Raw genomic sequence first — 167,955 nt, forward strand, 5'->3', positions numbered from 1 at the left:
GGGATCTGGTCGACGGCCTGCGGGAGGCGGCATCCGGGGGCGAGTATCTGGTGGTAGTGGGGCCCGATGCGGTCTTCAATCAGGCCACGCTGACAGATGCCCTGGATCGGCAACCAGCGAATGATCTTGCTGGCGCAACCCTAGTGTACCTGGGACCGGCTGCGCATCGCGGGGACGTCGCCGACCGGCTGGCCGGTCGCGAGCTGGCGCTTCGGTACGTGGTCTACCCCTGACAGACGCGGAATTGCACCCGGGGGCTGAGCCGGCAGAACAGTTCGTAGGCGATGGTACCGGCGGCACGGGCAACCGCATCCGCAGGCACATCGGCACCCCATAGCTCCACCCGGTCGCCCACCCGCGCATCCGGTGCCCGGCGCAGGTCGACGGTAATCATGTCCATGGACACCCGCCCGACCAGCGGCGTGGGCGCACCAGCCAGGCTGACCGGCGTACCACTGGGGGCGTGGCGGGGGTAGCCGTCCCCGTAGCCGATCGCCACTACCCCAACGGGCATGGTTTCCGGCGCCCGCCAGGTGGCGCCATAGCCCACCGGTTCGCCGGCCGGGATCTCGGTACGGCTGATCAGTGGCGCGCTCAGTGTCATCACCGGCTTGAGCCCGAGATCGGCGGCCGAACGATCGAGCAGCGGCGAGCCACCGTAGAGCATGATCCCCGGCCGCACCAGATCGGCATGGGTCCGGGGCCAGGCACAGATGCCGGCGGAATTGGCGATCGACCGGCTTCCGGGCAGCGACGCAAGGGCGGCGTCGAAACGCGCGACCTGCCGGGTGGTCATGGGGTCGTCCGGATCGTCCGCGCAGCCGAGATGGGTCATCCAGCCGGCAAGTGTCAGACCGGGTGTCGCCCGCACCCGTTCGTGGAGGCTAGCGGCCTGATCCGGGACAAAACCCAGGCGGTGCATGCCGGTATCCAGCTTGATCCACACCCGCCGGGGATGCTCGGCAGCGATGGCAGCGAGCCGGTCGAACTGGACGGTGCTGAAGAGCAACGGCTCGGCATCGGGATCAGCCGCCAGCGCCGACAGATCGCCATCCAGCACGTCGGACAACAGCACCACCGGCTGGGTCAGCCCGGCCGCGCGCAGAGCCTGCAGTTCGGCAAAGCTGGCCACGGCCAGGCCGTCGGCATCACGCAGGGCATCGGCCAGGCGAGCCACGCCGTGACCATAGGCATCGGCCTTGACCGCGGCATAGACGCGGCGGCCCGGCGCCAGGCGCCGCACCACCGTCAGGTTGTGCCGCAGCGCGGCCGGATGGATTTCGGCGCGGGCGCGCTCGCTCAAGCCGGGCACCCCATCAGCCGAAATCGTCTTCGTAGTGATCCTGCAGGTTCTCGAACCGGGTGAAGTGACCCAGGAAGGCCGCGCGGCAGGTCCCCAGCGGGCCATTGCGCTGCTTGGCCAGGAGAATCTCGGCCACGCCCTTGTCGTCACTGTCCTCGTTGTAGACCTCATCGCGGTAGATGAACACGATCAGGTCCGCGTCCTGTTCGATGCCGCCGGACTCGCGCAGGTCGGACATGCGGGGGCGCTTGTTGTCGCGCTGTTCAACGCTGCGGTTGAGCTGGGACAGGGCAATCACCGGGATATCGAGTTCCTTTGCCAGGGCCTTGAGATTACGGGAAATTTCCGAAATCTCGTTGGTGCGATTCTCCTTCGTGCCCGGCACCTGCATGAGCTGCATGTAGTCGACCATGATCAGCCCGATGTCATGCTCGCGCTTGAGCCGGCGCGCCCGGGCCCGCAGTTCGGAGGGCGACAGGGCCGGGGTGTCGTCGATGAACAGATTGGCATTCTCGTTCATGATACCGATGGCCGAAGTGATGCGCGGCCAGTCCTCGTCCTCGAGGTGACCACTGCGCAGGCGGCTCTGGTCCACGCGACCCCAAGACGAGATCATGCGCATGACCAGTTGTTCGGCCGACATTTCCATGGAGAACACGGCCGCTGGCTGGCGCAGCTTGAGCGTGACGTGCTCCACCATGTTCATCGCCAGCGAGGTCTTGCCCATGGAAGGCCGCGCCGCGAGGATGATCAGGTCGGAGTTCTGCAGCCCGTTGGTAAGCTGATCGAACTGGTTGAGCCCGGTGGCCAGACCGGTAAATGCGCCCTGGTTCTCGTGCAGGTACTCGATGCGCTCCACCACCTGCGGCAGCACCTGCTTGAGCGACAACGCCCCCTTCCCGTTCTGCCGGCTCTGATCGGCGATGGCGAAGATGCGCTTCTCCGCCTCGTCCAGCAGATCGGGCACGCTGCGCCCCTCGGCAGCGAAGCCCAGTTCGGCAATTTCACTGCCGGCGGCAATCAGCTGCCGCGTGACCGAGCGCTCGCGCACAATGTCCGCGTAGGCAGTAATGTTGGCCGCACTCGGGGTCTCGGCGGCCAGATTGCCGACATAGCCGGTGCCCCCGGCCCGGTCGACCAGATCGTGCGAGCGCAGCCATTCGGCAATGGTGACCACATCGCGCGGCTTGCCGGCGTCGGCCAGCGACTCGATGCCGCGGAACAACAGCCGGTGGTCCTCGCGGTAGAAGTCGGATTCCGAGATCCGCCCCGCAATTCGGTCCCAGGCGTCGTTATCGAGCAGCAGCCCGCCGATGACGGCCTGTTCGGCTTCCAGCGAATGCGGCGGCAGCTTGAGCTCGGCGGACATGGCGGCGATACGGCGAGTAGTCGGCGGGACCCGAGGCGGGCAGTTTAACGCAGTGGCGGAAACGACAACGCCGCCGAAGACGGCGGCGTTGTCAGTTGCCGGATTGCGGCACGGGATCAGGTGGTATCGGTACCCGCCTTGTCCTCGTCTTCATTGGCTGCCACGTCGTCCGCGGCTTCCTCGGTGTACTCGTCGTCTTCCTCGTCCTCATCGGACGGCAGTTGCGCCGCGGCCGATGTGGTCTCGTCCTCGGCCACCGGCATGTTGGGCATGTTCACGCCCATGTCGGTGAGCTGCGCCACCACCAGCTCGATCTGCACCTCGACCTCCGCATGCAACTGCAGCGTGGCCTCGTAGTAGCCGGTCTGGCGGATCGCACCCTCGGCCAGAATCACTTCGCTGGCATCGAGTTCCTCGCCGGTCTCGGCGGTGACGACATCGACGATTTCCTGCGGGCCGACGGAGCCGTACAGCTTGCCCTCGTCACTGGCCCGCATGGGCACGGTGAAGGACTTGCCGCGGAACGACTCGGCGCGGCCCTGCGCGCGGGCCATGCGATCCTCGGAGGCCTTGAGCAGCTCGTCCTTGCGCGATTCGAAGGTCTTGCGGTTGGCCACCGTGGCCATCAGGGCCACGCCCCGGGGAATCAGGAAGTTGCGGCCGTAGCCGGCCCGCACCTTCACCTCGTCGCCGATATCACCCAGGTTGCGAACCTTCTGCATCAAAATGACTTGCATCGCGTTCTCCTGGGTTAACCGGAATGCCGGTCGGTGTAAGGCAACAGGGCCAGGTAGCGGGCCTGCTTGATGGACGTGGACAGCTGACGCTGGTAGCGCGCAGCAGTGCCGGTGATGCGGCTGGGCACGACCTTGCCGGTTTCGGTGATGTACTGCTTGAGCGTATCGAGATCCTTGTAATCGATCTCTTCGACACCTTCGGCGGTGAAGCGGCAGAAACGCTTGCGACGGAAGAATCGGGACATGATTGATATTCCTCAGGTAGCGATCAGGCGGCCGACTTGCTGTCGTCGTCGCTCTTCTTGGCCAGGGGGGACGGTGCGGTATCGGCCTTGGGCCGGCGCATGCACAGGTAGCGCAGCACGGCGTCGTTGAAACGGAAGATGCCTTCCAGTTCCTCGCGCACTTCACCGCCGCACTCCACGTTCATGAGCACATAGTGGGCCTTGTGGATCTTGGCGATGGGGTAGGCGAGCTGACGGCGGCCCCAGTCCTCCAGGCGGTGCACGGTACCGCCGGAGTCCTCAATCATGCCGCGATACTTGTCGATCATCGCGGGCACCTGCTCGCTCTGGTCCGGATGGACCAGAAACACGATTTCATAATGTCTCATTGTCACTCCTCGTGGGACATGCCCCCGGATGACCCGAATCGGCCACCGTGGAGCAAGGAGAGCAGACAGCCGAGCCGGCGTCTGCGCGGCGCGGAGTCTACCAGCTTCCGGCTTGCGGTTGCCAGTACCGGCAACGCGGTTCAGGACATGTCGGAGGTACCGCGCTGGCGCAGGGCCTCGAACAGGCAGATGCCCGCGGCCACCGAGACGTTCAGGCTGGCCACGCCCCCGGCCATGGGGATGGCTGCGAGGTGATCGCACGTGCGGGCCGTCAGCCGGCGCAGACCGCCGCCCTCGCCGCCCAGCACCAGTGCCAGCGGCCCGGTGAGCGGGGTCTCGTGAATGCTGCGCGGGGCCTCGGCGGCGGTACCCACCACCCAGACGCCGGTCGCCTGCAGATTGCGCAGCGTCCGCGCCAGATTGGTCACCTGGATCAGCGGCACGCAATCGGCGCCACCGGCCGCGGTCTTGCGGACCACCGTACTCAGCCCGGCCGCCCGGTCACGGGGCGTGATCACCGCGTCGGCGCCGGCCGCCGCGGCGCTGCGCAGGCAGGCGCCGAGGTTGTGAGGATCCTGCACGCCATCGAGCACCAGCAGCAACGGCGATGCCACGGCGGACAGGATGTCATCCAGACCGGCCTCGCCCAGCGCGGCCAGCGGCGCGCACAGCGCCACGCAGCCCTGATGATTGATGCCCGGCAGCCGCGCGTCCAGCTCGGCGCGCGGCACCTGCCGACAGACCACGCCCAGGTCGGTCGCCAGACCGGTAACCTCCCGGGCGCGGGCGTCATCCCGATCCTGCAGCAGCCACAGCTCGAACACCCGCCGGCCGCTGCGCATGGCGGCAATGACCGCATGCCAGCCACCCACCGGCACTATCTGGTCACGGTCCGTCATCGGCGCCGATTCGCCTCATGTCGAAAGACCAAAAAAACGGGAGGATGCCGAACACCCTCCCGCGGACTGCCGTCGACCTAGTCAGGATCAGGAACCCAGATAGGGCGGCGCGGTGAACGCGGCCTTTTCCTGGCCCTCGACGATGGGCTTGATCACGATGTCCACGCGGCGGTTGCGCGACCGGCCTGCCTCGGTGTCGTTGGTGGCAATGGGTTCGCTCTCGCCCCGGCCCCAGGTGACCATGCGCGAGGAGTCCACACCCTTGCTGGACAGGTACGACGCCACGGCGCTGGCGCGGCGCTCGGAAAGCTTCTGGTTGTAGCTGTCCGACCCCGAGCTGTCGGTATGGCCGACCAGGTGCACGGCGGTCTTCTCGTAGTCCTTGAACACGTTGGCAATCTTGTCGAAGGTGCTCTGGGCATCGAAGTTGAGATCGGCGCTGTCGACCTCGAAGGAGGCGTCGGCGGCCACGCCGACCCGCAGCGTATCGCCGCCCATGCGGGTGATGTAGAGCTCTTCGCGGGCCTGCTCGGCGGCCAGCCGCTCCTGCAATTCCGCGTGCTGGTTATCCATGTAGCGGCCCGCGGCGCCGCCGGCCAATGCGCCCAGCACGGCGCCAGCCGCGATGTTGGAGTTGCTTTCGTCACCCACTTCGCTGCCGATCAGACCGCCTACTACGGCACCCACACCGGCGCCGATCTTGGTGCGGCGATTCGGGTCGCCAGCGCAACCTGCCGCGAACACGGATGCGGCCAGCAGTGCCATCAAACTGAATCGGATCATGAATAGTTACCTCTTTTTTGTGCGGCGGCGTTTGCCTGCCTTGGGTTCGGCAGTGGCCGACGTCGGTTCGAAATCGATCTTGCGTTCATCCAGGTCCACCCGGACAACCTTGACGCGCACCCTATCAGCGAGTCGATGAACGATACCTGAACGTTCGCCGCGCAGGCATTGCGCGGTGGCATCGTAGTGATAGTAGTCGTTGCTCAGACTGGAGACATGGATCAGTCCGCTGGCATAGATATGGTCGAGTTCCACGAACAGCCCGAAGGCGGTAACGCCGGTGATCATGCCGTTCCATTCATCGCCCACGTGATCGCGCAGGTACTCGCACTTGAGCCAGTCGTCCACGTCGCGGGTGGCATCATCGGCACGCTGCTCTGCCGCCGAGCAGCCGGCCCCCAGGGTGACCATGTCTCCGTGGGTGTAGTCGAAGGTAGCGGGTTTGCCGCCAGCCTCCACATGCTTGATGGCGCGGTGCACCAGCAGATCCGGATACCGCCGGATGGGCGAGGTGAAGTGGGCATACTCCGCCAGGGACAGACCGAAATGTCCGTGGTTATCCGGACTGTAGACTGCCCGGGTGAGCGAGCGCAGCAGCACCGTCTGGATCAGCCGCGCGTCGTCGCGCTCGGCCGCCTGCTTCAGCAGGCGCGCGAAGTGTTCGGCCTCGGGCTTGTCGCCACCGCCCAGACCCAGCCCGCGTTCGGCCAGGAATTCCCGCAGATTGGTGAGCCGATCGGCATCCGGGCCGGCATGCACGCGGTAGAGCAGCGGCATGCGGTGCTTGCCCAGGAAACGGGCCGCCGCCACATTGGCGGCAATCATGCATTCCTCGATCAGACGGTGGGCATCGGTCCGATTCACCGGTTCGATGCGGTCGATCTTGCGGTCGCGGTTGAACACGATCTGGGTTTCGGTGGTCTCGAAATCGATCGCCCCCCGTTCCTGGCGCGCATGCAACAGGGCCTCGTAGACGTCGTAAAGGGCCTGAAGCTCGGGCAGCAGATCGCCATCGGGATCGTCATCAGCCGACGCCGGGTCGGCTAGCAGGTCGGCCACGCGCTCATAGGTGAACCGGGCATGCGAGCGCATCACCGCGGAATAGAATTTCGGCCGGCTCACCTCGCCCTTGCGGGACACCCGCATCTCGCAGACCAGGCCGAGCCGGTCGACATCGGGGTTGAGCGAGCACAGCCCGTTGGACAGGGCCTCGGGCAGCATCGGCACCACGTGGCCGGGGAAGTACACCGAGGTGGCGCGGTTGACCGCCTCCGCATCGAGGCCGGAGCCCGGTTTCACGTAGGCCGACACATCCGCGATCGCCACCGTCAGTTGCCAGCCGCTGCGGGTGGCCCGGCAGTGGACGGCGTCGTCGAAATCCTTGGCGTCGGCGCCGTCGATGGTCACCAGCGGCAGATCGCGCAGGTCCTCGCGGCCCTTGTAGTGCTGCTTGGGCACCACATCCCCGATCGACTCCGCCTCTTCGACCACGCCCGCCGGCCACTCGAACGGAATCCCGTGCGACCGTACGGCGATGTCGATCTCCATGCCCGGCGCCAGATGCTCGCCCAGCACCTCGACCACCCGGCCGATCGCCTGACCGCGCTTGCCCGGGGGCTCCACCAGCTCGGCGCTGACGATCTGACCGGCCCTGGCGCCGCCGCGGGCATCCTCCGGAATCAGGATGTCGTGCTGGATGCGGGCATTGTCGGGCACCACATGACCCATGCCGTGATCCAGATTGAAGCGCCCGACCACACGGGTGTTGGCCCGCTCGAGCACATCGACCACCCGCCCTTCCGGCTTGCCGCGGCGATCCCGCCCGACGATGCGCGCGGTGGCACGATCCCCGTGCATCAGCAACCGCATCTGTCGGGGATTCAGGAACACGTCCTCCCCGCCCTCATCCGGGATCAGGAAGCCGAAGCCGTCCCGATGACCCTGGACGCGGCCGCGCACGAGGTCCATGCGCCGGATCGAGCCCAGCGCCCCCTTGCGGTTCTCCACCAGCTGACCGTCGCGCAACATCGCACGCAGGCGATGGTCGAAGGCCTCGCGCTGCGCCTCGTCGCGCAGATCATAGTGTTTCTCCAGTTCGCTACGGGTCATCGGCTGCCCGAGCGCATCGAGATCGTCCAGGACGAGTTCGCGGCTGGGCACCGGCTGACGGTAACTGGACTGTTCGCGCGAGAACGCGGGATCGCGGTCGCGCCAGTCCGAACCTGATTTTTGCTTTTGACTCAATCGTCGCTCCGACGTTGTAAAGTTGGCGTCACGGCGTTGACAAAGCCGTAACGCGTCTATAGATTGCACGCGCCTTGCCGAGGTGGCGGAATTGGTAGACGCGCTAGCTTCAGGTGCTAGTGAGCGAAAGCTCGTGGAGGTTCAAGTCCTCTCCTCGGCACCATCTCAAATACCCGAGATGGTCTCGGCCTCCTGCTTCCGAGCGAACCCCCACGTAATGGAGGTTGCTCGCCCCGTCCCTGGGGCTCGGCCTTCGGCCCCGCCTACGGCGGTCCGGTTTCGTTCCTGACGAAATCGTCAAGTCCTCTCGTCGGTACAATAAGAACTCACATTCGTGCTGAGCGTGAATATTGGCGGTCCTCCCTCCCCTTATGGAAGAGACCGAGAGGAGATCAGGCCCGGTCCGAATCTCGCTTGCCGTGATCCGCGAACGATACACCCTCACCCGAACGGATGTCGCAGCATGATCGTGTGCTCGCGATCCGCGCCGGTAGAGATGATATCGACCGGGGTCTCGGTAATCTCTTCCAGCCGCTGCAAATAATTGCGGGCTGCATCCGGTAACTCGTCGAGCTTGCGCACCCCGGCGGTGGAGTCCGACCAGCCCGGCATTTCCTCGTAGATCGGCTCGCATTCGGCCAGCGCCTCGGCGCCGACCGGCGGCATGGCCAGATCCCGGCCCTGGGTTCGATAGCCCACGCAGATGCGCACTGAATCCAGGCCGTCCAGGACATCGAGCTTGGTGATGCACAATCCGGACAGGCTGTTGTTGAACACAGCCCGGCGCAGGCTGACCGCATCGAACCAGCCGCAGCGCCGCGCCCGCCCGGTGGTGGCGCCGAATTCGGCCCCCCGGGAAGCCAGATGCTGGCCGTGCTCGTCATCCAGTTCGGTGGGGAACGGGCCGGACCCCACGCGGGTCGTGTAGGCCTTGACCACACCCAGAACATAGTCGAAGTAACCGGGGCCAACGCCGGTACCGGTGGCCGCGCCGCCGGCGGTGGTGTTCGACGAGGTCACGTAGGGATAGGTGCCGTGATCAATGTCCAGCAGCGCCCCCTGAGCCCCCTCGAACAGCACCGACTGGCCGTTCCGGCGGGCCTGTCGCAGGTGTTCGGTGACGTCCGTGACCATCGGGGCGATGGTTTCGGCCTGGGCCAGACAGGTGTCGAGGGTTTCCTGGAAGTCCACGGTTTCGGTATTGAAATACCTTTTGAGCACGAAGTTGTGGTAGTCGAGCACCTCGCCGAGCTTCGCGGCGAACAGCTCGCGGGCGAACAGATCGCCCACCCGTACCGCGCGGCGCGCGGCCTTGTCCTCGTAGGCCGGTCCGATGCCCCGGCCGGTGGTGCCAATGCGGGCATTGCCGCGGGCCAGTTCCCGCGCCTGATCCAGGGCTACATGGCAGGGCAGGATCAGCGGGCAGGCCGGGCTGATGTGCAGCCGCTGCTCGACCGGCACGCCACGCGCCTGCAGCGCCGCCATTTCCTCGAGCAGCGCGCTCATCGACAGCACTACGCCATTGCCGATCAGGCAGGCCACGCCATCGTGCAGAATGCCCGAGGGGATCAGATGCAACACCGTCTTCTCGCCGCCGATGACCAGCGTGTGACCGGCGTTATGCCCGCCCTGGAAACGCACCACGGAATGGCAGTGATCGGTGAGCAGGTCGACGATCTTGCCCTTGCCCTCGTCGCCCCACTGGCTGCCGATCACGACAACGCTACGCCCCATCAGCTGTGCTCCCCGTTTGCATTATTGGCTCCGGACCGCGCCCGGCAGACCCAGTCGCCGTCGCATTCCACCAGATCATGAGTGGCGCGCTCGTCCGCATGGCCGGCCGGTTCACCCGGCAGTGCCACGATTACCCGCCAACCCTCGCCCCGCAGGCGGCGAATAGCCGCCAGCAGCCCCGGGTCATCCCCGGCCGGCGCCGCCACCGCCTGCGGCGCCACCGCCGGTGGCGTGCCCAGCGCGGCCAGCACGTTCAGGTCCGCCGAGAATCCGGTGGCAGGCCGTGCGCGCCCGAAGGCGGCGCCGACATCGTCATAGCGACCACCGCGGGCCAGTTCGCGCCCGAGCCCCGGAGCGAACGCGGCGAATACCACCCCGGTCTTGTAGCGATAGCCGCGCAGTTCTGCCAGATCCAGGTGCAGCGGTACCGATGGGTAGTGGTGCTCGAGCCGGCTCACAAGCGCACCCAGGGTTTCCAGCGCAGCGGCAATTCGCGTGTCCAGTTGCCCCAGCGATCGGGCCTGCCCCAGCACTTCGGTACCGCCGTTGAGGCCGATCAATTGCCGGAAATTTTCCGCGGCCTCGGCCGCCAGTTCGCCGGCATCGACCAGACGCTGCAGATCAGGCACCGACTTGCGCTGCATGATATCGAACAGGCGCGCCTCGATGTCGTTGCTTACGCCTGCCCGTTCCACCAGGCAGCGGTAGATGGCGACGTGGCCGAGGTCCAGAAACGCCTCCTCGATGCCCATTTCTTGCAGGGTTTCCAGCATCAGTGACAACACTTCCAGGTCGCTTTCGATGCCGGCATGGCCGAACAGCTCGACCCCGATCTGCAGCGGCGAGCGGGACCCGCCGGGCTCCTCCGGCCGGGTACGCAGCACGCTACCGATGTAGCAGTAGCGGGCCGGGCCGTCGGCGGCCATGCGGTGAGAATCGATGCGCGCCGCCTGAGTGGTCATGTCCGAGCGCACACCCAGCATGCGACCGGACAGCTGATCCGTGAGCTTGAAGGTCTGCAGTTCCAGATTGCGCCCCGCCCCGGTCAGCAGCGACGCGAGATACTCGATCATCGGCGGCCGGATCAGCTCGAAACCCCACCGCCAGTAAAGCGCCAGCAGCCGCGCGCGAGCCGCCTCCAGGCGCCAGGATTCCGGCGGCAGGATTTCCTGCACCCCGTCGGGCAACAACCAGCGGTTGGCGTGCATCAATTGACCCAATTCAGCAGAAACAGACCGATCGCAATCATCACACCGCCGAACACTCGCAGGGTGCGGCCATCTATGGTCACGATCTGCAGCAGCCACTCACGCCAGCGCTCCGGCGCCAGAAACGGCATCAGACCCTCGATGACCATTACCAGCGCCAGCGCGCCAACCAGATCCGACCACATGGGCGGACCCCGGCGCTATTGCGAAACGTCCGGATTGAAGTAGCGGAACAATTCGCCCTGCGGCTCGAGCACCAGCACGTCCTTGCCACCGACCGAGTTGCGGTACATTTCCAGACTCCGCATGAAGGCGTAGAAATCGCCGTCGCGACCATAGGCCTCGGCATAGATTTCCGCCGCCCGGGCATCACCCTCACCACGGATCTCCTGCGACTCCCGGTAGGCCTCCGCGAGGATGATGGTGCGCTCGCGTTCGGCATCCGCCCGGATTTCCTGCGCGGCGGCGTCACCCTGGGCACGCAGGGTCTTGATCACTTCCTGGCGTTCGGAACGCATCCGGTCGTACACCGATTCGCTGACCTCGTCCGGCAGGTCCAGGCGCATGATGCGCACATCCAGGATTTCGATACCCAGATCCACGGCGTCCTGATCCGACTGCACCTGCACGGCCGCGACGATCTCGTTGCGGTCGTCGTCGATCGCCTGCCGGATGGTGCGCTTGGAGAATTCCGCCAGCAGATCGTTCTCGACGATTTCCGTGAGCAGACTGCGAGCCCGGGCTTCGCTGCCCTGGTTGGACAGGTAGAAGTCCACGGTGTCGGCGATCCGCCACTTGACGAAGAAATCCACCGAGAGGTTCTTGTTCTCGGAGGTCAGAACCCGCTCGATCTCTTCCGTGAGATTCAGGATGCGGTCGTCGAAACGCACCACGCTCTGAATGAACGGCATCTTGAAATGCAGACCCGCGGGATAGTTCTGCCCCACGATCTCGCCCAGCTGGACCACCACCACGCGCTCGCGCTCGTCCACGGTAAACACGCTGTCCAGCGCCACGTAGGCGCCCAGGATCAGCACGAACAGCGCAATCATCAACTTGCCATTCATGGCCTATCGCTCCCGGCTGCGCAGCGGATCACGGCTTGTGCTGCCACTGCTGCTGTTGTTGCTGCTGCTGCTGGTGTCGATCATCGGCGGCGGATTATCACTGCTGATTTCACTGCTCTTGCCCTTGTTCGGGGTGCCCTTGAGCATTTCCTGCAACGGCATGTAGAGCAGCGGCGACGACTGGTCGCCCCCGGTGATGATCAGGTTGGAACCGGACAGCACGTCACCCATGCTTTCCAGATACAGACGCTGGCGGGTGATTGCCGGGGCCCGCGTGTACTCGTCGAGCAACGCGGTGAACCGCACCGTCTCACCCTGCGCCCGGGCCACCTTCTGTTCGCGGTAACCCTGGGCCTCGAGCAGGACGCTGGCGGCCTCACCCTCGGCCCGGGCGACGATGTCGCGGGCATAGGCGCGGGCCAGGTTCTTCTTGCGTTCTTCCTCCTCACGGGCCTTGATCGCCTCCTCGAAGGCGCCCTGCACCGGTTCCGGCGGCTGAGAATACTGCACGTTGACCGCCAGCACCCGCATGCCCGCCTCATATTCGTCGAGCATTGACTGCAGGATGCTCTCGATGTTCTGCGGCAGCATCGCCCGCGAGCGGTTGGTGATCTCCGGATAGCTGTCCTGCTGATCCTGGATGCGATCCACCAGCTCCTGCTCGATGTCGCTGAGGGCGTCTTCGCTCTCGGGCTCGACCTTTCGTTCCTTGAGGTCGACGTTGTCCAGCGCCTGCTGTTCCAGTTCGGAAACCTTCACGCCTTCCTGGATTACCTGATTCATGCGGCTGGTACCCACGATCTCGCGGACCGCGCTCTTGAGCGCCTGTTCCACGGTCTCATCAGGTGCCCGCACGTTGAACAGGAAGTTGCCCGGATCGAACACGCGATACTGCACCGCCACCCGGACATCAACGATGTTCTCGTCCTTGGTGAGCATAACAGCGCTGTTCTGCACCGAGCGCACCTGTTCCACGTCCACCCGGATCACGGTGGCAATCGGATACGGCATGTGCCAGTGCCAGCCCGGGCCGGTCGTGGTCTGCAGATCACCAAATCGCAGCACCACGCCCTGCTCGCCCGGCTGCACGATGTACAGGCCCGTGGCCAGCCAGATCACCAGCACAACCGGAATCAGGGCAAGCAGCAGTTTCGGGTTCGGGGCACCGACACCAGGACCACCACCGCCGCTGCCGCCACTGCGACCGCCACCGCCACCGCCGAAGCGCTGCTTGAGCCGGCGCCAGATCTCGTCGAGATCGGGCGGTCCACCGCCGCCGCCGCTGCCGCGGTTGCCATTGTTGCCGCCCCAGGGGTCTTGCCCCTTGCCAGGCTCGTTCCAGGCCATTTTTGCCTTCATGAATAGAATAGACCCGCGGATTCTAGTGGATGAGACCGCCGGGTTCCATGCGGAATCCCGACGCAGAGATTATTCAGGCTACGCCAGCGCCCGTGGCGGCGCCTGCCAGAGACGCGTCGCGTCCATGCCTTCCTGCCGGCAGAGCCGGTCCAGGTCACTACGCGTCACCGTCACGGTCAGGACGCACCGGCCGGCCTCGTCGTATTGTTCACCCTGCACCGCGCCCAGGTCGAACAGGCGCGCCCGCAGCCGCCCCGCCGCCGCGGGGACACTGAGCACACCCGCCAGCACGTCCGGCCGGCAGACCTCGGTGAGCACCTCGCGCAGCAGATCCAGGCCGCGCCCGTCCATGGCCGACAACCACACCCGGATGACGCGGCCTTCGCCGTCGCGCTCCACCCGTGGCGATTCACCGGGCACCGCGTCGATCTTGTTGAACACCTCGATCTGACGCACGCGATCAGCCCCGATATCGGCCAGAACGGCGTTGACCTCGGCCGCGTGATCGCGCCGTTCGGGGTCGGCCGCATCGATCACGTGCAGCAGCAGCTCGGCCTCCAGCGTCTCTTCCAGCGTAGCGTTGAACGCCGCCACCAGCTCCGGCGGCAGGTCGCGAATGAAGCCCACCGTATCAGCCAGGATCAGCGGGTCGCCCACCGGCATCGGCAGTTGCCGTAGCGTCGGGTCCAGCGTGGCGAACAGCTGGTCGGCGGCGTATATGTCGCTGCCGGTCAGCCGATTGAACAGTGTTGATTTGCCGGCGTTGGTATAACCCACCAGGGAAATAGTCGGCGTCTCCGCGCGGCGCCGGGCGGCGCGGCCCTGCTCGCGGCGGGCGCGAACCTTTTCCAGCCGAGCACGCAGCCGGGTGATGCGATCGCCGATCAGCCGCCGGTCGGTCTCCAGCTGGGTTTCGCCGGGCCCGCGCAGACCGATGCCACCCTTCTGGCGTTCCAGATGCGACCAGCCGCGGACCAGCCGGGTGGACAGATGGCGCAGCTGCGCCAGTTCCACCTGGAGCTTGCCCTCATGGGAGCGGGCGCGAGCGGCGAAGATATCCAGAATCAGACCCGCCCGGCCCAGCACCCGGCATTTCAGCCGGGCCTCGAGGTTGCGCTCTTGGCTCGGCGACAGGTCGTGATTGAACACCACGACCTCGGCGCCCAGCTCGGCCGCCAGCTCGGCAAGCTCGTCGGCCTTGCCGCCCCCGACGAAGAATCGCGGGTCGGGTGACCGCCGGCTGCCGCCGACCACGTCGAGAACCTCGGCACCGGCCGAGCGCACCAGCTCCACGAATTCCACCCGGGCGTGCTCGTATTCCTCGAGAGGAAACTGCAGATGGACGAGCAGCGCTCGCTGCCCGCTGCGGGGACGCTCAAACAAGCGGGTGGCTCAACGGCAGATCCCGGATGATCGGCCGTAACCGATTATTCGTTGCCAGGGGTTTCCTCATCCTGCTCCGAATCCGGCTCCGAGCCGACCGACGACTTGATGTTGCGCGACGGCACGATGGTGGAGATGGCGTGTTTGTACACCATCTGTGACACCGCGTTGCGCAGCAGCACCACGAACTGGTCAAAGGATTCGATCTGGCCCTGCAGCTTGATGCCGTTCACCAGATAGATGGAAACGGGCACACGCTCTTTTCGCAATGCATTGAGAAATGGTTCTTGTAGTGTCTGGCCCTTCGCCATTTTTTGATCTCCGTCGTTTTCGGGCATGGGAGGCGTGTCGTCATCCATAGATCGAAACTTTAGCACGAGTCATGCCAGTTCGAGCGCCCTGGCAAGCGTGTCGTGAATGTCGTCGTTAACCGTCGCGGCGTCCGCGTCGAACCAGCGTGGCCGGTGGTCCCGACGCAGCCAGGTCAACTGCCGTTTGGCCAGCTGCCGGCTGGCGAATATGCCGCGCCGAACGGCTTCGTCATAGGACCATTCGCCGGCCAGGTAGTGCCACAGCTGGCGGTATCCGACCGCGCGCATCGCCGGCATTTCCCGCCCTAGATCGGGGCGACGCCGCAGGTTTTCAACCTCCTCGATGAAGCCCTGATCCAGCATCGCGTGAAAGCGCGTTTCGATGCGCTGATGCAGCCTTGCCCGATCACCCGGCACCAGCGCCAGCCGTACCGCCCCAGCGGCCACCGCGTCGCCCTGCCGGGCGCCCTGGATATCGCTGGCCGGGCGGCCGGTCAGGGAAACGATCTCCAGCGCCCGCTGGATGCGCTGACCGTCGTTGGGATGCAATCGCCGGGCGGTAACCGGATCCTGCTCCGCCAGCCGTGCATGCAGTTGCGGCCAGCCATGGCGCTCGGCGTCGGCGGTCAGCTCGGCGCGGATGGCGGCATCCGCCGGCGGCAGGGGCGACAGGCCCTCGGACAGCGCCCGGAAATAGAGCATCGTGCCCCCCACCAGTAGCGGCACCCGGCCGGCGGCGTGGCTGCGGCCGATCTCGCGGCGGGCATCAGTGGCGAAATCGGCGGCCGAATAGCCCTCGGCCGGGTCGCGGATATCCACCAGCCGGTGCGGCACCCGCTGCCGGACCTCGGGCGGCGGCTTGGCGGTGCCGATGTCCATGCCGCGGTAGACCATCGCCGAATCAACGCTGATCAGGTCCACCGGCAACCGCTCCGCCAGCGCCAGGGCCGCGTCGGTCTTGCCCGACGCGGTGGGGCCCATGAGGAAAACCACGGGTTTTCCGGTTTCGGGTTGCGAGTTTCGGGTTTCGGGTTTTGTCATCACCTCTGGCGTTTCGGTCCTGAAACTCGAAACGCGCAGCCTGCTTACTGGCCGCGCATGAAGATGCGGTCGAGATCGGCGATATCCACCTGCACCCAGGTCGGCCGCCCGTGATTGCAGTGACCGGCCCGCTCGGTGCCCTCCATGTCCCGCAACAGCGCGTTCATCTCCGCCAGGCTGAGCCGACGCCCCGCCTTGATCGCCGCCCGGCAGCCCATGTCCGCGAGCAGCTCATCCTGCATCCGGGCGATACGGCCCGGCCCGTCCTCGGCGGCCAGGTCCGACAGCAGATCGCGCACCAGGGCCGCGGCATCCACCTCACCCAGCAGGGTCGGCAGCGCGCGAACAGTGACCCGGTTGGGGTCCTGGCGATCCAGTTCCACCCCCAGCGCGGCCAGCTGCGTGGCCGCCTGCTCGGCGACATCGGCCGCGGCCTCGCCCACATCCACCACTTCCGGCACCAGCAGCGGCTGACTGATCAGCCGGCCCTCGCCCAGCGCCGTCTTCAGGCGCTCGTAAAGCACCCGTTCGTGGCCCGCGTGCATGTCCACCAGCACCAGCCCCTGGGCATTCTCGGCCAGGATGTAGATGCCGCGCAGCTGGGCCAGCGCATAGCCCAGCCGGGGCGTGGCCGGCGCCTCGTCGGGCGGCGCGGCAGCCACCGCGGTAGCCGGTGTCGAGGCCGGCTGCTGGAACGCATACGTGGCGGCCGCCTCACCCAGGCCCAGGCCCCGCTGACGGATCGGCGACGAGCCGGCGGTCCCGGCTTCATGGCGAGGCGCCGGCGCCGGGTCGAACGAGGTCGGTAGCGGCACGTGGTGGGCCTGATCGTGCCCACCCTGCGCCCGGAGCGCCTGCTTGAGGCTCTGGTGAACGAAATCATGCACTTGCCGCGACGCCCGGAAGCGCACCTCGGCCTTGGCTGGATGCGCGTTGACGTCGACCCCGGCCGGGTCCATCGACAGATACAACAGATACGCCGGAAACCGCTGGTTGTGCAGCACATCCTGATAGGAGGCACGTACGGCGTGGTTGAACAGCCGGTCCTGGATCAGCCGCTGGTTGACGTAGCTGTACTGCAGATCGGCCCGGGAGCGGGAGAACCCGGGGGTGGCGATCCAGCCGGTCAACTGCATGCCGGCGGCGGTTTCCGAGAGCGCCACCGCATGGGCGAGAAAGTCCTGGCCAAACAGCCGGGCCACCCGATCCTCGCGCTCGGCCGCGGCGGTCGCCGGCGCCAGCTCCAGCACGGTTTTGCCGTTGTGACGAAGCGTGAACGCCACATCGAACCGGCTGGCCGCGATACGGCGAACCACTTGATGGGCATGCCGAAATTCGGTGGCCTCGGTGCGCAGGAACTTGCGCCGCGCCGGTACCCGGGCGAACAGATCCCGTACCTCGACCGTGGTGCCCGGCGGATGCGAAGCAGGGCGCACCGGCGGCGGGTCATCGTCGCCCACCCCCACCGCGCTGAAAGCTTCGTCCGCGTCATGCGGCCGGCTGGTCAGGATCAGATCCGACACGGACGCGATGCTGGGCAGGGCCTCGCCGCGAAAACCGAGACTGGCCACCCGTTCTAGTTCGTCCAGGCTGGCGATCTTGCTGGTGGCGTGGCGGGCCAGCGCCAGCGGTAGCTCCTCGCGGCCCATGCCGCGGCCATCATCCCGGATCCGGATCAGCCGCAGGCCGCCGCATTCCAGATCGACGCGGATATGGCCGGCCCCGGCATCCAGGCTGTTCTCCAGCAGCTCCTTGACCACGGACGCCGGCCGCTCGACCACCTCGCCGGCGGCGATCTGGCTGATCAGTTGCGGGGGCAGGACGCGAATGCTCATGAACGGGCTTCCGGGGCTCGGCGGTCGGTATGACACGGCAGTGCGCGGGCCGCCGCGTGAACATCGCCGAGTATGCCATCCCGACCGCCCGCGCTTACCCGGCCGGGGGCACCGGCAATCCGTCAGTCCGTGTCGTTTTCCAGTTCCCGCAACAGCCGTGTCAGCGACAGCCAGAAGGCCTCGTCATCGCGATAGCCGGTGATGCGCCCGAGTTCGCGGCGATCCCGGATCAGCACGAAGGTGGGCGCGACTTCGACATCGGCTTCCAGTGCCAGGTCCTCGGGCGGCGGTTCATCCAGCGGCAACCGCTGGATCGGCGCGCGGCGACCCTCCTCCGTGTTGCCGTAGATACGGCCGACGTCCCGCTCGAACTGGATGCAGGGCTGGCAGTCGGGCAGCTCGAACATCAGCAGTCGCGGCTCCGCCGCGGGGGCCGCCGACCGCCAGGCCAGACCGGTCGCCAGCACCGCCAGGCCGCCGGCGGCGGCCAGCCACGACAGGATCGGTCGCAGCCTCATGGACGGATGTAGGCGAATCCGCGCTCGTTCTGCAGGCGGGCGATTTCCGCCACCCCGGAGGCTACCACCTCGACGCCGAAGTGCAGATCGGCGGGATCGATATCAAGCGCTTCCAGGGTATTACCGCAGGCCAGGAAGCGGATGTCCTTGAAGCTCAGCGCCTCGACCAGGGCGCTGTAGTCATTGCCGTTATCGTCCTTCGCTCCGCTGCGCAGGAAATCGACACCGCCGGCCAGCGCCACCACCGCGATCTCGATACCGTCATCGGCTGCGCGATGGTTCTCCAGATTACGGATCGCCCCGGTCGCCCGGGCGCTGTCGCTGAGGTGATAGACCACGCCCGCCCGGGAGTCGGCCGCCGCGGCGACGCCACCGGCGCCGAGCAACAGTCCCGCAGGCAACAGACCACCGAGCAGGCGACGGCGGGTGGGATGGACCGGAATCGCTTTCATGACGGGGCTCCGCACGGCTGAACGTATGTTCGACCACGGCGCTGGAAAATTGACGCCGCGAAATCGACTGTGATAACAGTACGGATACTCGCACGGGTATTACAAGCAACCCGGCGCGACGATCCCGGGTGATCGAAACCCGGGCATCGTCCCGGCACCCGCCGGATGCATCGCAGGAGGAGAGATTGCATGCAGACTGCACCCAAGCCGTACTGGAATCCCTATATCGCCGGCGGCCTGCTCGGCCTCGGCCTGTTGCTGACGTTCGTGCTCACCGGGCACGGGCTGGGGGCCAGCGGCGCCACCACCGCCATCGCGGCCAAGACCAGTCAGACCGTGGCCGGCAACGCGGCCGAATCCAACGCCTACTTCGGACGCATGCTGTCCGACGGCTACAACCCGCTCAATTTCTGGATTACCTGGCAGTTGATCGGCCTCGCCGTGGGCGCATTGATCGGCGCTCTGACCGCCGGCCGCTTCCGTCTGCAGTTCGGCGGCCCGGATAAACTCGGCCGCGCCAAGCGCGGCGGTCTTGCGCTGCTCGGGGGTGTGCTCGCCGGTTTCGGGGCCCGCCTGTCGCTGGGCTGCACCAGCGGGCTGGGGCTGTCCGGCAGCGCCACCCTGGGTGTGGCCGGCTTTCTTTTCCTGATCAGTTTCTTTGCCACCGGCGCGGGCGTCGGTCTGTTCATGAAGAGGTACTGGGCATGAGCTTCACCATCGGTATGTACAGCGTGGCCACCGCACTGGTATGCGGCGCCATCTTCGGGTTCGCGCTGGAGCGGGCCGGCTTCGCCAGCGCCTGCAAGCTGACCGCCCAGTTGCGCTTCCGCGACTGGACGGTGTTCAACGTCATGTTCACCGCCATCCTGGTATGCGCCTTCGGGCTGTTCATCCTGGAGATGACCGGGTTCATCTCGAAGAACGATATCTACATCCCCTCCGCCTTCATCTACGCCACCCTGCTCGGCGGCGCGGGCGTAGGGGCCGGCATGGCCGTGGGCGGCTTCTGCCCGGGAACATCCGTGGTCGGCATTTTTTCCGGCCACATGGACGGCGTGGTGTTCTTTCTCGGCCTGATTCTGGGCACCGTGGTGTTCGCGGGCGTCTACAACGCGGTGGAGCCCATGCTGACCGCCCTGCCCGCGCCGGAAGCCCAGACGGTGCCGGAACTGCTGGGACTGCCCACGATCGTGGTCCTGCTGATGCTGACCGCCGTGGCGGCCGGCGTGGGCTACTTCACCACGCGTACACCCAAGCCGAAACAGCGCGACACCGACACCCGCGACCAGTCGGCCCAGCCCGGCAACGCGTGATCCCTTTCGTACCGATTCGAGGACATTGACAATGAAACAGTCTGGCAAGAATGCTGGCCGCCTGACGGCACAGCTCTCCGCCCTGGCCCTGGCTCTGGGCAGCATGGCGCCCATGGCCGGCTGCTCCTCGGAGCAGGGCGACGCATCCAGCACGGATTCGCAGAAGACCGCGTCGGAGAAACCCGCCAATCCCTGCGCCGGCGCGACCGGTCAGCGGCCGAGCAACCCCTGCGCGGGCGGCTGATCCGGCATTGACGGTCGCGGAAGCGGACAAGCAGCGTCGGCTGGACGCGGCGCAAACCGCAATCGACCGCATGATCATGCTGGCCCAGGATGGCGTCAGCGTGGTCTCCGCCGTGATGGGGGACACCGCCGAGCCCGGTGAGTGGACCCACTACCCGCCCAGGGACGCTCGCGATACCGCCACCGGGTACCGGTTCTTCTACCATTGCCACCGGGACATGCCGGCGGCCTGGGGCGAACACGGCCACTTCCATCTTTTTGTGCGCGCCGGCGCCGCCGACGCGGACAAACGCGAACCGTTGACGCATCTGGTCGCCCTGTCAGTGGACGCGCGCGGCCTGCCGTTGCGGGTGTTCACCACCAATCGCTGGGTGACCGACGAAATCTGGCGGCCGGCCCCCGACGTACTGGACGCGCTCGACGGCTTCCGTGTTGCCCCGACCACCTCCGAACTGCTCGCGGTGGCCGACTGGCTGGCGGCAATGACAGTATTGTTCCGGCCACAGATCGAGCGGGTCATCAAGGCCCGCGACCAGCGACTGACGGACCTGGCCAGCCGGGGGCCGCGACCCAATCTGCTCGACGACCGCCGCCTGCATGTCTTGACGTCGGAGCCTGTCTCGCTGGAAGACAGCGTGGCGGCACTGGATATCTGACAACACCCGACCACTCATGGTGAACCCGATGAAACAGCCGTTGATCACGCTTGCCGCCACCCTGCTGCTGAGTGCCTGCGCGCCCACGCAGGCGGCCACGCTGCCCGGTCCGCTGGTCGACGCCCGGTGGCTGCACGAGCACCGCGACGGTGTGACCGTCGTGGATGTCCGCAACTGGCTGGACGGTTTCACCCAGCCACCGGAGTACGGCACCACCGATGACGGCCAGCGCTACGTGACTCAGGTGGGCGGCCACATCCCCGGTGCACGATTGCTCGACTACGCCCGCGTGCGGGTCGAGCGGGACGTCCGGGGTCACAAGATCGGCGGCCGGGTCCCGGAGGCAAGCGCATTTCAGGCGCTGATGCGCAAGGCGGGCGTCGATGGCGACCGCCCCATCGTGATCACCAATCCCGGGCAGAGCACGGCCGAGATGGACGGGGCCGCGCGGGTTTACTGGACGCTGAAGTATTTCGGCGAGGACGAGGTCGCCATCCTCAACGGCGGCAACGCGGCCTGGCTGAGCGCCGGTTTCGAGGCCAGCACCGACGCCGCGGCCACCGGCGGCGGGGACTGGACGGCGGGCGAGCCCCGCCGCGAGCTGATCGCCGAATATGATGACGTGGCCGGGGCGCTCGACGACGGCACGCCACTGGTGGATGCCCGCACCGCTCAGCAGTTCCTCGGGGTTTCGAAGAAGTCCTCGGTCAGGGCCGCCGGCCATCTGCGCGGCGCCCACAACCTGCCGCTGGATCTGCGCACCCGGAGCCAGGGTCCGGCCGCGATGTTCCTGAGCACCGACGAATACCGCCAGATATTCCGCAAGACCGGCATCAGCGCCGAGCCCGGCACCATCGCCTACTGCAACACCGGTCACCTGGCATCCGGCGCCTGGTTCATCGTCAGCGAGATCCTGGACGTGGACAACGCGCGGCTTTACGACGGGTCGATGCTGGAGTGGACCACGCTGGGCGGCAAGGACGTGGTCGGTCTCAGCGACTGAAGCCGTCCGCCGTTATTCCAGAACCGCCTGCTCCATTTCCAGGTAGACGCTGTAGGCGTTGCCGCGATTGGCGGCCTCGAACGCCGGCTGGTCGGCAAAGCGCGACCAGTCGGTGCTGTCATAGGCCTGCTCGAACGGCACGAAATTCTCTACCGCCGCGCGCATTCGCTGGCGCAGAAAGCGGATGTAGTCACGGGTCAGGCGGATATCCTCGTCCAGGTCACGCGACACCCGGCCGTGGCCGGGCACCACGATCGTCGGCGCGGCGTCCTCCATCTGCTGCATCGCGGTCAGCCAGCCCCGGGTATCCCCATCCTCGACGAACGGGATGCGCCCGGCCGCGTAGATATCGCCGGCAAACATCAGCTGCTCGTCCGGCACCAGCAGCATCAGGTCGTCGCGGGCATGAGCGAAACCGGCGCTGATCAGCACGAACTCGACCCCGCCCATGCGGAATGACTTGCGCTCACCCCGCGGCAGCGCCAGCCAGCGGTCGGCCGGCACCAGCGGCGACTGATCGCCCATCCAGGGGCCCAGCATATCCCGGCGCTGGACCAGCCGGCGCTGGGCGCCATCGGAGGCCAGATAGCGACGCCCCTCGCCACGCGCCCATATCTGCGCACCGATGTCACGGAAGGCAGTCAACCCATACATGTGATCGGCATGGTAGTGGCTGACGATCACGCGGCGGATGGGCTGGTCCGTCACCTCGCGAACAGCCTTGATCATCGCCCGCCCCAGGGCCGGGGTACCCAGGGCATCGAATACCACCACGCCGTCGTCCGTGACCACGAAACCGGCATTGCTCATGAAGCCACGGTTGCCCCGGGAAACGGCGTCCAGTGCTCCGCGAAAGAACCAGGTCCGTTCGGTCAGGCGAACCGGCGTTAGGTCGATCACCGCGGACGACGAACCGCTCGCCCCCGTTTGCCAGGACGCCGCCCACACAAGGGCTCCGATGGTGGTGAACAGCAGGCGTCGCGGGGTTTGCATCGATGGCTTCGTTGTGAGATACACTAGGGGGTATGTGTACATCGAGTGGCTGTCGTTCCGCAAGCGTTGCGGCAGTCGCTGAGTAAAGCAAGACAAGGCGCATGCGACAGGCGCCGCGAGCCATGGCGAGAGGAGGCTGGAACATGGATCGAAGCAAGGTCCGAACGGGGCGCATCCGGCCGGCACCGGAGAATTTTCTCGATGCCGACAGCCTCGACGCCATCCGGCGGGGCCAGATCGACGAGGATCGCCGGTCATTCATCCGCAAGAGCTTTCTGGCCGCCACCGCGGCCATGGCGGCGCCGGCGGCGATGGCAGCCGGTGACGGCGACGAGCACATCCTGAATCTGCCGCCCTGGAGCAAGAAACTCGGCTATCCCGTGGCCCACAATCCTTACGGGCAGCCCTCCAAATACGAATCCAATCTGGTGCGCCGTACCAGTCCCGGCCTGGCGGCCACCGATCAGGCCAACGTGGCCTTCAGCCCTTTGCAAGGCATGTTCGGCATCATCACCGCCAGCGGCCTGCATTTCGAACGCCACCACCAGGGCTGGGTGGATATCGATCCCGCAAAGCACCGGCTGATGATCAACGGGCTGGTGAACAAGCCACGTGTCTACACCATGGACGATCTGATGCGCCTGCCCTCGGTGTCGCGCATCCACTTCGTCGAATGCGGCGCCAATTCCGCCATGGAATGGGGCAACGCCGCGGTGCCCACCGTGCAGTACACCCACGGCATGCTCTCGGGCAACGAATACACCGGTGTGCTGCTGTCCACCCTGCTCGAGGACGCCGGCTTCGACGAAAAGAAGGCGAAGTATCTGCTGGCCGAGGGCGCCGACGGATCCAGCATGACCCGCACCATCGACATCGAGCGGGCGCTGGACGATGCCATGGTGGCCTACGGCTCCAACGGCGAGATGCTGCGACCGGAAAACGGCTATCCCTTGCGCCTGGTGGTGCCGGGGGTCCAGGGCGTGTCCTGGGTCAAGTGGCTGCGGCGGCTTGAAGTTGGCGACCAGCCCTATGCCACCAAGGATGAAACTTCGCACTACGTCGATCTGATGCCGGACGGCATGCAGCGCCAGTACACCTCCATCCACGAGGCCAAGTCGGTGATCACCACCCCGTCCGGCGGCCAGAAGCTGCTGACCAATGGCTACTACAACGTATCCGGCCTGGCCTGGACCGGCCGCGGCCATATCAAGCGGGTGGACGTGTCCGTCGACGGCGGCCGGAACTGGCATACCGCGCGCCTGGAAGAGCCGGTGCTGCCCAAGGCGCTGACGCGCTTCAACATCGACTGGGTCTGGGAAGGCGGGCCCGCCATCCTGCAGAGCCGTGCCATCGACAGCACCGGTTTCGTGCAGCCGACCTACAGCCAGCTGCGGGACGCGCGCGGCTCACGGTCGATCTATCACAACAACGCCATCCAGTCCTGGCAGGTCGCGGAGAACGGGGAGGTGGCCAATGTGCACGTGGGTTAATCGTCTCGCGCTGCTCGGCCTGTTGGCGGCCCTGGCCGGCTGTGGCGCCGACACAGCACCAGTAGCCGAGGCGGAGGCCGCTCAAACAGGCAACGACGACCAGCCGGACATGGCGGCCACCCAACCCTCGCCCAGCCCCTGGCAGGGCAAGTACGGCGATGTGGGCCGCGCCGCCACGGCGGCCGAGATCGACGCCTGGGACATCGACGTGCGCCCCGACTTCAAGGGCCTGCCACCCGGATCGGGCTCGGTCGAGGAAGGCGAGGAAGTCTGGCTTGCCCAGTGCAGCAGCTGCCACGGCGATTTCGGCGATTCCAACGAGGTCTTCACCCCGCTGGTGCTGGGCAACGTCACCGAGGAAGACATCGAAAACGGCCGGGTGGAAGCACTCAACGATCCGGCACGGGTCCGCACCACCTTCATGAAGGTCAGTACCGTCTCGACCCTGTGGGACTACATTCATCGGGCCATGCCCTGGAACAATCCCAAGTCGCTGTCGGATGACGAGGTGTATGCGGTGCTCGCCTATCTTCTCAATCTGGCCTACATCGTCGATTACGAGTTTACGCTGTCGCACGAGAACATCGACGACATCCAGGCGAAGATGCCCAACCGCAACGGCATGACCCGCGATCACGGCCTCTGGAAAATCGACGGCGAGCCGGATACCGCCAACGTGGCCTGCATGACGGACTGTGACGACGAGGTCGAAATCCTGTCCTCTATCCCGGACTACGCCAAGGGGGCCAACGGCAATCTGGCGCAGCAGATGCGTCCCTACACCGCCACGCCCGGCATCGATACCGCCGAGGAAGCCGAAGAGGCCGGCGTGGAACCGGCATCCGCCGGCAACGAGCAGACCGCGACCGGCGACACCGCGCCCGCCCCGGCGGATGACGGCATGACCGCCGATACCGCTATGGCGCTGGCCGGCGAGTACGGCTGTACCGGCTGTCATCAGATGGACGGCAAGCTGGTGGGACCTGGTTTTGCCGCCATCAGCGACAAGTACGCCGACCGCGACGACGCCGCGGCCTATCTGGCGGACAAGATCCGCAACGGTGGCAAGGGGGTATGGGGCCAGATACCCATGCCGCCGCAATCCGAGATTCCGGATGAGGATATCGCCGCCCTGGCCGAATGGCTGGCGAGCGGCGATTCGAATTAATCTGGACTCATGAATACCGACAACGGAGTGATCAACATGGATTTCAAGCGACGAGTCATATTGAAGGCTGGCGGCGCGCTGGGCGTGCTGGCGACAGCCGGCACCTGGCCATTGCAGGCCCTCGCGAAGTTCGCCCGCCCCGAGGACGCGTTCAAGACCGAAGCCCTGGACGCCACCTTCGCGGCCCTGGGCGGCAAGCCCGAGAAAAGTGATCAGATCGATCTGGAAACCCCGGATATCGCCGAGAACGGCGCGGTGGTGCCGGTATCGGTCACGAGCAAGCTGCCCGGCACCGAACAGATCTGGCTGCTGGTGGAAAAGAACCCGAATCCCCTGGCCGGCGGCTTCATGATTCCGGACAACACGGAAGCTTTCGTGCAGACCCGCGTCAAGGTCGCGCAGACCTGCGACATCTACGCTGTGGTCAAGGCGGACGGCAAGCTCTACATGACCGCCAACGAAACCAAGGTCACGCTGGGCGGTTGCGGCGGCTGATCCCGCCACCGGCAATATACGCTCAGGCACGTCAACGATTTCAGGAGGCCACCCATGGCTGGACGCATGCGCATTCGAGCCCAGAAAAAGGGCGATAACACCGAAGTGAAGGTCCTGATGCAGCACCCGATGGAAACCGGGCTGCGCAAGGACGACGCCGGGGAAACCATTCCCGCCCACTTCATCACCCATGTCACCGCCACGGTCGGCGATCGCACCGTGATGGAAAGTCAGTGGGGCGCGGCCGTATCGCAGAACCCCTTCCTGTCATTCCGTTTCCAGGGTGCCGACAAGGGTGACAAGCTCAAGGTTGCCTGGAAGGACAACAAGGGCGAGACGGCCGAAACCACGACATCGATTCGCTGATCGATACGCCACTCGAGCCGGGAGACCGCCATGGCACGCAAGCCGAGACTACTAACCGCCCTGGCAATGCCCCTGTGCGGGCTGACCCTGTCTGCGGCATTCGCCCAGGACGACAGTACCTTCAGTGAGTACCGCGAGATGTTCGGGGACGACAACCCCGCCGTGTTCGTGATCGATGAAGGCGCCGCCATCTGGTCCGAAGCCCGCGGCCCCAACGAGGTATCGCTGGAGCAGTGCGACCTGGGCCTGGGCCCGGGCAAGATGGAAGGTGCCTACGCACAGCTGCCCCGCTACTTCGAGGATGCCGACCGGGTCATGGACCTGGAAACCCGGCTGATTCACTGCATGGTGGAACTCCAGGGCTTCGACCGGGACGAGATCACCGCCGACCCCTACTCGGGACGCGGCGAGACCGACAGCACGCTCGAAGCCCTGGCCGCCTACGTCGCCAGTGAATCGGAAGGCAAGACCATCGACATACCGCAGTCGCACCCGGCCGAGAAGCAGGCCTACACGGCCGGCGAAGCACTGTTCTGGCATCGCGCCGGGCCGTACGACTTTGCCTGCGCCACCTGCCACCGGCAGGACGACAAGCGCGTGCGGTTGCAGGACCTGCCCAACCTGACCACGGCCGAGGGCGCGCGGTCTTCCTATCCCGACTGGCCGGCCTACCGGATTTCGCAGGGCGTGGTACGGACGATGGAATGGCGCATGCGCAACTGCATGCGTCAGCAGCGGTTGCCAATGCTCAAGGTGGGCTCGGAAGCCGCCGTCAGCATCATCACCTACATGGGCGTCAACGCCAACGGCGGCACCATGGCAGCCCCCGGCCTGAAGCGTTAGGAGCGGTCGAATGCGTACTCGTCAAACAGTTCTATCCGCGCTCGCCGGCCTGACCCTGGCGCTGACCGGCTGCAGCGAGAGCGGGCCCGACACCGCATCGACCGCGGCAGATTCCGACAGCAATGGCGGCAATGCCGCGGCCGAGGATTCCACCAAAGTCGGAACCCCCGCGGTCGACGTCACCGCCATGCTCGAATCCTCGCTTGAACCGCGAAACGGCGTCGGCATGGACCGGCTGAAACAGTCCGAGATGCAGGTCACCTGCAGCGAAGTCGGCGGCGCCAGTCCCGGCGGCGAGCAGGCCGAAGCCATTCGCGCCGCCGCCAAGGCAGGTGTGACCTACCCCGAGGACGGCAACTACCTCGGCGACTGGAAAGCCGGCGAGACCATCGCCCAGACCGGCACCGGGATGCAGTACAGCGACGATCCGGACGAACCCAATGGCGGCAACTGCTACGCCTGCCACCAGCTCGACCCGGAAGAAGTCGCCTACGGCACGCTCGGCCCCTCCCTGACCAACTACGGCCAGCGCGGCACCAGCGAGCAGATGCTCACGTACACCTGGGACAAGTTGTGGAATCCGCACGCGTTCAACGCCTGCTCCCACATGCCGCGGTTCGGCGATGCCGGCATCCTCACCGAGCAGCAGCTCAAGGACGTAATGGCCTATCTGCTGGACCCCGACTCCCCGGTCAACCGCAAGCCATAGGACATTTCCATGCAGCGTCGTGAATTTCTCGGCATGCTGGCGGCGGCTGCCGCAGCCGGCCTGCCCGTCCACAACCTGCGTGCCGCGGCACGTCCCGAAAGCGGCGAGTTCTACCATGTGCCGGCAAAGGGCAATGTGCACTTCCTGCACATGACCGACACCCATGCGCAGTTGCGCCCGGTCTACTTCCGCGAACCCGCGGTCAACATCGGGCTGGGCGCCGCGCGCAACCGCCCACCGCATCTCGTGGGCCAGCATTTCCTGAACGAATTCGGCGTCGAGCCGGGCTCGATCGACGCCCACGCCATGACCTGCCTCGACTTCGCCGAGGCGGCTAACCGTTACGGCCGGGTCGGCGGCTTTTCGCATCTGGCCACGCTGGTCAGGCAGATGCGCAGCGAGCGGCCGGACGCCATGCTGCTGGACGGCGGCGACCTGTGGCAGGGCTCGGCGACCGCCCTGTGGACGAAAGGCCAGGATATGGTCGACGCCAGCCTCGAACTCGGTGTCGAGGCCATGACCGGCCACTGGGAGTTCACCCTGGGCGACGAGCGGGTGCTGGAACTGGTCGAGAATGACCTGGACGGGAAGATCGACTTCCTGGCCCAGAATGTGCGCGATTCCGGCTTCGGCGACCCGATCTTCAAGGCCTACACCATGCGCGAGATGAACGGCGTGCCGGTGGCCGTGCTCGGGCAGGCCTTTCCCTACACGCCGATCGCCAATCCCAGCTACATGATGCCGAACTGGAACTTCGGCATCCGCGAATCCGACCTGCAGGACAACATCAACGCCGCGCGCAAGGAAGGGGCGCAGGTGGTGATACTGCTGTCGCACAACGGCATGGACGTGGACCTCAAGCTGGCATCAAACGTGACCGGTCTGGACGCGATCCTGGGCGGCCACACCCACGACGCCGTGCCCCGCCCGCAGGTGGTCAAGAACGATGGCGGCGAGACGATCGTCGCCAACGGCGGCAGCAACGGCAAATTCCTGGGCGTGCTCGACTTCGACGTCGCCGACGGCAAGATCCGGGACTGGCAGTATCGCCTGCTGCCGGTGTTCGCCGACATGCTGCCGGCCGACCCCGACATGGACGCGCTGATCACGAAGATCCGCGAGCCCTACGCCGACAAACTGGCCGAAGAACTGGCGGTCACCGAGGACGTGCTCTACCGGCGCGGCAACTTCAACGGTACCTTCGACCAGTTGATTGTCGATGCCCTGATGGAGATGAAGGACGCCGACGTGGCGCTGTCCCCCGGTTTCCGCTGGGGTACCTCGCTGCTACCGGGCGATGCCATCACCATGGAACGGCTGATGGATCAGACCGCCATCACCTACCCCACCACCACGCGCAACGACATGACCGGCGAGCGCCTCAAGCTGGTGCTGGAAGACGTGGCCGACAACCTGTTCAACGTCGACCCCTACTTCCAGCAGGGCGGCGACATGGTGCGCGTGGGCGGCCTGACCTATGCCATTGCGCCGACCGCCGAAATGGGCAAGCGCATCCGCGACATGCGCATCGACGGCGAGCCGGTGCAGGCCGACCGGACCTACCGGGTAGCCGGCTGGGCCTCGGTCAACGACATTCCCGAAGGCGAGCCGATCTGGGACGTGGTGGGGGACTGGCTGCGGGACAAGAAGACCATCACCGAGCGCGAACCCAATCGGCCGCGGATTATCGGCCTGGAGGGCAACAAGGGCATCGTTTGACCGCCTCTCCCCGTGCGGCGGCCGACAGGCCGCCACCCGGCTTTCCGGGTGGCGGCTTTTTTACGCGTGGTCGACGCGCCTATTCCTCGCCGCCGTTGGCCACGCTGGTGAGCAGATCGTCAATCGCACCCGGGCTGCTGATGATCTTGCCGAAGGTCAGCATGGTCAGGTCCGGATGCCAGATCGCCATGCGAAAGCGCATGTGCAAAGCCTCCGCCTTGTTGCCGGTCACGAGGATCTGATACGGCAGATAGGCGGTGGTCTTGGTGTTGAACTTCTCGTCCACCACATCCCGCAGAATCTTCGCGTCATTGGCATTGTCGTCCGACGCGTTGGCCCGCGACACCCCGAACAACGTCTGCTGGGCATCGGGAATATCGACGCGATAAACCAGATCAACCCCGCCGATGTTGGCCTTGATGTTCTTCTCCACCGTGGCCACGGCAGTTTCGTGGCTGTCGAACTCAGCCAGTTCGTACGGGTCGTCGAAGTATTCCATGCCGAACATGTAGTGGTACTCGCGCAGGTCTTCCGCCGTTCTCTCCTCGTCGGTACCGAACAGCTTGCCCGCGCCCACCGATTTCTTGAGCTGGGCCGCCACATCGGCCAGATCCGCATCCATGCGGTAGGCAGCCGCCATGTATTCGGGGTTCAGGTACACCACCTGCGAATAATCGCCCACCCGGGTCACGCTGGCATGCAGCACTGCCCCGTAACCGCCCTTGGCCCCGCTGGCGGCGGCCGCCGACTGCAGCGCCGGCGAGGTGAATCCGATCACGTGCGCGTTCTCATAGGGGCTGTACTCCCCCACGATCTCGAAGTCGCCGTTCTCGAGCTTGTTCCTGACCCGCTTGACCTCGTCTTCCACCGAGGTCTTGTCGCCATAGGCCAGCACATAGGGCTGCAGCCCCTGGGCCAGCACCTGGCCACTGCCCAGCAGGCCCAGGCCCGTCATCAGAATGATCATCAAGCGTTTCATGTCTCTCCTCCCTTTGCACCATTGCCATGCTGCCGGCATTCGCGGCAAACCTCACGCGACACCGCAGCCATTATTACCCCCGCCTGTATATATCGAGGGAATGCATCGGCCAGCGTTTACGCTGCCGGAAGCCCAAGCCGACGCTATACCGGTAGGGGTACAATGCCACGAATTTATGATACTGTTAATCGACCGATAAATATCCCCGATCGAAGTCGATTCTCCGGACGTCGATACGCGGTAAATCAAGACAGGGTAACCCCGTCACGACGGGACTCGAGTGTACTTTCAGACCCGGATCGAAGCGGGCGACACGCGAACAATCAATGCAGGAGAGGTGCGATGAGGGAGACATACCAACGGGGATTCCAGGGCGCCATTCTGGCGATGGGCCTGATGACCACCGGCAGCGCGCTGGCCACCAACGGCTACTTCGCCCACGGCTACAGTGCCCAGCAACGCGGCATGGCCGGCGCCGGTACCGCGCTGGGTTCCGATGCTTTTGTTGGGTCAATCAATCCGGCCCTGCTTACCCGCGTGGGCGACCGGATGGATTTCAATTTCAGCCTGTTCAGCCCGATGCGGGACTTCACGGTCAAGAACGAACCGGACATCACGCCGGTCTCGGGTTCCGGCCTGTTCCAGATCAACCGACTGGACGAGGACGGCCGCCCCATGGACGAGGTGCGCAGCAAGCACGAGCTGTTCCCGATTCCGGGCATGGCGTTTTCCTGGCGCATCGACGACAAGTCCGTCTGGGGCATTACGGTCTACGGTAATGGCGGGCTGAATACGGAGTACGACCGCGGCCGGGCCACGTTCGCGGCCGGCGACGCCGCCCAGATCCTGCCGCTGCAGGAAACCTGTGAAGGCTCGTTCGGCGGCGGCGCCAATGTGGGGTCGCCCGGTGTGTTCGGACTCTGCGGCGGCGAGCAGTCCGACCCGGGCGTGGACCTGATCCAGCTGTTCGTGGTGCCCACCTACGCCCGCGAATTCGGCGACCGGCTCAGCCTGGGCATTTCGCCCATCTTCGTCGCTCAGCGTTTCCAGTCCTGGGGGCTGCAGGCGTTCGCGCGTTTTTCGGAGAACCCGGATCGGGTTACCAACAATGGCACCGAATTTTCCTTCGGCGGCGGTGCCCGGGTCGGCATGACCTACGAGCTGGCCTCCTGGCTGCGATTCGGCGCGTCGTATCAGAGCCACATCGAGATGACGAACTTCGACGAGTACCGCGGGCTGTTCCAGAAGGATGGCGCGTTCGACATCCCGTCCACGTGGAATGTCGGCATCGCGCTGATTCCCTCGCACAACCACCGCATCGCCATCGACTACCAGCGGATCAACTTCAACGAGGTGTCCTCGGTAGGTGACGATCTAAACCCCAACCAGTTCGTCAACGGCTGCGCCCGCCCGATCCTGCTGGGCGGACCGGTTGATTTCGACACCTGCCTCGGCGGTGAGAACGGCCCCGGCTTCGGCTGGCATGACGTGACCACCTACAAGTTCGGCTATGAATACCAGCGCGGTGACTTCACCTACCGGGTCGGCTATAGCAATAACACTCAGCCGATCCAGAGTTCCGAAGTGCTGTTCAACATCCTTGCCCCGGCGGTGCCGGAGCATCACTACACCGCCGGCCTGACCTGGCAGTACAGCAATCGCATCGGGTTCGACTTCGCCGTGATGTACGCGGCCGACAACACCGTGACCGGCAAGAATCCGTTGAGCAACGTTGAGGGCGGCGCCCTGTCACTGCTCAATGGCGGCCCGAACTTCGGTACTGACCCGAACGACCAGGATATTGAATTGTCCATGTACCAGGTGGAGCTCACCTTCGGCGTGAACTTCCGGTACGACTGACCTCAGACCAACCGGCCCGGCCACCACGGCCCGGCCGAAACGATTCCTCCGTGCTCGCTGTCGGGCGGTTCGCCGCTCGACAGCTCTTTTTGCGTATCACAGCGTATGCCGCTCATCTAACCCTTAGGCTATTGACAAGTACCGAGATTGTACTCAAAGACATTGCCACGGCAGCCATAACCGGGGCAATGAATCCAATGATAGCCGCCGGCAGCAGCACCGCGTTATAGACCATCGCCCAAGCCAACCCATGGCGAAGAATAGCCGATGAGTGGCGAATCAGCGCCAACGCGTCGCGGATCGAAGTCGCCTCCATGCGTACCAAGCCAATCGCGGCAGCGCTCAGCGCGAGGTCACTGGCGCGAGTCACGGCGATGCCGACATCGGCGGAGGCAAGCGCGGGGCCATCATTGATACCGTCGCCGACAAACGCAACTCTGCGACCGCGCTCGCGCGACTCTTCAATCAGTCGCTGCTTCCCGGCCGGTGATAGCTCAGCCACATGATCGATGTCCAACTCGCGGGCCACAACACGGGTCGCGCTCTCGCTATCACCACTAGCAATCGAGACCCGATAACCGACCGCTTTCAAGCACTCGATCATCGCGCGAGCATCCGGGCGCAGTTGATCTGAGAAATGGAGCATGCCGGCTATGCTCCCGCCGACTACCACCGCCACGCAGGTCTGCCCACCCTCCGTGCCGATAGCAATATCGGGTGCTGCCCAGTCCGGGCGACCGACCCGCACTTCACGACCCCAATCATCCGTTATGCGCACACCATAACCAGCAACCTGCTCGGCCGGTCTCGACGGCGCCGGAACTATACCGGCCGCTTCGCCAATCGCTCGGGCCAGTGGGTGAGTGGCACCATACTCGGCTTGCGCGGCAATACTGAGTATTGCCTCCCGTGTCCAAGCTTCGTACACCTCCACATGGGTAAGCACCGGCTGACCGAGAGTCAGGGTCCCTGTCTTGTCGAAGACGATTTCGTCGATATCCCGGCCGGTCTCTATGATTGCCGGGTCGCGGATAATCATTCCACGACGGCTCGCAAGCGCCGTGGTACGTGCAATCACCAACGGCACCGCCAGGGAAAGCGCGCAAGGACATGTCACGATCAGGACCGCCAATCCGTGACTAAATGCCTCGCCCAGACCGGTCTCCAGATCGCCAATCCCCAGACCCACGGCCAACAGTGCGGCTATCAAAAGGGTCGGCAATAACCAGCCCGCGATACGGTCGGCCAAAGCCGCCAGGCTGCCTTTCCGGGCAAGCATGGCGCGTACTTCCCGCGCCATGCCATCGATCTCGCGTTGGCCGTCTATGCCGGTGACCCGTACTTCCAGGCCCGCATCAAGCACCAGCACACCCGCCCCGACCACATCTCCTGGCGACATCAATTCCGGCAACGATTCGCCAGTAACGAGGCTTCTATCCACCCGGGCGCGGCCCGTGACGACGCAACCATCCACCGGCGAACGCTCGCCCGCTCGTACCACGATGCGGTCACCGCGCACCAGCGAACGGGGCGAAACATCGATCCATCCGTTTTCGCTCAGCTTGTGCGCCGCCGCCGGCAACAATCGCATGAGTGACCGGACCGCGTCCCCTGCACGTCGGCGCACCACGAAATCCGTGAGTCGTGCAATCAGCTGGAATGTCACGAGCATTACCGCGGCATCCAGATAAACGCGTGGTTCCCCACGGACTAGATTGAATAAAGATACGGCCACCGCGGCCAGTACCGCGGTGCTGATCAGGGTTTCCATGCCGGGCGCCCGGGAGCGAAGGCTCCGCCATCCGAGCTGGTAAAACGGCCAGCCTGCATAAACGATCACTGGCAGGGACAGGATGAGTGCAGCCCAGGACAGCGCCGATGCTAACCAGGCGGGTGAAAGCGCCGGTTCCAGGTACGCCGGAAGGCTGGCCATCATCGTCCAGAGCGCGAAGAATGCGGACACCGCGAGACGAATGCGTGCCTTCTTGAAAAATGCGTCACGCTCCCGTGCGCTGCCTTCACTGTCCAGGGGTCGTAGTTCGTAGCCGAGGCGTCTTACCTTCCGGCTCAACCCCGCCTCGTCGAGGCCACCGGGGTGGAACCAGACCACTGCCAGGTCACCGACAAACGACACCGCTGCCCGCTGTACACCGGGAAACGCGGCGATGCTGCGCTCAACTGTTGCCGCGCAGCCACTGCAGAACATGCCTCCCACCACGAACTGGGCAAATGCAGTATCCCGGCTGTCGATTGCGGAGCCTTCGGTATCGCGGGTCAAGGCTGAGCGACGTTGGCCCGCAAGCCGTCCCCTCCATTCCAGGCACCGCGGCCCGCGGGAAAGCGATCACGTTGCTCACGCACGAACGAGCCATCTACCGGGGGCGAGTCATTACCCCAGTCATTCCGGATATAGCTGACAACCGCCGCGATCTCGGCATCTGAGAGTTGCTTGCCAAACGCCGGCATCACGCCGTTATACGTCTCACCAGCAACTTCGATCTCACCATCGACGCCATGTAGCAGAATCTGCACCGGAAGTGCCGCATCCCCCGTTACCCATCGCGAAGCCGCCAAAGGCGGAAACGCACCCGATACACCCCGACCGTTGCCTTGATGGCAGGACGCGCAATTTCCTGCGTAGACAGTGGCCCCACTGACCTCATCCGAGGCAGATGCCGGCACTCTGGCCGATCGCTGATCACCAGCATCGACCGGAAAGCCGGTATTGAGGAAGAAATATCCGAAACCCCATATCACGAACAGCACGGACACAACCGCCATGAACCTGGGTAGCGGATTGCTTTGCTCACCCGGGTCCTGCCGCTCGCGTTCCTGGGCTTCCCGGTCATGCTGCTGACTCATGGCGCTTTCTCCGCGTCAGCACCTTCCGCAGAAGCTTGCGGGATGGCTTCGGTCTCGTAGGTGCGATCAAGCTCTAGTAGGTACTGCACCAGGTCCATCGCATCTTGGGTCGCAATCACGTGGCCAGCTTCCGGCCTGAAATCCGGTGGAAGATTCACTTCCCGATCCTGATTCAGCACGACATCAGTGGTTTCGAACAGGAACCGGAAGGCCGGCATCGTACTGTCCGGTATCAAGGCTCGCGGGTTGTACAAGTGGGTCAGGTGCCAATCGACGCTGGGTTGGCGTGCGCCGATATTGAGCAGATCAGGGCCGGTGCGCATGGTGCCCAGCAAGTGAGGCTGGTCATATGCGTAATCCGGCGGCACTGAAGGTCGGCCCCAACCTCGTTGCCCATCAGGCGCAAGGCCCGGATCTCGCGGCTGTTGGCTGTGGCAGTACTGACAACCCATGGAAATGTAGACTTCGCGGCCGCGCTCGGCTGCCGGCGAATACGGCTCCAGGGCCTCCGGCACATTCCGCGACGACTGCAACTGTACTGCAGGCATGACAACTATCAGCAGCGTGGCAAATAACAAGATTAGTGCCGATCCAGCCGCAATTCCCAATACCCGTGTCATGTCGCTTCTCCCGACTGCAATCGCCGCCACAATAGGCTCGGCCCCTGGCGCTCGGGGCCCTGACGCAGCAAGGCAATGAAGAAGTGAGTGGCAAATATCAGGTGGCCGAGCGTCATCAACGTCCCGCCAACAGAGCGCGCCTCAAGGTAAGGTAATGTCAACGTGACCGACTCCATGAAAGAACGAGCCGGGTCCAGCATCGCCAGTCCCTGTAACCACCCACCGACGCTGAGCGGCCAGAAATAGATGCCAAAACCGATAAACACCAGCCAGAAATGGGCCGAAATTGCCCAAGCGTAGGGCCACTCCCAGCCCATCAGGCGCGGCATCACGAAGTAGATGGAACCGAACAGAATGAATGAAAGGAAACCGTATACGCCCATGTGAGCATGGGCTACGGTGTAGTGGGTGAAGTGCGTAACCACATTGACGCTGCGCAAGGCTTCAAGCGAGCCCTGCACCGACGCGAAGGTATACATCATGGCGCCGAGCGTGACGAAGCGCAGCGTCGGGGAATACAGCAGTAGACGGAAATGACCAGCCACGGTCATGTGGTGATTGATGGCAACCGCTAACACGGGGATAAACATCATCACGCTCTGCACTATCGACAGCGTCACCAGCCAGGTCGGCACGGGACCACCGATCAGATGATGCATACCGACCTGGCTATAGAACAACGCCAACGCCCAGAATCCGAGCAACGACAAGGAGTAGGAGTAAACAGGCGCGCCCACGATCTTGGGTATGAAGTAATAGGCAGCTGCCAGCCCTAGCGGTGTCATCCATAGGCCGAGTACGTTGTGTGCAAACCACCAGTTCATAGCGGCCTGCTCCACACCGGAGAACAATCCCGGAATGTTCCCGGTAATGAACAGCATCGGAAACCAGACGAGCGCCGCCACCAGATACCAACTACTGACATAGAGATGGTGCACTCGACGTTTGAGCAAGGTGAGCAGCAATGGAACCGCCGCCAGCGCACCACCCAGCACCAGTAGAATGTCGATCTGCCAGGGGAATTCCAGCCATTCCAGGCCGTCGCTATGTCCGGCCAGAATCGCAACCGTTCCGGCCACCATACCTAGGTTCCAGAACACGGCTCCGGCTGTGGCATAGACCCCGCCTACCAGTGCCTCCTTGAATAGCCTCGGGATCAGCCAGAGACCGACACCCACTCCAGCCATCGAGGCCCAGCCATAAGCCACCACGTTGAGATGGGCCGGGCGCACACGGCCGAAGGTCAACACCGCTTCATTAGCCAGCAGTTCGGGCAAATGCAGCTTCAGCGAGGCCAGCAGACCGAACAGCGAACCCAGCAGCAACCAGAGCACCGACGATGCCGTCCAGGCCAACACCGGAACACGGGAACTCCGGTCCGCCTCGATGCGGAATTCGAGTTCGTCGGTATCGGGCTGATGCTGGCCGGCATCACGCTGGGCCTGCATCGCCTGCCGCGCATCTGATGAAAGCGCCGGGTCCTCGACCACGCCCTCCTCGCCTTCCGCGAAAATCGTGCGCGCCGCACTCTGGGCGGTAGCGAACTGATCATTGGCCAGCGCCCAGATCAACAGGAATAACCCCCCGATGGAGATCAGGAAAGTCATGGCCAGAAGAAAAGCAAGTGCCGGATTCATGATTGTGGTCCCTCGATTCAACCATCGCTGACTGCAGCCAGATCAGCCGCCGCCCATTTGCGCGGTCAATTTGATTCGCTATCCCCGGTAATCGCGCAGAAGGCTAGATCGGTGGTGAGGTAGGTCCGGTTAGCCACCCGCTCGCCCAGCCGCGAAACTGCCAGCCGGTCCGCCACCGGTCCCTTGACCTCGGCCAGATGCAGAGTCACGTCGGCATGCGAGAGGTCCTCTTCCAGATGCTCCAGCATCTCCAGGCCGCTGGCGTCGATATAGCTCACGGCGGTCATCACCAGCAGCACATGACGGGCCTCGGGCATCGCGGTGAGATGCTGGGCGACGTACTCCTCCACCTGGGCCGCATTGGCGAAGTAAATGTTCTCGTCGATGCGGATCACCACCAGGCTGGGATCAGTCTCGACTACATGACGGTTGACGTTGCGGAAGTGCTCGGTGCCCGGCACCCGGCCCATGACCGCCATGTGCGGCCGGCTGGTTCGCCACAGGTACAGCGCAAGCGACAGGCCTATGCCTACCAGCAGCCCTAGCTCGATACCCAGCACGAACACCGCCACGAAGGTCACGGCCAGCGCGGCGCCGTCCGCGCGGTCATAGGCCCAGGTGCGCCGGGCGGTATCCAGATCGATGAGCTGGGCAACGGCCACCACGATGATCGCGGCCAGCACCGCATTTGGCAGGTAATGAAACCAGGCGGTGAAGAACAGCGCCACCAAGGCCACCAGCACCGCGGTGATGATGGCCGCGAGCTGGGTCTGCGCCCCGGCATCGAAGTTGACCACCGAGCGGGAAAACCCACCCGCCACCGGCATGGTCCCGGCCACCGCCGCGGCCATGTTGGTAATACCCAGGGCGGTCAGTTCCTTGTTGGCATCGATCTTCTGACGCCGCCGGGCCGCCAGCACCTTGGCCACGGACACGCTTTCCACATACCCCACCAGCGCGATCAGCACGGCGGACGGGAACAGTTCGAGCCAGCCCTCGGCGGCGAAGAAGGACAGCGACGGCCACGGCAGCCCGGCCGGGATCGCCCCCACCACCGCCAGATCATGGGCGTTGTCGGCACCGAGCAGCGCCGCAACAACGGTGCTGCCGATCACAACCGCCAGGGGCGCGGTGCGGGACGCCAGGGTCGCCGCGCGGGCCGACAGCCCCAATCGCTGGAGCAGGCGCACCAGCGGCTGACGGCCGAGCACCAGCGCCACGATCGCAACCACGCCGAATACCAGCGTCACCACGTGGAGCTGGTCCAGTTGCTGAACGAAGGCATGCAGCGTTTCCAGCGCATGGCCGCGCTCGAGATCGATGCCGGTCAGGTGCTTGATCTGGCTGGCCATGATCAGCACCGCCGCACCGCTGGTGAAGCCAGAGAGCACCGGGTGGCTGATGAAACTCACCAGCGCGCCCAGCCGGAACAGCCCCAGCACCAGCAGAATCAGGCCGGTCTCGGCGGCCAGGATCATGGCGCCGGTCAGCCAAAGCGCCTGATCGCCGCCGGCGTAATGGCCCAGGGCACTGGCCACCATCAGGGCGGCGACCGCCACCGGCCCCACCGCCAGCGCCCGGCTGGTACCGAAGAAGGCATAGACGAAGGGCGGCACGATCGAGGCGTACAGCCCCATCTCCGGCGGCAGGCCGGCAAGCAGGGCATAGGCCATGCCCTGCGGCACCAGCAGGATGGCGGTGATCGCCCCGGCGATCAGATCATCCGTGCGGCTGCCCCGATCGGGCGCGGCGAGATGCTCGAACAGTGGCAGGAAGCGGGCCAGACGCATTACACCCGACCCGTCATCTCGATAGTGTGAAGTCGGCGACCACTCACCGCCCGCAGGCGAGATTAGCCGGCACCGCCACATCCATCAGCTTTGGGTCGGGCAGATCGAGGTTATTCATGATGGCCGCGTATTCCTCGGCGCTCTTGCCGGCCAGCCGCGGATTGTGACGGCGCTCCTCGGCGATCGACGACGCGGTGAAGCCCTTGTAGTCGTGGGCCGGGTAAACCAGGGTCTCGTCACCCAGGGTGAACAGCTTGTTCACGATGGAATCGTAGGACTTGTACGGGTCGCCGCCCTGGAAGTCGGTGCGGCCGGACCCCCGGATTAGCAGCACGTCGCCGGTGAACACGGCATCCTCCCGCTGACCGGCGCCATCCAGCACGAAACTGAAGGATTCATCCGTATGGCCCGGCGTATACAGCGCCTTGAGCCGCACCCCGTCGACATCGACGGTGTCGCCCTCGCGGACATGGTCGCTGACGCACTCGGCTTTGGTGAACTCACCCATCAGCGTCATGCAGTCGGTATGTTCGCGCAGATCGCCGAGCGCGGTAATGTGATCAGCATGGGTGTGGGTGTCGATGGCGCGCACCAGCTTCAGATCGAGCTGCTCGATCAGGCCCAGGTAGGCATCGGTCTGCTCCTTCACCGGATCGATGATCAGCGCTTCGCGGCCGCGGCCAGACGCGATCAGATAGGTGTAGGTGCTGGATTCCTTGTCAAAGAGCTGACGGAAGAGCATGTTCAACCTCCGGTTGATATATGCTTTAAAAGTATATCGATATTCTGTTAGCGTTAAGCTTAAGGATTCAGCCAGCGCAATTCAAGCGGCGAGGAGCGACCATGAGTCAGACAAGCGAACAGAAATCCCATGTCGTGGTGGTGGTCGGCGGCGGCGCCGGCGGCCTCTCGGTGGCCAGCGCCCTGCTGCGGCGGCAGCCCGACCTGGACGTCGCGGTGGTGGAACCGGCCAAGTGGCACTTCTATCAGCCCGGCTGGACGCTGGTAGGCGACGGTTCCATGACCGCCGAGCAGACCAAGCACCCCGAATCCGATCACATGCCGGACAAGGCCACCTGGCTTCGCAGCGCGGTGACCGGCTTTGATCCAGACAACAACCGGGTCACGCTGGAGAACGGCGATACGATCGGCTACAAGTACCTGGTGGTGGCCACCGGTCTGAAGCTGGACTGGAAGGCGGTCGACGGTCTGTGCGACACGCTGGGCGACAACGGCGTCACCTCCAACTACCGCTTCGACCTGGCCCCTTATACCTGCAAGCTGGCCAACGAACTCACCGGCGGCAATGCACTGTTCACCCAGCCGGCCATGCCGATCAAGTGCGCCGGGGCGCCGCAGAAAGCGCTCTACCTGACCGCCGACACCTTCCGTCGGCGCGGAGTATCCGTGAACCTGGCCTTCTACAATCAGGGCGGCGCCATGTTCGGCGTACCCGCCTACGCCCAGGCCCTGGACAAGGTGATTGCCAGCTACGGCGCTACCCCGCACTTTCACCATGATCTGATCGCGGTAGATGGCAAGAAGCAGAAAGCGACCTTCACCACGCCCGACGGGGACGTCACCCGCGATTTCGACATGCTGCACGTGGTCCCGCCCCAGTGCGCCCCGGACGTGATCCGCAATAGCCCACTGGCCGGCGACGCGGGCTGGATGACGGTGGACAAGAACAGCCTGCGCCACACGCGTTTCGAAAACGTCTGGGGTCTGGGCGACTGTACCGACACCCCCAATGCCAAGACCGCCGCCGCCGTGCGCCAGCAGTTTCCGGTGGTTACCGGCGGCATCCTGCATGCGCTGGGCCACGGCAACGGCGGCCGTGATTACGACGGCTACGGCGCCTGCCCGTTGACCACGTCCCGCGGTAAGGTGCTGATGGCGGAGTTCCGCTATGGCGGCGAGGTGGTATCCAGCTTCCCGATGGACCCGCGGGTACCCCGCTCCCTGCAATGGGGCGTCAAGCGCTACTTCTTTCCCTGGCTGTACTGGAACGTCATGCTCAAGGGCATCGACCTGAGCTGGCCAGGCCATAAGCCGCAGCCGGCACTGACCGCGATCGGCAAGTGAGGCGACAACCGCTCAGCAACGGCAGACACCAATCATGACCACGGCTAACGCCGACCTGATTCGAACCATGCGGGTGTTCGCGTGGATCGACCTGCCCATCGTGATGGTGATGGCCATTCCCGGCCTGTCGCACGGCTTGGTCAACCTGATCGGCATCATCGATGCCCTACTGGGATTCGGTAACGGCGTGGGCGCGTGGTCGCCTATGGCCTACCTGTTTCTCAACGTGGCGGGGGTTCTGGGCGTGCTGTGGGCGCTGATCCGACTGAGCCAGCCCGACAATCTGTCGCTGGTGCGGCTGGATGCCTGGGGCCGGCTGGCAGTAACCGGGCTGGTGGTCGGATACGTTGCAACCGGCGCGGTGACGCCGGTATTGCTGGTGTTTCTGATCAGCGAGCTCGTCGGGGCCGCGTTCGAATCCCGCGCGCTGGCGCGGAGCCGGTAGGCCTCAGCCGTAGCGGGACAGCAGGTCGGTGGCGAACTGCAGCCGCTGCTTGGGATCGTCGTCCGGTGACAGATTGGCGCAGTCGAGTTCTCGCTCCATCACGCAGGACAGCATGTTGTAGAAGGAACGGTCCAGCGCGCGGCGGGCTGCCGACATCTGCTGGGCCACCTGCTCGCAATCGGCCTCGCGATCGATCATCGCCTGGATGCCACGCAACTGGCCTTCCACCCGCTTGAGCCGCGAGATCAGGGCCGCTTTCTTGGACGACCACTCCGCCTCGAGTTCCGGCGGGATCGTGGTCGTTGCAACTGAAGACTGCATTTGCACTCCGGTGTATAGGCGCAATACTCCAATGAGTATAACAGCGGCCCGGCCGGCAAGTCATGACATGCCGGTCACGGCCACCAGCACCCCTACCGTCAGAATTCCCAGCCCGGTCAGGCGGTTGAACCATGGCGCAACGCAATAGCCGGACAATCGACGGGCAAATCCGAACCCGGCAACCGCCCCCAGCACCACCTGGCCGATCAGCATGCCGTCACCGATGCGCCCGAAGGCCCAGAACCAGCCCGCCCCGGCCAGGCCGGTGACAATCATCAGGAACAGTGTCGCCGCCAGCGTCTGACGGGCCGGCAGTCCGGCTACCCGCGTCACCAGTGGTCGGCTCAGCGCGCCACTGCCGGCCCCGAACAGCGCACCCGCCAGCGCCGCCGCCGCGCCGGTGATCAGCAGCTTGATCCGGGCCGCCATCGACAACGCCACGCTGGCCAGCTGCCCGGCCGGCAGCCGCGGTACGTTCAGGAAAAGACCGGCCCGCAGCCAGGGTTTTTCCGCAACCCGGGGCCAGAGCGCCAGGCCGGCCAGACTGGCGGCCAGCGCGAACAGCCCCGACCACAGGGCCGGCGGCAGCTGCGTGAGCAACAGGGCACCCAGCGGCGCGCCAATCAGCGCCCCGCCGCCCAGCCACAGCGACACGCCGGTATCCAGCGCCCGCGAGCGGGCGCCGTCGCCGGCACCCACCGCCCCCGCCAGCGCCCCGGCGCAAAGGGCAGCGATCACCGCCATCGGCGGCGACAGCCCGGCCCCCAGCATCAGCAGGCCGACACCGGCCAGGCCGCCGCCGGCGGGCGTCAGCCCCACGGCCAGTCCGAATACAATTCCCCACAACACCGTTATCATGCGCGCTGAATCCTGCTGTCTGCGTCCAACACCGGGTAGCTCATGCCAACCGACATCGTGAATTTCACGCCCTGGTCCGCGCTGGCCGGCGGCGCCCTCATCGGTCTCGCCGCCACGCTGTTCCTGCTGGCCAACGGCCGTATCGCCGGGATATCCGGCGTCCTGCATGGTGCCGTCCGCCAGGCCGAGGGCCGCGGCTGGCGGCTGCTGTTCATGGCGGGGCTGCTGGCCGGCACCGGCCTGTACGTCGCGCTGTTTCCGGGTGACCTCGAGCCCCGCGAAGGCTACCCCATGTGGCTGCTGATCGTCGCGGGGCTGCTGGTGGGCGCCGGTACCCGCTGGGGTGCCGGCTGCACCAGCGGCCATGGCGTGTGCGGCATCGCGCGCTGGTCGCGGCGATCGATTGCCGCCACCGTCGCCTTCATGGTGATCGGGGTGGTCAGCGCCAGCTGGCTGCGTCACCTGCTGGGGGTCTGATCATGGCACGCCATCTGATTGCATTGATTGCCGGCGGCATTTTCGGTTTCGGGCTGTCGCTGTCGCACATGGTGGATCCGAACAAGGTACTGGATTTTCTCGACCTGCCCGGCACCTGGGATCCCAGCCTGGCGCTGGTGATGGGCGGGGCGCTGGCGGTGACCGCCGTGACCTTTCCGCTGATTCTGCGCCGCCCCATGCCACTGTTCGACCAGCGCTTCCACATGCCGACCACAACGGCCGTCGACACCCGGCTGCTGGGCGGCGCCGCGCTGTTCGGGCTCGGCTGGGGGTTGTCCGGCTACTGCCCCGGTCCGGCGCTGGGGGCGATCGTGGTCAACTGGCAGGAAGGCGTGCCGTTCGTGGCCGCAGTGGTGATCGGCGGGATGGCGGTCGACTTCTACGAATTGTCGCGCACCGCGCGGGCCACCGCGGACGGCTGACCGGCGCGCGCTACGACGCGGAGGCGGTAACCTGTGCGTCTGAAGGCGGCGGAATGCGCAGCTCGGCGCCGATCCGGATGACATCCCGGCTGAGCTGATTGGCCTGACGTATGTCGGCCACGCTCACGCCGTAGCGCGCTGCAATACCCGACAATGTTTCCCCGGGGCGCACCTCGTGCATGCGCGCCCTGGCCAGATCGCGTCCGTCGCCGGGCCGGTAGCTGGCCACATAGTCGCGAATGCCGGACAGCATCGCCTGCGCGAGCTGGCGGCGATGGGCGCCGTCGCGCAGCTCGCGTTCCTCGCCCGGGTTGGAGATGAAGGCCGTTTCCACCAGCAGCGAAGGGATGTCCGGGGACTTGAGCACCAGGAAGCCGGCCTGCTGCACCTCGTGCTTGTGCAGATCGTTGATCTGGCGGATCTCGCGAAGTACGCGCCCGCCCACGTCGAGACTGGCCTCGATGCTGGCGCCCTGGGACAGATCGAGCATGAACGAGGCCAGATCGGCATCCTTGTTGCGCAGCGTGACGCCGCCAACCAGGTCGGCCGCGTTTTCCTGCTCGGCCAGCCAGCGGGCGTGTTCGCTGGTGGCCCCGCTACGCGACAGCACGTACACGGAAGAGCCCTTCGCGCGGCGATCCCGGAAGGCGTCGGCGTGCACCGAAATGAACAGATCGGCCCGCGCTTCCCGCGCCTTGTCCATGCGTTCACGCAGACCCACGTAATAGTCGCCGTTGCGGATCATCACCGGCCGCATGCCCGGTTCCGCGGCAATCAGCCGTTCCAGCTCGCGGGAAATCTTCAGCACGATGTCCTTCTCGCGCGTGCCGCTGGGGCCGACCGCACCCGGGTCCTCGCCCCCGTGACCGGCGTCGATGGCCACGACGAACTCCCGGCCGCCGTAGTGCGGCTCGGTCGCCTCGGGCTGCCGCTGGGGGTTGCTCGCGCCGTTTTCCAAATCCAGCACCAGGCGATGACCGTACTGCTGGTTGGGCTCGAGGGTGAACATGTTGGGGGCAACCGGTTCCGCCAGATCGAGCACCAGCCGCAGATCATCGCCGTTGCGCACGCCACTGCGCACCTGCCGGACGAATCCCTTGCCTTCGAAGTCCTTGGCCAGCGCCTCGGCACGGCGGGCATCGGGCACGTCCACCACCAGCCGGTCGGGGTTTTCCAGCCGGAACATGTCGTGCTTGAACGGCCCGGTCAGGTCGAAAACCACGCGGGTACGGTCGGGCGCCGCCCAGACGCGAACGTCCTGAAGCGTGTTGTTCTGGGCCCAGCCGGCGGCGCTGATCAGCGCTGCCAGCAGGGCCAGCGTTCGCCCGACATGCCGCATTGGCGTGTTCTCCCGCGAGCGTTTGACTGCCCAGGCTCCGGAAGCTACGCCGTTTTTTTTATCAATGCAAGATTTTTCTCATATTAAACAGCGGCTCCGGCTGCATACTTGAATTCCGACCTGAGGATAAGCCGCTATCCGCAGGCCATCTGTGCCTGCCAGGCATCCAGCCAGACCCCGCCAGCCTCGCCGGCGGCGGCGGCCTGCAGATGACGCCCCTGGCCGGCATAGGCCAGTCGCAGCGTCACATCGGGCGGCGGCAACCAGCCCTCGCCGTTGGCAAACCACTCCACCAACAGCCAGTCCCGCTCGCGATCGATATCGCGCAGCCCGAGAAAGGCCAGCTCTTCCGGATCGCTGATGCGGTAGAGGTCCAGGTGCAGTACCCGGAACTGTTCGAATTCGTAGGGCTCGACCAGTGTGTAGGTGGGGCTGACCACCGGCCCCGGATGCCCCAGTGCCTGCAGAAAGGCCCTGGCGAAGCTGGTCTTGCCGGCCCCGAGCGTACCCGCCAGCGACAGGCACAAGGGACGGGGCGCCCGCGGCAACGCAGCGGCGGCGGCCGACGCCAGCGATCGGGTGGCGGCGTCGTCGGGTAGTTCCCGGTTCACGATGAAGCCGGATTGGCCAGCGCCCGCAACGGCGCCAGGCAATCGCTTGGCAACAGGCCCCGTTCGCCGTCAGCCGCGGCCCGGTCCGCCGCCCGCCCGTGCAGACATACCCCCGCGACCGCCGCGGTGGCGGGATCGATGCCCTGGGCCAGCAGCCCGGCGATGGTGCCGGTCAGCAGATCCCCCATGCCGCCCACCGCCATGCCGGGATTGCCGGCGGTGCTCACCCAGAGCTCGCCGCGGCGATCGGCAATCAGCGTACCGGCGCCCTTGAGGACCGCCATCGCGCTATAGCGTTCGGCCAGCGCGGCAGCCGCCGCGGGCCGGTCGGCCTGAACATCCGCAGTCGCGCAGCCCAGCAGGCGGCCGGCCTCCCCCGGATGGGGCGTGATGATCCAGTTGTCGCGTGCCGGCGGTCGGTTCTCGGCGATCACGTTGAGGGCATCGGCATCGACCACCAGCGGCCGATCAGACATCAGCACCCGCTCGAGCAGGTCCCGGGCCCAGTTGTCGGTGCCCAGGCCAGGCCCGATCGCCACCACCGTGGCGCGGTCCAGCAATGCATCCAGGTCTGCCGCCGCGGTCATATCGCGGCACATCAGCTCCGGTCGTGCCTGGGTCATCGCCGCCGCCTGACCGCCGCGGGTGGCCACACTGACCAGCCCGGCACCGACCCGGAGCGCGGCCTCGGCCGCCAGGCGCGCGGCGCCGCCCATGCCGGTGTTGCCGCCGACGCACAGCACATGGCCGTGATCCCCCTTGTGCGCATCCCGCCGCCGGCGCGGCAGCGCGGCCGCCAGCCAGGTGTCATCCGGCTGGCTGGCCAGCCAGGGCATATCCGCATAGGCGCGGTCCGGCGCCTCCAGTTCATGCAGCGTCACCTCGCCGGCATGCGCCGGGCCGGCGCCGGTGACCAGGCCGAGCTTGGCGCCGATGAAAGTGGCCGTCACATCGGCGCGAACGGCCTCACCCCAGATCGCGCCGGTGTCGGCATCCAGGCCCGAGGGAATGTCGACCGCCAGCACCCCCGCCCCCTGCTCGCCGGCCCGGTTGATGGCCTGCACTGCCGCCAGAAAATCACCGGCCAGCGGCCGCCCCAGTCCGGTACCCAGCAGGGCATCCACCGCCACGTCGGCATCGGCCAGCGCCTCGGCCGAGCTGTCGGTGAGAACCCCGCCCGCCCGCATGAAGGCCTGGTAAGCCCGATGCGCATCGCCGGTCAGACGCTCGGGATTGCCCGGGAACCAGACGCGCACGGTCATCGCCGATGCCAGGCCGCGAGCGGCGATCAGAAAGCCATCGCCACCGTTGTTGCCCGGGCCGCAGACCACCGCCAGGCGGTCAGCTTCGGGCCAGCGTCCGCACAACGCCTGGAAGCCGGCATCGGCAGCCCGGTGCATCAGGTCGAAGCCGGGGATGCCGAATTCATCGATCACGCGACGATCCAGCGCCGCCACCTGGGCGGCGCCGTAGAACCGGGTGATGGTCGACAACGCCGGCATCAGCGTCGCCGCAGCCGATCCAGCAGGGATCGCGTGGCGGCGTCCAGGTGCCGGGTATCGTCATTCGACCAGGCCGCGAGAATGTCGTCGGCCAGCGTCTTGCCCAGTTCCACCCCCCACTGGTCGAAGCTGTTGATGCCCCAGATCACCCCCTGCACGAACACCTTGTGCTCGTAGGCCGCGATCAGGGCACCCAGGCGGCGGGCGTCGAGCCGGTCCAGCAGCAGCGTGCTGCTGGGTCGATTGCCCGGGAACGAACGCTGCGCGGCCAGTACCGGATCGCCGCTGCTGCCGGACAGGGTCTCGGCCTCGGGCCGGCCATGCATCAGCGCGGCGGCCTGGGCCAGGCAGTTGGCGGCCAGTTGCCGGCTACGGTCATCGTCGGCGGTCGGGGTCACCAGGATGAAATCCACCGACAGCACGTCGGTGCCCTGGTGCAGCATCTGGAAGAAAGCGTGCTGGGCATTGGTGCCCTCGCCGCCCCATACCTGGGGCACCGTAGCCACGGCCGTAGCATCGCCGTCGGACGTCACGGACTTGCCGTTGCTTTCCATTTCCACCTGCTGCAGCCAGGTGGGGAACAAAGCCAGACGATGCGCGTACGGCACCACCACCTGCCCGGTCAGACCCAGAAAATTGCGATTCCACACCCCCAGCAGCGCCATCACCACCGGAAGATTCTCGGCCAGCGGTGCCTGCCGGAAGTGGTTATCCATATCATGCGCCCCGGCCAGCAGCTCGCGGAACACCGTCATGCCCCGGGCCAGTGCCACCGCCAGCCCGGCGGCCGACCACAGCGAGAACCGCCCCCCGACCCAGTCCCAGAAGCCGAATACCCGCTCGATGCCGAAGGCCTGCGCGGCAGGAATATTGGTGGACACCGCCACGAAATGACGCGCCACCGCGGTCTCGTCCGGCGCAGCGGCCAGCAGCCAGTCGCGGGCCGCCCGGGCATTGGCCAGGGTTTCGGCGGTACCGAAGGATTTGGAGGTGACCACGAACAGGGTGGTGGCCCGGTCCAGCGTGGCCAGAATGCCGTCCAGGTCGGCGGGGTCGACATTCGCCGCGAAGTGGACGCGAAGATCATCGGGCTCTCGGGCCAGCGCCTGCGCGACCATTCGCGGTCCGAGATCCGAGCCGCCGATGCCGATATTCACCACATCGGTGATCGCATGCCCGGCAAAGCCGGGCCAGCTACCGTCACGCACCTGTCCCACGAACCTGTCGATGTCGTCGAGCACGGCATGAACGTCGGCCGGATAGCCCTGGCCTGCCGGCGCCCGCAGGGCCACATGCCAGGCCGCGCGCCGCTCGCTGCGATTGATCGGCTCGCCGGCGAACATCGCCCGGATGGCGTCGGGTACCCAGCATTCGCCGGCCAGGGCGGTCAGCGCGGCCATCACATCGGCATCGAGGCGTTGCCGGCTGAAGTCATAGACTAGGCCGTCGACTGCCAGGCACAGCGAATCCGCGCGCCGGGCGTCGCGCTCGAACAGAGTCGACAGGTGAGTGCCCGCGAGCCGATCACGGGCGGCTTCCAGGCTCGCCCAGGCCGGGCGGTCGATGGGATACGCCACCGGGGCGCGCCGTGGGCTCGCGGCTTCCGGCCCTAGGCCGCCTGCACCGGGATGGTGTTGCTGGTGCGGGTGACCTGGTTGTGTTCGTCCAGGTAGATCAACCGCGGCTTGTGTGCGTGGGCTTCGGCCTCGCTCATGCGGGCGTAGGCGCAGATGATCAGCCGGTCGCCGGGCTGGGCCTTGTGCGCGGCCGCGCCGTTCACCGAAATCACCCGCGAGCCGCTTTCGGCGCGGATCGCGTAGGTGGAGAACCGCTCGCCGTTACCCACGTTGTAGATCTCGATCTGTTCATAGGGAAGAATCCCGGCGGCCTCGAGCAGATCCCCGTCGATGGCGCAGGAGCCCTCGTAATCCAGTTCGGCGTGCGTGGTGCACGCGCGATGCAGCTTTGCCTTGAGCAGCGTCACAAACATGACGATCACCCTGCTTGAAAACGGATGGGTTGGGATGGCATTCGACCGGAGGCGCAATGTAGCCCATGGGTCCGGACAGGTCCAGTGACCGGGGCCACCGCCCGACCGCGCCCGCGCCGCCCGGTTTCTCGTCGAATCGATGGCCGGCCGTGGGCGAGTTTGCCGCGCTGCGGCATGATAGCCGACTTCAGCCGCGCGGCGCTACTGCCACGTTATCGATCAGGCGCGCGCGACCCAGATGCACCGCCGCCAGCACGCGTTGGCCGGCTGCCGGGTCCGCGCTGGCACGGTCCGGGCGCGAGAGATCGCCGTTGCGGATTTCCACGTAATCCGGCGCCAGTCCCCGGGCCTGCAGCCGGCCGGCGATGTCGGCCTCGATTGCCGACGCGTCGGTATCCCCCGCCGCGATGCGCTCGGCCCCCTCGCGCAAAGCCGCGTGCAGGGCCGGTGCCAGCTCGCGCTCCTCGGTGGTCAGATACTGATTGCGCGAGCTCATGGCCAGGCCGTCGGGTTCGCGCAGGGTCGGCACACCGACGATTTCCACCGGCCAGTGAAGGGCGGCGACCAGACGCCGGATCACCACCAGCTGCTGATAGTCCTTTTCGCCGAATACCGCGATATCCGGCTGCACCTGATTGAACAGCATGCTCACCACCGTGGTCACGCCGGCGAAATGACCGGGGCGGCGGGCCCCGCACAACCCTTCCGTCACCCCCTCGACACGCACCGTCGCCACACCCGGCCCCAGCGGGTACATGACCCGGCTGCCCGGCGCATACAGGACATCCACGCCGGCGGCCGCCAAGCGTTCGGCATCCTGGTCCAGGGTACGGGGATAGCTGTCGTAATCCTCGCCGTCGCCGAACTGCAGCGGGTTGACGAACACACTGGCAACGACGATCCCGCCCAGCTTGCGCGCCGCCTCCACCAGGGCGATGTGGCCCGCGTGCAGGTTGCCCATGGTGGGCACCAGACACACCGGCCCACGGTCCGCGGCCCGTGCCGCGGCCAGCGCACGGCGCAGTTCGGCGATGTCGTGAAGGGTCTGCATGCCAGGTACGGTTGCGGCGCTCGACCGGGCCGCGCTCAGCTGAAGCAGTGCTCCGGCGCCGGATAGCTACAGTCGCGCACCGAGTCGACATAGGTGCGCACCGCGGATTCGATGTCGGCCGCCCCCTGCATGTAGTCACGCACGAACCGCGGCTTGCGGCCGGGCCAGATGCCGAGGATGTCGTAGATCACCAGAATCTGGCCGTCCACGTCCGGGCCCGCGCCGATGCCGATCACCGGAATCTTCGCATTGGCGGTGATTTCCGCGGCCAGCGACGAGGGCACGCATTCCAGCAGCAGCAGGTCGGCGCCGGCGTCTTCCAGCAGGCGGGCGTCGCGAAGCATCGCCTGGGCGGCAGCATCGCCCCGCCCCTGCACCGAGAAGCTGCCCAGCTTGTGCACCAGCTGCGGCTGCAGGCCGATGTGACCGCAAACCGGCACCCCGCGAGTGCTCAGATGCTCGACCGTTTCGGCCTGGATTTCGCCGCCCTCGAACTTGACCATCTGCCCGCGGCCTTCCTGCATCAGCCGCTTGGCGGTATCCAGCGCCTGGTGCTTGGTGGCGTAGGACAGAAACGGCATGTCGGTGATCAGGAACGGGCGATACAGACCGGCGGCCACCGCCCGGCTGTGATAGACCATGTCGTCCACGCTCACCGGCACGGTGGAATCCGCCCCCTGGAAGACCATGCCCAGGGTATCGCCGACCAGCACCACGTCCACGCCGGCGCGATCCTCCAGCGCCGCGAAGCTGGCGTCGTAGGCGGTCAGGCAGGCGATCTTCTCGCCCGCTTGCTTCATCCGGGTCAGGTCGGACAGCGTGACCGGCCGCTCCGGACGCTCCTGCAGATGGGGGTAAAGCGTTCCTTTCATGGCGGGCGCGACTATAGCACCTCGGGGCGATTCGTCATTGCCAACGCCGGGCCGGGCAGGTCCACCCGCCGGGCGGGCGAATCCAGCGCCGCCAGCAACCGCTGATAGTCCTCGTCGTTGCCGACCAGGTCCATCTGCTCGGCATTGACGGTGACCAGCGGCGCGTCCTGATAGTGGCTGAAATAGGCGGCATAGCTCTCGATCACCCGGGCCAGGTAGTCGGGGTCGAGGTTGTGCTCCTCCGGCCGGGCCCGCTGGCGCACCCGGGACATCAGGGTATCGCGCGGCGCGTACAGATAGATCAGCTTGTCCGGCGCCGGGGCCTGCCAGGCCAGCCGGGTGTAGATGTCCTCGTAGAGCGTCCACTCCGGCCCCGACAGCGTCAGCCGGGCGAACAGCGGGTCCTTCTCGAACATGAAATCGGTGATGCGGCGCTGGTGGAACAGGTCGCGTTGGCGCAGCGTCTCGGTCTGGCGGGCCCGCTGCAGCAGAAAGAACAGCTGCGCCGGTAGCGCGTTGGCCGCGGGCTGGTCGTAGAAGGCACCGAGAAACGGATTCTCCTCGGGCGCTTCCAGCAACAGATCGGCGGACCAGGTCTCGGCCAGCCGCCGCGCCAGCGTGGTCTTGCCCACGCCGATCGGGCCCTCCACCGCCACATAGCGCCAGTCGATCACGAGGCCGCCGCCGCCCAGGGCCGCACGCCCTGATCGCCGAGCCCGGCCGCCAGCGTCGCCGCCGCGCCCTGCCCCGGGATTTGCAGGTCCGGCGCCACGCTGACCAGGGGCACCAGTACGAAGGCCCGCTCGGCCAGCCGCGGATGGGGCACGGTGAGGGTCGGCAGATCGATCCGCCGGTCGCCATAGACAAGCATGTCAAGATCCAGCGTGCGCGGGCCCCAGCGGCGCGTGCGGCGGCGCCCGGCCGCCTGTTCGATCGCCTGCAGGGCCTCGAGCAGCGCCAGTGGTTCGAGATCCGTATCCAGCCCCGCCACGGCGTTGCAGAAATCCGGCTGGTCGGTCACCCCGACCGGGGCGCTGCGAAAAAGGTCGGATACCGGGCCGGGGCGGCTGTCCGGCAGACCCGCGAGGGCGGTGAGGCCCGCCCGGACCTGCCCGGCCGGGTCATCGAGATTGCTGCCGAGCCCGATCCAGACCCGGTTCATTCGCCCTGTTTCTGGCGGTTGCGTCCGCCGCGCCGACGCCGGCCCCCGCGCCGGCCGCGCCCACGGCCGCCGTTCGACGCCTCGCCCTCGGGCTCGGCGGGCGGCGGTGCCTGATCACTTTCCTGAATATCCGTCCACCACTGCGCCAGTTCCGCGGGCTCCTCGCCCACTTCGGCCCGCAACAGCAGGAAATCATAGGCCGCCCGGAAACGCGGATGCCCCATCAGGCGAGCCGGCGCCTTGCCCCGGCGGCGCTGGAAGCGCGGCTGCAGGGTCCAGATTTCGCGCATGGGCACGGAGAAGCGCTTGGGAATGCTGACGCGCTGGACCTGATCGGCCAGTACCTCCCGCTGAGCCATGGCCATCGCCGGGACCGGCGGCATACCGTCCGCGGTCAGGCTGTCGGCGCGCCTCTTTACCGCCGGCCACAGGAACGCGGCATACAGGAACGCCGGCGTCACCGGCCGGCCCTCGCGGATTCGCTGGCCGGTGTTCTCGATCGCCCGGCGGATCAACCGGCTATGTGCCTCGCCATCGGGCCCTTTCAGCGCCTCAGCCGCCTCCGGGAACAGCGGCCCGAACAGATTGTAGTGCAGCAGCTGGTCGAAACAGACCGCCCCGTCCGGCGTCATCAGCAGCTTGAGTACCTCGTCGAACAGCCGCGCTGCCGGCACGTCGGCCAGCAACCCGCCCAGTCGGTACAGGGGCGCCTCGGTGGCCGGTTCGATGGTCAAATCCAGTTTCGCCGCGATACGCACCGCCCGCAGCATGCGAACGGGGTCTTCGCGGTAGCGGGTGTCCGGGTCGCCGATCAGCCGCAGCTGACGATCGGCCACATCCGCCATGCCACCGACATAGTCGTGGATGCCGAAGTCGCTGATGTCGTAATACAGGCCGTTGATGGTGAAATCGCGGCGCCGCGCATCTTCCTCAATACTGCCGAACACGTTGTCGCGCAGGATACGGCCGGCGTCATCGGTCACGTGGTCATCCGAGTCGGAATCGGCCTCGGCGCCGGCCACATCGGCACGGAAGGTCGACACCTCGATGATCTCTCGCCCGAAACGGACATGCGCCAGCCGGAAGCGTCGGCCGATCAACCGCGAATTGCGGAACAGGTCCCGCACCTGATCCGGCGAGGCGTCCGTGGCCACGTCGAAATCCTTGGGCTGGGCACCAAGCAGCAGATCGCGGACACCGCCGCCGACGATGCAGGCACGAAAACCCGCATCCTTGAGCCGATAGAGAACCTTTAGCGCGCTGTCCGAGATGTCGGCCCGGGAGATCGGATGCTCCGGACGCGGAATGACAACCGGCGAACTAATACGATGCCTCTTTCTGAATCGCTTGAATAGAATCATTGGTGACCAAGTCGGGGGGCTGTATAATACCGATTCGGCGATATCCTCGCTGAAAACCTGCCCCCACGCTCCCTTCGTCTAGCGGTTAGGACGCGGCCCTCTCAAGGCTGAAACACGGGTTCGATTCCCGTAGGGAGCGCCAGGCAAACCCATTTCAGAACATTTCAGCTCTTTTCAGTTCGCTCCATAATTCCATTTTTAAGAGAAATAACAAGAGCATACAATTTTCATATCGTTCCGAAGCGTTCTGTTACGTTGCAAAGCGGTAAGATTGAAAACTGAGTAACCATTCAGTACTGTAGGCGCGTGTGAGTAACGACTCGTTTGGTCATATAGCCAAATCCGCACCATGGCAGTAAAAGTAAATCGCTTGATCGCGACCAATCTACGCGACCTCATAACTACGAAGATCCCGGACAAGCAGTACCTGATTAACGACGGTGGGGGACTCTGGGGAATCGTAAGCCCAAGAGGCAAGATCTACTGGCGTTTTCGCTACCGGTGGCAAGGCCGGCCCCAAATGATTTCTCTTGGCATCTACCCTAGCGTCTCCCTGAAGTCGGCGCGAGAGAAACGCGATGAAGCCAGAGAAAACCTCCGGCATGGCCGTCGACCAATCTCTAACTCCATACGCCGTGCCGGATTCAGCAGGGATGGTACGTCTTTTAACGAAGTGCTGAAGTTGTGGTCCCAGTCAATGACTAAAACTACATGGGGCCCGCAGACTGCCAGAGATACTGAGCGGCGCCTTCAAAACCATGCCTACCGCTACTTCGAGGGCGTCATGGCGGACGACGTTGACACCCCTATGCTTGCCCGCGCTATTCAATTATCCATGCAACGTCAGCATACGAAGGGCCCTGGCTCCGAAATCGCGCATAAACTGCGGCGCGATTTTAGACGAGCCCTAGAGTTTGCTCATGAGATGGGCTATCGCAAACCGCAACCACCGATGATGCCGAAGCGAATAATCCCTCCCCGGCGTCACAACCCTCAACCGGCTATCCTCGACCCCACCGAACTCGGCGCCTTTCTTCGCGCTGTTGACGCGTATCAAGGATCAATCGAAGTTGTAATCGCACTTCAAATATCGCCGCATGTATTTATGCGGCCAGGTGAGATCAGAAACGGCTTATGGACGGAGGTGACGCTAGAAGGTGATGATCCTAGATGGGTCGTACCAACCAGCCGAATGAAGCGAAAGAATCGTGCTAATCACATAGTCCCTTTATCCCCCTACGTAGTAGACAGGCTTCGATTGTTGAGAGACTGCAACCCCGGCAGCCCCCTCATGTTCCCCGGCCGAAACCATTCTGATGGTCGCACCATTTCCGAAAATTCACTCCTAGCCGCCATGACCCGCATGGGTTACGAACGAGGCTCCACGGTTACCTCTCACGGCTTTAGACACACGGCGACCACCCTGCTCAACCAGTTTCGCGATCATCACCCAGGACACGCAGACGCCATTGAGCTCCAGATGGCCCACACGCCCGACAATCTTGTGCGTGCCGTATACCATCACGCGCAGTACCTGGAAGAACGCCGCGGCATGATGCATTGGTGGTCAGCGTATCTCGAACGTTTAAAAGCAGGGATCCCAGACGCACACTTCAACTGACCTTTCCCCCGAATCAGGTCCATTGGGTTCTACCGCGTTAATGCGGACACATCCAACAAGGCTCGCCATTGAGCTCCCAAAGGAGTGTCTATGTCGCGACGCAAACGCTACGGCGCCGCGATCTATGCCGGTCTGAGCGCCTGAGGAGCGACCCACGAGCGCTTCGTTGTGCCCGGCCCGTCCGTCGCCTGCGGATGGAGCCGCTAGTCGGCCCGGCGACGAATACGACGCTCAGTGCGGTCCGAAGAACACCGGTTATCGGACACCAGAGGCGGCTGCCCACAACGAAGATCATATTCGCTATGCTGCCAGCGGGGCACAAGAACTGATACCGGTGCGGGGGCGCCACAGTCGTGGCGGCAATTTCATGGAATATTTAATCCTGTTTTCGCTAATTGTCGGGGGCGTGGTGTGGCTGTCCCGGTTTGCCGGCACATCCGCCAAGCGCGTGCGCAAGTCTTCGCGACGCAAACCGAAGTCTTCGGATTACGATGGCGACATCCGCCTCAAGGTGACGATTTCGGGCGGCTCGGATTGGGACCGTGAATTCTCACGTGACCTCAGCACGGACTTCGACCGGTACTGGGTGCCCCAAGGGCAATCGGTCACCGTGCAGGGCTATTCGATCGACGGCGGTCTCGTCTACGTCGGTAAAGACCTGGCGTCAGCACATGGGTATGCGGTCGAGCCCGCCCTGATCGATCCCGACCTCAAGGTGAATCGCGAGCGCCCCGATCATCACGGGGGTGGCATGGGCTACTGGCCCAGCTACGACGATATTCCGCCGCGTTGCCGGGCTGGCTACCTGGACTGGCTGGCGGACGGACGGCGCCGGCCGGACGCTTACATCGGGTATGTATTCCTGTATCTGTACGGGCTGGAGCGGCGGATTCTGCACGACCATGCGCACGGCGCTGCGGACCACACCGAGCGCAAGGCGATTTTCGATGAGGTAAAACGGCTGTTAAAGCTGTATGGCGACAACCACTCATTCAGCCGCTACGCGCAGGACTTTCTCTTTGCGATCTACCTCGGTTCCGGCGAGATTGACCTGACGAGCCGGCCGCCGGTCGTGATGCACAATGCCAACGATCTCCCCGCCCCGCTCAAGCTGGGTCTGGGCCAGTTCGCCGAGGCCGGACGATCCATTCCGGCGGACTGGGCGCTTGCCTGGGTACTGCAAGACCCGCAGTTTCGACTACGAACCCCGGCCCGGCGATGCCACGCTGAGTTCAAAACGCTGTTCAAACAGCTCTACGCCGACCGCCACGGCGACGGACTGGTGGTGAAACCGAACAAGACACCGGTTTCGGTCAGCTACCGGCCAGCCAGCGGCGGCATGCGCGGCAGATGGGACGTCTACAAGGGCCCGCCCGTGGCCGACATCACCATCCTCAAGCGGCCCCATACCCAGCTCGCGGCGATCGTGGACGAAGCCACGGACAAGCTGGATGCCTACAGCCGCTTTATTGGCAAGGACGAGGCCGGGCGCGACAGCCTACAAGGCCTAGCGCTACTGCCGCCGGAACTGGACGGCAAGACCCGAAACCCGGGTCTGGAAGCACTACGCACGGACGTCGAGCAGCACCTGAACGACGGCGACGCCGCGGTGCTGCCCGCTTCGACCTTGCTGACCCATCTACCCACCGACAAGCCCGATCGCCTGTCTAAAAAGGAGGCCGTGCTACTGGTGCAGTTACTGGAAAAGCTCGGCCTGGGGCTGGAGCCGGACGTGCGTTTTACCGGCATGAAACCCAAGCCCGCGGATCAGGTCGTTGTATTCAGGCAGGCCGACGATGCCCCATCCGCACCGACCCAGGCCTATGAGGCGGCCGCCCTGGTGCTGCGGCTCGCGGCCATGGTCTCGGCAGCCGACGGCGAGGTCTCGCCGGAAGAAAAGCAACACCTGGAACAACACATCGAGACCAGCCTTTCCCTGGAGCCGGCCGAGCGCCGCCGCCTCCGCGCGCACTTGCATTGGCTGTTGCAACAGGAGCAAGGCATGGCCGGGCTAGCCGCCAAGCTCGGCGAACTGACTTCGGCGCAGAAGGCCACCATGGCCGAACTGCTGATCACGGTTGCGGCGGCGGACGGGCGTATCGACCCCGACGAAGTCAAGCTGCTGGAGAAGCTTTACAAGCGGCTGGATATAGATGCCGAGCGCGTCGTCACCGATATCCACGCCATGACCGCCGAACCGTCCACCGGGCCGGTGACCGTCCGCCCCGCTGGCCCAACGGACGAAGGTTATCGCATTCCCGAGCCGGAGCTGGAAGTCTCATCCTCGACATCGAGCACCGGTCGGGCCGCGCTCGATCCCGGCGCCCTGCAACGCAAGTTGGCCGAGACGGCACAGGTGTCGAACATTCTGGGCGGTATCTTCGCCGAGGATGACGAGGAAGCCGCCGACCCCGATACCGAAGCTGCACCCGACGCGCCCGAGGAAGCAAGCCTAGCCGGGCTGGATGCCGCCCATAGCCGTTTCCTGCGCCAATTGGCCACGAAGGATGACTGGGAGCGCGCGGAGCTAGAGACTCTGGCCGACCGCTATGGCCTTTTACTTAACGGCGCACTGGACACCATCAACGAAGCCGCCTTTGATACCTGCGACGCGCCGTGCATTGACGAAGAAGACGACGCTCTCACAGTGGATCGAGCGATATACGAGGAGATGACCGCATGAGCCGCATCCGCGAAAAAGAACGCCGCGCGATACTCGATTCCCTGCGAGCCGGCGTGGTTCCCCGCGTGGGTCAGCAGCACATTCAGGTCGGCCGGGCCGCCGAGGTGCAGGCCTTGCTCAAGGACATTGACACGATCGCCGACGAGGGCTCGGCGATCCGCTTCATCATAGGCGAGTACGGCTCCGGCAAGACGTTCTTCCTGAACCTAATCCATTCGATCGCACTGGAGCGCAAGCTGGTTTCGACCTGCGCCGATCTGACGCCGGACCGCCGCCTGCACGCGACCGGCGGCCAGGCTCGCGCGCTATACGCGGAGCTGATGCGCAACATCTCCACCCGGGCCAAGCCCGATGGCGGCGCCCTGGCCAGCATCGCCGAGCGCTTCATCTCCCAGAGCCTTCAACAAGCGCGCGAGACCGGTAGCTCGCCCGGCTCGACCATCCACGAACGTCTAGCCCAACTGACCGAGATGACCGGCGGCTACGATTTCGCCTTGGTTCTGGAGGCCTACTGGCAGGGCCATGACAGCGGCAACGAACAACTCAAGGGCGACGCCGTGCGCTGGATGCGCGCGGAGTTCAGCACCAAGACCGATGCCCGCAAGGCCTTGGGCGTGCGCACCATCATCGACGACGCCAACTGCTACGACCACCTCAAGCTGATGGCCCGCTTCGTGCGACTGGCCGGCTACAACGGTTTACTGGTCGCCCTGGATGAGCTGGTCAACCTGTTCAAGTTATCCAGCTCGCAAGCGCGGAAGAGCAACTACGAGCAGATTCTGCGTATCCTCAACGACACCCTCCAGGGTAGTGCCGAGGGGCTGGGCTTTCTCATGGGCGGGACGCCGGAATTCCTTATGGATCCCCGCCGGGGCCTGTACAGCTACGAAGCCCTGCAAACCCGCCTGGCGGAAAACCGATTTGCCCGCGACGGGCTGGTGGACTACAGCGGACCCGTGATCCGTCTCGCCAATCTCTCGCAAGAAGACCTCTACATCCTATTGCAGAAGATCCGCCACGTCATGGCCGCCGGGGACGCATCCGCCTATCTCGTGCCCGAAGAGGCCTTGACCGCATTCCTGGACCACTGCCACGAACGTATCGGGGCCGCCTACTTCAAGACGCCGCGTAATTCGATCAAGGAGTTTGTCGCCCTGCTATCCGTACTGGAGCAGAACCCTGGCCAAGACTGGCGTGAGCTTATCGGGCAGGTTGAGGTTGAATCAGACGGACCGGAGGAAATCGAGGCGCTAGACGATGAAGCCGGCGACGACAGCGAGCAAGAGCAGTTGCACGGATTTCAGTTGTAGGCGTTTCGTCGTCAATGCAGCCTGTCCCTTGCTATTCGGTGGCGACATTAGGTTGTCGCAGCTCCGGCCAAGCCGCGTTCAGCCCTTCGGTGGCGTGCGTCTGCTTGGAGCGCTTGCATCCTGGTACTGAATAGCGCCCGTGTCCACACCGGAGCCATCCGAAGCGTTCGAATCGCTCCACCCGGCCATGCAGAAATGGGTCTGGCGCCAGGGCTGGGCCGCGCTGCGCGCCACGCAGGAACAGACCATTCCCGCCGTGCTGGGCGGCGACTGCGATGTGATCGTTGCCGCAGCCACCGCCGGCGGCAAGACCGAGGCGGCCTTTCTGCCAATCCTATCCCGGCTGCTGGCCGGCGGCGATGACGACGCCGGCATGGGGCTGGCGCTGTATATCTCGCCACTGAAAGCGCTGATCAACGATCAATACGGCCGGTTGGATCTGATGACGGACGGCCTGGACCTGCCGGTGGTCCCGTGGCACGGCGACATCCCCCAAAAGCTCAAACACGGGTTCCTGAAACACCCTCGGGGCATGCTGCTGATCACGCCGGAGTCGCTGGAAGCGATCTGCGTGACCCATGGCCATCGTCTGGCCAGCCTGTTCGAGCGGCTGGAATACGTGGTGGTGGACGAACTCCACGCCTTCATCGGCGTGGAGCGCGGCATGCAGTTGCAGTCGCTAATGCACCGTCTGGAACTCGTGATCCGCCGACGGGTACCGCGCGTGGGATTATCGGCCACGCTGGGCGACATGCAGCTCGCCGCCGGATTTTTGCGTCCGGCCGGGGCGCAATCGGTGCGGACCATCGTGTCCACCGAAGATGCCGGCGAACTGAAACTGCAAATCCGCGGCTACCGGCAGGTGCCGCCGGCGCTGTCGCCCAGGCAGGCGGAAGCGACGGAGGAAAGCGGTGCGGAAGTGGCCGTGGAGGACACCATCCAGGGCGATGTTCTAGACATCAGCCAGCATCTGTTCCAGGTGCTGCGGGGCACGAATAACCTCGTATTCGCAAACAGCCGCGGGAACGTGGAGACCTACGCCGATCTGCTTCGCCGACAGTGCGAGCAACTGCGCGTGCCGGTGGAGTTCTTCCCCCATCACGGCAGCCTGTCCAAGGAACTTCGTGAGCATGTGGAGACCGGGCTCAAGGCACAGACGCAGCCGGTAACCGCAGTGTGCACCTCGACGCTGGAAATGGGCATCGACATTGGCTCAGTCGCGAGCATCGCCCAGATCGGTCCGCCGCATCAGGTGGCGAGCATGCGCCAACGTCTGGGGCGCTCGGGGCGCCGCGGCGAGGCTGCTGTCCTGCGCATCTACATCCAGGAACGCGAGATCGACCACAAGACGCCAGCACCGGATCGGCTGCGCCCTGCCCTATTCCAGGCTGTTGCCATGACGGAATTACTGCTGTCGCGTTGGACCGAGCCACCCCTCCATGGGGCTCTGCACTTGTCCACGCTCATCCAGCAGATCCTTTCCGTGATCGCACAGCATGGCGGTACCACCGCGCAGGGTCTATGGAACGCGCTGTGCGAGAACGCACCGTTCGCCGCCGTGGGCCAAGACAACTTCGTCGCGCTACTACGACGGATGGGCCGGACCGGGCTGCTGAGCCAGAGTGCGGACGGCACTCTGCTTCACGGCGAAGTCGGTGAGCGGATCGTCAATCACTACAGCTTCTTCGCCGCCTTCACCACGCCCGAAGAATTCACTCTCGCCGTCGACGGTAAGGTCATCGGCACGCTGCCCATCGACCGCCCGGTGGCCGAAGGCGATTACCTGATATTCGCTGGCCGCCGCTGGCGCGTTTTGCGTCTGGACATGACGCACAAGCGCATTGATCTGGCCCGTGCCGGCGGCGGGCGCGCACCGACATTCGGCGGCACCGCCGGCATCGTCCACGACGTGGTCCGCGCCGAGATGCATGACCTGTATTGCGGCCAAGAAGTGCCCGTGTACCTGGACGCCGGGGCGCAGGAATTGCTGGCAGAAGGGCGCCACCACTTCCACGATCTGGGGCTGGACAGGACGGCCTTCCTGGACGCCGGCGAGGACGTGTTCGTGTTCCCCTGGGCCGGCGATATCGCGTTGGATACGCTAGCGGCCATGCTGACCGAGTCTCGTATTCGAACGCAGCGCGAGGGCGTTTACCTGTGCGCCCGCGACACGACCACGGCGGCAGTCCAAGAAGCGCTGAAACGCATCGCTGCTCGTGACCAGCCTGCCCCCGTCGAACTGGCCGCGAACGTGGAGAACAAGGCCAGCGAAAAATATGACGAGTTTCTGGACGACGACCTACTCAGTGTGGACTGGGCCAGCCGGCGCCTGGATGCAAATGCCGCTCTGCAAATAGTGCAGCGGCTTTGTGCCAGCAATTAGTAACGAGACCGCAGGATGTGTCCAATCCGCAGGGAACCCTTGCAGACTGTTAGCGTTCACGGTTAGAGCCTACGTGCCGCTGCGCGAGAATGTCGAGGATCTTGCCTCCAGGCACGCGACTGATCGAAGAAAATCGGTGTGCAAGCATCTGCGGCACGGTGGAATTGCCGTACAAGCCCGATTCAACTGCTTCCAACACGCCGAGTGACCGCCCAAGACCAGGGTAAGCTTCCAGATCGAATCGCCGGTGTTTGAATGCATCAGTTCCCTTGCTTCCAAAGGGATAGGCAACGTTCACGACGAACAACCGTCCGGCATGCGTCTTCACGATGAGATCTTGGCCATAGTACGTGTCGTAGCCATGGATGCTCCGATTGGCTTCTGATTTCGGCGTGATGTACGTGAAGCGGATATCGTCAGTCACCGACAGCACAGTCCCATTTGGGATTGCGCCTGCCCGCTGCTCGGCAGCCACTTCCGGGCCGGATTCACCTGACGATGTTTCACGCGGTACACGATCCAGCGACTGCGCAAATTCCAGTACTGCCCCCGACTTCTGCACACCAAAAATAACGGGGGGTGGCACCTGAGCTGTCTCGGCCCGCTCGTAGATGTTGCTGATCACGCGCATGAGGGAGCGATGAAACCGCGCGCCCTCCCCGAAAATCGCGAGTGGCCCATCCATGACGAAGCCAAACTCGCTCAGCGCATTCGGATTCTGATCTTGCAGATAGAGCAGGTAGTGCAACAGCAATAGATGCTCGCAAAGGTTTCGCGTGCGTGAGACCAGCCCCTGATTACCCTGGTGATCGGAAAAAGCCTCGTGTAGGCGGAGGGCGTCGGTCGCATAGACCCGCTCTTGGCACCGAGGACAGGGAGCAGACTCCGTGTCACGGGCCAATCGCACTGGCTGATCGAGTCGCTCCTCAGCGCAGTCGGGACTCGGACAGTGGGTAACCAACATCTCCTCGGTCGAGGGGTCATAATTCGACAAACCGCCTTCGGCCAGGGCCCTTGCGGCAAGAGCTTCGTAGATCGTGTCCAACAGAAGACGGCCGTTAAGCCGTGTTTCTTCGGAAACCATGGCTTCTCTTAGGCATGCTCTAAAACCCTGCTGGGGCGAGCGGGCGTCACCACGCACAATGTTCGCGCCTGGAAACCAGAGCGTAAGTGCTGATGTATCTTGCTGAATCTTCTGCACTTCAAACGGATCAACGGTGGTCTCACTCAGCGCTTGAATTTGACGAATGCCAGCCAGATCCAACAGCACTGAACCTATACGAATATGCAGGATTTCACGACTTGGAAAATGCTCGGACACAGAGGACACGTACTCACCGCCGTCTACTGCGAGTAAGTGGTCGGGTATAAAAGAATCCGGTTCGTATGACTTGAACTGAGCGAGCAGAGAACTGGTGGCCTCAGGGTCAGGCCCTTCGATCGGTTCACAGCTTTTAAGGAACGCCTGAAACTCCGGATTCGACGCGATCGCACCCTGGCTCAGGCGGCCCGGTGGCTCACCCTGAAACGGCATTTCAATGCTCCTGGGCAGGCTTGGGTGCGGGTTCGAAGCCTTCGGGCTTTTGCTGGCGTTGGTAGAGTTGCTCCATTGTTTCTGGCTCAAACTTGTGCACGTAAACTGGCATCACAAACGGCGCCGATAACCGCTTGATCCGTACAAACCCCACATCTTGCGCCTTCTTGAGTGAGGCACCGAAGTCCTCGAAGTCGTAATACTTGCCCAACGTCCGGATCTCGTCGTCGTTGTTCAGATGGGACGAGATAATGTTCTCGGTATTGGACAGGATATTCGGCTGAATTGAGGATGGCTCCTGAGTGGCGTAGACCAGTCCGATGTTCGTCTTGCCACCCTCCTTGGCTACCCGCGGCCACGGTTCGTCCGGGTCGGCTTTCTTGCCGATCAGATTATGGGCTTCTTCAATGTAGATTAGGATCGGCGGCGGCCGCTGGGCATCCGTAAAAATGTCCAAGCTAAGCTGAAACAGCCCTTGCGCAATCCGCTCCATGAGCTCCTTACGCTCGCTCGGTCGCGACAGGGACAAATCGACGATCACGATACGGCCCTGGCTCAGATGTTTGTGTATTTCGCCTGCGGGGCTGCTGGTTCCTCGGGCCGAGTGCTGATTACGATAGCGGGCCAGCACGTTCGTGCTATTGATGGGGGTGTCGCTCTTGTTGCGACCGACCATCAGATTGATCATTGTCAGCACTGACTCGTCCATCCAAGCTTTACCGCTGCTGCTTCGCAAACCGATGTTTTCATCACTGTTACCACGCAGCTCGATTTCAGCCTTGCGTAATGCCACAAAAAAGCTTCGAGCATTGCTCAGTGGCATCCCCCGGCTCGGATCTCCGTAATGGTCCCGGAAGCCCTTCGCACGTTCTGCCTCATTCGTTGCGTCACCCAGCTCCAGAGCTTGGTAGGCTTGTGAGGCGGCCTTAGCACCAAGTTCAAAAGTTACCCGATCATCGCTCGGTGTCTTTTCATAGCCGGCCGCATCAAGCAGACAACGATAAGCAGCAAACTTGATTGCCCATCGCTTGCCTTCACCTCGGTCATTGGGCTGCTCTGACTCCAGTTCCATCTCCATGAAATTTTTTATATCAGCGCCGCCAAGCGACCCGTCGGCTTGAAGCGCTTCTCTAAGGGTGGTCAGGCCGATGTCCAGCGATTGATAGAAGTTAGGACGCAAATCGAAGAAGTCGCCCTCAGGCTTTCGGGTGCGGTACCGCACTACATTGTCTTCGAACACTTGGCTGAGTGCGCCGCGGTCCTGCTCATTGGCATTCGCATACTCGCCGTTCAAATCCAGTATCAACTGTCCGACGCGTCCTCCGGCTCGCATGCTCTCCAGCGCGATCGAACCAGCAAGCGTTTTGACAAGGTTCGATTTACCAGTACGAGTCATGCCGAAAACGCCGCAGCGCTTCGCCATCACATCGGCTGTCTGGAAACTCACCGGCACATCGGTGCCATCTTTTCGTTGTAGCCGGTTCGTCGAGGTGTAACGAACCAGCCCGAACTCAAATGCATCCGGCGGTTGCGGGAAGCCCATCTCTAACGTCTCACGACGAGCGTCTTCCAGCCGATGTGGATCGCAGTAGTTCGCGATCATCTCCAAGGCGTCGCCGGTAGGCTTGAACACCCGCATGGACGAAACCGAGAAGTAGTCTTCGATGTCGGCGCCATACGCCAAAGCCCCCTGCTCGGTCTGAAAGAACGATCCCAGCACCTTGCACGACAGGCCGGAAAACTGAAGGTGCGCATGGGTATAGGCATCCATCCCGTCAAGCGGTCCGGCATGCTCGGCCGTCGTCTTCGACCGGTGGTGCTCGATAATCGCTGCGACGTTCTCTGCTTCATGCTGGATCGGCGCAGGCCCAAGCACGCGCATCGCCAATACAAAGCGCGACATCTCGGGCTCACTTGAAAGACGGGCTGGATCGAAACTGGCCGCGATGAGAATCGCATTCTGTGGGATTCCCTGCACCCGCTCACGCCAGTGATCGTTGGTTAGGACCTCCACCCGGTCATAATTCATACGAATGATGAATCCAACATGGCGCGTCTCAGGAGCTTCGCCGCAGAGGCGGGCCAGCGGTTGCGCCCTCTCGACGATATTTTCAAACGTTTGCATAAATCAACTCGTAATGCGGAGAATCAAGCCTTGGCAGCTTGCCAATCCGCCGCTGGGGCTGCGGGGCCGCGTTTTCGATGGGGGCCATGGAGGCTAATGACCTGACCGGGCGAAGCGCCGAAAAAGCTACTCAGAATTAGCTCCCTAGCCCTGCCTCGCTTACTTCGTTCCACTCCCTTCCGAGAGGCCGCGCTAGCAGAGTAAGTCAAAGACGCTTCCGTCAAGCTCTCGCAGTCCGACCATAGCGAACGTGCCTGTGGCACATCGTCGTACGAAACAATCCAGTGTCCGGATAGTTTGCGGTCAACAAACTCGCGGAACCTACGATGGTCGGAGGGCCCGAAAACATGGTTGTAGAGCTTCTCAGCCTTGCAGAAAAATGGCGGATCCAGGTACCACAAAACTCGCTGTGGCTGCGCCGCGACCAGCCGACCAACCGGAGCTGAACTGGCGATTCGGTTATAGCTGCGCGTCCCTGCGTAAAGCACTCGCCGCTTCATCCGGTGCAGATCATCCAATCGGTGAAGTATTGCTTCGCGAGGAAAGCGGCAATCAATGGTGTAGGGGGAGGCCTGACGGCTTCCTCCGATGGGACCCGCCCAACGGTGTAAAACTCCCGAAAAACTTGTTCGGTTTAAAAATAGGCACTTGAAGGCAGCTTCCACCGACGTGCGGGGCGTCAAGCCCCGAACTTCGTGGAACTGGTCTAACGTTATCGGGGCCCTTTCAATCCATTCACAAAGTTCAGAGAATTCACGATCTCCTCCGAACACCACTCGCCAAAAATTACCGATTAAGGGGTCTGTATCGCAAAGGGCGATACGTTCCGTGTAACCCGCCTCCAACAACGCAATTGCTACAGCCGCGCTACCGGCAAAAGGCTCAATGAAAAGACTTAGCGGCCGCGTCAGATGAGCATTCAAAATATCAGCAATACTCCGAGCGAAGCGGCGTTTACCACCCGGATAACGTAAAGGCGAGATCAACGGCGGCGTATTTATTTTTCGTCGCGCGATGAATTCATGATTATTCATTCATTTTCCTAATTTCGCTAGACTTCGCCTTTAAACCTGACTTGTCGAACTTATTATTTGCAAAAAAAAGATCTGAATAGAATCTTCCCAACTATAAGGAGCGACTAAATCTCATTGCAGCACCCAGCGTCAAGTTGACAAGTAAAGGTAGTGCTTTGGCATGAATGAATCCTTTATCTCGGGGCACTACTCTCCCTTAGCGCTACCACGCTAACAGCTTTAATCTGCGCTTGTGCAATCGTTACCCCTCTGCTTGCGTTCAACAAACGGGTTCGGTCCCGTTAGCACGGACACTCACAAAAGGCGTCACAATGACCCAAAGGAGTGTCCATGTCCAAGCGAAGAAAATTGGCTCTTCTGACATCGTTTGAGCTAATCTTCACGTTAAAGCGTATAGGCCGCGGTTGGGTTCGGGCAGTGCGCTTTGCCGGATTTTGAGCTTGAAGTACTCGGTATCCAGCAGTCCTCGGGCGCGTTTCCGGATCATGCCGATGGCCACGTTGCCGGCCTCCAGCCGGGCGGTGGTTATGGGGTATTGGGCGTAGTAGCAGATGCCTTGTTGGTGTGTGCGCAGCATGGCCGCGAAGCGCCGCATCGGCGCCAGTCCCGTGGCCTCGGCTAGCGCGCACCAGTGCGCCAGGCGCTGGGCCATCTCGGTGTGCGTCGCCGGCGCCTGCCAAAGCTGTTGCAGTTGCTCCTTGAGGCTATAGACCGCGTGCAGATTCGTGTTGGCCGCCAGCAACTCGTCGAGGCGTTGGCTCTGGCGTTCACTCAGGCGCCCAACGTTTTTGAGCAGCAGGTAGCGGCTGCCGGTCAGCAGTGGCTTGTCGGCGGCTTGGGCCCGCTTGAATTCGGCCCGGCGCACTTGGTCGATGGCCTTACTGTAGTTGGCCATCACGTGAAAGCGGTCATAGACAATGGCGGCCTGGGGTAGGCTCTGGGCCACGGCGTTTTCGAACGCCGGCCACATGTCCATGGCCACCGCCTCGATGCCCGCGGCGGACTCGGAGGAGAGCCGGTCAAGAAAATCCTGTAAGCCGGCCTTGGAGCGGCCCTCGGTGACCCACAGCAGGTGCCCGGCCTCCAGGTCGTAGACCAGCGTGAGATAGTCATGGCCCTTGGCGCGCGCGACCTCGTCGATGCCCAGATAGCGCACCCCGGTGATGTCTTCTGGGTGCAGCGCCGGCAACTCAGCAGCCAGTGTGCGCGCATCCATGGCCTTGACCGTGCGCCAGGCCAGGCCCGTGTAACGGGCTACCGCATCAATCGCCATGTGCCGGCACAACTGACACACGAACCGGCAAAAGCGGTGGGTATAACCGCCGCCCGGATCGACGAAGTCCAGGCGCTCCATGCGCCGGTCCGCCGCGCCGATCTTGAGTTGGCAATACTCGATCTCAAGCGTCACCGCGCGTCCCCACAGCGGCAGATCCCGCACCCGGCGACGCAGCCACCGATTGACCGTGCCGCGCGCCCCGGTGCGGTGGTCCACCGGCACGAACCGGCCGTCGCGCCGACAATGCGCCACCAGCTCCCCGGCCGCGTCGTCCCAGGCAAGCGACTTGACGCACTGCCCGCGGAGACCAAGAATCGTTGCCGGGATGATTGCCGCCATCTACAAGCCCCTTCTTCTCTTGTGTAGGAACTTGTATTAGAACGAGTTTGTGGGCGGCAGTCATCCCTGTCTAGCTCACGTCAGTGCAGAAGAGCCAGAAAATTCAGTTTCGAGTTCAAGCGCGAAGCGGTTGAATTGACCCGCCATCCGGATGTCAGCGTGACCCAGGTCGCCCGCGACATTGGGATTGCTGCCAACCTGCTCAGCCACTGACGCCGCGAAATCAACCAGCAAGGCCGAACCGCCTTCGGCGGCACTGGTACGCCCCGCGACGAGGAGGTGGCCCGGCTCAAGCGAGAGAACGCGCGCCTGAAAAAGGAACGCGATTTTTTGCGAGACGCGGCCACATTCTTCGCCAGGGAATCGAGTTGAAGTACCAGGCGATCGATGCTGGCCGCGGCGACTATCCGGTGCGGCTGATGTGTCGCTGTTTGCGGGTCTCGCACAGCGGTTTCTACGACTGGCAGAAACGCCGGCCCAGTGCTCGCGTACGTGACAATCGCAGGCTACTGAGCCGCATTCGGGCGATCCATGCCGATCACCTCGGCGTGATGGGACGCCGGCGCATGCACGAAGAACTCGGCTTTGAGGGCGAGCGGGCCAGTCTCAATCGGGTCGCACGCCTGATGCGCCGCCACGGCATCTACGGCATCCCCGTGGCCCGGGCCTGGCGTTACAAGCCATCGGGGCTGCGCCCCATCGTGGCGATCTTGTGCTCGTGGCGATGCTCGTTGACGAACTGGTACTTCACTCGGGCTGTTGAGCGAAGTACCTCGCGGCCTTTTTTAGGATGTCGCGCTCCTCTTCCGTGCGCCGCAGCCGGGCGCGCAGCTTGAGGATCCCGCTCCTGGCCTCGACCAGCTCGTTAGCCTGCCGCTCGGTGTTATCCGGATTGACCGGTTTGACCCACTTGTAAAGGCTGTGGGCTGACACGCCCAGCCGCTCGGCAACATCGGCAACGGGATAGCCGCGGTCCAGCACCTGCCTGACTGCCTCGTCGGTGAATTCCGGGGTATATCTCTTACTGCTCATGGCACTTCTCCTATGCTCAATTCATAGGCCAGAAGTGTCTACGACACCCGGGGAAGTCCACTGTCGCAGAAGTAGGTCGAGGAGAGTTTTATTACTCAGCAGGGCGGTATTACCTGCAACTTAAGGGCGGCACCTGAAAGCTAGGGAAATTACCCCTTCATCACTGGAATGCCTCAAGCACAATTTTCTGAGTAACAAATTGAGTAGGCGTATTTTCGTGACATAAAAAAATCCATAGTGGATTGTTTAATAATACTTTTTTAAAACGACAAATTAGTTACTACATCCCGTAGGGAGCGCCATATAAATCATTTATATCAGATTGTTAGAGGCAGAGCGCTGCCTCCGGGCCGGATTCTCGCCCACATGCTGTCCGGTCGCCCCGAACCTGTCACTCGCAACGCGCAGTACGAGCGGCTCATGGTAGTGCTGCGAATGTCCCCCGGACATTCGGTCGTGGCTTACCCCCCGATATACGACATCTCTACCTTCTTTTCGCCGTCCGCCGGTGTTTCATCACCGGGCTCGCCACTGCGCAGTTCGGAGTAGCGATCCTCCCGGCGCCGCCACAGGCCGCCGAGGGCATCCGCCAGTTGCTCATCCGATGCGCCGCTGCGCATCAGGGCGCGCAGGTCGTAACCCCGGCTGCCGAACAGGCAGGTGAACAGCTTGCCCTCGGCGGACATGCGCAGGCGCCGGCAACCGCCGCAGAAAGGTTGGGTCACCGAGGCGATCACCCCGATTTCCCCCTGGCCGTCGGCATAGCGCCAGCGGTTGGCGACCTCGCCGGGATGATTGGGCGGCAGGACCTCCACCGGCCAGCGGGCGGCGATGCGGTCGACCAGTTCCCGCGCCGGCAGCACCTCGTCCAGCCGCCAGCGGTTGGCGTTGCCCACATCCATGTACTCGATGAAGCGCAGGATGTGGCCGCTGCCACGGAAATGCTCGGCCATGGGCAGGATCTGATCGTCGTTGGTGCCGCGCTTGACCACCATGTTGATCTTGATCGGGCCCAGTCCGGCGTCCGCCGCGGCGTCGATGCCATCGAGCACTCGCTGCACCGGGTAGTCGACGTCGGTCATCGCCCGGAAGGATTCGTCGTCGAGTCCGTCCAGGCTGACGTTGATCCGGTCGAGGCCGGCCTCGCGCAATCCGGCAGCCACCGCGGGCGTAAGCAGCGAGGCGTTGGTGGTCAGGGCAATATCGTCGATGCCCGGCACCGCGGACAGTGCCCCGATCAGCTTGTCCAGCTCCCGCCGCAGCAGCGGCTCGCCGCCGGTCAGCCGCAGCTTGCGCACGCCCAGCCCCGCGGCCAGCCGGGCGATGCGTTCGATTTCCTCGAAACTGAGCAGCTGCCGGCGGGCCAGGAATTCGAAATCGCGCCCGAACATTTCCCGCGGCATGCAGTAGCGGCAACGGAAATTGCAGCGATCCGTGACCGATATGCGCAGATCGCGCAGGCCGCGGCCGAGCCGGTCCACCGGCTCGTCGGCACGCGCGGGATCGAGACGGGGAACGGCCCGTGTCACGAGGACGCCTCCGCCTCGGCCGCTGCCACGCGTTCGCGGTAACGGCGCCAGTTTTCGGCGTAATCGCGGCCCAGCTCGTAGAGTACCGCCCAGCTGTAGATGCCGGTGCGATGGCCGTCATCGAAACACAGCCGCACGGCGTACTGGCCGACCGGTTCCACCCGCTCGATATCCACGTCCTGCTTGCCGGTGACCAGCGTCGGCTCGCCGCCGCCGTGGCCACGCACCTCGGCCGAGGGCGAGAACACGCGCAGGTATTCAAACGGCAGCGAGAACTCGGCGCCGTCGGCGAAGCGCACGTCCAGCACCCGGCTGCCGCGCCGCACGCGGATGTCTTCCGGCTCGGGCACCTGGGTGCGTTCGGTGGATGGCGTCTGATTCATGCCCCGAGTCTACGCCCGGCGGCGGCGCTCACCCAAACGCGTCAACCGCCGCTGACCGGGGGAATCAGCGCGAGATGATCACCGTCGGCAACCGCGTCGTCGCGCTGCACCAGGGTGTCGCCCTTCGCGCAGGCCGTGCGCGGCAAGTGGGCCACCATGTCCGGCAGTTCGGCCGCCAGCGCCTCCAACACATCGGCCACAGTGGCCTGACGCACCGGCAGTTCCACCCGGTACTGATCGCCGCAGATCGGCGCCAGTACGCCGTGTCCTTCAACCGTGACCTGCATCACCCACCTCGATTGTTTCCACCCGGGCCACCAGCATACTCACGGCGCCAGAGACGCGGCCAGTTCCGCCAAACTGGCCCGGTCGTGGATGTCGCCAGCGGCCAGTTCCACTCGGGTGATTGGCCAGCCGGCGAAGCGGCGGCGGATTTCCGTTTCGTAGTCGGCCTGACGCGCCCGCCGGGCCTGCAGGTAGGGATCGTCGCCACCCGCCGGCAGCAGCCGGTTCAGATACAGCCGGTCCACCGGAATCTCCAGCTCCGACAGCAGTGCCAGCAGCCGCGCGGTTTCCTCGATCGGCAACCGTTCGGCGGTGAGCACGCCGCGGAAGGCCGCATCCTGCTGCAGGCGTTCGCGCACCCGGCGGTAGCAACGGGCCCTTTCGCGCAGGCGTGTGAGCACCCGATCCTCGGTGTCGGGCTCGTGACCGGCCAGATTGCGCCACATCGACCGCAGGCCGGTGACCTTCTCGCGCTGGCGGCGCAGACCGGCAACCCAGCTGCCGAGCATGTCCGGCAGGCTCAGCAGTCGCAGGGTATGGCCGCTGGGCGCGGTGTCGAACACGACATGGTCGAAGCCCTCGCCCGCGTCCGTGATCAGGTCGCAGATGCGGTCGAACAGCGCCGCCTCGAGCGTCCCCGGCGCCTGCAGGGCCAGCGCCAAATGCCGTTCCAGCGCCGGCATTACCTCGGGGCTGACGCTGGTTTCCGCATCCGCCAGGATCCCGTCGACATAAACACGGGCCCGGGCCGCGGCGTCGATTTCCAGCGCCCACAGGGGACCCTGCACGCGGGTGGGCTGATCGGCGAGGTCCGCGCCCAGCAGGTCCGCGGTGGAATGGGCGGGGTCGGTGGATACCAGCAGTACCCGAGCGCCCTCTTCGGCCAGCCGCCAGGCCGTGGCCGCAGCCAGGGTGGTCTTGCCTACCCCGCCCTTGCCGCCGAACAGCAGCAGCGGCGCGGTCAACAGCAGATTCCGCCTACTGGCATGTGCTCCAGGCCCTCGCGGCGATGCTGCTGGTGGCAGGCCTCAATCAGGTCCGGATACAGCGCCAGGGCCAGGTAGTCCGCCGGCCCGGGCACCCCCATCGCCTCCAGATACAACAGCGTCACCAGCGTGTCCTCCTGGGTGCGGATCTCGCGCGCCAGGGCCGCCCGCCAGGGCGCGATGAACAACTGATCGTGGAAGGTATTGAGCGCCCGCCAGCCGCGTCCCAGCCGATCCCGCCAGTTCATGGCGGATCCGCGCCGGCATCGCCCCTGCGCCGCAGGGCGATCAGGGCTTCCGCGGTCAACCAGATCGCCAGGCCGAACACGGCGATATCCATGCCCAGCAGCAGCCAGTCCGCCTCGCGATAGAAGCTGATCAGATTGATCACCAGGGCCCAGCTGGTCATCGCCAGCAGGAACACCAGCGGCACCAGAGCGGCAGCCGGATTACGGCCCCGGGCCATCACCCAGACCGCGATCACCGCCAGCGCCAACCCGGCGGTGAGCTGGTTGGTGGTGCCGAACAGCGTCCACAGCCGGCCGAAGGCAAAGCCCTTGCCCTCGCCGCCGGGCACCAGGGCCAGGCCCAGGGGAATCAGCACCGCCACGGTGGTGAGCAGATTCACCCGGCGCGACAGCCGCTTTAACCCGGCCATTTCCCCGATTTCCTGCAGGATGAAGCGCTGCAGCCGCACGCCGGTATCCATGGTGGTGCCGGCGAAGGTGATCACTACCACCGAGGCGAACACCGCCCCCAGTTCCGGTGGAATCCCCAGATTACCCAGAAAATGCCCCACCCCGGTCACGAAGTTGCCCAGGCCGCCGCCGGAAGCGGCCCCGAAGTCGGAATACTTCTCGGCCCAGGCAGCGGCGCTGCCCAGGCCGGCAGTGCAGGCGAGGATTGCGGCCAGCGCCAGCGACCCCTCGCCCAGCGCCCCGAGATAGCCGACCGTGCGGGCATCGGTCTCCCGGTCAAGCTGCTTGGAGGTGGTGCCCGAGGCCACCAGACTGTGAAAGCCGGAAATCGCCCCGCAGGCGATGGTAACGAACAGGAACGGGAACCAGTGGGGCGAATCCGCCGCCAGATTGCCGTTGATCGCCGGCGCCGTCACCACATCCATACCCATCGCCACCCCGGCGAAGATCAGCACCAGCGCCACGATCAGCTGCTGGCCGTTGATGTAGTCGCGCGGCTGCAGCAGCAGCCATACCGGCAGGCGCGAGGCAATCCAGGTGTAGGCGAAGATCAGCAGAATCCAGGTGGTACGGACCTCCAGTCCCAGCAGGGCCGCGAGCCCGTCGATACGCACCGGATAATGCATGCCCACCGGAATCGCGGCGTAGAGCAGCCCCAGGCCGATCAGCGACGGCACCAGAATCGCTCGGCCCAGGCGGTACGCCCACTGGCCGATGAAAATGGCGATCGGAATTACCACCAGCGCCGGAATCACCGCCTCGGGATGGGCGACGAACAGGATCGCCATCACCACCCCGAACACCGCGTTGACCAGGGTGACCAGGAAGAAAATGATCAGCAGGAACAGCGTCGAGGCCCGCGGACTGATTACCCGCCCGGACAGCGTGCCGATGTTCTGTCCACGGTTGCGCGCCGACACCACGATGGAGCCGAAGTCATGCACGCCCGCGGCAAAGATGGTGCCGAGCACCACCCACAGCAGCGCCGGCAGCCAGCCCCAGTAGACCGCAATGGCCGGCCCCACGATGGGTGCCGCACCCGCCACCGAGGTGAAGTGATGCCCCAGCAGCACGAAGCGATTGGTGGGCACGAAATCCACCTCGTCGCGGAATTCGTGCGCCGGGGTGGTGAAATCGGGATCCAGGGCATAGACCCGTTCGGCCAGGTAGCGGGAATAGAACCGCCAGCCGAGATAGAACACCCCCAGGACCAGAACAATCAACACAATGGCCGGCATGGCGTCAGCCCTCCTCGTGCCAGTCATCGCCCGACCCGTTCCAGACCGGCTGGGCGAACGGTTCCACACTGACCCGGGCTCCCGCCGCAAGCTCGGCGCAATCCGCGGGCAGCACGATGAAACAATCGGCCTCGCTCATCGAGCGCAGCACGCCGGAGCCCTGGTGACCGAGCGGCGCCACGGTGGCCCCGTCGGTATCGAGGGTCAGCCGGCCCCGTTGAAACTCCAGCCGTCCCGGGTTGCGGCGGATCGGCGCGGCCAGCCGCGCCGGCATGCGCAGCGGCGGCCGCGGCCAGCTGCCGGCCAGCCGCACCAGCGCCGGGCGTACCAGCTGAAGGAAGGTCACCACCACCGATACCGGATTGCCGGGCAGCCCGAAGAACAGGGCGTCATCCACCCGGCCGAAGGCCAGCGGCTTGCCTGGCTTCATCGCCACCTTCCAGAAACCCACATCGCCGACCGATTCCAGCACGTCGAGCACATGATCGGCCTCGCCCACCGATACCCCGCCACTGGTGACCACCGCATCGCACTCGGCCGCTGCCCGCCGCAGGGTGGTTTCCAGGGCTGTCGGGTCGTCCGGCACCACGCCGAGGTCCAGCAACTCGACCCCCAGCTCGGACAACAGGGCATGCAGGCTGTAGCGATTGCTGTCGTAGATCTGCCCCGGCTGCAGCGGGGTGCCCACCGGACGCAGTTCGTCGCCGGTGGAGTAGAACGCCACCCGCGGGCGCCGGAATACCGACACCTGCGCCGCGCCACCGGAAGCCAGCATGCCCAGATCGGCCGGGGTGATGCGGCGGCCGGCATCCAGAACCGTCTGGCCACGGGCGAGATCCTCGCCGGCCGGGCGGATGCTGCTGCCCGGGTCGACCGGCCGCTCGACGATCACGTCATCGCCGTCCTCCCGGGTACGCTCCTGCATCACCACGGTATCGGCGCCATCGGGCAGCACGCCGCCAGTCATGATGCGCACGCACTCGCCTGCTCCCACCGGCCCGGCAAAGGGATGCCCGGCGAAGCTGGCGCCGATCAGGCGCAGGCGGCTGGTGTCGCCCCGGGCATCCGCCGAACGCAGGGCGAAGCCGTCCATCGCGGAGTTGGTGTGGCCGGGTACGTCCACCTGCGCGGTAACCCGCTCGGCCAACACCCGACCCAGCGCCTGCATCAGCGGCAGGGTCTCCCGCTCGGCGACCGGCGTCACGCCGGCCAGCATCCGGGCCCGCGCCCGTGCCAGCGTCAGTGTCGGGGCTGCCGGCTCGTCACTCATGAGCCCTGGGCGGCATCGCGCCGCGCGGCGTACGCAGCCAGTTGTTCCGGCGTGTTCACGTTCTCGAATGCCTCCGGCTGCTGGTCGAAATCGACGATTACCCGTCGCCGCGTATTCTGCCAGTCCGTGACCTTGCGTTGACCGGCCGCCAGCCCGGCGGCCAGCTCCCCCGCCAGCGCGGTCGACCACAACGCATGCAGTGGGTGCAGCCAGCCCGCGCTGCGGGCCACCGCCAGTTCCGCGTCCTCCGCCATGACCGCTGCGTGCAGCCGCGGGGCCAGATCAGGCGGTACCGCCGGCGCATCACAGGGCAGGCTCAGCAGCCAGCCGGTCTCGGCGGCCTGCAGACCGGCCAGCACGCCGGCCAGTGGCCCGGGGAAATCCGGCTCGGCATCGGTCACCACCGGCACGCCCCAGGCCCGGTAGGCGTCGAGTTCCCGATTGGCGCTGATCAGCAGCGCCTCCACCTGCGGCCGCAAGCCGTCCAGTGCCCATGCCGTAAGCGGCCGGCCGGCCAGTTCGATCAGCCCCTTGTCGCGGCCGCCCATGCGCCGGCCCGCCCCGCCGGCCAGCACCAGGCCGGTAATGGCGTCAGCCGCCGACGGCGCCGACATGGTCCGGGGCGCTTGCCGAGGCGGCGCAGACGCAGTCGGGATCGGCCGGCAGGCGCAACTCGCGCAGCCGGGTTCGGCGGGCGTCGAACAGCAGCAACCGGCCGATCAGTGGTTCGCCGAAGCCGGCGATCAGCTTGAGCGCCTCCAGCGCCTGCAGCAGCCCGATGATGCCGGGCGCCACTCCCAGTACCCCGGCCTCGCTGCAGGAGGGCGCGAGTTCCGGCGGCGGGGCATCGGCGAACAGGCAGCGATAGCAGGGCCCCCGGCCCGGGGCGAAAACCGACACCTGACCCTCGAAGCCCTGGACCGCGCCATAAACGCTGGTCAGACCCAGCTGCCGGCAGGTGTCGCTGACCAGATAGCGGGTGGCGAAGTTGTCGCAGCCGTCCACCACCAGGTCGTAGCCGCCGAGGATGTCGGCCGCGTTGTCCGGGGCCAGACGCTGCTTGTGCGTGCGGATGTCGATCTCGGGATTCAGAGCGATCAGCGTCGCCCGTGCCGAGGCGGTCTTGTCCCAGCCCACCCGATCGTCGCGGTGCAGGACCTGCCGATGCAAATTGCTGCGCTCCACCCGGTCGTCGTCGACCAGCCCCAGGGTGCCCACACCCGCTGCGGCCAGATACAGGGCCGCCGGGCAGCCCAGACCGCCGGCGCCCACCAGCAGTACCCGCGCCTCGGCCAGCCGGCGCTGCCCTGCCAGGCCGATTTCCGGCAGGCTGATCTGGCGGGCATAGCGGCCGCTGTCGAACGCGGTATCAAGCTCGGGCATCACCACCGGCAGCCCCGCAGCCTTCCAGGCCGAGAAACCACCCGCCACGGAACGAACGTCGTCGTAACCCAGCCGGCGCAGGTCATCGGCCGCCAGCAGCGAGCGGGTGCCGCTGCCACACATCAGCAGTACCGGCTGATCCGTGCCGGCCGCCAGGTCACCGATGCGCATTTCCAGATAACCGCGCGGCACCGGCCGGGCGTGCTCGGCCATGCCCTCGGCGGTTTCGCCGGCCTCGCGCACATCGATCAGCAGGCCGTCGGTGCCGGCCAGGGCGTGGGCATCGCGCGGGTCGATCTCCGGGATCGACTCGCGTAGCAAGGTCAGATGTCGATTCAAGTCCACGGGTTATCTGCTGTCTGCATACTGCGGGTTTGCCGGACTGCGATCGTAACGCGAACGGCGGCACGACCGCGTCGGGTCACTCTGTCAGGCCGCCATACACCGCCAGCACTCGCGGTGCCTCGCGCAGGCAGGTCAGCACTACGCGGTCGATGCCCTTGGCATTGCGCGCCACCGCTTCCGCCAGCGCCTGCGCCGCGGCCCGGCGGTCGGCATCGTCAACCTGATTGATCACGATGGTCAGGGGGATGCCGTCCGCGCCCTGGCGGGCGCCGTCTTCGGCCACGATCAGCCGCCGCAGGTGATCGACGGTCAGCGCGCGGCCGAGCTCTGCGCCGGTCAGGTCGGCGATGCGCTCAGGGCGATGGGCAATGCGTTCATCCAACGGGCAACCGATGGCCACGGCCGAGACCACCCAGAGCACCCGGCTGGCGCCCGGCACCAGCACCGGCTCGCCCGGGCGAGGCGCCTTGACGTGACGCATGCGGGCGCCGTCGGCCTTGACCAGGGTCAGGTCGAACCCGCCGAGCCCGTGAATGGCGGCGATCTCGGCGGGGGGCAGGCCCCGGTAGCGGCCCGGCTTGTCCGCCGGACAGGCGTAGGCGCGGATCATGCCCGGTGCCGACACCACCGCCTCGCGCAGGGCCGAGGGCTCTGCGACACGCGCGGCTGGGGCGAAGTCCTCCGGAAACGGCGCCAGGTGCACCGTCGCGGTCACCGCGCGCCGACCGGGCCAGGCGCGGGCGAGGGCGTACAGCAACGACTTCTTGCCCCCGGCCCCGGCGGCGCAGACGATGCCACCGGTCACCCCCAGGGCTTGCGCCAGCGACCAGTCGGTCATGGCTGCCACCGGGGCGTCATCGATTCAGCGTCGGCTGGTTCATGTCGGGCAGTGTCAGGGCGTAACATGGAGATTCGTTCGAGGCACCCGAAACCGGGTGCACCAGACTAGCGCGGAGGGCGCCAGGCAGCCATGAGCGATTCGCTGCAGGCCGACATCGAGGACCGGATCAACGGCTATCACGACGATCTGCTCGGCAGCACACTGGGCGACGCCCGGGTGCTGCGCGGGGTCACGGTTGACGATGGCCAGGTGAGCGCGCGGCTGCGCTTCGGCTTCCCGGTCAAGCGCCACGGCCCGCTGGTGGTGGCGGCACTGCGCCAGCAACTGCTTGCGCTGTCCGGCGTCACCGAGGTCGACATTGCGGTGGAAAGCCGGATCGAGCCGCACGCCGCCCCGCAGGGGGTGGAACGCCTCAAGCCGGTCAAGAACATCATCGCCGTGGCCTCCGGCAAGGGGGGCGTGGGCAAATCAACCGTGGCCGCCAACCTGGCCCTGGCGCTGGCCGGCGAGGGCGCCCGTGTCGGGGTGCTGGATGCCGACATCTACGGCCCCAGCCAGCCCCGCATGCTGGGGGTATCCGGCAAGCCGCGCTCGGAGGACGGCAAACACATCATTCCGATGCAGAGCTTCGGCGTGCAGTCGATGTCGATCGGCTACCTGATGGACGATGAAACCCCCACCGTCTGGCGCGGCCCGATGGTGACCCAGGCCCTGCAGCAACTGCTGAACGACACCCTCTGGGACGACCTGGACTATCTGATCGTGGACATGCCGCCGGGCACCGGCGATATCCAGCTCACCCTGTCCCAGCGGGTACCGGTCTCCGGCGCGGTGATCGTGACCACCCCGCAGGACATCGCCACGCTGGATGCCCGCAAGGGGCTGCAGATGTTCCGCAAGGTCAACGTGCCGGTGCTGGGCATCGTCGAGAACATGAGCCTGCATACCTGCTCGGCCTGCGGGCACGAGGAGCATCTTTTCGGCGCCGGCGGCGGCCAGCAGGTTGCCGACCGCTACGAGGTGCCGCTGCTGGGGGCGGTGCCGCTGGAGATCGGCATCCGGGAAGCCGCCGACGGCGGCCGGCCGAGCGTGATTGCGGACCCCGACGGCAGCGCCGCCCGGCACTTCGTGGGGATTGCCCTGCGCATGGCTGCAATTCTGTCGCGGCAGAACAAGGACTATGCCCGCAAATTCCCGAAGATCACGGTGGAAAACACCTGACGCAGACGGCCGCAGCGCGGCATAATGGTCGGATGTCCCAGCCGCCGGCACATCAACGCCTGAGCGACGCGCCGCTCGATCTGGGCACCCTGATCGCGGCCAGCGAGGGCCCCGGCTTCGGCGCCATGGTGGTGTTCACCGGCACGGTTCGGGCGGATAACCAGGGAAAGACCGTCACCGGCCTGACCTACTCCGCCTACCGGCCGCTGGCCGAAAGCAGCCTGGCCGACATCGAGACCCGCGCGGCGGCCGAACATCCGGGTACCCGGGTACTGACCCAGCACCGGCTGGGTGATCTGGTCGTGGGCGATACCAGCGTGGCGGTGGTGGCCCGGGCCGGGCACCGCGCGGAGGCCTTCGCCGCGGCCCGCTGGGCAATCGAGGCCCTGAAAAACGAAGTGCCGGTGTTCAAGCTGGAGCACTACGCCGATGGCAGCCAGGCCTACCTGGACGGCTGCAGCCTCAACCAGGATTCGACCTCGTGAAGAACGTCTCGGCCAAGCCCGACACCCTGCGCCGGGCGGTGGCCGGCGCCGTGCTGACGCTGCCGGCCGACTGCATCCCGCTGCTGGCCGAGGCCCGCACCGACAAGGGCGACGCCCTGGCCGCGGCGCGTATCGCCGGCATTATGGCCGGCAAGCGGACCTCGGACATCATCCCGCTGTGTCATCCCCTGCCGATCCACGAGGTGGATGTGGCCTTCGAGCTGCGGGATACCGAAGTCGTGATCACTGCCCACGCCGAAACCATCGGGCCCACGGGCGTGGAAATGGAGGCCCTGACCGCCGCCAGCGTGGCCGGCCTGACGCTCTACGACATGCTCAAGCCCCACGCCGGCACCAATCTGTCGCTGGATGCGATTCAGCTGCTCGGCAAGCAGGGCGGCAAGTCCGACCACCGCCGGCAGACCGACCAGACCCTAGCGGCCGCCATTCTGGTGGTGTCCTCGCCGGCAACCGATGAAGCCGTGGCCGAATCCGTGCGTCAAAGACTGACCGCAGCCGGCATGCGGGTCCAGCCGCCGCTCGACGTGGCCGACGACAGCGACGCCATTGCCGACGCCATGCGCCGGCAACTGGCCGACGACGCGGACCTGGTACTCACCCTGGGTGGCATCGGCGCGGCGGAGTCGGGCCACGCCACCCGGGCCGTGGCCGCATTGCTGGATCGGCCGCTGCCGGGCCTGATGGAAACCGCCCGCGCGTTCGGCCAGCGGCGGGCGCCCTACGCCATGCTGGCCGACGGCGCGGCCGGTTGGGCCGGGACCACACTGCTGGCTACCCTGCCCGGCAACAGCGCGGATGCCGACAGTTATCTCGACGCCCTGCTGCCGGGCCTGATCCGCGCCCTCGCGGACTGACCACCCTTACCCGACCGGCTGGCCACCACGCAACGGAAAACACGCCCATGGACTTCGACACCTATCGCGACCACGACGCCCTCGGCCTGGCCGAACGGGTCGCCGCCGGCGAGGTCACCGCCGCCGAACTGCTGGAAACGGCGATCGCCCGCGCCGAGGCGGTCAATTCACGCATCAACGCCATCATTCACCCCCTGCATGAACGGGCCCGGGCCCGCGCCGCCGGCGGGCTGCAGGGGCCGCTGGCCGGGGTACCCTTCCTGGTCAAGGATCTGTTCCAGGACCTGGCCGGCGAGCCGGCCCATTACGGCTGCCGGGCACTGCGCGACGCCGACGCGCGGGCGCCCGAGGACCAGGCCTACGTGCAGCGCATTGAGGCGGCCGGGGCGGTGATCTTCGGCAAGACCAACACCCCCGAGTTCGGCGCCAAGGGCATTACCGAACCGGAGGCCTATGGCGCCAGCCGCAATCCCTGGAATACCGACCACACGCCGGGTGGCTCCAGCGGCGGGTCGGCCGCCGCGGTGGCCGCCGGCATCGTGCCGGTGGCCGGGGCCAACGATGGGGGCGGCTCGATTCGCATCCCGGCCGCCTGCTGCGGCCTGTTCGGCCTCAAGCCCGGCCGTGGCCGTACGCCGATCGGACCGCCGCTGACCGACATGATGCATGGCGCGGCGGTCAACGGCGTGGTGTCGCGCTCGGTACGCGACAGCGCGGCGTTTCTGGACGCGCTGGCCGGCCCGGAACCCGGCGCGGGCTTCCATCCGAAAGCCCCGGCAACGTCATACCTAGAGGCCTGCGCGCAGCCGCCCGGCACGCTGACCATCGGCTACTCCACCCGGTCGCCGCTGGGCACCCCCGTGCATCCCGAGGCGGTGGCCGCGGTAGAACACACGGTGGCGCAGCTGGAATCGCTGGGTCACCGGGTGGAAGCCGCCGAACCCGAATTCTCGGGCCCCGGCCTGGGTCCGGACTTCCTGCTGATGTGGTTCGGCCAGATGGCCGCCTCAGTGGCCGAGGTCCGCGCGCACACCGGCTGCAGCGAAGCCGACTTCGAGATCGACACCCGGGCGATGGCCGCCTTCGGCCGGGCCACCAGCGCGGGCGACTATATCGCCTGCGTGAACCGCTGGCAGGAACATGCCCGGCGACTGGCGGCCTTCCATGACAGCTATGACTTGTACCTGACCCCGACCATGGCCTTTCCGCCGGCCCGGGTGGGCGAAATCGTCACTCCGGCCTGGCAGCGCGCCGCGCTCAAGGCGCTGCTGCCGCTGGGTGCGGCCCGCCCGCTGCTGAAGTCCGGGCTGGTGGAACAGATGGCGAAGGAAAACCTGCGCTGGGTGCCGTTCACCCAACTGGCCAATCTGACCGGCGTGCCGGCGATGTCGGTACCGCTGCACTGGACCGAAGACGGCCTGCCCATGGGCGTGCTGTTCAACGCCCCGGTCAACGGCGAAAGCCTGCTGCTGTCGCTGGCGGCCCAGCTGGAACAGGCCGATCCCTGGTTCCACCGGCACGCGCCGCTGGCGTGAGCGCGGCGCCCTATCCCGCCGGGCTGCTGCGCCGCCTGGCCGCCGCGGTGTACGACCTGTTCCTGCTGGTTGGCGTGTGGATGATGTCGGTGTTCGCCCTGCTGCCGTTTACCGACGGCCAGGCCCTGGATGGCAGCAGCCCGATCTTCCGCCTGTACATCCTGTTCGTGCCATTCCTGCTGTTCGGCTGGTTCTGGACCCACGGTGGCCAGACCCTGGGCATGAAGGCCTGGCGAATGCGGATTCGCCGTACCGATGGCAGTCCGGTGGACTGGCGGTATGCGGCGCTGCGCTATCTCGGTGCCTGGCTGGCCTGGCTGAGCGTGATCGGCATTGTCTGGATCGCCCTCGATCCCCAGCGCCGCGGCCTGCAGGACTGGATCAGCGATACCGAGACGGTAGTGGAGCCGCGCTGATCGTGGCCCCTAACGCAAATGGCGCAGCCAGACGACGGTCAGTGCCACCAGTGCCAATGTGGGCCAGCTGGCGGCCAGCCAAGCCGGCAGGCCGTAGACCTGACCGCTGGCGGCGGCGATCTCGTTGACGATGAAGAACACCACCCCGACCAGCCCCCCCACGAACAGCCGCTGACCCGCACCCACGCTGCGCAGCGATCCGAACGCGAACGGCAGCGCTAGCAGGCACATGGCGAATACCGTCACCGGCGCGACCAGATTGCGCCACAGCGCCAGGCGGTAGTCGGTGGTGGCCACCTCGTTACGCGCGAGATAGTCGATGTAGTCGGCCAGCCCCAGGCTCGACAGCTCCTCGGGCTTGACCACCGTCAACCGCAGGAACTCGGGCTGCAGTGACACCGACCAGGGCCGCGAGGCCTGTGTTTCGGTGGTGACACGGTTGTCCTCGAAACGCGTGATCTTCACGTCCTCGAGCTGCCACTGCCCCGACCGGTAGCGGGCGCGCTGGGCGTGGATCAGGGCGGCGAAGCGACCGGTCTCATCCAGCCGGTAGATTTCGACGCCGGTCAGGAAGTCCTCGGTCAGGCTTCCCTGGATCCGGATCACGTCGCCCTGGTCCCGCAGCCACAGGCCGCCGCGCACGCTCTGCACCTGTTCCGGGCCATAACGCGCCTGATCCCGCAGCGTTTCCGCCATGCGCATGGCATTGGGCGCCAGCCATTCACCGGTCAGCCCGGTCGCTCCGGCCAGCAGCAGGCCCGCACAGGCCACCGACCCGGCCAGACGCAGCACCGACACCCCGGCTGAGCGCACCACCACCAGTTCGCTGCCGGCCGCCAGACCGCCCAGCCCCAGCAGGGCCCCGAGCAGAGCCACCACCGGCATCACCAGCTGCAGCTGTTCCGGCAGGGTCAGCAGGGCGAACAGGCTGACGTCCAGCAGACCGTAACTGCCCTTGCCCAGCTGATCGGCCTCGTTGAGAAAGGAAATCACCAGGCTGAGCGCGCCCACCGCCAGCAGCACCACACCAAACGCCCGCAGGATGGTGCCGGCAATGTAGCGGTCGAGGACGTTCACGGCGCCGCCGCCGGTTGTCGCCGCAGGCGTCCCTGGCTGCGCAGGAAACCCAGCAGCGTGGTCGCCAGTACCAGCCCGTGCAGCAGCCACAGCCCGGGCAATACCGGCAGCGTGCCGTCACGCATCCAGATCTCGCCCAGCCGCAGCAGATTCACGTAGCCCACGAACGCCAGGATGCCCACGATCAGCCGGGCATAGCGGCCCGAGCGAGGCGGCTGCTGCCCCAGCGGCAGGGCCAGGAATGCCAGCACCAGAACCGTCACCGGCACCGCCAGGCGCGACTGCCATTCGATGCGCGCTTCCAGGCTGTCCCGCTCGAACAACGAGCCGGGCGACAGCTGCTCGATTTCCAGCATCTGCCGGTCCATCGAGCGGGCCACGTGCAGGCCATGCTCGGCAAAGCGGGTGACCCGGAAATCCGCCTGTCCCGGCCGGCCTTCGTAACGCCGGCCGTCGCGCAGCACCAGCGTCTGGGTACCGTCCTCGGCATCGGTGACGTAGCGAGCGGTGTCCGCGGTGACAATGGTTTCGGCCTCGATGCCGGTATCGTCGCCACCATCGCGCGCCACCCGGATGAAGACGTCGCGCATGAGGCCGGAGCCACTGTCGATGCCGCCAGCGTAGAACACTGCCTTGCCGTCATCGATTTCGGTGAAACGGCCCGGCTCCAGCGCCTGGATCAGGATTGCGGCACCGGCCTTCTCCATCTGCTCGAGATGACGCGCGGCGGCCGGGCCCAGCACCAGACTCAGCGCCAGGCATAGAAGGGCCACCCCCAACGTGAGCGGTGCGAACGCCCGATACAGGCGGGCGGGCCCGATCCCCACCCCGGCCATGGCCGCCATCTCGTTGTCGCGGCAGAGCCGGCCCACGGTCAGCAGCAGTGCCAGCAGTACCGATACCGGCAGCACCACTTCCATGTTCTCCACCGCGCTGAGGCCCGCCACCAGCGCGACGGTCTGCATGGGAATCTCGCCGGCGGCGGCATCGGCAATGTAGCGGGCAAAGCCCACGCCCAGCGTCAGCACCATCAGGACCAGCGTCACCGCCGCCCAGGTGCGCAGGGTCTCGCCGATCAGATACGCGTCGATGACGGCCGGTTTCACGCGCACCGGCCGTAACGCCTTTCTTTGACAAAAATGCGGATGACGCTCGAAATAGTGATTTTTTCCTGCATTTCCGTAGAATAGGGCCGGTTTTGCGTCGGGCGCTGAATGACCGGGGAAGCGGCAGCGCCTGTCCGTTGACTACTCACATCAGTGAACACGCGGGCGGGGGCGTGGTCATGATGCCAGAAACCTTCACAGGAGCGATCATGGAATATCTCGTCAAGAGCGGCAGTCCGGAGAAGCAGCGCGTCGGCTGCGTGGTGGTCGGTGTATTCGACCGCCGCAAGCCCTCGCCCCAGGCCCAGGCCCTGGATGACGCGGGCAACGGACTGATCGGCAGCGTAATGCGTCGCGGTGACATGGACGGCAAGCTCGGCCAGACAACCATGCTGCACGGGCTCGACGACATGCTCTGCGACCGCATTCTGCTGGTCGGCTGCGGCCGCCAGCAGGATTTCGACCAGGCTGCCTATCGCAAGGCCTGCCGGGCCGCCGCCCGCGAACTCGACCGCGTCGGCGGCGTGGATGCCGCGCACTACCTGCCCGAGCTGAACGTCAAAGCGCTGGATGACATCGGCTGGACCGTCAAGCAGGCCCTGCTGGTCACCGAAGAGGTGTTCTACCGCTTCGAGGCCTGCCGTGGCAGCAACTACAAGCCGTACAGCCGCAAGCTGTCCCGTCTGACCTTCCAGGTGCCGCGCCGCTCCGACCTGCCGGCCGGCGAACGCGCCATCCGCGAGGCCGAGGCGATCGCGGCCGGCGTGAACTACGCCAAGGATCTGGGCAACCTGCCGGGCAATATCTGCACCCCGACCTATCTGGCCGAACAGGCACAGACACTGGCCAAGCAGTACAAGGGCATCAGCACCAAGGTGCTGGACGAAGCCGAGATGGAAAAGCTGGGCATGGGCTCGCTGCTGGCGGTATCCCGGGGCAGCCGGCAGCCAGCCAAGCTGATCGTCATGGAGTACATGAAGGGGCCGAAGAACGCCAAGCCGACGGTGCTGGTCGGCAAGGGACTGACCTTCGATTCCGGCGGCATCAGCATCAAGCCCGGCGCGGCCATGGACGAGATGAAGTACGACATGTGCGGCGGCGCGAGCGTGTTCGGCGCCATGAAGGCGGCGGCCGAACTGGAGCTACCGATGAATCTGGTAGGTGTAGTGCCCAGTTCCGAGAACCTGCCCGACGGCGAAGCGGTCAAGCCCGGCGACATTCTCACCAGCATGTCCGGCCAGACCATCGAGATTCTCAATACCGATGCCGAGGGCCGGCTGATCCTCTGCGACGCCCTCACCTACGTCGAGAAGAACTACCAGTCCGATGTGGTGGTGGACATGGCCACGCTCACCGGCGCGGCCGTGATCGCGCTGGGCAGTGAAGCAGCAGCCCTGTATGCCAACAACAGCAGCCTGCGGCGCGCCCTGCGCGATGCCGGCGAGGCGGTGGGCGATCGCGCCTGGCCCATGCCCCTGTGGGAGGAATACCAGAGCCAGCTGGACAGCAACTTCGCCGACATGGCCAATGTGGGCGGCCGAGCGGCCGGGTCGATCACCGCTGCAAGCTTCCTGCATCGGTTCGCGCGCAAGCTGCGCTGGGCACATCTCGATATCGCCGGGGTGGCCTGGAAGACCGGCAAGGACAAGGGCGCTACCGGGCGCCCGGTCGGCCTGCTGACGGAGTTCCTGATTGCCCGCGCCAACGCGGGGCAATGACGGAAGTCTCCTTCTATATCGTTGAAGCCGAGGGCGCCGATGCCGGCATGCGCACTGCATGCCGGCTGGCGGAGAAGGCCCACGACCAGGGCCACCGGGTATACCTTCACGTGGCGGACGCCGCGGCGGCGCAAACGATGGACGGGCTGCTCTGGACCTTTCGCCAGGGCAGCTTCGTCCCGCATGTCGTCGCGACGGCACGGGGCGAGAACGACCCCACCCCCGTGCTTATCGGTCACGACGAGGAGCCGCCGGGCGATTTCGACGACGTGCTGATCAGCCTGACCGACGAAGTGCCGGCCTTCTTCAGCCGCTTTACCCGGAGTCTGGATATCGTCACCCCGGCCAATCGCCAGGCGGCCCGCCAGCGCTACCGCTTCTATCAGGAACGCGGTTACCCGCTGGAAACGCATAAAATAACCTGATCCAGGATCGGCGGCCGTCAGCGGCCGGTGCGCAGGCGCCGGTCGATGCCGCCGATCATCCGACCCGTCATCAGTCACGTTCCCATGGACAAGCAATTCGACCCCCGCGCCATCGAGACCAAATGGTATGAATGCTGGGAGGCCGGCGGGCACTTCGCCCCCCGGGCCGACCGTAAGGACACGCCGTCCTACGCCATCATGATCCCGCCACCCAACGTGACGGGCAGCCTGCACATGGGCCATGCCTTCCAGGACACCGTCATGGATGCCCTGACCCGCTACCAGCGCATGCGCGGCTGTCGCACCCTGTGGCAGCCCGGAACCGACCACGCCGGCATCGCCACCCAGATGGTGGTCGAACGCCAGCTGGCCGCCGAGGGCAGCAGCCGGCATGAACTCGGACGCGAGGCGTTTGTCGACCGGGTGTGGCAGTGGAAGGCGGAATCCGGCGGCCATATCACCCGGCAGTTGCGCCGCATGGGCGCCTCGGTGGACTGGTCGCGCGAACGCTTTACCATGGACGAGGGCCTGTCCACCGCGGTACGCGAGGTGTTCGTACGGCTGTTCGACGAAGGCCTGATCTACCGCGGCAAGCGGCTGGTCAACTGGGATCCGGTGCTGCACACCGCCATCTCCGATCTTGAGGTGATCAGCGAGGAGGAGAACGGCCACTTCTGGCACTTCCGCTACCCGCTGGCCGACGGCAGCGGCACTCTGTCGGTGGCTACCACCCGGCCCGAGACCATGCTCGGGGATACCGCTGTGGCCGTGCATCCCGACGACGAGCGCTACCAGCACCTGATCGGAAAAACCGTCCGGCTGCCGCTGGTGAACCGCGACATCCCGATCGTGGCGGACACCTATGTCGATCCGGAATTGGGTTCCGGCTGCGTCAAGATCACCCCGGCACACGATTTCAATGACTACGCCCTGGGCGAGCGCCACGATCTGCCCAAGATCAACATCTTCAACGAGGACGCGACCCTCAATGATGCCGTGCCGACGGCTTATCGCGGACTGGAGCGGTTCGAGGCCCGCAAGCGGGTGGTGGCCGACCTCGACGCGCTGGGCCTGCTTGAGCGCGTCGACGATCACAAGCTGATGGTGCCCCGCGGCGACCGATCCGGTTCGGTGATCGAACCGTACCTGACCGACCAGTGGTTCGTGCGCGCCGCGCCCCTGGCCGATCCCGCGATCAAGGCGGTGGAGGACGGCCGCATTCGCTTCGTGCCCGGCAACTGGGACAAGACCTATTTCGAGTGGATGAAGAACATCGAGGACTGGTGCATCAGCCGCCAGCTCTGGTGGGGTCACCGGATTCCCGCCTGGTACGACGACGCGGGCAACGTCTACGTCGGCCGCAGCGAGGCGGAAGTCCGCGAGCGCCATGCCGACCGCCTGGCCACCGACACGCCGCTCACGCAGGACGAGGACGTGCTCGACACTTGGTTCTCGTCGGCGCTGTGGCCCTTTTCCACCCTGGGCTGGCCGGGGAACACCGAAGCCCTCGAGCACTTCTACCCCACCAGCGTCCTGGTTACCGGCTTCGACATCATCTTCTTCTGGGTCGCCCGGATGATCATGATGGGTCTGAAGTTCATGGATGACGTGCCCTTTGCCGAGGTCTACGTGCACGGCTTGGTGCGCGACGCCGACGGCCAGAAGATGTCCAAGTCCAAGGGCAACGTGCTCGACCCCATCGACCTGATTGACGGCATCGATCTGGAATCCCTGGTAGCCAAGCGCACCAGCGGCCTGATGCAGCCGCACCTGCGGGACAGGATTGAAAAGACCACGAGGCGGCATTTCCCCGACGGCATCCCGGCCTACGGCACCGATGCCCTGCGCTTCACCTTCGCCTCGCTGGCCTCACAGGGGCGCGACATCCGCTTCGACCTGGGCCGCGTCGAGGGCTACCGCAACTTCTGCAACAAGCTGTGGAATGCCGCCCGCTTCGTGCTGATGAATACCGAAGGAGCCGATACCGGCCTGGATACCGACGCCGCAATCGAACTGTCCTGGGCCGACCGCTGGATCGCCTCGCGGCTCCAGCGTACCGAGGCCGACGTGATCCGCCACATCGAGGCCTATCGCTTCGACCTGGCCGCTCAGGCGCTGTACGAGTTCGTCTGGCACCATTACTGCGACTGGTACCTGGAACTGATCAAGCCGGTGCTCCAGGGCGATCACGCCACGGCCGCCGAACAGCGCGGCACCCGACGCACCCTGGTCCGGGTGCTGGAAACCACCCTGCGCCTGCTGCACCCGATCATGCCCTTCATCACCGAGGAAATCTGGCAGCGCATCGCGCCGCTGGCCGGGCGCGAAGGCGACACCCTGATGCGCCAGCCCTTCCCGGTGCCGGACCCGGACCGGATTGACGCCGAGGCCGAAACCGAGATCGAATGGCTGCAGACCGTCATCCTCGGCCTGCGCCAGATTCGTGGCGAAATGGATATCGCCCCGCGCAAACCGCTGCCGGTGCTCACCCAGGGCGCGGAAACCGGCGACCGGGAACGGCTGGACCGCCACTGGCCGGCGCTGACCTTCCTGGCCGGCGTCGAGTCGATCGCGCATCTCGGCCCCGACGACGACGCCCCCGACGCCGCCACCGCCCTGGCGGGCCGGATGAAACTCCTGGTACCGATGGCGGGTCTGATCGACAAGGACGCGGAACTCGCCCGGCTGGACAAGCGGCTGGCACAGCTCGACAAGGAACAGGCCTCGGTGCGCGGCAAGCTCGACAATCCCAACTTCGTGGACAAGGCCCCGGCCGACGTGGTCGACAAGACCCGCGGCCGGCTGTCCGAAATCGACGCCGCGCTGGCCGAGTTGCGCAGCCAGCGTGAACGGGTGGCGGCACTGTAATGGCGGGCCGCCTGCTGCTGCTGTTCATCGTCGTCCCGCTGGTGGAGACCTGGCTGCTGATCGAGGTGGGCAGCCGCATCGGCGCGCTGGCCACCATCGGGCTGATCATCCTCACCGCCATCATCGGCAGTCAGCTGGTGCGGATCCAGGGCTTTCGCACGGTGCAGGAAATCCAGGCACACCAGCAGCGCGGCGAGGCCCCGGCCCTGCCCCTGCTGGAGGGTGCGGCCCTGCTGATCGCCGGCATCACCCTGCTCACCCCGGGCTTTCTCACCGATGCGCTGGGCTTTGCCCTGCTGGTGCCCGCCCTGCGGCGCCGGCTGGCCGTCAACCTGTTGCGGCGGGCCGTGGTGATGACGCCGGACGGCAACGCCGGCCCGGGGCCCACCCGGCGGCCGGGCGACGACCGCACCATCGAGGGCGATTACCGGCGGGACGAATGAGGGCCCCGCGCCCGTCGCCATAGCGGCGCCTGCCGGGTGTCAACCGCGGGAGGCTCCGGTACCCTTGCCGGTGTCAGGGTACGCTCGGCGACCACCGCGGCCGATGACCCGGCAACAACGCCCCCGCACCGGGAGACCGAATGAACCGCGTATCGCCGCAGCCGGCTCGCGCCGCCCACCCGTTACAGCTTGCGCTGGATACCCTTGCCGGCGTGATCCTGGGCAAGGACGAGCAGATCCGCCTGGCGCTGAGTTGCCTGCTGGCCCGCGGACACGTGCTGATCGAGGATCTCCCGGGTGTCGGCAAGACCACCCTCGCCCAGGCCCTGGCCCGCGCGATGGGCCTGGATTTTGCCCGGGTCCAGTTCACCGCCGATCTGCTGCCCACGGATATCCTCGGTGTCTCGATATTCGAAACAGCCGACGCCCGCTTCGAGTTCCATCCCGGGCCGATCTTCACCCAGCTGCTGCTGGCCGACGAGATCAACCGCGCCAGCCCCAAGACCCAGAGCGCCCTGCTCGAGGCGATGGAGGAAGGTCAGGTCACCATCGACGGGGCCACCCGGAAACTGCCCAGCCCGTTCTTCGTGGTCGCCACCCAGAATCCGACGGACCAGGCCGGCACCTTCGCCCTGCCCGAGTCGCAGCTGGATCGGTTCCTGATGCGCATCCGCCTGGGCTACCCGCCCCCGGAGGCGGAACGCCGGCTGCTAGCCGAGCGCAGCCGCCGGAACATGCTGGCGGATCTCGCCCCGGTAATGACGCCGGCGGATCTGGCCGACGCCCAGGCCCGCTGCGAGGCCGTCACCGTCCGGGAACCGCTGCTGAACTACATTCTCGACCTGATCACCGAAAGCCGCCGGGACAGCGCGTTCCGTCACGGCCTGTCGCCACGCGCCGGCCTGGCATTGCGTCGGGCGGCCCAGGCCTGGGCGTTTCTGGACGGACGCGATTACGCCCTGCCCGAGGACGTCCAGGCGGTGCTGCCTGCGGTGGTGGATCACCGCCTGCCGCCGGGCACCGACGACGCGGAAACCGTCTCGCCCGCGCGCCGGCTGCGCGAGGCTGTGGCAGTGCCGTGACGGCCGCGGGATGGCACTGACACAACGGCTGCGCGCGCGCACCCGGGCCTGGATCGACCGCCGCAGCCCGCCACAGCCCGGCCCGGTGCGGATTCATCGGCGACGCCTCTACATCCTGCCCACGCGCGGTGGGGCCTGGTTCGGGCTCTTGCTGTTCACCATGCTGCTGGGCTCGATGAACTACAGCAACAGCCTGGGATTCGCTCTGACCTTCCTGCTCGCCGGCCTGGTGCTGGTATCTATGCACCACACCCATCGCAACCTGCTCAACCTGACGGTGCGCGTAGCACCGGTCACCCCGGTGTTCGCCGGCCAGCCCGTGTCCCTGCCGATGGTGCTGCACAACCCGGCCGGCCAGGCCCGGCTGGCAATCGCGGTGGCGGCGGACGAGTCAACGGATGCCGACGACCAAGCGGTGACCGACATCCCGGCCGGCGGCGAAGCCATCTATCCGTTGACGCTGGCCACCCGCGAACGCGGCCAACTGGCCCTGCCCCGGCTGAAGATCAGCACCCTGTTCCCGATGGGCCTGTTCCGGGCCTGGTCCTGGATCCGGCTGGACGACAGCGTGCTGGTGTATCCGCGACCGGCCGGCCGGGCACCGCTGCCATCAATCAGTCCGGGGGTGGCCGAAGGCGGGGATCGGCATCGGGTCGGCCGCGAGGATTTCGCCGGCCTGCGGCGCTATGGACGAGGCGATCCGCCACGGCTGATCCACTGGAAAAGCTACCCCCGCACCGGGACGCTGATGGTCAAGCAGTTCGGCGATCCGCGTCAGGAAAGCCTCTGGCTGGATTTCGCCGAGGCCGGCACCGGCGGCAGTGAGCCTCGGCTCAGCCAGCTCACCCGCTGGGTGCTGGAAGCCGACCGGCGAGGACTCGTCTACGGCCTGCGCCTGCCGGGTACCGAAATCGCGCCCGATCAGGGGAATCCCCATCGCGACCGCTGCCTGCGCAGCCTGGCCCTGCATGCCGGTTGAGCAGCGGCTGCGACTGATTGCCGTGCTGACGCTGGTGATGGCGCCACACGTCGTGCGTGTGCCGCTGTGGGTGGGCCTGTTCACCGGTGTCATCCTCGGCTGGCAGGCGATGGCGGCCTGGCGGGCCTGGCCACCGCCGGCCCGATGGCTGCGGCTGGTGCTGGCGCTGGCCGCCTTCGTCGGGGTCTACGCCAGTTACGGCCGGGTGGACGGCCAGAATGCCGGCGTCGCGCTGCTGATGTTGATGCTGGCCCTGAAGCTCACCGAGACTCACCGCCACCGGGACATGATGATCCTGCTGGGGTTGTGCTACTTCGTGGTCATCAGCCATTTCCTGTTCTCCCAGGAAATCGTGATGGCGGTGTTCCTGGGGCTGGCCGGCTGGCTGATCACCGCCTGCTTCATCGACGCCAACCACCCCGGCCGCGCCCTGCCCATCCGCGACCTGCTGAGGCGCTCGGCCGGCCTGCTGGCCCAGGCCCTGCCGCTGGCCGCGCTGCTGTTCGTACTGTTCCCGCGCATTCCCGGGCCGCTGTGGGGCCTGCCGTCGGACAGCGGGGCCGGCAGCGCCCGCTCGGGGTTGTCGGACAGCATGGAACCGGGCAGTATCAGCCGGGTCGCCCTGTCCGATGCGGTGGCCTTCCGGGTGGAGTTCGAGGGCCCGGTGCCGGCAGCATCCCAGCGCTACTGGCGTGGGCCGGTGTTCTGGGCGTTCGACGGCCGGCGCTGGACCACCGGCTGGCCGGCCCGCTATTTCGACTCCGCACCCGATTACCAGCCACAAGCACCACCGATCAGCTACCGCCTGACCCTGGAACCCCACGACCAGGACTGGCTGCTGGCCCTGGATCTGCCGGCCCGCGCCCCGGCCGACGCCTACCGGGATGCCGCCGGCAGCCTGCGCACCCGCGAACCGATCGGCCAGCGCCGGGCATTCACGCTGACTTCGGTGCCCGGCTATACGCTGCAGCCGAGCCCGCCGCCCGCTCTGCTCGATTACGCCCGCCGTCTGCCGGATGACGGCAATCCACGCGCCCGGGCACTGGCACAGCAGTGGCGCGACCGGGAGCTGTCCCCCGCGGACATCGTGACCGCGGGGCTGACCCGCTTCCGCGAGCAGCCGTTCCGCTACACTCTCGAGCCCGGGGCGCTACGCGGCGACAACCGGCTCGACCAGTTCCTGTTCGACACCCGGGCCGGCTTCTGCGAGCACTACGCTGGCGCCTTCGTGTTTCTGATGCGGGCAGCCGGGGTGCCCGCCCGGGTGGTGACCGGCTATCAGGGCGGCAGCCCGGGTCTGGGCGATTACCTGATCGTGCGCGCCGCCGATGCCCACGCCTGGGCGGAGGTGTGGCTGGCAGGCCGGGGCTGGGTGCGTATCGACCCCACCGGGGCGGTGGCCCCCGAGCGGATCGAATCCGGCCTGGGCGGCTCGCTGGGGGCCGACGAACCGGTGCCGTTTCTGGCCCGTGGCGGGGGCGATCTTCTGCGCCGCGCCCAGCTCGCCTGGGACTGGGCCAACGCCGGCTGGAACCGCTGGTTCCTGGCCTATGGTCCGCAACGCCAGAGCGAATTCCTGGCCGGGCTGGGGTTGCCGGATATACGATCGATGATCCTGGCTCTGACCCTGTCGCTGACGGCTTGCCTGGCGCTGATCGGCGCCGTACTGGTCTGGCAGGCGCGGCCCCGGGGGACGGCCGATCCGGTGCAGGCGGCCTGGCTGCGCCTTTGCAATCGTCTGGCCACAGCCGGCCTTCCCCGTCGTGACGATGAGGGCCCACTGGACTACGCCCGCCGCGTGGCGGCGGCGCGGCCCGATTGCGCCGCGGCCGTCAACGCCTTGGCGCGCAAATACGTCGCCATCCGCTACCGCCACGGTGGCAGCCGACAGCAGCGACAGGCCTTCATCCGGGACGCGCGCGGCTTCCGGCCTCCGTCGACCCGGCGCCGACCCACCCGGATTTGATATAAACGGATCATGCAACGCATACGCACCATGCTGGTTTCCCTGCTGGCAGCGCCGGTCATTGCCGCCGCCCAGGGGGGCTCGAACGAGCTCCACAACGCGCTCGAGCGCGAGCTGTTCGCGGCCCAGAACGGCGAACAGACGGTGGATGATTTCCTCACCGGACTGGTCGACGCCGATGTCGTGCTGCTGTCGCGACACGAGATCACCCGGATCGAGGACCCGGCCGACATGCCGGCCCTGGTGCTGCCGGCTACCGAGGGCAACAGCCAGCACCTGGCCGTGTTCACCAGCCCGGAACGCGCCCACCGGGTGGCCAAAACCTATCCGGAGTACCGCTACGGCGTGAAGACCGACTTCATCTGGGTACTCGCCCATACCGCGCCCGGCATGGGTGTGGCAATCAACCCGGGCTGGACACTGGGGATGAAGATTCCCAGCTACGGCCTGCTGCGCCTGCGCGAACGCTACGAGGACCGGATCGAGGCACGCTTGAAATGAGCTTCCGCTACTGCCCCTGCTGCGCCCGGCCGCTGGCCCGCGCCGAACTCGGCGAACGCCCGCGGCTGTGCTGCCCGGACCCCGACTGCGGCCACGTATTCTGGAACAACCCCACCCCGGTGGTCGGTGCGGTGGTGGAACTAGACCGACGCATCGTGCTGGCCCGCAACGTGACCTGGCCGGACGGCATGTTCGGTCTGATCACGGGCTTCCTGGAAGCCGGTGAGTCGCCCGAGGAGGGCGTGGTGCGGGAGGTCAAGGAAGAACTGGATCTGGACGGCGCGGTGCGCGAACTGATCGGCATCTATCCGTTCTACACCAAGAACCAGATCCTAATCTGCTATCACGTTGAAGCGCAGGGGAGGATCCGCCTCAACGAGGAACTGGCCGAATACCAGCACCTGGAACCCGAGGCCGTCCGTTACTGGCCCTCTTCCACCGGCTGGGCTATGAAGGCCTGGCTCGAGGCTCGCGGCCATCATCCGGAACGCATCGAATTGCCGGCGGCCATCCGGACCGGACTCGATCCGCGCGACTGAATCCGGCTCAGCGGGCCTCCGGTGCCGGTACACGCGTCAGCACCCAGGCGCCGCTGGCGAACAGCACCAGTACCGCCAGGATGGACAACCGTGCGCTGCCGGTGGCGGCCGCGGTGACGCCTACCAGCAGCGGGCCCAGCACCGCGGCGAACTTGCCCAGCATGTTGTAGAAACCGAAGAACTCGCCGGCCTTGCCCTCGGGAATCAGGCGGGCGAAGTAGGAACGCGACAGCGACTGCACCCCGCCCTGCACCAGCCCGATCACCGCCGCCATGATGTAGAACTGGGCCACCGTCTGCATGAAGTAGCCCCAGGCGGTGACGCCGGCATACACCGCCAGCCCCAGGTAGATTGCCCGCCGGGTGCCCCAGCGCTCCCCCAGCCAGCCAAAGGCCACGGCGGCGGGAAATCCGATGAACTGCACCAGCAGCAGGGCCACGATCAGGCTGTTGGCGGCAAAGCCCAGGCTCAGCCCGAAGTCCACCGCCATGCGGATGATGGTGTGCACCCCGTCGATGTAAAGCCAGTAGGCCAGCAGAAACAGGGCCGCGCCGCGTACCGCCCGGATATGCGAAACAGTCTGCCGCAACTCCCGCAGCCCGGACCAGACGGCCGTCCCGAAGGCCTGGCGACGCGCCGGCTTCGGCTCGCCGACAAAGCGCAGAATGGGAATGCTGAACACGGCCCACCAGACTGCAACCGACAGAAACGACCACTGCACCGCAGCCGCCTTGTCGGCCAGCCCGAACCAGCCGGGTTTCAGGGTCATGGCGACATTCACCGCCAGCAGCAGCCCGCCGCCGAGGTAGCCCAGGGCGTAACCCAGCGCGGACACCCGGTCCATGCTGGCCGGCGTGGCCACGTTGACGATCAGGCCGTCGTAGAACACCAGGCTGGTGGAAAAGCCGATCGAAGCCAGCACGAACAGCGTCATCGCCAGCAGCCACTCGCCCTGGGCGACCCAGAACAGCGCACCGGTCGCCGCCGCGCCGACGGCCGCGAACGCGGCCAGCATGGTCTTCTTGCCGCCGTTGCGGTCGGCCACCGCCCCCAGTAGCGGCGCCAGCAGCATCACCACCATGCTGGCAACAGCACTGCCCACCCCCAGCTGCAGGGTGCTGGTGGTGGCATCGAACTGGCCGCTCCAGTACTGCTTGTAGAAGATGGGAAAGAAACCTGCCACCACGGTGGTGGCGAAGGCCGAATTGGCCCAGTCGTAGAGTGCCCAGGACCAGCGCGCCCGCGCGTCGTGTGTCATGGTTAACAGTTCCGGCGTGGTGTCACAGGGCCCGGGCCAGGATCAGGGCGTCCTCGCGTCCGTGCGAGGCCGGATAATAGCGCCTGCGCACGCCCACTTCGTTAAAACCGTTGGCGTGATACAGCGCCACTGCCCCCCGATTGGACGGACGTACCTCCAGCAGCAGGGTGTCGGCGGCCTGCCGGCGGGCCTGGCCGATCAGCTGTTCCAGCAGTTGCGTGGCCACCCCCTGACGACGGCACAGCGGACTCACGCACAGGTTCAGCAGATGCGCGTCGCCCACCGCCACCGACAGCATTGCATAGCCCTTGAGCGCGCCGTCGGGGCCCACCGCGGCGAACCCGCGGTAACCCACCCGCAGACAGTCCCGGAAGATGCCCTCGCTCCATGGGAAGTCGTAGGCGGCCCGTTCAATGGCCAGTACCGCCGGCAAGTCGGCGATCGCCAACGGCCGGATATCGCAGACGCTGCGCAGTTCCGCGCTCATGCTGCCGCGTCCAGCAGCCGCATGGCCTCGCGCAGATCCTCCCAGGCGCGGTTCTTGTGCTGCGGGGACCGCAGCAGATAGGCGGGGTGATAGGTCACCAGCAACGGCAACGAGCGGCCGGGATAGGTGTGTACCTGGCCCCGCAGCTTGCCCAGGGGTGCCTGGGTCTCGAGCAGTGTCTGCGCGGCAACCCGGCCCACCGCCACAATCAGTTTCGGGGACAGCAGCTCGATCTGGCGTTCCAGAATCGGGCGATCGGCGGCCACTTCCTCGGCCTTCGGATCGCGATTTTCCGGCGGCCGGAACTTGCAGATGTTGGCGATATAGGCATTGCGGGTGCGACCCCGGCCCATGGCGAACAGCATACGGTCCAGCAGTTTGCCGGCGCGCCCGACGAACGGCTCGCCACGGCGGTCCTCCTCGGCGCCGGGGGCTTCGCCGATGATCATCAGATCCGCGTCGCGGGCGCCAACCCCGAAAACGGGGCGGGTCGCCCCACGGTGGTCGCAACCAGCCAGGTGTGCTGCCAGTTCGTCCCAGTCCATGGCAGCCACGTCCGGGGACGGTGCCGGTGGGGGCGTCGAACCGGTCATCGGCGGCATTTCCACGGATTCGGGCGGCCCCGCCGCGGCGGGTTCCGATGGCGGCGGTTCCGCCGGTTCGGCTGCCGGCGCCGGCGGGCCGGATCGGACACGCTGTTGCCAGAGGGTCAGGCCCAGTTCCTCGAGGCGGGCTTGGCGGGAGTCGGCGACCATGGCGCAAGCTTAGCGCGCCGACCGTAAGTGGTGCGAGTGCGAGGCCGCAACACGGGCCTCGCACTCGCCTCTGCCCGCCGTCGTCAGGCGCTGCGGCGCTGACCCTCGACCTTCTGGTGATCGACCAGCGCGCGGTTGATGGCCGACACCGCCGCTTCCAGCGAGGCGGAGATGATGTCCGCATCGATGGCACAGCCGAAGGTGGACTTGCCGTCGCCGATACCGGCTTCGACGTAGGCTACCGCGTCCGCCTCGGCCCCGTGGCCCCGCGCATGCTCGGTGTAGTCGTGGATCACCACGTTCAGGCCCAGGCTCTGGTTCAGGCCGTCAATGAACGCCGCAATTGGACCATTGCCGGCGCCCTTGAGACGCTGCTCCACGCCCTCGTTGGTAATCACCGCCTCGACCGTGTGGCGATCTCCGGCATCGCCGCGCGAGGAGGCCCAGTAGTCGCGGAACGCCAGCGGTCGGCCGGTCTCGAAATAGGCCTGTTCGAACAGGCGCAGGATTTCCACCGCGGTCAGTTCGCGCCCGGTCTCGTCGGCCTCCTGCTGCACGATCTTGGCGAACTCGATCTGCATGCGACGGGGCAGGCTCAGGCCGTATTCGGTTTCCAGCAGGTAGGACACCCCGCCCTTGCCGGACTGGGAGTTGACCCGGATCACCGCCTCGTAGGTCCGCCCCAGATCCCGCGGATCAATGGGCAGGTAGGGCACTTCCCAGACGCCGTCGGGATGGCTCTTGCGGTCCTTCAGACCCTTGTTGATGGCATCCTGATGCGAGCCCGAGAACGCGGTGAACACCAGTTCACCACCATAGGGGTGACGCGGGTGCACGGGCAGCTGATTGCAGTACTCGGCCATGCGCACCACATCGTTGATGCGGGTGAAGTCCAGGCCCGGCGACACGCCCTGGGAATGCAGGTTCAGCGCCAGGGTGACCAGATCCACGTTGCCGGTGCGTTCGCCGTTGCCGAACAGCGTGCCCTCCACCCGATCGGCTCCGGCCATCTGGCCCAGTTCGGCCGCCGCCACCGCGCAGCCGCGGTCGTTGTGGGGATGCAGCGACAGGATCACCGAATCGCGCGGCGTCAGATGGCGATGCATCCACTCGATCTGGTCGGCATAGATGTTGGGCGAGGCCATCTCCACCGTGGCCGGCAGATTGATAATGGCCTTGTGCTCGGGCGTCGGCTGCCACACCGCCAGCACCTCATTGCTGATGCGGGCGGCAAAATCCAGCTCGGTGCCGGTAAAGCTCTCCGGCGAGTACTGGAAAACCCACTCGGTCTCCGGATAGGCCGCCGCCAGCGTCTTCACCCGCCGGGCCCCGCGCCGGGCGATATCGATGATGCCGTCCTGGTCCATGCCGAAGACGATGCGGCGCTGGGCCGAGGAAGTGGAATTGTAGATGTGCACGATCGCCCGTCGGGCGCCCACCAGCGCCTCGAAGGTGCGCTCGATCAACTCATCCCGGCACTGACACAGCACCTGGACGGAGACATCGTCCGGAATCAGGCCGTCCTCGATGATCTTGCGGCAGAAATCGTAGTCCGTCTGCGATGCGGCGGGGAAACCGATCTCGATTTCCTTGAACCCGATATCCACCAGCCCCTGGAACATGCGCAGCTTGCGCGCCATGCCCATGGGTTCGATCAGCGCCTGATTGCCGTCACGCAGGTCCACGCTGCACCAGACCGGGGGCTGATCAAGGGTGACGCCCGGCCAGGTACGGTCGGACAACCCCACCGTGGGAAAAGGTCGGTACTTGGTGGCCGGATGAACGGCCGGTTCGCTGGTCTGATTCTCGCTCATTGGAACGCTCCGATGTCGCTGCCCGCTGGTGCCGACAGCCAGTCTTCCCGGTATGCCTCGGTAGCGGTATCGGCCCCGCCATGGCCGTGCTGGAGTATCTGCCTTACGGCAGAAGTCGCCGGGTCAGGACAACGAGCGCGGAAAACACGCGCACACAGCCGCGGCCATGGCCGGCTGTATCGATCACGTTATGCGCGGGGTAATCCATGTTGCGGGATGCGAAGAAATTCGATTGCAGGATAACCGAAGCACCGGAGCGCTGCCAAGCCGGGGACCATCAGCCTTGCGGTATGTCAGAGAGTCCCTTGTTGGGTGCGACGACGGCGTCGCCACCGGATCACCGACAGCAGCGGTCCGGACCCGGCGTAGGCCAGGAACCCCAGGAACAGCACGCGGGGCGGGTCGAGGCTGATCAGCACGAAGCCGAGCACCACGGCCAGCACGTGGAAGAACGGCACCCGCTCGGAGAGCTTGACGTCCTTGAAGCTGTGGAACCGGATGTTGCTCACCATCAGCGCCCCGGCGACCACGGTCACCAGGAACACCGGCACCACCATGGTGGTGCCTGCCAGACCGAGATCGTGGCAGACCCAGACCGCTCCCACCAGCAACCCGGCGGCCGCCGGACTGGGCAGGCCGAGAAACACCTTGCGGTCGTTCGCGCCGCCCCGCTGGATGTTGAAGCGGGCCAGACGCAGGGCGGCCGCCGCGGTGTAGAAGAACGCCGCCAGCCAGCCCAGCTTGCCGCCGACGAAACTGACGTCGGCCAGACTGGCAAGGCTGTAGGAGTAGGCCACCAGTGCCGAGGCCAGCCCGAAGGCCACCAGGTCGGCAAGGCTGTCGTACTGCAGGCCGAAATCGCTTTCCGTGCGGGTCAGCCGGGCTACCCGGCCATCCAGCATATCGGTAACCATAGCCGCGAAGATGGCCATGGCTGCCACGCTGAAGCGGCCCTGCCCCGCCGCGATGATGGCGTAGAAGCCGGCGAACAGTGTCCCGGTGGTGAACAGATTGGGCAGCAGATAGATGCCCCGCCGCCGTCGCCGTTGTTGTGCGTCTTCGGATTCGTTCATGGCCGCCGCCCGTTGATCGGGCATGGTTCAAACCCCGTCATCATGACATCGATGGCAGGTCGACCGGGGCCTTGCGTACCAGCGTGGCCAGTTTGTCCGATCCCGCACGCACGCGATCGCCCACCGCCACCTCCACCCGGGAGTGGGCCGGCAGGAAGATATACACCCGCCGGGCCAGGCGCCGGGCCCCGCAGACCCGCCCCTGCCCGAGGCGATCGCCATAGCGGACCTGACACGGCCGGCCGCCGAACATCCAGCCGGAGGCGGCGAGCACGATGTCGTCGCCCTCATCGGTGCGTAGCCAGGACACGGTGCCGGCGAATTCCGACTCGCCGGCCGCCGGCAGCTCCAGCACCGTGCCCTCCACCGGCGAACGCAGCAGATACGCGCCCAGCAGCGAGGCATCCAGCGACACGCGGATGGCCTCGCGGTCCAGAAACGGGTCGTAGCATTCGCGCCGGTGCACTACCCGCCCGTCCACCGGTGCGATCACTGCCAGCGGCTCGGAGGGAATACGCCGGCGCGGATCGTGGAAGAACGCCAGCAGCAGCAGCACAACCACCACCAGCGGCAGGGCGGCCAGCCAGTGACCAAAGTGACCGACACCGAAGGTGACGATCGACGCCAGCACCAGAATGGGCCAGCCCTCGCGGGCAATCTGCATCAGGGTGCGCCGCATGGACTGCGCCGGGGCCAGGAACGGTGTGGAAGTTACGCCGCGCCGGGATAATCAGTTGCGCGACTTGTCCACGATCTTGCTCTTGCTGATCCACGGCATCATCGCGCGCAGCTTCTCGCCCACCTGCTCGATGGGATGCTCGCGCGACAGCCGGCGCCCGGCCTTGAGCGTGGGGAAACCGGCCTGGTTCTCGCCGATGAATTCGCGGGCGAACTTGCCGGTCTGCACCTCGGCGAGGATACGGCGCATCTCGGCCTTGGTTTCCTCGGTGACGATGCGCGGGCCGCGGGTGAAATCCCCGTACTCGGCGGTGTTGGAGATCGAGTAGCGCATGTTGGCGATACCGCCCTCGTAGATCAGGTCGACGATCAACTTGACCTCGTGCAGGCACTCGAAATAGGCCATCTCCGGCTCGTAGCCGGCTTCGGTCAGGGTTTCGAAACCGGCCTGGATCAGGGCGGTGATGCCGCCGCAGAGCACGGCCTGTTCACCGAAAAGGTCGGTTTCGGTCTCGTCGCGGAAGGTGGTCTCGATGATCCCGGCGCGGCCACCGCCGTTGGCCACGGCGTAGGACAGCGCGATGTTCTTGGCGTTGCCCGAGGCATCCTGGTGGATGGCAATCAGGCTGGGCACGCCGCCGCCGGCTTCATAGGTGGTGCGCACCAGATGGCCGGGGCCCTTGGGGGCAACCATGAACACGTCGGTATCGGCGCGCGGCTCGATCAGTTCGAAGTGCACGTTGAAGCCGTGGGCGAAGGCAATCGCCGCGCCTGCCTTCAGGTTCGGCTCGATCTGGTTCTGGTACAGCGACACCTGGTGTTCGTCCGGTGCCAGGATCATCACCACATCGGCCGCGGCCACTGCGCTTTCGATCTCGGCGACTTCCAGTCCGGCGTTCTCGGCCTTCTGCCAGGAGCCGGAGCCGGCCCTCAGGCCTACCACGACGCTTACGCCGGAATCCTTCAGATTGTTGGCGTGGGCATGGCCCTGCGAGCCATAGCCGATGATGGCCACTTTCTTGGACTGGATGAGCGCCAGATCGGCGTCCTTGTCGTAATAAACCTGCATGCTCACGATTACTGCTCCTGCTCGTAGCGAAGTCCCAGATCGCCGGGCGTGATGGCGACGGCGCCACTTCGCACCAGCTCGCGCAGCGTCCCGACGCCACTCATTGAATCAATCAGGTCCCGCACCGCGGATTCGCCGCCGACGAATCGCAGGGTGAACAGCCCATCGCGCGCATCCAGCACCTCGGCGCCTGCCGCGCGGGCCTGTTCGGCCAGGCGGTCGTCGCCGGCCACCTTCATCATCACCAGCTCGCTTTCCACATGCTCGCCGCCGGTCATGTCGAGAACATCGATCACGTCCACCAGCTTGAGCAGCTGGCGGTTGATCTGGTCGACCACGTCGTCCGACCCGGTAGTCACCAGCGTCAGACGTGACACGGTGTCGTCCTCGGTGGGGGCGACATTCAGGGATTCGATGTTGAAGCCACGCTGCGAAAACATGCCGGCCACGCGCACCAGCGCGCCCGCCTCGTTCTGCATCAGCATGGAGATGATGTGCCGCATTGGCCGCATGTCACGCCGCGCGACCGCGCGGGCCCCCGAAAATCGAGCGCGCACGGTAATCCCAGGTGCCGGGAAAATCAACTGCGGCCGTCGGCACCCCCCGATCCGGCCAGCGCCTCCAGCTCGACCAGCCCCTGCTCCAGATCGTCCAGCAGCCGCTGCATGCTGGGCAGCGTGCGGCTGCAGGCAATCAGCCCGAACTCCAGCTTATGGTCGTAACTGTTGAGGGTAATGTTGAGGGCCTGGCCATCCAGAACGATGGAGACCGGATACATGCCCTCCAGCCGGGCCCCGTTGAAATACAACGGCTGCTTGGGGCCGGGGACGTTGGAAATGACCACGTTGAAGGGCTGGCGGCCCGGCATCAGACCGGTGGCCAGATTGAGCCCGCCCACCGCCATCACCGTGGCCACATAGTTCATGATCTCGGTCTGGCTCATGGTGGCGTAGCGCGCCTTGCTGTGGCGCACCGACCGGGCGATGGTGTCGAAACGGGACCGCGGATCATCCAGGTGGGTGGCCAGGTTGGCCAGGAACAGCGCCACCTGATTGCCGCCCTCGGAATCGTCCTGACGCAGCGACATCGGCACCATGGCGATCAACGGCTTGTCCGGCAACGCGTCCAGCGACTGCAGATAGCGCCGCAGCGCGGCCGAGCACATGGCCAGCACCGCGTCGTTGAGGGTGCCGCCGAGCTGCCGGCCCGCCGCCCGGATGCGGTCCAGCGACCAGGACTGGGCCGCGAAACGCCGCGACGCCGAGACCCGCTGATTCAGAATGCAGCGCGGCGCCTGGAAGGCGGAGACGAAATCCGGGTCCCGCTGCCAGGCCGACTGCACCGTTCGCGACAGCTCCATCGACACCCGCGGCAGCGACGCGAGCTGGGCGCCCGCCACCTGCCCCAGCCGCAGGGCCGGGTTGCGCCCGCCCCGTTGCCGGCGGCGAGGCGGTATCGCCCACAGCGGTGTCAGCTCGGTATCGCCGGCTTCGGTGGTCATCGCCCGCTGCAGCAGCCGCATGGCAGCCACCCCATCCACCATGGCGTGGTGAATCTTGGCGTAGACGGCAATGCGGCCGTCCTCCACACCATCGATCAGGTACAGCTCCCACAGCGGCTTGGCCCGATCCAGAAGATTGGCGTGCAGCTGGGATACCAGCGTGAGCAGCTCGCGGATGCGCCCAGGGCGCGGCAGGGCCAGTGGCCGGAAATGGGCTTCCACGTCGAACGCCCGGTCCTCGGTCCAGAACCAGGCGCCAAGCCGCCGCACCAACCGCTGGTTGAACGGCGGATAGGCGCGGGTGGCCCGGCGGGTGCGCTCGATCAGCGCGGGGATATAGTCGTCGCCGGCATCGGCGGGCGGCCGCAGCAACAGCAGGCCACCCACGTGCATGGGCTGATTGCGGCGCTCCAGCCACAGGAACCCCTGGTCGATGGGGGTAACCGGTTTCAGAGCCGGCATGCTGCGGCCTGCATTGCAGGATCGTTGCTCATGGGCAGGAAGTTAGCACGCGGCCGGCTGCCGGGAATGTTGCTGCCGGCGTTTCCGGCATCTTCCTAACGCTGGCGCGTCGCAATCGGCTAAAATACGCGGTTTGGAAGCGCAGACAGGCGACACTATGGCCCAAGTTCGAGACAACCTGCCCGATCCCGCCAGCCACCCGCTGGCCGGCACCCGCATGACCGGCGCCGAGATGATGGTGCAGGTACTCGCAGACGAGGGGGTGGACACGGTATTCGGCTACTCGGGTGGCGCCATCCTGCCGACCTACGACGCCATCTTCCGCTTCAACGCCGAGCACCACGACCGCATGCCGCTGATCGTGCCCGCCAACGAGCAGGGCGCGGGCTTCATGGCGGCCGGTTACGCCCGGGCCTCCGGCAAGGTGGGCGTGGCGCTGGTCACCTCCGGCCCCGGCGCCACCAACACCGTGACGCCGGTGCGCGACTGCATGGCCGATTCCGTGCCCATCGTGGTCATCTGCGGACAGGTGGCCCGCGCGGCCGTGGGTACCGATGCCTTCCAGGAGGCCCCGGTGTCCAACATCATGAGCGCCGCGGCCAAGCATGTGTTCCTGGTCACCGAACCGGAACGCCTTGAAGCCACGGTGCGCACCGCCTTCGAGATCGCCCGTTCCGGCCGTCCCGGCCCGGTGGTCATCGACGTGCCCAAGGACGTGCAGAACTGGGAAGGCACGTTTGCCGGCGAAGGGGTGCTGCCCATTCCCGGCTATCGCCAGCGCATGAATGCCCTGGCGGCCAACCGCATCGACGACACCGAATGCGCCGACTTCTTCCGCCTGCTGGCCGAGAGCGAGCGCCCGCTGATCTATGCCGGGGGGGGCGTGATCAATGCCAACGCGTCCCAGGAGATGCGGGAACTGGCCCAGGCCTTCGGCATTCCGGTGGTCACCACCCTGATGGGCATCGGCGCGTTCGACACCACCGATCCCCTGGCCCTGCACATGCTGGGCATGCACGGCACCGCCTTCGCCAATTACGCGGTGGACGACTGCGATTTCCTGATCGCCATGGGCTCGCGTTTCGACGACCGGGTGGCCGGTGTGCCGCAGGCATTCGCGCCCAACGCACGGCACATCGCGCACTTCGACGTGGACGCGTCCGAGATCAACAAGGTCAAGAACGTGGACTGGCACCACGTCGGCGTGCTGGCCGAGAGCCTGCGGCGGCTGCTGGAATACGGCCGCGAGATCGGCTTTGCCGGCGAGTACGCGCCCTGGCACCGCCACATCGCGGACCTGAAGGCCCATTACGCGATGAACTACGACCGCGAGTCCGACGCCATCCAGCCGCATCAGGTGATCGAGGAGATCAACAAGCTCACCGGCGGCGAGGCGATCATCAGCACCGGCGTTGGCCAGCACCAGATGTGGGCAGCGCAGTACTTCGATTTCCGCCAGCCCCGGCTGTGGCTGACCTCCGGCTCGATGGGCACCATGGGCTTCGGCCTGCCCGCAGCGGTGGGCGCGCAGTTTGCCCAGCGCGACAAGCTGGTGATCGACATCGACGGCGATGCCTCGATCCGCATGAACCTGGGCGAGCTGGAGACAGTGACCACCTACGACCTGCCGGTGAAGATCGTGGTGCTCAACAACTTCGGCGACGGCATGGTCAAGCAGTGGCAGAAGCTGTTCTTCAAGGGTCGCCTGTCGGCGTCGGACAAGTCGCTGCACAAGAAGGATTTCGTCAAGGCAGCGGAAGCCGACGGCTTCGAGTTCGCACAACGGCTTGACGACAAGACCCGGTTGCCGGAGGTGATCAAGGCGTTCGTCGAGTACCAGGGCCCGGCGTTTCTCGAGGTGATCATCGATCCGGACGCCGGGGTCTACCCGATGGTGGGCCCGGGCATGAGCTACCGCGAGATGATCACCGGCGACCATATCCCGAACCGCTACGAGACCAGCGACACCGAGGTGAGCCCCTCCGAGGCGTTCTGACATCCGCACGCCGTACACCGCATGCTAGTCTCGGACCATGCTTCGACGCACCAAGATCGTCGCCACCCTCGGGCCCGCGACCGACAATGAAGCGGCCCTGTCACGGCTGCTCAGTGCCGGCGCGAACGTGGTCCGGCTGAACTTCTCCCACGGCAGTGGCGACGAGCACCGCGCCCGGGCCGAGCGGGTGCGGCGCGCGGCCGCCGATCTCGATGCCTCGGTGGGCATTCTCGGTGATCTGCAGGGCCCCAAGATCCGCATCGAATCCTTTGCCGGGGGCGCGGTGGATCTGGAAGCGGGTCAGGCGTTCGCGCTGGATTCGGACCTGGACCGGGACGCTGGCGATTCGACCGGCGTGGGGCTCGGCTATCGCCCGCTGGTGGACGATGTGTCGGTGGGCGATCTGCTTCTGCTGGACGATGGGGCGATCGCGCTCGAGGTCACCGGGGTATCCGGCGGCCGCATCGACACCCGGGTGGAGAACAGCGGCCGGCTGTCCTCGCGCAAGGGACTGAATCTGCGCGGCGGCGGTCTGTCGGCGGCCGGGCTGACGGAACAGGATTACCGCGACATCGAACTGGCCGCGGAGATGAAGGTGGACTTCCTGGCGGTGTCGTTCGTGCGCTCGGCCGCGGATATCGAAGAAGCCCGGGCCCGGCTGCGGGCGGCCGGCGGTCATGCCCGCATCGTGGCCAAGATCGAGCGTGCGGAAGCGGTGGCCGACCTCGAGTCGATCATCGAGGCCTCCGACGTGGTGATGGTGGCCCGCGGCGATCTGGCGGTGGAGATCGGTGATCCGGAACTGCCGGCGGTGCAGAAGCGCATCATCGCCCAGTCGCGAGAGATGAACCGCACCGTGATCACCGCCACCCAGATGATGGAATCCATGATCGAGCAACCCACGCCCACCCGGGCGGAAGTGCTGGACGTGGCCAACGCGGTGCTTGACGGCACTGATGCCGTGATGCTGTCCGCAGAGACCGCGGTGGGCGCCTACGCGGTCAACGCAGTGGCGGCGATGGGCCGGATCTGCATCGGTGCCGAGAACGGCCATTTCACCGCCCGCTCCCAGCGGCGGCTGGCGACCCATTTCCGGCGTACCGACGAGGCCATTGCCATGGCCACCACTTATACCGCCCGCCACATGCGCGCCGATGCCATCATCGCCCTCACCGATTCCGGCCACACCGCCATGCTGATGTCGCGCCAGGACGTGGGCATCCCCATCTACGCCCTGACCCGGTCGGCGGAAACCTGCGGGTACCTGTCGGTGTGCCGTGGCGTCTATCCGCTGGCCTTCGAACCGGCAGACCCGGCCGGCCCCGCCCTGATCCGCGAGGCGGTGGATTTCATGGTGGCACGCGGTGATGTGGCCCCGGGCGACCGCGTGCTGGTCACCAAGGGCGACATGCTCGGCCCCGGTGGCACCAACACCATGAAGATCGTCGAGATCTCCGCCCGCTGAACCACCTCGCCGGGCCAGCAACCCGGCCCGACTTCCGAATACCTGCGCCATCGACCCCTGCCATGTCCGACACTGCCCCCACCCGCGCCGATTTCCCCCATGTCTGCCCCCTCGACACCCGCTGGGCCGACAACGACCTCTACGGCCACGTCAACAACGTGACCTACTACGCCTACTTCGACTCCGCCGTGAACCGCTACCTGATCGAGGCCGGCGGACTGGACATCCACGACGGCCCGGTGATCGGGCTGGTGGTGGAATCCGGCTGCCGCTACCACGCACCGGTGGCCTTTCCCGACCGGCTGGAGGCGGGCCTGCGGGTGGCCCATCTGGGCAACCGGGCGGTGACCTACGAGCTGGGCATCTTCCGCGCCGGCGAAGCCGCTGCCTGCGCCGACGGCCGCTTCGTGCACGTGTTCGTCGACCGGCACAGCCGCCGCGCGGTGCCGATCCCCGAACCGGTGCGGGCGGCCCTCGCCCGGCTGACGACGCCGGCGCCGGACGCCGATGCATCCGAATCCGGTACCTAACGCGTTCTAACCCCCCCCGCTTTGACGACGACAATGACCCGCCACCCATGAGCGCCTCCTGCATTTACCTGATCGGTCTGGCCGTGTCGCTGAGTGTGCTCACCCTGGTCTGGCTGGTGCAGCTGAAGACCGAGGACGCCAGCCCGGTGGACGTGGCCTGGTCCTGGCTGATGGGCGGCCTGGGCGTACTGTTCGCCGCCGCCGGCGACGCGCCACTGGCAGTGCGCCTGCTGCTGGCGCTGATGGCCGGCCTGTGGGGGCTACGGCTGGGCGGGTACCTGGCCATGCGCATGCGGGGCCAGCCGGAGGATTCCCGCTACGCCGCCGCTCGGGCCTCCTGGGGGCGGCGCGCGCCGCTGTACATGCTGCTGTTCTTCTGGTTCCAGGCCGTGGCAGCCTGGATCCTGGCGCTGCCGTTCCTGGTGGTGGCCTTCCGCCTGGACATGCCGGGTGTCGGTTGGCTGCTGCTGGCCGGCGTGGTCTGGCTGGTATCGGTGGTCGGCGAGGGACTGGCCGACCATCAGCTGCATCGGTTCAAGCGTGACCCGGACAACCGGGGGCATGTCTGCCGTACCGGGCTCTGGCGTTATTCGCGTCATCCGAACTATTTCTTCGAGTCGCTGCACTGGGTCAGCTACGTGTTCCTGGCGATCGGCGCCCCCTATTGGTGGGCCACGCTGGCCAGTCCGGTGATCATGGCCTGGCTGCTACTCCGGGTTTCCGGCATTCCCACGGTGGAATCGCGCGAGGGCAAGGCCAAGCGCATCGGCTACGACGACTACGTGCGCACCACCAGCGCCTTCATTCCCTGGCCGCCGAAGGCCTGACCGCCCCGAGGATTGCATCGTTGGACAGCCTGCCGATTGAACTCTGCGAACGCGGCCTGGTGCCGGATGCCGTAGCCCGCGCGGGCATGCGGCGCCTGATCAACACCCGCCTGACCAGTCCCGAGGCGCGCGACGGCGAACGCCGCACCGAGGCATTCCGGGCCCTGCTGGAACGGGCGAGCAGCGGCCCCATCGCCGAACATACCGACGACGCCAATGCCCAGCACTATGAAGTTCCGGCGCCGTTCTTCCAGCATGCGCTGGGGCCGCGCCTGAAATACAGCGGCTGCCTGTTCGAATCATGCGATGCCGACCTGCCCGCCGCCGAGGAAGCCATGCTGCAGCGGACCGCCGAGCGAGCCGGCATCCGCGACGGCCATACCATTCTGGACCTGGGCTGTGGCTGGGGCTCGTTCTCGCTGTGGGCGGCCGAAAAGTTTCCGGACTGCCGCATTACCGCCGTATCCAACTCCGGCGGCCAGAAGACCCATATCGACGGTGTCGCCAGCGAGCGAGGGCTGAACAACCTCACCGTCCACACCTGCGACATCAACGAATTCGACCCCGGCGCCCGCTTCGACCGCATCGTGTCGGTGGAGATGTTCGAACACATGCGCAATCTGGGCGAACTGATGCGGCGCATTCGCGGCTGGCTGACCGACGACGGGCGGTTGTTCGTGCACATCTTCTGCCACAAGCTGCTGGCCTACCCATTCCTGGACGAAGGCCGCACCGACTGGATGGCCCGCCACTTCTTCACCGGCGGCATCATGCCCTCGGAGAACCTGCTGCTGAACCTGGCCGACGATCTGGTCATCCGCGACCACTGGTGGGTCTCGGGCCGACACTACGAGGCCACGTCCAATGCCTGGCTGGCCAACATGGACGCGCAGCGCCAGGCCGTTCGCGACATCTTCGTGCCCACCTACGGCGAGGCCGGGGCCGACCGCTGGATCCAGCGCTGGCGGATGTTCTTCATGGCCGTGGCCGAGCTGTTCGGCACCAACCGGGGCAACGAATGGGGCGTCGGTCACTACCTCTTCTCGCCGCGTTCCTGATCGCCGGCTGCGCGGCGGACCCGCGCTGGCAGGGCCCGCCCGGCAACCATTTCGACGGTACCCGGTTCTTCAACCCGGGGGTGGAAATGGACCGCGGCGTGGGCGATGTCCTGCGCTACCTGGTCACCCGCGATCCCGGCGCCTGGGGAAAACTACAGGCGCGTTCGTTTGCCGATCCGCCGATGCGGGTGGCCACCGGCGAATTGCGCATCACGGTGGTAGGCCACGCCACCGTGCTGATCCAGGCCGACGGGCTCAACATTCTCACCGACCCGGTGTGGTCGAATGCCATCGGCCCCTGGCCGGTATTCGGCGTCGAGCGGATGCGCCCACCATCCCTGACCTTCGAGCAGCTGCCGCCGATCGACGTCGTGCTGATCAGCCACAACCACTACGACCACCTCGACCTGCCCACCATCCGGCGACTGGCCGCCGATCACGCCCCGCTGTTCGTGATACCGCCGGGCGACCGACCGCTGCTGGCGGAAGCCGGGGCCACCCGCATTGCAGAACTGGACTGGCACCAGACACTGACCCTGTCCAACGGGCGAACCCTGCACGCCCTGCCCTGCGTCCACTGGTCCGGGCGGCTGCCGTCGCTGGACCGCAACCTGAGTCTGTGGTCCGCCTACGCGGTGGAAACCGCCGGCGGGCCGGTGTATTTCGGCGGGGATACCGCCTACGGCGATCATTTCCGGGACGCCGGGCATCGGCTCGGTCCATTCCGGCTGGCCCTGCTGCCCATCGGAGCCTACAAGCCCCGCTGGCTGGTGCGCCGGGTGCACATGAACCCGGACGAGGCGCTGACCGCCCATCGTGAACTGGGTGCCGCCCGCAGCATCGGCATGCACTTCGGCACGTTCGAACTTTCCGACGTGGGCCAGTTCCAACCCATTGATGACCTGGCCCGGGCCCGCCGCGACGCCGGCGTGCCCGCGATCGCCCTCACCGCAGCGAATTTCGGGGTCGGCGTCCCGATTCCACCACTGTCCGCAACCGAGGAGTAACCCCATGCGCACGGCCGTGCTGATCGCCACCTGCCTGCTTAGCGCCCCGGCCCTGGCCGCGGACGGCAACACGCATTGCTTTACCGGCTATGGCTATGAGCTGGAAAGCAACCGGTTCGCCTACACCGAACACCACGAGCAGATGCTCGACGATGCGGGCCGGCCGGTGGACTGGACCGTGACCTACCGTGATCCCGACGGCGAGGTGATCGCCCGCAAGACGCTGGACTTCAGCCACAACGAATTCGTGCCGGTGTACCGGATGCGCATGATCGACAGCGGCTATGTGGAGGGCATCGAGCGGGATGCCAGCGGCTGGCGCATGTTCCGCCGAGACGGCGAAAACGCCGAGCATGAAACCGAACCGTTCGAGCTGACCGACAACCTGGCTGCCGACAGCGGCTTCCACCCCTTCCTGCAGTCCCGTTTCGACACGCTGATGGATGGTGAGACCCGCCACTTCCGCTTTGCCGCGGCGGGACGCCAGTCGGCTTTCGATCTGCAAGTCGCACGCATCGAGGACACCAAGTTCGAGGGCGAGACGGCGGTCCGCTTCGAGGCGGAACTGGACATGTGGCTGGTCAGCTTCTTCGTGGATTCGCTGGTGCTCACCTACGACCCGCACACCCGCGAACTGCTGGAATACCGCGGCATCGGCAATCTGCATGACGCCGAGGGCGAGACCTACCCGGTGCGCGTGGCCTACTACAGCGAGCCGCCCGACGAGGCAGGTGATGTGGCCACGAGCTGTGGCGGCGATTAGCCGGAATAACTGTCGCGCATCTCCGGCTGGCGTTCCATCCAGGGCTGGATGCGGGCGAAGGCCTCCTCGATCTGCTCCATGGACGTGGAGTAGCTGATGCGCAGCAGATTGGTGGAGGATTCGCCGAAGGCATCCCCGGGAATCACGCACACGCCGGTCTCCTCGAGCATGCGCATGGCGATGTTGGAAGCATCAACCCCCGGCGGCAGCGACGGCGCGATGTAGAACGCCCCCTGCGGCCAGTAGCCGGTCAGGCCGGCGGTGTTGGACACGAGATCCACCACCCGGTCCCGCCGGCGGCGGTATTCTTCGACCATGACGTCGATGAAACTGCGGTCGTGTACCAGTGCGGCGACCCCCGCCCACTGCGCCGGTGTATTGGCCACCGTGGTGGTGAACATGTGATAGCGGCGCAGCATGCGGATGGTGTTCTGGTCGGCCACCACCCAGCCGATGCGCAGGCCGGGCATGGAAAAGGTCTTGGAGAAGCTCGACACCACCGCCACGTGGTCGAGGTCGGCCGAACAGGTGAGCACGCTCGGGTATTCCATGTCGTCGAGCACGAGGTGGTCGTAGACCTCGTCGGAAATCACCTGCACGCCGCGGTAGGCCGCTTCCTGGCAGATCCATTCCACGGTTTCGCGCGGGTACACGGTGCCGGTGGGATTGCTGGGTGAATTCAGGATGATGGCGTGGGTATTGGGGTTGATCAGCCGGATCACCCTCTCCGGGTCCAGCTGATGCCCGTGCTCGGCACGGGTGGGCACCGAGCGGATCTGCCCGCCCAGCATCCGGATCAGCGGGGCGTATAGCAGGAACGTGGGATCGGCCACGATGAATTCCCGCCCGGGAGCCGCCATTGCGGTGATCAGCAGGTAGATACCTTCGGTAGCCCCGGTGGTGATCAGGAAGTTCTCGCTGGTCAGCGTCGAGCGGTAGCGGTCGCTGTAGTAGCTCGCCAGCGTGTCCAGCAGCTCGGGTAGCCCGGCATCCATGGTGTAGCCGGTCTGGCCGGCCTCCAGCGCGTGGATATGCGCATCGATGATGTGTTTGGGCGTGGGGAAATCCGGCTGGCCGATGGACAGGTGGATGACGTCTTCCAGTTCGGCCGCCTTGTTGACCATGCGGCGAATGCCGGAAATCGGGATCGCCTGCATCGCCGGATTCCACGTCATCCGGCCGCGAACGTAGCGATCCTCCGGATCGCTGGCGAGTACCTGGTTGACGTTTTCCATCGGCGTCGCCATGAGCGCATCCCTGTTGCTTGACGAGTATCGGCGAACACTAGGCCGGCGCCAGGGTCCGGTCAAGCTGTCGGTTGACGTTTGTGTAGCGGGCTGGGTAACGTCCGCTCCATCCCTTTACGCTGGCCCACCGCCCATGTCGTCGGCTCGATTCGCCTGATGACCGATCGACTTCCCGTCGTCACCGTCCTGACCGCCCCGGATGAGGCACCGCCACCGGGCCTGGATCAGTTGAACGGCCGGGCCGAAGTCCGGATGAGTGCCGATACCGAGCAGCTGGCCAGCCAGCTGCCGGGCACCGACGTCCTGCTGGTCACGGATTTCCGTACCGACGCCGTGCTCGAGGCCTGGCCCGTGGCCGACCGCCTGGACTGGGTGCATGCCACCAGCGCCGGCGTGGACGCCTTGCTGTTCCCGGGCATGCGCGAATCGGACGTGGCGCTGACCAACGCCCGCGGCATCTTCGACCGGCCGATTGCGGAATATGTGCTCGGCCTGATCCTGGCCTTCGCCAAGGACACCCGCGGCAATATCGAACTGCAGCAGGCGGGTGAATGGCGCCACCGCGATACCGAGCGCATCGACCACAAGCAGGTGCTGGTAGTGGGCGCGGGTGCCATCGGCGGGGAGATCGCCCGCCTGTGCGGCGCCGCCGGCATGCAGGTCGAGGGCATTGCCCGGACCGCCCGCGAGGTGCCGGATTTCGCCGCCGTGCATGCGATCGAGAATCTGCACACCCGGCTGCCGCATGCCGACTACGTGGTGGTGGCGGCGCCCCTGAACCGGGCCACGGAGCACCTGTTCAACGCCGAAGCCTTCCAGGCGATGAAACCCACCGCCCGGTTCATCAACGTCGGCCGCGGCCCGATCGCGGATACCGACGCGCTGGTCCGGGCGCTCCGATCCGGCGAGATTGCCGGCGCGGGGCTGGACGTATTCGAGGAAGAACCTCTGCCGGCTGACCACCCGCTATGGGAGCTATCGAACGCCATCCTGTCGGCCCACATGGCCGGGGATTTCACGGGCTGGCGGGCCGCCCTGATCGACCAGTTCATGACCAACTTCGACCGGTGGCAGACCGGCCAGCCCCTGCACAACCTGGTGGACAAGAAGCGGGGCGCCGTGCCGCCACGCGGGACCGTCGCTGCTCCAACCTAGAACGAGGAACCGTTCGTGACCGACATCGCCGACCTCACCGCCATCGAGATGCTCGAGGCCTTCCGGGCAAAAACCCTGTCGCCGGTGGAAGCCGCCGATGCCTGTCTGGCCCGGATCCATGCATTGAACCCGGCGGTCCACGCCTATTGCCAGATCAACGAGGAGATCACCCGGGCCGAGGCCCGGGCGGCGGAAAAGCGCTATCAGGACGGCACCGCTCACGGGCTGGTCGACGGCGTGCCGGTGGCGGTCAAGGACATCTTCATGGCCGAGGGCTGGCCCAATCTCAAGGGCTCGAAGCTGATCGACCGGCACCGCCCGGCCGACCAGGACGCCCCCGCCGTAGCTGCCCTGCGCCGTCACGGCATGGTGACCAGCGGCCGGACCACCACGCCCGAATTCGGCTGGAAGGGGGTCACCGACTGCCCGATGGAGGGCCCCACCGGCAATCCCTGGGCACCGGATCAGACCGCGGGCGGCTCGTCCGGCGGCAGCGCGGCGGCGGCGGTGCTGGGCATGTCGCCGCTCACACTGGGCACCGATGCCGGCGGCTCCATCCGCATGCCGGCCGGCTTTTCCGGCTGTTTCGGCCACAAGCCCACCCACGGGCTGTGCCCGATGTGGCCGCCCAGCGCGTTCTATCCGCTGGCCCATGTCGGCCCCATGACCTGGACCGTGGACGACGCCGCCCTGCTGATGAATGTGCTGGCCGAGCCCGATCCGCGTGACCCCACGCTGCCGGCCAATCGCGTCGACTTCCGTGACGGCCTCGATAACGGGGTCAGGGGCCTGCGCATCGCGTTTTCAGCCGACTTCGGGTACGCGAACGTGGACCCGGAAATTGCCGAGGCGGTGGCCCGCACCGTCGCCCTGCTGGAGCGGGAGGGGGCGGCGGTGGAATCCGCCGATCCCGGCTTCGAGGATCCCATCGACGCGTTCAACCTGCTGTTCTACGGCGGCGCGGCCAACGCCATGCGCGATATCGACGCCGAGGCCCGCAAGCAGATGGACCCCGGGCTGGTGGAAGTGGCCGAATGGGCCGCGCAGTTCTCGCTGCTGGACTACATGGGTGCCGCCAACGTACGCGCCAATCTGGTGGAATCCACCAGTCTGTTCCATCAGCGTTTCGATCTGCTGGTATCGCCGGTGTTGCCGATTCCGGCCTTCCCCAAGGGCCAGGAAGTGCCCGACGGCTGGCATTCGCCGCGCTGGCCCTCCTGGACCCCGTTCACCTACCCCTTCAATCTGACCGGCCAGCCGGCGGCCTCCGTGCCCTGCGGCTTCAACCGCGACGGCCTGCCGATCGGCTTGCAGATCGTGGGTGCCCGGCATCAGGATGCGGTAGTGCTGCGCGCCGCGAAAACCCTGGAGAACGTTGCACCCTGGACCGGCCGCCGGCCGGACTGGCGACAGACCGAGACAACATCATGATCGACTCCCCCATGCTCAAGCACCTGTCCGGCTACATCGGCGGCCAGTGGTGCGACGCGGACAGCGGCGAGACCTTCGCCATACTCAATCCCGCCAACGGCAAGGAGCTGGCCCGCGTACCCGCCATGGGTGAGGCCGAAACCGAACGCGCCATCGCCGCTGCCCGCGGCGCGGTCTCGATGGACTATGACCTGGACCAGCGCCGAGAGTGGCTCACCGATATTCGCGATGCACTCAACGACGAAGCCGAGGAGATCGGCCGCATCCTGTGTCTGGAACACGGCAAGCCCTGGAAGGAGGCCCAGGGCGAGGTCGCCTACGCGGCGGGGTTCTTCGACTACTGCGCGCAGCATCTGGACGAGCTGGCGCCGCGCAAGCTCAGCCAACGGCCCAAGGACTGCGACTGGACGGTGCATTTCCGGCCGATCGGGGTGGCCGGACTGATCACCCCCTGGAACTTCCCCATCGGCATGATCGCCAAGAAGCTGTCCGCGGCCCTGGCCGCCGGCTGCCCCACGGTGATCAAGCCGGCCAGCGAAACCCCGTTGACCATGATCGCGCTGTTCACCCTGCTGCATAAGCGCCTGGACCTGCCCGACGGCATGGTCAATCTGGTGATGGGGTCGGCCCGGGCGATCGGCGATACCCTGTGCCGTCACCCGGACGTGCCCATGATCAGCTTCACCGGCTCCACCGGCGTGGGCCAGCATCTGATCAATGCCACCGCCGATCAGGTCAAGAAGCTGGCTCTGGAGCTGGGCGGCAACGCCCCCTTCATCGTGTTCGACGATGCGAATCTGGACGATGCGGTCACCCAGTTGATCGGCAACAAGTTCCGCGGCGGCGGCCAGACCTGCGTGTGCGCCAATCGGGTGCTGGTCCAGCGCGGCGTGGCCGACGCCTTCACCGAGAAGCTGGTGGACAAGGTGCGGGCCCTGCGGGTGGGCGACGGCATGGATGACGACATCGACATCGGCCCGCTGATCAACGCCGCCGGCTTCGACAAGGTGCGCCGTCACCTGGTCGACGCCATCGACAAGGGGGCGGAACAGGTGGCCGGCAAGGCGCCCGGCGAACTGGACAGCAGCAGGGGCCTGTTCTTCCCGCCGGCGGTGGTGCGCGGCGTGACCCGCGACATGGATTGCTGCCGGGAGGAGACCTTCGGACCGCTGGTGCCGCTGGTGGAGTTCGACGACGAGCCGGCTGCCGTGCGCATCGGCAACGACACCGAGTTCGGCCTGGCCGCCTACGTGTTCACCGCCGACGCCGACCGCGCCGCCCGCGTGATCGCGCAGCTACGCTTCGGCCACGTCGGCCACAACACCGGCACCGGCCCCACCCCGGAAGCGCCGTTCGGCGGCATGAAACTCTCCGGCTTCGGCCGCGAGGGCGGCGAGGAGGGTCTGTTCGAGTACGTCGAGCCGCAGACCGTCCCGCGGGGCGCATAGGCGCGCGCCTCAGGCAGCCCCGCGCAGGGCAGCGGCCGCCACGCCGGTTGCGGTGGCCAGAAAGACCAGCATGGCCACCGTAATTGCCTGCCAGGCAATGCCCTGGTCGAGAACGGCGCCGATCGCGGCCGGCGCCATGGCAGTGGCCAGCACCATGCTGGCCTGGGCCACGGCCCGGATCGCCCCGAGATGCCGCACCCCGTACAGGCGCGGCCAGATCGCCCCGAACAATGTGCCCGCCCCGCCCACGGTAAGCCCCGCCAGCGCCAGGTAGACCGGCGCCAGCCAGACCCCATCGAACGCGCACAATAGCGCCAGCGCCACCGCCATGGGCCCCAGCATTACCGGCAGCAGGGCCGCCGACCGGAAGCGATCCACCAGCGGGCCGGCGGTCAGCAGGGCCACCACGTGGCCGCCGGCATAGAACACGAAACTGCTCGCCAGCTGTGCCATGGTCCAGCCCTTGGCCTCCGCCAGCGACGCCTGGTGGATGAACAGACCGGTGACGATGAACGGCGGCGCCAGCAACGTCGCCAGCACGGCGTAGAAACGGGGGTCGCGCAGCACGTCGCCGCGGCGCCAGGCCGGTGTGGAAGAGGCCGTTCTGTCCGCCGACGTCGAGGCTGCCGCATTCGCGGCGGCTGGCGGCACCCGGATCAGTGTTAGCAGCAGCGGCAGGAAAGCCAGCAGCACCACGGCGATCGTCAGCCAGGTAAACCGCCAGCCCAGCATCGCATTGCCGGTCACCACCAGCAGGGGAAACACCGCCTCGCCCAGTGGTAGGCCCAACGCCGCCAGGCCCAGCGCCTTGCCTCGGCCGGCCTCGAAATAGCGGGCCATGCTGGTCTGGGCTAGATGTGTCATCAGCCCCTGGCCGCACAGCCGCAGCAGGAACAGCGCCAGTCCGGCCACCCACCAGGCGGGACTGGCTGCCAGCAGCAGCGCCCCGAGGCCGGCGCCGGCCATGACCAGCGTGGTGAACTGGGCCAGCGGCATGCGGTCGATGAGCGCCCCGGCCCACAGCAGCAGCAATCCGCTGGCCAGGGTGGCGGCCGAGTAGAGGCTGCCGAAGGCGGCATTGCCGAGATCGAATTCGCCCCGCAGCGCCGGCCCGAACAGTGCGATCAGAAAGGTCTGCCCGCTGCCCGACAGACCGCACAGCAACACGCCGAAGGCCAGCAGCCGCCGGTTGTCGCCGATGAAGCGGACGTAGGCCCTCATGCCCGGGCCGCCGGGGCGTGTAGAATGCCGCGACTGACTGTTGCCAACCATCCCGTCATGAATCGCAATACGCTCATCGCCGCCGTCGGCGTGCTTCTGGTGGTCATTCTGATGCAGGCCATCGCCCTGTGGATGACCCCGACCGGCCTGCCCGACACCGCCACCACCGCAGAACGGGCCGAGCCCGACGCGGTGCGCGAGAAGCTGACCGCGCTGGGCGAAGTGGGCGAACTGGCCTTCGAGGAGGATGCCGGGCTTTACCGCGCCCATATCGGCAGCCAGATTCTATACGTCACCCCGGACGGTCGCTTCGCCATCAACGGCGACCTCTACGATCTCGAATCGCGGACCAACGTCACCGAACAGGCCCGCAGCGAATCGCGGGCCAGTGCGCTGGCGCAGATCGATACCGACGACGCGATCGTGTTCAGCCCGGAGGGCGATACCGAGCACGTGGTGTGGGTGTTCACCGACCCCGAATGCCCCTACTGCCAGCGATTCCATAACCACATGGCGGATTTCAACGAGCGCGGCATCGAAGTGCGCTATCTGGCCTTCCCCCGCGCCGGCCCCGGTTCCGACAACTGGCGGCTGACCGAAGCACTCTGGTGCGCCGACGATCCGCGCGCGGCCATGACCGCCGTCAAGGGCGGTCAGTCGCTGGATACCGCAGGCATGCCCTGCGACGCCTCGCCGGTGGCCGATCAGTACCAGATTGGCCGGGATATCGGCCTGACCGGCACTCCCATGATTGTCGACGAGAACGGCAAGGTGCTGGGCGGCTATCTCAAGCCGGAAGCCCTGGCCACGCGGCTGGCCGGTAACAGCCGGGGCTGATCGGCAGGGGTGCGCCCGTCGGCCGGGAGAACCGGCGCGACGGGCTCAACCGCCTCAGGCGGTCTCGTCCAGGGCTTCCGTGAAGATGTCCACCGCCTGGTCGATCTGTTCACGGTTGACGATCAGCGGCGGCAGCCAGCGCACGATGTTCTTGTGCGCCCCGCAACGCAGCATCAGCAGACCGCGGGACTCGCAGGCGGTCAGCAGCCGGCGGGTCCGGTCCCCGTCCGGCTGGCACTTGTCGTTGAACATTTCCACACCCAGCATCAGGCCCTTGCCGCGTACGTCGGCCATCGCCGGGTAGCGGGCCTGCAGACCCTGGAGGCGTTCGCGCAGGTGATCGCCCATGACCTTGGCGTTGTCCACGAGGTTCTCCTGCTCGATCACGTCGAGGGTGGCCAGCGCTGCCGCGCAGGCCACCGCGTTGCCGCCGTAAGTGCCGCCCTGGGAGCCGGGCCAGCCCTTCTCCATCAGGTGATGCGGCGCAGCGAAGGCGGACAGCGGAAAGCCGCTGGCCAGGCCCTTGGCGGTCATGATGATGTCCGGCTGCACATCGTAATGGGCGTGCGACCAGAACTTGCCGGTGCGTCCGTAGCCGGCCTGAACCTCGTCCATGGCCAGAATCATGCCGTGATGATCGCAGCGCTCGCGCAATCCCTGCAGGAACCGCGCGTTGGCTGGCACGTAGCCGCCCTCTCCCTGGACCGGCTCGATCATCATCGCCGCGGTCTCGGCCGGGGCGCTGTAGGTGGCCAGGATGTAGTCGAGCTCGCGCAGGCAGAAATCGGTGGCCGTGTCCTCGTCCCAGCCGTAGCGGAAGGCGTGCGGAAACGGCGCCACCACCACGCCGCCCATCATCGGCTGCAGCCCGGCGCGCAGGCCGACGCTGGAGGTGGTCATGGACAGCGACCCCATGGTGCGGCCGTGAAAGCCGCCGTGGAAGACGATGACATTGGGCCGGCCGGTGGCCTGGCGCGCCAGCCGCAGGGCGCCTTCGGCCACCTCGGTGCCGGCGCTGGCGAAGAAGATCGCGTCGATGTCCCCCGGCATGCGCTCGCCCAGCCGCTCGGACAGCTTGAGCAGCGGCTCATGCATGATCGTGGTGTACTGGCCGTGGATCAGCTTGCCCACCTGTTCCTGGGCGGCCTGCACCACATGCGGATGACAGTGGCCGGTGCCGGTCACGCCGATGCCGGAGGTGAAATCCAGATAGCGCCGGTCGGCGTCGTCGATCAGATAGCAGCCTTTACCACGCACCGCGCGCACGTGCGTCGCCTGTTGCAGCAGCGGCGAGAGATGGCCGGGGCGGTTATGGGTCATCGTGGCGGACTCCTGTCTTGATGGGGGAGGCAGACCCGGCGAGGGTACTGCGCCGTCGCGGCGGGTTCAATCGACGCGGGGCCGACCCGCGAGCCGACAGGACGCCGGCCGTCAGACGCCGGATGCGCTGTCCTGCAGGTGCGCCAGCACTGCCGCACCCACCGCCGCGGTGCCGCGGCTTTCATCGCCATGGGCGGCAAGATCGGCGGCCACCGCCGAGCGCAGCCGTGCGCTGGCACGACGGGCTGCCGGGTCTTCCTCGCCCATCCAGTCGAGCATCATCGCGGCAGTCAGCAGCATGGCCGTGGGGCCGGCGATATCCTGACCGGCGATGTCCGGCGCACTGCCGTGGGTGGGCTCGAACATCGGCGGACAATGGCGGTCGGCGGGATTGAGGTTGCACGATGGCGCCACACCCATGCCACCATTCAGGACGGCGGCGAGGTCGGTGAGAATATCGCCGTGCAGATTGGAGGCCACCACCACGTCGAAATCCCACGGCCGGGTGACGAACTTCATGCAGGCGGCATCTACCAGTTCGTGGTGGGTGGCCACATCGGGGTAATCGGCACTGACCTCGGCGAACACCTCGGTGTACATCTCGCCCCAGAACTTCAGCGCATTGCGCTTGGTGACCAGGCACACCTGGGAGTCCCGCCCGCCGAAATCGCGTACTCGCGAGTCCTGCCGCCGCTGTTGGGCCCGCAGCCGGGCCTGTTCGAAGGCGTGCCGGATGATGCGGGTGGTGCCGCGGCGGGTGAACACAGCGGTCTGGGTGACGATCTCGCGCTCGGTACCCGGGGCCAGCCGCCCTCCCTGGCCGACATACTCGCCTTCGCTGTTCTCGCGAATGACCAGCATGTCGATCTCCGCGGCACGCGCGTCGGCCAGATAGCGCGGGGCACCCGGCAGCGGCCGGCAGGGCCGCTCGCAGGCCCACTGATCGAAATGCTTGCGGATGTCGAGCAGCGGCGCCAGGGAATCGGCGTCGGACAGCAGGTAGCGGTCCGGGTTGCTGGTGGGTCCCGGATCCCCCAGCGCACCCAGCAGGATAGCGTCGAAGCCGGCCAGCGTCTGCAGGTAATCCGGCGGCGCGATCTCGCCGTGCTGCTGATGCCAGGCGTGGGACGGCCAGCCGAAGCCCGTGGCGGTCAGATCCAGGCCGTCACGCTCGGCCAGCGCCGCCAGCACGCGTTCGGTCTGGGCCATCACCTCCGGGCCGATGCCGTCGCCCGGCAATACGGCCACCCGCCATTGCTGTCTAGTCTGCATGGACCTCTCCCGACCGGGCGGTGGCCGCAACCACCGCCCGACCCGATACTGCTAGAGGGCGTACCCGAAGGCGTCCTTGAACTTCGCCGCGAACTCGTCCGGGGTGAAATGGTGGTTCTGGGTGCCGCTCTGGGCGATCTTGATCGATCCCATCAGGGAGGCGATGCGCCCGCTGGTTTCCCAATCCATGTTGTTGGCCAGGCCATACAGCAGGCCCGCCCGGTAGGCATCGCCGCAGCCCGTGGGATCCTTGATCGCGGCCGGCTGCACCGAGGGGATATCGATCTTCTTGCCGTCGGTATAGACATGCGACCCCTCGCCGCCACGGGTGACGATCACCGCCCGCACCCGCTCGGCCATTTCTTCCATGCTCCAGCCGGTGCGGTCCATCATCAGCTGCGACTCGTAGTCGTTGACCGCCACGTAACCGGCCTGCTCGATGAAGCGCTTGAGATCGTCGCCGTCGAACATCGGCAACCCCTGGCCGGGGTCGAAGATGAACGGAATGCCGCGTTCGGCGAACTGTTCGGCATGCTGAATCATGCCGTCACGACCGTCCGGCGAGATCAGACCCACGCTGATGTCCAGATCGTCCGGAAGCGGCTGGGTATGGGCCTCGTTCATTGCGCCGGGATGGAAGGCGGTGATCTGGTTGTCATCCAGATCGGTGGTGATGTACGCCTGCGCGGTGAAGGCTTCCGGAATCGACTTGAGATACCGGCGCGAGATGCCCAGCCGGTCCATGCGCTCGGCGTAGGGATCGAAGTCCGCACCCACGGTCCCCATGGCATAGCCGTCACCGCCCAGCAGGTGCAGGTTGTAGACGATATTGCCGGCGGTGCCGCCGAATTCACGGCGCAGTTCCGGCACCAGAAAGGCCACGTTCAGCATGTGTACCTTGTCCGGCAGGATGTGATTCGAGAACCGATCCGGAAACACCATGATGTTGTCGTAGGCAAAGGATCCGCAGATGAGCGCAGACATTGGTCTCCCTTCTTAATTCAAACCGATCAGGCCCCATACGACGGGTACCTGGATAAGCGACAGGTGGACTGCAGCCGAGGCCACGTCCTTGGCAGCACCGGACAGATGGTGACGCTCCGTGCCGATGCGATCGATGGCCGCCTCAATGCCGGTGTTGAGCAGTTCGGTGATCATCACCAGGAACAGCGACATGACACAGACGGCCTGTTCGAGCCCGTTGTCACCCCACCAGAGGGCGGCCGGCAACAGCGCCACGAACAACACGGCCTCGATGCGAAACGCCTCTTCGTTGCGCCACGCCCAGCCGATGCCTCGATAGGATACGCATGTTGCGCGCCATAACCGAGGCCAACCGGACAGGCCGCGGGTCATGTCAGCCGGTCCTCAGCCTACCGCGGCTTGCGCGGGCGGCTGCCACTTGAGATCCAGTTCCTTGGCCGCCCGAACCTCATCCAGCCGGCGAACCGGGCAGCTATAGGGCGCCTGATGCAGGATGTCGGCGTCGGCCCTCGCCTCGTCGCGGATGGCAATCATGGCTTCCACGAACGCATCCAGGGTTTCCCTGGACTCGGTCTCGGTCGGCTCGATCAGCAGGCACTCGGGCACCAGCTGCGGGAAGTAGACCGTGGGCGCGTGGAAACCGTAGTCGAGCAAGCGCTTGGCGAAGTCGCCGGCGCCGACGCCGTATTCCTGCTTTTCGCGCTTGAGGGTGACGGTGAACTCGTGGCAGGCGCGCCGCGCCGGATAGCTGAGCTCGAAGCCTGCATCGGTCAGCCGCCGGGCCAGGTAGTTGGCGTTGAGCGTGGCGAACTCGGCTACCCGCGTCATCCCCTCACGCCCGAGCATGCGGGCATACACGTAGGCACGCAGGATCACGCCGGCATTGCCCTGGAATGCGGACAACCGGCCGATGCTGTGCGGCCGGTCGCTGTCCTCGACCCAACTGTACTGATCACCGTCGTGCATCACGTAGGGCACCGGGGCATAGCGGCGCAGCCGCTTGCTCACGCCGATGGCGCCCGACCCCGGACCACCACCGCCGTGCGGGGTGGAGAAGGTCTTGTGCAGGTTCATGTGGATGACGTCGAAGCCCATGTCGCCGGGCCGGATCTTGCCCAGGATGGCGTTCAGGTTGGCGCCGTCGTAATAGAGCAGACCACCGGCGTCGTGGACGGTTTCCGCCATCTCCAGGATGTCGCGTTCAAACACGCCCAGGGTGGAGGGGTTTGTGAGCATGATACCCACGGTCTTGGGCCCAACCGCTTCCTTGAGGGCTGCCAGATTGACGTCGCCATCCGCGTCGGTGGGAAGTTCACGCACGGTGCAGCCGCACATGGTGGCGGTGGCCGGGTTGGTGCCGTGGGCCGCATCCGGCACCAGCACTTCGGTGCGTTCGGTATCGCCATTGGCATCGTGGTAGGCCTTCATCATGGCCACGCCGGCGAACTCGCCCTGGGCCCCGGCCATCGGTGCCAGCGACACCACGTCCATGCCCGTGACCTCGCCCAGCATGACCTGCAGTTCGTAGGCGATGCTCATGAAACCCTGGCTGTACTCCATCGGCGCCAGCGGATGGCGGCCGGTGAAACCGGGCAGCATGGCCAGCGAGTTACAGGCCCGCGGGTTGTACTTCATGGTGCACGAACCCAGCGGATAGAAATGGGTGTCGATGGAGAAGTTCATCTGCGACAGCCGCGTGAAGTGGCGCACGGTGTCCAGCTCCGAGACCTCGGGCAGCCCGAGGGCGGATTCGCGCCGGTGGCCATCCGGAATAAGGTCCGGGTCCACCGGGGCACCCGGTGCCTGGCCCGGTGCGCGGCGTCCGGGACGGCTGTGCTCGAAAATCAGCTTTTCGGTCATGACTTCACCATTGGACGTGAACTTGGAGCCGCGAGCGCCTAGAGCGCGTTGATCGCAGCCTCGTAATCGGGTTCCTGGCCGATTTCGGGCACCAGTTCGCTGTGGATGACCTGGTCGTTTTCGTCGACCACCACCACCGCGCGAGCGGACAGACCGGCCAGCGGGCCCTCGGTGATCAGGGTGCCGTAGTGCTGGGCAAAGGACTTGTCCCGCAGCATCGACAATGACGTGACATTGTCCAGCCCCTGGCTGCTGCAGAAGCGGCCCTGGGCGAACGGCAGATCCGCCGAGATCTGCAGCATCGCCACGTCCGGATGCGCGCCGGCGCGCTCGTTGAACTCGCGTACGGACTTGGCGCAGACATCGGTATCCACGCTGGGGAAGATGTTGAGCACCTTCTTCTTGCCGGAGAAGTCGGCCAGCGACTTGTCGGACATGTCGCCCGCGGTCAGACGGAAGTCGGGGGCCCGGGCGCCGGCGGCCGGCAGGTCTCCGGCGATGTTGATCGGATTACCCTGGAACGTGACTTGTGCCATCGAAAAACTCCTTGGTACTAAACGACTGCGACCGCAGTCGGTGTGTCAACATGCTGCGCGAGCCACGACAGCGGCGCGCGGCATGCGCAGTGTACGTGAGCAACCCCTGCGCTCGACGCGCACCGGGCCGGGCGGGAGGCCGGGCGCCATGCATCGGTTCAGGCCACCGCCGATTTCTTGCCATAGCCCTGCAGGACATCGGCCAATGCGTCGGCATACGCGTCGAGGTCGGCCTCGGTCTTGGTCTCGGTGACGCAGACCAGCAGGCAGTCGGACAGCTCGGGATAATCCCGGCCCAGCGCATACCCGCCGAGAATACCGCGGGCAGTCAGCGCCTCCAGCACCTTGCCCACCGGCTGGTCGATGCGCAGCACCGCCTCGTGGAAACCGGGCGCATTGAAGGCCGCTTCCACGTCCGGCAGGCGGGTCAGCCGCTCGACCAGGCCGCGGGTATTGGCCACGCTGGCCGAGGCCGCCCGCCGCAAGCCCTCGGGGCCGAGCAGGCTCATGTGAATGGTGGCCGCGGTGACCAGCAGACCCTGATTGGTGCAGATGTTGGAGGTCGCCTTGGAGCGCCGGATATGCTGCTCCCGGGGCTGCAGGGTCAGGGTGTAGCCATCCCGGCCCTCCAGATCCTTCGTGCGGCCGACTATGCGGCCGGGCATCTGCCGGGCCAGCTTCTGGCGGCAGCACATCAGACCGAAATATGGCCCGCCGGATGACAGCGGCGCGCCCAGCGGCTGGCCTTCGCCGCAGACGATGTCGGCACCGTTTTCTCCCCACTCGCCCGGCGGCCGGATCAGGGCCAGGGCCAGCGGGTTGACCACCGCGATGACAAGCGCACCCTGTTCATGCGCCCAGTCGGTGATGGCATCCACGTCCTCGAGCTTGCCGAAGAAATTCGGCTGCGGAATCACCACCGCCGTGACGTCCGGCCCGTCGTACTGGCGCAGCGCGTTCATGCTCGTGGTACCGGTCTTGGGGTCGTAGGGGAGTTCCTCGAACCGCACGTCCTGGTTGCCGCAGATGGCCCGGGCGGTCTTGCGATAAGCCGGGTGCACGGTGGCCGGCACCAGAATCCGCGCCGACTTCGCCTTGCGCGTGGACCGTACCGCCATCAGGGCGGCTTCGGCCATGGCGGAGGCGCCGTCATAGAGCGAGGCATTCGCCACATCCATGCCGGTCAGGCCCGCCATCATGGTCTGGTATTCGTAGATCAGCTGGAGCGTGCCCTGGCTGGCCTCGGCCTGATACGGGGTGTAGGCGCTGTAGTACTCGCCGCGGGTGGTGATCTCCCACACCGCAGCCGGTACGTGATGCTCGTAGGCCCCGGCGCCGATGAAGCACAGCGCGCCGGCATCAAGAGCCGCGCGTTCAGTCATCAACCGGGAGATGGCCATCTCGGTCATGCCTTCCGGCACGCTGTCGATATGGTTGCCCCGCAGTTCGCGCGGGATCTCGTCGAACAGGTCCTCGATGCTGTCGGCACCGATGGTGTCGAGCATGGACCGGATGTCGTCGTCGGTATGCGGGATGAACGGCATGGGTCACGCCTCCGCAGTTGTTGTCACGGGAAACAGGTTCAACCTTCCTCGTCGGCCACGACCTGCTCGTAGGCATCGGGATCGAGTAGGTCGTCGAGCCCGGATTCGTCTGCAATGGACATCTTCAGCAGCCAGCCCTCGCCGTAGGGGTCGTCGTTGATCAGTTCCGGCGCATCCGCCAGCTGCGGATTCACCTCGATCACCTCGCCGGACAGCGGAGCGTAGACATCCGACGCGGCCTTCACCGATTCCACCACCGCCACGGTGTCGCCCGCGGTCAGGGTTTCGCCGGCTTCCGGCAGCTCCACGAACACCAGATCGCCCAGCGCCCCCTGGGCGTAGTCGCTGATGCCGACCGTGGCCCGGCCGTCCTCGTCAAGGCGTATCCATTCATGCGTCTTGGCGTACTTCAGGTCAGCGGGTATTTCACTCATCGCACGTCTCCCTTCCCTTTCAGATTTGAATGCGCGCCTTGCCGTTGCGCACGAACGGATGTTTCACGATGCGGGCGCCACACCAGCGTCCGCGCCGCTCGACTTCGATACTGTCGCCTTCGGCCCAGTCCTGCGGCACGCGAGCCAGGCCGATGGAACACTTCAGGGTGGGCGAGTAGGTGCCACTGGTGAGCAGGCCTTCGCCTCCGGCACCGGCATGGCGCACGGTCTGACCGTGGCGGAGCACGCCGCGGTCGGTCAGCAGCACGCCCGCCAGCTTGCGCTGCGGGTCGGAGACCGCGTCGGTCAGCGCGGCCCGGCCGACGAAATCGCGGTCGGCCGGCTCCCAGGCCACGGTCCAGCCCAGCCCCGACTCCAGCGGATGGGTGTCTTCGTCCATGTCCTGGCCGTAGAGATTCAGCCCCGCCTCCAGGCGCAGCGTGTCGCGCGCGCCCAGGCCGCAGGGTTCCACGCCGGCGGCGGCGAGCGCGTCCCAGAACGGCGGCAAATCGGCGGCCGGCAGAATGCATTCGAAGCCGTCCTCCCCGGTATACCCGGTGCGGCCCACCAGCCGGTCGTCGGCGAAGGCGGCAAAGAACGGTTTGAGTTGCGCGGCGGGCTCGTGCAGCTCCGCGGGCAGACAGCCCAGGGCCAGTTCGCGAGCCTGCGGCCCCTGCACGGCGACAATGCCCAGATCCGGCCGGCGTTCGACGGTGACATCGAAGCCTTCGGCGTGAGCCTGCATCCAGGCAAGGTCCTTGTCGGCGGTGCCGGCGTTGACCACGGTGCGGTAGTGGCCGTCGGCGACGTGATAGACGATCAGGTCGTCCACCACGCCGCCCTGCTCGTTGAGCATGCAGGTATAGAGGGCCTTGCCGGGCGTATCGGCCCGGGCGACATCATTGGCCCACAGATAGCGCAGATACGCGCGGGCGCCGGCGCCGCGGACCTCGACCGCGGCCATGTGGGAGACATCGAACATGCCGGCACGGGCGCGCACGGCCAGGTGCTCGTCGATCTGGGAGCCGTAGTTGACGGGCATGTCCCAGCCGGCGAAGTCGACCATCTTCGCGCCGGCGGCGGTATGCGCGTCAAACAGGGGCGTACGCTTTCCCATGGATATCCCTTTTTCGAGTGGCTCGACCGGGCCGCCACTTGCGACCCTGCCGCCCCTCTGTCCGGGAACCTGAGAGATTAGCCGTTGCCGGCCTCGCCCCGTCGGTGACCCGCCGTGGCGGGTACTCTCCAGAGTCGATCGGAAGCCGATCTGGCTTCGCGTCGCGTGGTCCATGGGCCTGAGCGTTTCCGGGCGGATTTGCGCCTTCGGCGTCCCCGAGCCGGATGGTACCGGCGAAAGGACTCTCCCACGCGTTTGTCGATCGAGTCATAGATTGTACCAATGCATCCGGCCCGATCCAAGCCGGGTGCGATAATCTCCGCCTCTGCCGACTATCCGGGACCACCGCTTGTACTCGCTACGACAACGCCTTGCCGACTGGGTTCTGCGCCACCGCCGGGCCGCATTCGCGGTGTTCGCGCTGATCACGCTGTTCTTCGCCGCCGGTCTGCCACGGGTGCAGATCGAGACGGTGTTCTCGGACCTGCTGCCCACCGACGATCCATTCGTCCAGGTGTTCAAGGACCATCCCAACTTCGGCAATCCGCTGACCATGGTGATCATGGTCCAGCGAAAGAACGGCACGCTCTATCACGCGGACACGCTGCAGAAGGTCTGGGATCTGACCCGCGACATCGACCTGGCGCCGGCGGTGGACCATGACCAGGTACTGTCGATCACCACCACCAAGGCACGCTACGCCGAAGCCACCCCCTACGGCATCGACATGCAGCCGCTGATGGGGGACGCGCCGCCGGTCAGCCCGAAGACCATCGCCGATTTTCGCAACCGGGTGGATCGCTCCCCCAACATCCGCAATTTCCTGGTCTCGGAGGATGATTCGGCCACCCTGATCATGGCCACCTTCATCGAGCACCGGATCGATTACGGCGAAACCTTCGAATATGTCCAGGGCTTGGTCGAGAATGCGCGCGACGCCAATCACGATATCTATCTGACCGGCCAGCCGGCGCTGATCGGCTGGGTCTATCGCTACGAATGGCAGATGGCCGGCATCTTCGCCCTGACGCTACTGGCGCTGTTCGGGGCCCTGGTGTTCTACATGCGCAACCTGGTGGGCGTAGTCACCCCGCTGATCACCAGCGCGACTGCCGCCATCTGGGCCTTCGGTTTCGTGGGCTGGCTGAACATCTCGGTGGAGCCGCTACTGATGGTGGTGCCGCTGCTGCTCACCGCCCGCTCATTCTCCCACAGCGTGCAGTTCACCGAGCGCTTCCATGAAATTCACGCCGAGGTGGGCGACCGGCTGGAAGCCGCCCGGCGCACCATGCGGGTGATGGCAGCCCCCTCGGTGCTGAGCATTCTCACCGACGTGCTGGGCATTGCGGTGGTGATTGCCGCCCCGATTCCCGCCATGGTCAGGCACGCCATCTTCTGCGGCATGTGGGCGGTGTGGCTGATTCCGACGGGCGTGGTACTGATTTCCCTGCTGCTGGCCACCCTGCCCGCTCCGCGCCGCCCGGTGAGGGCAACTGGCGGCCGGTCCGACGAGTACGCCCGGAGCGGCCTGGTACGCCTGCTGAATGGCATCGCGGGCCTGACCACTGGCCGGCGCGCGGCGGTTACCGCTGCCGTGGTGATTGCCGGTGGCGGCGCGGCGGTTTTCACCGCGCTGCAGATCCGCATCGGCAATCCGGTCGAGGGCAGCCACCTGTTCTGGCATGACTCCGAATTCAACACCGCGGTCCGCCAGATCAACGACCATTTTCCCGGTACCAACACGCTGGAGATCGTGCTCGAGGCCAAGAACGACAAGGATCCCAGCTGGACCGCCCAGCAACTGGACACCGTGCGCACCATGCTGCAGTTGCAGGACGATCTGGAGACCGGCGAGTTCCCGCCGGCCGCCACCCTTTCATTCGCCGATTACCTGCGCGAGGGCAACCGGCTCTACAACGGCGGCGATCCTCGCTGGATGCCGCTGGATGAACGCCAGCGGGCAATCAGCGCCGCGGCCACCGCCGCCATGCTCGGCTCCAGCGCCAAGGCCTTCAATCACGTGATTTCCTTCGATGCCCAGCACTCGACCGTGTCGCTGTGGTATCCAGACAACAAGCAGGAAACGGTGGACCAGGCGCTGGCGACAGCGCGTGCCGCGGTCGAAAAGGTGGGGGTCGACCACGAGGCTTTCACCGTGCGGCTCGGTACCGGGATCATCGCCCTGCAGGAGGCGATCAACCGGGTGGTGGAACGCTATCACCACCTCATCGTGCTACTGCTCAACCTGTTCATCTTCCTGATGTTCTCGCTGGCCTACCGCTCGGTAGTGGCCGGCATCCTGCTGCTGATTCCGGTCAACCTGTCCCACTTCACCATGGTGGCGGCCATGCACCTGCTGGGCGTGGGGCTGGACGTGAACTCCATGATCGTGGCGGCGATCGGTCTGGGGGTGGGTATCGACTACGGCATCTACCTGCTGTCGCGCATCTGCGAGGAGTTCCAGCGGCTGGACGGCGACTGGGAGGCGGCCATCCGCGCCGCACTGGTGACCACCGGCAAGGCCATTCTGTTTACCGCCACCATCATGGCGGTAGGAATCCTGCCGCTGTACCTGCTGTCCGGGCTCAAGTTCGTGGCCGACATGGGCCTGCTGATCATGGTGATCATGGGCATCAACATGGCCATGTCGCTGATCGTGCTGCCGCTGCTGGTGAACCTGCTGCGCCCGCGCTTCGTGCGCCGCCCGCAGCCGCTGCTGGGCGAGCGGATCGACTGGGATCAGGAGCAGCCGGCTCGGTAAACTGGGTTACTTCAGCAGTGGCGGCAGATCACCGCCCAGCCCCACTGCCTGGCGCATCATCAGCTGCTTGAGCGGCGCCAGGTCCTGCACCGCGGCAATGCCGCGGTCGCGCAAGCGGGACAGCGCCGGATCCTCGATGCCGAACACCCGCTTGATACCGTCGGTGACCGCCATCATCGCCAGATTGTCCACCTTGCGGCGCCGCTGGTAGCGGCGCAGGCGGCGTTCGTCGCCCGGGTCGCGGCCGGACTGACGGGACTGCTCGAGCACCTCGACCAGGGCGGCCACATCCATGAAGCCGAGATTGGCCCCCTGCCCCGCCATGGGATGCAGCACGTGGGCGGCATCGCCGGCCAGCACGATGCGCGGCCGGACATAGTCGGTGGCGTGCATCAGGCGCAGCGGGAAAGCCGCACGGCTGTCGACGCGGGTGACCCGGCCGAGAATGCCGCCGGAGGCCCGAGTCAGGCGCTCGGCAAACGCGGCATCGTCCAGATCGCGCAGCTCGTCGGCCAGCCGGTCGTCGGCATGCCAGGCCAGGGAACAGCGGCCATCCGCCATCGGCAGGAACGCCACCGGTCCGGTGGGGATATAGCGTTGCCAGGCAATCGACTGGTGCGGCCTTTCCGTGGCCACCGTGCCCACGGTGCAGCGTTGGCGGTAGGGCCAGCCCACGGTGTCGATGCCGGCGAACCGCCGCACCGGCGAACCCGCCCCTTCCGCGCCCACCACCAGCCGGGCCCGGAGTTCACGGCCATCGGCCAGGGTCAGATTGGCGGCGTTCGCCGTGACCGACAGATCGCCCAGTTCCGCCGGGCAGAAGCAGGTGACATTACGCAGCGCCCGCCATGCGGCATCGACAATCAGGCGGTTCTCGATGATGTGGCCCAGCTCCGGCAACCCCAGGGCGGTGTGCTCGAATTCCAGCTGCGCCCGGCCACCGCCTTCCCACACCCGCATGCCGCGATAGACGGCGACGCGGTGGTGATCGAGGTCCGCCCACAACTCCAGGTTTTCCAGCAGTCGGCGCGAGGCCGGGGATACGGCCGATACCCGCAGATCGTACTCGTCGTCGGAGGCCAGCGGCACCGGCTCCCGTGCCTCGATCAGGGCGACCCGGAAGCCGGCCCGGTCCAGTGCGACGGCCAGCACCGCCCCCACCATGCCACCGCCGACCACGGCGATATCGAACGAGTCAGGCATCGGTGGTCACGTCGCTGGCGAAGGCCAGACCCATGCTGCGGCGGGCCATGTCGTGCTTGATCCCGGGCAGCAGTTCCAGCCCGGTCAGCCCCAGCCCCCGGGCCAGTCCCAGGCCCGGCAGGCGATTGGAAAACAGACGGACAATGCCGTCGGTGAAATTGCTCACCCGGTGCTGGTCGGCGCGGCGCGCCTCGCGCCAGGTCTCCAGCAGGGCGGCATCGCCGGGGTCGGCGGCGGTCTGCAGCAACCCGGCGAGCACGGTGACGTCCCGCAGGGCCAGGTTGAAACCCTGCGCGGCGGCCGGATGCAGATGGTGACCAGCGCTGCCCACCAGTAGCGCCCGCTCGGCGATCGGCCGCGGGCAGATCACCCGTTTCAGCGGATAGGCACCACGCGGCCCAAGGCCATCGAAGCGCCCCAGACGCTGCCCGAACGCCGTCTGCAGGGCGGCCAGAAAGGCGCCGTCGTCCTCGCGGCAGCGCTGTTCGGCCTCATCCGTCGGCAGGGTCCAGACCAGCGCGACATCCGTTGCGGAGCGCGGCAGGATCGCGATCGGGCCGGCCGGCGTGAAACGCTCGTAGGCGGTATCGCCTGGCGGGCGGCCGGGGCAAACCGAGGTGACCACCGCCTGCTGGCCGTAATCACGGATTTCCGCGCCAATACCCAGGGCAGCGCGCACGGCCGAGCCGGCGCCATCGGCCCCTACCACCAGGCAAGTCGTTATCTGGCGCGACCGGTCGCCCTCGCTGAGGGTTACCGCGACTCTGTGCTCGCCGGTTTCCAGCTGCTGGAAGCGGGCCGGCGCAATCACCTCCACTCCGTCGACGTCCGCCAGGCGCTGATAAAGCGCACCGGCCAGTACGTGATTGGGCACCACATACCCGAGCGCATCGACCCCGTAGTCGGCATGATCAACCCGGGTAACGCCGAAGCGGCCGCGCTGGGACACATGCAGATGGCGGATCGGGGCGGCCGTCCCGGCGATGGCCGGCCACAGTCCCCAGCGTTCGAACAGGATCCGGCTGCCCCAGGCCAGCGCGGTGGTGCGCTCGACCTGGTCCGGCACCGGATCGGTGGCGGGCAGTGCCGCCTCCACCAGCCCGATGCGGCGACCCGAACCGGCCATGGCACAGGCGAAACTGGCCCCGACCAGTCCGCCGCCGATGACCAGGACGTCGAAGTCATCAGCCATCGGCCATCAGGGCCTCGATCTCATCGGCCCGTTTGGGCACGCCGGCGGTGAGCACTTCCGGCGCGCCGTCCGTCACCCGTACATCGTCCTCGATGCGGATGCCGGTGTTCCAGAAGCGCTCATCCACCCCTTCACTGCCGGCGGGCACGTACAGCCCCGGTTCCACCGTGACTACCATGTCCGGTTCCAGCGCCCGCCACTGGCCGTCGCGCTTGTAGTCGCCCACATCGTGCACGTCCATGCCCAGCCAGTGACCGGTGCCGTGCATGTAGAAGCGCTTGTAATCCTGCTGTTCGATCACCGCGCCCAGATCGCCGACAAGCAGGCCCAGGTCGAGCATTCCCCGGCACAGTTCGCGGACCGCGGCGCGGTTGAAGGCGTCGTAATCGTTGCCGGCGCGCACCGCGTCCACCGCCGCCTCCTGGGCGGCCAGTACCACGTCGTAGAGATCCCGCTGTGGGCCGGAGAAACGCCCGCTGACCGGGAAAGTGCGGGTAATGTCCGCGGCATAGCCCGCGTTCTCCGCCCCAGCGTCGATCAGGACCAGGTCGCCACCGGCCAGTGTCGCGGCATTCTCGATGTAGTGCAGGATGCAGGCGTTGGCGCCACCTCCGACGATGGAGGGATAGGCCCAGTGCATGCCTGAGGCCTCGAACTCGTGATGCAGCTCGGCGGCCAGGGCATATTCCGCCATGCCCGGCCGGCAGACCCGCATGGCCCGGCAATGGGCCGCGGCCGAAACCGCGGCGGCATGACGCATGCGGTCGAGTTCGGCCGGCTCCTTGCGCAGGCGCATCTCGTGCAGCACAGACTGCAACAGTCCTATCTGGGTGGGCGTCTGCCAGCCCCGGCGCCCCATCGCGCGGATGCGGTCAAGCGCGGCGGTCAACTGACGGTCGGCCCAGTCGTCGGCGCCCAGGCTGTGATAGACGGTGTCCCGGTCGGCGAGCAGTTCCGGCAGGCGCTGGCCCAGTTCCTGGACGGGAAAGGCCTGATCGGCGCCGAAATCACGGCAGGCTCCGTCCGGTCCGGCGCGCCGGCCGTCCCAGACTTCGCGCTCGGGATCCCGGTCGCGGCAGAACAGGATGAATTCACCATCGGCCCGGCCGGGCGCGAGCACCGCCACGGCTTCCGGTTCGGTGAACCCGGTGAGATAGCGCATGTCGCTGTCGGCGCGATAGGGATAGTGCACGTCGCGGTTGCGCACTCGCTCGGGGGTCGCGGCCAGCATCGCCACTGCCCGGTCGCCGATGCGCTCGGCCAGATGCGCCCGGCGTCGGGCGTAGTCAATGGGCTGGATCATATGTTGTTGCTGGTGGTCAGTGCAGACGCGCGTCGGGTTCGTCCTGCCGCTCGGCGGTACGCATTTCCAGGAAGATCAGCTGGACCCCGACGCGGACGTACTCCACCAGCTCGGCGTAGTCGGCCTCGCCCTGCTCGCCGCCGGCATCCTCGTCGGTGAGGCTGGCCCGGGACAGTTCGGTGAGATCGCGAACCACTTCCTGCACCTCGTCGGTGCAGTGGGTCAGATCGAACTCGCCATGGCTGGCAATACCGTAGACGAACCCGCTGCACCAGCTCGCCAGGGCCTTGACTCGACGCGGCAGCGGTGCCTGATCGTCGGGCAGCAGCGGCTGGAAGCCCGAATCCGAATCGTACAACCCTTCCAGGCTGAACTCCTGCAATGCCTGCAGCAGCGGCTGCAGCGCCTCGGCGTCGGCTCCCTCCACCAGATCCACCGTGGGCAGCTGATCGTGCAGGCACAGCGCACCACACAGCGAGCCGTGCACCTCCGCCGGATCCTGGGTGGCGCCGGCCTCGCTCAGGCGCCGGGCAAGCCCGTCGTAACGGCTTTCGGATGTCTCGTTCATGGCGCAAGGCTAACAAAACTGCGCGCCTGCCATTGGCTATGCCAGCAGCAGAAAGAAGCAGGCGTTGTAGCAGCCGTGCAGCAGCATCGGTGCGGCAAGCCCGCCAGTGGTCTCGCGGAAATGGCCGAACACCAGTGACGGCAGGAACACCGCCAGCGCCCAGCCGGGCGGTTGAAAAAGCAGATGCAGCGCGCTGAACAGCAGACTGGTGATCAGGTTGGCAATACTCACCGGCCCGAGCCCACCACCCAGTTTCCGGCCGATCCAGGGCTGCAGTTCGCCACGGAACAGCCATTCCTCCACCACCGGATACGCCACGATCACCATGACCAGCGACATCGGCGCCAGCGACCCGCCGATCGACCAGCGGGCAAAGCCCGTCAGCGCCAGCCCGCCACAGGCCAGCGGCCCCGCCGCCAGTGCCAGCCAGAGCCACGGGTCGCGAAGAATGTTCAGATGCTCTGCCGTCGCAATCGCCAGGCCGCGACCAGCAACAGTGCCAGCCAGATCGGATCGGGGGCACCGCGGCCCAGGGTGCAGCCGCCGCCTCCGCTGCCATCATCCCCGGCCATATCGCCGCTGCCGCCACCAGCATTCGCATTGCCGCTGCCATCGGCGGTCCCGTCGGGGGACGGGATTGCCGCGCCGTCATCGTCCGGACAACCAACCCTGTTGATCAGCCCCCAGCCGAGGTCAGAGAGCACGCAGGCCGCCAGGCCAATCCCGTTGCGGATATCGACATCGCCGCGGGCGTCGACGAACGGCTCCATCAGGGCATTGGGGGTCAGGTCGGCTTCCCAGTGGGAAATCGAGGAACCGGGTTCCACCGGGTTGGGGGCATACAATTGGAGATCACTGCCAACCGTGCCGTCGCTGTAACGGGCGCTGACCTGCGGGGTAATACTGGGACCGTCCCAGACCACATTCCCGTCGTTTGCCGCGGAGGCCATCCGTTCATTGTTGTTCAGACTGGGCCAGGTAGTGCTGAAGCCGAGGTCGCGGATGAAGGTCTCGTAGATACTGGGCAGCCCCATGAAGAATTCACCGGTCTGCAGGTTCACAAAGCTGGCAAAACCGAGGCCGTGGATCAGCTCATGGGTGGCGGTACTGACGAAGTTGAGATCGTCGCCGGGCGGATTGTTGTCCAGACCGTAATACCAGTCCGCCCCGCCCAGACAGTCATCCGGTGCGTCGAGATCTGCATTGAAATCCGCACTGATGTCGGGGCCGGATTCGATCCGCGCCCCGTTGATCGCGTTGGCCAGCGCCAGCGCATAGAACACCCCCGGCTGCGCCCCGGGAAAATCCGAAACCAAGCGCTCGGGCCCGGCCGCCGCGAGATCGGCATTGGTGCTCCGGCAACGCAGATTGCTGAACGTCACCTCGACCAGGATCGGCACATCGCTGCCGATCCGGCTACCCAGCAGATCGGCCACGTAGCCCAGCGCATTCAGCCGCTGCGCGCCGACCGTGGTTCCCGGATTGCCCGGCACCGGATCGCGCGGCGTCGTATCGTTCAAACCCTCGCCCGGAGTGTCGCCGTTGATGATGCGGATATCCGCCGCCTGCACCGCACCCGCAGTCAGTACGAGAAGCGCGGCCGCGCATCCCCGTCGCAGCGCGTCAGTGACCATGACCAACCCCATGGCCGATGCGGATCTCGCCATCGGCATTGCGCCTGGCCTGCAGCCAGGAATGGCGCGATTGCGGCACCGTGACGATGGTCATTCCGTCCCGCACGGTGACCTCTGCCGCTTCCGCGGCCGGGGCGGCAGCTTGCCGCGCGGCGAACACACGCGAATCGGCCGGACCGATGAAGACACGAGTGGCGGGTTGCGTGACGGCGTCGGGGCTGACCGACTGCCCCGGAAGAAAGGCCACCAGCGCCAGCAGCACCCAGACTAGAAATCGCGTCATTGCAGTCATGAAAAGGCGGACTCCCTGATTGTCGGGCAACGCTAGCGCGCCAACCGTTAAACTGTCCATCGTGCGGGCATTACCCGCCATCAACCGGCAACCGGAGTCGCCCCGACATGGCTGGACGCATCCCCGATTTTCCCGAGCTGTTGGCCGCGCTGGTTGGCACGCCCTCGATCAGTTGTGCCGACCCGGCCATCGACATGGGCAACCGGGCCGCGGCCGAGTGTCTGGGCGGCTGGCTCGAAGACCTCGGCTTCGATTGCCGCTGCCTGCCGGTCGGTCCTCGCGATGACAAGGTCAATCTGATTGCCACGCTGGGTGATGCCGAGGCCGGCGACGGGCTGGCCCTGGCCGGGCATCTGGATACCGTGCCCTACGACGATAACGGCTGGGACAGCGACCCCTTTACCCTGACCAGGCGGGACTCGCGCTACTACGGCCTGGGCACCACCGACATGAAGGGCTTCTTGGCCCTGGCCGCGGATGTGGCCCGCGATTACCGGGCCACGGATCTGACCCGGCCGCTGGTGATCCTGGCCAGTGCCGACGAGGAATGCGGCATGGACGGGGCCCGTGCCCTGCGCGATGCCGGACATCGGCCGGCCCGCCACGCGGTGATCGGCGAACCCACCGGGCTGGTGCCGATCCGCCGGCACAAGGGTATCCTGATGGAAGCCATCCGGGTGACCGGGCATGCCGGCCATTCCAGCAATCCGGCGTTCGGAGTCAACGCCATCGACGGCATGCGCCAAGTGCTGAATGCCGTATGCCGCTTCCGCGACGAGTTGGCCACCCGCGCCCCGGCGCCGGGCTTTCCGGTCGACCATGCCACGCTGAATACGGGGGTGATCCACGGCGGCGACAGCCCCAACCGCATTCCCGCTCGCTGTGAATTGCAGGTGGATCTGCGTTTTCCACCGGGTTTCGACATTGCCCCGCTGCGCGACGAGCTGCGGGCAGTGGCGCACGAGGCCCTGGCCGAAAGCGACTGCGGCATCGAGTTCGAGGAACTGTTTACCGGCACCCCGGCGATGGAAACCGCAGCCGACGCGGAAATCGTGCGCGCGGCGGAACAGCTCACCGGCCGGACGGCCGCGGCGGTGGACTTCGGCACCGAAGGCTCGTTCTACAATGCGCTGGGCATGGACACGGTGATTCTGGGCCCCGGCGACATCGACCAGGCCCATCAGCCCAACGAGTTTCTGGGCATGGACCGCATCGATCCGATGCGCGACATCCTGCACGGACTGATCGGCCGATTCTGCCTAAGGCCGTGAACATGCTTTAATACGCGGTTTCGCGGCGGGCAGCGGCATGCATCCGGACAACGGCACAACCCAAACAGGCCAGGACATGGTGACGGCACTGCGCGCCAGTGCCCCGTACATCCATGCTCATCACGGCCGCACCTTCGTGATCATGTTCGGCGGCGAGGCAGCCGCGGATCCCGGTTTCGCGGACCTGATCTACGACATTGCCCTGCTCAAGAGCCTGGGCGTGCGGGTGGTGCTGGTGCACGGCGCCCGGCCGCAGATCGACGCGGCCCTGGCCACAGCCGGGGTGGAAAGCGTGTTGTCCGGTGGCGTGCGGGTGACCGATTCGCCGGCTCTCACCTGCGTCAAGCAGGCGGTGGGCACCCTCCGCATGGACATCGAGGCCCTGCTGTCCACCGGGCTGGCCAGCACCCCGATGGGCGGCGCGCGGCTACGAGTGGCGGGCGGCAATCTGGTGACCGCCAAGCCACTGGGCGTGGTCAACGGGGTCGATCACCGCCACACCGGCGAGGTGCGGCGGGTGGATGTCGACGCCATCCGGGCCCATCTCGATCGCGATCACATCGTGCTGCTCTCGCCCGTCGGCTATTCCCCCACCGGCGAGACCTTCAACCTGTGGGCGGAGGAAGTGGCCACCGCCACCGCCGCGGCGTTACAGGCCGACAAACTGATCATGCTGCACGCGGGCCCGGAAATGCACGAGCATGCGGCGCACCCGCCGGCCCAGCTGTCACCCACCGAAGCCCAGGCATTACTGGAATCCGGTGACGGGCTGAACGACGAGGAGCGGGCCCGCCTGCAGTGCGCGGTACAGGCCTGCCGCCAGGGCGTGACGCGGGCCCATCTGGTGCGTTTCGAGGCCGATGGTGCGCTGCTACGCGAACTCTACAGCCGCGACGGCGCCGGTACGCTGGTCGCCGCCGACACCTACGACATCATCCGTCAGGCCACGGTGGAGGATGCGGGCGGCCTGCTGAATCTGATCGCGCCGCTGGAGGCTGCGGGCATTCTGGTGCCCCGGTCCCGCGAACAGCTTGAGCTGGAAATCGACAACTACAGCGTGATGGTACGCGACGGGCTGATCACGGCCTGCTGCGCGCTGATTCCCTACCCCGATGAACAGGTCGGCGAACTGGCCTCGGTGGCGGTCCATGCCGACTACCGCAAGCAGGGCCGCGCCGAGCGCCTGATGCAGGCGGTGGAGCGGCGTGCCCGCGCCATGGGTCTGGCGCGGCTTTTCGTGCTGACCACCCGCACGCCGCACTGGTTCGTGGAGCGCGGTTTCAGCACCGCCGACATTGCGGATCTGCCGCTGACGCGTCAGCAGATGTACAACTACCAGCGTAACTCCACCGTGCTGATCAAGACACTGTGACCCGCTCCCGACGGTGACCGACACCCGCCGCAAGCATGTGCCCCGGCTCCATGTGGACCGGGCGCTGGCCATTGGTGACACGGTGGCCCTGGGTGCCCAGCAGGTCCATCATCTGGGTGCGGTGCTGCGCCTGCGTACCGGGGCCGATCTGGTGCTGTTCGACGGCCGCGGCGGGGAATATCCGGCCCGGCTGGCGGCGCTGGATCGCAAATCCGCGCAGGCATTGGTGCTGGAACATCGCCAGCCGCGGCGCGAATCACCGCTGGCCGTCACGCTGGCGCAAGCCGTGGCCCGGGGCGACCGCATGGATTTTGCCGTGGCCAAGGCGGTGGAGCTGGGCGTGGCCGCCATCCAGCCGCTGTTCACCGAGCGCGGCCAGGTGAAGTTGGCCGGCGACCGCCTCGACCGCAAGCACCGCCACTGGCAGGCCGTGGTCCGCTCGGCCGCGGAACAGGCCGGCCGGGAGGTGCTGCCGACGGTGCATGTTCCCTGCCGGCTGGATGGCTGGCTGACCGACGCCGGCGGTGAACGGCGCCTGATGCTCGATCCCCGCGCCACGGGCGGTCCCGCCGACGGCACCACCACGCCGACCTCGGTCACTCTCCTGATCGGTCCGGAATCCGGGTTTTCCGACCAGGAACTGGACGCGGCCCGGGCCAGCGGCTTCGAAGGCGTGCGTCTGGGGCCACGCATCCTGCGCACGGAAACCGCCGGCCCGGCGGCGCTGGCGGCGTTGCAGACCCGCTGGGGAGACTTCCGTTAGACGTGCCTAGGAGACGCCGCCCGGCTCCCAGTCGGTGGCCGCAAGATGCTGATCCTCGACATCCCCCACCGCTTCGGCCAGACGCCGTTCGATCGCCTCCAGATCGGGGATCAGCGCTTCGGTGTTCGCCAGCCGCGTGCGCGCGAGAATCACCTCGTCATCATCCTCGCGCATCGGGGCCGGCCGCAGCGCAGCGGGATTGAGCAGCGTCAGCTGCGGCTTGCCCTGCAGCACAATCATGAACAGCCCGGCGTCCAGATGCGTCCCCAGGCTGTTGATCACCGCCACCCGCGTCCGCCGGGTACGGGCGGGCATCGGCTCGCCCAGAAGCGCCTCCAGGGACAGGACCGGCAGACGCTGCTCGCGCCAGTCGGCGAAGCCGAGCAGCCAGGCCGGCCCCTCGGTTTCCAGCGCCACGGCTTCCATGCCCAGCACCTCGGCCAGACCGGCCTTGGGCAGCAGCAGCCACGTGGAGGCCAGCGGCATCAGTTGGCCGTAGAGCGCGCGATCGGACTCAGCCATGGTCGTCCGCCTCCTCCTGTCGGCCCAGCACCGAGCGAATCTCGGCCAGCAGCTGTTCCTCCTGATAGGGCTTGGTGAGGAAGCGGTCCACGCCGATCTGTTCGGCCCGGCGCCGGTGCTTGTCGCCGCTGCGGGAGGTGATCATGACAATCGGCGTATGCCGGAGCGTCTGACTATTGCGCATGTAGGTCGCCAGTTCGAAGCCGTCGATCCTGGGCATCTCGATATCCAGCAGCACGGCATCGGGCGGATTCGCCTGCAACTGCGCCAGCGCGTCCATGCCGTCCTTGGCCAGCCCCACGCGGAAGCCCTGGCGGGTGAGGAACCGCTCGGATACCCGGCGGATGGTGATGGAGTCGTCCACCACCAGCACCAGCGGCCGGGCATCGGCGGCGGCCGTTGCCGACGCGGGCGGCCGGGGAACGGCTCGCGTCTGCGTCTGAACCAGGGCGGCCAGGTCCAGGATCACCATCACGGCACCATCGGCAAGTACCGTGGCACCGGCGATGCCCGGCACCGTAGCCACCTGCGGCCCTACCGGCTTGACCACGATCTCACGGCTGCCAATCATGCTGTGCGCCACGAATGCCGCCCGCCGTTCACCCGCCCGGGCCAGTATCACCGGCAGATTGACGGGCGCGTCTTCGCCCGGCGCCGCATCGGGCACGCCCAGCACCTCGGCCAGTTCCACCAGTCGATAGCGCTGTCCTGCGTACTCGAGGGTGGGCTCGCCCTCGGCCTTGGCAGCCCCCTTCAGTTCATCGCGGGACAGGCGGGTCACGCCCTCGATGCTGCCCATCGGCACCGCATAACGCTCCTCGCCGACACCCACGAACAGGGCCTGGCTGATGGCCAGACTCAACGGCAGGCGAATCGCGAACCGGGTGCCTCCCGATGCCCCCGCCGCCACCGTCAGACCGCCGCCGAGTTCGCGGATTTCGGCCGCCACCACGTCCAGGCCCACCCCGCGGCCGGCGGACTGAGTGAGCGTATCGGCCGTGGACACACCCGGCTGGAAGATCAGGCGGGCCGCCGCCTCGTCGGAGACTTCGTCACCCTCGGCCAGCAGGCCAAGCGTGCGGGCCCGGGCAACGATGGTGTCCAGATCCAGGCCACGACCGTCGTCACCGACCTCGATCACCAGCTGAGTGCCCTCGCGGAACAGAGTGATCTCGATGCGCCCGGCCGCCGGTTTGCCCGCCGCCTGTCGTGTCTCCGCGGGCTCGATGCCATGCACCACGGCATTGCGCAGCAGATGTTCGATGGGGGCGGTCATGCGCTCGAGCACGCTGCGGTCGAGTTCCTCGTCGCCGCCCCTGATGAACAGCTCCGCCGGCCTCTGGGTCTCATCGGCCACCTGGCGTACCAGCCGCTGCAGACGCTGTTCCTGCCGCGCGAACGGCACCATCAATGTACGCATCAGGCCCTGCTGCAAGCTGGTGTTCACCCGTGACTGCTGTACCAGCAGGACCTCGTCCTGCTCGACCAGGTCGGTGAGCGAGCCGTGCAGGCTCATCAGGTCCGCCGCGCTCTCGGAAAGGCTCCGGGAGTATTCGTGCAGGGCCGAGTAGCGATCCATTTCCAGCGGATCGAACTCGGTATCGTAGCGGTCACCGTCCTCGGCGTGGCGGGCCACGATCTGTGATTCGGTTTCCAGATCGAGCTTGCGTAGCTGATCCCGCAACCGGCGAGTGGTCTGGGCCATTTCCCGCAACTGGGCCTGGAGTTCGGTATTGCGCTGCTCCAGACGGGCCCGGTAGATGCTGATCTCGCCCGCCTGATTGAGCATGCCATCGAGATCGACCACCGGAATGCGGGCGGTGTCCGGCAGGCTGCTGTCCTCGGCCGGGGCCGTTTCGGGCGCCCAGAACAACCGTTCATCGAAGGCCGCGGCCGGTACTGGCGACGCCGGTTCGGTCGGCTCGATCGGCGCCGGCTCGGGCGCGATATCCGATTCGCCGGCGGCACGCAGCCTTGCCAGCACGGGCTCGGCCGACGGCGTCGGCTCGCCGCGCCGGATGCTGTCGAGCATCTGCCGCAGTGATTCCAGCGCAGTCTGCAGCGGCGGGATGGCCGACGGCGCCTGGCGGGTACGGCCGAGGCGATCCTCCAGCTCGTGGCTGATGTCGCCCACCGCCGTGATATGCGCCATGCGGGCGCTGCCCTTGAGCGTGTGCAGCAGGCGCATGATCTCGGCCGGCGCGCGGTGGCTGTCCGGCTGCACCTGCCAGCGGTCAATCTGGTAGGCCAGCCCCTCCAGCAGTTCGTCGGCCTCGCCCAGGAAAATGCCGGTCAGTTCCGATTCGGACAACTGATCCAGCGGCGCCTCCTCAAGCGGTTCGTCCGCCGGGGTCTGATCGAGCACCTCGGGTTCTTCCTGCGCCGGACCGGTGTCGGCCAGGGCCGCCAGGACCCGCTCGGGCGCCTCGGTCGTCTGATCGTGTGGGTCGGCGGCCTCGGCTTCGCCCGTATCCAGGAACGGCGTGTCGGTATCAAGCCCGGCCGGGGTCATCGCCCCGGCATCATCGGTGCTGGCGGCGTCCTCCGGCGTGCCCGGTTCCGGCACCAGCGACGCCAGGGCGTCCAGCAGCGGTTGCGGATCGGCGGAACGGTCACCGTGGCGGAAGCGATCGAGCATCGCGTAGAGCCCGTCGGCCACGCTGTCGAGCACATCCAGCGCCGGGGCGTCCGGCGCCGGCAGCTCGCCGCGCGCATAACGCTGCATGAGCTGCTCGAATTCCTGGGCCACCTGCCCCATGGTCCCGGCATCGGCGGTTCGCGCGCTGCCCTTGAGGGTATGGCAGCGCCCACGCAGACTTCTGGAGTAATGGCGATCGCCGGGGGACTCGCGCCAGTCCCGGAGGTCGGCCTCGATGGCGTCCACCAGATCGCAGGCCTCGTCGGTAAACACGATCATCAGCTCACGCGAATCCGAGGCATCCACGGCATCGGCGGGCAGGGCCCGGCGCGCCTGGTCGAGCCGGGCCAGCCAGCCGTCAATGTCGGTGTCGGCGATTTCGTCCCGATCGCCGACCAACAGGGATTCGATCAGCGTGACCGCGTCACCCAGCAGGGCCAGTGCCGGGGCCTCCAGCGGTGACTCGGCGGCACGGGCCGCATCCGCGAACTGTTCCAGCGGCGCCGCGATGCGCACGATCGCGTCTTCACGAACGGCCTCGGCGCTGCCCTTGAGGGTATGCAGGGCGCGAACCAGGTCATCGGGCACTCGCACCGGCGGCGTGGTGGCAGCGACCCCACGCAGAGCCTGCAGATGGCGTTTCGCATCCGCCCGGAAGATGCGCAGCAGCTCGGAGTCGCCGTCGGCCTCGCCATCCGTTGCGTCGCCGTCGCCGGTGATCGCCTGCGCCGCGCCAATCACCGGCGCCGCGGCCGTTGGCGGCTGGCCGGCCTTGAAATCCTCGATCAGGGTCGGCAACGCGGCCACCGCATCGTCCACCACCCGGCGGACCCGGGCGTCGATCCGGACCGCGCCCTCCAGGCAGCGGTTCAGCAGATGCTCGACCGCCCAGCCGAACTCGCCGATCTCCTCGGCCTGCACCATGCGGCCGCTGCCCTTGAGGGTATGAAACGCCCGGCGGATTTCCGCCAGCCGTTCGCTGTCGTCGAGATTGCCCGCCCACACCGGGACATCCCGCTGCAGGTTGACCAGCACCTCGCCAGCCTCTTCCAGGAAGATGTCGCGGATTTCGGGGTCCACGGCATCGGGGGTCGCGGGTTCCGCATCCTCGGCCGGGGGCGTTTCGCTGACCAGGGCCTCGGCCTGGTCAGGTGGCACCGCAAGTTGCGCCAGGTAACCGCGTGCCTGTTCGTAGAGCTGTGGCAGACGCTCGGGCTGCCCGGCAAGACCCTCCAGATAGTATTCGAGAGCCACGATGGCATCGGCCAGCGCGCGCACCCGGCTCGGATCGTCGCGCACGCCCAGCATGGCCCGGCTGCCCATGAACGCATTCAGACGGGCGGCCAAGTCGACGCCATCTTCCTCGGACAGGATGTGCAGACCGGCCTCGATCTCGCGCAGCAACCGCGCCGCCTCGGCGGCCAGTTCGACATCCCCGCTTTCCACGAACACCGGGACCAGGTCGCGGATGCGGACGATGTTGACCCGCGCTTCCCGGTAAATGGCGGACATGCCGTGGCTGACATCCTGCTGCGGTGCCGGCTGGGCGGCCGGAGCCGGTTCCTGACCGCGGTAAAGGTGCTGGAACAACGCGCTGTCGAGGCTCTGCTCGACATTGAGCAGCGCCAGGGCCACATCCATCCACGCAGCGTGCTCGCGCTCGCCCCGCTCGTGCAGGCCGGTGACCGCATCCGCCTGGTTACGGACCACCCGCATGAGCATGTCCAGACCCAGCATGGCCAGGGTGTCGGCCACCCGCCGGATGGTGGCGACGGTGTCCTGCATGTCCACACTGGCCCGGTCGCCGGCGCGCAGCACCAGGTCAATGGCATTCTTGACGCTGTCGATATCCTCGCGGATTTCCGCCGCCAGCTTGTTGACCAGCCCGGTATTCGGGCCGCGCAGACGGGCCCGCATGCGCGAGAGTTGTTCGGGATCAGGCAGCAGCGTCGCCAAGCCATAAGCCTCGCGCAGGGCCGCCACCCGCGGGCCCTCGGTGCGGGCACGACCGGCGAAATAGACCAGGCCGTAGACCAGTGCGTCCGGGACTTCGCCCAGCGCGCGGTCGCCATTCACCGCGGCCGCCTTGAGCTGCTGGCCAACCCGCCCGAGCAACCGCTTGATTTCCAGTTCGCACTCCAGCCCGTCGGCCGCAATGGCTTCGATTACCGCTGTGGCGGCCTCGAACAGCCGCTGGCCACGCTGGTCGGCCACGGTATCGGCCATGTCGGCCGCGATCTGTTCCAGACGCCCCAGCGTCTCCGCGGTGGCGTCGTCGCGCAGCAGCCCCAGCAACGCCGCCTGAAACGGCCCCAGATGCTGCCGGGCGCGGGCCTGACCGGCATTATCGGCACGCCCTTCGATCAGGCCCGGCCGGCTGTCGACCGGCTCGCAGAGCTGAGCGTAATGGGCGAACAGCGCGCTTTCGGCAATCACCCCGGCACCGCGGGCGACCCGCAGTTCGTTGATCAGCGGCAGAAAGACCAGCGCGTTGTCGGTTTCACCATTATGCAGAGCATCCAGGTAGTCGGTGAGCTGGACCGTGGCGCCCAGCAGCGCCTCGAAGGCCCGTTCCGGCGCCGCTTCCAGATCGCCGAGCAGATCGTGAACGGCGGCGCGCATTTCCTCGGCAAACACCGCGCCGCCCTCGCAAAGAACCATGCGCAGGGTGCCGCGGATCTGATGCAGTTCGACCAGCGCCCGCTGCAGCGGGAGCGGATTGTCCGGAGCGTCGAGGAAGGTTTCGACGAACGAGCGCACGCGTTCGAGGCTGTGCTCCAGCTCGGCGTGGACCCAGTGGAGCCCCCCGGAAGTGATTTGTTTGACCTGCGCCAACTGTGACGCTCGCTATTCCGCCCGTTCGGGAAGCGTAAAGCCGCTTACCGACGCCCGCAACTTGGCCCCGAGTTCGGCGAGCCGGGCGATGGCGCGCCCAGTGGCCTGGGTCCCGGAGGCAGTCTGTTCCGTGATCTCGCGTATCGAGGTCATCGTTTCGGACACCTCGGCGGCCTCCCGGGTCTGCCGTTCGGTCTGGCTGGTGATACCACGCACCAGTTCGTTGGTCTGGCGCGACACGCGTTCGATCTCCTCCAGCGCTCCACCGGCGTTTTCGGCCAGCTGGGCCCCGCTGACCACGCCGGAGGTGGATTTCTCCATCGAGATCACGGCCTCGTTGGTATCCGCCTGAATGGTGCGCACCAGCGCCTCGATCTGGCGGGTGGCGCCGGCGGAGCGTTCGGCCAGCCGCTGGACCTCGTCGGCCACCACCGCGAAACCACGCCCGGCCTCGCCGGCCATCGCCGCCTGGATCGAGGCGTTGAGGGCCAGGGTGTTGGTCTGCTCCGCGATGTCGTTGATCAGTTCGACGATGTCACCGATCTCCTGGGACGACTCGCCCAGCCGCTTGATCCGCTTGGCGGTTTCCTGGATCTGATCACGAATGCTGCCCATGCCGTCGATGGTGCGGCGCACCGCCTCGCCGCCATTGTGGGCCACCGTGACAGACCGCTCGGTCACGTCGGCAGCGCTGCGGGCGTCGCGCGATACCGTCTGGATCGAGGTCACCATCTTCTGGATGGTTTCGGTGGCGGACAGGATCTGGCGGGTCTGGGTCTGACTGGCACTGGTCAGATGCTTGGCCGTGGCCAGCGAGTCCTCGGAAGCGTCGGCCATCTGCTCGGCAGTATCGTTGATGGTGCTGACCAGTTCGCGCAGCGCCTCGATGGTGTAGTTGACCGAGTCGGCAATGGCCCCGGTAACGTCCTCGGTGACGGTGGCTTCCAGAGTGAGGTCACCTTCGGCCAGGGCACTCATTTCATCCAACAGGCGGAGAATGGCTTCCTGGTCGCGCTTGTAGCGCTGCTCACGCTGAGCGTTGTCCTCGGCATCGTGGGTCTCCCCGGCCGACAGACCCAGGCCCACACCGATCAGGGCCAGCAGGGCCAAGCCCCCGATCAGCCACACTAGCCCGGTGGACAGAATCAGTCCTGGCAGCGGTTCGGGCCGCCCAGCGGCTGCCGCCTGCTGGTTGAGCAGCGCCAGCGTCAGCCCTGCCACGCAGAAGGCCGCAATCCCCACACATATCCACAGCAGGGTGCGACCCTGGCGGCTGGCGAACAATGCATTCAGATTCGGCACCCGTATTCCCCCAAGTTGTTTGTTGATGCGGCCACCGGTTCATTCACATGCCCGCGTCGCGGAACGACGGGTCGGCGGCCACGGCCCGCAGCGACAGCACCAGCCAGGCCATGCCCTCGCGCACAAAGGCGCCGAGCAGGAACGGCCGGGCATCCTGATCACGGGCATGGTCGGCCAGCTCATGACGCTGATCGGCGGGCGCAAAGCGGCGAAAGCCCGCCACCGACTCCACCAGAAAACCGGCAGTCAGTTTTTCGTCGTTGAGCAGTATCATGCGATTCGTCGGTTGACGCGGGGTCTGGCCACGGCCCAGCAACGCCCCCAGATCGACTACCGGCACCAGATCACCCCGCACGTTGGCCAACCCCAGCAGCCAGGTCCGGGCGCCGGGCACCCGCGCCAGCAGCGGCACCTCCAGCACTTCGCGGACATCACCCTGCGGTGCCAGGAACCGGTCGCCGTCCAGCGTGAAACCGAGTCCGGTCCATTCAGCCTGGACCGCGGTCAACCCGTGACGCTCCCCGCTGGCCTCGATACGGTCTTCCAGCGCCGCCAGCAGTTCGAAGGGTTGATCCCGCAGGTGGGCCAGCGATGCGATCATGGCATTCAGGCGCCGGAAGCAGGGGTGCCCAGCAGGCCGGCCACCACGCGGTTGAGCTGCGCGGCGTGCACCGGCTTGACCAGATACTCGGATGCCCCCTGACGCAGCCCCCAGATGCGGTCGGTTTCCTGGTCCTTGCCGCTGATGATGACGATGGGAATATGCGCGGTGGCGGGATCGCGGGCCAGCTTGCGCGTTCCCTGGAACCCGCTCATGCCCTGGAACACCACATCCATGAGTATCACGTCGGGCTGCGTCTCGCGGGCCACATCGAGGCTGTCGCTGGCGGAATCGGACACCGACACCTGGTGGCCTTCCTCCTCCAGCGCCGACCGCATCGCGTGGATGTCGGTGGGCGAGTCGTCAACAATCAGTACATGCGCCATACGGCGGGCTCCCTCGGTGCCATGGGATTCAGATCAGGGCCTCGATGGCCTCGAAGAGTTCGTCGCGGGTAAAGGGCTTGGTCAGGTAGCGATCGGAGCCAACGATACGGCCCCTTGCCCGATCGAACAGACCATCCTTGCTGGTCAGCATCACCACGGGCGTGTCGCGGAAGCGCGGGTTGTTCTTGATCAGGGCACAGGCCTGATACCCGTCCAGCCGCGGCATCATCACGTCGACGAAGATCACCTGCGGGTGATGGTCGGCGATCTTGGCCAGCGCCTCGAACCCGTCCACCGCGGTGATCACCTCGCACCCGCGCCGGGACAGCAGGGTCTCGGCGGTCCGGCGGATGGTCTTGCTGTCGTCGATGACCATGACCTTGATACCGGCCATGTCCCTGGTTGCCCCCTGCACTGCTACCACCAGTCACTACCTCGTATGGACACCGGACCCCAGGCACCGTTGAACGACACCCAAACTTGCGGGAATTAGTAGCACATTCGCGAACCGGGAGCCTAGCGGCGGCACCGAACCGCTGGCCGACGCGGTGGTTGCGCTACCATGGCGGCCGATAACCGGAACAGCCGTGATCGATGGCGATGATGGCCGGCGCGAGGGACAGGACCAATGGCGTTGCGACTGGGCGTAGTGATGGATCCAATCGACTCGATCACTCCCTACAAGGACACCACGCTGGCACTGCTGCTGGAGGCGCAGTCACGCGGCTGGCCGATCCACTACATGACGCTGGCGGATGTATTCATCCAGGATGGAGTGGCCTACGGCCACGGGCATGCGCTGACCGTGCGTGACGACAATCACGACTGGCATGACCTCGGCGAGGCAACCACCCTGCCGCTGGCCGATCTCGACGCCATCCTGATGCGCAAGGATCCGCCCTTCGACACCGAATACATCTACACCACCTACATTCTCGAACGGGCCCAGGCCGCCGGCTGCCTGATCGTAAACCGGCCCTCAGCGCTGCGCGACGTCAACGAGAAAATGGCGATCACCGCTTTTCCCGACCTGTGCGCCCCGACGATGGTCACGCGATCGGCCGCCGCCGTGCGCCAGTTTCTGGATGAACAAGGCGAGATCGTGCTCAAGCCGCTGGACGGCATGGGCGGCTCACGCATCTTCCGGGTCGGGCGCGGCGACCCCAATCTGAGCGTCATTCTCGAGGTGCTCACTGAACACGGCACCCGCTTCGCCATGGCCCAGGCCTATCTGCCGGCGATCAGTGCCGGCGACAAACGCATCCTCATGATCGATGGCCAGCCCGTGCCCTACAGCCTGGCCCGCATTCCCGCCGCCGGGGAATCACGCGGCAATCTCGCCGCCGGCGGGCGCGGTGAAGGCATGCCGCTGACCGACGGGGAACGGCGGATCTGTGACGCGGTGGCACCGATGCTACGTGAACGGGGCCTGCTGTTCGTCGGTCTCGACGTGATCGGCGACCGGCTCACCGAGATCAACGTCACCAGCCCCACCTGCATGCGCGAGCTACAGGCCCTGTATCCCATCAACATCGCCGGGCAACTGCTGGATGCGGTGGCCGACCGCATCGGTTGACGCCCCGCCCGGCCCGCGTCCAGGCCTGCTGCCCGCGCTGGGCCTGGCCGCGGTCGTGCACGGGCTGCTGCTGTTCGCGTTCGGCCTGCCGGAACCGGATCGGCGCACCCGGACACTGACGGTGACGCTGAGCGTTGCGCCCACCACCGCGGCGTCTCCGGCCGAAACCCGCGCCGAAAACGACCAGAGCGGGCGCGACCGGCAATCCCGCCGGCCCGCGGCACAGTCGGCCGGCCACGACCAGGCCGACAGCGAGGGACCGGATCGCACGGCCGGGCGCGGGCAGGAACGCGCCACACCGGTGCTCACGCGATCCGCACCCGGCGCCGGCACCGCGGCGGCCACCGGCCGGATTCAGCAGGGCGGCGCCGCCCTCGCCGGCCAGAACGAGCCCGGCGAGACGTCGGATCCGAAGGTGCGGACCGCCCGGGCCGATGCCCGCGCCTCCTACCTGGCCACCTGGAAACAGCGCATCGAAGCCCGCGGCAGCGCGCGATTCCCGCCGGAGGCACGCCACCGCCGGGACGCCGCGCTCACCATGGAGGTCTGGCTTGCGCCGGACGGCCGGCTGCGCGACGCGCGCATCCGGCACAGCTCCGATGATCCGGCCCTGGACGCCGCGGCACTTGAGATCCTGGAGGCCGCCGGCCCCTTCGAACCGCCCCCGGCCGCCACCGCCGGCCAGCAACAAGAGGGCCTTCGCTTCGCCTACGTCTGGCGGTTTCTGGCACCGGCGGACGCCGAATGATCGCCGCCGCTGTTGCGGTGGGACTCGCCGGTTACCGATAATGCCGGCATGAGCAGCAGCTACCTCAACAGTCAGTTCCTGGTGGCCATGCCCAACGTGGTCGCCGGCGACTTCGATCACACCGTGACCTTCCTGTGCGAACACAATGACGACGGTGCCATGGGTCTGGTCATCAACCGGCCCACCGATCTGGATCTGGGCGACATGCTCGGCCACATGGGCATCGACCACGATGGCCTTTCCGAACCCGGCCCGGTGTTCTGGGGCGGCCCGGTCCAGCCCGAACGGGGCTTCGTACTGCACCGCCCGAGCGGCGACTGGGAAGCCACGCTCACCATCGACAACGTGATTTCCGTGACTACCTCCAAGGATATCCTGGAGGCCATCGGCCAGGGCCGGGGCCCGGAGGAGTATCTGGTAACGCTGGGCTACGCCGGCTGGGGCGGTGGCCAGCTGGAACAGGAAATCCTGCACAACAGCTGGCTGAACACGCCCGCCGACACCGCCATCATCTTCGGTACCCCGGCCACCGATCGCTGGTCGGCCGCCGCGCGCCTGCTCGGGGTGGACCCGGCCCTGCTGTCGGGCCATGCCGGGCATGCCTGAGGGCAGCGGCGATGTGGTGCTCGGCTTCGATTTCGGCACCCGTCGCATCGGCGTGGCGGTCGGCAGTTCGCTGTCGGGCCGGGCCCAGGCGCTGACCACCCTGCACCACCAGGATGGCCCGGACTGGCAGGCGATCACGCGGCTGGTGGCCGAATGGCGGCCGAACGCGCTGGTGGTGGGCCTGCCGCTGATGGAGGACGGCCGCGAACAGCCGATCACCGGCCACGCCCGCGATTTCATGGCCTCGCTGGGCAAGCATTTCGATCTGCCGGTTCACGCCACCGACGAACGCTTTTCCTCGACCGAGGCCGAAGCCCGGCTGCGCACCGCCCGATCCACCGGCGCCCGCCGGCGGCGGCTGCGCAAGGGGGATTCGGACGCCATGGCGGCCCAGGTGATCCTGGAAACCTGGCTGGCCGAGCACGCCCTGTGAGCGCCGCCGACCGCCAGGTCACCGAAGGCATCGACCGGCTCTGCCAGGCGATCTCTGGCGACCTGTCCGGGCCGCCGGTGGTGGTAGGCATTCACACCGGCGGCGTCTGGCTGGCGCAGGCCCTGCGCGACCGACTGTGGCCACAGGCCCCGCTGTCGCGGCTCAACATCAGCTTTCACCGCGACGATTTCGCGCGCATCGGCCTGCACCCGCAGGTCGGCGCCTCGGACATGCAAGAGGATGTCGAGGGGCGCACGCTACTGCTGGTGGACGACGTGCTGCACACCGGCCGCACCGTGCGCGCGGCGATGAACGAGCTGTTCGACTTCGGCCGGCCGGCCGCCATCCGGCTGGCAGTGCTGGTGGACCGGGGCGGGCGCGAACTGCCCATCGCCGCCGATTACACCGGCCTGCAGCGTGATGTGGCGCCGGATCAGCAGATCAAGCTGGAAGGGCCGGAACCGCTGACCCTGGTTTTGCGATGAACACAACGACGGTACCCCAGGTGGATACGCAGGGCCGTTTGCGGCACCTGCTGACCGTGGATGGTCTGCCAGCGGACCTGATACGGGAGATTCTCGACCGCACCGCCACGTTCCTGCCCGACCCCGGCGCGCCGCCCCGCAAGGTACCGCTACTGCGTGGTTCCACCGTGGTCAACCTGTTCTTCGAACCCTCGACCCGCACCCGCACCACCTTCGAACTGGCGGCCAAGCGACTGTCCGCGGATGTACTCACCCTGCAGATGGAACACTCATCGAAGACCAAGGGCGAGCACGATCTGGACACCCTGTTCACGATGCAGGCCATGGGTGCCAACATCTTCGTGATACGCCATCCGAACAACGGCGCGGCTGCCTATTTCGCCGAACACGCGGCGCCGGATGTGGCCATTCTCAACGCCGGGGACGGCAGCCACGCCCATCCCACCCAGGCGCTGCTGGACATGTTCACCATCCGCCGCCACAAGCCCGAATTCGCGGGACTACGGGTGGCCATCGTCGGCGACATCCGCCACTCGCGCGTGGCCCATTCCGACATCGCCGCTCTCCGTGCCCTGGGCGTGACCGACATTCGCGTGGTGGCCCCGCCGCCGCTGCTGCCCGAAGACCCGGCGGCATTGCAGATTCGCGCCTGCTCGAACCTCGCAGAGGGCGTGGACGACGCGGATGTGGTCATCGCCCTGCGCATCCAGCACGAGCGCATGCAGCAGGCACTGGACATGTCACCGGCCGAATACCGGCGCGACTTCGGCCTGATCGCCGACAACCTGACCGGGTTGAAGCCGGACGCGCTGATCCTGCACCCGGGCCCGATCAACCGCGGCGTGGAGATCGATCCGGACATCGCCTACGGCCCACAGTCCGTGGTGCTGGAACAGGTCCGCAACGGCATCGCCGTGCGCATGGCGGTGATGGCGATGATTGCGGGGGCCCGATCCGGCGCCTGATCGGCTTGCAACAGCCGCCAATGCAACCCATCGGCGTCACTGCCGCTGGATTTCGTTTGCTAGCGAAATCAAAACGATAGGTCTGGCCTCCTCGAAGATCACGGTCGCCCCCTTTCGGCGCACGCTGCCATCAGGGCAATATGGAACGGGACCCGAGACGGAGGACGCCATGAAACCGCTTCTCGCTTTTCTGGCCGGCGCAGCCATTGCCGGCACCACCACGCTTGCAACAGCGAAGGATCCGATCTTCCAGGAGGCCGACGACCGACCGCGATCCGGCTCGGAAAGCGCCGAACGTGACCGTCGCCCCGACGGCGTCGTCGGCGAGCAAACGCAGCGCCAGGAACGACGCGTCAACGATCGATTGAACCGCGAAACCGATAAGGCCGTGGACGGCCTTCTGGACGGTCTGTTCGACTAGTCACCAACCCCGGGCCGCGGCCCACCCATCTACGGGAGGCACCATGCCCCGATTCTCAGCCATTGTTCTTCTGTCCCTGTCCACAGCGGCCAGCGCCGGCGGCACGGCCAAGGTCGAAGTCACCGGCGACAACGCCGCCGGTGGCACCATGACGATGCGCTGGCAGGACGCCGACAATGTTCGCATCGACCCCCCTAACCAGCCGGCCTATATGCTGCTGCGTGACGGCAAGGCCTACACCGTGATGTCCAGCGGCGGTCGGACCATGGTGATGGACCTGGCATCCATATCGAACATGCCGGGCGGCGGCCCCGGCGGTATGGGCAATCCCGGCATGAGCGGATCATCAGCCATCAGCCATGCGACTGCGGTCACCGAACTCGACGCAACTGGCCGGTCGGAGACCATCGCCGGTATTGAAGGGCAGATCTATACCGTTGCCTGGACCGACGCGAACGGCGAAAGCCACAGCGGCGAGGCAGTACTCAGCGACCATCCGGCGGTGGTGGAAATGAGTCAGGCCTTCGGTGGTTTCATCGAAGCCATGGCGACGGTCAACAGCAACAAGTCGCCGGGAGATGCCATCAGCGAAAAGCTCGCCGCCGAGGGCCTGGGCGTCCTGCGTTTCGAAAACCAGTTCCGGCTGGCCGAGATTTCCGACGAAACACCGTCCGCCGGCACGTTCGAGTTGCCCGCCAAACCCATGAATCTGCAGGACATGATGAAAGGCATGCAGCCCTCGCAGTGATCGCGCGCGGTGGCCCGGACCGCCGTCAACGCGGGCTTACCCCGGCGCTGTTGCTGACCCCGCTGTTGCTCACTAGCTGGGCTACATCGTCACCGGCGGACCGCCTCGAGACACAGCGAGCGGAACCCGTCGCCGCAGCGGTCCAGCCGTCCTGGTGGCAGGTACCGGACTGGTCGGCAGAACTCGGCCTCGAGGCCCGCCATTTCCCGGACGAGCCGGCCGACGACCGGCAGTTCGACGGTGTCAACCTTTCGGCCTCGATGGCCCCGTCGATGGTGCTCGACTGGGACAACCGCGATCAGCGCATCAGCGTGGAGCTGTTCGGCCGGGTGGACCAGCATGACTCGGCCCGCACGCATGCCGATGTCCGCGAAGCCCTGTACCGCTATACCGCACGCAGCCACGAATGGCGGATCGGCTGGGGTCGGGTTTTCTGGGGCGCGACGGAATGGGCCAACATCGTCGATATCGTCAATCAGCGGGATTTCGTGGAGGATCCGGGCGGGGCCGCCCGGCTGGGCCAGCCCATGGTTAACCTGAGTCTGTTTCTCGGGGCCGGCACGCTCGATATCTACCTGTTACCGGGATTCCGTGAACGCACGTTTCCGGACACCGACGGCCGCCCGCGGCCGCTGTTGCCGGTCGATGACGACGCTTCGCGCTTCGAAAGCCACGCCGGTGATAATCACGTGGATCTGGCGCTGCGCTACCGGCACAATCTCCGCGGCTGGGATGTGGGCGTCTCCTATTTCCGCGGCACCGCGCGCGATCCGCGCTTCGACATCGGTTTCGACGCCTGCACCGCCGAGGTCGAGTTGCTGCCGGTCACCGGCGGCCTACTCCCGCCGGTCGCGGTGGATTGTGCCCAGGACGACATCCCCACCCCGCCGGCTGACGAACTGCTGTTCGGCGAGGTGGCGATCACCGTCGACAACCCCGTGTTCGTGCCGGTCTACGATCAGATCGATCGCATCGGGCTGGATGTCCAGGGCCAGCGCGGCCGAACGTTGTGGAAACTCGAGGCCATCCACGAGTGGTCGCGCGCCGGCGACTTCCACGCACTGGTCGGGGGACTGGAGTACAGCTTCTACGACCTTGGCGGATCGGGCATGGACCTCGGCGTGATCGCGGAATACCTGTACGACAGCCGCGGCCGGATCGATCCGGCCCTGGCCCGGGCAGCCGCGGCACTGGGCCGGCGCGATCGTCTGACGTTCGCGAATATCGACCGGGCCCAGGCGTTTCGCGATTCCCTCGGTACGCAGCGGGCCGCCCCCTTCAACAACGATGTCTTCGTCGGGACCAGGCTGTCGGTGAACGACCTGCCGTCGACCACCTTCCTGGCCGGGGCGATCGTGGACACGGAAACCGGCGCCGTGCTGGGCAGCCTGGAGGCCAGCCGGCGCCTGGGCAGCCGGATGCGGTTGTCGGCCATCGCACGGGTATTCGCCAATCTCCCGGTGACCGACCCGGCCTTCGGATTCCGGCGGGATGACTATCTGCAGGTGCGGTTGACGCGGTTCTTTTAGGGACCCTACGGTCGATCAAGCCTAGGCAATTGGCTAGACGATGGGTGGCTCGTCCGTATCGCCGGCGGTCTCGGCGTCCGGGTCATGGGCGCTCTGGAAGGCCTCCACGCGATCCGCCACGGCCCGGGCCCCCTGCACCCGGGCCACGTGGTAGAGGGCGTCGCCGGCATGGGCCAGCGGCAGGTTGGAGCGGCCGATGACAATGCCGGCATGGTCGGCCTGGACCTCAACCTCCTGTTCGCCGAACGGGTCGGCAACCAGCGCCAGCGGCTGGCCCTTGGTGACCCGGGCGCCCAGATCCACCAGCGAACGCAGGATACCGGACTCCGGCGCCCGGACCCAGTTGGAGTCCAGGGCAATCACCGGCGTGGCCGGCGCCTTGCGGCGCCCGCGCCGGGCCAGCATGCCCAGCTGCCGGAGCACGCCGGTGATGCCGCGCACCCCCGCGCGGATGCAGAACTCGTCGAAACGCAGGGCTTCGCCGGCTTCGTAGAGCAGCATCGGCACCCCCTGGCTGGCGGCGTACTCGCGCAGCGAGCCCTCGCGCAAACCGGCATTGACCATCAACGGGCAGCCGAAAGCCTCCGACAGCAGCCGGGTCTGCTCATCGTCCAGGTTGGCGCGGATCTGCGGCAGATTGGGTCGATGCACCGCACCGGTGTGCAGGTCGATGGCGTAATCGGCCTGGGCCAGGATCTCGGTGACGAAGACATGCGCCAGCCGGGCGGCCACCGAGCCGTGTTCGGAACCGGGAAAGCAGCGGTTGAGATCGCGCCGATCCGGCAGGTAGCGGGAGTGCCGCAGGAAGCCGTGGACGTTGACGATGGGCACGGCAATCAGCGTGCCGGCCAGATTGCGCATGGCCGGCAGCCGCAGCAGCCGGCGGATGATTTCCACCCCGTTGAGTTCGTCGCCGTGGATCGCTGCCGACACGCATACCGTGGGCCCGGGCCGGCGCCCGCGGATCACGTGCACCGGCATGGTCAGGGTGGCGTGGGTGTAGAGATCGGCCACCGGCAGGTCAATGGTGGTGCGGGTGGCGGGGGGCACGGACGTACCACCGATGACGATCTCGGGTGTGCCGTTCGACATCCGTTTCCTGTTTTCTGTTTCGTGTTTCATGCCTTTCCGTCCATCAGGCCCGGACCTGGCTTCCCCACGAAACCTGAAACCCGAAACATGAAACGGCGCCGCAAAGCGGTGCTATCCCCCACCCCGCGTGCGTGTTTTCCCGAGACGCGCATTCTTTTCGATGAAGCTGATGATCTGTCCGGCCACGTCCTTGCCGGTAGCGGCCTCGATGCCTTCCAGTCCCGGCGAGGAGTTCACTTCCATCACCACCGGCCCGTGGTTGGAACGCAGCAGATCGACGCCCGACACGTTCAGGCCCATGATGCGGGCCGCCCGCACCGCGGTGGAGCGCTCTTCCGGGGTGATGCGGATGGGCGTGGCCACGCCGCCGCGGTGGATGTTGGAGCGGAACTCCCCATCCTTGGCCTGGCGCTTCATCGCCGCCACCACCTTGTCGCCGATCACGAAACAGCGGATGTCGGCGCCCTTGGCCTCCTTGATGAATTCCTGCAGAAGAAAGTGGGCGTCCAGGCCGCGAAAGGCATCAATCACCGATTCCGCCGCCTTGCGGGTCTCGGCCAGCACCACGCCCTTGCCCTGCGTACCCTCGGTGAGCTTGATCACGAACGGCGGCCGGCCGACCAGATCCAGCAGATCATCGGTATCATCGGGAGAGTGGGCGAAACCGGTCACCGGCACGCCAATGCCCTTGCGGGACAGCAACTGCATCGAACGCAGCTTGTCCCGGGACCGGGAGATGGCCACCGATTCATTGAGCGGATAGACGCCGATCATCTCGAACTGGCGCAGCACCGCGGTCCCGTAGAAGGTCACCGAGGCGCCGATGCGCGGAATGATGGCGTCGCCGCCCTCCAGCTTGCGTCCCTTGTAGTGGATTTCCGGGGCATGCGGCACGATATTCATGTAGCAGCGCAGCGGATCGATCACGAACACCTCGTGATCGCGCGCCTCACAGGCCTCCACCAGTCGTCGGGTGGAATAAAGCCGACGATTTCGCGACAGAATCGTGATTTGCATGCCGATTACCGGTTACCAGTCAGAAACGAGGCGTTGGGATCGACGGCGAGGTGCCGCATCGCGGTGCGCCCCAACAGCATACGAAAAAGCATCGTGTCACGCGCGGTGAGCGTCAGTTCGATGGGCCAGGTCCGTTCCGCGACGGTGATCGGCGTGACAATGACCAGCCGCCATTCGCGATGCCCGCCGGAGTCGGCCACCCGCCGTTCGTCGACCACCTCGGCGTCGCACCAGGCTTCCGTGCGGTTGTCGCGCTGCAGCGGGTGAACGCCGAAACGGACCCGCCGGGTCCCCCGGTCAGCATACGGTTCGACCGAAAACGCGTGCAGCGCGGACGTGCGCGCCCCCGTATCCACCTTCGCCTTGATCCGGTCGATGCTCAACGCCGGCAACGCGACCCACTCGCGCCAGCCGACGACACAGCGCTCGGGCGCGGCGCGAATGCGTGACTCCGTCATGATCCAGAAGCGCGAGAGGCTAACACAGGCAGGCAACCCACCAGTTCAACCGGCATCGAAGGCAATCCGGTTTTCCAGGTTGTCACGGGAATCGGCGTGGTCCAGCGCCACTTCCCGGTCGATGCGGCCGCTCTGGTACAACTCGAACAGAGAATCGTCGAAAGTCCGCATACCCTTGCCCTGGGCGGTGTCGGTCATGGCCTCGCGCACCGCGTCGATCCGGCCCTTCAGGATCAGATCGGCCACGTAGGGGGTGTTGACCAGAATTTCCATCGCCGCGATCCGCTTGCCATCCCGCCCGCGTACCAGACGCTGGGACACGATCGCACGCAGGTTCAAAGACAGATCCATGAACAACTGTTCGCGCTGTTCCTCGGCAAACAGGCTGATGATGCGCTGCAGAGTCTGATAGGCATTGTTGGCATGCAGCGTGGACAGTGCCAGGTGTCCAGTGCCGGCCAGCTGGATGCAGGCCTCCACCGTATCTCGGTCGCGCACCTCGCCGATCAGCACCACGTCCGGCGCCTCGCGCATGGCCGAGCGCAGGGCGTTGGCGTAGGAGCGGGTATCCGGCCCGATCTCACGCTGGTTGACGATGGCCCGGCGATGCGGGTGATGAAATTCCACCGGATCCTCGATGGTGAGGATATGCCCCGACTGGTTGGCGTTGCGATGGTTGATCATGGCCGCCAGGGTGGTGGACTTGCCCGAGCCCGTTGCCCCCACGCACAGAACCAGACCGCGGCGCGTCATCGCCAGGTCGGTCAGGATGGGCGGCATGTCGAGATCGGCCAGTTCCGGCACCTTGCCCACGTTTCGCAGCACCATTGCGACCGAACCGCGCTGACGGAACACGTTGACCCGGAAGCGCCCGACGTTGCGATAGCGGATGGCGAAATCCACCTCCCGCAGCGACCGGAACAGCGCCTGCTGCTCGGGCGTCATGATGGCGTTGGCGAAGGCCTCGATGCGCTCCGGGGCGAGTGCCTGCCCGGCACCGCCGGTGACCGGATGCGTCTGCCCCTCGATGCGCAGCATGATCGGCGCATTGCTGGTGAAGTAGATATCCGAAGCCCCGCGATCAATGGCCAGGGCCAGATACGGGGCGATATCGTCGGTCGGACGACCGGCGGCCTGCTGCGATTCCGAAGTCATGTCTGCCTCTAGCGCCGGAACAGCCCCGTCTGCTCGGGTTGGTCCTCGGCCACGCTCATCTTGTTGACGGTTTCATCCGCGGACAGATCCTCGCGCCCGCGGGTGCTGTTGAGCTTGATGTTCAGGCGCAGTTCGTTCTGCGAATCGGCATTGCGCAGCGCCTCGGCATAACTGATCACGCCGCTTTCGAACAGGTCGAACAGGAACTGATCGAACGTGATCATGCCCTGCTCGATGGAGCGGTGCATGATCTCCTTGATGCCGTTGACCTCGCCCTTGAAGATCAGATCCGCGATCAACGGCGTATTGAGCATGATCTCCATGGCGGCCACCCGGCCGCCGCTCTCGCGCCGGACCAGTCGCTGCGACACGATGGCACGCAGGTTCAGCGACAGGTCCATGAGTACCTGCTCGCGCTTCTCCTCGGGGAAGAAATTGATGATGCGGTCGAGCGCCTGGTTGGCACTGTTGGCATGTAGCGTCGACAGCACCAGATGTCCGGTCTCGGCGAACTGGATGGCATATTCCATGGTTTCGCGGGTGCGGATCTCGCCGATCAGGATCACATCCGGCGCCTGGCGCAGGGTGTTCTTGAGGGCATTGTCCCAGTTATCGGTATCCACCCCGACCTCGCGCTGGGTGACCAGGCAGCGCCCGTGCGGATGCACGTACTCGATCGGGTCCTCGATGCTGATGATGTGGCCGGCGGTATTCGCGTTGCGGTGGCCGATCATCGCTGCCAGCGAGGTGGACTTGCCCGAGCCGGTGGCGCCCACGAACAGGGCCAGACCGCGCTTTGACATCACCACGTCCTTGAGGGTCGCCGGCAGATCAAGGTCCTCGAAGGTGGGAATCTCGGTATTGATGGTGCGCAGTACCGCTCCCACCCGACCCTGCTGCACGAAGGCCGAGACCCGGAAACGCCCCACCTTGGGGCTGATGGCGAACTGGCATTCCTTGGTGGCGTCGAATTCCTTGGCTTGGCGATCATTCATGACCGCCCGCACCACTAGTGCCGCGTTCTCGTGCGACAGCGGCTTGTCCGTCACCGGCGTGAGTTCGCCATCCACCTTGATTGCCGGCGGAAACCCCGCGGTGAGAAACAGGTCGGAGCCGCCGCGGCTGGTCAACAGTCGCAGCAGTTCCATGACCATCTTGAGTGCCTGTTCGCGATCCATCTCGAGGCCTCCCGCCTAAAACTGGTCCTTATTCTGGGCCCGCCGACGCGCCTCCTCGCGCGTCACCTCGCCCTTGCGCACCAGATCCAGCAGGCACTGATCCAGCGTCTGCATGCCCTGCCCCTGCCCGGTCTGGATGGACGAATACATCTGCGCCACCTTGTTCTCCCGGATCAGGTTCCGGATGGCCGGTGTACCGAGCATGATCTCGTGGGCGGCCACCCGTCCACCGCCGCGCTTCTTGAGCAGGCTCTGGGAGATCACCGCCCGCAGGGATTCGGACAGCATGGCCCGGATCATATCCTTCTCTGCGGCGGGAAACACATCGATGATGCGGTCCACGGTCTTGGCCGCCGAGCTGGTGTGCAGGGTGCCGAGCACCAGATGACCGGTCTCCGCGGCGGTCAGGGCCAGGCGGATGGTCTCGAGATCCCGCAGCTCGCCCACCAGGATGCAGTCCGGGTCCTCGCGCAGGGCGGATCGCAGCGCCTCGTTGAACCCCAGGGTATCGCGGTGCACCTCGCGCTGGTTGACCAGGCACTTCTTGGACTCGTGCACGAACTCGATCGGGTCTTCGACGGTGAGGATATGCGCCAGCTCATTCTCGTTCTTGTGATTGACCATCGCGGCCAGGGTGGTTGACTTGCCCGAGCCGGTCGGCCCGGTCACCAGAACAATGCCGCGGGGATAGTCGGCGATGTCCTCGAAGATTTTCGGCGCCCGTAGATCCTCGAGTGTGAGCACCTCCGAGGGGATGGTCCGGAACACCGCGCCGGCGCCACGATTCTGGTTGAACGCATTGACGCGGAAGCGCGCCAGGCCCGGAATCTCGAACGAGAAATCGGTTTCCAGAAATTCCTCGAACGCCTTGCGCTGCTTGTCGTTCATGATGTCGTAGACGAGATCGAACACCTCCTTGTGTTCCATCGCCGGCAGATTGATCCGGCGCATGTCGCCGTCGACACGAATCATCGGCGGCAGACCCGCCGACAGGTGCAGGTCCGACGCGTTCTGCTTGACCGAAAACGCCAGTAGCTGGGAAATATCCATGCGGTTTGTCGCTAAACCCTTATAATTCCGTGGCTTTTGATGGCTAACCTAGCGGGTAAACTCCGACGCGGCAATATGCAGGAACTGATACAACGTCTCGGCGCCGTCCGGGCCTCCATCGATGACGCCGCCCGGCGGGCGCAGCGCGACCCAGCGGCCATTCGTCTGGTGGCAGTCAGCAAGACCCGCACCGAGGGCGAGATTGCCGCCGCGGCCCAGGCCGGCCAGCGGGACTTCGGCGAAAACTACCTGCAGGAAGCCCTGCCCAAGATCGAGGCACTGCTCGAACACAACCTCGTCTGGCACTTTATCGGCCCGATCCAGTCGAACAAGACCCGCGACATTGCCACCCATTTCGACTGGGTGCACTCGGTGTCGCGGCTCAAGATCGCGCGGCGACTGTCCGACCAGCGGCCCGATGGCGCCCCGCCGCTCAACATCTGCCTGCAGGTGAACATCGACGGTGAGGACAGCAAAGCGGGCGTTGCACCGGCGGAAACCCTCGAGCTGGCTCGCGAGATCGCCAGCCTGCCCCGCCTGACCCTGCGCGGCCTGATGGCGATTCCGGCCCCAGCCGACAATGCCGCCCGACAGGCGGCCCCGTTCGCCGCCCTGCGCCGGCTGACAGAGGATTGCCGCCATCACGGTCTCACCATGGATACCCTGTCGATGGGGATGTCCGGCGATCTGGACGCGGCGGTGGCCGAAGGCAGTACCATGGTGCGTGTAGGCACCGCGATCTTCGGACCGCGACCGGTCAAGACAGGGGAAACGCACTGATGGATCAGGACGCACTCAAACGACAGGCGGCGGAAACCGCTTACCAGCATGTTCGCGAGGGCGAATGGCTGGGCGTGGGCACCGGTTCCACCGTCAACCACTTCATCGATGTACTGGCCGAACGCCAGCCGTCGCTACAGGGTTGCGTATCCAGTTCGGAGGCCACCACCGAGCGGCTGAAGGCCGCCGGTTTCGAGGTGGTTGAACTCAATACCGCGGGTGATCTGCCCCTGTATGTCGACGGCGCCGACGAGGTTAATGCGCATCTAGAACTGATCAAGGGCGGCGGCGGCGCCCTGACGCGGGAAAAGATCATTGCCGGCGCCAGCCGCCACTTCATCTGCATGGTGGACGAGTCCAAGCAGGTGGAACTGCTCGGGCGCTTCCCGCTGCCGGTGGAGGTCATCCCGATGGCCCGCAGCTTCGTGGCGCGCCAGCTGGTGAAGATGGGCGGCAAACCCGAGCTGCGCGAGAATTTCACAACCGACAACGGCAATCCGGTTCTGGACGTTCACAACCTCGAGATTCTCAATCCGATCGAGATGGAGGACCGCATCAATGCGATTCCCGGGGTCGTGACCGTGGGATTGTTCGCGCGCCGTCCTGCCGATACCCTGATCGTGGCCGCCGCCGGCGGCGTGGAGACGCGAACCCGATGAGCAGCATCCCCGATCCGGAAACCGACCTGCCGGCCGAACAGGACCGGGGCGACGTGGTGCTGGCCGCTGGCTGTTTCTGGTGTGTCGAAGCGGTATTCCAGGCCCTGGCCGGGGTCACGGACGTCACTTCCGGCTACGCCGGGGGCGACGCCGAGACCGCCAATTATCAGGCCGTGTGTACCGGCCGCACCGGCCATGCCGAAGTCATCCGCGTACGCTACGACCCGGCAGTGGTCAGCTTCGGCACCCTGCTGAAGGTGTTCTTCGGCGTCGCCCACGACCCCACCCAGCTGAACCGCCAGGGTAACGACCTCGGTCCCCAGTACCGTTCGGCCGTGTTCGTCGCCGATGATCAGCAGCGTCAGGTGGCCGAGGCCTACATCGCGCAGCTGGATCGAAGCGGAGTGTTCGGCGCCCCAATCGCCACCAGGATCGAGTCGCTGACAGCCTTCCACGAGGCCGAGGCATACCACCAGGATTTCGCGATCAACAACCCGAGCCAGCCCTATGTCTGCATGGTGGCCCAGCCCAAGCTGGACAAGCTGGCACGGCAGTTTCCGGATCAGCTAGCCGGGGATTGATCAGCTCGCGGCGGGCAGCCGCAGCCGGGCCGACAAACCGCCCGACGACGAGGGCCCGAGCGCCAACGATCCGCCGTACAGGTCGGCCAGGTCCAGCACGATGGATAATCCCAGACCCGATCCCGGCACCGACTCGTCCAGGCGCCGGCCGCGGTGCAGGACGTTGTCCCGCGCCTCGGGCGCCAACCCGGGCCCGTCATCCTCGATCCGGATTTCCAGTTGCCCGTCCTGGCTGACGGCCGTCACGGTCACTTGCTGCGACGCCCATTTGCAGGCGTTTTCCATCAGATTGCCCAGCATCTGCTCCAGATCCTGTGACTCGCCCCGGAACGCCAGTTCCGGCATGGACGACACGTCGATCCGTTGCTCGCGAAACAGCCGGGACAGAGTTCGTTGCAGACGCGTGAGCACCGGCGACAGCGAGGTCCGGGCGTCGGGACGGTTAATGGCGGCAATGCGGGCATGGGCCAGGTGCCAGTCGATATCGCGCTGCATCTCGTCGGTGACCTGCTGCAGGCGGCCGGCCAGCGCCGTCTGGCCATGACGGCGCTGCTGATGAGCCTCGTTGCTCAGCACCGACAACGGTGTCTTAAGCGCATGCGCCAGATTGCCGGCACGACTGCGGGCCCGCTCGATCAGGGTCTGGTTGTCGCGCAGCACCGCGTTCATGTCGGTCACGAGTGGCGCAACCTCGCTGGGATACTCGCCGGCCAGGGTACTGGCGCTACCCCGCCGTATGGCGATCAGTTCATCGCGCAGCCGGCGCAACGGCCTAAGCCCCAGACGAACCTGCAGCACGGCCGCCAGCACCAGGCCGAGCGCCAGCGCCCCGAACCCCGCGGTCAGGACCAGACCGAAACGATGCATGACGGCCTCGACATCATCCAGATCGCTGGCGACGGTCAACCGCACCGTTCCCTCGAGCCGCGGCAGGGTCACCTGTCGCGTGAGAGCCAGTAACGACTGGCCGCGCGGACCCGAAAGATAGACCGATCCGGCATCGCCACCCACCGGCGCGCCTGGCGGCAGCGCCTGATCCCACAATGACCGGGACCGGGCGACCACCCCGTCATCGCGCGCCACCTGCCAGTAGTGGCCGGAAAACACCCGCTGGTAAAGCGGGTCACTGAGCTCCCGCTCGATCGCGAGACGCCCGCCGGGCTGCGCCGCCGACGCCGCAAGCAGCTGATCGAGATCGGCACTCAGACGCTGACGTAGCTGCGCTTCCATCTGATCACGAGCGGTGTAGAGCAACAGCAGTTCGGTCAGCACCAGCGCCAGCAGACCCCAGATGGCGGCCCCGAGCAGAAGCCTTCCCTGGAGCGATCGGGGGGTCAGGCGCACGGCTCGCCGACGCGGTATCCGAGGCCCCGCTCGGTGACAATGAATGCGTCACCGAGCTTGGTGCGGAGCCGGCGGATGAACACTTCCACCGTATTGGAGTCGCGATCGTAATCCTGCGCGTAGATATGCTCGATCAGCTCGGTGCGCGAAACCACTGCGCCCGCGTGATGCATCAAATAGGACAGCACGCGGTATTCATGACCGGTCAGTTTGACCGGGGCGCCGTCAAGGCTGACCCGCGCGGTTCGTGTATCCAGACTCACACCGCTAATCTCGAGCACGGCGCTGGCCGCGCCGCTGGCGCGGCGAAGAAGCGCCCGCAGCCGCGCCAGCAGTTCCTCCATCCGGAACGGCTTGGCCAGATAATCGTCGGCGCCGGCGTCCATCCCCGCCACCTTTTCATGCCAGGCATCGCGGGCGGTGAGAATCAGCACCGGCATGGCGACCTCCTCGGCCCGCCAGCGGCGCAACACGCTCAAGCCATCCAGCTGCGGCAAACCAAGGTCGAGCACCACCGCATCGCAGGCCTCGGTACTGCCAACGAAATGCGCCAGTTCGCCGTCAGCCACCGTATCCACGGCGTAACCCGCCTCCTCCAGCGCGGCCTGCAACTGGTCACGCAGGCGCGCCTCGTCCTCGACCACCAGAATCCGCATAGAACCTAGTCGGGCGTGCCGGGCGGGACGCATTTCAGCGCTGCCAGGTCCCGTCCCTCGGCTTCGAGCAAGGCCAGGCTGCTGGCGTCGTATTCCAGCTCGGCGACGTCACCATGCGGCCCCACCAACGTGATCTCGTAGGACCAGCGGTTGTCATCTTCGTCCAGTTCCACCTCCACCATGTCGCCGCGACAATCCGTCTCCACGCGTACCAGTAGCTCGGTGAGGGGACGAATTTTGCCCGCTTCGAGCGCCGCACGGGCTTCGCGCTGGTCGTCGGCAACCGCCGGCATGCCGGCAAGCAACACGCACATCAATGAAAGAATCAATCGCGTCATGGGCGCTTTATAGCACCTGCGGCGATTAACAGCGGATTAACAGCCGGTTCATCATTGGTTCAATCGCACCGCGTCAGGATAGCTGCTCTTCACCCAGATAGAGGTAATGACGATGCGATTAATCGATGCTCTCTCCGCCGCCAGCCTGTTCGCCATCGCCGGGATGGCCATGGCGCAGAACACGGCTCCCAGCAACGACATGAGCATGATCGAAGTGCTCCAGAGTCTGGAAGCCGAGGGTTACAGCGCGTTCGAGGATATCGACCGCGAGCACAACCATTACGACGTGACCGCAACGGATGCCAATGGCGTCCGGGTCGAGCTGGAAGTCGACCTGCAGAACGCCGAGGTGTTGCGCAGCGAACGCGAGGATTGATCGCTTAAGGCGACGCTGAGGCGAGACACGAAGGCCGGGACAGCCCGATCGGGTTGTCACGGCTTTTTTGTGACCGGCCTGCCGGGAGACGTCGAGTCCTTTCTCCGTTTCTGGGGCTTCGAATTACCCTCCTGATCAAACAGAAAACCCGCCTTGCGGGCGGGTCTTTTGTTTGGCTGGAGGAGAGGGATTGCAGTGCACTGGCGTGCACTGCCCTTCGGGCTCGCTTCGCTCGCGTCCCGATCGCCTGCGGCGATCGTGATCGAACTCCTTGTTTGTTGGTGGGGGTTCGAATGACTCCATCAATCCAAACAAAAA

160 protein-coding genes, 2 tRNA genes, 3 pseudogenes and 2 riboswitches (1 of these 167 only partly in view) are annotated in these 167,955 nt (G+C 66.2%); of the genes and pseudogenes, 67 read left to right on the forward strand and 98 right to left on the reverse strand.

Going from position 1 to position 167,955, the window contains the following annotated elements:
- Positions 1–233, forward strand: partial view of a hypothetical protein gene (locus RM532_RS03690; protein WP_311651795.1) — the 3' portion only. 190 nt of this gene lie to the left of the window's left edge; only the last 233 of its 423 coding nucleotides appear in the window; its start codon lies off the left edge, out of view; the stop codon is at positions 231–233.
- Here RM532_RS03690 and alr read toward each other — a convergent pair.
- The 8 genes from alr to rnr all read right to left on the reverse strand — a co-directional run bounded on the left by alr (position 224) and on the right by rnr (position 7,948).
- Positions 224–1,312: an alanine racemase gene (gene alr / locus RM532_RS03695; protein ID WP_423246877.1), complete on the reverse strand. Its 1,089-nt coding sequence runs from the start codon at positions 1,310–1,312 to the stop codon at positions 224–226. The two genes, RM532_RS03690 and alr, sit on opposite strands and share 10 nt — an antisense overlap.
- 4 nt (positions 1,313–1,316) lie before the next feature.
- Positions 1,317–2,672 carry a replicative DNA helicase gene (gene dnaB / locus RM532_RS03700; RefSeq protein WP_311651797.1) on the reverse strand — a complete coding sequence of 452 codons (1,356 nt, stop codon included), beginning with the start codon at positions 2,670–2,672 and terminating at the stop codon, positions 1,317–1,319.
- Positions 2,673–2,788: 116 nt separating this feature from the next.
- Positions 2,789–3,409 (reverse strand): 50S ribosomal protein L9, encoded by a 621-nt coding sequence (rplI, locus tag RM532_RS03705; protein WP_311651798.1) that lies wholly within the window; start codon positions 3,407–3,409, stop codon positions 2,789–2,791.
- 14 nt (positions 3,410–3,423) lie between these two features.
- On the reverse strand, positions 3,424–3,654 hold the full coding sequence (gene rpsR, locus RM532_RS03710) for a 30S ribosomal protein S18 (RefSeq protein WP_311651799.1): 231 nt from the start codon (positions 3,652–3,654) through the stop codon (positions 3,424–3,426).
- Positions 3,655–3,677: 23 nt separating this feature from the next.
- A complete protein-coding gene (gene rpsF / locus RM532_RS03715) occupies positions 3,678–4,022 on the reverse strand; it encodes a 30S ribosomal protein S6 (protein ID WP_349255258.1) in 345 nt (114 codons plus the stop codon).
- Positions 4,023–4,162: 140 nt separating this feature from the next.
- Positions 4,163–4,921, reverse strand: a complete 759-nt coding sequence (gene rlmB / locus RM532_RS03720) for a 23S rRNA (guanosine(2251)-2'-O)-methyltransferase RlmB (protein WP_311651800.1) — start codon at positions 4,919–4,921, stop codon at positions 4,163–4,165.
- Between the two features lie 87 nt (positions 4,922–5,008).
- Entirely contained in the window at positions 5,009–5,704 is a 696-nt protein-coding gene (locus RM532_RS03725; protein WP_311651801.1) for a YiaD family glycine zipper/OmpA-like lipoprotein, read from the reverse strand.
- A gap of 6 nt (positions 5,705–5,710) precedes the next feature.
- The gene (gene rnr / locus RM532_RS03730) at positions 5,711–7,948 is read right to left on the reverse strand and encodes a ribonuclease R (RefSeq protein WP_311651802.1); all 2,238 of its coding nucleotides are present in this window, start codon (positions 7,946–7,948) and stop codon (positions 5,711–5,713) included.
- Positions 7,949–8,024: 76 nt separating this feature from the next.
- Between rnr and RM532_RS03735 the strand changes: the two genes are divergently transcribed.
- Positions 8,025–8,111, forward strand: a tRNA-Leu gene (locus RM532_RS03735).
- A 278-nt stretch (positions 8,112–8,389) separates the two neighbouring features.
- Here RM532_RS03735 and RM532_RS03740 read toward each other — a convergent pair.
- The 11 genes from RM532_RS03740 to RM532_RS03790 form a co-directional block, all read right to left on the reverse strand.
- On the reverse strand, positions 8,390–9,682 hold the full coding sequence (locus RM532_RS03740) for an adenylosuccinate synthase (protein WP_311651803.1): 1,293 nt from the start codon (positions 9,680–9,682) through the stop codon (positions 8,390–8,392).
- The gene (locus RM532_RS03745) at positions 9,682–10,890 is read right to left on the reverse strand and encodes an ATP phosphoribosyltransferase regulatory subunit (RefSeq protein ID WP_311651804.1); all 1,209 of its coding nucleotides are present in this window, start codon (positions 10,888–10,890) and stop codon (positions 9,682–9,684) included. Before RM532_RS03745 ends, RM532_RS03740 begins: the two co-directional genes overlap by 1 nt.
- Positions 10,890–11,075, reverse strand: a complete 186-nt coding sequence (locus RM532_RS03750; protein WP_311651805.1) for a DUF2065 domain-containing protein — start codon at positions 11,073–11,075, stop codon at positions 10,890–10,892. Before RM532_RS03750 ends, RM532_RS03745 begins: the two co-directional genes overlap by 1 nt.
- Positions 11,076–11,090: 15 nt before the next feature.
- A complete protein-coding gene (hflC, locus tag RM532_RS03755; protein ID WP_311651807.1) occupies positions 11,091–11,957 on the reverse strand; it encodes a protease modulator HflC in 867 nt (288 codons plus the stop codon).
- Positions 11,958–11,960: 3 nt separating this feature from the next.
- Positions 11,961–13,316, reverse strand: coding sequence for a protease modulator HflK (hflK, locus tag RM532_RS03760; protein WP_311651808.1), 1,356 nt, complete (start codon positions 13,314–13,316; stop codon positions 11,961–11,963).
- A gap of 78 nt (positions 13,317–13,394) precedes the next feature.
- Positions 13,395–14,699: a ribosome rescue GTPase HflX gene (gene hflX / locus RM532_RS03765; protein ID WP_311651809.1), complete on the reverse strand. Its 1,305-nt coding sequence runs from the start codon at positions 14,697–14,699 to the stop codon at positions 13,395–13,397.
- Positions 14,700–14,743: 44 nt separating this feature from the next.
- A complete protein-coding gene (gene hfq, locus RM532_RS03770; protein WP_311651971.1) occupies positions 14,744–15,010 on the reverse strand; it encodes an RNA chaperone Hfq in 267 nt (88 codons plus the stop codon).
- Between the two features lie 69 nt (positions 15,011–15,079).
- Positions 15,080–16,051, reverse strand: coding sequence for a tRNA (adenosine(37)-N6)-dimethylallyltransferase MiaA (miaA, locus tag RM532_RS03775; protein ID WP_349255259.1), 972 nt, complete (start codon positions 16,049–16,051; stop codon positions 15,080–15,082).
- A gap of 44 nt (positions 16,052–16,095) precedes the next feature.
- A complete protein-coding gene (gene mutL / locus RM532_RS03780; RefSeq protein ID WP_311651811.1) occupies positions 16,096–17,886 on the reverse strand; it encodes a DNA mismatch repair endonuclease MutL in 1,791 nt (596 codons plus the stop codon).
- A 122-nt stretch (positions 17,887–18,008) separates the two neighbouring features.
- On the reverse strand, positions 18,009–18,404 hold the full coding sequence (locus tag RM532_RS03785) for a thioredoxin family protein (RefSeq protein ID WP_311651812.1): 396 nt from the start codon (positions 18,402–18,404) through the stop codon (positions 18,009–18,011).
- Complete coding sequence (locus RM532_RS03790; RefSeq protein WP_311651813.1) at positions 18,401–18,856, reverse strand: DsrE family protein; 456 nt, start codon at positions 18,854–18,856, stop codon at positions 18,401–18,403. The genes RM532_RS03785 and RM532_RS03790 overlap by 4 nt, the downstream gene beginning before the upstream one ends.
- Before the next feature lie 189 nt (positions 18,857–19,045).
- On the opposite strand from RM532_RS03790, the gene RM532_RS03795 reads away from it, so the two are divergent.
- From RM532_RS03795 to RM532_RS03815, 5 genes are read left to right on the forward strand one after another with little or no spacing between them, the layout of a single operon-like run.
- Positions 19,046–19,564: a YeeE/YedE thiosulfate transporter family protein gene (locus RM532_RS03795; RefSeq protein ID WP_311651814.1), complete on the forward strand. Its 519-nt coding sequence runs from the start codon at positions 19,046–19,048 to the stop codon at positions 19,562–19,564.
- Positions 19,561–20,169, forward strand: coding sequence for a YeeE/YedE thiosulfate transporter family protein (locus tag RM532_RS03800; RefSeq protein WP_311651815.1), 609 nt, complete (start codon positions 19,561–19,563; stop codon positions 20,167–20,169). Before RM532_RS03795 ends, RM532_RS03800 begins: the two co-directional genes overlap by 4 nt.
- 31 nt (positions 20,170–20,200) lie before the next feature.
- Positions 20,201–20,413: a hypothetical protein gene (locus RM532_RS03805; protein WP_311651816.1), complete on the forward strand. Its 213-nt coding sequence runs from the start codon at positions 20,201–20,203 to the stop codon at positions 20,411–20,413.
- Positions 20,414–20,420: 7 nt separating this feature from the next.
- Complete coding sequence (locus RM532_RS03810) at positions 20,421–21,068, forward strand: DUF6969 family protein (RefSeq protein ID WP_311651817.1); 648 nt, start codon at positions 20,421–20,423, stop codon at positions 21,066–21,068.
- Between the two features lie 28 nt (positions 21,069–21,096).
- A complete protein-coding gene (locus tag RM532_RS03815) occupies positions 21,097–22,071 on the forward strand; it encodes a sulfurtransferase (protein WP_311651818.1) in 975 nt (324 codons plus the stop codon).
- A 12-nt stretch (positions 22,072–22,083) separates the two neighbouring features.
- On the opposite strand, the gene RM532_RS03820 is transcribed toward RM532_RS03815, so the two are convergent.
- Complete coding sequence (locus RM532_RS03820) at positions 22,084–23,064, reverse strand: MBL fold metallo-hydrolase (RefSeq protein WP_311651819.1); 981 nt, start codon at positions 23,062–23,064, stop codon at positions 22,084–22,086.
- A 143-nt stretch (positions 23,065–23,207) separates the two neighbouring features.
- Here RM532_RS03820 and soxC point away from each other — a divergent pair, with 143 nt between their 5' ends.
- From soxC to soxB, 7 genes are read left to right on the forward strand one after another with little or no spacing between them, the layout of a single operon-like run.
- A complete protein-coding gene (gene soxC / locus RM532_RS03825) occupies positions 23,208–24,554 on the forward strand; it encodes a sulfite dehydrogenase (protein ID WP_311651820.1) in 1,347 nt (448 codons plus the stop codon).
- Positions 24,538–25,722, forward strand: a complete 1,185-nt coding sequence (locus RM532_RS03830) for a c-type cytochrome (RefSeq protein ID WP_311651821.1) — start codon at positions 24,538–24,540, stop codon at positions 25,720–25,722. The genes soxC and RM532_RS03830 overlap by 17 nt, the downstream gene beginning before the upstream one ends.
- Positions 25,723–25,731: 9 nt before the next feature.
- A complete protein-coding gene (gene soxY, locus RM532_RS03835) occupies positions 25,732–26,217 on the forward strand; it encodes a thiosulfate oxidation carrier protein SoxY (protein ID WP_311651823.1) in 486 nt (161 codons plus the stop codon).
- A gap of 54 nt (positions 26,218–26,271) precedes the next feature.
- On the forward strand, positions 26,272–26,583 hold the full coding sequence (soxZ, locus tag RM532_RS03840) for a thiosulfate oxidation carrier complex protein SoxZ (protein WP_311651824.1): 312 nt from the start codon (positions 26,272–26,274) through the stop codon (positions 26,581–26,583).
- A gap of 30 nt (positions 26,584–26,613) precedes the next feature.
- Complete coding sequence (gene soxA / locus RM532_RS03845) at positions 26,614–27,426, forward strand: sulfur oxidation c-type cytochrome SoxA (protein ID WP_311651825.1); 813 nt, start codon at positions 26,614–26,616, stop codon at positions 27,424–27,426.
- A gap of 10 nt (positions 27,427–27,436) precedes the next feature.
- Positions 27,437–28,135: a sulfur oxidation c-type cytochrome SoxX gene (gene soxX / locus RM532_RS03850; RefSeq protein WP_311651826.1), complete on the forward strand. Its 699-nt coding sequence runs from the start codon at positions 27,437–27,439 to the stop codon at positions 28,133–28,135.
- A gap of 9 nt (positions 28,136–28,144) precedes the next feature.
- The gene (soxB, locus tag RM532_RS03855) at positions 28,145–29,854 is read left to right on the forward strand and encodes a thiosulfohydrolase SoxB (RefSeq protein WP_311651827.1); all 1,710 of its coding nucleotides are present in this window, start codon (positions 28,145–28,147) and stop codon (positions 29,852–29,854) included.
- A 79-nt stretch (positions 29,855–29,933) separates the two neighbouring features.
- Here the strand turns inward: soxB and RM532_RS03860 are convergent, their stop codons facing one another.
- Complete coding sequence (locus tag RM532_RS03860; RefSeq protein ID WP_311651828.1) at positions 29,934–30,833, reverse strand: hypothetical protein; 900 nt, start codon at positions 30,831–30,833, stop codon at positions 29,934–29,936.
- Between the two features lie 342 nt (positions 30,834–31,175).
- Between RM532_RS03860 and RM532_RS03865 the strand changes: the two genes are divergently transcribed.
- Positions 31,176–32,693, forward strand: coding sequence for an OmpP1/FadL family transporter (locus RM532_RS03865; protein ID WP_311651829.1), 1,518 nt, complete (start codon positions 31,176–31,178; stop codon positions 32,691–32,693).
- Positions 32,694–32,805: 112 nt separating this feature from the next.
- On the opposite strand, the gene RM532_RS03870 is transcribed toward RM532_RS03865, so the two are convergent.
- From RM532_RS03870 to RM532_RS03895, 6 genes are all read right to left on the reverse strand, one after another.
- The gene (locus RM532_RS03870; RefSeq protein WP_311651830.1) at positions 32,806–34,971 is read right to left on the reverse strand and encodes a heavy metal translocating P-type ATPase; all 2,166 of its coding nucleotides are present in this window, start codon (positions 34,969–34,971) and stop codon (positions 32,806–32,808) included.
- Entirely contained in the window at positions 34,968–35,555 is a 588-nt protein-coding gene (locus tag RM532_RS03875; RefSeq protein ID WP_311651832.1) for a c-type cytochrome, read from the reverse strand. The genes RM532_RS03870 and RM532_RS03875 overlap by 4 nt, the downstream gene beginning before the upstream one ends.
- Positions 35,552–36,175, reverse strand: coding sequence for a cbb3-type cytochrome c oxidase subunit II (locus RM532_RS03880; RefSeq protein ID WP_311651834.1), 624 nt, complete (start codon positions 36,173–36,175; stop codon positions 35,552–35,554). Before RM532_RS03880 ends, RM532_RS03875 begins: the two co-directional genes overlap by 4 nt.
- A complete protein-coding gene (locus RM532_RS03885) occupies positions 36,172–37,812 on the reverse strand; it encodes a cbb3-type cytochrome c oxidase subunit I (RefSeq protein WP_311651835.1) in 1,641 nt (546 codons plus the stop codon). The genes RM532_RS03880 and RM532_RS03885 overlap by 4 nt, the downstream gene beginning before the upstream one ends.
- A gap of 65 nt (positions 37,813–37,877) precedes the next feature.
- Positions 37,878–39,602 (reverse strand): SulP family inorganic anion transporter, encoded by a 1,725-nt coding sequence (locus RM532_RS03890; protein ID WP_311651836.1) that lies wholly within the window; start codon positions 39,600–39,602, stop codon positions 37,878–37,880.
- Between the two features lie 43 nt (positions 39,603–39,645).
- Positions 39,646–40,344: an MBL fold metallo-hydrolase gene (locus tag RM532_RS03895; RefSeq protein ID WP_311651837.1), complete on the reverse strand. Its 699-nt coding sequence runs from the start codon at positions 40,342–40,344 to the stop codon at positions 39,646–39,648.
- Between the two features lie 101 nt (positions 40,345–40,445).
- On the opposite strand from RM532_RS03895, the gene RM532_RS03900 reads away from it, so the two are divergent.
- Together RM532_RS03900 and RM532_RS03905 are read left to right on the forward strand one after the other, a co-directional pair.
- Positions 40,446–41,687 (forward strand): NAD(P)/FAD-dependent oxidoreductase, encoded by a 1,242-nt coding sequence (locus RM532_RS03900; RefSeq protein ID WP_311651838.1) that lies wholly within the window; start codon positions 40,446–40,448, stop codon positions 41,685–41,687.
- 34 nt (positions 41,688–41,721) lie between these two features.
- Positions 41,722–42,132 carry a hypothetical protein gene (locus RM532_RS03905; RefSeq protein ID WP_311651839.1) on the forward strand — a complete coding sequence of 137 codons (411 nt, stop codon included), beginning with the start codon at positions 41,722–41,724 and terminating at the stop codon, positions 42,130–42,132.
- 3 nt (positions 42,133–42,135) lie between these two features.
- Here the strand turns inward: RM532_RS03905 and RM532_RS03910 are convergent, their stop codons facing one another.
- Both RM532_RS03910 and RM532_RS03915 read right to left on the reverse strand, forming a co-directional pair.
- Entirely contained in the window at positions 42,136–42,453 is a 318-nt protein-coding gene (locus RM532_RS03910; RefSeq protein WP_311651840.1) for a metal-sensing transcriptional repressor, read from the reverse strand.
- 60 nt (positions 42,454–42,513) lie between these two features.
- Complete coding sequence (locus RM532_RS03915) at positions 42,514–43,311, reverse strand: TSUP family transporter (RefSeq protein ID WP_311651841.1); 798 nt, start codon at positions 43,309–43,311, stop codon at positions 42,514–42,516.
- 42 nt (positions 43,312–43,353) lie between these two features.
- Between RM532_RS03915 and RM532_RS03920 the strand changes: the two genes are divergently transcribed.
- Together RM532_RS03920 and RM532_RS03925 are read left to right on the forward strand one after the other, a co-directional pair.
- Positions 43,354–43,788 (forward strand): YeeE/YedE family protein, encoded by a 435-nt coding sequence (locus RM532_RS03920; protein ID WP_311651842.1) that lies wholly within the window; start codon positions 43,354–43,356, stop codon positions 43,786–43,788.
- Positions 43,789–43,790: 2 nt separating this feature from the next.
- The gene (locus RM532_RS03925) at positions 43,791–44,231 is read left to right on the forward strand and encodes a DUF6691 family protein (protein ID WP_311651843.1); all 441 of its coding nucleotides are present in this window, start codon (positions 43,791–43,793) and stop codon (positions 44,229–44,231) included.
- Positions 44,232–44,241: 10 nt separating this feature from the next.
- On the opposite strand, the gene RM532_RS03930 is transcribed toward RM532_RS03925, so the two are convergent.
- The 10 genes from RM532_RS03930 to pcnB all read right to left on the reverse strand — a co-directional run bounded on the left by RM532_RS03930 (position 44,242) and on the right by pcnB (position 54,119).
- Positions 44,242–45,570, reverse strand: a complete 1,329-nt coding sequence (locus tag RM532_RS03930; RefSeq protein WP_311651844.1) for an N-acetylmuramoyl-L-alanine amidase — start codon at positions 45,568–45,570, stop codon at positions 44,242–44,244.
- Between the two features lie 134 nt (positions 45,571–45,704).
- Positions 45,705–46,184: a tRNA (adenosine(37)-N6)-threonylcarbamoyltransferase complex ATPase subunit type 1 TsaE gene (gene tsaE / locus RM532_RS03935; protein WP_423246879.1), complete on the reverse strand. Its 480-nt coding sequence runs from the start codon at positions 46,182–46,184 to the stop codon at positions 45,705–45,707.
- Positions 46,178–47,683 (reverse strand): NAD(P)H-hydrate dehydratase, encoded by a 1,506-nt coding sequence (locus RM532_RS03940; RefSeq protein ID WP_311651846.1) that lies wholly within the window; start codon positions 47,681–47,683, stop codon positions 46,178–46,180. The genes tsaE and RM532_RS03940 overlap by 7 nt, the downstream gene beginning before the upstream one ends.
- Positions 47,683–49,260 carry a glucose-6-phosphate isomerase gene (pgi, locus tag RM532_RS03945; protein ID WP_311651847.1) on the reverse strand — a complete coding sequence of 526 codons (1,578 nt, stop codon included), beginning with the start codon at positions 49,258–49,260 and terminating at the stop codon, positions 47,683–47,685. Before pgi ends, RM532_RS03940 begins: the two co-directional genes overlap by 1 nt.
- Positions 49,261–49,292: 32 nt before the next feature.
- Positions 49,293–49,673, reverse strand: a complete 381-nt coding sequence (gene panD / locus RM532_RS03950; protein WP_311651848.1) for an aspartate 1-decarboxylase — start codon at positions 49,671–49,673, stop codon at positions 49,293–49,295.
- Between the two features lie 187 nt (positions 49,674–49,860).
- Positions 49,861–50,724, reverse strand: a complete 864-nt coding sequence (gene panC / locus RM532_RS03955) for a pantoate--beta-alanine ligase (protein WP_311651849.1) — start codon at positions 50,722–50,724, stop codon at positions 49,861–49,863.
- A gap of 35 nt (positions 50,725–50,759) precedes the next feature.
- Positions 50,760–51,596: a 3-methyl-2-oxobutanoate hydroxymethyltransferase gene (gene panB / locus RM532_RS03960; RefSeq protein WP_311651850.1), complete on the reverse strand. Its 837-nt coding sequence runs from the start codon at positions 51,594–51,596 to the stop codon at positions 50,760–50,762.
- Between the two features lie 11 nt (positions 51,597–51,607).
- Positions 51,608–52,270 carry a deoxynucleoside kinase gene (locus RM532_RS03965; protein ID WP_311651851.1) on the reverse strand — a complete coding sequence of 221 codons (663 nt, stop codon included), beginning with the start codon at positions 52,268–52,270 and terminating at the stop codon, positions 51,608–51,610.
- Positions 52,267–52,758, reverse strand: a complete 492-nt coding sequence (gene folK, locus RM532_RS03970) for a 2-amino-4-hydroxy-6-hydroxymethyldihydropteridine diphosphokinase (protein ID WP_311651853.1) — start codon at positions 52,756–52,758, stop codon at positions 52,267–52,269. Before folK ends, RM532_RS03965 begins: the two co-directional genes overlap by 4 nt.
- Positions 52,755–54,119: a polynucleotide adenylyltransferase PcnB gene (gene pcnB / locus RM532_RS03975; RefSeq protein ID WP_311651854.1), complete on the reverse strand. Its 1,365-nt coding sequence runs from the start codon at positions 54,117–54,119 to the stop codon at positions 52,755–52,757. The genes folK and pcnB overlap by 4 nt, the downstream gene beginning before the upstream one ends.
- Positions 54,120–54,186: 67 nt before the next feature.
- Here pcnB and RM532_RS03980 point away from each other — a divergent pair.
- From RM532_RS03980 to RM532_RS04000, 5 genes are all read left to right on the forward strand, one after another.
- Positions 54,187–54,261 (forward strand) — tRNA-Glu (locus RM532_RS03980).
- 207 nt (positions 54,262–54,468) lie between these two features.
- Positions 54,469–55,740 (forward strand): tyrosine-type recombinase/integrase, encoded by a 1,272-nt coding sequence (locus RM532_RS03985; RefSeq protein WP_423246878.1) that lies wholly within the window; start codon positions 54,469–54,471, stop codon positions 55,738–55,740.
- A gap of 367 nt (positions 55,741–56,107) precedes the next feature.
- Positions 56,108–58,423, forward strand: a complete 2,316-nt coding sequence (locus RM532_RS03990) for a tellurite resistance TerB family protein (protein ID WP_311651856.1) — start codon at positions 56,108–56,110, stop codon at positions 58,421–58,423.
- Complete coding sequence (locus RM532_RS03995) at positions 58,420–59,733, forward strand: ATP-binding protein (RefSeq protein ID WP_311651857.1); 1,314 nt, start codon at positions 58,420–58,422, stop codon at positions 59,731–59,733. Before RM532_RS03990 ends, RM532_RS03995 begins: the two co-directional genes overlap by 4 nt.
- Before the next feature lie 139 nt (positions 59,734–59,872).
- The gene (locus RM532_RS04000; protein WP_311651858.1) at positions 59,873–62,116 is read left to right on the forward strand and encodes a DEAD/DEAH box helicase; all 2,244 of its coding nucleotides are present in this window, start codon (positions 59,873–59,875) and stop codon (positions 62,114–62,116) included.
- 49 nt (positions 62,117–62,165) lie between these two features.
- On the opposite strand, the gene RM532_RS04005 is transcribed toward RM532_RS04000, so the two are convergent.
- The 4 genes from RM532_RS04005 to RM532_RS04020 form a co-directional block, all read right to left on the reverse strand.
- Positions 62,166–63,740 carry a hypothetical protein gene (locus tag RM532_RS04005; protein WP_311651973.1) on the reverse strand — a complete coding sequence of 525 codons (1,575 nt, stop codon included), beginning with the start codon at positions 63,738–63,740 and terminating at the stop codon, positions 62,166–62,168.
- The gene (locus tag RM532_RS04010) at positions 63,652–65,775 is read right to left on the reverse strand and encodes an ATP-binding protein (protein WP_311651859.1); all 2,124 of its coding nucleotides are present in this window, start codon (positions 65,773–65,775) and stop codon (positions 63,652–63,654) included. The genes RM532_RS04005 and RM532_RS04010 overlap by 89 nt, the downstream gene beginning before the upstream one ends.
- A 23-nt stretch (positions 65,776–65,798) precedes the next feature.
- The gene (locus RM532_RS04015; protein ID WP_311651861.1) at positions 65,799–66,809 is read right to left on the reverse strand and encodes a DNA adenine methylase; all 1,011 of its coding nucleotides are present in this window, start codon (positions 66,807–66,809) and stop codon (positions 65,799–65,801) included.
- Positions 66,810–67,188: 379 nt separating this feature from the next.
- Positions 67,189–68,424, reverse strand: coding sequence for an ISL3 family transposase (locus RM532_RS04020; protein WP_311651863.1), 1,236 nt, complete (start codon positions 68,422–68,424; stop codon positions 67,189–67,191).
- 66 nt (positions 68,425–68,490) lie between these two features.
- Here RM532_RS04020 and RM532_RS04025 point away from each other — a divergent pair.
- A pseudogene (locus RM532_RS04025) lies at positions 68,491–69,110 on the forward strand (transposase); the annotation flags it as partial.
- Positions 69,111–69,115: 5 nt separating this feature from the next.
- On the opposite strand, the pseudogene RM532_RS04030 reads toward RM532_RS04025, so the two are convergent.
- The 11 genes and pseudogenes from RM532_RS04030 to yqeC all read right to left on the reverse strand — a co-directional run.
- A pseudogene (locus tag RM532_RS04030) lies at positions 69,116–69,456 on the reverse strand (transposase); the annotation flags it as partial.
- A gap of 461 nt (positions 69,457–69,917) precedes the next feature.
- Positions 69,918–70,985 carry a GTP 3',8-cyclase MoaA gene (moaA, locus tag RM532_RS04035; protein WP_311651864.1) on the reverse strand — a complete coding sequence of 356 codons (1,068 nt, stop codon included), beginning with the start codon at positions 70,983–70,985 and terminating at the stop codon, positions 69,918–69,920.
- On the reverse strand, positions 70,982–71,368 hold the full coding sequence (locus RM532_RS04040) for a gamma-butyrobetaine hydroxylase family protein (protein ID WP_311651865.1): 387 nt from the start codon (positions 71,366–71,368) through the stop codon (positions 70,982–70,984). Before RM532_RS04040 ends, moaA begins: the two co-directional genes overlap by 4 nt.
- A gap of 41 nt (positions 71,369–71,409) precedes the next feature.
- Positions 71,410–71,655: a MoaD/ThiS family protein gene (locus RM532_RS04045; protein ID WP_311651866.1), complete on the reverse strand. Its 246-nt coding sequence runs from the start codon at positions 71,653–71,655 to the stop codon at positions 71,410–71,412.
- A gap of 39 nt (positions 71,656–71,694) precedes the next feature.
- Complete coding sequence (locus RM532_RS04050; protein WP_311651867.1) at positions 71,695–72,618, reverse strand: ArsA family ATPase; 924 nt, start codon at positions 72,616–72,618, stop codon at positions 71,695–71,697.
- A complete protein-coding gene (locus tag RM532_RS04055) occupies positions 72,615–72,887 on the reverse strand; it encodes a cory-CC-star protein (RefSeq protein ID WP_311651868.1) in 273 nt (90 codons plus the stop codon). The genes RM532_RS04050 and RM532_RS04055 overlap by 4 nt, the downstream gene beginning before the upstream one ends.
- Positions 72,884–74,575, reverse strand: a complete 1,692-nt coding sequence (locus tag RM532_RS04060) for a carbon starvation CstA family protein (protein ID WP_311651869.1) — start codon at positions 74,573–74,575, stop codon at positions 72,884–72,886. The genes RM532_RS04055 and RM532_RS04060 overlap by 4 nt, the downstream gene beginning before the upstream one ends.
- Positions 74,576–74,579: 4 nt before the next feature.
- On the reverse strand, positions 74,580–75,845 hold the full coding sequence (moeA, locus tag RM532_RS04065) for a molybdopterin molybdotransferase MoeA (RefSeq protein ID WP_311651870.1): 1,266 nt from the start codon (positions 75,843–75,845) through the stop codon (positions 74,580–74,582).
- Positions 75,842–76,459, reverse strand: a complete 618-nt coding sequence (gene mobA, locus RM532_RS04070) for a molybdenum cofactor guanylyltransferase MobA (RefSeq protein ID WP_311651871.1) — start codon at positions 76,457–76,459, stop codon at positions 75,842–75,844. The genes moeA and mobA overlap by 4 nt, the downstream gene beginning before the upstream one ends.
- Positions 76,437–77,573, reverse strand: a complete 1,137-nt coding sequence (gene moeB, locus RM532_RS04075; protein WP_311651872.1) for a molybdopterin-synthase adenylyltransferase MoeB — start codon at positions 77,571–77,573, stop codon at positions 76,437–76,439. Before moeB ends, mobA begins: the two co-directional genes overlap by 23 nt.
- Before the next feature lie 76 nt (positions 77,574–77,649).
- Positions 77,650–78,411, reverse strand: a complete 762-nt coding sequence (yqeC, locus tag RM532_RS04080; protein ID WP_311651873.1) for a selenium cofactor biosynthesis protein YqeC — start codon at positions 78,409–78,411, stop codon at positions 77,650–77,652.
- 132 nt (positions 78,412–78,543) lie between these two features.
- Here yqeC and apbC point away from each other — a divergent pair, with 132 nt between their 5' ends.
- Genes apbC through RM532_RS04105 form a run of 5 tightly spaced genes read left to right on the forward strand, consistent with a single transcriptional unit; the run spans position 78,544 to position 82,946 of the window.
- Positions 78,544–79,635, forward strand: coding sequence for an iron-sulfur cluster carrier protein ApbC (apbC, locus tag RM532_RS04085; protein WP_311651874.1), 1,092 nt, complete (start codon positions 78,544–78,546; stop codon positions 79,633–79,635).
- A gap of 32 nt (positions 79,636–79,667) precedes the next feature.
- Positions 79,668–80,120, forward strand: coding sequence for a molybdenum cofactor biosynthesis protein MoaE (locus RM532_RS04090; RefSeq protein ID WP_311651875.1), 453 nt, complete (start codon positions 79,668–79,670; stop codon positions 80,118–80,120).
- Positions 80,117–80,995 (forward strand): cyclic pyranopterin monophosphate synthase MoaC, encoded by an 879-nt coding sequence (moaC, locus tag RM532_RS04095; RefSeq protein ID WP_311651876.1) that lies wholly within the window; start codon positions 80,117–80,119, stop codon positions 80,993–80,995. Before RM532_RS04090 ends, moaC begins: the two co-directional genes overlap by 4 nt.
- 47 nt (positions 80,996–81,042) lie before the next feature.
- On the forward strand, positions 81,043–82,530 hold the full coding sequence (locus tag RM532_RS04100) for an amidase (RefSeq protein ID WP_311651877.1): 1,488 nt from the start codon (positions 81,043–81,045) through the stop codon (positions 82,528–82,530).
- A complete protein-coding gene (locus tag RM532_RS04105; RefSeq protein WP_311651878.1) occupies positions 82,527–82,946 on the forward strand; it encodes an RDD family protein in 420 nt (139 codons plus the stop codon). The genes RM532_RS04100 and RM532_RS04105 overlap by 4 nt, the downstream gene beginning before the upstream one ends.
- Positions 82,947–82,955: 9 nt before the next feature.
- On the opposite strand, the gene lptG is transcribed toward RM532_RS04105, so the two are convergent.
- Positions 82,956–84,023 carry an LPS export ABC transporter permease LptG gene (lptG, locus tag RM532_RS04110; protein ID WP_311651879.1) on the reverse strand — a complete coding sequence of 356 codons (1,068 nt, stop codon included), beginning with the start codon at positions 84,021–84,023 and terminating at the stop codon, positions 82,956–82,958.
- The gene (lptF, locus tag RM532_RS04115; RefSeq protein ID WP_311651880.1) at positions 84,020–85,129 is read right to left on the reverse strand and encodes an LPS export ABC transporter permease LptF; all 1,110 of its coding nucleotides are present in this window, start codon (positions 85,127–85,129) and stop codon (positions 84,020–84,022) included. The genes lptG and lptF overlap by 4 nt, the downstream gene beginning before the upstream one ends.
- 209 nt (positions 85,130–85,338) lie before the next feature.
- Between lptF and RM532_RS04120 the strand changes: the two genes are divergently transcribed.
- The 9 genes from RM532_RS04120 (at position 85,339) to RM532_RS04160 (ending at position 95,650) form a co-directional block, all read left to right on the forward strand.
- Positions 85,339–86,847, forward strand: a complete 1,509-nt coding sequence (locus RM532_RS04120) for a leucyl aminopeptidase (RefSeq protein ID WP_311651881.1) — start codon at positions 85,339–85,341, stop codon at positions 86,845–86,847.
- Complete coding sequence (locus RM532_RS04125; protein WP_311651882.1) at positions 86,844–87,272, forward strand: DNA polymerase III subunit chi; 429 nt, start codon at positions 86,844–86,846, stop codon at positions 87,270–87,272. The genes RM532_RS04120 and RM532_RS04125 overlap by 4 nt, the downstream gene beginning before the upstream one ends.
- 84 nt (positions 87,273–87,356) lie before the next feature.
- Positions 87,357–90,140, forward strand: coding sequence for a valine--tRNA ligase (locus tag RM532_RS04130; RefSeq protein WP_311651883.1), 2,784 nt, complete (start codon positions 87,357–87,359; stop codon positions 90,138–90,140).
- Positions 90,140–90,583 (forward strand): FxsA family protein, encoded by a 444-nt coding sequence (locus RM532_RS04135; protein WP_311651884.1) that lies wholly within the window; start codon positions 90,140–90,142, stop codon positions 90,581–90,583. The genes RM532_RS04130 and RM532_RS04135 overlap by 1 nt, the downstream gene beginning before the upstream one ends.
- A gap of 140 nt (positions 90,584–90,723) precedes the next feature.
- Positions 90,724–91,665 carry an AAA family ATPase gene (locus RM532_RS04140; protein WP_311651885.1) on the forward strand — a complete coding sequence of 314 codons (942 nt, stop codon included), beginning with the start codon at positions 90,724–90,726 and terminating at the stop codon, positions 91,663–91,665.
- 10 nt (positions 91,666–91,675) lie between these two features.
- Complete coding sequence (locus tag RM532_RS04145; protein ID WP_311651886.1) at positions 91,676–92,644, forward strand: DUF58 domain-containing protein; 969 nt, start codon at positions 91,676–91,678, stop codon at positions 92,642–92,644.
- Entirely contained in the window at positions 92,634–94,610 is a 1,977-nt protein-coding gene (locus RM532_RS04150; RefSeq protein WP_311651887.1) for a transglutaminase TgpA family protein, read from the forward strand. The genes RM532_RS04145 and RM532_RS04150 overlap by 11 nt, the downstream gene beginning before the upstream one ends.
- Before the next feature lie 12 nt (positions 94,611–94,622).
- On the forward strand, positions 94,623–95,111 hold the full coding sequence (locus RM532_RS04155; protein WP_311651888.1) for an SseB family protein: 489 nt from the start codon (positions 94,623–94,625) through the stop codon (positions 95,109–95,111).
- On the forward strand, positions 95,108–95,650 hold the full coding sequence (locus RM532_RS04160; RefSeq protein WP_311651890.1) for an NUDIX domain-containing protein: 543 nt from the start codon (positions 95,108–95,110) through the stop codon (positions 95,648–95,650). Before RM532_RS04155 ends, RM532_RS04160 begins: the two co-directional genes overlap by 4 nt.
- Positions 95,651–95,657: 7 nt before the next feature.
- Here RM532_RS04160 and RM532_RS04165 read toward each other — a convergent pair whose 3' ends face one another.
- The 9 genes from RM532_RS04165 to RM532_RS04205 form a co-directional block, all read right to left on the reverse strand.
- On the reverse strand, positions 95,658–96,908 hold the full coding sequence (locus tag RM532_RS04165) for an MFS transporter (protein WP_311651892.1): 1,251 nt from the start codon (positions 96,906–96,908) through the stop codon (positions 95,658–95,660).
- Between the two features lie 22 nt (positions 96,909–96,930).
- Entirely contained in the window at positions 96,931–97,395 is a 465-nt protein-coding gene (gene rimI / locus RM532_RS04170) for a ribosomal protein S18-alanine N-acetyltransferase (protein ID WP_311651894.1), read from the reverse strand.
- Entirely contained in the window at positions 97,392–98,150 is a 759-nt protein-coding gene (locus RM532_RS04175) for a uracil-DNA glycosylase (protein ID WP_311651896.1), read from the reverse strand. The genes rimI and RM532_RS04175 overlap by 4 nt, the downstream gene beginning before the upstream one ends.
- 83 nt (positions 98,151–98,233) lie before the next feature.
- Positions 98,234–99,964 carry a 2-isopropylmalate synthase gene (gene leuA, locus RM532_RS04180; RefSeq protein WP_311651897.1) on the reverse strand — a complete coding sequence of 577 codons (1,731 nt, stop codon included), beginning with the start codon at positions 99,962–99,964 and terminating at the stop codon, positions 98,234–98,236.
- A 293-nt stretch (positions 99,965–100,257) separates the two neighbouring features.
- Entirely contained in the window at positions 100,258–101,037 is a 780-nt protein-coding gene (locus RM532_RS04185; protein WP_311651899.1) for a CDP-alcohol phosphatidyltransferase family protein, read from the reverse strand.
- Between the two features lie 40 nt (positions 101,038–101,077).
- Positions 101,078–101,716: a phosphatidylserine decarboxylase gene (locus RM532_RS04190; RefSeq protein WP_311651901.1), complete on the reverse strand. Its 639-nt coding sequence runs from the start codon at positions 101,714–101,716 to the stop codon at positions 101,078–101,080.
- 51 nt (positions 101,717–101,767) lie between these two features.
- Positions 101,768–102,784 carry a ketol-acid reductoisomerase gene (gene ilvC / locus RM532_RS04195; RefSeq protein ID WP_311651972.1) on the reverse strand — a complete coding sequence of 339 codons (1,017 nt, stop codon included), beginning with the start codon at positions 102,782–102,784 and terminating at the stop codon, positions 101,768–101,770.
- Positions 102,785–102,792: 8 nt separating this feature from the next.
- Positions 102,793–103,287, reverse strand: coding sequence for an acetolactate synthase small subunit (gene ilvN / locus RM532_RS04200; protein WP_311651902.1), 495 nt, complete (start codon positions 103,285–103,287; stop codon positions 102,793–102,795).
- Positions 103,288–103,364: 77 nt separating this feature from the next.
- Complete coding sequence (locus RM532_RS04205) at positions 103,365–104,738, reverse strand: WS/DGAT/MGAT family O-acyltransferase (protein ID WP_349255263.1); 1,374 nt, start codon at positions 104,736–104,738, stop codon at positions 103,365–103,367.
- Positions 104,739–104,904: 166 nt separating this feature from the next.
- Here RM532_RS04205 and ilvB point away from each other — a divergent pair, with 166 nt between their 5' ends.
- The 7 genes from ilvB (at position 104,905) to RM532_RS04240 (ending at position 112,393) form a co-directional block, all read left to right on the forward strand.
- Positions 104,905–106,743 (forward strand): biosynthetic-type acetolactate synthase large subunit, encoded by a 1,839-nt coding sequence (gene ilvB / locus RM532_RS04210; RefSeq protein WP_311651904.1) that lies wholly within the window; start codon positions 104,905–104,907, stop codon positions 106,741–106,743.
- Between the two features lie 37 nt (positions 106,744–106,780).
- Positions 106,781–108,208 carry a pyruvate kinase gene (gene pyk, locus RM532_RS04215; protein ID WP_311651905.1) on the forward strand — a complete coding sequence of 476 codons (1,428 nt, stop codon included), beginning with the start codon at positions 106,781–106,783 and terminating at the stop codon, positions 108,206–108,208.
- Between the two features lie 62 nt (positions 108,209–108,270).
- Entirely contained in the window at positions 108,271–108,738 is a 468-nt protein-coding gene (locus RM532_RS04220; protein WP_311651906.1) for an acyl-CoA thioesterase, read from the forward strand.
- A 47-nt stretch (positions 108,739–108,785) separates the two neighbouring features.
- Positions 108,786–109,565, forward strand: a complete 780-nt coding sequence (locus tag RM532_RS04225; protein ID WP_311651907.1) for a DUF1295 domain-containing protein — start codon at positions 108,786–108,788, stop codon at positions 109,563–109,565.
- A gap of 20 nt (positions 109,566–109,585) precedes the next feature.
- The gene (locus tag RM532_RS04230; protein ID WP_311651909.1) at positions 109,586–110,623 is read left to right on the forward strand and encodes an SAM-dependent methyltransferase; all 1,038 of its coding nucleotides are present in this window, start codon (positions 109,586–109,588) and stop codon (positions 110,621–110,623) included.
- A complete protein-coding gene (locus RM532_RS04235) occupies positions 110,584–111,630 on the forward strand; it encodes an MBL fold metallo-hydrolase (RefSeq protein ID WP_311651910.1) in 1,047 nt (348 codons plus the stop codon). The genes RM532_RS04230 and RM532_RS04235 overlap by 40 nt, the downstream gene beginning before the upstream one ends.
- A gap of 4 nt (positions 111,631–111,634) precedes the next feature.
- On the forward strand, positions 111,635–112,393 hold the full coding sequence (locus tag RM532_RS04240) for a hypothetical protein (RefSeq protein ID WP_311651911.1): 759 nt from the start codon (positions 111,635–111,637) through the stop codon (positions 112,391–112,393).
- Here the strand turns inward: RM532_RS04240 and RM532_RS04245 are convergent.
- Positions 112,390–113,568: a pyridoxal phosphate-dependent aminotransferase gene (locus RM532_RS04245; protein WP_349255264.1), complete on the reverse strand. Its 1,179-nt coding sequence runs from the start codon at positions 113,566–113,568 to the stop codon at positions 112,390–112,392. The two genes, RM532_RS04240 and RM532_RS04245, sit on opposite strands and share 4 nt — an antisense overlap.
- Positions 113,569–113,796: 228 nt before the next feature.
- Here RM532_RS04245 and RM532_RS04250 point away from each other — a divergent pair, with 228 nt between their 5' ends.
- From RM532_RS04250 to RM532_RS04260, 3 genes are read left to right on the forward strand one after another with little or no spacing between them, the layout of a single operon-like run.
- Positions 113,797–114,795, forward strand: a complete 999-nt coding sequence (locus tag RM532_RS04250) for a D-2-hydroxyacid dehydrogenase (protein WP_311651913.1) — start codon at positions 113,797–113,799, stop codon at positions 114,793–114,795.
- 15 nt (positions 114,796–114,810) lie between these two features.
- Positions 114,811–116,226 carry an amidase gene (locus tag RM532_RS04255; RefSeq protein WP_311651915.1) on the forward strand — a complete coding sequence of 472 codons (1,416 nt, stop codon included), beginning with the start codon at positions 114,811–114,813 and terminating at the stop codon, positions 116,224–116,226.
- Complete coding sequence (locus RM532_RS04260) at positions 116,223–117,674, forward strand: aldehyde dehydrogenase family protein (RefSeq protein ID WP_311651916.1); 1,452 nt, start codon at positions 116,223–116,225, stop codon at positions 117,672–117,674. Before RM532_RS04255 ends, RM532_RS04260 begins: the two co-directional genes overlap by 4 nt.
- A 9-nt stretch (positions 117,675–117,683) precedes the next feature.
- Here the strand turns inward: RM532_RS04260 and RM532_RS04265 are convergent, their stop codons facing one another.
- Positions 117,684–118,895 carry an MFS transporter gene (locus tag RM532_RS04265; protein WP_311651917.1) on the reverse strand — a complete coding sequence of 404 codons (1,212 nt, stop codon included), beginning with the start codon at positions 118,893–118,895 and terminating at the stop codon, positions 117,684–117,686.
- 57 nt (positions 118,896–118,952) lie between these two features.
- On the opposite strand from RM532_RS04265, the gene RM532_RS04270 reads away from it, so the two are divergent.
- Entirely contained in the window at positions 118,953–119,732 is a 780-nt protein-coding gene (locus RM532_RS04270; RefSeq protein WP_311651918.1) for a DsbC family protein, read from the forward strand.
- A 54-nt stretch (positions 119,733–119,786) separates the two neighbouring features.
- Here the strand turns inward: RM532_RS04270 and RM532_RS04275 are convergent, their stop codons facing one another.
- From RM532_RS04275 to gcvT, 9 genes are all read right to left on the reverse strand, one after another.
- Positions 119,787–121,052, reverse strand: a complete 1,266-nt coding sequence (locus RM532_RS04275; protein ID WP_311651919.1) for an aspartate aminotransferase family protein — start codon at positions 121,050–121,052, stop codon at positions 119,787–119,789.
- Between the two features lie 111 nt (positions 121,053–121,163).
- A complete protein-coding gene (locus RM532_RS04280) occupies positions 121,164–122,324 on the reverse strand; it encodes an isocitrate/isopropylmalate dehydrogenase family protein (protein ID WP_311651920.1) in 1,161 nt (386 codons plus the stop codon).
- Between the two features lie 51 nt (positions 122,325–122,375).
- Positions 122,376–123,308: a carbohydrate kinase family protein gene (locus tag RM532_RS04285; RefSeq protein WP_311651921.1), complete on the reverse strand. Its 933-nt coding sequence runs from the start codon at positions 123,306–123,308 to the stop codon at positions 122,376–122,378.
- Between the two features lie 12 nt (positions 123,309–123,320).
- The gene (locus RM532_RS04290; protein ID WP_311651922.1) at positions 123,321–123,680 is read right to left on the reverse strand and encodes a diacylglycerol kinase; all 360 of its coding nucleotides are present in this window, start codon (positions 123,678–123,680) and stop codon (positions 123,321–123,323) included.
- A 12-nt stretch (positions 123,681–123,692) separates the two neighbouring features.
- On the reverse strand, positions 123,693–125,168 hold the full coding sequence (gene gcvPB / locus RM532_RS04295; RefSeq protein ID WP_311651923.1) for an aminomethyl-transferring glycine dehydrogenase subunit GcvPB: 1,476 nt from the start codon (positions 125,166–125,168) through the stop codon (positions 123,693–123,695).
- Positions 125,169–125,206: 38 nt separating this feature from the next.
- Complete coding sequence (gene tpx / locus RM532_RS04300; RefSeq protein WP_311651924.1) at positions 125,207–125,704, reverse strand: thiol peroxidase; 498 nt, start codon at positions 125,702–125,704, stop codon at positions 125,207–125,209.
- 158 nt (positions 125,705–125,862) lie between these two features.
- Positions 125,863–127,248 (reverse strand): aminomethyl-transferring glycine dehydrogenase subunit GcvPA, encoded by a 1,386-nt coding sequence (gene gcvPA, locus RM532_RS04305; RefSeq protein ID WP_311651925.1) that lies wholly within the window; start codon positions 127,246–127,248, stop codon positions 125,863–125,865.
- 38 nt (positions 127,249–127,286) lie between these two features.
- Entirely contained in the window at positions 127,287–127,682 is a 396-nt protein-coding gene (gcvH, locus tag RM532_RS04310) for a glycine cleavage system protein GcvH (protein WP_311651926.1), read from the reverse strand.
- A 19-nt stretch (positions 127,683–127,701) separates the two neighbouring features.
- Positions 127,702–128,799: a glycine cleavage system aminomethyltransferase GcvT gene (gene gcvT, locus RM532_RS04315; RefSeq protein WP_311651927.1), complete on the reverse strand. Its 1,098-nt coding sequence runs from the start codon at positions 128,797–128,799 to the stop codon at positions 127,702–127,704.
- Positions 128,800–128,846: 47 nt separating this feature from the next.
- Positions 128,847–128,941: riboswitch (glycine riboswitch) on the reverse strand.
- 14 nt (positions 128,942–128,955) lie between these two features.
- Positions 128,956–129,059, reverse strand: a riboswitch (glycine riboswitch).
- Between the two features lie 89 nt (positions 129,060–129,148).
- Here gcvT and RM532_RS04320 point away from each other — a divergent pair.
- On the forward strand, positions 129,149–131,560 hold the full coding sequence (locus tag RM532_RS04320) for an efflux RND transporter permease subunit (RefSeq protein WP_311651928.1): 2,412 nt from the start codon (positions 129,149–129,151) through the stop codon (positions 131,558–131,560).
- Positions 131,561–131,566: 6 nt separating this feature from the next.
- Here the strand turns inward: RM532_RS04320 and RM532_RS04325 are convergent, their stop codons facing one another.
- From RM532_RS04325 to RM532_RS04355, 7 genes are all read right to left on the reverse strand, one after another.
- Positions 131,567–132,763, reverse strand: a complete 1,197-nt coding sequence (locus RM532_RS04325) for a UbiH/UbiF/VisC/COQ6 family ubiquinone biosynthesis hydroxylase (RefSeq protein ID WP_311651929.1) — start codon at positions 132,761–132,763, stop codon at positions 131,567–131,569.
- Positions 132,756–133,955: an FAD-dependent monooxygenase gene (locus tag RM532_RS04330; protein ID WP_311651930.1), complete on the reverse strand. Its 1,200-nt coding sequence runs from the start codon at positions 133,953–133,955 to the stop codon at positions 132,756–132,758. Before RM532_RS04330 ends, RM532_RS04325 begins: the two co-directional genes overlap by 8 nt.
- Positions 133,948–135,258 (reverse strand): aminopeptidase P N-terminal domain-containing protein, encoded by a 1,311-nt coding sequence (locus tag RM532_RS04335; RefSeq protein WP_311651931.1) that lies wholly within the window; start codon positions 135,256–135,258, stop codon positions 133,948–133,950. Before RM532_RS04335 ends, RM532_RS04330 begins: the two co-directional genes overlap by 8 nt.
- 16 nt (positions 135,259–135,274) lie before the next feature.
- Positions 135,275–135,826 (reverse strand): UPF0149 family protein, encoded by a 552-nt coding sequence (locus RM532_RS04340; protein WP_311651932.1) that lies wholly within the window; start codon positions 135,824–135,826, stop codon positions 135,275–135,277.
- A 36-nt stretch (positions 135,827–135,862) separates the two neighbouring features.
- On the reverse strand, positions 135,863–136,165 hold the full coding sequence (mrtJ, locus tag RM532_RS04345) for a JDVT-CTERM system glutamic-type intramembrane protease MrtJ (RefSeq protein ID WP_311651933.1): 303 nt from the start codon (positions 136,163–136,165) through the stop codon (positions 135,863–135,865).
- A 113-nt stretch (positions 136,166–136,278) separates the two neighbouring features.
- A complete protein-coding gene (locus RM532_RS04350; protein ID WP_311651934.1) occupies positions 136,279–137,493 on the reverse strand; it encodes a JDVT-CTERM domain-containing protein in 1,215 nt (404 codons plus the stop codon).
- Positions 137,450–137,833: a hypothetical protein gene (locus RM532_RS04355; protein ID WP_311651935.1), complete on the reverse strand. Its 384-nt coding sequence runs from the start codon at positions 137,831–137,833 to the stop codon at positions 137,450–137,452. Before RM532_RS04355 ends, RM532_RS04350 begins: the two co-directional genes overlap by 44 nt.
- Positions 137,834–137,859: 26 nt before the next feature.
- On the opposite strand from RM532_RS04355, the gene argE reads away from it, so the two are divergent.
- From argE to RM532_RS04370, 3 genes are read left to right on the forward strand one after another with little or no spacing between them, the layout of a single operon-like run.
- Entirely contained in the window at positions 137,860–139,023 is a 1,164-nt protein-coding gene (gene argE / locus RM532_RS04360) for an acetylornithine deacetylase (RefSeq protein ID WP_311651936.1), read from the forward strand.
- A 37-nt stretch (positions 139,024–139,060) separates the two neighbouring features.
- A complete protein-coding gene (argA, locus tag RM532_RS04365; protein WP_311651937.1) occupies positions 139,061–140,395 on the forward strand; it encodes an amino-acid N-acetyltransferase in 1,335 nt (444 codons plus the stop codon).
- A gap of 13 nt (positions 140,396–140,408) precedes the next feature.
- Positions 140,409–141,158, forward strand: coding sequence for a 16S rRNA (uracil(1498)-N(3))-methyltransferase (locus tag RM532_RS04370; protein WP_311651938.1), 750 nt, complete (start codon positions 140,409–140,411; stop codon positions 141,156–141,158).
- A gap of 6 nt (positions 141,159–141,164) precedes the next feature.
- Here the strand turns inward: RM532_RS04370 and RM532_RS04375 are convergent, their stop codons facing one another.
- The 6 genes and pseudogenes from RM532_RS04375 to pilG form a co-directional block, all read right to left on the reverse strand.
- Positions 141,165–141,680 (reverse strand): chemotaxis protein CheW, encoded by a 516-nt coding sequence (locus tag RM532_RS04375; RefSeq protein WP_311651940.1) that lies wholly within the window; start codon positions 141,678–141,680, stop codon positions 141,165–141,167.
- Entirely contained in the window at positions 141,673–147,153 is a 5,481-nt protein-coding gene (locus RM532_RS04380; protein WP_311651941.1) for a hybrid sensor histidine kinase/response regulator, read from the reverse strand. The genes RM532_RS04375 and RM532_RS04380 overlap by 8 nt, the downstream gene beginning before the upstream one ends.
- 12 nt (positions 147,154–147,165) lie before the next feature.
- A pseudogene (locus tag RM532_RS04385) lies at positions 147,166–148,167 on the reverse strand (methyl-accepting chemotaxis protein); the annotation flags it as partial.
- A 331-nt stretch (positions 148,168–148,498) separates the two neighbouring features.
- Entirely contained in the window at positions 148,499–149,056 is a 558-nt protein-coding gene (locus tag RM532_RS04390; RefSeq protein WP_311651943.1) for a chemotaxis protein CheW, read from the reverse strand.
- A 5-nt stretch (positions 149,057–149,061) separates the two neighbouring features.
- The gene (locus RM532_RS04395; RefSeq protein WP_311651944.1) at positions 149,062–149,442 is read right to left on the reverse strand and encodes a response regulator; all 381 of its coding nucleotides are present in this window, start codon (positions 149,440–149,442) and stop codon (positions 149,062–149,064) included.
- Between the two features lie 28 nt (positions 149,443–149,470).
- Positions 149,471–149,836 (reverse strand): twitching motility response regulator PilG, encoded by a 366-nt coding sequence (gene pilG, locus RM532_RS04400; RefSeq protein WP_311651945.1) that lies wholly within the window; start codon positions 149,834–149,836, stop codon positions 149,471–149,473.
- Between the two features lie 234 nt (positions 149,837–150,070).
- Here pilG and gshB point away from each other — a divergent pair, with 234 nt between their 5' ends.
- The 9 genes from gshB to RM532_RS04445 all read left to right on the forward strand — a co-directional run bounded on the left by gshB (position 150,071) and on the right by RM532_RS04445 (position 156,953).
- Positions 150,071–151,018 (forward strand): glutathione synthase, encoded by a 948-nt coding sequence (gshB, locus tag RM532_RS04405; RefSeq protein ID WP_311651946.1) that lies wholly within the window; start codon positions 150,071–150,073, stop codon positions 151,016–151,018.
- On the forward strand, positions 150,993–151,766 hold the full coding sequence (locus RM532_RS04410; RefSeq protein ID WP_311651947.1) for a TonB family protein: 774 nt from the start codon (positions 150,993–150,995) through the stop codon (positions 151,764–151,766). The genes gshB and RM532_RS04410 overlap by 26 nt, the downstream gene beginning before the upstream one ends.
- 48 nt (positions 151,767–151,814) lie before the next feature.
- Positions 151,815–152,372, forward strand: coding sequence for a YqgE/AlgH family protein (locus RM532_RS04415; protein WP_311651948.1), 558 nt, complete (start codon positions 151,815–151,817; stop codon positions 152,370–152,372).
- Positions 152,365–152,805 (forward strand): Holliday junction resolvase RuvX, encoded by a 441-nt coding sequence (ruvX, locus tag RM532_RS04420; RefSeq protein ID WP_311651949.1) that lies wholly within the window; start codon positions 152,365–152,367, stop codon positions 152,803–152,805. Before RM532_RS04415 ends, ruvX begins: the two co-directional genes overlap by 8 nt.
- A gap of 29 nt (positions 152,806–152,834) precedes the next feature.
- On the forward strand, positions 152,835–153,290 hold the full coding sequence (gene pyrR, locus RM532_RS04425) for a bifunctional pyr operon transcriptional regulator/uracil phosphoribosyltransferase PyrR (RefSeq protein ID WP_349255265.1): 456 nt from the start codon (positions 152,835–152,837) through the stop codon (positions 153,288–153,290).
- A complete protein-coding gene (locus tag RM532_RS04430; protein WP_311651951.1) occupies positions 153,287–154,255 on the forward strand; it encodes an aspartate carbamoyltransferase catalytic subunit in 969 nt (322 codons plus the stop codon). Before pyrR ends, RM532_RS04430 begins: the two co-directional genes overlap by 4 nt.
- A gap of 169 nt (positions 154,256–154,424) precedes the next feature.
- Positions 154,425–154,676, forward strand: a complete 252-nt coding sequence (locus RM532_RS04435; RefSeq protein ID WP_311651952.1) for a hypothetical protein — start codon at positions 154,425–154,427, stop codon at positions 154,674–154,676.
- 43 nt (positions 154,677–154,719) lie between these two features.
- Entirely contained in the window at positions 154,720–155,424 is a 705-nt protein-coding gene (locus tag RM532_RS04440; RefSeq protein WP_311651953.1) for a hypothetical protein, read from the forward strand.
- Positions 155,421–156,953: a hypothetical protein gene (locus tag RM532_RS04445; protein ID WP_311651955.1), complete on the forward strand. Its 1,533-nt coding sequence runs from the start codon at positions 155,421–155,423 to the stop codon at positions 156,951–156,953. Before RM532_RS04440 ends, RM532_RS04445 begins: the two co-directional genes overlap by 4 nt.
- A gap of 33 nt (positions 156,954–156,986) precedes the next feature.
- Here the strand turns inward: RM532_RS04445 and RM532_RS04450 are convergent, their stop codons facing one another.
- The 6 genes from RM532_RS04450 to RM532_RS04475 all read right to left on the reverse strand — a co-directional run bounded on the left by RM532_RS04450 (position 156,987) and on the right by RM532_RS04475 (position 162,903).
- Positions 156,987–158,075: a succinylglutamate desuccinylase/aspartoacylase family protein gene (locus tag RM532_RS04450; protein WP_311651956.1), complete on the reverse strand. Its 1,089-nt coding sequence runs from the start codon at positions 158,073–158,075 to the stop codon at positions 156,987–156,989.
- Between the two features lie 81 nt (positions 158,076–158,156).
- A complete protein-coding gene (gene rimK, locus RM532_RS04455; RefSeq protein WP_311651957.1) occupies positions 158,157–159,062 on the reverse strand; it encodes a 30S ribosomal protein S6--L-glutamate ligase in 906 nt (301 codons plus the stop codon).
- Between the two features lie 5 nt (positions 159,063–159,067).
- The gene (locus tag RM532_RS04460) at positions 159,068–159,520 is read right to left on the reverse strand and encodes an ATP-dependent zinc protease family protein (RefSeq protein ID WP_311651958.1); all 453 of its coding nucleotides are present in this window, start codon (positions 159,518–159,520) and stop codon (positions 159,068–159,070) included.
- Positions 159,521–159,565: 45 nt separating this feature from the next.
- Positions 159,566–160,675 carry a PilT/PilU family type 4a pilus ATPase gene (locus RM532_RS04465; protein ID WP_311651959.1) on the reverse strand — a complete coding sequence of 370 codons (1,110 nt, stop codon included), beginning with the start codon at positions 160,673–160,675 and terminating at the stop codon, positions 159,566–159,568.
- Between the two features lie 8 nt (positions 160,676–160,683).
- A complete protein-coding gene (locus RM532_RS04470; RefSeq protein WP_311651960.1) occupies positions 160,684–161,853 on the reverse strand; it encodes a PilT/PilU family type 4a pilus ATPase in 1,170 nt (389 codons plus the stop codon).
- 15 nt (positions 161,854–161,868) lie between these two features.
- Positions 161,869–162,903: a type IV pilus twitching motility protein PilT gene (locus tag RM532_RS04475; RefSeq protein ID WP_311651961.1), complete on the reverse strand. Its 1,035-nt coding sequence runs from the start codon at positions 162,901–162,903 to the stop codon at positions 161,869–161,871.
- A 75-nt stretch (positions 162,904–162,978) separates the two neighbouring features.
- On the opposite strand from RM532_RS04475, the gene RM532_RS04480 reads away from it, so the two are divergent.
- Genes RM532_RS04480 through msrA form a run of 3 tightly spaced genes read left to right on the forward strand, consistent with a single transcriptional unit; the run spans position 162,979 to position 164,923 of the window.
- Positions 162,979–163,683: a YggS family pyridoxal phosphate-dependent enzyme gene (locus tag RM532_RS04480; protein WP_311651962.1), complete on the forward strand. Its 705-nt coding sequence runs from the start codon at positions 162,979–162,981 to the stop codon at positions 163,681–163,683.
- The gene (gene rpiA, locus RM532_RS04485; RefSeq protein ID WP_311651963.1) at positions 163,683–164,342 is read left to right on the forward strand and encodes a ribose-5-phosphate isomerase RpiA; all 660 of its coding nucleotides are present in this window, start codon (positions 163,683–163,685) and stop codon (positions 164,340–164,342) included. The genes RM532_RS04480 and rpiA overlap by 1 nt, the downstream gene beginning before the upstream one ends.
- The gene (msrA, locus tag RM532_RS04490) at positions 164,339–164,923 is read left to right on the forward strand and encodes a peptide-methionine (S)-S-oxide reductase MsrA (RefSeq protein ID WP_311651964.1); all 585 of its coding nucleotides are present in this window, start codon (positions 164,339–164,341) and stop codon (positions 164,921–164,923) included. Before rpiA ends, msrA begins: the two co-directional genes overlap by 4 nt.
- Here msrA and RM532_RS04495 read toward each other — a convergent pair whose 3' ends face one another.
- From RM532_RS04495 to RM532_RS04505, 3 genes are read right to left on the reverse strand one after another with little or no spacing between them, the layout of a single operon-like run.
- Positions 164,924–166,267 (reverse strand): sensor histidine kinase, encoded by a 1,344-nt coding sequence (locus RM532_RS04495; protein WP_311651965.1) that lies wholly within the window; start codon positions 166,265–166,267, stop codon positions 164,924–164,926.
- Positions 166,258–166,923 (reverse strand): response regulator transcription factor, encoded by a 666-nt coding sequence (locus RM532_RS04500; protein WP_311651966.1) that lies wholly within the window; start codon positions 166,921–166,923, stop codon positions 166,258–166,260. Before RM532_RS04500 ends, RM532_RS04495 begins: the two co-directional genes overlap by 10 nt.
- Before the next feature lie 5 nt (positions 166,924–166,928).
- The gene (locus RM532_RS04505; RefSeq protein WP_311651967.1) at positions 166,929–167,261 is read right to left on the reverse strand and encodes a PepSY domain-containing protein; all 333 of its coding nucleotides are present in this window, start codon (positions 167,259–167,261) and stop codon (positions 166,929–166,931) included.
- A gap of 112 nt (positions 167,262–167,373) precedes the next feature.
- Here RM532_RS04505 and RM532_RS04510 point away from each other — a divergent pair, with 112 nt between their 5' ends.
- Positions 167,374–167,637 (forward strand): PepSY domain-containing protein, encoded by a 264-nt coding sequence (locus RM532_RS04510; RefSeq protein ID WP_311651968.1) that lies wholly within the window; start codon positions 167,374–167,376, stop codon positions 167,635–167,637.
- Positions 167,638–167,955 lie beyond the last annotated feature (318 nt).

The organism is Spectribacter hydrogenoxidans (assembly GCF_031846275.1).
GTDB classification, from domain to species: Bacteria; Pseudomonadota; Gammaproteobacteria; order Nevskiales; family Salinisphaeraceae; genus Spectribacter; species Spectribacter hydrogenoxidans.

Excerpts from the sequence above, each read along its gene's own strand:
- dnaB (WP_311651797.1), bottom strand. The coding sequence starts at position 2,672 with ATGTCCGCCGAGCTCAAGCTGCCGCCGCATTCGCTGGAAGCCGAACAG.
- rplI (WP_311651798.1), bottom strand. The coding sequence starts at position 3,409 with ATGCAAGTCATTTTGATGCAGAAGGTTCGCAACCTGGGTGATATCGGC.
- rpsR (WP_311651799.1), bottom strand. The coding sequence starts at position 3,654 with ATGTCCCGATTCTTCCGTCGCAAGCGTTTCTGCCGCTTCACCGCCGAA.
- rpsF (WP_349255258.1), bottom strand. The coding sequence starts at position 4,022 with ATGAGACATTATGAAATCGTGTTTCTGGTCCATCCGGACCAGAGCGAG.
- rlmB (WP_311651800.1), bottom strand. The coding sequence starts at position 4,921 with ATGACGGACCGTGACCAGATAGTGCCGGTGGGTGGCTGGCATGCGGTC.
- RM532_RS03725 (WP_311651801.1), bottom strand. The coding sequence starts at position 5,704 with ATGATCCGATTCAGTTTGATGGCACTGCTGGCCGCATCCGTGTTCGCG.
- RM532_RS03740 (WP_311651803.1), bottom strand. The coding sequence starts at position 9,682 with ATGGGGCGTAGCGTTGTCGTGATCGGCAGCCAGTGGGGCGACGAGGGC.
- RM532_RS03745 (WP_311651804.1), bottom strand. The coding sequence starts at position 10,890 with ATGCACGCCAACCGCTGGTTGTTGCCCGACGGGGTGCAGGAAATCCTG.
- RM532_RS03750 (WP_311651805.1), bottom strand. The coding sequence starts at position 11,075 with ATGTGGTCGGATCTGGTTGGCGCGCTGGCGCTGGTAATGGTCATCGAG.
- hflC (WP_311651807.1), bottom strand. The coding sequence starts at position 11,957 with ATGAATGGCAAGTTGATGATTGCGCTGTTCGTGCTGATCCTGGGCGCC.
- hflK (WP_311651808.1), bottom strand. The coding sequence starts at position 13,316 with ATGAAGGCAAAAATGGCCTGGAACGAGCCTGGCAAGGGGCAAGACCCC.
- hfq (WP_311651971.1), bottom strand. The coding sequence starts at position 15,010 with ATGGCGAAGGGCCAGACACTACAAGAACCATTTCTCAATGCATTGCGA.
- miaA (WP_349255259.1), bottom strand. The coding sequence starts at position 16,051 with ATGACAAAACCCGAAACCCGAAACTCGCAACCCGAAACCGGAAAACCC.
- mutL (WP_311651811.1), bottom strand. The coding sequence starts at position 17,886 with ATGAGCATTCGCGTCCTGCCCCCGCAACTGATCAGCCAGATCGCCGCC.
- RM532_RS03785 (WP_311651812.1), bottom strand. The coding sequence starts at position 18,404 with ATGAGGCTGCGACCGATCCTGTCGTGGCTGGCCGCCGCCGGCGGCCTG.
- RM532_RS03790 (WP_311651813.1), bottom strand. The coding sequence starts at position 18,856 with ATGAAAGCGATTCCGGTCCATCCCACCCGCCGTCGCCTGCTCGGTGGT.
- RM532_RS03795 (WP_311651814.1), top strand. The coding sequence starts at position 19,046 with ATGCAGACTGCACCCAAGCCGTACTGGAATCCCTATATCGCCGGCGGC.
- RM532_RS03800 (WP_311651815.1), top strand. The coding sequence starts at position 19,561 with ATGAGCTTCACCATCGGTATGTACAGCGTGGCCACCGCACTGGTATGC.
- RM532_RS03805 (WP_311651816.1), top strand. The coding sequence starts at position 20,201 with ATGAAACAGTCTGGCAAGAATGCTGGCCGCCTGACGGCACAGCTCTCC.
- RM532_RS03815 (WP_311651818.1), top strand. The coding sequence starts at position 21,097 with ATGAAACAGCCGTTGATCACGCTTGCCGCCACCCTGCTGCTGAGTGCC.
- RM532_RS03820 (WP_311651819.1), bottom strand. The coding sequence starts at position 23,064 with ATGCAAACCCCGCGACGCCTGCTGTTCACCACCATCGGAGCCCTTGTG.
- soxC (WP_311651820.1), top strand. The coding sequence starts at position 23,208 with ATGGATCGAAGCAAGGTCCGAACGGGGCGCATCCGGCCGGCACCGGAG.
- RM532_RS03830 (WP_311651821.1), top strand. The coding sequence starts at position 24,538 with ATGTGCACGTGGGTTAATCGTCTCGCGCTGCTCGGCCTGTTGGCGGCC.
- soxY (WP_311651823.1), top strand. The coding sequence starts at position 25,732 with ATGAATACCGACAACGGAGTGATCAACATGGATTTCAAGCGACGAGTC.
- soxZ (WP_311651824.1), top strand. The coding sequence starts at position 26,272 with ATGGCTGGACGCATGCGCATTCGAGCCCAGAAAAAGGGCGATAACACC.
- soxA (WP_311651825.1), top strand. The coding sequence starts at position 26,614 with ATGGCACGCAAGCCGAGACTACTAACCGCCCTGGCAATGCCCCTGTGC.
- soxX (WP_311651826.1), top strand. The coding sequence starts at position 27,437 with ATGCGTACTCGTCAAACAGTTCTATCCGCGCTCGCCGGCCTGACCCTG.
- soxB (WP_311651827.1), top strand. The coding sequence starts at position 28,145 with ATGCAGCGTCGTGAATTTCTCGGCATGCTGGCGGCGGCTGCCGCAGCC.
- RM532_RS03860 (WP_311651828.1), bottom strand. The coding sequence starts at position 30,833 with ATGAAACGCTTGATGATCATTCTGATGACGGGCCTGGGCCTGCTGGGC.
- RM532_RS03865 (WP_311651829.1), top strand. The coding sequence starts at position 31,176 with ATGAGGGAGACATACCAACGGGGATTCCAGGGCGCCATTCTGGCGATG.
- RM532_RS03875 (WP_311651832.1), bottom strand. The coding sequence starts at position 35,555 with ATGAGTCAGCAGCATGACCGGGAAGCCCAGGAACGCGAGCGGCAGGAC.
- RM532_RS03880 (WP_311651834.1), bottom strand. The coding sequence starts at position 36,175 with ATGACACGGGTATTGGGAATTGCGGCTGGATCGGCACTAATCTTGTTA.
- RM532_RS03885 (WP_311651835.1), bottom strand. The coding sequence starts at position 37,812 with ATGAATCCGGCACTTGCTTTTCTTCTGGCCATGACTTTCCTGATCTCC.
- RM532_RS03890 (WP_311651836.1), bottom strand. The coding sequence starts at position 39,602 with ATGCGTCTGGCCCGCTTCCTGCCACTGTTCGAGCATCTCGCCGCGCCC.
- RM532_RS03895 (WP_311651837.1), bottom strand. The coding sequence starts at position 40,344 with ATGCTCTTCCGTCAGCTCTTTGACAAGGAATCCAGCACCTACACCTAT.
- RM532_RS03900 (WP_311651838.1), top strand. The coding sequence starts at position 40,446 with ATGAGTCAGACAAGCGAACAGAAATCCCATGTCGTGGTGGTGGTCGGC.
- RM532_RS03905 (WP_311651839.1), top strand. The coding sequence starts at position 41,722 with ATGACCACGGCTAACGCCGACCTGATTCGAACCATGCGGGTGTTCGCG.
- RM532_RS03910 (WP_311651840.1), bottom strand. The coding sequence starts at position 42,453 with ATGCAGTCTTCAGTTGCAACGACCACGATCCCGCCGGAACTCGAGGCG.
- RM532_RS03915 (WP_311651841.1), bottom strand. The coding sequence starts at position 43,311 with ATGATAACGGTGTTGTGGGGAATTGTATTCGGACTGGCCGTGGGGCTG.
- RM532_RS03920 (WP_311651842.1), top strand. The coding sequence starts at position 43,354 with ATGCCAACCGACATCGTGAATTTCACGCCCTGGTCCGCGCTGGCCGGC.
- RM532_RS03925 (WP_311651843.1), top strand. The coding sequence starts at position 43,791 with ATGGCACGCCATCTGATTGCATTGATTGCCGGCGGCATTTTCGGTTTC.
- RM532_RS03930 (WP_311651844.1), bottom strand. The coding sequence starts at position 45,570 with ATGCGGCATGTCGGGCGAACGCTGGCCCTGCTGGCAGCGCTGATCAGC.
- RM532_RS03940 (WP_311651846.1), bottom strand. The coding sequence starts at position 47,683 with ATGCCGGCGTTGTCGACCATCACCCGGTTCTACGGCGCCGCCCAGGTG.
- panD (WP_311651848.1), bottom strand. The coding sequence starts at position 49,673 with ATGTTTGTGACGCTGCTCAAGGCAAAGCTGCATCGCGCGTGCACCACG.
- panC (WP_311651849.1), bottom strand. The coding sequence starts at position 50,724 with ATGCAGACCCTTCACGACATCGCCGAACTGCGCCGTGCGCTGGCCGCG.
- panB (WP_311651850.1), bottom strand. The coding sequence starts at position 51,596 with ATGAAAGGAACGCTTTACCCCCATCTGCAGGAGCGTCCGGAGCGGCCG.
- folK (WP_311651853.1), bottom strand. The coding sequence starts at position 52,758 with ATGAACCGGGTCTGGATCGGGCTCGGCAGCAATCTCGATGACCCGGCC.
- pcnB (WP_311651854.1), bottom strand. The coding sequence starts at position 54,119 with ATGATTCTATTCAAGCGATTCAGAAAGAGGCATCGTATTAGTTCGCCG.
- RM532_RS03985 (WP_423246878.1), top strand. The coding sequence starts at position 54,469 with ATGGCAGTAAAAGTAAATCGCTTGATCGCGACCAATCTACGCGACCTC.
- RM532_RS03990 (WP_311651856.1), top strand. The coding sequence starts at position 56,108 with ATGGAATATTTAATCCTGTTTTCGCTAATTGTCGGGGGCGTGGTGTGG.
- RM532_RS03995 (WP_311651857.1), top strand. The coding sequence starts at position 58,420 with ATGAGCCGCATCCGCGAAAAAGAACGCCGCGCGATACTCGATTCCCTG.
- RM532_RS04010 (WP_311651859.1), bottom strand. The coding sequence starts at position 65,775 with ATGCAAACGTTTGAAAATATCGTCGAGAGGGCGCAACCGCTGGCCCGC.
- RM532_RS04015 (WP_311651861.1), bottom strand. The coding sequence starts at position 66,809 with ATGAATAATCATGAATTCATCGCGCGACGAAAAATAAATACGCCGCCG.
- RM532_RS04020 (WP_311651863.1), bottom strand. The coding sequence starts at position 68,424 with ATGGCGGCAATCATCCCGGCAACGATTCTTGGTCTCCGCGGGCAGTGC.
- RM532_RS04040 (WP_311651865.1), bottom strand. The coding sequence starts at position 71,368 with ATGAATCAGACGCCATCCACCGAACGCACCCAGGTGCCCGAGCCGGAA.
- RM532_RS04045 (WP_311651866.1), bottom strand. The coding sequence starts at position 71,655 with ATGCAGGTCACGGTTGAAGGACACGGCGTACTGGCGCCGATCTGCGGC.
- RM532_RS04055 (WP_311651868.1), bottom strand. The coding sequence starts at position 72,887 with ATGAACTGGCGGGATCGGCTGGGACGCGGCTGGCGGGCGCTCAATACC.
- RM532_RS04060 (WP_311651869.1), bottom strand. The coding sequence starts at position 74,575 with ATGCCGGCCATTGTGTTGATTGTTCTGGTCCTGGGGGTGTTCTATCTC.
- moeA (WP_311651870.1), bottom strand. The coding sequence starts at position 75,845 with ATGAGTGACGAGCCGGCAGCCCCGACACTGACGCTGGCACGGGCGCGG.
- mobA (WP_311651871.1), bottom strand. The coding sequence starts at position 76,459 with ATGTCGGCGCCGTCGGCGGCTGACGCCATTACCGGCCTGGTGCTGGCC.
- yqeC (WP_311651873.1), bottom strand. The coding sequence starts at position 78,411 with ATGACCGACTGGTCGCTGGCGCAAGCCCTGGGGGTGACCGGTGGCATC.
- apbC (WP_311651874.1), top strand. The coding sequence starts at position 78,544 with ATGAGCGATTCGCTGCAGGCCGACATCGAGGACCGGATCAACGGCTAT.
- RM532_RS04090 (WP_311651875.1), top strand. The coding sequence starts at position 79,668 with ATGTCCCAGCCGCCGGCACATCAACGCCTGAGCGACGCGCCGCTCGAT.
- RM532_RS04100 (WP_311651877.1), top strand. The coding sequence starts at position 81,043 with ATGGACTTCGACACCTATCGCGACCACGACGCCCTCGGCCTGGCCGAA.
- RM532_RS04120 (WP_311651881.1), top strand. The coding sequence starts at position 85,339 with ATGGAATATCTCGTCAAGAGCGGCAGTCCGGAGAAGCAGCGCGTCGGC.
- RM532_RS04125 (WP_311651882.1), top strand. The coding sequence starts at position 86,844 with ATGACGGAAGTCTCCTTCTATATCGTTGAAGCCGAGGGCGCCGATGCC.
- RM532_RS04130 (WP_311651883.1), top strand. The coding sequence starts at position 87,357 with ATGGACAAGCAATTCGACCCCCGCGCCATCGAGACCAAATGGTATGAA.
- RM532_RS04135 (WP_311651884.1), top strand. The coding sequence starts at position 90,140 with ATGGCGGGCCGCCTGCTGCTGCTGTTCATCGTCGTCCCGCTGGTGGAG.
- RM532_RS04140 (WP_311651885.1), top strand. The coding sequence starts at position 90,724 with ATGAACCGCGTATCGCCGCAGCCGGCTCGCGCCGCCCACCCGTTACAG.
- RM532_RS04145 (WP_311651886.1), top strand. The coding sequence starts at position 91,676 with ATGGCACTGACACAACGGCTGCGCGCGCGCACCCGGGCCTGGATCGAC.
- RM532_RS04150 (WP_311651887.1), top strand. The coding sequence starts at position 92,634 with ATGCCGGTTGAGCAGCGGCTGCGACTGATTGCCGTGCTGACGCTGGTG.
- RM532_RS04155 (WP_311651888.1), top strand. The coding sequence starts at position 94,623 with ATGCAACGCATACGCACCATGCTGGTTTCCCTGCTGGCAGCGCCGGTC.
- RM532_RS04160 (WP_311651890.1), top strand. The coding sequence starts at position 95,108 with ATGAGCTTCCGCTACTGCCCCTGCTGCGCCCGGCCGCTGGCCCGCGCC.
- RM532_RS04165 (WP_311651892.1), bottom strand. The coding sequence starts at position 96,908 with ATGACACACGACGCGCGGGCGCGCTGGTCCTGGGCACTCTACGACTGG.
- rimI (WP_311651894.1), bottom strand. The coding sequence starts at position 97,395 with ATGAGCGCGGAACTGCGCAGCGTCTGCGATATCCGGCCGTTGGCGATC.
- RM532_RS04175 (WP_311651896.1), bottom strand. The coding sequence starts at position 98,150 with ATGGTCGCCGACTCCCGCCAAGCCCGCCTCGAGGAACTGGGCCTGACC.
- leuA (WP_311651897.1), bottom strand. The coding sequence starts at position 99,964 with ATGAGCGAGAATCAGACCAGCGAACCGGCCGTTCATCCGGCCACCAAG.
- RM532_RS04185 (WP_311651899.1), bottom strand. The coding sequence starts at position 101,037 with ATGAACGAATCCGAAGACGCACAACAACGGCGACGGCGGCGGGGCATC.
- RM532_RS04190 (WP_311651901.1), bottom strand. The coding sequence starts at position 101,716 with ATGCGGCGCACCCTGATGCAGATTGCCCGCGAGGGCTGGCCCATTCTG.
- ilvC (WP_311651972.1), bottom strand. The coding sequence starts at position 102,784 with ATGCAGGTTTATTACGACAAGGACGCCGATCTGGCGCTCATCCAGTCC.
- ilvN (WP_311651902.1), bottom strand. The coding sequence starts at position 103,287 with ATGCGGCACATCATCTCCATGCTGATGCAGAACGAGGCGGGCGCGCTG.
- ilvB (WP_311651904.1), top strand. The coding sequence starts at position 104,905 with ATGGCCCAAGTTCGAGACAACCTGCCCGATCCCGCCAGCCACCCGCTG.
- pyk (WP_311651905.1), top strand. The coding sequence starts at position 106,781 with ATGCTTCGACGCACCAAGATCGTCGCCACCCTCGGGCCCGCGACCGAC.
- RM532_RS04220 (WP_311651906.1), top strand. The coding sequence starts at position 108,271 with ATGTCCGACACTGCCCCCACCCGCGCCGATTTCCCCCATGTCTGCCCC.
- RM532_RS04225 (WP_311651907.1), top strand. The coding sequence starts at position 108,786 with ATGAGCGCCTCCTGCATTTACCTGATCGGTCTGGCCGTGTCGCTGAGT.
- RM532_RS04235 (WP_311651910.1), top strand. The coding sequence starts at position 110,584 with ATGGGGCGTCGGTCACTACCTCTTCTCGCCGCGTTCCTGATCGCCGGC.
- RM532_RS04240 (WP_311651911.1), top strand. The coding sequence starts at position 111,635 with ATGCGCACGGCCGTGCTGATCGCCACCTGCCTGCTTAGCGCCCCGGCC.
- RM532_RS04245 (WP_349255264.1), bottom strand. The coding sequence starts at position 113,568 with ATGACGTGGAATCCGGCGATGCAGGCGATCCCGATTTCCGGCATTCGC.
- RM532_RS04250 (WP_311651913.1), top strand. The coding sequence starts at position 113,797 with ATGACCGATCGACTTCCCGTCGTCACCGTCCTGACCGCCCCGGATGAG.
- RM532_RS04260 (WP_311651916.1), top strand. The coding sequence starts at position 116,223 with ATGATCGACTCCCCCATGCTCAAGCACCTGTCCGGCTACATCGGCGGC.
- RM532_RS04265 (WP_311651917.1), bottom strand. The coding sequence starts at position 118,895 with ATGAGGGCCTACGTCCGCTTCATCGGCGACAACCGGCGGCTGCTGGCC.
- RM532_RS04270 (WP_311651918.1), top strand. The coding sequence starts at position 118,953 with ATGAATCGCAATACGCTCATCGCCGCCGTCGGCGTGCTTCTGGTGGTC.
- RM532_RS04275 (WP_311651919.1), bottom strand. The coding sequence starts at position 121,052 with ATGACCCATAACCGCCCCGGCCATCTCTCGCCGCTGCTGCAACAGGCG.
- RM532_RS04280 (WP_311651920.1), bottom strand. The coding sequence starts at position 122,324 with ATGCAGACTAGACAGCAATGGCGGGTGGCCGTATTGCCGGGCGACGGC.
- RM532_RS04285 (WP_311651921.1), bottom strand. The coding sequence starts at position 123,308 with ATGTCTGCGCTCATCTGCGGATCCTTTGCCTACGACAACATCATGGTG.
- RM532_RS04290 (WP_311651922.1), bottom strand. The coding sequence starts at position 123,680 with ATGACCCGCGGCCTGTCCGGTTGGCCTCGGTTATGGCGCGCAACATGC.
- gcvPB (WP_311651923.1), bottom strand. The coding sequence starts at position 125,168 with ATGACCGAAAAGCTGATTTTCGAGCACAGCCGTCCCGGACGCCGCGCA.
- tpx (WP_311651924.1), bottom strand. The coding sequence starts at position 125,704 with ATGGCACAAGTCACGTTCCAGGGTAATCCGATCAACATCGCCGGAGAC.
- gcvPA (WP_311651925.1), bottom strand. The coding sequence starts at position 127,248 with ATGCCGTTCATCCCGCATACCGACGACGACATCCGGTCCATGCTCGAC.
- gcvH (WP_311651926.1), bottom strand. The coding sequence starts at position 127,682 with ATGAGTGAAATACCCGCTGACCTGAAGTACGCCAAGACGCATGAATGG.
- gcvT (WP_311651927.1), bottom strand. The coding sequence starts at position 128,799 with ATGGGAAAGCGTACGCCCCTGTTTGACGCGCATACCGCCGCCGGCGCG.
- RM532_RS04325 (WP_311651929.1), bottom strand. The coding sequence starts at position 132,763 with ATGCCTGACTCGTTCGATATCGCCGTGGTCGGCGGTGGCATGGTGGGG.
- RM532_RS04330 (WP_311651930.1), bottom strand. The coding sequence starts at position 133,955 with ATGGCTGATGACTTCGACGTCCTGGTCATCGGCGGCGGACTGGTCGGG.
- RM532_RS04335 (WP_311651931.1), bottom strand. The coding sequence starts at position 135,258 with ATGATCCAGCCCATTGACTACGCCCGACGCCGGGCGCATCTGGCCGAG.
- RM532_RS04340 (WP_311651932.1), bottom strand. The coding sequence starts at position 135,826 with ATGAACGAGACATCCGAAAGCCGTTACGACGGGCTTGCCCGGCGCCTG.
- mrtJ (WP_311651933.1), bottom strand. The coding sequence starts at position 136,165 with ATGTCGCTGGTCATGGTGATCGTGGCGTATCCGGTGGTGGAGGAATGG.
- RM532_RS04350 (WP_311651934.1), bottom strand. The coding sequence starts at position 137,493 with ATGGCGAGATCCGCATCGGCCATGGGGTTGGTCATGGTCACTGACGCG.
- RM532_RS04355 (WP_311651935.1), bottom strand. The coding sequence starts at position 137,833 with ATGGCGGGTAATGCCCGCACGATGGACAGTTTAACGGTTGGCGCGCTA.
- argE (WP_311651936.1), top strand. The coding sequence starts at position 137,860 with ATGGCTGGACGCATCCCCGATTTTCCCGAGCTGTTGGCCGCGCTGGTT.
- argA (WP_311651937.1), top strand. The coding sequence starts at position 139,061 with ATGCATCCGGACAACGGCACAACCCAAACAGGCCAGGACATGGTGACG.
- RM532_RS04375 (WP_311651940.1), bottom strand. The coding sequence starts at position 141,680 with ATGGCTGAGTCCGATCGCGCGCTCTACGGCCAACTGATGCCGCTGGCC.
- RM532_RS04390 (WP_311651943.1), bottom strand. The coding sequence starts at position 149,056 with ATGATCGCATCGCTGGCCCACCTGCGGGATCAACCCTTCGAACTGCTG.
- RM532_RS04395 (WP_311651944.1), bottom strand. The coding sequence starts at position 149,442 with ATGGCGCATGTACTGATTGTTGACGACTCGCCCACCGACATCCACGCG.
- pilG (WP_311651945.1), bottom strand. The coding sequence starts at position 149,836 with ATGGCCGGTATCAAGGTCATGGTCATCGACGACAGCAAGACCATCCGC.
- gshB (WP_311651946.1), top strand. The coding sequence starts at position 150,071 with ATGGCGTTGCGACTGGGCGTAGTGATGGATCCAATCGACTCGATCACT.
- RM532_RS04410 (WP_311651947.1), top strand. The coding sequence starts at position 150,993 with ATGCGGTGGCCGACCGCATCGGTTGACGCCCCGCCCGGCCCGCGTCCA.
- RM532_RS04415 (WP_311651948.1), top strand. The coding sequence starts at position 151,815 with ATGAGCAGCAGCTACCTCAACAGTCAGTTCCTGGTGGCCATGCCCAAC.
- ruvX (WP_311651949.1), top strand. The coding sequence starts at position 152,365 with ATGCCTGAGGGCAGCGGCGATGTGGTGCTCGGCTTCGATTTCGGCACC.
- RM532_RS04430 (WP_311651951.1), top strand. The coding sequence starts at position 153,287 with ATGAACACAACGACGGTACCCCAGGTGGATACGCAGGGCCGTTTGCGG.
- RM532_RS04435 (WP_311651952.1), top strand. The coding sequence starts at position 154,425 with ATGAAACCGCTTCTCGCTTTTCTGGCCGGCGCAGCCATTGCCGGCACC.
- RM532_RS04440 (WP_311651953.1), top strand. The coding sequence starts at position 154,720 with ATGCCCCGATTCTCAGCCATTGTTCTTCTGTCCCTGTCCACAGCGGCC.
- RM532_RS04450 (WP_311651956.1), bottom strand. The coding sequence starts at position 158,075 with ATGAAACACGAAACAGAAAACAGGAAACGGATGTCGAACGGCACACCC.
- rimK (WP_311651957.1), bottom strand. The coding sequence starts at position 159,062 with ATGCAAATCACGATTCTGTCGCGAAATCGTCGGCTTTATTCCACCCGA.
- RM532_RS04460 (WP_311651958.1), bottom strand. The coding sequence starts at position 159,520 with ATGACGGAGTCACGCATTCGCGCCGCGCCCGAGCGCTGTGTCGTCGGC.
- RM532_RS04465 (WP_311651959.1), bottom strand. The coding sequence starts at position 160,675 with ATGACTTCGGAATCGCAGCAGGCCGCCGGTCGTCCGACCGACGATATC.
- RM532_RS04470 (WP_311651960.1), bottom strand. The coding sequence starts at position 161,853 with ATGGATCGCGAACAGGCACTCAAGATGGTCATGGAACTGCTGCGACTG.
- RM532_RS04475 (WP_311651961.1), bottom strand. The coding sequence starts at position 162,903 with ATGGATATTTCCCAGCTACTGGCGTTTTCGGTCAAGCAGAACGCGTCG.
- RM532_RS04480 (WP_311651962.1), top strand. The coding sequence starts at position 162,979 with ATGCAGGAACTGATACAACGTCTCGGCGCCGTCCGGGCCTCCATCGAT.
- rpiA (WP_311651963.1), top strand. The coding sequence starts at position 163,683 with ATGGATCAGGACGCACTCAAACGACAGGCGGCGGAAACCGCTTACCAG.
- msrA (WP_311651964.1), top strand. The coding sequence starts at position 164,339 with ATGAGCAGCATCCCCGATCCGGAAACCGACCTGCCGGCCGAACAGGAC.
- RM532_RS04500 (WP_311651966.1), bottom strand. The coding sequence starts at position 166,923 with ATGCGGATTCTGGTGGTCGAGGACGAGGCGCGCCTGCGTGACCAGTTG.
- RM532_RS04505 (WP_311651967.1), bottom strand. The coding sequence starts at position 167,261 with ATGACGCGATTGATTCTTTCATTGATGTGCGTGTTGCTTGCCGGCATG.
- RM532_RS04510 (WP_311651968.1), top strand. The coding sequence starts at position 167,374 with ATGCGATTAATCGATGCTCTCTCCGCCGCCAGCCTGTTCGCCATCGCC.